Genomic DNA, 195,140 nt, shown 5'->3' with positions numbered 1-195,140 from the left:
TAGAGATATAGTAGAGATTCGCTCATCCTCCCTTAATCTTCCGTTCAGAAACGGAAGATTAAGGGAGGATGAGCGAATCTCTACTATATCTCTACTGACTCTTGTCTATATATTCAGGTTGGATAACACTTCGACTTGTCTTCTATATAAACAGGATTTGGTAAGGTTCTAACAATGGTTCTCCTATGGTCATCTTACGTTCATCTTACGTCCTGGAACGTAAGATGAACGTAAGATGACCATAGGAGAACCATTGTTAGAACGAGATCAGAACGGAGATTGTACCTCGCTAGTTCAGCAGCAGCACATTCACACTGCGCTGCAATATATTGAAGGCTATTTCTGCCATCAGGTTTTCTTTATCCAGCGTCGGGTTCACCTCTGTGATCTCAAAGCAGCAGATCTTACGGTGCTGCATGAATTTGGAGATCAGGTCTTCCACCTCGCGCTCTCTTAACCCATTGGTCACCGGGGTGCCGGTACCTTTGGAAATGGATGCATCCAGGCTATCTACATCAAAAGAAACATAAATGTATTCGCAGTCGCTCAGGTAACGGAATACCGAACGGGCGATCTGCTCCGGTCCTTTACGGCGTACCTCGTTGGTAGAGATCACCTTCATACCGTAGGTCTTGATCAGGTGTTCTTCCTCCTTTTCATAGTCCCGCAGGGATATGAACACGATATCCTCCGGCAATATCTTCGGCGTAATACCCCCGATATTTTTCAGTGCTTCCCATGTTTTGATGGTATTATCATCCAGGTCATGCACCTTACATTCCAGGTTATCTTCCCCGATAGAAATGGCTACCGGCATACCGTGCATATTACCGGAAGGGGTGGTGTAGGGGGTATGCAGATCGGCATGTGCATCGATCCAGATAGCCCCGAGTTTAGCTTTGGGATGGGCCATTTTCAGGCCGGCAATAGTAGCTCCCGCAGTACTGTGGTCGCCGGAAAGCACTACCGGGAACCAATTTGTTTTTACGGTTTCACAGACACTCTTACTGATCCTCTCGTACAGTGTCAGCGTTCCTTTGATTCTTTTGGCATAGGGTGATTCTATGGGTTCAAAAAGCAGCTTATTTTCTGTTTCTATGGCCTCAGTAGGGAAATGCACAAAAAAATTGCTCATGAAGTCCAGGGCAGCTATTTTAATAGCCTCCACTCCAAGACTGGCTCCGCGTGTGCCAGCTCCAATTTCTGACTTAACCTCAATGATCTTGATATTCTTCATAAAAGAAAGTTATCCTGCTACAAGCTACACGATTTTAACAGAACGGTTTTCATCCCCTACTATCGAGGCGTATATCCACTTGCCGTAAACGATAAAACAATTGCAATAAGGACGCTGTATCTTCAAATAATCTTTAATGTTTTGATGAGAATGATGGATAACAATGAATTTTAGGGGAGGTATTTTTTTACATGGTTATTAAAAAATAGATTTGGTTACAGTTATGTACCAAAACAAGTAAAAAAAGATTCCATGGATTTTCAACTCACAGAAGAACACCTCATGATACAGAAAGCGGCACGCGACTTTGCCGTGAACGAATTACTCCCCGGCGTAATAGAACGTGACGAAAAGCAAAAATACCCTGCAGAACAGATCAAAAAACTGGGAGAATTAGGCTTCCTGGGCATGATGGTGGACCCGAAATATGGTGGCGCCGGACTGGATACCGTATCCTATGTCCTGGCCATGGAAGAGATCTCTAAAATAGATGCTTCCACTTCGGTATGTATGAGTGTGAATAACTCCCTGGTTTGCTGGGGACTGGAAACTTACGGCACGGAAGAACAAAAACAGAAATACCTGGTGCCGCTGGCCAAAGGAGAGATCACAGGAGCGTTCCTGTTAAGTGAGCCGGAAGCCGGTTCCGATGCTACTTCCCAGCGTACAATGGCAGAAGATAAAGGTGATCATTACCTGGTGAATGGCACCAAGAACTGGATCACGAACGGTAACAGCGCCAGCGTATACCTGCTGATCGCTCAGACATATCCGGAGAAAGGCAGTAAAGGTATTAACGCCCTGATCGTCGAAAAGAACTCACCCGGTATTACGGTGGGGGCTAAAGAGAATAAGATGGGCATCCGCGGTAGCGATACCCACAGCATTATGTTCCAGGACGTCAAAGTGCCCAAGGAGAACAGGATAGGAGAGGACGGCTTCGGATTCAAATTCGCCATGAAAACATTGGCCGGAGGCCGCATAGGTATCGCTTCCCAGGCGCTGGGCATCGCCAGTGGCGCTTATGAGCTGGCCGTTAAATACGCCAAGGAAAGAAAGGCCTTCGGCAAAGAGATCAGTCAACACCAGGCCATCCAGTTCAAACTGGCAGATATGGCCACCCGTATAGAGGCATCCCGTTTGTTGTGCCTCAAAGCCGCGCGGGAAAAAGACCTGCACCTGGATTATACCCTCAGTGGTTCCATGGCAAAAGTTTTTGCCTCCGAAACAGCGATGTGGGTTACCACCGAAGCCGTACAGGTGCATGGTGGTTACGGATATGTAAAAGAATACCACGTAGAACGCCTCATGCGTGATGCCAAAATAACCCAGATCTATGAGGGCACGAGCGAAGTGCAGCGCATCGTGATAGGCCGGGCAATATTGAGCTGATAACGCTATATCATGGAGGAATCGCAGTGATTGCAGCGGATGCAGTGGCTGCTGTGCGGGTTGCAGTGGTGGGGATTAATCCCTACTTTTGCAGGATGTCAGTCAATTTACCTGCTTATCAGCAAATCAACGAACAGCTGAAACCTCATAATGCCAAACTGGTTGCTGTTTCCAAAATTAAACCACCGGCAGATATACAGGCATTGTACAATGCCGGGCAACGTATTTTTGGTGAGAACTATGTACAGGAATTACAGGAAAAACAACCTGTTCTTCCGGCAGATATACAGTGGCATTTTATCGGGCATTTGCAGTCCAATAAAGTAAAATATATTGCTCCGTTTGTATCCATGATACATGCAGTAGATAGTTTCAAACTGCTTGAAGAGATCAACAAACAGGCAGCTAAAAATAACCGCACTATCCACTGCCTTTTACAGGTGCATATAGCCGTAGAAGAAACCAAATTCGGGCTGAGTGAAGAAGAGCTGGAACAACTGCTGGAAACATATAAACAACAGGAATCCCGCCTTACTAATATTCGCATTGCCGGTTTAATGGGTATGGCCAGCAACACCGAAAATATGGAGCAGGTAAGGAATGAGTTTCGCCACCTGAATACACTCAGGCAGGACCTGAAATTGCGCTTTTTCCCTGACCAGGATGCACTCACTGAATTATCAACAGGTATGAGTGGCGATTATAAAATTGCGCTGGAAGAGGGCAGTACCATGGTACGCATCGGCAGCATGTTGTTTGGCGCGAGATATTGAACACTGTTAGCTTCGTTATGAATCATGTAACAAGACCCTGCCCATGAGGCACTACCGCTTATACGGCTCCTAACAATGCAGCAGGTATTGGCGCCACCAGGGAGAAAATAAAGAACGCCGGTCTCAATACAGCTGTAGTAAGACCGGCGTTCTTTATTTTCCTGTTACATCTTTATCATTTTCCCATATTCTTCAGTTTATCAGGATCAAGTACAGTAGAGATCCGCAGTATTTTGTTATCCTCAGGAGAAATGGAGAAAACCTGGCAACCGTACAGCTTTTCGTTCAGGAAGAACAGCAATGCCGGCTCATGATTGATCATCGTAAACTCAAAAGTGAAGTTCTTCTGATATTTATCGAACACAAAGGTCAGCAACTCGGATACATCGTGTAAGCCGCTGCAGAACTTCTTCACCAACTTAACTTTACCACCGCCATCGGCATAGAAAACAATATCCTGAGAGAGCAGATTCTCTAATCTTTGTACATCGCCTTGGCGGAGGGCATGCAGGTATTGATCCAGTATAGCTGCAGAAACAGTTTTATTGCTGAGTGTTGATCCCTGTTTATGCTCATCCAGTTTTCCCTTTGCACGGCTGAGTAGTTTCCGGGATTGTTCAACAGTACCTGAAAGTACTTCGGCTATCTCTTCATGAGAATAACCGAAGCCTTCTTTCAGTATAAATACAGCCCTTTCTTTAGGGTTGAGTGCTTCCATCAGTATAAGCATTGTATATGAACCAATATCCCGCAGGTGAAGCGCTTTATCTGCCTCTTCTCCCGTTGCTACAGGTTCGGGTAACCAGACATCTTCGTAGTTAACCGTTTTTCGCTTGTTTTTAGCATTGATCGACTGATTGATAACACTGCGCACCAGGTAAGCTTTTTCGTTCTCTATTCCTTCCCTTTCGGCGGAGATATAATTGGACAGTACATCCTGTATCGTATCCTTTGCATCTTCTACAGAACCAAGAATATTATAAGCGTATGGGAACAACGTGTGTTGATAATCTTGCAGCATATGTGTCTATTAAGTGATCGTGCTAAAATAAGAATAGTTTTTTAAGCGAATTGGCCTACTTCGTAATGACCGGGTACGGTCCTGAAAGTTTTGTTAAGCCTGTTCCAGACATTGACAGTGCCGACTGCCAGGGCAAGTGTAGCTATCTGACCTGGAGTGAAATGCTCTTCCAGGGCACTGTAAATATCATCGTTGATATCCTGTTGATTGGCATTGGTCAGTGCTTCTGTGAAGGCCAGTGCTGCGCGTTCCCTTTCATCAAAATAAGGCGTTTCTCTCCAGGCAATCACACCATGCAGGCGCTGATGTGTTTCTCCATGATGAATAGCCTCTTTGTAGTGCATGTCCAGGCACATAGCGCAACCATTGATCTGGGATGCACGGTAATACAACAGGTCGAGCAGTTTCTGGTCGATGTCGCTGTTTTTCAGGAAAGCACCTGTTTTAAATAATCCGGCCAGCATGTCTTTAGGTAAATCCTGGAATGTGATTCTCTGTGTCATATTTGTAGTTTTTAAAGTTTATTAAATCGCTTACAGTAATATGACAGCTCAGAAAATAAAAACGTGACAGGATTTTAAAAAAAATTATGGAACGGCCAGAAATGCCACTATTTTGGCCAGCACCTGCGGGTCCCTGATAATACGGTAATGACCTTCTCCGCGGATCTTAAACGATTCTACCTCAGGATGTTGCTGCAAAAAAAGTTCAGAACGTTCAGGCGGGATGATCTCATCATTTTCGTCATAAATAAATAGCATATGGTCCACTTTGATAGACCTGAAGTGTTTATGCATATCCATTTCCATCAGGTCGTCTTTTAATGTCTCCTGCACAATGCCCGGAACCACTTTCTGCACTTTTTCATTAAGGCCCAGCAGTTTATAAGCATCATCAAATATAACAGGCGCTGAAGTAGAGGGCGTCAGGATGATCAGTTTTGGGATATGTACCTTTTCTCTTGCCAGGGTGAGCGTAGCCGCCAAACCACCGAATGAATGCCCGATAATGGCATAAAGGTCCTTATAAGTATCAAGAAAGGCGGTCACTACATGCATCCACTGAATAAGATTACTGTTCCTGCCTTCCGTAAAGCCATGGGCCGGCTGATCAAAAGAAATGACCTGGTAATGATGCTCAACAAGTGTTTTGATCAGATGACTGAAGTCAAGTGCACTGCCTCCCCAGCCATGCAGCAGCAGGATCTTCTTTTCGCCTGTACCCCAGGTATAGGTTTTCACTTTTATCTGCTGTTTACTAAAGGCATATGCCGTCAGTGGCGTTTCCGTCTCTGTGGCAGCTTCTCTGAGTGTCAGATGATGCTGGCGAAAGGCTCTTTTAGGAGGTTTGCTGAAAAAATGAAGGAACGTTTTTGCCGCTATCCGTGGAGATATACTGCCAATGATCGAAAAGGCTAACTTATATTTTTTCATGACGTTGCTTTAACCGCTTGATAACTATGATGAATCATGTAGAGCGCAATCTCAAAGTTAAGTGCTATAGGGGGATAGTTTGTAATGCTGAATAAGTTTTTTACTTTAGGAACTATCTTATAATCGGAAGCAAGGAAAGATGATACATTTAAACCTGGTAGTGATCAGAACTGACAAACAGGAAGAGCAGGTGAGATTTTACAGTACTTTGGGGATCACATTCACTCATCATCGCCATGGAAATGGCCCCTATCATTACTCTGGCGCATTGGACGGCCTTACCTTTGAAATTTATCCTTTATCTAAGGATGCTACAGCCGCTGATACGACCACTCGTCTCGGTTTTACCGTGGAAAGTCTGAACGAGACCCTGAAAAGCCTTGAAGAACTGGGCGTGGAAACAGTACAGGCGCCTGCCAGTACTGAATGGGGGTATGCGGCAGTGGTGAAAGATGCTGACGGCAGGAGAATTGAACTGGTCGAAAATTTGATAAAGTAATAGAAAGTGGATTCTTTTACTATCTTTGCTATACTCTACTAATATAGTAGGATATATTGTGTAAACAGATCAGACAGCGTAAACAGTACTATGAACAAACTTTGGATGTTATTATGCCTCCCGGCATTCATATTTGGAACACAACTTGAAAAATGGGACCTGGAACCCGGTGTATGGCAAGCCAGCCTGCACAGAAAAGACGGAGCAGACATTGTGTTTAACTTCGAAGTAAAAGACAGCGCCCGCCAGAAACTGGTATACGTATTAAATGCCAACGACCGTATGCTGGTAGATGATGTAAAGATCCAGGGAGATTCTATTTTCATAAGAATGCCTTTCTTCGACTCTGAATTCAGGGCCGCCTTTACTAAAGATGGTCGCCTCCAGGGTAACTGGATCCGTCACCTTGCAGACAGGGACGTGAGCATTCCCTTTACAGCGGCACACAATGTGAAACAACGCTTTGTACAGCATGCGCCGGCAAAAGGTGATGTAAGCGGACGCTGGTCCACCTGGTTCACTACTCCCGGTAAAAACGACTCTTCCTATGCAGTAGGAGAGTTCAAACAGCAGGGAAATATCGTACACGGTACTTTCCTGACACCTACCGGCGACTATCGTTTCCTCGAAGGGATTGTCGATGGTGATACATTGAAGCTTTCAACCTTTGATGGTTCTCACGCATACTATTTCACCGCACTGGTAAAAAATAATACCCTGGAAAACGGGATCTTTTATGCAGGTATTGGTGATGGCAGGGAACACTGGACAGCCGTGAAAGATGAGAAAGCCGCATTACCCGATGAGAAGGCCCTCGCTGGTGTGAAACCCGGTAATAGTCAGCTGGATTTTACATTCCCCGACATCAACGGAAAGAAAGTAAGCATTAAAGATAAACGCTTCGATAACAAAGTGGTGGTGATCACGATCATGGGGTCCTGGTGTCCGAACTGTATGGACGAAACAGGGTTCCTGGCAGAATGGTATAAGGCTAACAAAGCACGTGGAGTAGAAGTGATAGGACTGGCATATGAACGTACTACTGACTTTGCGAAGTCACAGAAAAGCCTGCAGGGTTTCCTGAAACGCTTTGATGTACGTTATCCGGTACTGATCACCGGTGTAACTACCAGCGATCCTGAAAGAACAGAAAAAACTTTACCGCAGATAACTAAAATTAAAGGCTTCCCAACTACTATCTTTGTAGATAAAAAAGGGAATGTGCGCGAAGTACACACCGGTTTTTCCGGCCCCGGTACAGGAGAACATTATGAAGCCTTCAAAAAGGAATTCAATAATCTGATAGACGGTCTGCTGGCAGAGAAATAGTACATACTAACTAACCCAATACATAAAGTGGCGGTAAAGCTTTCAAGCTACCGCCACTTTCTTTTATTGCTGGTCATCCGTTATCTATTTATTTTTATACAGCTTCTTTCTTAAACTGCTGGAAAGTTTCAATGGCCTCATCTATCAATGTGAGGATCCTTTGCTTCACATCATCTTTGATACCCGTAAGCTCGTGTTCTACGATATATTTCAACTCACTTAATCCGTCTGCACCTTTACCTAATATCCGTCTGACACGGCCCTGCAGGTGATGGGCAGACCGCCTGATCTTTCTGCGGGTTTCCTCTCCGCTATCCGGAGCGGTCAGAATACCAATGACCAGACCAGCAGCTACACCAACCAGGGCTCCACATAAAATTTTTGCAGTGCTCATAATAAAAGATTTTTAAAGGTGTAATAAAAAGGCTGTAAAAGGTTTCCAAATATTGGGCCAGTTAAGCCGTGATCTCGCCTGTTTCCACATAGTGTTTAAAACGCATAACGTCTTTTTCTACCATTTTATGGAAGGCACTATTCAGCAGCCAGGCCAGTCCTGTACCTACATAACCTGCAGGCGGACGGTAAGCGATAACGACAGATATCTCGGTACCACCGCCGGGAGCGTCTTCAAACGTCACCTTACCTGCAGTGGCAATATTGGAGCCCGGAGCTGAACGCCAGCCAATAAAAGCACCAGCCTCGTCTTTGATGATCTCGGCATCCCATTCCAGTGTACCGACACCACCGGGACCTCTCACCACCCAATGGGAATGGAAGTCATCATGTTCGGTGATAGACGCCAGATGCCGCATGAAATGAGGCAGATTTTCCAGCCTTCTCCAAAAATGATATACCTCATCCCTTGGCTTATCGACGATGAATTTTGTCCTCACCTTTATAGTACGGCTATGCTTTTCACCCATTCTTCTGCCGGCATAGGCGGTTATAGGACAGTTCCCTGACATTCCACGGTATAACAGGTAACCACCGGCTACCAGCCTTATCAGGCTTCTGATGGGATGTTTTGTAACGTTGCTGATCGCGGAATTAGTGAGAAGAGCGCCACCGATAATAGATGCGATGCGCCCCTGTTTACTTACATTCAGGACATTCGACTGCTCGTAGAGCATTGTAGCCCGGGGCTCGCCGTGTCCATTCAAACTTTGATATGTACTCATAAACAACGGGTTTTTGTTATCAGATAAGCGAAAATCCTGCTCGAATCAAAATGTGCTAATAATCAATTAATTGTGTTATCCTGTCACTGTGGAATTGCGTATAAAATTGCCCATCCGGGTCACATTGTCAATGTGTTGCAACGGGGCATTATCAGTGCTCAGCTTCCAGCTCCTTTTCCAGCTCTTTAAATATCTCATTCCCCCAATGAGGGTCCAGCTCATGCTCTGGCTTAAATCCGGCAAACCTGTGGCCGGCCTCTTCCACGATTGGGGCCGCCTTTTTCTTACCTCCACCGAACAGGGCAGGAGTATGATAGATCACCAATGCCTTCATCAGGTATGCCCTGGGATTGGCACTGTCCGCTGCAATGGCTTTGTCTGAATAACTACGGCTATCAGGCCCTAATGACATCCCCCTGGAATTATTGGCATTGATACGGGCCGACAGCCAGTACGCCATTAATGCCAGTGTTTCTGTATTACCCGGTTGCAGGTCCAGCGCTTTTTTTACGTAAGGCCCCGCCTTTTCGGTAGCACTTTCTGCCTCTCCTTTGGGAGCCCTGAAAGAAGACTGCGTATAAGCCCAGCCGGTATAATATTGTAACAGCCACTCCTCAGGATGTGCTACCGCGAGATTGCCGATCTTTTCTGCTCCCTGTTGCCAGATAGTAAAGTCAGTCGTTTTTTCCAGTTGTGCCAGTTCCTCTTTGAGCGATTGCTTCCAGTCTGTTTGCCCCTGTGCGATAGTTCCTGTTGTCAGCAACGCGAGTAGAAGTGTAATAAATGCTTTCATAAATAGTCTTTACAGTAAGTAGCCTAAAATACATGCCAGGCTCCGGTCGTATAAGAAACAGATAATGCTGCTGCTTTGTTGCCTCTTAGTCCGTTCTGTGAAAATTCGGAAGAAATAATTACCGTTTACTCCCTATCTTAAAGCCATAAATTACTGACGTATGAAAAAACTATTCACGTGTGGACTGCTGATGCTGACACTTACAGGAATGGCCCAGAAAAAAAAGGCTGATGGATGGCTCCAGTTGTTCAACGGAAAGGACCTGAAAGGTTGGGACATTAAGATCAAAGGGCATGACCTGAATGAGAACTATGGCAACACTTTCAGGGTAGAAGACGGTCTGCTGAAAGTACGTTATGATCAGTACACCAACTTTAATGAACAATACGGCCATATCTTTTATAAAAAGAATTTCTCGGCTTATATCATCATGGTGGAATACCGCTTTGTGGGAGAACAGGTAGCTGGTGGCCCGGGATGGGCAACGCGTAACAGCGGGATAATGCTGCACGGACAATCTGCTGCCAGTATGGGCAAAGACCAGGATTTCCCCATCTCCCTGGAAGAACAGCTCTTAGGCGGTAATGGGAAAGATCCGCGTTCTACCGCCAATCTTTGTACGCCGGGTACGAATGTGGTAATGAATGGGAAACTGATCACCGACCACTGTATCTCTTCCACCTCTAAAACTTATCATGGGGAACAGTGGGTACGGGCAGGAGCACTGGTACTGCGCGATTCCGTGATCAAACATTTTGTATTCAGTGATACTGTGATTGTATACAATAAACCACAAAGCGGGGGCGGGAATGTAATGAATGCTGATAGTACCCTGACGCAGGCAGGACGTCTGCTGACAGAAGGCTCTATCTCTCTGCAAAGTGAAAGCCATCCGGTCGATTTCAGGAAAGTAGAACTGTTCGACCTGGAGCCATATGTGAATGATCCGGTAAAGCTGGAAGCAATCCTGCGGAAACTACAAAAGCGAAAAAAATAATCATGAAGGACCGGGAGTCAGCAATGAAAGGCGAGTCCGTCTTCGCTTAAATCCCTGAAGCCCGGTCCTTCTCTGTTAATGCATTACCACCGTTGCTTTCTGGAGGCCGGTGTCTGGAGTATTAAACTGGGCAGCGCCACCCGGATGTGGCGGGGCTGGGGGTCTTCCTGGTGGCTTCGGCGGTGGAGGAGGATGGTGAGGTGGTACACAACTCGCTCCTGCTAACAACAATCCTAACGCCACAGTAAGGAATCTTATCTGTCTCATGTTGTTTGTTTTAATCCACTGTTATAGGAACAAAATACATGCCGTTACAAGGTAGGTATCCTCACTCACTTTCACCGGATCATCCCGCTATAAAACCGCTCATAAATGTCGTCCGAAAGATGTCAGGAACTCCTTACTTTTGTTGCCTGCAAAACAAAATCCGCAGTCCCCCTTTTTCATGTCACAGATACCAGCACCCGGTAAGCACTTTGCGGGATTAGACCACCTGCGCGCCTTCGCTATTTCATTTGTTTTCATTTACCATTATAGCATCTTCCAACATCCGGCATGGATAGATACGATTGGCAGTTTCGGATGGACAGGTGTAGACCTGTTTTTCGTACTGAGTGGTTACCTTATTTCATCGCAATTGTTTGCACAGATCAGCAACAATGAACAGATCTCTTTCCGTGAGTTTTTCCTCAAACGGTTCTTCAGGATCATCCCCGCATATCTTACAGTGTTGTCACTGTATTTCCTGGTGCCAGCCTTCCGGGAGAAAGAGGCCCTGCCTCCACTCTGGAAGTTCCTCACCTTTACGCAGAATATCGGTCTGCACCTGAAGGAGAGAGGTACTTTTTCGCACGCCTGGTCACTGTGCATAGAAGAGCAGTTCTACTTCCTGCTGCCTATCATACTGATCATGCTTGTGCGTTGGAAAGCATTGAAGATAGGTCCCTGGTTGATCGGTATTTTATTCGCAGGAGGATTTGCAATCAGGCTGTTCTGCTGGTTCGTGCTGGTGGAACCAACTATGGGAGCAGACAACTACTGGGTAACCTGGTACATGTGGATGTATTACCCTACGTTTACACGTCTTGACGGATTGCTTACCGGCGTGTCAATCGCTGCCATCTTTCAGTTCCTGCCGGCTGTAAAACAAAAGATCATGGCATTGGGAAATAAATTACTGCTGATTGGATTGGTACTCTTAACAGGCGCCTGGTTCCTCTGTGTGGATCCTGCTAACTTCTACGCGTCTGTCTTTGGCTTCCCGCTGATCGCTATCGGTTATGGCGCTATGGTAGCCGGTGCAGTAAATGAAAACAGTTTCCTGCATAAAAAGAAGCTGCGTTTTACTGCAACACTGGCAATGCTGTCTTATGGTATCTATCTCTCGCATAAAGGTGTAATACACCTGACGCAGTTGTGGGTGGGAAACATAGGGATAGAGCAAAACAGTACTGTGATGTTTATCATCTGCTCGATTACTTCTGTATTGGCTGCATTGTTATTGAACAGGATCATTGAAAAGCCTTTCCTGAAACTCAGGCAACGTGTACTGTCTCCGAAGAAGGCGCCTGTTAAGCGACATTCTCTTCAGGTGTAGAATAGTTATCTTATAACTGTTTACATAACGTTCGATGTTAACAGGCTACTTTTCTGCAAGAGATGAATTATCAGCGGGGCGGATGCTTATGGTTGCGCCGTCCCGCTGATATTATTTATTCAGGTATGGACTTTCAAAATCCAGTTTCTTCAACCCTGATTTCACTTCCGGGCAACTCATAAATAACTTCCACAGCAAACCGCTACGGTAGTTTTCCATCATCACAACCGCCGGCCCCTGGTCTATAGCCAGGTATCGTTGCGGAAACCAGTTGTTTGTTTCGCTGAAAGCATCATAGAAGCCGTATTTACCAAATGTCTTATCACGCATGTCCTTATACCAGTGAACCATTGCCTGTTTGGAATATTCCGGCGTATAAGGCATGGAAGACAGCGCGGCGGTAGGAGAGATGACACCCAGGTCAGTATTCTCGCCTGGTGCATGTGCGGCATATCCGTTCACAGAATAACTGGCGGTCAGTCCCCAGCTATCAGGACCATAGCCTTTATACTTTTTAGGGTTCTCTACACACCATTGACGATTGATCAGCGTCTGGTTGGTATTATGCTCCCAATAGTCAGCATACCGGTCTTTTAAACCATGCGGATCAAGTCCCAGGTAGGAATAGTGTGCCCAGAACAAGGGCCCTCCGTATTGTTTTGCATAGTTGTGCGATAATGTGAGCGTATAGCCATACGCTTTGATGCTATCTCTGATAGCGCCGTTACGTGCCCATCCTTCGTGGTATACTGCTGCGGGAACACTATGTGTGGGAGAGGATGCTGCCAGCACATACATGATCAGGCATTCATTATAACCTGTTACAGGGAAGTTCATCTCCCAGTGATAGTTAGGCGACCAATGCCAGTATAACACGTTTTTACCGTTCCTGTACCAGCTCCAGTCCACATCTTCCCATAGTTTATTAATCCTGGCACCAAGCGCCTTTTCCTGATCGTTACCTGTAGCAAAATACTGACGCACACATAACAGTCCCTGGATCATAAAAGACGTTTCGACAAGATCGCCGCCATTATCTTTTTGTCCGAACGGCTTTACCTTTCCGTTCTCTTCATACATCCAGTGTGGCCAGGCGCCATGAAAACGATCGGCTTTTTCAAGGAAGGATACGATCTTTGTCAGCCGTTCCAGTCCCTGCTGACGGGTAATATAACCCCGTTCAATGCCCGCCAGGATAGCCATCACCCCAAAGCCGCTGCCGCCAGACGTAACAACGTTCATATCATTTTCAGGATAATCACCATCCACATGATACCGTTCTCTTGCCATACCACTGGCAGGTTCGGCGCCATCCCAGAAGTACTGGAACGTACGCTCTTCAACAATATTGAATATAGAATCTGTGGATAAGGCAGTGGTATCAACAGCTGTACTGTCTTTCGCCAGCTGACGGGTGGAAGGGCTGCCACATGACATTACCGCCGGAACTATTGCTCCAAGCAGGCAGAGGAATAGCAAGTTTCTCATAAACGTAATTTAGTGTTTTTTTGACGACTATATGCTGTCGTATAAGAGTCGTAGAATATCTCACGGAAATACTTACCTTTGCGTGCAATTATTAAAAAAAACTGACAAACCTTGCGTCATGTAATATCACAGGCATACTATTGTTAACTACGCCACCTGCGTTCTGCAGGAATGGCCTGTGAATCTTTTTTTTAATCAAAATACCCCGATATGGCTATTTCAGAAAAATATGGCCGTACCTATCATTTTCCGTTCTCGCCGGGCACTACCAGCGATGATCGCATTCAGCATGATTATTGGCAGTATATCTCGGCCATTCCTGCACTGGTGCACACGGAAAAACTGGACGGTGAAAATAATTGCCTGTCCCGCCATGGTGTGTTTGCGCGCTCTCATGTAGCGCCCACTACCTCTCCGTGGACAGAAAGTCTGCGCCGTTACTGGCAGCTGATAAAAAATGACCTGGGCGACCTGGAGATATTCCTGGAGAACCTGTATGCCGTACATTCTATTGCATACGAAGATCTGGACCATCATTTCTATGTGTTTGCAGTGAGAGAACATGACCGCTGGCTCAGCTGGGAAGAGACCAGCTTTTATGCCGCTATGCTCGATCTGCCCACTGTACCGGTCATTCAACAGTTGCAGGCACCATTGGTCAAGGCTGATTTTGAAAGTGACATACTTAACATTGTAAAAGGCCCCGGTAGTTTTAATGCGTATGACGCTGCCACCGGTACGCCTGCTACCATGGAAGGGATCGTTACACGTAATGCAGCCGGTTTTCCGGTACATGCATTCGCAGAAAATGTATTTAAATATGTAAGAAAAGGGCATGTCAAAACTGACGCGCACTGGACGCGTAACTGGCGTCGTGCAGCCCTTCAGCATGAAGGAGGTAAATATGTGGACAATCACTGAAAATAAATCATGGTCATATCTTGAGCAGACGTACGACTGGGTAGGCGATATGCAGCACGTACCACAGGACCCCATACACCATGGGGAAGGTAATGTGGCCATTCACACGCAAATGGTGTTGACCGCATTACAGGAACAATCAGCATATCAGGCATTATCTCCGCAGGACAAAGAGATCCTCTGGGCCGCTGCACTGTTGCACGATGTAGAGAAGCGCAGTACAACTATTACAGAGCTGGATGGCCGTGTCACTTCCGCAGGCCATGCACGGAAAGGAGAGGGAACTGCCCGGCAGATACTGTATAAGGAGATCGCAACGCCTTTCCATATCCGCGAACAGATCACCAAACTGGTGAAATATCACAGTTTGCCTTTATGGTTGCTGGAAAGAAGAGATCCGCTGCGTACTATTATTCATGCGTCATTACAGGTAAACACACAGCACCTCGCCCTGCTGGCACGTGCTGATATGGTCGGGCGCATTGCACCTGACACTGCTGAGCTGTTGTATCGCATTGATTGCTTCGAGGAGTATTGTAAAGAGCATCAGTGCTGGGGAACACCCTGGCCTTTTGAGAATGCACAGGCCCGCATGCATTACCTCCGGAAAGGAGATGCTGCACCGGGTTATGTACCCTATAAAGCACCTGCAGTGCAGGTAGTGATCATGAGCGGACTACCCGGTGCCGGTAAGGATACTTATGTGAAGAAATATTACCGGCAGCCGGACTGGGAGATCATCTCATTAGACGATATCCGCACGCAGATGAAGATTAGCCCCGCTGATAAAAGCGGTACAGGAAAAGTAGTACAGGCTGCTAAAGAACAGGCAAGAGTGTACCTGAGGAATAAGCGTTCGTTTGTCTGGAATGCCACCAATACTACCCACCAGATGCGGGAACAATTGATAGCCCTTTGTATGCAGTATGATGCGGGCGTTACGGTCGTATATGTGGAAGTACCTTATAAGGAGCTATTTCGGCAGAACGGGAACAGGGAAGCAACCGTGCCCTATAATGCCATGCAGAAGCTCATCAATAAACTGGAGATCCCGGATGTGACAGAAGCGCATGACGTAATTTATCATGTGCGCTAAGAGAAAAGAAGGCCGGAGGTGTAACCTTACCGGCCTTTTCTTTGTTACTTATAGGATCATACAGTAACAATGAAAGGTCTCATATTTTTAATAATTGTATCTGTGATATTCACAGGCAGTATTATATGCGCTGCCTTCAATCCCGGACCTGTATCATCTGTATCAGCACCCCCAACCTTTGCCGGATCGACAGCATGTGCCTCCTGCCATAGTGAGATCTTCAAAAATAGTCGCCATACAGCCCATTTCCTGACCTCTGCATTGCCGGACGACGCAAGTATTAAAGGCAGCTTTGCACCCGGTAAAAATCAGTTTGTATATAACAAATGGATGGTGGTGGAACTGGAAAAGAAGAAAGATGTTTTCCTGCAAACGGCCTACATGAATGGTTTTCCGACCGAACAAAGGGAGTTTGGTGTTGTGATCGGCTCAGGAAGGAAAGGGCAGACCTATCTTTATTGGGACAGGAACAGGTTGTTTCAATTGCCGGTATCGTACTATACACCTGCCAACGATTGGTGCAATAGTCCGGGGTATTCGGAGAACTACATCCGCTTTGACAGACCAATTCCTGCTACCTGTCTTGAATGCCATGCCACTTACGTTGAAGCAAAAGAAAAGAAAGATGGAAGTACCGTGTTTGACAAAAAAACGCTCCTGTATGGCGTCGATTGTGAAAGATGTCATGGTCCCGGAGCTGCGCATGTCGCATTCCATACACAACATCCGGAGGTGAAGACTGCCAATAATATTATCAATACGAAAAATCTTTCCCGTCAGCAACGTCTGGATGCCTGTGCTCAGTGCCATTCGGGGTTAAGAAAACATACGCAACCTGCTTTTAGTTTTGTAGTAGGACAAAAACTGGATGACTTTTCTACACCAAATTACGATGTTGACACGGTAGGAAATCTGGACGTGCATGGTAACCAGTACGGCCTGCTGACCGCCTGTAGATGTTTTAAGATGATGGCAGAACTGGATTGTTCGTCTTGTCATAATGTACATGTCAGCGAGCGGCAAAATATGGCGGCATTCTCACAGCGCTGCATCAGTTGTCACAATGTAAATGGTGTTGCCCATGATTCCTGTTCTTATAAAGCACCTACGGGAATAGTACTGGCAAATAATTGTGTTGACTGTCATATGCCGTTGTTGCCATCAAAGAAGATCATGCTGAAACTGGCTAATGCATCAACAGCGGAAGCTGATATGGTGCGTACGCATTTTGTGAATGTTTATCAGGATGCGACGAAGAGGTTTGTGGAGAAGATCAGATGAGGGGATGCTATAAGATATAAAAGAGGCTGTCACAATATGAAGTGCCCCCAAAAAAAGTTAAACAACTTTTGCGGGCACTTCATATTGTGACAGCTTCTTTTATTCAGATTCCTGACGGCCCCAGCTAGTCATATAAAGCGGCAGATTGTTCGTTTATTTTTGATACATCCTGCGACTGGCTCTTTTACGGAATTCTGTTAAAAGCTCTGTTTAAGCTCTCCATAAATGCATCTGCCTGTTCTTTAGTTCTAATGATCTGACTTAGTGATGATCTACGACGTGCAGGCACTCTGATCTTAACTGTTTTACCCGTTGCCTTGGCTTGTGCAATTAAGGCTTGAATCTTTTCCTCTACCTTTGGATCTTTCATGTTAATTAGTTTAATTGATCTTTATTGGAAAAAATGAAATAGTTATACATAAATTCGGGATGCCAGGGACTGTCTCTCGTAATTCTTACGAAATCGGATTTGATGTCTTTGAAATCGAATGGATTTTCATATTGATATTTACCAAATCTCGTTATTCTTACATAATACTTCATAGCTCTCATCTCGAAATAGGTGCTTAAATAGTCAAAATTGCTTAGAATAAATCGATAATATAGCCAAGCTCGCGAATTGCTGGAGCCATCAATTCCCAGGTAATGATCGGGATGGTCAGTCAGATATATCTGGGCATGCAAAAGAATAGTGGAAAAGACTTTTGAATAGTCTTTATGTTTTATCTGCGCTTTATCATCAATTTCGCCGTTTGTATCCGATGGACCGAAGGCCAGATTGTAGACATTGGGCATTAACTCGTGTGCGTTAGGACTTATTTCTACCAGTAACTTTTTTTTACTTCCATCTGTAAGTTCTGTTTCAAAACTTGCTAATGTCATTTCATTTGATACCATGTTAATATCATAAACATCGTCGAAGTTGATTTTTACTGCATTTGCCATTTTATCTCTGTTTAAAAGTTGTGGATTAACTATGTAAATACACATACCAGAGATTGATAGAACAGATGTATAATTTTACATGGCAACGAATAATGCCATATAAGATCGAAATTCAATTTTTTTATTGGTAAATGAGTTAATGACTAGTTAACAGTAACCAAAGAAAATGTAATGGTTGAAAGTTATCAGAAGTGAACAAAATGAAAAGCGTGAAGTTTGGAACTTCGGCGTAAAAGGAAAACCTTACCAGTTGCCTGATAAGGTTCAATTCGTTAGGGGGTATAGTGTCTCATTTTGTTACGTCCCGTGACTGGCTCTTTTACGGAATTCTGTTAAAAGCTCTGTTTAAGCTCTCCATAAATGCATCTGCCTGTTCAATTTAAACGGCGTCCAAGATTACGCAGTAACCGCGGCAAAATGAATGTCATGGCTGTAGATTACAAGAAAGTGAACAAAATGAACAGTTGTGAAGTGTGAACCTTAAAAATAAAAACAGGGGTTAAACTAAAGCAAATTTTGCTTTTAGTTTAACCCCTGAAAATGTCATTCACTGCCAGATCAGAACCTGTAACTCAGCGTCCCCCTGATATTAAACGGTGTGCCCGGTGTGAAATGTATCTCCGTTACCGGCGCTGCTTCATCCTTTAACCTGCTCTCTGTTGCAAACTGCGTCTCATTCCATGCCGTATTAAAGATGTTCTCCGTGATCACGCTGATAGTGAATTGCTTATACTGATAACTGATATTCGCATCAGTTATACAATATCCTTTGGCTACAATGCTATTATCTTCATTAGCCGGACGATGTCCCAGGTACCTTGTATTGATGCCTCCATTTATACCTGAAGGATGATGAATACTGACACCACCTGCAACTGTTACAACCGGTGCTAATGGAATACGGTCCTCACCCTTCGCTGCATCATTGGAACGGCCGTGTGTATAAGTAAAGTCGCCATTAATGAAGATCCATTTCCCTAACTGATACCGGGCACCCAGATCAATTCCTCTACGCGTGGTTTTGCCACCAGGCTCCACTATACCTGCATCGCCTACATACACAAACTCCTGCTCCAGGAACAGATACCACAGCGCTGTATTCACAACCAGTTTCGACACCGGTTTCCATACCAGCCCGAGATCTGCACCATAAGCTGCCGGCAATGTTTTAAGTCCTTTTTCTGCTACTACAACACGGGTATCATTGCTATGAAATCCTTTACCCAGTTTCAGGAAATACTGGATCTTGTGGTTAGGATTATATAAGAAGTTCAGCTTAGGACTTACAATAGATTTGCTCTGTGTTTGCGTGGCATAAGCAGGCATCAGTTTATCGACATAATCAAATTTGAAATGATCAACACGCACTGCCGGATTGATCAACCATTTACCAGCTTTATATTCAGCGCTGGCATAAGCATATAAATTAGTCTCATTGACATCACCCAGCTTTAGCTGTTCCAATGTTGTTTTCCTGTTCACAGTGTGAGATAGCTCAATATCATTCACATCATCATTACGCAAACCCGCCGCTACTTTAAGTTCAAGCGGATTTTCTCCCGGATAGAAACTCCTGTTCAATTCCGATTCAAAACCGAAAATACTCCTGTTTTCTTTCTGCCTGATCTGGTCGCCGTTCTCAGCGTCTTCAAGGAAGAATGTGAAATTGGAATACAGCTCAAAATCATAACGGCTGTAAAAAGCTGTGCTTCTCACAAAGGTATTTGCATCCACATGTTTGAGATATTGAAGGTTAACATTGGTACGTTGGGTGTTGCCGCCTTCTGTATTGTCGATAGCGCCAAAACGTGTGATCAGTCCTGCGTCCACAGCTCTTTGCGGTATTTGTCCGCTGGCATCCCATTTACTCTTGAAGTGGGAAACTGATACAGACAATTTATCATTATTCTCCATGTAGGCAGTATACTTACCCATCAGGTTGATGCGGTTAAAGTTTTGCGGAGAAACAAAATAACCATCTGTCAGCTGGTAATCAGCCGCAACATAGGCAGATTGTTTATCATTATTCACCAGGTTAAACATTCCCATGGTCCTGTAGGTATTGAATTTACCACCTTCCAGGGTAATGTTACTGTTGTCAAGTCTTTCTTTTGTTTTAAAAGCCACATATCCTGCCGTCGCCAGATTGCCTTTATCAGCATGATATGGGCCTTTATCAAAGTCAATATTCTCAATAATCTCAGGAATGAGGAAGTGGAGGTCTGCATACCCTTGTCCATGTGCATGGCTGACCATATTGACCGGCATACCATCTACACTGATGTTAATATCAGTACCATGATCAATGTCAAATCCACGCAGGAAAATCTGTTCAGCCTTACCGCCGCCTGCATGCTGACCAATGAACAGGCCGGGCACTTTGCGCAGCAGTTCCTGGGACGACTTGACAGGATTGGTCTTAAGATCAATATCCGATATAAGGTTCAGATGTTTGATGGAGGAAGTGATAGCCACTTCATTCAGTTCAAGATTGGATGGTTCCAGTATAATCTGCTGGAATAATTTATCGAGTACTACCAGCTGCGTCTTAAAGGAAACATGCGATACCTTCAATGTATCTCCCTGTTGACCGTCCTTTAGCCGGAACGCGCCCATTTCATTGGTATGTGTATGAGCGCCTGTGCGTTGGTTATAGATGGTCGCTTCCTGTAATGGACGCTTCTCGCGATCGGATACCGTGCCGCTGTAGCTTTGTGAATAGGCATTAATGGTGCATAATGAGAGGATCAATGTAAAGATCTTTCGCATATAGAGATGTGTCGTTTAGGTTAATAGTCAGAAGTATATTAGACAAGGCCAAACGGCAAAAGTAAAAAAATGGTTAACAATCTGTTTAATATTTCGGCCATAAAATATTTCCGTTCATCCCAAATTCTCTTTCAATAACTTGTGTCCGCGACAAACTATCTCTATATTAGCGCACGTCAAAAGGTCTCAACTTTCTATTATTCCACTTTTGACTTAATCTTATTTGAACGTTATGTTACTTAGATCGAAGAATCATGCAAGCCGGTCTCTGATGGGTTTTCTGTGCCTCTATGGTATAGGAATGGCAGTTGCCCATCCGGTTGCCGCGCAGTCAGGCAAATTGCCATTGCAGGACCTATCTGCCTTCCGCGAGCCAGGACAGAGCTGGAGTATTACCAGTGATGCCTCCGCAAAACTCGACAACCCGCATGTACTGGACGCTGTAGCGGGTACAGGGGTGTTATTCAACATGCCGGACAAAAAACGTCCCGGTAAAGACCTTTTCTCCACCGAAGAATATGGTGATGTGGATATTGAACTGGACTACATGATGGCGCCCGGTTCCAATTCAGGCATCTACCTGCAGGGCAGGTATGAGATCCAGTTACTGGACAGCTGGAACACCAAAGTGCCTAAAGCAGGCGGCAATGGTGGTATCTACGAACGTTGGGACGACAGCCGTCCTGAAGGACAGAAGGGATACGATGGCCACGCTCCGCGCGTGAATGCCAGCCGTGCCCCGGGCCTGTGGCAGCATATGAAGATCTCCTTCCAGGCGCCCCGTTTTGATGCTTCCGGCAAAAAGACAGCCAACGCGCGTATGCTGCTGGTGGAACTGAACGGTGTGACCATCCATGAGAACGTAGAACTGATGGGCCCTACCCGCGGTTCTATTGGTGGTGGCGATGAAAAAGCAACGGGTCCGCTCCGTTTCCAGGGCGATCATGGCGCTGTTGCCTTCCGCAATATCACTATCAACAAACCCGGCCAGGACCGCACTGGCAATGAAAATAACAGGATGACAGATCCTATCCTTGTGGATGCGCCGGTAAACACTATCCTGCGCAGCTTCATGGATGTAAAGAACAATAAACGCGTAGTACACGCTGTTTCTGTCGGCTCTCCTGAAAAGGTGCATTACACCTACGATCTCGACAAAGGCATGGTAGCACAGGTTTGGCGCGGCGAATTCCTCGATGCAACACCTATGTGGCACGAAAGAGGAAATGGCTGCTCCCGCCCACGTGGTACTGTACAGCTGCTTGGCGAACCATTCTTCACCCTGAGTAAACTGTCTTCTCCACAGGCCGCCTGGACGACCGACACCACTGGTACAGGTTACCGTCCCAAAGGTTATGTGCTGGATGAGAATGATCTGCCTACGTTCCGTTACCAGGTATATGGCGCCGCAGTATCTGACGTAGTGCGCGTGCTGCCTGAAGGACATGGCATCCGCCGTGAACTGACGGTAGCTACTCCTGTTGAAGGACTGTATGCTAAACTTGCAGAAGGTAGTACCATTGAAACACCTTCAAAGGATCTGTATGTTATAGATGGAAAATCTTATTATCTCCAGGTGGATGATGCCGGTGGTGAGAAACCTGTCATTCGTGAAGCAGGTGCAACAAAAGAACTGATCGTTCCTGTACACGGTAAACTGAGCTATTCCATCCTTTTCTAATTCCTTTCGACTATTACAAATGAAAAACATTTATAAGGCATTCATAAAAAAGACCACGTTGTATTCGCTGCTGATAGCCGCGGCAACGGGTGTGACTTCCGGGGTTCGTGCCCAGGAAACGCCTAAAGAAGAAGATTTTTATAAGATACTCAAGGTATCTTCTCCGGAAGGTACCCTGCTGGAAGTTGGCGGTTTGACAGTACTGCCAAATGGTGATCTGGGTGTATCTACCCGTCGTGGTGATGTATATGTTGTAGAAAATCCTACAAGCCGTAAACCTTACTTCCGCAAATTTGCCTCCGGTCTGCATGAAATACTGGGTCTCGTCTGGAAAGACGGCGCCTTCTATTGCGCACAGCGTGGTGAGCTCACCAAACTGGTAGACACCAATATGGATGGTAAGGCAGATGTATACGAAACCGTATTCGCATGGCCCTTGTCCGGTCACTACCATGAATACAGCTTCGGTCCGAAGATCGCTCCTGACGGCTCTTTCTTCGTATCCGGCAACGTTGCTTTCGGTAACCAGGAATGGTGGCGTGGTGAAAGCCGTGTGCCCTGGAGAGGCTGGATGATGCACATCTTCCCCGACGGACATATGGAACCATATGCTACCGGCTTCCGCTCTCCATGCGGTCTTGGTATGATCAACGGTGAATTGTTCTATACAGATAACCAGGGCGATTGGTTCGGTTCCGGTGGTGTATGGCAGGTAAAACAGGGCGATTTCATCGGCCACCCTGCCGGTTTACGCTGGACGAAAGAAGCTAACTCCCCTGTAAAACTGACACAGGAGCGTTTCTTCTCCTTTGTGGACGAAGGCCGTCCTAAAGATGCGAACGGCAGATACACTAAGCCTGAGAACAGTGTGACTGCGCCTTTCGTGACACTGATGGATGTGAAGAAGAAGATCCCTGAACTGCGCCTGCCTGCCGTAGTGCTGCCGCATGGTATCCAGGGGATCTCCAACTCCGAGATCGTTCAGATCCCTGAAGGTTCTTTTGGTCCTTTTGCCGGCCAGCTGCTGGTGGGCGACCAGGGACAGAGTAAGATCATGCGTGTGGTAATGGAAAAGGTGAAAGGTGAATACCAGGGTGTGTCTTTCGACTTCCGTAACGGCTTCCAGTCAGGTGTGCTGCGTATGGCATGGGCGAAAGATGGTTCAACCCTGTTCGTGGGTGAAACCAACCGTGGCTGGGGCTCTGCCGGTGAAGCCAACGAAGGTTTACAGCGTCTGGTATGGAATGAAAAGATGCCTTTTGAAATGAAGACGATCAGATCCAAACCTGATGGTTTTGAGATCGAATTCACCCTGCCGGTAAATAAGAAATCTGCAGAAGATCTGGCTTCTTACTCAGTAGAAAGCTTCACTTACAAATACCATTCAGTATACGGAAGCCCAATGGTGAACATCGCAAAATGTCCGGTGAAGGGTGTGAAAGTATCTGAAGATGGATTGAAGGTAAGACTCATCGTAGACAGCCTGCGTCTGGATTATGTACACAATATTACCCTGGAAGGCGTGCGTGAAAAGGATAACTCTTATTCACTGGTACACCCAACCGGTTACTATACGCTGCACAACCTGCCGGAAGGAGATAAGCTGCCTTTAAGCCAGGCAAGCACATTCAATTCCGCTAAATCAACCGCAGCTGCTTCTGCTGCCGCAGATAAAGGAAAGGCTACTGCAAAAGATGCTGCTGCAAAAGGCGCTACCGCTGCAAAAACAGCTGCTGCAAAAGTGCCTACTTACGATGAAGTAAAACCACTGCTGGCAAAATATACCTGCCTGGCCTGCCACAACGCTACCAAGCGTCAGGTAGGACCTGCATACGTAGATGTTGCCAAACGTAAATATTCTGCCGAGCAGATCCTGAAACTGCTTGCTAATCCGAAGCCACAGAACTGGCCTGATTACGCAACAGAAATGCCGCCAATGCCGCAGGTACCACGTGCCGATGCATTGAAAATTGCAAACTGGATCAACTCATTGAAATAAGATATTACGACGGCCGGATCATCTCCGGCCGTTGCTTTTACCCCTTTAAGTGAGAGCGCCAGCAAGCAGTTAAAATAACATCGCTTTTGCACGGTACAGGAAAGGAGAAGGGGTAGGATAAAGGCATGGTAAAGGCATGTCAAAGGCATGTCAAAGCCATATAAACAGCAAACCGGAAATGTGTTTTTACATCAACTGGTTGAAATTCAATATCGAGATGGTAAAAAAAGGCCCCCGGAATAGTTCCGAGGGCCTTTTTAATCTGTTTTATTGATAGTATTTTCTCTAAACTGATCAGAACTGGCGCCTTACTTTGTCATCTTCGACCAGTTCAATGGGTGTCGCCATTATCCGGCCATTACCTTTTCTCAGAAATAATCAGAACTGGTTCTTCCACATCATACTTTCTACTGGCTTAATGGTGCGGCCATTGTATTTGGCATTGCCTTTCTTATTATAGAAAGTTTCCACTTCACCTTCCACCACGAAATAGATCAGCTGTCCGATTGGCATACCGGCATACACGCGTACGGGTTGGGCGCAGGAGATTTCCAGCGTCCAGGTATTGCAGAAGCCCACATCGCCTTTACCGGCAGTGGCATGAATATCAATACCCAGGCGGCCGGTGCTGGACTTACCTTCCAGGAAAGGCACATGGGCATGTGTTTCGGTATATTCCAGGGTCACACCCAGGTAAAGGGTACCGGGCTGCAGCACATATCCCTCTTCTGGGATCTCGAAGTGTTCAATTTCGTTGTGGGCGCGGGCATCCAGTATCCTGTCCTTATAGGTGGCCAGGTATTTACCAAGATGTACATCGTAAGAGTTGGTGCCGAGATACTTCCGGTCATAAGGCGAAATAACGATAGTGCCTTTTTCAATTTCCTCCAATATCCTTTTGTCTGACAGGATCATAGATCGGGTAAAATTAGTTAGTAGTAAATAGTTGTGTTAGTATGCTTCCGTGTTTAATGCGTTCTGCATTCAGCTTTTTGCATTAATTTGGCAAGATATGCCATTAATACGTACCATACAAATCAATCCCGGCAGCCGCCTGGGGGTGTGGAAAATAGAAGAGGAGGAGGAATTCTTCCGGGGGAAGGTCAATATTTCCCCGGCCATTCACCACCCGCACAAGCGTTTACAGCATTTTGCGGGCAGGTATCTGCTCCAGGTGCTATATCCGGGTTTCCCGGTTGAGAAAATTCAGGTGATGCAGAGCCGTAAGCCTTACCTGGACAGCCACAGCCTGCATTTTTCCATCTCCCATTGTGGTGATAACGTGGCTGCGATCGTGAGCAGTGACAGTGCGGTAGGCATTGACATAGAAGAGATAAAACCTAAGATAGAAGCGGTATCGCACAAGTTTTTGTCAGCGGCGGAAGAGGCTTTTATCGATCCCGTACATACGTTATCCCATAAAACCATCTGCTGGAGCGCTAAAGAGGCTGTTTTTAAGTGGTATGGACTGGGAAGCGTTGATTTTAAAGAAAATATGCAACTTGCACCCTTTATCTTCCTGCAGAAAGGCTTCCTTACCTGCAATTTTAACAAAGCGGATAAAATTGCACGGTTATATTTGCAATATCTGATGGAAGACGGGTTATGCTTAACCTGGACAAACGGATCTGAGGACCTTTCAGCTGTCAGGGCGGAAAGCGCAGATACGGCCCGTTCAGGATACTCAGGACATTAATGTTTAAAAACAGTCAATTTGAAAATCTTTCTACTCGGCTTTATGGGCGCCGGCAAGACTTACTGGGGCAAACAACTGGCAGAACATCTGTCGTTACCATTCTATGACCTCGATGACGTGATCGTCGAATCAGAAGAAATGTCCATCAGCGACATCTTCGCCACGAAAGGAGAAGATTATTTCCGCCAGCAGGAGAACTATTGGCTGAAGGAACTTTCCCGCAACGAAAACTTCCTCATCTCTTGTGGTGGTGGTGCACCCTGCTTCCAGGATAATATGGATATCATGAATAACAATGGTACCACCATCTGGCTCAATCCAAGCCTGTCGCTGATCGTTGAGCGCCTGAAACGTAAGAAGTCCAAACGTCCGCTCATTCAGGACCTGGCCGACGATGAACTGCTCGACTTCGTAGAAAAGAAGCTGGCAGAACGCGTACCGTTCTACGAACAGGCCCAGATCACCATTGCCGAATCTGAGACCATTACTCTCGATTCCTTTACACAGCGCCTGGATATCAAAGCTTAGTTATGTGGTGCGCCGCCCGGTGAAATTCCACCGGATTTATACCGGTCGTCATCGCAGAGAGTTGTCTCTCCGGGCTATTATGGGTTGGACGCTGATTAATATAGGTTAAACACTAAACACCCGGATGTGTAACACGGTTGACATCCCGCAATGGTTGGCCGCTGGTTAATATAGGCTAAACACTAAGCACCCGGATGTGCAACACGGTTGACATCCCGCAATGGTTGGCCGCCTGATAACACCGATTAAACAGCTGGATTGTGTAATACGGTTGGTACCCTGTAATCGTTGGCTGTCCGGCGGATTTATACCCAGGTGATAGTCGCAGAAAGTTGCCCTCCCGGGAATATTGTAATATGGGTTAGCCGCCTGAATTGTGTAATAAGGTTGGCACTCCGCGATGGGTTGCTTCATTGACAGGTTGTACTGACGAGTTATAGACGTAAGGGGCTTAGAGCCGGTTACACCAACTGGAAGATTAATAAACCACGATGTCCAATTGTTGATATCAATCATTTTTTGCATCAATTTGTTGTCATTAATTTGTTGCATTAAATAATCAAACATCAATATACCAATGCATAAAGGATTTCTCATCATCGCAGCAGTACTGGGCGCTCTGGCCGTAACACTCGGCGCATTTGGCGCTCACAAGCTGAAGGAACTGGTTCCACCGGAAACAGTAAGCACATTTCAGACAGGCGTGACCTATCAGTTTTATCACACATTCGCATTACTGGCGGTAGGCATTTTGTTTATCCACTTCCCCGCAGGCGCTAATCTGCTGGAATGGGCGGGACGTTGCTTCTTTATAGGAGTGATACTCTTTTCCGGTTCTTTATATGTCCTAACAATGATAAAGGCTACTGAAACAGTGGGACTGAGCAAAATAGGGATCATTACACCAATTGGAGGTTTATTCTTCATTGCCGGCTGGATCTGCCTTTTATTGGCGCTCCTGAAGAAGTAGCCGATGGCGCCTGATAATAAGGCATTCCAGAAAGTATTAACAATATTAGCATACACTTAACTATCCAGGGGCTGGCTTATGGCTTAGCCCCTGTAATTTTACGGAACGATACGCCTCAGCAGTAATGCGGTAACAGCGACGTTGTGACGCTGGTTGAATACAAGATGTCTGAATTGCAGCACGACAATAAGGACATTGTCAGCCTGATGGAATACGAGATGTCTGAATAGCAGCACGGCAATAAGGACATTGTCAATCTGGTGAAATACCAGATGTCTGAATTGTAACACAGTAATAGCGGCGTTGCAGTCTGGTGGAATACGAGACGTCTGAATAAGAACACAACAATAACGACATTGTCCGCCTGGTAGAATAAACAACATCTGAACAGTAACGCGACAATAACGACGTTGTCAGTCCGGTGGAATGAGGATATCGTAAACATGTGCCTTAGCTGGTTGAGAAATGTTTGATGTCGCTCCATAGCATACCGAAGCAGAAACGTTTGACACTGCTTCATCGACATCCAACCAAGCAGGTACAGCACATGTTGCGATATCCGAAATGCAACGCGGATGTTAACAATACACGCAGTCGGCAGCACAAGTTGCGATACCTGGATGTCAACAATACACGCGGTCGGCAGCACACGTTGCGATATCCGAAATGCAACGCGGATGTTAACAGTACACGCAGTCGGCAGCACATGTTGCGATATCCGAAATGCAATATGGATGTCCGGTACTGCAACAAGCAATCGCACACGAAAAAACAATAAAACAACAAGCATGTTCAAATACCTGATTATCATTTGCCTCAGCCTCGCAGGAACAGTGACAGCACAGGAAATCAACGGCAACTGGTACGGCGTTTTTACAAATCCGCAAGGCCAGAAACAACGCCTGCAATTACAACTCCAGCGCCAGGGAAATCAACTTAAAGGACGATTGAAAAGCCCCGACATCGCAGCCGACGACATCGCGCTGGACACAGCTTATGTAAAAGGTAACACCCTGACATTCGTCATTAAAAATATCAGCTTCAAATACACCGGCTACTGGAACAGTATCCGCAACCGTTACGAAGGACACTTCGAACAGGTCGGGAACCGCACCGCCCTGAACTTCTCCAGGGATGAGGTCAAAGACCTTCCCGTGACCCGTCCGCAGGACCCCTCCGAGCACCCTGCATATGAAGTGCAGGACGTGAAATTCGTGAACCCGGTTGATAAAGTCCTGCTGAGCGGAACCTTCACAAAGCCAGGCCTGAAAGGCCCATATCCTGTCATCGTCCTGATCTCCGGCACTGGTCAGCAGAATCGGGATAACGAACAGTTCGACCATCGCTCATTCGCCGTGCTCACCGACTACCTCGTAAAACATGGCATCGCTACGTTGAGGTTTGATGACCGCGGAGTAGGAGAGAGCACTGGCAACTACGATTCCTCCGGTATTTTCAACTTCGCCGAAGATGTGAAAGCCGCTGTTAACTGGCTGCGTAAGAGAAACGATGCAGATACTGCCGCCATCGGACTATTAGGATACAGTGAAGGAGGGGTAGTAGCCCAGATCGTTGCCGCCGGCGATCCGAAGATCGCTTTTATGATCACCATGGCCTCCCCGGGACTTGATGGCAGGGAGTACTATAACCGTAAACTGGCGCAGGTAGCAAAGATGCTCGGAGAAAAAGATAACCATATTGAGGCATATGTAGCCAGCTACCAGCGTTATCTGAACGTGATGGGCCTCACTGCCGATCCTGCCGAAAGACAACGGAAGGCTTATGCAGAGCTGTCGGCCCTCTATAATCACTTTGGGGATAGCACCAATACAATCGGCCGGCAAAACTTCATAGAAGCGACTTATGCCGTTGACAATAAAGCCGAAGCGTTGTCCCTCCTCCAGTACGATCCTGCCACCTATCTCGCGAAGATAAAATGCCCGGTACTGGCTATAAACGGGAGTGAAGACGTGATCACAGACGCTACCACCAACCTGAAAGGATTGGAAAGCGGACTGGTAAAAGGTGGAAATGAACTGGTTACGATCAGGAGCTTTTCAGGGCTGAATCACCTGTTCCAGCGTTGTGAGTCCTGTACATTGGAAGAATATGGCACTTTGGACGAGACAATAAACCCGGCAGTATTGGAGTTTATCACAAGATGGGTACAGTTGTTGTATTAATGGCTGGACCCAAATTGAGAACCAGGGGGACAGCGGACGGGGAATACATGAATTCCCGGTTCCTTAGTTACTGATTCTTAATTGAAAATAAATTCTTAATATATCGAAGAGCGACCGTAATTTTGGAGCGCTATAATGTATGTCTAAAAATAAACTGAAAACAGAAAAACCGGAGAGTAAGAAACCTCGAGGCAACGACCCCAACGTACTTAAGCAGGACAAGGAAGTAGAGGTAAAAGTAAAAGAACTGGTAAAAGATGAAAGGACCCATAAGGTTTTGGGGGTAATATGCCTGTTGTTGTCGCTCTACTGTTTTATCGCGTTTACATCTTATCTCTTTACCTGGGAAGAAGACCAGGATAAGGTATTCCGTTATTCAGCCAGCTTGCTGCTGATGGACATGGATAGCGTGAAGGTGGAAAACCTCCTCGGGAGGTTAGGGGCCTTCGTCTCCCATTGGTTTTTCTACAAAGGGTTCGGTATAGCTTCCTACCTGTTTTGTTATCTGTTTTTTGTCCTTGGTGTCAACGCTGTGGTGGGCCGTCGTGTGTTCCGCATCTGGCGTAATGTTAAATATATCCTCTTTGGTTTGCTGTTCATCAGTACGACCGCAGCCTTCGTATCCATGTTATCCGACTTCCCCTGGGGAGGAGCTATGGGTGACGCTGTCAATACCTGGCTGATCGGCTTCCTGGGAAGGGCCGGGGCTGCCTTACTCCTGCTTGTGGCTGGTTTATCCTGGCTGATCTGGAAATACAACTACGATTTCAAATGGCTGGAACAGCAGTTTAAAGCTAAACCCAAACCTGCAGTAGCACCTGCTGCGGTTCCTGAACCTGCAGTAATTGCCGTTACGCCGCAACAGCCGGCTGCTAATGCGAAGGAACCCCGGAAGAAAAATGGACTCAGGGAATCTGGTGTTTCAGTAATACCGCCTCCTTCAGAAAATACCGAACTGCCTGAAATGCAGCTTATTGAGCGCAGTGATGCATCTATCACCCTGATACCTCCTGCAAATCTGTCAGCCGGTGAAGAGGAAGAAGTAGAAGAGGAAGAAGAAGTGGAGGAACAGGAAGAAGATGCCGGACCATTATTATATATAGAAGAAACCGTCGAGCAGACATCTTCCCGCAGGAAGAAGCCGAATACGGAAGATGTGGCCTGGGAGATCAAACCTCCGGTAGAAGAAGCGGAAGATGAAATGGAAGAAGAGCCCGTAAGACAGCCCGTTCAGATGGATCCTTACGAGCCTACCCTCGACCTGCGTGATTATAAATACCCGTCCCTGGAACTACTGGATAACCACAGTACCGAAAAGATCGTAACGGATGCCAGTGAACTGGACAGAAACAAGAACCAGATCATCGACACCCTGAAGAACTACGATATTTCAATCCAGAAGATCAGTGCCACCGTAGGACCAACCGTTACTTTATACGAGATCGTACCCGCCGCCGGTGTGCGCATTTCCCGCATCAAGAACCTGGAAGATGATATCGCCCTGAGCCTTTCGGCCCTGGGTATCCGTATCATTGCGCCGATCCCCGGTAAGGGTACCATCGGTATCGAGGTGCCTAATGTGAAGAAGAGTATCGTATCGCTCAGGAATCTGCTGGCCTCTGAGAAGTTTCAGCAAAGCAGCATGGAACTGCCCATTGCTATCGGTAAAAAGATTGATAATGAGAACTTTATCGCTGACCTGGCTAAAATGCCGCACTTGCTCATGGCAGGTGCTACCGGACAAGGTAAATCAGTGGGTATCAATACATTACTTGTATCCTTGCTCTATAAAAAGCATCCTTCTCAGCTGAAGTTCGTATTGGTAGATCCTAAAAAGGTGGAACTGTCGCTCTACAAGCTGATAGAAAAACACTTCCTGGCCAAGCTGCCAGGAGAGGAGGAAGCCATTATTACCGATACCAAAAAGGTGATCCATACCCTCAACGCACTCTGTATTGAGATGGACCTTCGTTACGATCTCCTGAAAGAGGCTGGTACCCGTAATATCAAGGAATACAATCACAAATTCGTCCAGAGAAGGTTGAACCCGCAAAGGGGACACCGTTACCTGCCATTCGTGGTGCTGGTGATCGACGAGTTTGCCGACCTGATCATGACTGCCGGTAAGGAAGTGGAAATGCCGATCGCCCGTCTGGCCCAGCTGGCCCGTGCGGTAGGTATTCACCTCATTATCGCTACCCAGCGTCCGTCTGTTAACATCATTACCGGTACCATCAAAGCCAACTTCCCGGCGCGTATCGCCTTTAAGGTTTCCTCGAAGATCGACTCCCGTACCATCCTGGACATTGGAGGGGCAGAACAGCTGATCGGGCAGGGGGACATGCTGGTATCCTTCAATGGTGAGCTGGTACGTTTGCAGTGTGCCTTTGTAGATACGCCTGAAGTGGAGAAAGTGGCGGAATATATTGGTGAGCAGCGGGCTTATCCTGAAGCCTACCTGCTACCGGAATATGTGGATGAGAAGGAAATGGAGGGCAAAGAGATCAGCCTGCAGGACAGGGACCCGCTCTTTGAAGAGGCAGCCCGTGTTATTGTACAGAACCAGCAGGGCTCTACCTCTCTGTTGCAACGCCGTATGAAACTTGGCTATAACAGGGCCGGAAGGCTGATGGACCAGCTGGAGGCAGCCGGTATCGTCGGACCTAATATGGGTAGCAAGGCCAGGGAGGTGAATGTCAAGACAGAGGCCGATCTCGAAGAGATCCTGAACGATCTCGGCTGATCGTAGTACATTTGGCTTTATATTAACGAAAGATAGACAGGTATCGGCATAACATTTGTCTTTACTAACAGCAGAAAACAAAACTTACGAAAAATGAAGAGAATTTTATTATTGGCCATATTAGCAGGCGGAGTAGTAATGAATGGAATGGCTCAGTCCAAAGGTAGCCTGGGTAAGAATGATCCCAAGGCGAAAGTGATCCTGGACGGTGTAAGCAAGAAATTTTCACAGTTGAAATCAGTGGTGGCCAATTTTGTATTGAAAATAGAAGGTGCAAACAATAGTGTAACAGATTCTAAAAAAGGCACCGTTTACATGAAAGGTGCTAAATATAAAGTGAACCTGGACGGCCAGGAGATCATCAGTGATAACAAAACTTCCTGGACATACGCAAAAGATGCTAACGAGGTAACAATCAATACTGTAGATCCTAACAGTTCTTCCCTGTCACCGGCTAAACTGTTCACTAACTTCTACGATAAAGACTATCTGTACCGCCTGGATGGTGAAACTACTGAAAAAGGTAAGGTGCTGCAGAATATCGAGATGACGCCTACAGACAAGTCAAAGAACGTATTCAAAGTGATCGTGTCTATCGACAAAAAGAACCAGAACATCTCTAAAATGAAGGTTTTCGAAAAGAACGGCAACCACTATACATACGAGATCACCAGCTTTACACCTAATACGAATGTATCAGACGCTACTTTCAGCTTCGATCCTAAGAAGTATCCTGGTGTAGAAGTGGTAGACCTCCGCTAAAAATATTGATGGATCTTCGCAACCGAAGACAAAGAAAAGCCTGGCTATTTTTGGCCGGGCTTTTTCCATTTTATTATTACCTTTGGCAAGTTTAAATTAAAATTAAGCAATATGGCATACGACGTAATCGTAATTGGTAGTGGCCCTGGTGGATATGTGGCTGCTATCCGTGCTTCTCAGCTGGGATTTAAGACGGCAATCGTTGAAAGAGAGAGCCTGGGCGGTATTTGTTTGAACTGGGGCTGTATTCCCACGAAAGCATTGTTGAAGTCTGCACAGGTTCTGGAATATATACAGCACGCCAAGACTTACGGAATTAACGTAGGCGAGGGTAGTGCTGATTTTGACGCTGTGATCAAGCGTAGTCGTGGTGTAGCTGATAAGATGAGCAAGGGCGTACAGTTCCTGATGAAGAAAAATAAGATCGAGGTGCTGATGGGTACTGGTAAGCTGAAATCCAAAGGTCAGGTAGAAGTAACTGACAAGGATGGTAAAACTGCCGTACATGATGCAAAATATATCATTTTGGCAACAGGTGCACGTTCCCGTGAACTGCCTAATCTGAAAATAGATGGTAAAAAGGTAATTGGCTACCGTGAAGCAATGGTACTGCCAAAACAGCCTAAATCCATGATCGTTGTAGGTTCCGGCGCAATCGGCGTTGAGTTTGCCTACTTCTATGCAACCCTGGGCACTAAAGTGACCATCGTCGAGTTCATGCCGCGTATCGTTCCGGTTGAAGACGAGGATATCTCTAAAGAACTGGAAAAGATCTACAAGAAGAAAGGTATTGAGATCATGACCAACGCTTCCGTTGAAGCTGTTGAAGCTGCAGGTGAAGGCGTGAAAGCTAAAGTTAAAACTGCTACCGGCGAGATCTTCCTGGAAGCAGACGTAGTACTGAGCGCTGTTGGTATCGCTGCCAACATCGAAGGTCTGGGTCTGGAAGCTTTAGGTGTTAAAACTGACAAGGGTAAAGTACTGGTTGATAAATACTACCAGACCAATGTTGCGGGCGTATATGCCATCGGTGACATGGTGCCTGGTCAGGCGCTGGCGCACGTTGCTTCTAAAGAAGGTATCGTTTGCGTGGAAGCGATCGCTTACAACGAAAAGAAATACGCACATAAACCTGCGCCTATCGACTATATGAACATTCCTGGCTGTACTTATTGTGCTCCGGAAATTGCATCTGTAGGTTATACTGAGAAAGCTGCAAAAGAAGCTGGTTACGAAGTGAAAGTTGGTAAATTCCCATTCTCTGCTTCCGGTAAGGCTACTGCAGCCAGCGCTCCTGAAGGTTTCATTAAAGTGATCTTCGACGCTAAATACGGCGAGTGGCTGGGTACACACATGATCGGTGCTAACGTTACCGAAATCATCGCACAGACTGTAACTGCCCGCACACTGGAAACCACTTACCAGGAAGTGCTGAACTCTATCCATCCGCACCCGACCATGAGCGAATCTGTAAAAGACGCTATCGAGGTTGCTTATGGCGAGGCAATTCACCTGTAATAATTCATTCTTCTATAATTCGAAGCCCTTCTGCTTTGCAGGAGGGCTTTTTGTTTTGCTTGTAGAAGCTCAGGCTAAATTAGGAGCTTTGGCTGTTTGTTCCTTTTGTTGATGATATTGCTTCGGTTCCAGGTGGGACCACTGGCTGTAGTTCTTTGACGTTTCTTGTCGTTGGATCATATTGTTGATTATGTCTGACCTTTTGTCTATGAATTGCTGATGATATTGCTTCGGTTCCAGGTGGGACCACTGGCTGTAGTTCTTTGACGTTCCTTGCCATTGAGCGGTGGGAGGTCGTATTGTTGATTGTGTTGACCTTTTGTCCATGATTTTGTTAGATAATATTGCTTCGGTTCCAGTTGGGACCACTGGCTGTAGTTCTTTGAAGTTCCTTGTCGTTGAGCGTGGGAGATCGTATTGTTGATTGTGTTGACCTTTTGTCCATGATTTTGTTAGATAATATTGCTTCGGTTCCAGGTGGGACCACTGGCTGTAGTTCTTTGAAGTTCCTTGTCGTTGAACGGTGGGAGGTCGTATTTGGCTGTTGGATATCTATAAAACCCCTGGTAATTCGCATCAGCACTTCAAACAACTAAGGCCAGTGATCTTCACCTGGAACCGCCGCTCCCTCCAGGCGGACTACTTGGCGGATAGCGACCACATTTTTAATCCTTAAACACTATCCTCCATTGTATTGACGACGCTTTGAATTGCATAGGTCCCAATCTGAATGCCCCCTTTACCCAACCCATTGCATAATTGTATTTCAAATAGCAGTAAAGGTGTGTCTCTGTTGATTATCTCGTATATCTCCGCTTATCCTGACGATCATTTTGTCATAACCGTCGACAATCTGCCATCATACATTACAGGAGTCAATTGACAGGAGGGTGGCCAATATATATATCACTATTTCACTGTATCGTTCATCAGAAAGACATATGTCCCGGAGCTCGGAATATAAGCGGAAGCCAATAAGTATAACGGTTTCAGGTGGGAATCACTGGCCTTAGTTGTTTGAAGCGCTGCCACGCTTGACAGGGGTTTAATCCATATCTAATAGCCAAATACGACCTTCCATCGCACAATAGCAAGGAACTTCAAAGAACTACAGCCAGTGATCCCAGCCTGAAACCGAGATATCACCAATCCGGAAGGTATACATTACGGCAATTACGGCACTAATGAATATAAGCGGAAGCCAATAAGTATAACGGTTTCAGGTGGGAATCACTGGCCTTAGTTGTTTGAAGCGCTGCCACGCTTGACAGGGGTTTAATCCATATTCAATAGCTAAATACGACCTTCCATCGCACAATAGCAAGGAACTTCAAAGAACTACAGCCAGTGATCCCAGCCTGAAGCCGAGGTATCACCAATCCGGAAGGTATACATTACGGCACTAATGAATATAAGCGGAAGCCAATAAGTATAATCACTTAATTGTTTGAAGCGCCTGCCACGTTTGACAGGGGTTTAATCCATATTCAATAGCCAAATACGACCTGCCACCGCTCAATAGCAAGGAACTTCAAAGACCTACAGCCAGTGATCCCAGCCTGAAACCGAGGTATCACCAATCCGGAAAGGCATAAGGCAAGATTTTCGGAACAATTACGTAATCCCACACACCTTTCTGCATAAAGATACCCGCCGAAAGTTCGCCAATCCCTGTTCTTTAATTTCCATTTAAGTTTTATTTTCTGAGTATCATGGAAAGTTGTAATATTGATATCGAGCAACTGAAATCTAAACGATAAAAGTCAAGCACTAAAAGTCGAAAATCTACAACCGGGCACACCCGGTGTTACCCGAGTAATCAAAAATTGAAAATCCAGCAATGACGCGGTAAATCGCGAGTTGCCGCATGTCTTGCAGTTACAAAAATGAACGCATGAGTTAAGCAAATTTATCTGTCAGGTTAGCTATATCTACTGATGAACAATGTACCTATTCCATGAACGCAACAGGGAATTAGTCTATAGACATTTGCCTTCAGTTTCCCGGGACGATTGATCCTGGTGGTATGCAGTGCGCTCACTGCAAGACAGCCACTAACAATGATCGTCGGTCTTCCGGTGCTGAACAGGATGTTCATGGCAGACACATTTATCATCAGCTGATCAGCTAATAATATCTTCATTTTATCGAAACCCAAATCTTACAATGTATGCGTAAACACACATTAACGGCCCTCTTTTGCCTGATGGCAGGAGCAAGCGCCTGTATCGTCTCCTGTAAAAAAGATAGCGCACCAGCTAAAAGTACCAACGAAGCTGGTGTTTCCCAGACAACACTCGACCAGATCAGTGCCCTCGGATTTAGCACCGCTGAGGTACGTAAAGTAGATGGCGGCTATCTCGTAGAAGGCGACATTTTACTGAGTGAGAATGACCTCACCACAAAGGTGAACAGCCCATTCTTACGTACTGCCAAAGAAGAGCAATACCGCACCAACAACCTGGTGACCGGCTTACCACGTGTGATCACTATCAAGGTATCCAACCTGGGAACTGCTTTCATCGCTGGTACTGATACTGCCATTGCACGTTATAACAGGCTGGGACTGACCATCACCTTCAGACGTGTTACCAGCGGTAGTGCTAATATCACTATCTCTGGCTTCAACCAGGGACCAAGCGGTGGTTATATCACCCTGGGATCTGCCGGTTTCCCTACCAGCAACGGTAATCCTTACAACTCTATCCGCATGAACACAAATACAGCGGCATATGGTACGAACCCCAATGTATTGTATGTAGGATCTGTAATCCAGCACGAGATTGGTCACTGTATCGGTTTCCGTCACACAGACTATTTTGACCGTTCACTCAGCTGTGGTGGCAGCGCTTCCAATGAAGGTTCTGCAGGCGTAGGCGCTATCCTCATTCCTGGTACACCAAGCGGTTTCAGTTCCAATTCATGGATGCTGGCCTGCTCCAATGGTGGTAACCGCACCTTCAACTCCAACGATATCGTTGCATTGAACTATCTGTATTAATTCCGCTATCAGGAGACGGGCATTGATATAGGGAACATTGGTATTGCTCTTTGGGAAAACTATATCGCTCTCAGAAGAAGGGATTGATATCAGGTAACTGAAAGCAATATCATGAAACAAACATCGCATGCTTAGTACCCCTGATGCATGAGCACAATCTGTAAAAATATTAAAACATTTAAACGTTATGCGTAAGTACGTACTTGGCGCTTCCATCTGTCTGCTGGCAGGCACACTGATGGTTTCCTGTAAAAAAGATGCAGTAAGATCAACGGCTGCATCAGAGATCTCCGATGAAACAAAGGCTAAGATCTATGCCCTGGGATTCGGTACTGACAATGTCAGAAAAGTAGCAGGAGGGTATCTCGTGGAAAACGATATCGTGTTGACCGAAGAGAATCTGAATACAAAGGTCAACAGTCCAATTGTAAGAGTTGCTGAAAGCGAACAGTATCGCACTACCAATCTGGTCTCTGTATCTGGTACCCGTAATATTACGGTGCTGGTAAGCGGTCTGGGATCTGCTTATGTAGCAGGTACTGACACCGCTATCGCCCGTTATAACAGGGCTGGTCTGAGTATCACGTTCACCCGCGTTACCAGTGGTACGGCCGATATTACTATCCAGGGCTTCTCTCAGGGCCCCAGCGGTGGTTTTATCACATTAGGATCTGCCGGATTTCCGACAGCTGCCGGCAACCCGTATAACTCGATCCTGATGAACACACACCGGCTGGCATACGGATCAAATCCGAATGTGCTGTATGTAGGTTCTGTGATCCAGCACGAACTCGGTCACTGTATCGGCTTCCGCCATACAGACTACGACACGCGCGTGAGCTGCAATCAGAATGTGAACGAAGGAGATGCCGGCATAGGCGCTATCCACATTCCTGGTACACCAACAGGATTTGACGCCAACTCCTGGATGCTGGCATGCTCCAATGGCGGCGACCGTACATTCAATGCAAACGATCTTATCGCACTTAACTATTTGTATTAACTCATAAGATCCCTTATTAGCTGATGCATGAGCAGACGATAGCCATAGCAGCATGCCATCGGGTCATCAGGTCATCGTTCTCAGATGCTGTTGCCGTGACCACTATCGTCAAAAAAAAGCCAGAGACGTAGCTTTCCGCTATCCGTCTCTGGCTTTGCTATTGGAAGATCTTGATATTTAATGTTAATCGAAGCGTTAGAGATCACTAATTGATTGCTCCGAAGTGCTGGATAATCGATCAATGTTATAGATCATTATTGATCACTATCAATTACTATCCGATCAATCACTAATTGATTACTACGGATCGCTAGCTAATCAACCACTGTTATAAATCGTTATTGATTGCTATCAATCACTGACAGGCCAACCACTAATTGATTACTACGGATCGCTAGCTAATCAATCGCCGTTATAAATCGTTATTGATTGCTATCAATCACTGACAGGCCAACCACTAATGATTGCTACGAATTGCCAGCTAATCGATCATTGGTTGTAAATTTCTAATTGATTACTGCTAAGCGCTAACAACCGATCACTAACTAATGATCAATTCATACACTGAATCGCTCACCAATCGTCCCTATTCGGCTTTACATTCATACACAACAGAGCTGCATCTATCTACGTTTTTCAGTCCTTTTCTGTAGGAAATAAATCCATTCCAGAAGCCTTTAAACAAGCCATTACCACCGGTTTTGTATTTCTCACTGAGCAGGCTCACATAGAATCCATCAAACACCATAGGATGTTTACGTACGATCCGGATCTTATGTTGTTTCAGCAGGACTTCCATAGAGGAAGGGGAGAAGTGGTAGAGATGTCGTGGCACATCATAGGCGGCCCAGAAGGACGCATAATGTTCCGCATCAGGAGATGTATAATTCGGCACTGCGATAAGAAGAGAGCCTTCTGGTTTCAGCAAAGTACGGATCTGTTTTAAGTAATCATGCAGGGAATGCACATGTTCGAGTACATGCCACATAGTGATTGCATCAAACTGTTGCGCCGGCAGGGAGAACAGTTCAGAGGAGGGCAGTGGTTCGATGTTATAAAGTGTTTTGGCATTATTCCTGGCAATTTCGTCAGGTTCCAGGCCAGTGACCTGCCAGCCAAGTTGTTTCATATAGTGCAGGAAGGCGCCGGTACCGCAACCTATATCCAGCAGCGTACCTTGCTTTAGTCCTGTAGCAGCTTTTACCCAGTTCTGTTTAGAGCGCATGGTGATCTTTCGTACGCTGTGGTACAAGCGGTTGATCAATCCCTTACGGGTCTCAGAATGGGAAATATAATCCTGTGATTGATAGTAACGACCTATTTCCGCCGGGCCTGGAACATGCTGGGTAAACCTTCCGCTGCAATGCCCGCAATGATAGATATCAAATGATTCGCCCGACACAGTATAATCTTTGGCAGTCAATACCTTGTGTATATTGCCGGCCCCACACACCGGGCAGGCGTTATAATAAATTGAAGACATGGCCTAAAAATACAATACTATTATGAATTACAGATAATCAAATGAGAATTGCCCTAAAACGCCTGAGCGTGAGATAATCATGTATCACGAACAACATTGAGCATTGATGAACATTCCAAAAAGTCAATGTAGCTTTCAAAGAGTGTTTAAATTGTTCATAATGTTCGTCCATGCACCCCTCAGGATATGTCGGCAATTAACCAATACAGTGACAGGATTAGCCAGTATCCAGTATTACAATCAGAAGCTGGCCACCAATCGTCCGTCCGGAGGTAGCAGCGGTTTCAGGTGGAGATCACTGGCCTTAGTTGTTTGAAGTGCCAATCCGCACCACCAGGGGTTTAATGGATATCCAACGGCCCAATACGACCTCCCATCGCTCAATTGCAAGGAACTTCAAAGAACTACAGCCAGTGGTCCCACCTGAAACCGAGCTACCGTAGTTACCAAAGCTCCTCAAGAACAAAACAAAAATTCAACGCCAGTGACCGAGCTACCGTAGTTACCAAAGCTTCTCAAACGAACAAAAACAAAAATTCAAAGCCAGTGACCAAGCTACTGTAGTTACAAAATCACCTCAAACGAACAAAACAAAATGTGACAGCCAGTCGTCCTACCGAGCTACCGATGATCAAACGCCTTTATACTCGCCCCACACCTTCCGTAACGTATCCGCAATCTCTCCCAGCGTACAATAACTCTCCACTGCCTCCACTACAATCGGCATAAGATTCTCCGTCGTCTGCGCCGCAGCCTCCAGCCGCTGCAACAACGCCGTCACCGCCACATTATCCCGCCTCGCCCGCAGCGACTGCAGCCGCTCCGTCTGCACCTGCCTGATGCTATCATCAATCCGGAATACTTCTGTAGTAACATCTTCGCGCACAGCGAACTTATTCACCCCCACAATGATCTTCTCCCCATTCTCAATCTCCTGCTGATAACGGTAAGCACTCCTCGCTATCTCATCCTGCATGAACCCTTGTTCAATCGCACTGACAGCACCTCCCATCACATCTATCCTGCCGATCAGCTCCCAGGCGCGGGACTCCACTTCATTCGTCAGCGCCTCCACATAATAAGAACCCGCCAGCGGATCCACCGTATCCGCGATACCGCTCTCATATCCCACGATCTGCTGCGTACGTAGTGCAATCCGTGCCGCCGCCTCTGTAGGAAGTGACAGCGCTTCGTCATAACCATTGGTATGGAGCGACTGCGTTCCCCCAAGTGTCGCCGCCAGGGTTTGTACAGTCACCCGTACGATGTTGTTGTGCGGCTGCTGGGCCGTCAGCGTACTACCGCCCGTCTGCGTATGGAAACGCATCATCTGCGCCTTAGGATCTGTCGCGCCCATCTCTTTGGTAATATGCGCCCACATGCGGCGGGCAGCACGGAATTTAGCCACTTCCTCAAAGAGATGATTATGCGCATTAAAGAAAAATGAGAGACGACGGGCAAAGACATTTATATCCAGTCCTTTGTCCAGCGCTGCCTTTAAGTACGCTTTACCGTTAGCCAGGGTAAACGCGAGCTCCTGTACGGCATTAGCACCCGCTTCGCGGATATGATATCCTGAGATGGAGATAGTGTTCCACTTGGGTACCGAGTGACTGCAATAGTCAAAGATGTCGGTAATAAGCCGCATAGAAGGCTTGGGAGGGTAGATGAAGGTACCACGGGCAGCATATTCCTTGAGAATATCATTCTGAATAGTACCTGATATCTTCTTCAGATCAGCACCTTGCTTTTTTGCCAGGGCAATATACAGTGCGAGTAAGATAAATCCGGTAGCATTGATGGTCATGGAAGTGGAGATCTCCTCCAGCTTGATGCCTTTGAACAGGCGTTCCATGTCCTCCAGCGAGTCGATGGCGACGCCGACCTTACCAACTTCACCCTCCGACATAGCATGATCGGAATCATACCCGATCTGGGTGGGCAGGTCAAAAGCTACGCTGAGCCCCATTACTCCCTGTTGGAGCAGGTAGTGATAGCGTTCGTTGGACGCTTCTGCCGTGCTGAATCCCGCATACTGCCGCATTGTCCATAGCTTATCCCGGTACATGGAAGCATGCACGCCCCTTGTAAAAGGAAACTCGCCCGGTAACTCCTGCATCGGCACCGGATTGGTATATACAGGTGCGATCGTGATACCGGCATCTGTTTTGATACTATCTTTCATATTCTGAATTTCGTGGAATAAATGTCGTCGTAGGAGCAATGTTACATAATTATTACGTTATTGCGGCGGAGCACAAATTTGATAATTTGCAAAAAGTTTTTTCTGATAAGCCATGTTTATTTACGCTTTGTTACTACTCACATTTGCTCTGGCGCTGCTAAGTATTTTCCTGGTCTTTGTTGCTTCCGGCCGGATATTCCGGCATAGCTGGTCCCTGTTTATCTTAGGGCTTTCTCTCGGTTTGTTCATTTATCTCTATGGAACGTGGATCTACCTTACTGTGGATGCTAAATGGGGATTTGGCATCTGTCTGCTGTTAACGTTATTCCTTGGCTTCTTCCGTAAAAAGAAAGATGCGCCGGTACCGCGGGTATGGCGTTTTGTCGGCAACCTGTTCTTTTCGGTAATATTCTTAACGCTCAGTATCCTGTATTTTACAGGCACTACCGGAAAAGCGAGGGCTATAGACCTGGCTTTCCCGCTGAAGACGGGCCGTTATTTTGTGCTGCAGGGAGGAAAGGGACTGCCGACAAACCTGTTTCACTATAGTCTGCGTGGGGCTATATATGCCATAGACATAGTGAAGTTAAGGCCCAATGGCAGCCGGGCAAAAGCTATATTCAGCCGTCGCCTGGAGGATTATGAAATATTCGGCGATACATTGTATAGTCCATGCGATGGCCGCATTGTCAGGGCTGTTGGGGACGATCCGGACAATATTCCGCCGGAAATGATCAGGGGACCGCACAATACCAACCAGGTATTGATAGAAACAGTGAACAGTTATGTGTTCCTGGCCCATCTGAAACATGGCAGTGTGATCGTGAAAGAAGGAGATGTGGTTAAACAGGGAGATCCCCTGGGATGTGTGGGTAATTCAGGATTCAGCTCTGAACCGCATTTACATATACAGGCACATGTAAAAGTGCCGGGCATTCCCTGGTACCTGTCGCCGCCCCGCTATATCCATTTTAACGGAAGAGGGTACCTGTTGTATGAAGTGATCAGACCTCAGCGGGTAGAGATGGTGAAAAAGTAATGGAGCAAAAGCTAAGCGGTTAAAATAACCGTTTAGCTTCTGCATTTAATATCTGTGAAGTCAGTTCGGAAGGAGAAGTTTCCGCCTGCAGGAATATTTCCAGTATCTGTTTGTTCAGGTCCATTGCTGTAGCATCAGGAGGAAGCTGGCTGGCTACCTGGTTGATGATGGTAATGGTTTGTTCTTTCAGTGTTTTTACCGCTTCCCAGGCCATAGGAGACACATAGATCTGCTGAGCGATGTTATGTTCATATTCAGCTTTGATAGTCTGCACCAGTCCCACCTGCATGTCAACCGCTGTTAATCCCGGCTGGAATATACGTCCGATCAGGTTCTGCAGGTTAATACGTTCCACCAGCAATACCAGGCGCTCATAGGCCTGTAACTGTAATGGCAGGATAGCTTTGTCTGTAGCCGGTTTCGATGCGTTTTCCGCTGGCGCCGGAGTGGCTTCCGGTTTGCGGATCATGTCTTTTAAGGTCATATAAAGGATAGCCAGTACGCCGGCACCCAGTACGATAAACAGTAACGTGCTATTTGAAATGTTCATTCAGATTGGATATTACAGCTGCAAATATATGGAAATGAATTAATATGCAAGGGTACTGTAAAATAGAAAGCTCCGGTATGTGGTGGTACCGGAGCTAATATTAATGTTGATTTAACTTATCAGCTTAATTGTGCAAATCCTGCTTTCAGGCGTTTCATACCTTCCTCCAGTTTCGCCATGGAAGTAGCATAGGAGAGACGGATACAGTTTGGCTGTTCGAATGCAGCGCCGGTAACAGTAGAAACGTTCACCTTGTGCAGCAGGTACATGCAGACATCATCTGCATTGTTGATCACCTCACCGTCATAAGATTTACCAAAGAATGCGCTGACGTCCGGGAACATATAGAAGGCGCCATCCGGCTCAATCAGTTTCAGGCCGGCGATGCTGCTGAGCTGTTCGAAAACAAAAGCGCGTCTTTTCCTAAACTCAGCTACCATGGCATCTGCTGTGGTCAGATCGCCGTTGAGGGCTGCGACGGCAGCACGCTGCGTGATAGAGCTGGTGGCGGAAGTAAACTGGCTCTGGATGTTCTCGGCAGCTTTAGCCACTGCTTTTGGAGCGGCCAGGTAGCCCAGACGCCAGCCGGTCATGGCAAAACCTTTACTGAGACCGTTGATGATGATGGTACGTTCCTGTATGCCTTCAAACTGGGCAATGCTTTCATGTTTACCAACATAGTTGATATATTCATAGATCTCGTCGGCCATGATGTAGATCTGGGGATGTTTTGCAAATACATCCGCCAGTGCTTTCAACTCTTCTTTGCTGTATACGGAGCCGGTTGGGTTACACGGAGAAGAGAACATAAACAGTTTTGTCTTCGGTGTAATGGCTGCTTCCAGCTGGGCCGGCGTGATCTTATATTTATTTTCGATACTGCATGGAACGAATACCACTTCTCCCTGACACAGTTTTACCAGTTCTGAGTAAGTAACCCAGTAGGGGGTAGGAATGATCACTTCGTCGCCAGGATTGATGATACTCAGTACTGCATTGGCAATACTCTGTTTGGCGCCTGTTGATACGACAATCTGGTCAGGCGTATATTCCAGTCCGTTATCGCGCTGCAGCTTGTGCACTACAGCCTTACGCAGTTCCGGAATACCGGCAACAGGTGTATAATGTGTAAAGCCTTCATCGATGGCTTTCTTTGCGGCCTCCCTGATATGGGCAGGTGTGTCAAAATCGGGTTCTCCTATACTCAGATCTACAATGTCTATACCCTGGGCTTTCAGCTCACGGCTTAATTTAGCCATCTTAATCGTTTGAGGCTCGGATATCCTCGACAGCCTTTCGGCGAGTTCCATTTCCTTCATATGCAATAACAGTTTTATAGGGTTAACTGGAGACAAACCTACAATAAATTTGGAAGTGTCATAGTAGAAAAAAAAGAAAGCTATAATGGAGAAACGCGATGGATAAGGATACACTGTAACAAAAAAGCAGCCGGGACCAACTTTACTATTGATCCCGGCTGCCTGGGTATGTATAAACGCAATTTTACAGATTAGTAAAGACTGCGTATGTTATTTACGGCTAATTTTCTCTTGTCCGTATAATTCTTGGAACCTATCAGGTAAATAGTATATACACTACCTGAAGAGAAGCTGTTGCTGGGGGAAGAATTTTCTACCAGCACGGTGTTGGTACCGGCTTCTTTTATCTTGATATTGTTGGTGAAAACGCCTTTGGTCAGCGGTGTGAATGCTGTTCTGAACCCGCTGGTGCCCACGTAAGTACGGTTGCTGTCCACTTTTACATCGTCAATGTACAGGTCAACAGCGCCGGTGGTAGGGCTTAAATGGAAGAAACGGATGTTCACGGCTGTCTGGGTAGCGCCCGTAAAATCGTCTTTAATGCTTCTCATCTGCGGTGCAGCGGAATCGCCATAAGCTACTACGGTATTGTATGTCAGGGAATCATACAGGCTGGTTACTGCTGCATAATCAGTTGTCTGACCGGCCTTTTTGAAAGCGAACGTACGGATACCGCCGTAAATAGGATATCCGATGAAGGTAAAACCGATGGAAAGCGCGCCGTTATTCACTTTGGTGCTGTTATCATAAAAATCCAGGTCTCCGCTGGTGAGGATACCATTGATAATAGCTACCGCAGCTCTGTCCCGCTGAGGAGTTACGTTGTCACTTTTTAAGCAGGCGCTGAAGCTGGTTACCACTGTCACAAGGGCCGCCATTGCCCACACTCGAGTTTTTTTAGTTGTCATTTTGCTATCTTTTAGTGCGAATTTGATTTGGTTATAAAAGGTTATTCAAGACGTTTGGTATAGTCGAACCTGAATTTCGACAGATCCGGAAGATGTTTTTTCGCGCGTTGTAGTTCATACTCGTAAATGATTTCGCCCAATGCTTTTAAGAATGGCTTCCCTGTTTCTTCGAACTGATAATGTTTGTCGCTTAAAATGCCGTTTTTATTTACATATACGGTGGCCGACAGCATGAATTCTACATGATGTGTGAAGTCTGCTATATAGGCTACATCTGTCAGAAATCCGTATGCCCAGCCAGGTTTATTGAAACTACGTATGTTCGCATTAATGTTGTCGCTTTGCTTCCCTCCAAATAACAGGAATTTCACATAATTGTGGTGGAATTCGGCTGTATCGTAATGGGGATGTGCTGATTCTTCCGGTTGCGCAGACATACAGTGATATAAAAACTGGTAATCGCTATCCCTTAAACGGAATCGACGTGCTTTTGTTACAGCTTCCGGAAAAATTATCTGCCGTAATATTCCGTGAAGGTCGGCCAGGGGGACCCGGTTCTTCTGAGAGGCGTCCATAGGGCTGTTCACCAGTTCGTCCTTGTCATTATAGTACCCTTTTCCCATCAGGTCATGCCGGGGAGAGAAGGTAAGGCGGCTGTAGGCTGCCGGCTGACTGTATATCACCCGGTCGCCCTGACGGAAGGTGACGGGGTTGGTATGCCGGTTTTCTTCGGGATCTATTCCCGTGACCCCTACCCGGTGCTTTATCTGGACAGCTGTAAAACCATTCTCCCACAATCTCTTATTAAAGGTCTCCTGCCCGATGAACTCATAGAGACGATTATAAGCGTCGTTATCGCTCACCAATAATATTTTTTTAATATATTGCCCTACTGAAGGTAGTCCGCCGGCAGCGGTAGTATCTGACAGTACGGCAGGCGTAATGTCTTTCAGGCTGTCGGTGAACATGGGCGTATTCCTGTCCAGGCCCGGAATATCCAGGTCATTCAGTTTCTCCAGGGCCAGGGCGCTTGCCGCCAGTTTTACGGTGGAAGCGGGGTAGAAATACCGGCCGGTATCAACCCGGTAATAGTAGTCGGTGAAGTGAGGCCGGTTCGCCGCGTCCCTGTCTATGCGGGTGTAAATGATCTGTAAACCAAAGTCCTGCGATTGCCGGAACACAGGGCCCAGTCTGTCCGCATGAGCGTTCAAAAGAGTAACGAGGAAAGAGTCTTTAGCAGGATAGTACCTTGTTGCCATATTTTTATTAGTATTGCAGGCTGCAAAGAATAGCATCAACCAGAGAAAAACAGAACGACGCATAAAACAAAGATTAATTTTTCGCAGGAAAGCAAGGGTTTATGTACTGATAATCAATTATTTCTACCTTTTTCCTTTTCTACCTCCGAACGGCTTTAATATATCAATTTAAATTCTATCTTTGCAACTCTTAAAAAATTTTTATAAACCCGAAACAATATGCAACTTAAAGGACTGGTTAGATTTTTTGCCGGTGCATTGATCCTTATCTCTGTGTATTATTTGTCGTTCACGTTTTTGGTACGTGGCTACGAGAAGAAAGTAGCTGCGCAAGCCCAGAGTGATATTAGCAAATCATTCCCGACTGCTGAACAGAAGTATCCTGGTAACAAAGAGCTGCAGGCGGTTTATCAGGACTCACTGGCAGACCTGGTGAAAGAAAGGAGACAGCGGATTCTGGACAGTACCAGTAACAAAGAAATGGCGGGTTTTCCTTGGTATGTAACTTATGACAAAGCCAAAGAAAAAGAGCTGAACCTGGGGCTTGACCTTCAGGGTGGTATGAACGTAGTACTGGATGTAAGTGTGGAAGATGTGATCCGTTCACTGAGCGGCCATTCACAGGATCCGGCTTTCAATAAAGCCCTGGACCTGGCGATACAGCGCAAGAAAACCAGTCAGTCTGATTTCGTTACATTGTTCGGGCAGGCATATGAAGAAGTACAGCCGCAGGGCCGTCTTTCTACCATTTTTGCCAACGCATACCAGAAAGACATTGATTTCAATACAAGCAACAGCAAGGTACTGGATGTGATCCGTCGTGAGGCAGGCGCAGCCATTAAGAATACTTACCTCGTGCTGCAGAAACGTATCGATAAATTCGGGGTTGCTTCTCCTAACATCAGCCTGGATGAAACCAAAGGTATCATCTCTGTTGAACTGGCAGGTGTTGACAATCCTGAGCGTGTAAGAAAATACCTGCAGGCCAGCGCTAACCTGGAATTCCGTGAGGTATACAAAAACGATGAGCAGTTCATCTCTACTATTCTCCAGCCGATGAACGAGGCCATCAAAGCTGCTGTAGGCGCTGCTCCTGCAAAGGCTGCTGCTGATACAACCGCTCAGCAGGCTAATGACACCACTGCTGCTGTAGCAAAAGCTGCTGCTGACACTACAACTACCGGTAGCCTCTCCGCTATCTTAAATGACTCTGCAAAATCCGGCAAACCTGACTCCCTGAAGACAGAAGCTGAACGCAGGGCCGAACTGGCAAAAGCTGAGCCTTTCTTCAGCATTTTCGCCCCAAGATATCATCCTCAGCAGGGCGTTGCTTATGGCCCGGTTGTAGGTAATATCCTCCCTTCCGATACTGCTACCTTTAGCCGTTACCTCAGGATCCCATCAGTAAGAAATACACTGCCTAAAGACCTGGTGTTCGTATACGGTGCTGAAGACAAAGAAAATAAACGTGCACCACTGCCGGTATATGCTATCAAAGTAAATCCGATCAGCCCTGCTCCACGTGTAGGTGGTGAAAGGGTAGTGGATGCAAGACAGGATTACGACCAGAGCGGCCGTCCGGAAATTTCCATGACGATGGACCAGGTTGGCGCCAAAGAATGGAAAAAACTGACCGGCGAACTGGCTCCTTCAGATCCTAACAACCCTGCTACACTCAACTATGTAGCTGTAGTGCTGGATAACATCGTTTACTCCGCTCCATCCATCCAGGGTGAGATCGCAGGTGGCCGTTCTTCTATCTCCGGTAGCTTTACCCTGGAAGAAGCAAACGACCTGGCAAACATCCTGAAATCCGGTAAAATGCCGGCTCCTGCTAAAATCGTTCAGGAGCAGATCGTCGGACCATCCCTCGGTCAGGAGTCTATCGCAGCGGGTGCTAAGTCTTTCATTATCTCCTTCATCGTGATCTTCGTCCTGATGCTGGTGTACTATAACACTGCCGGTTGGGTTGCGAACATCGCACTGATCCTCAACCTGCTGTTCACCTTCGGTATCCTCGCTTCCCTCGGCGCTACGCTGACAATGGCAGGTATCGCGGGTCTGGTACTCACCGTCGGTATGGCTGTGGACACGAACGTAATCATATTCGAACGTATTAAAGATGAACTGACACGCGGTAAGAACTACCAGCAGGCAGTAGAAGACGGTTACAAACGTTCCTACGCACCTGTACTGGATGGTCACATCACCTCCCTGCTGACAGCGATCATCCTGTTCTACTTCGGTCTTGGTCCGGTACTGGGCTTCGCTACCACACAGATCATCGGCTTGCTGCTGTCTCTGTTCTGCGGTATCATGGTTTCCCGTATCGTTACTGACTGGTGGACTAACAAGAAAAGACACTTCGAATACTTCACTCCGATCTCTAAAAAGATCTTCAAACACGCTTCCTTCGACTTCGTAGGAAAGAGAAAATACGCTTACATCATATCATTCGTGATGATCGCATTAGGCGCATCCTCTTTCTTCCATGGTTTCCGTCACGGCGTTGACTTCGACGGTGGCCGTAACTTCACTGTTCGTTTCGAACAGCCAATGAAAGCAGAAGAAGTACGTGACGTGCTGGAAAAAGAATTCGGTAGCGAACCTTATGTGAAGACAATCGGTACCAGCAACCAGCTGAGCATCACTACCAACTATAAGATCGAAGAACAGAACGAAGCTGTTGATAAAGAAGTAACGCAGAAACTGTACAATGGTCTGAAGAAGTTCTATGATCCTGCAATGACTTACGAGACATTCACGTCTCCAAGGTTCATCGTAGCTTCACAGACAGTATCTCCGACCATCTCTGATGACTTACGTGCAGGTGCCGTGAAAGCGACCATCCTGTCGCTGGTTGTGATCTTCCTGTACATCCTGCTGCGTTTCAGCAAATGGCAATATTCAATCGGTACTATCTTCTCCCTGTTGCACGACGTGATGGTAACACTGGCAGTATTCTCTTATTGCCGCGATATCGTTCCGTTCCCACTGGAAGTTGACCAGCACTTCATCGCTGCGATCCTGACCGTGATCGGTTTCTCCATGAACGATACCGTGATCGTGTTCGACCGTATCCGCGAATACTTCCGTACGGGTGTAATGAAAGGCGCAAGCAGAGACCAGATCATCAACAAAGCCATCAACGATACGCTGAGCCGTACCGTAATGACTTCCCTGACCGTGTTCCTGACCATCCTGATCCTGTTCATCTTCGGTGGTGAGGTAACCCGTGGTTTCGCCTTCGCAATGCTGATCGGTGTAATCACCGGTACTTACTCCTCCATCTTCGTGGCGGCTCCGGTACTGGTAGACTTCGACAAGAAGAACGAGCTGGCTAACGAAAGCGAAGTTGTTCCTGTAAAAGAAGCAGCTGCTCCGGCTACGGCGAAAAAATAAGTGTTCAACTAAAATGTTTGATAATTAAAAGCCCTTCGGTACAACCGAGGGGCTTTTTTCATTGGGTATGATTTACCATATCAATCCGTTAAAAACCACATTGATTACGGGGAAACCAAATCGTGTGTGGGGAATCCGGTTTGCCCGGTTGAAACCCCGGGCTACAAACACAGCCCACCTACGGCGGGCGGCTTGAACAGGCGGCCTGGTGTCTGTAAACGTTCCCGTTGTAATTGGGATAACCATACGTATTACCTCGGGTAATGGTTAAAATCATATCCGTGGTGAATCCCATAGGTCGCCATGGTTATTGTTCCGGACCACAACATGAGCTTACCCGATGGTGTCCGGTTTGAATAACGGACGACTAACCTCTATAAACTCTCCCGATGTAGTATTGGGTTTCAGGTGGAGACCTAAGGGCATTAGCCCCTGGAGAGTGCTGATACGATGACCAGGGGTTTCATAAAGAAACAAAAGCCAGCCACGATTGACTGCGCCCAATAGAAAGATTCGCAAAAGGGTACAGCCCGTGGTCCCACCTGCAGCCGCAGCAACATCCTGCAAACCCTCAAACAACAAAACAGAAGATCGGCCTTTTGGAGCTCTATACCGACGTTTTAATGTTAGCCGACATAAGTGCATCTCTTCACAAGAAAAAGCGAAATACGGGCTTAAAACCAGGGTTTTTAACGCATCCCACCCGGCTCACACCACCAATGAGGTTTTAAACTACCTTCTCCCGCATTCTTCCCCCGCTATTCAAATCGGTTCAAACCCGTTATGAGTTCGGCTTGATCCCTATATCTCCATATCCTTATAAGTTCATCTGGATATCACTTTACCGTCATATCTATATCGAAGGGATATAGATATGACGGTAAAGTGATATGGAAATGCTGGTAAAGCGATATGGAAATGTCGGTGAAGTGATGATGAACAAACGGGAATAAAGCCTGCATGTATGCTATTGCAATGATGATATTATTGGGACTAATTGACCATAAAGGGTTTGAAGTGTATAGAAACCGCCAACTGCTGGACAGAATAGCATCAAAAGAGAGGGGGGTTGAAGAAATGTGCTGCGCTATGGGGTTTGAAATGATATAAAAAGCGAAAAACCCCTGCCGACAGTTGTCTGCAAGGGTGTAATTATTCATAATCCCTTACCAGAAGGGACCTTTATTCAGGAAATGACCGCTAATCCTTTGTCAGCAGTTTAATGAGCTTATCATCCGGCTCGCCATTATCTTCCAGGATGCCGAAACTGCCCTTGTAATCCCAGACAGTCCAGGCTATACGGTTCTTTTCCAGGGCTTTTCTAACATCCCTGTACCAGTGCAGCCTGTCTTTACGGTTGACGGTCGTCAGACAGCCCCATTCGCCGCAATAAAGCGGTAATTTGAGCTTGTGCGCCACTTTCACGGCAGTCATGACCTGCTGCTCAATAACATCGGCATCATACTCCTCTGAACTGCCCGCCAGCAGGTTACGGATAGTGGCCGGTTGCTGGGAGATCTCTTTTGAGGTAATGGTAGCCCCGGGATAGTGTACCGGACCGCTATAATCCTTGTGGGCCGTCCAGCTGGCCTTGTAATGGGTGAAGTAGAACGGATTGTAATAGTGAAAACTGAGGATCAGGCGATTATCTCCCGCAGGTACTTTCAGCTGCGGAAATGTGCTGTAGGACTGGTACCGGTTGCTGCCAATAATGATGACCCGTTTCGGCTCCAGCTCGCGGATAAGCGCAATGCCGCGGGCCAGCAGGTCATTCCATTGAGAGGCGCTGTCAGCCACCGGCTCATTCAATAACTCGTACGCAACCAGACTGGAAGGATATTTCTTTAGTTCCGCGCTTAGCTCCCGCCAGCATTGCAGGAAACGCTCCTGTGCAGCAGATTCCTCCCAGAGCGCCCTGCTCCGGGAATTGAAATGATGGCTGCGGAGAATATGCATGTCTACTATCGCCCGCAGGTGGTATTGTTTACACCAGCCGATGGCTTTATGTAAAAGTGCAAAAGCATCTTTGTATTTCTCTTCACGATAATCCCAGAGTTCAGCCTCCTCTACCGGAATACGGATATGGTCAAAGCCTTTATCCGCCAGCAGGGCTACGTCTTTTTCAGTAAAATAATCGGCCTGGGCTACACCATGACGGCCACCGGACTGCGACAGCCAGTGACTGATGTTTACGCCGCGTTGAATGTTAAATCCCTCAGGCATTCTGGGTGCATCCTGTGCAATTACAATGGCAGAAGGGGCAGCCACCAGGAGGATGAGTAATGTGGCAACAAGTAATTTGTAGATATTTAACATAGCGCAAATATTCGAAAATTAGCGTACAAGTTCAAAAGCCTTCGCCGGAAGGGATGCGTTTTCAGGCGGAAAGGCGTGATTATCAGCTGAACAGGAATGCCACATCTTCTTCTGTCAGCTTTTTCACGAAACCGGTATCCTCACTGATCAGGTCATCTGCGATCATCTTTTTCCGTTCCTGCAAGGCAAGGATCTTTTCTTCCACACTGTCTTTACAGATCATCTTATAAGCGAAAACTTTATTCTGCTGCCCGATACGGTGTGTACGGTCAATAGCCTGCTGCTCTGCCGCGGGGTTCCACCAGGGGTCTACGAGATACACATAATCGGCCGCCGTCAGGGTTAGACCCACGCCGCCGGCTTTCAGGCTGATAAGGAACACCCTGATATTCTCGTCTTCCTGGAACTGGTTCACCAGCTGCTGCCGGTGCTCTGCTTTGGTGCTGCCATCCAGGTAAAAGAAGGGGAGTCCTTCACTTTCCATCGACTTTGCAATGAGCTGCAACATACCCGTAAACTGGGAAAATACCAGTACTTTATGCGTACCGGTGTTCTCGCTGATCTCCCGCATCAGTTCGTCCAGCTTGACGGAGCTGGTTACATGCGACTCTTCCGCCACCAGTTGCGGAGCATTACATACCTGCCGCAGACGGGTCAGGCCTTCCAGTACATAGATCGTGCTGGCTGCCATTCCTTCCTCATTAATGCGCTGCATGAGTTTTTGCTTGTACAGGTCGCGGATACGGTTGTAAGCTTTCCGCTGTTCCTCACCCATCTCACACCACATAATGATCTCCGTCTTATCTGGCAAATCCTGTGCAATTTGTTCTTTGGTACGCCGTAACAGGAAGGGATAGATCAGTTTGCGCAGCCGGCCTGCCTTTTCGGCATCGGCATATTTGTCAATAGGCATGGCAAATTCCGAGCGGAAGAAAGCCTGGTTGCCCAGTAGCCCCGGATTGGCGAAGTTCATCTGCGCATAGAGGTCCATAGTGTTGTTCTGGATCGGCGTACCGCTCAATATCAGGCGGTTGCGCGATTGTAGAACCTGTAGCGCTTTGGTGGTCTGGGAAGATGGATTCTTGATCACCTGACTTTCATCCAGCACCACGTACCCGAATACATGTGTCGTAAAGACGGCCGTATCGCTACGCACCGTGCCATAACTGGTGATGATCAGCTGTTGCTGTTTCCAGTGTGCTGCATCGTACTGTCTGTTGCCGCCATGGTACACGGTGTACCGCAGGCCGGGGGCAAATTTCTGCAGTTCGGCCTGCCAGTTATAGATAAGGGAGGTCGGGCACACGACCAGGTGTGTCTCTCCGGGATATTTCTCACAAAGATGTTGCAGGAAGGTGATGGTCTGGAGGGTCTTACCAAGACCCATATCATCTGCCAGGCACCCGCCCCAGCGCATAGCGTCGAGGAGGCACATCCACTCAAAACCTGCCTGCTGATAACTGCGCAACTGGGCCTGTATAGCCGCTGGTACAGGGAAGTGTTCAGCCGATTTTGCCTGCAGGCGCTGTAATTGCTCCACAGCATTTTCCTTCACTACCGTACCCTGGGCATTCAGCATTTCCTGGGCCACAGTAAAATGCAGCCGTGACAGTTTCAGCTTGTCTTTGTTGACCTGGCCCAGTTTCCATAAGAGGTCATACTTGTGCAGCCACTCGTCGGGAATGACGCCGATGGTACCGTCCTTCAGCAGCAGGTGTGGCTGCCGGTGCAGTAATGCTTTCTGGATGTCTGTCAGCGCTACAGGAATGTCGCCGTAGTGTACATCTATTTCGAGGTCGAAGCTATCCTTGTCATCGCCATGCCAGCGCACGTCCATGACGGGCACATTGGTGTTGTACCTGAAATGCTGCAGCTGGTCCATGCCGTATACGCCGATGTTCCGGTCTGTCAGTTTGCGGTAGCATTTCACCAGCCACTGACTTTTCTCTGCATCTGCGAAAGGAAGGTAGAAATAACCGTTCCGCTGCTGGGCAAAGCGGGGATGCAGGGCACGGATGAAGGCAATCAGTTCCTTTTCTGCCTCAACATGGCGCCTGATCTCGTACTGGATATCGCCTTCTGTTTTGAGGATGACCGGTTCATTGGTATCCTCGATGCTGAAGTTCCCATACTGCCACTGTGGCGTTAGTACCAGGAAGGACTTATTCAGTTCACTCAGCCAGATATTACATTCCGGTGGTGTATCGATGATTTCTTTTTGCAGGAGGATGCTCTTATCAACGCTGTACTGCTGACTGAGAGCGGGCAGGGTATGTTCGATAAAGGCCGCTTCCTCGTGTGTGGGAATGTCCTTAAATCCGCCGGGAAACTCTTCAAGCGCGGTAGCCGCGGCAGGAGGGAGGATGAATAGTTCTCCCCGGCTTCGGAGCACGAATCCGTAATGCTCAAAATCGGAGAGTGGGAAAGCCTGTCCGTTGATGGTAACCAGTGCTGCCACTCGCAGGGTGCCTGCAGGCGTGCGTCGCAGTTCAAAAGAGAGCACCGGTGGAAAATTATTCACCGTGGCAGGGCGTGTATGTTTGAGCAGCATACTGTCGTCCGTGATCATGGTATACCAGGGTAATACCGGCGTCAGCGGCCGCAGTTGCTGGAGGGTGTGATAGAGGTATTGCTGCATACCTTCCTGTACGAATTGTTGCAGGGTAAGGGCTTTCACGGGATTGTCCCGGAATTTTTCCTTGAGTTGCAGCTCTTTGTAGACCATCGCCTCCTGCGTGCAGGGTTGCAACAAATGTTGTACACCAGCCGGCAGGGTATTGAAGATGGACAATGACTTTTTATCGTTCAGGGGCATGCGCTGGCAGGTACGGCCGCCCGCGTCTTCTTTCAGTATGCCTGCACTGATCTTCACCGGGGTAGGGTGATTGGACTGTAGTTCCAGCAACAATACAGGCGTTGCTTTATGTTTGTTGTTATTGCCTTGTGTGATGGTTTTCCCCATGTAATAATATGGTTATAATTGATAGGGTTAATTGTCCGCGGCCAGCTGCAGCAGTGTGTTATGCAATGCCAGCACCTGGGGGATGACCATTTCCTGTTCATCATTACGGATCACATAATCGCACAGTTTCATTTTGATATTATCATCGATCTGTTTGTACATCCGCGCCAGCACATCGTTACGGCTGACGTTATCCCGCTTCATCACCCGCAGTATACGAAGTGGCTGGGGTGCTGATACGCCGATACATTTATCCAGGTACTGAAAGGAACCGGATTCAAAAAGGAGAGCGGCCTCCTTCAGCACATAGGGGGCGGTTTGACGGTCGGCCCACTCGTCGCTGTGACGGATGGTGGCAGGATGTACGAGGGAGTTAAGTAACTCCAGTTTATCCTTATCGTTAAAAACGATCTTTCCCAATGCGGCCCTGTCCAGCACATTGTTGCTATCGTAGATGTGGTTGCCGAAATGTTCCTTGACCTGTTGTATCAGCAGCTCGTCTGTCTGCATGATCGTTTTGGCTGCATCATCTGCATAATAAACGGGAACGCCGAGTATGGCGAAGATCTTCGCCACTGTGCTTTTGCCTGAGCCTATACCGCCTGTAATACCAACTTTTAACATACGTCCAAATTCCAAAAAAAATCCCAAACTCCGTCAGGAATTTGGGATGCGCTATCTGTAGACAGCAATTATTTTGCAGGTGTTGCAGCAGCTTTCTGTTGAGCAGTAGTGTATTCCATGCTTACAGCAGAACGCTCGATGGTCAGGTAAGTACCTGCGCTCACCTCGATTTTCAGCGTGCCATCATCGTTGATCTTCTTCACAGTACCATGGATACCTGCGATGGTAACGATCTTGTCGCCTTCACGCAGATTGCTGATGAAGTCTTTCTGCATTTTTGCTTTCTTAGTCTGAGGGCGGATCATAAATAACCACATCACCAGGATCATACCGCCAATAAATATGAACTGGAAGCCACCGCCGCCTTGTGCGCCCGGTGCACCGCCACCCATCAGTAAAACGTTCAGCATGTTAGTGTACATCGTATTAAGTTGTATTTTGTTGTTTAGTTGTTCTTGTTTCTTATTGTCCCGCAATATTGATACCGTATCCTAATGTCGCGTCAGCTTATTTCTGCTTCAGGATAGTGCACTGGATCTTGGGTCCCTGCACCTGTTCCGGTTTCGTATTGGCTCTGATAATGATCTCTTTTTCGGTATATCCTTCTTTTCCTGCACTGTTGAACACCACTTTCATGTAGCTGCTTTGTCCCGGTTTGATAGGCTCTTTCGGCCAGTCTGGCACAGTACATCCGCAACTGGAGGTAGCGTCTGTGATAAGCAGGTCTTTGTCGCCGGTATTCGTGAATTTGAAAGAATATTCCACTTTTTCGCCTTCGGTGATGTTGCCGAAGTTGTGGACCATTTCATCAAAAGTGATCACCGGCGTACCTTTCGCATTCTCCGTGATAGTGGTGGCGGCTGTTTCCTGGTCACCGGTTTTACCGGCATTTGAATTACAGGCGCCTGCCACAAGGCTTCCGGCTATCAGGTAAAAGAATATTTTTCTCATATAGTATTGGGTTCGGCCCAAAAATAGCTATTTTTTTGTACGGTCTACCTTCTTTATCTGATTCGCCTGATCGAGGTCTTTCAATATATTGTCCAGGATACCATTGACAAACTGTCCGCTCTGCGGGGTGCTGTATGCCTTGGCCAGGTCAATATACTCATTGATTGTCACCTTGGTAGGGATGGTAGGGAAGTACAGGAATTCGCATACACCCATCTCCATCAGCAACATATCCACTGCGGCGATACGCTCAGGGTCCCAGTTCTGTAATTTAGGTTTAATGAGCTCCAGGCAGTATTCCTTCTTATCCAGTACTGTCAGCAGCAGTTCGCGCGCATATTCCAGTTTTTCCTTGCTGATCAGCTGGAGGAAGTTGAAGAGGTGCGGCTTGTGCATGTAATTGGCTACGAGGAGGTCCATCATATCGGCATCGTCGCCCCAGTGCAGGAAATTGTCTTCCATGTGCTGGATGAACAGCTCATTTTTAGAGAGGATCTCTTTATAGACGTATTCCATGATCTCCTTTTCGCTGGCTTTGTTGCGGGCAGGATCTTTTATATAATTCTGGTAAATGTCTGTGGCGGTGAGCGTATTGTAGAGTTTACGCATCAGGTCCTGCTCAGGAAGGTGTTTGAGTTTCCATTGTTCCAGGTTTACCTGAAAGCCTTTGTCGTTGATTATCTGGAAAATAAATTCATTTCCGGCGATCTTGGTATTTACCTGCAGGTCGGCTGCTGAGGGAAGATGTTTGGAGGCCCGTGTCTGCGCGTCGATTTCTGCATACTGTGCTACCTGTGAGAGACAGTATAACAGGTATGTAAAGATCTGACTGGTCTGGTCCAGTTTCTCGTTCAGTAAACTGGTAGCCGTGCCCGGCTTAACGGTACCTGGTTCCATCGTTTCCAGGGCATAAAGGGTCTGCATGACCTTCACCCGGATATTTCTTCTGCTAATCATCTTATAATCAAGAACTGTATGAGGGCGCAAAGCTAGGGGAAAAATGGGGAATTAGGAATTCTTAATTGGTAATTCCTATCTTACGGCAGATTCTGTCAGGTTTTTGCTGAAAAAATGGCATTTTTGTCAGTGTGCCCGATGAGTCTTCCCGTTAGTGACTGAAAATTTGACTATCAAAATGCCTTGGCACAATTATCGAGGTGCCAAGTCACAATAAATCTTCATCTTACCTTTTTAAAAAGTATAATTATATGGCAAAAGATTTAAGTATTAAACCCTTAGCTGACAGGGTGATCGTGAAACCCGCAGCCGCAGAAGAAAAAACAGCTGGTGGTATCATCATCCCTGATACCGCAAAAGAAAAACCACAAAGAGGTACGGTAGTAGCTGCCGGTCCTGGTAAGAAAGATGAGCCGGTGACTGTAAAAGTTGGCGATACTGTATTGTATGGTAAATATTCCGGTACAGAGATCAGCATTGAAGGCGGCGATTACTTAATCATGCGTGAGTCTGACATTTTAGCTATTGTTTAATCAATCACGCTGACATAACAGGCAAACCAAAACACAAAACAAAAAAACACAAGCTATTATGGCAAAGCAGATATTTTTTAGCACTGACGCCCGCAATAAGATGAAGAAGGGCGTAGACACCCTGGCTGATGCAGTGAAAGTTACCCTGGGTCCTAAAGGTCGTAACGTTGTTATCGAAAAGAAATTTGGCGCTCCTAGTTTAACTAAAGACGGTGTGAGTGTTGCTAAAGAAATCGAACTGGAAGATCCTATCGAGAACATGGGTGCACAGATGGTGAAGGAAGTTGCTTCCAAAACCGCTGACATCGCAGGTGATGGTACTACTACCGCTACCGTTCTGGCACAGGCTATCATCGGTGAAGGACTGAAAAACGTTGCTGCCGGTGCTAACCCAATGGACCTGAAACGTGGTATCGACAAAGCTGTTAAAGCTATCGTTGAAAACCTGGCTAAACAGGCTGAGAAAGTTGGTAGCGACAATAAGAAGATCGAGCAGGTTGCTGCTATCTCCGCTAACAACGACGCAGAGATCGGTAAACTGATCGCTGAAGCAATGAACAAAGTAACCAAAGATGGTGTGATCACCGTTGAGGAAGCAAAAGGCACTGACACTACTGTAGAAGTAGTAGAAGGTATGCAGTTTGACCGTGGTTACCTGTCTCCATACTTCATCACCAACAGCGAAAAAATGCACGCTGAGCTGCAGAACCCTTACATCCTGATCTACGATAAAAAGATCAGCACCCTGAAGGACATCCTGCACATCCTGGAAAAGATCGTTCAGAACGGCCAGCAGCTGCTGATCATCTCTGAAGATCTGGAAGGTGAAGCACTGGCTACCCTGGTAGTGAACAAACTGCGTGGTCAGCTGAAAGTTGCTGCAGTAAAAGCTCCAGGCTTCGGCGACAGAAGAAAAGAAATGCTGCAGGACATCGCAACCCTGACCGGTGGTGTTGTTATCAGCGAAGAACAGGGTTACAAACTGGAAAATGCTGACCTCAGCTACCTGGGTCGTGCAGAATCCGTAACTATCGATAAAGACAACTCTACCATCGTTGGTGGTAAAGGTGAAAAAGACGCTATCCAGGCTCGTATCAACCAGATCAAAGCTCAGATAGAAGTAACTACTTCCGACTACGATCGCGAAAAACTGCAGGAACGTCTTGCTAAACTGAGCGGTGGTGTGGCTGTACTGTACGTAGGTGCTGCTACCGAAGTAGAAATGAAAGAGAAGAAAGACCGTGTTGACGATGCCCTGCACGCTACCCGCGCTGCTGTTGAAGAAGGTATCGTACCAGGTGGTGGTGTTGCTTACATCCGCGCTATCGAAAGCCTGGAAAAACTGAAAGGCGAAAACGAAGACGAGCAGACTGGTATCTCCATCGTTAAACGCGCTATCGAAGAGCCACTGCGTCAGATCACTGCTAACGCTGGTATCGAAGGTTCTATCGTAGTACAGAAAGTAAAAGAAGGTAAAGGTGATTTCGGTTTCAATGCCCGTTCTGAGGTATATGAAAACCTGCTGGCAGCTGGTGTTATCGACCCTGCTAAGGTGACCCGTATCGCACTGGAAAACGCTTCTTCTATCGCAGGTATGCTGCTGACCACCGAATGTGTGATCGCTGACAAACCTGAACCTAAATCCGCTGCTCCTGCTCCGCATGGTGGCCACGGTATGGGTATGGACTATTAATAGTAGTATCCAAAAATATAGCGAAAGGGTGTCTGCCAACCGGTGGACACCCTTTCCGTTTTTATTCCCTTTCCTGTAACTTTAGCCCCGTTTCTCCGTTATAACTGTATGAACGCATTTTTACGCGCCACTTTTTGTTTTTTATTGCCGGTGTTCCTGCTGACGGCTTGCACTAAGGATGAATATTCCAATGCCGATGCCTACAATGATGTTGAAAGATCAATAGTGCAACAGGATAGCCTTATCCAGAAATACATCAGCAATCACAATCTCACCATGGAACATGATTTCAGCGGACTCTATTTCAATATAGAGGATCCGGGTGATTCTACCCGCGCAAACCTGAATTCAGTGGTTACTATCAATTATACCCGTGCCAACCTGAATGACTCCCTGCTCGACGCCTCTTTCGGAGATACCGATTTTGATGGCCGCGCACTGAAAGACCATATCGTAGGCTGGCAGCTCGGCCTGCAGAAAATAGGCAGGGGAGGTAAGATCTTTATGATCATCCCTTCACGGCTGGCCTTCGGCAACGTGCCCGTAGGTAACATCATTCCCGCCAATACCATCCTGGTGTGCAATGTTGAATTAATTGACTTTAAATGAGTTCCTTCCGTATCTAATCACTGATAATTATAAAAATCTGAGCATTTCAATGAAAAAATTAAGCATGAGGAGATTTTTCCTGCTGGGAGCAGTATTGATGATGGCTTTGTTAGCAGCCTGCAGTAAAGACGACCAGACTTATGATCCGGTACCACAGTTCAACAGAGATGTAGACAGCATCAAGGCATACCTGCAACGTACTGGCCTGCCGGCTGTACAGGATACCGTTTCCGGTATTTTCTATCACATTTCCAAGGTTGGTAACGGTGTAGACAGTGTTAAAACGGTCGCGACCAAAATAAAAGCATTATATACAGGACAACTGTTGTCCGGTCATGTTTTTGATTCTACCGGTACTACGCCACGCGACCTGGGAGCGGCAGGAGGCCTGATCGTAGGTTTTCAGTTTGCTTTGACAAAGATCACCAAAGGCGGTAAGATCAGAGTGTATCTTCCTTCCTTCTACGGATACGGTGCGGCTGCGAATCCGGGCATTCCAGCTAACTCTGTCCTGATCTTCGATGTCGAGTTGACCGACGTCACCAATCCATAGTATTGTACTCTGCACTTATATCGACAAAGTCCCGCTCTGACCAGCTCAGGCGGGACTTGTTTTTTAGCCATTCTCTGATCGGCTCAGGCAGGTATGTTTTTCAGGTTATGTGTGGATTTTTGGATATGCGGAATGCCTTAAATTTGCTTAAATTATAAGTAGTGGCACACGAATGCATTTCGGTATTTGACATCTTCAAGATAGGCGTAGGTCCTTCCAGTTCACACACGTTAGGCCCATGGCGGGCAGCTCTTCAGTTCCTGCGGGAAGTGCAGGCTACAGGGCGAAAACTCAGTTCCGTTAAACAAGTCAGCGTTTTATTATATGGCTCCCTGGCAAAAACCGGGCATGGCCACGGTACAGACATTGCGGTACAGTTAGGACTTTGCGGAGATGATCCGGTAACTTTCGATGTCAACAAGATCAATAGTAAAATGGATGACATCCGCCGTAACAAGACCATGTTATTGGGAGGTAGCCACGCTATTCCTTTTGATCCCTTCCAGGATATCACTTTCCTGTATGATGAATCTTTACCTTTTCACCCCAACGCACTTACTTTCCTGGTTACCTTTGAAGATGATGAACAGCAGGCAGCCACCTACTATTCCATTGGTGGTGGCTTTGTTGTGAAAGAAGGAGAAAACCAGGGGGCTGCCTCACAGGTAGACCTGCCATTCCCGATAGATACCGCCCGCCAACTGTTGCAGTGGTGTATCAAAACAGGTTATTCCATTTCTGAACTGGTTATGGAGAATGAGCAGGCCTGGCGCCCGGAAGCAGAAACAAGGGCAGGCGTGATGAATATCTGGCGCGTAATGAAAGAATGCATTTACAGGGGGTGTCATACTGCGGGAGAATTGCCCGGCGGCCTCCGTGTAGCAAGACGCGCCGCTGCACTAAACAAAAAATTATTAAAGGGAAATACATATACGGACTACGATTCCTGGATCAACGCTATCAGGCAGGGTGGTAACCATTTTGCCTATACGCTTGACTGGGTGAGCTGTTTTGCACTGGCCGTGAATGAGGAAAATGCTTCTTTCGGCAGAGTGGTGACTGCTCCTACTAACGGCGCTGCGGGCGTGATACCGGCAGTATTGCAGTACTTCATTACCTTCTGCGACGGCTACCATGATGAAAAGATCATGCAGTTCATGCTCACCGCTTCTGAGATAGGTAGTATCTTCAAGAAGCGCTCTACCATCTCGGCCGCTATGGGTGGCTGTCAGGCGGAAATCGGCGTGTCTTCTGCAATGGCAGCTGCAGCCCTTACAGAATGCCTGGGCGGTTCCCAGCGACAGGTGCTGATGGCTGCTGAAATAGCGATGGAACATCACCTGGGCCTGACTTGCGATCCTATCGGCGGACTGGTACAGGTGCCCTGCATCGAAAGAAATACAATGGGCGCCATCAAGGCTATTACCGCTTCTCAGCTGGCATTGCAAAGTAACCCCGAACTGGCAAAGGTGTCACTCGACGCCGTGGTGAAAACCATGTGGGACACCGCGCTGGATATGAACAGCAAATACAAGGAAACTTCAGACGGCGGTCTGGCCGTAAACATACCTATCAGCCTTCCTGAGTGCTGATTTCGTGAAGCGCTGCATGCAAACAAAGGATACTTTATTATTGCATGCAGCGTTCTCCATTATTTCCGTATATTGTTTGATTATACCTGCAATTGATTATGAAAGCTTTTCCGTGCCTACTGTTATTAGTACTTCCCCTTACCGCATTGGCACAAACATTCGGTGGCAATCCTCCTTCCGTAAAATGGCGCCAGATCAATAACGACACCGCGCGTATCATATTCCCGGAAGGACTGGAAAAGCAAGGCCGCCGGGTGGCAGATCTCGTCAATTACATGGATAGAAATACCCGGTCTTCCATCGGGAACAGAAATAAAAAAGTCAATATCGTATTACAGAACCAGACGCTGGAATCTAACGGTTACGTGCAGTTAGGGCCTTTCCGTTCAGAGTTCTATCTCACACCACCGCCTAATTCCTCAGATCTCGGATCGCTGAAATGGGAAGAACAGCTGGCCATACATGAATATCGTCACGTACTTCAGAACCGTAATTTCAACCAGGGTGCATCTAAAGTGGTGTCTATTGTACTGGGAGAAATGGGACTGGCGGCAGCTACCAGCATCGCAGTGCCCAACTGGTTCTGGGAGGGAGATGCCGTTACCATGGAAACTGCTTTAAGTGCACAGGGAAGGGGCAGGCTGCCTGCCTTCTTTGATGGTTTCAGGGCTTTGTCGCTGGAACATAAGGACTATAGCTACATGAAAATAAGGAACGGTTCTTATGTAGACTTCACCCCGAATCATTATCCATTGGGCTACCTGATGTCTATATATGGCCGTGAACACTATGGCCGTACCTTCTGGAAAGATGTAACCACTGATGCAGTGCGTTACCGCGGCATATTCTATCCGTTCTCCCGGAGCCTGAAAAAACGCACCGGGTATAACGTGACAGGTTTTTACAGGGCGATGCTGCAGGAGTATCAGCCGCTGTGGAACAATTACGCCACACAGGAGAGTAAACCTGGTAAAGCCCTGCTGGAAGCCCCTCATACGGTTACCAACTACAAATACGTTTATCCGGTAAAGCCGGGCGAATGGCTGGTATATAAAGATGCCTACAATAAGGTGCCTGGTTTTTATCTGCTGGACAGCGCTGGTCATCAGCAACTGATGACACGCCCGGGCATGAACTTCGACGACTACTTCAGTTATCGCAATGGCAGGCTGGTATGGACCGAAGCCCGTTTTCATCCACGCTGGTCCTGGAAAGATTATTCGATCGTGAAGACCTATGATATGGCTACCGGTCATACCAGTACACTGACACATAAGACACGTTATTTCTCTCCTGATATCAGTGCAGACGGCAAACGGATCATTGTGTCATTTACACTGACTTCGCAGCAGTATGGCCTGCAATTGCTGGACGGGCAGACGGGCGCCGTTATATCAACACTGCCCAATCCGCATAACTGGTATTATACCTATCCGAAATTTTCTGCTGATGAGCAATGGGTGATCAGCAACGTCCGCAATGACCGCGGACAAATGGCGATGATCCGCCAATCGCTCGCTACAGGTGAAACCGAAGAGCTGACACCGTTCAGCTATATCGTGCTGGGCATTCCTGCCATCAGGCAGGACACCGTCTATTACACAGCTGCGTATAAAGATGCCGATAATGTGTATGCTCTTACCCTGTCTGACAAAAAGATCTACCAGGTGACAGCACATCCCAATAGTGTAATGCATGCCGCTATTGATAATCATTCGCAACAGGTCGTATACAGTGCTTTTGGTACCCAGGGATATGCCTTGTACACCTCACCGCTTACGCCGGATAACTGGCAGCGGATAGATACCGGCAGGAACTACCATAGCGCCTGGTTGAAGCCTGATTTTCAGGAAGGTGGTAACATTCTCGATAAGGCGCCTCAGGAGCAGTATGACATCAGAAAGTACCCGAAGGGAAACCGCCTGTTCAACTTTCACAGCTGGCTGCCTACTTTCGATGATCCTGATTACAACCTCACCCTGTATGGCAATAATGTCCTGAATACGGCGTCTACCGCGCTGGGGTATACGTATAACCGCAATGAAGGAAGCTCAGGATTTACGGGCGATTTCATTTACGGAGCCTGGTTCCCTTACCTGCAGGCAGGCGCGAAATACACGTTCAACCGTTCAGACATTTTTTCCAACAAAGGGCGTCTGTACTGGAAAGAAATGGATCTGCACGGAGGATTCACCATACCACTGAACCTCTCGTCCGGTCTGTACAGCCGCAGTCTGTCGCTGTCTTCCATGTATCATTACCTGGAAAGATATCCGCAGGGTAATTTCCGCTTTCTTAATCCGGCAATACAATACATTGGCAACACGCTGGTGTTTAACAACCAGCGCATGAGGGCAAGACAAAATATCTATTCTCATTTCGGACAATATGTTGCTTTGCAGTATAACCGCTCCGTATCTAATGTATTTGCAGAGCAATTGTATGCCAGGGCTGACCTGTACCTGCCAGGGCTGGCAGCCAACCACAGCCTCGTATTACAGGGCGCATGGCAGCAAAGGGATACATCAAGGAATTATTCCTTTACAGACAATTTCGCTTATGCGAGAGGGTACAATGAGCCATTTTACGAGCATATCTATAAGCTGGGCGTGAACTATCATTTCCCGATAGCGTATCCTGACTGGGGCTTTGCGCAGTTGCTGTATTTCATGCGGATACGTGGTAACGTGTTCTACGATTACAGCCGGGCATATAACTTTGTCACAGCGAGAAGTACTCAATATACCTCTGCCGGTGGGGAGCTGTTCTTTGACACCAAAATAGGCAATGTGCTCCCTTTCACCTTCGGTCTGCGTTACAGCCATCTCTTTGATAAAGATCCGCTGGACAATGCATCTCAAAGGTTTGCATTTATACTGCCTTTGCAGCAGCTATTTAATTATTAGCGAACGTTGAATTTCAGTTTAGGCGCTCTGTACAGCTTATCTCCTGTATAGTTGATGATGATATTATCAAAATAAAATACCTCATTTCTTTCCAGCATTTCTTTGATACGCTCTACCCAAAAGGAGGGGAGCCTGTCGCCCTTAAAGGAGTCACCTACAAAATCGGTGTAGAAGCCCGGTTTGCCGGTAGTATCGTTCAGGTAAGGTTCTTTTCTTTCGTAGGTGAAGTCGAAGGATACCACAGGATATTTGTTATTCTTATCATCCCTTACTACGAGTGGTGAGTCCAGCAGTTTCATGACCTCCGGACGGGGAAGGGAATCGCTCAGGAAAATGCCCCATGTGCTTTTGAACCGGAGAGTAGTGGTTTTCGAAGTAGTAGTGGCAGCCGGTTTTTTAGCAGCAGGTTTTTTCGGTTTGCCAGTCTGGGCTAGTGCCGGCAGGCTGGTAAACAGCAGGAACATACCTGATATTAAATAACATTTACGCATAGTAGAATAAGGGATATAAAAAAATCGCCCGGAATAGTTAACGTCCGGGCGATCCTGAAAATTATAATGATTTTAAACTTTCCGTTATGGTCGCTATTTTGGCCTCTGCATCTTCCTTCTTCTTCCGCTCTAATTCAAGCACTTCAGGCTTGGCATTCTGAACAAACTTTTCGTTGCTCAGCTTCTTATCTACTCCTGCCAGGAAGCCTTGCAGGCGGGCCAGATCTTTCTCCAGATCTTCTTTCTGTACCGTAGTATTCAGGGCTGTTTCTGTTTCGAGGTAGAACTTGTCTTTTTGTACTACCAGGGTAATGCAACCGCCAACCGGTTCTTTGGTATAGTTGATGGCTTTTGCGTTCACCTGTTTGCCCAGCATGCTTTCGATTTGTTTGAAAGTAGTTTCCTGCAGTGTATCGATATGCAGGACTATTTCGTCTTTCGGTTTGACCTGATTTTTATTACGTGCATCGCGGATGCTGGAGATCACTTCTTTCAACAGTTCGCCCTGTGCCAGGATACCAGCGTCAGAAGCTCCGGGAGCGGCGTATTGTCTGATGATTAGATCTTCTCCTTCACTGCGTTCACGCAGTTTCTGGTAAACCTCTTCCGTTGCAAAAGGCATGAAAGGATGCAGCAACTGCATCAGTTCTTCAAAGAAATAAACGGTCTTGTTGTAAATACCTGCATCACAGGGCTGCTCAAAATCAGGTTTTACCCATTCGAGGTACCAGCTGCAGAAATCTGTCCAGATCAGTCCATAGAGTGCTTTCAGGGCTTCGCTGAGCTTGAAATCTTTGAAGAGTTCTGCTACCTCTTGTTTTACTTCATTCAGTCTGCTTTCGAACCATTTTACAGCAAAATGGTCAGTGCCGGTATTGCTGTTGGTGGCCAGATTGCCTTCCCACATCTTCACCAGCTTCAGGGCATTCCAGAACTTGTTAGCAAATTTGGCTCCCTGATCGCAGCTGGCATCGTCAAACAGCAGGTCATTACCGGCAGGAGAGGAGATCATGATACCGAAGCGTACGGCATCAGCACCGAAGCGGTCAATGAGCTCCAGCAGGTCTGGGGAGTTCCCCAGCTGCTTACTCATTTTACGGCCCTGTTTATCCCTTACCATTCCGGTGAAGTATACATCACTGAATGGCTTCACCTGCTTATATTCCAGACCTGCCATGATCATACGAGCCACCCAGAAGAAGATGATGTCCTGTCCGGTTACCAGTACGTTGGTAGGGTAGTAGTAGTTAATCTCTTCATTGTCAGGCTGGGAAATACCATTGAACACTTCCATCGGCCACAGCCAGGAAGAGAACCAGGTATCGAGACAGTCTTCATCCTGACGGAGGTCGGCAGCGGTATAGTTAAACCCTTTTGCTTTAAACTGTGCGATAGCGGCGTCCATGTTCTGGGCTACTTCAAAAGTACCATCCGGCGCATAGAAGGAAGGGATCTGTTGTCCCCACCAGAGCTGACGGGAGATACACCAGTCTTTCACATTCTCCATCCAGTATTTATAGGTAGCGAGGAAACGGTCGCCGGGATGGATGTCCACATCGCCATTTACAACTGCATCCAGCGCTGGTTTAGCCAGTTCAGCCATCTTTACGAACCACTGGGTACTGATACGGGGCTCTACTACGGTATCAGGGTTACGTTCGCTGTAACCGAGACGGGTAGTATATTCCTGTTCTTTTACCAGCAGGCCCTGTTCCTGGAGGGCGGCGATTACCAGTTTACGGGCTTTGAAGCGGTCTTCGCCAATGAATACGCCGGCAGCAGGGCTGAGGGTACCGTCATCGTTGAGGGTATCTACAATTTCCAGGTTGTGTTTCAGACCCAGGTTATAGTCATTGATGTCGTGCGCAGGCGTTACTTTCAGTGCACCGGTACCGAATTCCTTGTCTACGTAAGTATCAAAGATGACAGGCACTCTACGGTTCACCAGCGGAACGATGGCATAATGCCCTGCGAGGTGTTTATAACGTTCATCATCAGGATTTACGCAGATAGCGGTATCTCCCATGATGGTTTCAGGACGTTGTGTTGCGATGGTGATGTATTCACCGGTCAGATTATTTTCTGAATCAGAAATAGCATACTGAACATGGTATAGTTTACCCTGCAGGTCTTTATACTGTACTTCTTCATCGCTGAGGGCTGTTTTTGCCTTCGGGTCCCAGTTGATCATACGGGCGCCGCGGTAGATCAGTCCTTTATTGTAGAGGTCAACGAATACTTTTATAACTGCCTGATAATAATGATCATCCATGGTGAAGGTTACCCTATCCCAGTCGCAGGAGCATCCCAGTTTCTTGATCTGGCTATAGATGATGCCACCATACTTGTCTTTCCACTCAAAAGCATATTTGAGGAACTCTTCACGGGTGAGCTGTGATTTCTCAATACCTTTTTCTGTTTTGAGCATATTCACCACTTTAGCCTCGGTAGCGATGGAAGCATGGTCAGAGCCGGGTACCCAGCAGGTATTATAACCGCTCATACGTGCGCGGCGGATGAGGATATCCTGTACGGTTTCGTTCAGGGTATGGCCCATGTGCAGCACACCGGTCACGTTAGGAGGAGGGATCACAATGGTAAAGGGGGGACGGTTGTCCGGTTTACTACGGAAATAACCTTTGTCCATCCAGTGCTGGTACCATTTGCCTTCAACAGCAGCAGGCGTATAATTTTTTGAAAGTTCCATGCTTGCGATATGTCATTTATATAAGTGTGCAAAAATAAGAGAATAACCGATTAGAACGATGCCGGTTATTGTTATTCCATCTGTGAAATGACAGCGCAAGTCTTTTCCACCATCTCAGGGGTGATATCCAGGTGGGTCACCATTCTCACCTGTGTTTCAGAGATCGGTGTTACGAGAATACCTTCTTTTTTCAGGTAGTCGGCAAAGAGTCTTGGTGTCCAGGCGTCCTGTACATCGAAGATGAGGATATTGGTTTCCACTGGCAGCATGTGGCCAACGAAGGTTTTCTGCAGGAGATATTTAGCCAGCTGTTTAGCGTTGTGGTGATCTTCTGCCAATCTGGCAATGTGATGTTCCATGGCATAAAGTCCGGTAGCTGCCATATAGCCAGCCTGACGCAATCCACCTCCTAACTTCTTTCTTATTCTTCTGGCCGACCTGATAAAGGCAGCACTTCCCAGCAGCACGGAGCCCATAGGGCAACCCATTCCTTTATTAAGGCACACGGAAATACTGTCGAACAGTTCACCATAAGTCTTTGGGTTTTCGCCCGTTGCGACGAGTGCGTTGAACAATCGGGCGCCGTCGAGATGGAGCTTCAGGTCATTGTCACGGCAAACGTTCTTGATCCTGTTCATCTCATCCATATCGTAACAGCAGCCGCCCCCGCGGTTGGAGGTATTTTCCAGGCAAACCAGGCTGGTAGTAGCTTTGTGTACATCGTCGGGATTGATGGCAGCAGCTATCTGTGTGGCGGTGATCATACCACGGTCGCCTTCGAGGGCCCGTACCTGGGCGCCGGCATTGAAGGCAATGCCACCGCCTTCATATATATAGACGTGGGCAAGGTCGCTGCAGATGACCTCATCGCCCGGCTGGGTGTGAACTTTAATGGCTATCTGATTGCTCATTGTGCCGGAAGGGCAGTACATGGCAGCTTCTTTACCAAAATAGGCTGCCATCAGGCTTTCCAGCTGGTTTACACTAGGATCTTCACCGTATACATCATCGCCGGTGGAAGCAGTTGACATAGCCCGGAGCATACCGGGGGTGGGCCGGGTGAAAGTATCACTCCTGAAATCAATAATCATCATTGAAGAATTTGCAATGTATTGAACAATAAATTAGTGAAGTTAATAATCTGAAGTTGATTACTTATCAATTGTTAAAATTTAATTAAAGCGTCAAAAATACCTAATAAAGGGCTATTAAATATCGTTTATATGGAGTACTTTGTTATACTAATTACGACGCTTGAAAACGATTTGGCAGTATGGGGTATTAGCACGATCTTTGCAGGCTAATTTGTTAAAACGATAATATTGGAAGAGTGGAATAGGTTGTAAGATAATTATTTAAAATATCTCAACAAAATAAATCTTTTGATGTTATTCAATTTATAAACTAATAAACTTTCAATATGAGGCAACTTAAAATTGCCACCCAGATCACAAACCGTGATTCGCAGGCGGTAGAAAAATACCTGCAGGAGATTTCAAAGATCCCTTTGTTAACACCTGAGGAAGAGACCGTTTTGGCGCAGCGCATTAAGATGGGTGACCAGAAGGCTCTTGAACGTTTAACTACAGGCAACCTTCGTTTCGTAGTATCAGTAGCAAAGCAATATCAGCACCAGGGGCTTAGCCTCAGCGACCTCATTAACGAGGGCAATCTCGGCTTGATCAAGGCTGCGCAAAGATTCGATGAAACGAAAGGGTTCAAATTCATTTCTTATGCTGTTTGGTGGATTCGTCAATCCATACTGCAGGCTTTAGCAGAACAGGGCCGTCTGGTTCGTCTGCCGCAGAATAAAATCGGCACTTACAATAAAGCTAATAAAGCCTACATGGCGTTTGAACAGGAGAATGAAAGAGAGCCATCAACTGAGGAGTTAGCAGAGATCCTGGAAATGTCTGAATCAGAGATCAATAACATTTTCCAAAGCAATACCCGTCACATGTCACTGGACGCTCCGGTACACGAAGCTGAAGACGTGGCTATGGGCGACCTGCTGGAAGGTGGAGATATCACTGATGATGATGTAATGCGTGATTCACTGCGTGAAGAGATCCGTCGTGTACTGAAATCGCTCAGCCCACGTGAAGCGGAAATCGTAAACGCATACTTTGGTCTGGATGGAGAGAACGGAGCTACGATCGAACAGATTGGTCAGAAGTACGATCTTACAAAAGAAAGAATTCGTCAAATCAAGGAACGCGCCATCAAAAGGCTGCAAAAAGCCCGCTACAGCGGAGCACTGAAATCTTACCTGGGTTAATTCCCGAGGGAGAATTCAAACGAAGAGATAGGCAATCAAAGTTGCCATTCAAATCATAGATCTATAATCACTCTATAGACGCACCGGCTGTATATTTTATAGCCGGTGTTTTTTATTTTATGGGGAAATGTATTTTTGCATGCCACATGCCCACGCATATTTCTTTGTTGTCATGTGCGCATTCAGAATACGGGAATTAATAAACGATCATTATAATATTACATAGTAAGCATGGAAACTAACCAACAGGAACATGTACATTTATTGATTATAGGTTCCGGACCGGCAGGTTATACTGCCGCTATATATGCCGCCAGAGCGAATCTTAAACCGGTATTATACCAGGGTATTCAGCCGGGAGGCCAGCTAACCATCACAACAGAAGTAGAAAACTATCCGGGCTACCCCGAAGGAATCCAGGGACCGGAAATGATGGTGGATTTCGAAAAACAGGCAACCCGCATGGGAGCGGATATCCGTTTCGGCCTGGCAACTTCCGTAGATTTCAGCAGCAAACCATATAAAGTAACGATCGACGAATCGAAAGTAATGACCGCAGATGCTGTGATCATTGCTACAGGCGCTTCTGCCAAATGGCTGGGAATGCCTTCCGAACAACGTCTCAACGGTAGCGGTGTTTCTGCCTGCGCTGTTTGCGACGGATTCTTCTTCCGTGGTAAAGAAGTGGCTATCGTAGGTGCAGGTGATACTGCCGCCGAAGAAGCACTCTACCTGTCAAAAATGTGCAGCAATGTACATATGATCGTGCGCCGTCATGAAATGCGCGCTTCCAAAGTGATGCAGGACCGCGTACTGAAAACTTCCAACATCATCGTGTACTGGAACACAGAAACACAGGAAGTACTGGGAGAAAATAAGGTAGAAGGCGTAAGACTGCTGAATACCGCCAAACAGGAGGAAACAACCGTCCCTGTGAGCGCTTTCTTCGTAGCAATCGGCCACCAGCCTAATTCAGATATCTTCAAAGACTACCTCGATCTGGATGAGCAGGGCTATATCAAAACCGTACCGGGTACTTCCCGTACAAACCTCGAAGGCGTATTTGCCTGCGGCGACGTACAGGATAAGATCTACCGTCAGGCGGTAACTGCTGCCGGCAGCGGATGTATGGCTGCACTGGACGCAGAAAGATATTTATCTGCACTGGAACACCAGTAATCCAAATAATTAATAAGGGATCAGGAATGAAAGGCCGTATCTTCCGGCTTCCATTCCTGATTTTTAATTTTAACCTGTATGCTTACCATTGGCGTAGAACAAGCACATTTTCATGCCTTTCATGGGTTATACCCGGAAGAACGTATTATTGGAAATGATTTTATTGTAGATGTGTATGTGACCATTCCGGGCACGCACCACATCGACAATATTTCTGAAACGGTTAACTATCAGGGACTTTATAATATCGTGAAGAAGATCATGGCCGTTCCCCAGCCGCTGCTGGAACAGGTGGTGTATAATATGAGTGACGCCATCAAAAATAAATATCCCGAAATCCAGCGGTCAGTTGTCTCCCTGCGCAAAATGAACCCACCCATGGGCGCGTCTATCCGTAATTCGGTGGTGACACTAGAAAAGAACTATTAAAATGACACTGCACGCTTTTTGCAGATTAACGGATTTCCGGTATAAATTATCTTTCGATAAAGCATTAAATTTAGGTTATTCTAATATGTGTAAATTTCCGCCCTATGTTTATTAAGGTATTTGCATCTGCCGCTTTATTCCTTGTATCTGCTGTATCTTTTGCCCAGACTGCCGATGAGATAGTTGACCAGGCCAGGCAGCTTGAAAGACAAATGAAAGACGCTGCCGCGCTTTCTCTCTATAAAGATGCTCTGAAAGTGCAGCCCGACAATGTTGCGGCGCTGACAGGCGCCAGCGAGTTGTCGTCCCGTGAAGGATTCCGGGTGGCCGACAAGGAAGAAAAGAGCCGTATCTATACCGAGGCGAAAAGTTATGCAGAACAGGCACTGAAACTGGCGCCGGAAAATGCGGACGCGAATTATGTAATGTCTGTAGCTATTGGCCGTATTGCCCTCGCATCAGGAGCGAAAGAAAAAGTGGCCGCTTCCAGGGAAGTAAAAAGATATGCGGAACTGGCTATCAAGTTCAATCCCAAATATGCTAAGGCTTATCATGTACTGGGTAAATGGAATTATGAGGTGGCAAATATGAACGCCCTCGAAAAAGCAGCTGCTAAAATGCTGTTCGGCGGTATGCCTGAAGCAACACTACAGGAGGCCATTGCCAATTATGAGAAATGCCGTAAGATGGACCCTTCGTTTCTGCCCAATTATCTCGAGTTGGCCAAAGCCTACAAAGAGAACGACGAACTGGAAAAGTGTATCGAAGTATTGCGCAAAGCGGTCACATTACGTCCTATCTACCAGGACGATCTCAATATCAAATCAGCTTGTAAAAAAATGCTGGAAGATCTGGAATAGTCTGTCAGATCGACTTCGCTTTCCATTTTCCACTCTTCAGGTACCAGGCGCTCAGGCTTAAAATAATGGTCCAGTAGATGAAATCTGCCAGCCAGGCAATATGCAATGGGCTGCGCCAGCGTTCTACTACAATACTGCAATATAGCAGGTATCCGATCACGGCGGCTAATTCTATTCCCAGGTTGATCCGTGTATTGCCGGTGCCGGTCACGCCACTCAGCGCCACGCCTGAAACAGCCATCAGCAGGGTACTCAGCGTGATGATCCTGACAGAAGGAATAGACTCGCGGATAAGGACCATGTCTGTTGTATAGATCTGCAGAATGGTGGACGGAAACAGGTTAACCAGGATACATACAATGAAAGCGCATAAGAGGCTAATACCGGCTATCTTACGGATAGCCCTGAACACCTGCTCTTCTTTCCCCTGACCGATCACATTACTCACCATCGTATTGCAGGTGGCGCTTAATGCCCAGGTAAATACGCCAAAGAATCCGAAGATGCTTCGCAGCATGTTGGAAATAGCCAGCGGTCTTTCACCCAGGTGCTCGATAAATATAAAGAACACAAACCAGCTGCCGATGCTGAACAGGAACTGCACGATGAGCGGAGCGGATATAGAAAGAATGCTGCGGAAGATCTGCCAGGAGGGCTTCAGGTGGTCAAACAGGTAGAATCGTTTGTGAAATCCTCTCCCGAAAAGAATACTATAAGCTACCAGCATACCTGTACCTTCTGCAATGACGGAGGCAAAAGCTGCCCCGTTCAGCCCCAGGGCAGGAAGGCCTAATTTACCGAAGATCAGCACATAATCAGAAAAGATATTGACCATTTCCTGGCACAGCGAGGTGACAGCCAATACTTTAGAGTTGCCACTACCGATATAAAAGGCGTTGGCCATACTCAGCATCATGAGAAAAGGTAGTCCCCAGATCCGGATGCGGATGAAAGACAGGGCGGCTTCATAGATCTGCTGGTTGTGCAGACTGTTGGCAAAGAACCAGGGGGCCAGGAACAGGGTAAGGGCAATCACAAGAAAAGAAGAGAGCAGCCCGAGTTCCAGTCCGTTGGAAAATAACTGCCCGATGCCCCGGGTATTCAATTGTCCGGCCCGGCGGGCTATAAGCACCTGCAGGCCATTATTAAGGCCATAGGCCACCATGTACATCACCAGGTAATAGATGCCGGCAATACCATTGGCGGCCAGTTCGAACTCTCCCAGGCGTCCCAGGAAAGCGGTATTTGTCATGTGATTTATCTGTGGAATAATGAGTGCCAGGCATATAGGAGCGGCTATTTTTATGATCTGCCGGGTGGTTACTTCAAATTGCATAAGAGCAAAAGTCACGTTTTTTGGTTATTATTGTGCCATATCTAATGTATTACTAATGTCTGTGACGTACAATATTCATCCTGCCTTTGCAGCTGATGATACTTCTCTGCTTGAAACTGATCTCACCTCCTGCCAGCTGCTCGTGCTAATTGGAAAGGGAACGTTCAGTTATGTGGTATATAATCCGGCCATTAAAAAGTTCCTGGCCCTGAAGTCTTACCACTTCCTGCCGCAGAAGACAGCCACGGCAGACCTGCAGATGATCGAACAGATATTCGATGCTGACAAGTTGTTATTTACCAACTTCAACCTGGTGCAACTGGCTTTTGACGGGGTGAACAACACGCTGGTACCGGAACAGCACTACAATCCGGCTTTAAAGAAAGACTACCTGCATGTCATCTATCCTGAACAAACCCAGGAACTGGTACTGGCAGACGTGCTGACAGAACAGCAACTTGTCAATATTTACGCTGTTGACAAGGATGTAATGGGATACCTGAGAAAAGAATTTTCTACCGACAAAGTGATCCACGCCAATACTGGATTACTGAAGTCGTACCGTTTCGATAATGATTACCTGGAGCTGAATGGAGTGGCGTATGTGGATATCCAGCAGCATAAGTTCTCGCTGACCATTTTCCGCTTCGGCAAGCTGCTGATACAGCAGGACGTAACCAGCCAGACGGGACTTGATGTAGTATATCACCTGGTGAACATTCTGCGCCAGACAGGCCTGGACGAGCAACTGGTGAAAGTGAAAGTGGGAGGGGCGGTAACGTCCGATTCCCAGATCCATGAAGAATTACGCCGCTTCATTCCCAAGCTGGAGTGGATGCCGCGCCTGCCTGGTTTCGGATACATTCCGAAGATGGAAGAGATCCCCGGCTATTATTTTAATAACCTTTATGCAATGGCATTATGCGTATAATCGGGGGAGAAAAGGGAGGATTGCGGTTCCAGCCGCCGGCAAATATGCCGCATACCCGGCCTACTACCGATATAGCGAAAGGTGGGCTGTTTAACATACTGGAGAATAACCTGGACTTTCTTTCACTAAAGACCCTGGATATTTTCGGAGGAACAGGCAGCATCAGTTACGAACTGGCATCCAGGGGTGTAACCGATCTGACTATTGTGGAGAAGGATCCGGACATGGCCGATTATATCAAGAAAACCGCTAAAATACTTGAGGTGTCATTGAAGCTGCAGCGTATGGATGTGTTCAAATACCTGGAGCAGTGTACAGAAAAGTTCAACTTTATATTTGCAGGGCCACCATATGCCCTGACTACAATAGATCAGTTGCCACTGATCATTTTTGAAAAGCAGTTGCTGGAACCGGAGGGTTGGTTTGTGCTGGAACATACTCCCCGCAATAACTACAAAAATTACTCTTACTACCGTACGGAGCGTAATTATGGTACCACCATCTTTTCGATCTTTATAAACAGAGAGGAGCTGAAAAAATAAACTGGCATGAAACGTATTTGTTTATTCCCTGGTACATTCGATCCGATCACGCTGGGGCATACCGATGTCATAGACCGTTCGCTGGACCTTTTTGATGAAATAGTGGTAGGGATAGGCGTCAATTCAGCCAAAACACCTATGTTTTCCCTGGAGCAAAGAATGCAATGGATCAGGGATATTTACAGTCATACGCCCAAGGTAAAGGTAATCTCCTACGAGGGACTGACTATCAAGAGCTGTAAGGAGATCGGCGCTCAGTTTATATTACGCGGTATACGCAGCATAGGCGATTTCGAATATGAAAAGGCGATCGCTGATGTAAACCGCATGATGGACAGCAGTATTGAGACTATTTTCCTGAGCTGTTCGCCCCGTTATTCAACATTGGCTTCCTCACTGGTGCGGGATGTGCTGAAATATGGAGGAGATGCCTCCCAGTTATTGCCCGAAAATATCATCAGGGAGTTGAAAAAAGCCTGAAGTAAGCAAAATCCATTCTTAACCTTTAATAGCGTCATCGCACATGAAACCAATCTGGCACTCTCTGGATGTTTCCCTGGACCAATTGAATGAAATCGGAGAAAATACCATGGCAAGCTATCTTGGTATGGAGTTTACGGAGATTGGTCCTGATTATCTCCGGATGATCATGCCTGTAGATGGCAGGACGAAACAACCATATGGTCTCTTACATGGCGGAGCGTCCTGCGCCCTGGCGGAAACGGTGGGTAGTGTGGCGTCTTCATTGATCATCGATCCGAAGAAACAGATCTGTGTAGGACTGGATATCAATGCCAATCATGTGAAAGGTGTTACCGAAGGGTATGTACACGCCGTAGCCAGGCCATTGCATATTGGGTCAACCACCCACGTATGGGATATCCGTATTTGTGATGACGAACATAAGCTGGTGTGCATCAGCCGCCTGACGGTGGCTGTAAGAGATAAAAAGGCTTAATGCCGGATGCCGGCAGGGACAGACAGCATTAAGCCGTGAAGATCAGACAGCGTAACCTTCTTTTTCAAATACATCTACAATATTCTGATAAGAGAATTTGAGATATTTGGACAGATGTTCCGGTTTGATCCACTGAATATCGACAATGTCTTCTTCTATCTGCGGAACGGTCAGTTCTGTACCGGTAAATTTCATCTTGTACCAGTAAGTATGTTTCAGGGTTTTCTTTTCCTTCCAGGTGTAAAAATGGAAGGTTTCCCCGATCTTATGTTCAAGTGTGATAGTATGTAACCCCGTTTCTTCCGCTACTTCCCTTACAGCAGCTGTTTCCAGGCTTTCCCCATCGTCCTGTTTGCCTTTGGGCAGGTCCCATTTACCACGACGGAACATCAGCAGCACTTCCTCTTCGGAGTTGGTGATCAGTCCGCCGGCAGCTACCAGTACCAGGAAATAACCTTTGATGGTTTCAGTGAGCGACTCAGTATCCGGGTGGATAAAGATCGCGGCTTCCATCTTGCCTGTTTCGAGGGACTGCAATACGGATTCTATGGTATTGGCGTCTGGTTCGGTGTATAATGTGGCGTCTTTATATTTTGCAGGAATGCCCTGGTGAGTAGCTGTAATAACCAGCGGACGCTCGTTGAGATAAATGACTGTATCTTTTTGCATGCAGCAAAAATAATCTGTAATTAAGTATTTTTGCTACCTATGAGTAAGATCAGCGAAAAACAGGTAGCAGAGAAACTACTGCAGATACAGGCGGTAAAGTTGCGTCCGTCAGAACCGTTTACATGGGCATCTGGCTGGAAATCGCCAATTTATTGCGACAACCGTAAGATTTTGTCTTACCCCTACGTGCGTGACTACGTAAAATCGGAGTTGTGCAACGTAGTATTTGAAACGTTTGCAGATGCAGCGGTGCTGGCCGGCGTAGCTACGGGAGGTATTCCCCTGGGTGCATTGGTAGCTGACCAGTTGAAGCTGCCTTTTATATATGTAAGGGCGAAGGCGAAAGAGCATGGCATGGGCAACCTGATAGAGGGTGTACTGCAGCCAGGACAGCCTGTTGTAGTTGTGGAAGACCTGATCTCTACCGGAAAGAGCAGTCTGGAGGCGGTGAATGCGATCCGTGCAGCAGGAGGGGAAGTGATCGGCATGGTGTCCATTTTTAATTACGGCTTCGATGTGGCAGTAAAGGCATTTGAGGAAGCGAAAGTGCCTTACTATTCCCTGAGCAATTACACAGCATTGATTGAGCTGGCAGTGGAAAAAGGATTGGTATCGGCGGAAGAGCAGGCAACCCTGGAAGCGTGGAGAAGTGCTCCTGATAAATGGAACGCAGCGCCGGCGGTATAATACCGTTCTTACCAAATCGTATTTCAGTTGACAAGTATTTACTATATTAGGATCGTAAAAAGTAACTTATGCGTATCGTTAAACTTGTAATGGTATTATTATTTGCGGGTATTGGTGTAACCATGGGCCAGGCAAAAAAAGGCACAATGGTAACTGCTAAAATAAGCACCCCGACTGTGCAGTGCGAACAATGTAAAAATCGCATAGAAAGATACCTTTCCAGAGAAGAGGGTGTACAGTCCTCCAAAGTGGATTTCAAAAAAGGTATTACTACCGTGAAATTTTTCACTGATCGTACGAATATAGAGAACGTGAAGACGGCCATCGCCAATGCGGGGTATGACGCGGATAACGTCACTGCAAATGAAGAAGCTTATAAGAAATTACCTACCTGCTGTAAAAAGCCGGAAGATGGTGGTGGAGAGAATAAGAAGCACTAAACTTACTTCAAAAGCGTATGAAAGGAAAAGGCCTCGATTGCTATGCAACGAGGCCTTTTTTAGTTTTTACACGGTTATGATCAGAAAAACTTGAGTGCTTGCTTTGTTTCACATTTTATGGGAAACGGCAGATAAACTCCTCCTTTACCTACTTTACAATTTCCCGTTGCCTTAATGGTCACCTCTTTATTCATGAGGGCGCCTAAAGCATTTTTGAAGACATTTTCCATGTTCACCTCCAGCTTTACCGGAAAGTAAAAAGTATCCCTTGCCGGAATGGCGATCATGGTATCCTGAACAGAATGTCCGACCGGGGTATCGTCGAGAAAAAGATCGAACGAAGCGTCCTTCAGTTTCAGTTTAAAATTGTTTGGATTATAGTAGGCCAGGGTCAGCCGTACGATACTTTTGGAGAAGCCGAGGTTATCGAAATTGATTCCGGCGACCCTGACAAATTCCAAATCTTTTGCCTTTTCGCATGAACTAACTACGCCCCAAATTGTCATAATTAATATACCCAGTCTGAAAAATTTCATGACAAATTTTTATCAAACCTACAGCAAACTGAATAGATCGCCAAGTGATGTAAAGGAATTAGGAAAGTTTTAACGGCCTCAAAACCATGACTTAACATTTTACTTGAAGCCAAAAAAGAGATAAAATTGACCAGAAATACTACTAAATAGTTTAGTAAATTTGCGCGCATCTAAATTTTTACTTTAAATGCCTGAATGCTAATGAAAATAGCATTTTTATAATTTTTCTATGAATTGTTTATCAGCAAATTAAATCTGCTTATCAGTTAATTAAAGGTAAACTTTTCAACTGCTTGAAACATATATTTTTAGCTCTAAAACACCAATTTTTGACGATATGGCAGCTGAGACAAATAAGAAGACATTACTTATTGAATCACAATACTTTCCAAACATTTCCTTTTATAAAACTTTAATTAACCATGATATATTATTGATAGAAAGATATGAACACTATCAGAAGGTTAGTTTTCGTAATCGCTGTTATATAGCCGGACCGAACGGAAGTATACTTTTAAGCGTTCCCCTGGCCCGTGGAAAAAACCAGAGAACTGTCATGAAAGACGTCAGGATCAGCAATGATGAAAGATGGCAGGCCCTGCACTGGAAGACGCTTGTGTCTGCTTATCGCCGTTCTCCCTGGTTTGAATATTATGAGGATGAGCTGGGCAGGCTTTTTATGAAAGAGGTATCTTATCTGTTAGACTGGAACCTGATGTGTCTGGAATGGGCTAATAAGATCATAGGAGTTTCATCTCCCATCACCTTCACGGATGAGTACCATAAAACATATGAGGCCGGCAAGGGCATTACTGATGCAAGGGATATCCTGCAGCCATCGCAAAAGCAGGTAGACGAAGATACGGTGCGTTATACCCAGGTATTCCAGGAAAGGGCTGGTTTCCTTCCTGATATGAGTATTTTGGACCTGATTTTCTGTGAGGGAAAGCGGAGTATAGAGTTGCTTAGATAGTATAAAAATAGCATATGTATTTAGCATCAATTGCTTGATATGTAACGTTTTAGCATAATATCTAACCATTTAAAAAAAATTGAAAGTTTTTGCCCGGCCAATTGGACAAAATATTTAGCTTTGCAACCAATTTTGCTGGGTTTCGAACTGACGTAGGTGTGTAAACCAGGAGTTTTCCAGCGAGGGTTGTGATTGCTTTTTACTAATCCTTAAAATGTTTCATAGGTTTAAATGAACAGCACCTACACAGATCTCGTTAACCAGACCTTCGAGTTTCCTCAGGAAGGATTTGATGTACAGGATAGCTACCTGGAGTTTAATGGGGTCAATATCAAGGCTTTGATCGACAAGTACGGGACACCTTTCAAGCTGACTTATTTGCCAAAGATTGGAATGCAGATAAATAAGGCAAAGAAAATGTTCCAGGATGCAATTAAGAAGAATAGGTACGATGGGAACTACTACTATTGTTATTGCACCAAAAGTTCGCATTTCTCCTTTATAATGGAGGAAACGCTGAAGCACAATATACATATCGAGACTTCCTTCGCATATGATATTGATATTATTACCAAATTATATGAAAGGAAGAAGATCAATAAGGACACCTTCGTGATCTGTAACGGTTACAAAACCAAGCCGTATACAAAAGCGATCGCCCGTTTGATCAACTCCGGATTCCGCAATGTGATCCCTGTGCTGGATAACAAAGAGGAGCTGGAAGACTATCAGAAATTTATCCGCTCAAAGGATAAGGTGAAACTGGGGCTGCGTATTGCAGCGGAAGAGGAGCCGACCTTTGACTTTTATACGTCCAGATTAGGTATCCGTTCCCGCGATGTGCTGGAGTTCTATGTGGATAAGCTGAAGGGAAATGAAAAATTCGAGCTGAAAATGCTGCATTTTTTCATGAACAAGGGTATCAAGGACGATATCTATTATTGGAGCCAGTTTAACCGCGTGTTGAACTTGTACTGCCAGTTGAAGAAGATCTGTCCTGAACTGGATAGTATTAATATAGGAGGCGGATTCCCGATCAAGCATTCCCTGGGCTTCGATTACGATTACAATTATATTGTAAATGAGATCGTTGCCAACATCAAGAGTGTTTGTAAGAAAAACAAGGTACCGGTACCTGATATCTATACTGAGTTCGGTTCCTTCACCGTGGGTGAAAGCGGCGCTGTAATCTATAGCGTAGTAGGGGAAAAGATGCAGAACGACAGGGAAAACTGGTATATGATCGACAGTTCTTTCATTACTACCTTGCCGGATACCTGGGGAATTGGTGAGAAGTTCCTGATGCTCCCGATCAATAAATGGGATCAGGAATACCAGGAGGTCCACCTCGGAGGGCTGACTTGTGACGGTTATGACTTTTACACTTCTGAAGAACACATAAATGCGGTATTCCTGCCTAAGTTATCCGGAGAAGAGCCACTCTATATCGGCTTCTTCCACACCGGTGCTTACCAGGACCAGCTGAGCGGGTATGGCGGTATCAAACATTGTCTGATACCATCTCCCAAGCATGTGATCGTTGGATATGACAAAAACGGGCAGCTGAAAGACTGGCTGTATGCCAAGGAGCAAACCGCCCAGAGTATGTTAAAGATTTTGGGTTATTAAAAAAATGGGTTAGTAATCCACTGACACACCCCGCGACTTCTCGCGGGGTTTTTCATTTTTATAAGGGTTCGGTATCATCAACCGGAGATGCGTCGTGTATGTCTCGTGTATATCCCGGGGGTGTGCTCAGTCGACTTGAATGTGTGATTGGGATATGTCTGGTACTTCGCCTGGATATTCAAAAATGCGTTTACTTCAACTCCATATAAATGTCGGGGTCCCGTTTGTTATTTGTCGTGTACCGCAATTTCTCGTGGTTGTCACCGGAGCTAAAACACATAGCCCGCATGAAGCGGGCTGAAATGCGGTGAATTGTATACGCCGGCATTCGACCTGCCGCAGCGGGTCACGTGTTTTGTCGTCCGGGGATTTATTCCCGGTCGCATTTCACGGCATAGGATTACCATCAAAAAGCATATAGGAAAATAAGACCAGAAAGGGATAAAAGGTATGATGTATAGGGAGAAAGAGAATCAGTGGTGTATAGGGAGAATAGGACCCTGTTTGTTTACATAACAAAGGTAAGGTGGTTCAAAAACGTGGGAAATACCCGAAAGTTGTAATTTTTATAAGGGTTCCTCACCATCATTGTTTTCCCCTCACACGGATGTGTATGCGCCGGACTTAGCTTTAACTTTCCAGATGTGGACCATTATCAAGGTAGTCGATAGCACTTTCACACTGTTTTTCAATTTCTATCAGGCAAGCCTCCAGCAGTTCCCTGTTTCCGTCCAGGTATTTAGATTTTCCTGAACGTGAAAGCCCTTTAAGGATAATGAATTGCTTGGTCAGATGCTGGCTAAGCAGAGACGAATGCTGCTTTTGTTTCTGAAGCGTACGTTCATGTTCAGATATGAAGATATTCCGGTAATGAGCGCCTAAGACTCTGATAAGGAATATGATGTAAAAACCGGTAAGCACAGGAGTGAAAATAAAACTCTGCTCGGGCGTGAAACCAGGCATCACGTAGGTCGTTATATTATTCACTTTCATCCAGGCTACCAGGCTCAGGTAGCTACAAAGCAGTCCGCCGAGGGAGAGAGTAGCTACTATATTGGTTGTAATATAACAAAACAGGATACTCAGTACCCAGATCATTGCGTATCTGAGGGAAAGGTCCTGGTTGTTTAAAAAGGAGCAGATGGCGGGCATGATGAATGTGACAAAGGCTGCAACGACACTTACTGTTTTGACAGGTACTCCATTTCGGACCATTATGAGGCAGCCTCCCAGAGAGATAACAAAGGCAACTATCAATAACAGTTCCGTTGTATTATGTGTGTACATGCCGATGAGGGATACAGGAATCAGAAGTAACAGGTGAAAGAACAGATAATCAAATAATAACCGCGTGTTACATCGTTCCCTCGAGTCGGTGCTAATATGTAAAGCATTGCCAATCACCGCATCTTCAGTGTTGCGGTAGATTTTAACTGCCAGTGTATATATTTTTTTCAACAGTTGCGGCATAGCCCATATAGTTGTATGGCAAATTATCCTATAAAAACAGTTTCGTTCTTAAACGTTTGTGTGAATTATGGGGGAAATTCGTGTTAGGGATAAAACAAAAAATCCCCTCCCGGTAAGGGAGGGGAATCACACTTATTCAACCTTTCTCTTATTCTACTACGATCACTTTAGCTGCGTCCTGCACATTTTCTTTCTTCGCCAACTGTAGCTTCAGGATACCATTTTCATACTTAGCCTGGATCTTTTCAGCGTCCACCTGCTCATTCAGGGTAAAGGAACGTTTGAATGAACGGAAGCTGAACTCCCTGCGTAATTGTTTCTGGTTCTCGTCTTTGCTTTCTGCAACTTTCTCTGCGCTGATAGTCAGGGTTTTGTTCTCCAGATTGATCTTCAGGTCTTCTTTGGATAATCCGGGAACCAGCAGGTCCACCTGGTAGGCGTCTTTAGTTTCTGTGATGTTCACAGGGGGATAAGCGCCGTAAAAGTCATTTGTGTGGAAATCGTCTTTCCAGGCTTTGTTGAAACCGGCGTTGTTAAAAATTTCTTCTACTAAACCGCCGAAGGATTTTACTGCAGGTGCCTGGTTGAATTTTACGAAAGTCATAGTTTATAAATTTTAGTGTTTGTTTTAAAAATTTGTTCGGGATGGTATATGCAAACGGAATACCATGGCATTAAATCTGCTATTTTGCTATAATATGGGATAGTGTTTCCGACTTTTTGTCGTTATGGGCTAGTTGTTAATGACATTACGGCATATTCATTCATGTTTTTCTATTTATCAGCTTATGATTAACTTTGTGAAAACTATCGAACAAAAAAAATTGTAGTTATATGTATCCAGCAGAACTTGTACTGCCAATGAAGGCAGAGTTGACAGATAATGGTTTTGAAGAATTGCTGTCACCGGAAAAAGTAGATGAGACTTTAAAGAAAGAAGGAACTACACTGGTAATGATCAATTCAGTTTGTGGTTGCTCTGCAGGTACTGCTCGTCCGGGTGTTTTATTGGCTGTAGCGCATAGCCAGAAGAAACCCGACAGGTTAACGACCAGCTTCGCAGGATTTGATATGGCGGCTGTACAACAGATCCGTTCTCACCTGTTACCTTATCCTCCGTCTTCACCTGCGATCGCTTTATTTAAAGATGGTCAGCTGGTACACTTTATTGAGCGTCATATGATCGAAGGTCGTCCTGCACAGATGATTGCAGCAAACCTGGTTGATGCTTTCGAGCAATACTGCTAAAATTATCCGGATCGTAATTCTTTTTTCTGTTGTTATTATATTGTTTACACAATAGAAAAAGGGATTATGATTTGGAATTTGTGATTTTTACAGCTTACTTTGGTGGTTTGATTTTCCATTTGACTAATTCGGCTTTGTTCATAGGAAAATTCAGATCACCAATTTTTTTTGGCTATGTATCCTAATTTATATTACGCGTTTCACGACCTTTTCGGTTTAGACATCCCTTTACTTAAACTTCTGCAGACATTCGGTTTTTTTGTTGCCGTTGCTTTTCTGGCGGCTGCTTATGTATTGACAAGTGAGCTGAAAAGAAGAGAACAATTAGGCTGGCTTACAGGCGTACCTGAAAAAGTGATAACCGGTAAGCCGGTAAACATGACCGAAGTATTGATCCATGGTTTGCTGGGTTTTGTGTTAGGATACAAGATATTGGGATTAACCTTTGAATGGGCAGAAGCCTCCCAGGATCTGCAATCATATATATTATCCTCCCGCGGGAACCTGTTGGGGGGAATTGTATTGGGCGGTCTTTTTGCCTACCTCAAATACAGATCTGCCAAGAAACAGGAGCTACCCAAGCCGAAAGAAGAAACTGTGATGATCATGCCCCACCAGCGGGTACCCGATTTTACAGTCATGGCAGCTGTTGCTGGTCTGCTGGGCGCCAAGATCTTTCATAACCTTGAGAATTGGGGCGAGTTTGTACAGGACCCGATAGGCGCTTTGTTGTCTTTCAGTGGTCTGACATTCTACGGTGGACTTATCCTCGCATCTATAGTTATTATACGTTACGCTGCTAAAAAAGGTATCAATATCTGGCACCTGATAGACAGTGCGGCTCCGGGGCTTATGCTGGCCTATGGTGTAGGACGTATGGGCTGCCACTTTTCCGGAGATGGTGACTGGGGTATCTATAACAGTAGTTATATCACAGACGCTGCAGGTAAGGTACAGGCGGTGGATCCGTCAAAATTCCAGGAAGTTGTAAAGGCGAATGAACAGTTTTTCACCAGGCAATATGGAATGCTGGAGCACATACCTCATGCACCGTTTACTAAACCCGGTGGCTTGAGTTTCCTGCCAGACTGGTTCTTTGCCTATGGATATCCGCACAATGTGATCAACGAAGGCGTACAGATGGCCGGTTGCACCGGTAAGTACTGTAATGTACTGCCGATAGCCGTTTATCCCACTGCCCTGTATGAGATCATTGTTTGTCTCTTACTGTTCGCTGCATTATGGAGCCTGCGCAAAAAGATCACCGTTCCGGGTGTTATCTTTGGCATCTACCTGATAATGAATGGGGTAGAGCGTTTCTTCATCGAAAAGATCCGGGTAAACACGAAATATGACATCTTCGGATTTCATCCTACCCAGGCAGAAATAATATCTTCTTTAATGGTAATAGGTGGCGCCGCATTAGTATGGTATTGCCGTAAAATATATAAAGCAGCAAAACCAGTAGTCTGATCATGCAACGTCACCCGGTCCTGATACCGCTGTCACAGGAACACCAGCGTTTACTGTTCGTGTGCCGGTATCTCAAGAATGATGCAGCCGCATACGAAGGATTTCCGCTGGAAACCAATGCGAAGCTTGCCTACATTGTAAAAGTCTTCCAGGAAGTAATGGTCCCTCACATCCAAAAAGAAGAGTATCTTTTTGAAGTATGCACCGGCCGTCATCCTGAAATAGACGAAATAATTAAAGAACTAATACAGGAGCATCAGCAGATCTCCCGCATGTATAGCGCGCTCACCGAGAATACCGACCTGATTTCCGCGATGGACGTGCTGGCAAGAAGCCTGGAAGCGCACATAAGAAAGGAAGAAAGGGTATTCTTCGAGAAATTGCAGACGGAGCTTCCAGAGGTGCTTGAAGCTATTAACTGGACCTGAGTCCGATAATCATATAATTATCAAGGCATTGCTTTTTATGGGCAATGCCTTTTTTTATTACACCAGACTTGTAACGAAACTCATTTTCGTTCGTCTTTAGTAAGCATCTTCCTGTCACCTTTCTTGAACTTTTGCCAATCATCCCTGCCAGGATACCGCTTGTGTAAAACTATGTACTATGCAATGCACAATACCTACCTTTACACTGTAGTTGTTTAAGAAAGGTTCTGTACTAAGAACGGTTCTATAACGACAAAAGAATGAAAAGAAGCTTATAATAAATTTAAATCATCCTTATATGAAATCGACTACTACATTGTTGGCCTCTATTTTATTACTGTGCAGCATCAAAACCACCCAGGCGCAGACCATTGAGACAGCCAGAATTTCTGGCCGCGTTACACAGACAGGGAACAAACCTGTTGAATTTGCCACTATCACTTTATTAAAAGCAAAAGACTCCTCCCTGGTAAAAGGGGCTATTGCCGACATCAACGGTCAGTATGAATTCGAGCAGGTAAAACAGGGTAAGTACCTGATCGCAGCTGCGTATGTTGGTATGACCAAAGCGTTCAGCAAGCCTTTCGAAATCAAGGGAAGTGCACCTGTGACAATAGAGACACTTTCACTCGGAACAGATGCAAAGAATCTAAAGGAAGTGAATGTAACTGCTAAAAAGCCATTCGTGGAGCAAAGGGCCGATAAAATGGTGGTAAACGTTGAAGCCAGCATTATCGGTTCTGGTGGTACAGCCATGGATGTATTGGAAAAATCACCCGGCATTACCATAGATAAAGACGATAATATCAACCTCAAAAATAAGAGTGGTGTCATTATTATGATTGATGGCAAGCCCACTAACATGAGTTCCCAGGACGTTGCCCAGCTGCTGAAAAGTATGCCCAGTAGCAATATTGAGCAAATTGAATTGATCACTAATCCTTCCGCCAAATATGATGCAGCGGGCAACGCCGGGATCATCAACATCAAACTAAAGAAGAATAAAACGGTGGGCACTAACGGTAATGTATCAATATCCGGTGCTTATGGCCTGACGCCAAAATGGGGTGGTTCGCTGAACCTGAATCATCGCAATGAGAAGTTTAACCTCTTCGGATCTTATAACTATAACCACCGCGAGAATCAGCAGCATCTGGGTCTATACCGCACGGGTACTACCGATGGATTGTACACCGTATTCGATCAGCAGAATACCCGTCACAGGAAATCAGATTACCATGCTGTTAAAATTGGTGGCGATTATTTCATCAGTAAGAACCACACAATCGGCGTAATGGTAGATGCAAGCACCTGGAACTCCGACGAGCCGGCAGATGCCACCACCAAAATAGGAGGCAGGGAAACAATTGATTCATTATTGAAAACGCGCACCTTGTATGACGGACAGTCAAAAAGAATTGCATATAATGTTAACTACAGGGCGATACTGGATACAACCGGCAAAGAATTGAATGTGGACCTGGATTATGCACGCAACACGGATAAGCGCAATACAAATATTTATTCCACTATATGGGATCCGTCTGGTAAAACTTACAGGCATGGTGATACCTCCCGTAATGATCAGCCCAGCACGATCGATATAAAAACGATTAAAGCAGACTATGTACATCCATTGCCCCACCAGGCTAAATTCGAAGCAGGTTTTAAATTGAGTTTTGTAAAGACTGACAACAATGCAAAATTTGACTCGCTGCGCGGTGGAAACTGGGTATACGATAAGAACCGCTCTAACCACTTCCTTTATAAAGAGAACGTAAATGCAGCGTACATTAACTTCCAGAAACAGTTCAAAAAAGTAAGTGTACAGTTAGGTTTACGTGCGGAACAGAGTAATGTGGAAGGTAATTCACTTACCATCAACCAGGTGAATGATACCAGCTATTTTAATCTGTTTCCGAGTGTATTTGTTAGCTACGAAGCAGCAAAGAACCATCAGCTGGGGATCTCTTACAGCCGCCGTTTACAGCGACCTGATTACGGAGATCTGAATCCGTTTGAGATTTACCTGGACAGATATACCATTGTAGCAGGAAATCCTTATCTGAAACCATCTTATTCGAACAACATTGAGCTGACACATACATTTAAACATTTCCTGACCACTTCCGTTGGTTATACACATACAAAAGATAAGATCACGCAGATCGTTGAAGCGGACAAAGATGTGATCACGGGAGATACACTGACGCTTCGTTACAAATACCTGAACGTTGCAAAATCTGATATTCTCAACCTGAATATTTCTTTCCCGGTAACCATCACCAAATGGTGGAGCAGCTTTACCTATCTGTCAGCTTATTACAACAAGTTCCAGACTACGGTTGACGCACGCCTGGTAACTGTTTCCGGCGGCGGATTTATGGGACGTACCCAACAGACTTTTACTTTGCCTGCAGGCATTGGTGCTGAAGTAAGTGTCTTTTATCTTTCTCCGCAGGTTGCTGATGAAGGCCTGTTCAGAATGAAATCAATGGCCGCTGTTGACATGGGTGTATCCAAACAGATCCTGCACAAAAAGGGAAGTATTAAATTCAACGTAAGTGACGTTTTTAATATGCAGCGTTTCCGCGGAAGTTTTGAAAATGGTGGCCGTTACACAGCTGTAAGAAGCAAATGGGAAAGCCAGCAGTTCAGACTCTCCTTCAACTACCGCTTCGGAAACACCAGCATTAAAGCCGCACGCACCCGTAAAACCGGTCTGGAAGACGAACAGAACCGTGTGAAAGACGGAAACTGATATGACCTGTTTTTAGGTATATATAAGGATGGAACGGGACGTGACCTACTCTTAGGTTGCGTCCTTTCTTGAATTAGTAAGTGGTTGAAATTTATATAGTTGTGATGTTTTGAGCGTCTTTAGCCCCCTGTTTTTTCAAAAATGTTCCCCTTTACGTGCAACCTTTTTCTGAAATAATGTCTTTATTATGCAAGCATCAGCCAACAACTTGAACAATACTACCATAACAGACCACCTGGTATCCCGGTGTAAAAAGGGAGACATGCACGCATTCCGTGATCTATACAACGCATATTCAGGTGCAATGTATAACATCTGTTTGCGTATGACAGGGAGTCCGGCGGATGCTGAAGATACTTTGCAGGAGGCTTTTATGCAGATATTCAAAAACATTGAGCGCCTGGAGAATGCAGGTAGTGTAACAGCCTGGATCAAGCGGATAGTGGTAAATCACTGTCTGAGCCACCTGAGGAGAAAAAAAGTATACTTTGAAGAAGTGGACAATATAGACATAGAAGAAGATAGTGCGATCGTAGACGAAGATAATTTTGCATGGACGGTAGCAGCGATAAAAGAGGCTATACATGTTTTACCGCCTGGTTACCGTACCGTTTTGAACTTGTACATATTTGAAGAGTACTCACACAAAGAAATAGCGAACATGCTGGATATTTCTGAGTCAACGGTGAAAACACAGTACATGCGTGCGAAAGATAAAGTGAGACAGATAATAAAACAAAAAAAAGTAATACGCTGATGCCAGAAAGTAGTTTTGAAGATTTTGTCAGGCAACACCGTCAGGATTTTGAAGAGGCCGGACCTCATCCGAGAGTCTGGGCGCAGTTAGAACAACAGCTTGCCCCGGGTAAGAAAAGGAAAGTAATACAACTGATGGGCCGTCACTGGCTAAAGGCTGCGGCCGTGCTGGTGCTCATGGTAAATAGTGTCATGATCTATCAGTTTATTCAGATGAAGAAAGCGCAGCATCTGATGAATGTTTCGCCCGAAATGCAGGAAGCTAAAATGTATTACACTGCACAGATCGAACAGCGGTTGCAGACTATTAAAAGCTATCCTGATGCTGTGCTGGGACTGGACAGCATGGCCCGTAAAGAACTGGAACTGCGCAATGAAACGTATCAGGTACTCGAAGCCGAACTGATACAGAATCCGGGTAACGAAAGAATTAAAGCAGCGATGGTCCGCTACTATCAACTTAAACTGGACCTGCTGGATAAAATATTAGAAGAGCTGAGAGAAAAGCAGCCCGTAAGCAAAAAGCAATCTGATTATGAAAGAGAAATTTAGCATTCTGTTATTTTTATTGTTACCTATTCTTACCTATGGTATAAAAGGCGATAGTGAATTCAAAAAAGTCATTGTAAAGGAATTCGGTACAAATCCTGCTACAACCCTTGGTATATCTAATAAGTATGGTAAGATCATCGTGCATACATGGCAGAAGAATGAAGTAAAGGCAACCATTACAATCACCGGCTTTGGTAAGAGTGTGGAAGAAGCTACTTCAATTGTCAATATGGTGGATATTTCCATGAACAACAGTGGCAATAATGCAAGCCTGCAGACTGTATACAATCCTTCAGCTTCCGGGAACAGATGGTTTTCCTGGGGTAATAAAAAAGACTCAAAAGATTATGTGAACATAGACTATGAGTTATATGTTCCTGAAAGATTGGCAAGACTATCACTGGAGAACAATTTCGGAGATATCATCACTGATGTGCTGTCATTTCCAACATCGATCAACATGAACTATTGTAATTACGATATTAAAGAGGCGGAAAGAGCACTTGATATCCGTATGAATTATTGCGATCGCGGCCGCATAGGAAAAGCAGAATCAGTGAATATAAGAGCTAACTATTCCAATCTTAAAAGTGATGTAATTGCGTCGCTCGTGACCAGGTCAAACTATTGCGAGTATACACTGGGCACCGTAAATAGCCTGAATACTTCCGGTAATTACGATGAATATACCATCAACAAGGTAGGCTCCTTTAGCGGCAAGAACACATACACGAATTTTCGTATCACAGAAGTACAGACGGAGATCAGTTCAAAACTGGTGTACGGCGATTTCTCAGCGAAAACTTTAGGTACAGCATTTAAAAACGGAGAGTTCGAGCTTACCTATACAGATGTAAAGGTGGGCGTACCACAGCGCCTGGGACTGCACATAAAAGTACAGCTTAACCGCGGCGATGTGAATACAAGAGAACTTTCACTCAAGAACGTTGTCAACATTAAGAAAAACTCACAGCTAACATATACGGCTTCCACGTCCAACGCTGATGATAGATCTCCTTCCCTGAGTGTGAATGGAGTATACAGCGACATTGATTTTGAAAGCCATTGATACAATAAATTCCTTCGGTAAACAAGTAAACTCTCACCGCTAAATCTCATTTATGAAAACGTTACGTCTTAGCTGGTTACTGCCAGTACTATTGCTCTTTTCTGTATTCTCATTCTCTGCATTTACCATTGTTGGCAATAACGAAAGAGTGCGGGGGAGTGGAAATATTAAAGAAGAAGCCCGTTCAGAAGGACCTTTCAGAAGTATCAGGACTTCCGGCTCTTACAATGTATATATCACCCAGGGCGCTAAACACGATATAAAAATTGAAGCTGATGACAATCTGCTGCCTTTGATCATCACCAAGGTGAGCGGTAATGATCTTGAGATCTATACTAAAAAAGGATATGAGATCAAACCATCAAAGACCATCAATATCTATGTAACACTGGATCAGCTGGAAGAGCTGTCTTCGAGTGGAAGCGGAGGTTTCTATAGTAAAGGCAAACTCAAAGGCGGTAATATGAAATTTTCTTTCAGTGGCTCTACAAATACCGAACTGGACCTGAATGCTAATGATCTGAAGGTAGAAGTATCCGGTTCAAGCCATCTTAATCTGAAAGGAAATATTCCTGATACCAGGTACGATATATCCGGTTCTGCTGATGTGGAAGCGTTGGATCTGCAGTCTGCTAATGCCCGTATTTCAATCTCAGGTTCCGGCAAGCTCGATATCGCCGTTGAAAAGAAACTGGATCTGAGTGTATCCGGAATGGGTAAGGTGCGTTATAAAGGCTCTCCTGTTATCAACCAGTCCTCTTCCGGTATGGCAAAGATATCTAAAGTAGAATAAACGCAGTTGTTGGCTGCTTACAACGCAGCCGGTTATCGGAAGGCATTCCGTTAACACACCCCGGGTCTCGTCCCGGGGTTTTTTTATAACTCCGCAGTATTGGTTTATATTTGTCTCCCTTAAGCCATTAACGATATAAAATTATTTATCATGCCGTCCTTTGATATTGTTAGCAAAGTGGATACCCAGACACTTGATAATGCGGTAAATACCGTAAAAAAGGAGATTACCAACAGGTTCGACTTCAAAGATTCCCATGTGAACATGGAATTGAACAAAAAAGACCTGTCCTTAAACGTGGAAGTGGAAAGCGAAATGAAGCTGACGCAGGTAATAGATGTACTGATAAGCCGTACAATGCGCCAGGGGCTCGATGCCAACATTTATGACCTGAGCAAGGAACCATATCAGAGCGGAAAAGTGGTAAAAAAAGAGATTCCGGTAAGAAACGGGATCAAACAGGAAGATGCCAAAAAAATTGTAAAGCTGATAAAGGACTCCGGCATTAAGGTGCAGGCTGCCATTATGGACGACATAGTTAGGGTGACAGGTAAGAAAATTGATGATTTACAGGAGGTTATACAAAAGACCAAGGAAGCGAACTTAGGCATTCCATTACAGTACACGAATATGAAGAGCTAAAATATTTAGTCTTTTCTTGTTGTTTTTGAAATAATTATTTTACCTTTGCACCCTGTCTAATAATATTGGTTGAAACCAAGCATGGCATTCATCATGCATCAGAGGAATGAATATGCGGGGTTGCATCTGGTAACAAAAAGAAAATTTAAATTCAGATGAAACAGGGAATCCATCCAGAAAATTACAGATTTGTAATATTCAAAGATATGTCTAACGGACACACTTTTTTAAGCCGTTCTACCGCTCCTTCCAAAGAAACAATCAAATGGGAAGATGGTAACGAGTATCCGTTAATTAAACTGGAAATTTCCAATACTTCTCACCCTTTCTATACCGGGAAAAACGTATTGGTGGATACAGCGGGTCGTATCGACAAATTCAACAAGCGTTACGCTAAGAAAGCCTAAAAAGGCCTTTAAAATAATTTTATTAATCCCATCGGCATTTCCGGTGGGATTTTTTATTTTTATCCCCTATGGAGCGGAATTACATTCTTTTTGACACGCCTGCACGAGAGTTGTTATATCCCTTCACTCATACAAGACCGGTTGCAGCCTGCCGCATAGGTATCCTGACCATCCGGGAAAAATGGGAATACTGGCTGAATGCCGGTATCAGCCATCTTACCGTTCCCCACTTACAAAAGAAATATCCACTTAAAAAAGACAATACAGTATCTGCAGTCCTGATCCATGGTCATGTATTGCCGGATGCAGCGCTGGTACAGGCTATCCGGGAGCTGCAACCCGGACAGGAATTGCATAAAGACAATGAGCTGATCGCAAAAGTTACGCCCGGAAACGACCTGGATGCAGAACCTGTAGAACGAAAAGAGTATCTTGGTGCGGTTTCGCGGATCAGGATGCCCTGGGACTTCTTTTTACTGAATGACAAGGCCATCCGCAGTGACTTTGAGCTGTTGACAGGAGGGCGCGTATCTGCTCCGATCAGTGATACCAACAAGGTGACTGCGCCTGAGCGGATCTTCCTGGAAGAAGGCGCCATTGTAGAGCATAGCATCCTCAACGCCAGCACCGGGCCTATATATGTGGGCAGAAATGCAGAAATAATGGAAGGCTGTCTCATCAGAGGAGCGCTGGCACTGGGTGAAAAAGCAGTGCTGAAGATGGGAAGTAAGGTATATGGGGCAACGACCCTGGGACCGGGAAGTGTAGGAGGGGGAGAGATCAAGAATGTGGTGATGTTCGGGCATTCCAATAAGGGACATGACGGGTACCTGGGAGATGCTGTGATCGGAGAATGGTGCAATCTTGGGGCAAATGCCACCTGTTCTAATCTGAAGAACAATGCCAGTACGGTGAAAGTATGGATAGAGGCTTATAACAGGACTGAGCCGGCTGGTCTGAAATGCGGATTGCTGATGGGAGATTACAGCCGTTGTGGCATTGGTTCAATGTTGAATACAGGAACGGTTATTGGCGTATCCTGCAATATCTTCGGCGGAAGCCTGCCTCCTAAGTTCATTCCTTCTTTTTCGTGGGGTGGGGCTGACGGATTAGAGCCTTACCGCCTGGAACAGGCATTGAGGGATGCCGGTATGTGGATGCAGTTTAAAGGGCAGCAAATGGAAGAAACCGACAGGGGAGTATTCGAAGCGCTTTATACAATTTTACGTGATTAATACTTTTTAAAATCAATATAGCGATAGACATGAGAAAAAAAATCGTTGCTGGAAACTGGAAAATGAACCTGACCCTGAGCCAGGCAGAACAGCTGATCAATGACATTTTGCAGGCTGGCCTGCGATTGAAGGATGGACAGGAAGTGGTATTGGCCACCCCTTTTCCGTATCTGTTGAAAGCAAAGTCATTGTTGAAAAACACACCAGGTTTTTACCTGGGAGCGCAGAACAGCGCATCTGAAAAATCAGGCGCGTATACCGGTGAGGTATCTGCCGAGATGTTACAGTCTGTAGGTGTTGATTACGTAATACTGGGACACTCTGAAAGAAGGGAATATTTCCAGGAAAGTAATGCTACCCTCGCTAAAAAGATCGATCTGGCCCTTGCCAATGGCCTGAAACCTATATTCTGCTGCGGTGAGCCATTGGAAGTAAGAAAAGCTGAAACACAGAATGAATATGTAGCAAAACAACTGGAAGAAAGCCTGTTCCATTTAACAGAAGAACAGTTAAAGAATATTGTGATTGCTTATGAGCCAATCTGGGCAATTGGTACCGGCTTGACTGCCAGCGCAGCTCAGGCACAGGACATGCACGCTTTCATCAGAGCACAGATAGCTGGTAAATATGGCAGAGAAGCCGCATTACGGACTACCATCCTGTATGGTGGCAGCGCGAAACCTTCCAACGCAGAAGAACTGTTCGCATGTCCTGACGTAGATGGTGGACTGATTGGCGGCGCTTCTCTTGTAGCTGCTGATTTCACTGCCATTATTCAGAAGCTTGGATAATTGTAAAAGAATATCTCATTATAGAGCAAGCAGCCCGCCACAAGCGGGCTGCTTTTTTATTGGAATGAACTGGAAACGTATATAGGACGACGTATGCCATTCAGTTTCAGGTGAATATATTTCAGAGCAAAAAAATTAGTATTTAATGCTAAAAAAATTAGTATTTCCGGAAATGTTCCCTATATTTGTATTGTCAATATTCAAATAACCAGTACATCTTAAGTTTAAAACTTACTTGGTTATGCATACAAATAACAACATTGCATTTGAACAGGAAACATTGTATGATTACTTGTTGGTAGTAAGTCCCGGCACTAACATTACCAATGATGTAACAGCATTGAAAAAATTAGTTGCCCAGGAATTGGGAATGTATGGCAGTCGCTTTTCCAAGGCGCATATCAGCCTTTTCAGATCTGTATTTCCTGAAAGATTCCAGGACGATTTTGTTCATCTGCTGGATGATATAGCAAAGAAACAATCAGGCTTCACTTTATATACCTCAAAGTTTGACCATTTTGAACACGGTCCTGATAAACGTACTATTTATATTAATGTAGCTAATCCCAAACCCCTTGCTGAGCTGCATAAAAAAATCCTGCAGGAGTTTGATATAAAGCCAGGATCATTCAAGCCGCATATCACTATAGCGAGAGCTATCAGTACACCTGAATTCGATAAAGTATATGATCACTTTTACAACCAGGTTTTCGTACGTAGTTTTCAATGCAAGAGCTTTTCATTACTGCGTAAGCCTGCCACTGGCGGTAGCTATGAGCTTGTGAAGGAATTTGTATTTGGAGATGAGGCGGTTCAGCAGGATGCTACGCTGTTTAATTACGCTGCATAAGTTTGTATCCGCAGATAGAGCAGTGTAAGCTGTATTATTTGCAGAGAGCTGAGCGTCGGTGTGATCATTATCATCTGCAAAAGCTGTACGTAGTTTAAGTTGCGTGAGCCATGCGAACTGCATGAGCTATATGGTTTATTAACTGTAGCGTCCACGTAATTTTAGCTAAAAGCTGCATGGCTTATATGATCCGAATAATCTGCATGATTGCAGAGTCTATATTATGAGCTATAAAGGCTTGTCTTGGCTGAACCCGGCAACCGCATAATAATGCGCAGCTTGCATCCCTGACGGTTGACAGCATAGTCTTTGTGATCATTAACTATATGGTTCGATATACTGCGTAAGCTGTCTTGTAAACCTCATAAATGCATATTGAATGGTCCGTATTGGAAATTTTATGGATTACCAGATAATGTAATTCTGCACTATACTATATAATTAAATACCCGGTGGCCCGTATTTGTCATGGATTCAGATATTGTAATCTCGCACCATCGACTAAATGAATACATACTTCGTGGTCCGTATCTGTAACCTGATGAATCACCAGACAGTGTGATCCTATATAATAGGCTAGTACATAAATGCATACTACGTGGGCCCTGGCTGTAAACTATGTTACAGTTAGCGTATACGTGCACTATAAATGACATAATAACCTAGGCTGTGTTATCTGTAATCTGATAGTACGTAAGAAACTGCCGGTTAACATAGACAGCTGAATCCGCATAAACAATATAATATTATACATAAAGTTCTTTTCTTAGTGGCTTTTATCCCATGTTTGTTAACCCATTTTCATTTAGATTTAATTTTTCCTTTTACACGGCTGTTTGTAGATTTGGGTAATACAATTACTCATCCTTCATCACCGCGTTATATGGAAAAAATACATAAGCAGATCCTGGTAAAAGGGAAAGTCCAGGGAGTGTATTTCAGAGCCAGTACGAAACACACAGCAGATGATCTTGGTATTTCAGGGGAAGTAAGGAATTTACCTGATGGCAATGTACTGATTACTGCAGAAGGAGAGGAGAATAAGATGGAAGCATTTATAGCCTGGTGCAGACAGGGACCACCTTTTGCTAAAGTTACTGAACTGATTATCACTGTTGCCCCTTTACAGGATTACAAAGGGTTTGATGTAGTGCATTGAAATCTGTTAGTTCTATTATTGTTTAACAACTTTTATATATAGGTATTTGTTTACAGATGCTTACTGTAGCTGCAAATAATTGTTATATCAGCAAATATTTGCTGCGGTTGCAAGTGCGCGGAAGTTTATGATATTAGCAGGTGCCTGTCGCATCTGAGAAGGTATATTTCCAACGTAATATCCTTACATTTTTGTTAGCATTTTCCCTCAAACAAATTACCATGCAAAAGGGCAGTCCTGTGGGTTCACAGGGCTGCCCTTTTGTATATTACTTATATCATCACTTCATTGCACCTGGCCGTTGAGCGGATTATTCCAGGCGGCTTTAGTACTGGTCACTCCTATGCTTAATACAATCACTTCAATGCGATCTTGCCGTTGAAAGACTTATCCAAAGCAGCTTTAGGCACGATGATAGTAATGGTGTTAATAGCAAAATAAGGGACAGATACTTTCAAAAACCCATCAAATGGTCCCGACTTACTGCCATAGGAGTTTTTAACAATAAAAAACTCTTTTCCTTTCGCAGTCTTTCCAATACCTGTTATATGCATCAGATGATCATCCTGTGTTATTAAGCCGTCAAATAACTGCTGGCGTTCATCCTGTGAATATTTCTTTTCTTCAAGATCCGGATTGATAACGCTGCCACGTGTCAGTGAATCTGCTACAGGACGCAACGCGTATCCTTTGCCCACCATGAAACCCCGGTTGCTCACATCCGTATCCCACAGCACAGTATAACCCTTTTCCACCGCACCTCTGGTGATATTGATCAGTTCATTGACAGGCACGTTGTAGTACGCCCCATTGGAGAAATTGTCAGGCACATCCAGTATAAAAGAACTATAGAAGGGGTGATGCGTAAAGGACGTAAGGCTGACATAGTCGTCAGGATTGAACTTTATCACCTCTTTGGCAAATGCTTTCGGCGTATAGTTCCTTCCATTATAGTTAAAATTGGCCGGTGGTGTACCCAGATGCTTGTCCATGATGGCGGTGAAGCCTGTTTCCCAGTTCGCAGGAATCGGCTTAGGAAGCTTTAAAACGCTGTCCAGGTAACTTTTCATCTCAGACACCATCTCGGCATGATCATGCGAAGTACGGCCGTCTTTCAACCCATTATACACGTTTTCGGGAACAATACCGTAGACCTCTACCGCATGGAGTACGTCATGTCCCAGGCCTCCTTCATCAAAACGGGCAAATCCCTGTCGGTGGATGTAGTTCTCTGCCTTTTCAAGGTATATATTACGCACGGTGAACATTTCAGAGAGATCGAGCGATGGCTGGCCTTTGTGGAGGCAGTCCGATTCGATCATAGAAGTGGCGGAAAAACACCAGCAGGTACCGGTATTCGCCTGGTCTTTCACAGATGTTACGGGATTATTCCTGATGACCCGGATCTCCTGGAGGGATTTTGTTTCCTGGGCGCGGGCTTGTAAGCAAAGGAATAAGGCTGATAATACTAGATATGATCTCATATAAAAAGAGGTTTGCTCCCTAAAGATAAGGGCTAAAGGCATAAAAAAAGCGCTACTGCTGTATGAACGGCAGTAGCGCGTAGAATGACGGAAAAAGTAGGCTTATTTCTCGTTAATATTAATACTCAGGTTGTCGCCCTTACCTGTAATGGTGGCCTCGTCGGCTTTACCCAGTACATCTGCATATTTCTTTAATACATCGTCTGACTGCTTCACACCGTTAATACTGAGGACGCCGCCCTTTTTTTCTATTGTGAATCCTGCGTCTACGTCGATGAGTTTATCTTCGGCCATTCTCCTGACCATATTTTTGTACTTATCTGATATCTTTTTGTCGACGGTTACATGCTTGTCATCTAGCCTTATTTCCTCGCGGGCATTAGCACCTTGGGAGACGGAGATCTCTTTCCTGATATTTTTCTGCGCCTGTTTCATTTCTTCTTTTGCCCGGGCTATTTCTTTTCTGGCATTCTCCATGGCCTCTTTATATTCCTTGCTGTTCATGGCCGCTCCGGCTTCTGCCATACTCTTTTTAATGATATCGTCGAGATCAATGTTGGCCATCGCTGCTTTAGCGCTTTCCATACCAATGCGTACGCTTTCTTCAATGACCTTTGGATCGATCAGCGTGTCAGGCATGTTTTTCAGGCTGGTTTTAACTTCATCATTGATCTTCTTCCAGTCTACATTCTTCATCGCAGTGGATACTTCTTCGTTGATCTTTTTCCAGTCTACATTCTTCATCGCAGTGGATACTTCTTCATTGATCTTTTTCCAGTCAATGTTCTTCATAGCATTGGAAACCTCAGTATTGATCTGGTTCCAGTCTATGTTTTTCATCGCTTCCTCGGCAGCAGCCATGCCCTGTTGTGCAGCCTTCATGGCAGCTTCTTTTTGAGCCTGGGTTTTATTGTTTCCAGGTATGGTGTCTGTGAAAAGATGCACCATCCTGGCGGCGTGTGCAATGGCCGGCACTGCTATAGCAGGCGCTATGGGAGCGTTGGCAACATCGGCAACGTCTTCTTTTGCAACAGGCTTTTTGTTATCGCCCTGCTCTTCTTTTTTATTGGAAGGATTGAGCCATGCAATAGACACCAGTCCTACTGCGATGATCATTACAGCCAATAACTTTTGTGTATAATTAATATTTTTAGTTTTCATTTCCATGATGCGTTTGATGCGGTGAAATAAATGTTGTTTGTTGTCTGCCGCCGCCATGGCCAGTGCATTGACTGTTAACCGGTATTCTTCCAATGCTACCAGGGCTTTGGCGTAATGTAGCGGTTGCACCTGATTTGTAAGTACAAGATCATCGCAACAATGTTCCCTTTCAAGGCGGATGTTCTTTGATATCCACCATACGAAAGGATTAAAAAACAGGATGGTTTCAACAATGGATTGGAAAATATTCAGTAGATAATCATTGCGTTTGATATGTGCCAGTTCATGCAACAGAATAGCTTCCAGCTGTTCTGCCGTCAGGTTGTTGAACATGGCTACGGGTAATAAGATGACAGGTTTGACGAACCCGATCATCACCGGCACCTGGATGTACTGTGATATCAACAGTTTCACCCGGCGGGGGATCTTCAACTGGGCAGCAAGTTTCTGCAGATGCTTTTCCCATGCTTCGTCAATGGGAAGTACCTGTTTCTTCTTTATCTGCTGCAATTGTAACAGGTCCAGTGTCAGCTTGATGGTCATGACGGCAACCCCGGCCACGTAAATGGCTACTAATATCGGGAACCACATTTCCAGACCAGGGAACAGGCCTGTAAGCTCTGCCTGGCTTTTATAAATAACCGGAACCTCCACAGATGCCGAAGGCCTTATGCCGGTTTCTATCATTAAATAAGCCGCCTGGTGCACTCTTTTTACGGCTTCTATCTGTAGCCACAGTGTTATGGAGAACCATGTAAAAATGCCTGCCAGAGAGATATAAGACAGGTTGTATTTTATACTGGAACTTGCCTGGGGCCAGAGCAGCAAGACGATCCGCAGACAGGCAAAGATGAAAAATGCCTGCCAGAATGAGTGTAGGAGGGCCCAGCCGAAAGCCTGGATCAGGTCTGCGGTGAAAGGAAGTTGTGCAATCATGATTTACAGATTAGACGCGCGTGGACGCAGGTTTACTTTTTCTGTTGCTGCTCTATCTCATTCAGATATTGTTTGATCTTATCCAGTTCTTCCTGTGAAGAACGGTGGTTACCCAATGCCTGTAATACAAGCTGTGAGGCAGAACCATTAAACACCGTATCTATCATCTTATTGAGTAGTTGCTGCTGTGTGCTCTCCCGGGAAATGGCAGCTTCATACACATGGGTCTTGCTGCTGGTGTCCCGTGTTAACAACCCTTTTTCATGCATGATCTGCATAAGTTTAAGGGTGGTAGTATAACCGGCGTCTTTGCTTTTCTCCAGTATTTCATGCACATCCCTTACAGTACCGGAACCTTTCTCCCATAATATCCCAAGGATCTCCAGCTCACTTTCCGTCGGCCTGCTATTTTTGGCGGTACTCATTTTATTTCCAATGATTATTGATCTACGAATATTTTCGTAACAAATGTACGATAGTTTTCGTAATTGCCAAATCCGGGGAAGGATTTTTTTAAGGAAGGGTGGAGAGCGGTGATAATCAGGGGTAAATGGGGGAACAAAAAAAACAGGCATGTTGCCATCTGCATGAAATCGTTCAGCAAAGATGGACAACGATGCCTGTATCAATATGACTACTTAGAACTTACTGGCTTTGAGGCCAACATTAACGGACGGGCCGCTTGCATTTGCCGTCAGTAATGATTGTCACATCAGAACTTACCGGCTTTGAGGCCAACATTGATGGACGGGCCGCCCAGCTTGCCGTCAGTAATGCCTGTTGTATTGGAACCGGCAACATAACGGTAGGAAGCACCTATGTCCAGACGCAGGAATTTGGTGATGTTCAGCTCAACGTTCGCATATGGCTCAGCTACGAAGAAACCATGGTTGTCATACGTGTGGTCATGGTCAAACTCATCACCCTCCCACCAGTCCTTATTTCTCCTGCCTGCGGCACCACCGCCGATCAAAGCACCTGCTGTCCAGTGTATCAGCTTATCGGAATTATGAATGTACTCTGCTACAAAACCTGTATACCAGAGGTTCAGATATTCCTTCTCGCCATTGGTATTCACCGTCGGCATGTCTACATTGTTTACCAGGGAATAGGCGCCTGCTCCGAGCATGATCTTGCCGTTCAATAATACACCACCATATCCGCCGGTCAACAATCCAAATTTACCATCAATGGGTGTAAATTTAGCAGCAGGCGCGCCGTATGCTCCAATAGTTGTTTTTTTACCGCTTTTTGAAGAGAATAATGTTTCGGTTGTGGCATGCTGTGCCCAGGCCTGCTGTGCAGCTAGCACCAGCAGCGCTGATAAAATCTTTTTCATAAAAAGTCCCTTGAAATTGTTTTGAGTGTAGCTGGCTAAAGCGTGTTCTTTAGCCAGCTTGTTATGTTATAGTGAGATATTATTCGATAACCCTTTCCTTGCTGCTTACCGCAGAAGTACCGAACCAGCCTAACAGTTTTTGCTTTCCGCCTGTAGTAACATTGATGGCATTACATCTTACATTTTCCAACACTTTGGCAAAGAGACCGCCTGACTCGAGCTGATCGTCTACCTGTGTCAGGAAGAAATGACTCTGGTAAGTGAGTGAACGTAACTTAACGATCACTTTCTCTCCTTTCTGGAATGGTTTGTCAAAGTCTGTCACCGCTTCCTGGATAGGCAAGATAAATGCAGAACCGTCTTTCACACTCTGATCAAAATAACCATCTACAGAAAACTCGTCGCCTACCTTATGCTGCAGATCATTCCTGTAAGAACGCATCCAGTAATAATCCACTCCACCTTTGATATCTATGGCATGGAACTTTGCTACATATCCATCTTCTTCCACGAAGCTCTCATCTGTGGTTTCATACTTGTAAGAGATAGAATCGATCGGTGTTATTCTCTTGATAGTATCCACTGCTTCAAACACTTCGGTGTTATACTCTATCCTCAATCTGTAAGCATGTCCGATCACACCGATGGTTTCATTGTCTCCCGGGTTATATGAATACACGCCGTTGCTGAATGCGAAGAGATAGGATTTATTGGCTGTCTCATCGATGAGCGTGATGCGGGCGTCGTCTATCACAGGGGCCGGCGCCTGATCGGTATATGGTACTGATTTGGTGAACCTGATCTTTTGTACACCCGGTTCTGTGGTGATCCAGGCATCCAGTACAGGATAGGAAGTACCCTTCTTAACGTCGATGTCTACTACATCTTCACAGGCGGTGAAAGTTGCTACCATCGCTACTAATATGCTAAGTCTGATCTTTTTCATCTGTATTCTTTTTTAAGGGATGGTTAGAATTTGAAATTGTAGGTGATACCAGGAATGATAGAACCGATGATGGAAAGACGAACAGCTTCTTTTTTGGAAGGATCATCTTCATTCTGCCTGAAGTAGATGGTGTAAGCGTTCCTGCGGCCATATACATTATACAGGGAGAACACCCATTCGCCTTTCCAGCGGCGCAGCTGTTTTCCTTTCAGCGTTAAAGACATGTCCAGACGGTGGAAGGATGGCAGTCTGTAGTTGTTGCGTTTGTCGGTGCTGTTGTATGGAATGTCCCAGTCCTGGAACTCCAGCCGGCTGTCGGCAAATGTACCTGGTGTACCGGAAGCGTAAACCCAGTTGGCGGAAAGAGACGTGCGCTTGCTCAGTTCATGTGTAAGAACTAAGTTCAGGTTGTGTGTACGGTCGTAACGATTCAGGAACCACTCATTCTGGCTGATACCATTGGTCTGCCTTTCAGAACGGGACAGGGTATAACTTACCCATCCGGTGGTTTTGCCGATATCTTTTCTGGCCATCAGTTCCAGACCGTAAGAACGGCTGTGTGACTGGAGCAGATCGGCTTCAATCTGCTGATTCAGTTCCAGGTTCGCATTGTCGATATAATCCAGCTGATGCTCCATCTTTTTGTAGAAAGCTTCTGCTGATATTTCAAAGACGTTGGATGGCGCATCATATACATATCCAATGGTATACTGATCAGCTACCTGTGGCTGTATATTGTTGGTACTTGGCGTCCAGATATCCAGCGGGGTAGGTGACGCAGTATTGGACAGCTGGTGCATGTACTGTGTGGTACGTGCGTAAGATGCCTTGATCGCATGATCCGGAGTAAGTGCATAGCGTGCTGTGACCCTTGGTTCCAGATAGCTGTAAGCCTTGATCAGCTCATTGGCGCCATATTCTTTTGTACCCACCAGTGTTCTGCGGATACCGGGCGTCGTATCATTGTAGTAGTAAACGGTACCCTTACCCAGATATTGATAGTTGGAGAACCTGACACCGTACTGGATGCCTAACTTATCGTTGGGTTTCCACTCATGGTCCAGATAAGCAGCTGCCTCAAGACCGTGTTGTTGTGTCAGTTGCTTTACACTTGTTTCATCTCCTTCCACACCGGTACCGGTACCTGGTTTGAAGGTATAATAGATACCCTGCAGACCAAAGTGCAGACTGTTGTGTGTATTGATGTAGAAAGTAAATGCAGGTTTAACACCGTAGTTGATGATGTTGGAGGTCCATCTGTAAGACTGGTTTTGTTCTCCTGCGCCTTTCTCACTTTCGTTGTTGAACTTAAGACTGTAGTCGTAGTTACTATAGAAGGTGGTCAGGTTCATGAATGTACGGTTGGTGAATACGTGATTCCAGCGTACTGTGGCTGTCTTATTACCCCAGTTCATATTGATCTGCGTACCGAAGCCGAAAACATCCCTTCCAAGATAACCGCTGGCAAACAGGGTATTGTTCTTATTCAGTTTGAAGTTCACCTTTCCGGTCAGGTCATAGAAATTCAGTTTGGTGTCTTTCATGTCACCCTTCAGGAATGGCTTCATCAGAATGTCGATATAAGAACGGCGGGCGGCCAGAATAAAGGATGATTCATCCTTCCTGATCGGTCCTTCCAGGGACAGCCTGCTGAATACATTGCTTATACCGCCATTTACGTTGAAATTCTGGTTGTTTCCGTCTTTCATGCGTATGTCCAGTACGGAAGAGGTACGACCGCCATATTCGGCCGGAAAACCGCCTTTAAGGAGATTGATACTTTTAACTGCATCAGGGTTGAATACTGAGAAGAAACCCATCATGTGCGTAGAGTTATAAACGGGGGCTTCGTCCAGCAGGATCAGGTTCTCATCTGCTGCACCACCACGCACGTTAAACCCGTTGGCGCCTTCACCTACCGTATTCACACCGGGAAGTGTCTGGATAGAGCGGAGTACATCCACTTCTCCCATGAATGTGGGCATTTTCTTCATCTGGGCTATATCCAGTCTGTTAAGACTTGTAGTAAGTGTATTCACCGCTTTTTCCTGCTTATTGCCGGTTACGGTTACAGTACTTAACTGGCTGCTGGATTTTTCCATCTTTACATCCAGGTTCTTATTGGATTTCAGAGATACGCTCATTTTAATAGGTGCATAGCCAATATAAGAGAACTGTATCTCATGATCGCCTGCAGGCAGGGTGAGGGAATAAAAGCCATATTCGTTGGTCACTGTGCCCAGGCCGGTTCCTGCTTTTGATACGGATATCCCGATCAGGCTTTCACCATTTTGCTGGTCTTTTACATAACCGCTTACAGTATATTTCTGTTGTGCGCAGGCATGACGGACCTGCATAAGCAGCAGGCATACGCCAAGCAGCATAAGTAATCTTGTCTTCATATAAGGTTCTTGTAATTTAATAGCGGATAGCTGGCCTTGCTATAACATTTTTTGTTTACGCATATATGACGTGGAGGGAAGGGGATACCCCTATAAGGCTATAGGGGAATTTTTTTTGGCTGGATAATTTAGTCGAGTCTTTCGCACTGGTAGCCCATGCGGCGGATAAAAAGTATAATATCATGCTCTTCTACAGTAACCGGACCAGCAACAATACGCATTACCTTATCACAATCCTCAATATCGATACTACATGTAGTAGTGTTAAAGTGTTGTTGTATAGCCTGTATGACGTTATTCTTGTCCTGAGGGGTGCATATATTTGTACGGAATATTCCGATCTCCATGACTATAATATTAAATATTAAGGAATATTTTTGTGCAAATTTGGTGGTCTTCATCCGTATAGCTGTTACATGAAAGGGATTAAAATTTATATTTAAAGGATTTTTATGGATATCCAGATTAAAAACGATGCTAGCGAATTGATATACAGTGAGCAAATGGATTTCCCGATGCCGAAGTTCCTATCTACTTCGCTCATCGAGGAAAAACAGCAGCTGAGCTATGATTTTGCTGATGCCCGCTTCAAAGAGATCTATTTTGACGGATACCATATTGCTATCGGAGATATCCATATTTATGAAAACCTCCACATCTATACCACAGAGAATATCCCAACAATATCACTGATCTTCATGCTGAACGGCGACTTTGTAGCCGGACCGGATATGATTACGGGCAATTTCGGCAAACGGCGCTACCAATCCCTGGAGCATAATCTCTTTTTTAATCCCAGCCCGGCAGAAAACATTGATGTGGATAAACAGCGGGGTCTTGAGCTGATAGCGCTCGCTTTTTCCACCGACCGCTTCCTGGATATTGCAGCAAATGGCGGACGTGTACTGGATACGCTGGCCAATGATGTTGCGGGAGGTAAAGGCGCCTATCTTAATAAGAGAATTAATCCGCCCATTACCAGCCGTATGCTGATGGTGCTCGAGGAAATACGCCGGTGCCAGTTTACGGGAGGCGTAAAAAAATTGTTCCTGCAGTCTAAAGCGCTCGAATTACTGGCGCTTCAATGTGAGCAATATGAGCGGGTAGAGCAGGTGAGGGTTGATGCTGTCCCGATATCTGCGGCTGACAGGGAAAAGATTCACTATGCCAAAGACCTGCTGCTGAAAAGCATGCAGAACCCACCCTCATTGGCGGAGTTGTCAAGATCGGCGGGCTTGAATGAGTTTAAGCTGAAGAATGGCTTCCGGCAGGTGTTTGATAATACTGTATTTGGTTATCTGAATGATCATCGAATGGATTATGCCAGGAAGATGATTGTCACGCAGGAGTATTCGCTGACCGAGATAGCTGAGCAACTGGGGTTCTCTTCAATACAGCATTTCAGTCTTGCGTTCAAGAAAAAATTTGGGGTTAGTCCGAGTAAAATTAAGTAATGAAGGTGTCTTCATAGATATGTTTTTGACGTGACATGTGCCGGTCTCCAAAACAATGGTTTATTCCTTAGCCTGACTTTGATTGACCCTTCCTTTATCATCATGTATATAGACTGACAGTAATTATTGCGCTGACCTTCTTGCTCGCGGCAGGCTGGGATCACTGGCTAAGTTCTTTGAAGTTTCTTACTATGAAGCTTTGGATGGCGGATTGGCTTTTGATAGGCGGACAGTAATTATTGCGCTGACCTTCTTGCTCGCGGCAGGCTGGGATCACTGGCTGAGTTCTTTGAAGTTTCTTACTATGAAGCTTTGGATGGCGGATTGGCATTTGATAGGCGGACAGTAATTATTGCGCTGACCTTCTTGCCCGCGGCAGGCTGGGATCACTGGCTGAGTTCTTTGAAGTTCCTTGCTATGAAGCTTTGGAGGGCGGATTGGCTTTTGATAGGCGGACAGTAATTATTGCGCTGACCTTCTTGCTCGCGGCAGGCTGGGATCACTGGCTGAGTTCTTTGAAGTTCCTTGCTATGAAGCTTTGGAGGGCGGATTGGCTGTGGATCTTTATTAAACTCCTGGTGGGGCGCGTCAACATACTTCAAACAACTTATGCCAGCGATTCCCACCTGACCGCTCGCTGTGTACGGTCCCAAAACAATAGTAAGACAGCCAAATTTTTACATGTTTCTCTTTTGGCTGCTCATTAGATATTAGTTCGGTGTTCCTGTCAAAGTTTCCTTGTACTTCTTTATCGCTAAAAAATACATCCCCGACCATAATTGGGTCTACTTAATTAAGTAGTATGCCGCTGCTAATTATCGACGTGTAGAGCCATCCGTATCATAACCTGATCCAGCTGCTGATTAGCAGGTGCTCTTTGAAGACATATACAACAAGCGGTCAGGTGAAAATCATTAGGTTGAATTGCCAGGCAGTAAGAAATCAGCCGCTCTCACTATCATTTTGAAGATCGTATAAAAAGAGCTGTAAAATGGGAGTCATAGCAGCTTACCAGATGAGATGAAATCAAGCCGTCCTTGCTACCATATTGCAGATTGTATTCAGCAATGAGCGAGAATCATTAAGCAGTTGTTGGACCATGAAATCAACCGTCCTTCTGTATATTGTATACATAAAATTTCAGCCGTTCTACTTCATATCGCATACTGTCTTCCGCAAGTGAAGAGGATCATTAGGTAGTTGTTGGAATCACAAAAATCAGCAATGTTACTACTAAATTGCAGATTGTATTCAGCAATGGGAGGGAATCATCAGGCGGTTACCGGACGATAACAAATCGGCCGTCCTATTATCGATTTGGAGATCGCATATATAGCACATCGAGATGGAGATGATAGCCGGTTGCTAGAACGATAAGAAATCAGCGATTCTTTATTGCCATATTTCAGACTGTATTCAGCAAGAAGAAAGAATTATCACCGGTTATTGGAACGAAAGAAATCAGCGATCCTTTATTGCCATATTTCAGACTGTATTCAGCAATAGGAAAGAATTATCATCCGGTTATTGGAACTATAAAGAAATGGCGGTCTTACTATCACTTTGGAGACCGTACGCAGCGAGCGGTCAGGTGGGAATCGCTGGCCTTAGTTGTTTGAAGTATGCTGACGTGCACTACCAGGGGTTTAATAAAGATCCACAGCCAATCCGCCATCCAAAGCCGAACATGAAGCGACTTCAAAGAACTCAGCCAGTGATCCCATCCTGCCGCGCGCAAGAAGGTCGGCGCAATAATCGCGGTCGCCCACAAAAATGCATACCAGACGCCAATCCGCCATCCAAGGCCGAACATGAAGCGACTTCAAAGAACTCAGCCAGTGATCCCATCCTGCCGCGCGCAAGAAGGTCGGCGCAATAATCGCGGTCGCCCACAAAAATGCATACCAGACGCCAATCCGTTCGTGTAAAGGTCAGTAAGAACTCGGCCAGTGACTCAGCAAGATGGGCAACGCAACGTCCAGGGCAAAAAAAAAAGTGCATTCCGGAAAGAATGCACTTTTTTCAATATAGAACCACTATTAATTCTTCTGCAAAACCGGCTGCACCTTCGCAACCTGCTCAGTAGCCGGCGCCTTTTTACCCGCAACCGCACTAGTATTATGTATCCCCGCCAGGGTAGGCGCTATTACCAACGACACAATAGACATCAGCTTGATCAGGATATTCATAGAAGGACCAGAAGTATCCTTAAACGGATCCCCCACAGTATCGCCCGTAACAGAAGCCTTGTGCGGCTCTGACTTCTTATAATAAACCTGCCCTTTTATTTCAACACCCTTCTCAAAGGATTTCTTCGCATTATCCCACGCACCACCAGCATTATTCTGGAACATCCCCATCAGCACACCACTTACAGTAGCTCCCGCCAGGAATCCGCCCAGAACTTCAGGCCCAAAAATGAAACCTACCGCCAGCGGCGTAAGGATAGCAATACTTCCCGGCAGCATCATTTTTCTGATAGAAGCCTGTGTAGAGATAGCCACGCATTTATCATATTCAGGCTTGCCGGTACCTTCCATAATACCTGGAATTTCCTTGAACTGGCGACGTACCTCTTCCACCATGGCCATGGCGGCTTCACCTACCGCCCTGATAGCGAGAGAGGAGAAGATGAAAGGGATCATAGCACCTATGAAAAGGCCTGCCAGTACATCAGCTTTATAGATATCAATACCGTCGATACCTGCCACACCTACGAATGCTGCAAAGAGGGCCAGGGCTGTCAATGCTGCGGAAGCAATTGCGAAACCCTTTCCGGTAGCTGCCGTGGTGTTACCCACCGCATCCAGGATATCGGTTTTTTCACGTACTTCTTTAGGAAGTTCGCTCATTTCTGCAATACCACCCGCGTTATCGGCTATTGGACCAAAAGCATCGATCGCCAGCTGCATAGCGGTGGTGGCCATCATACCGGCGGCTGCAATGGCTACGCCATACAGACCTGCACAGGCGAATGAACCGTATATACCCGCTGCCAGTACGATGATCGGGAGCAGGGTAGACTCCATACCGATTGCCAGACCAGCAATAACGTTGGTGGCATGACCGGTGGAAGATTGACGGATAATGGACAATACCGGACGTTTGCCCATGGCGGTATAATATTCTGTGATGAGGCTCATTAAGGTACCTACAGCCAGACCTACGAAGATGGCGCCTACTACACCGTTCTGGGTGATGGCTTTGGTGCCTGCTTTGAGCTCGCTGGTGCCGGGTACAAAGTCACGTTTCAGGTAAATCGCCTCTGCTGGCAGGATATAATACACCAGGGCTGCGCTCGCGATGGCAGAGAGCACGATGGAGCCCCAGTTACCCATGTTCAGGGCCTTCTGTACAGAGGAGGTACTTAAACCTACGCTGTCAGATATTCTTACGAACAGGGTAGCGATGATAGAGAATACGATACCCAGGCCTGCGATGAGCATAGGCAATATGATAGGGCCAACGCCACCGAAATTGTCATTGGAAATGATCTCACTGCCCAATACCATGGTAGCCAGTACAGTAGCTACATAAGATCCGAAGAGGTCAGCGCCCATACCGGCTACGTCGCCTACGTTGTCACCAACGTTGTCGGCTATGGTAGCGGGATTGCGGGGATCGTCTTCAGGAATGCCTGCTTCTACCTTACCTACCAGGTCAGCGCCTACGTCGGCAGCTTTGGTGTAGATACCACCACCTACACGGGCAAACAGGGCGATGCTTTCTGCTCCCAGGGAGAAACCTGTCAACACCTCAATGGTGCGGATCATCTCTTCTGTATTGGCATTGGCGCCGAAATATGCTTTGAGTATGATGAATAATGAACCGAGACCTAATACGGCCAGTCCGGCTACCCCCATGCCCATTACGGAACCTCCCGTAAAGGATACCTTCAATGCTCTGGAAAGACTGGTACGTGCTGCGTGCGCCGTACGTACGTTAGCTTTGGTTGCTATCTTCATACCTATGAAGCCTGCTGTGGCGGAGAATAACGCTCCTATAATAAAGGCCAGGGCGATGGTCCAGTCGGAATTGTGGTTTGTTGCGCCCATATAGCCCAGCAGCAGCGCGGCTATTATCACAAAATAAGCGAGGATCTTATATTCAGCTTTGAGAAAGGCCATTGCTCCTTCAGCAATGTGTGCGGCAATTTCTTTCATCTTTTCATTGCCGGCCTCCTGGCGGGATACCCAGGCACTCCGGATAGCGGTAAATAACAAAGCTAGTAATCCAAAACATGGAACGAGGTAAACGATATTCATATACGTGATTTTAACAATTCTATAAATATAACCTTTTATGGTTTATAAAAGGAGGGGTTTTACTGACATGATGTGGGTAAAAAAACAGGTCAACAGGATTTTAATCTGCGTATTTCCAGAAAGGTCTTTCCGAGGAACTCAACAATATCTTCCGCTATCATGGCTTCTTCTGAGTGCACTGCTGCGGCATGGTCGCCGGCAAGGCCATGCAGGTAAACGCCAAGCAGCATGGTCTCCTGCGCACTATAGCCCTGTGCCAGCAGAGAAGTGAGTATACCCGTAAGTACATCCCCGCTACCCCCGGTAGCCATACCCGGATTACCGGTGGCATTGAACCAGATAGCGCCATCAGGGAAGGCCATAGCCGTATACCGGCCTTTCAGCAGGATATTCAGTTGTCTTTCAACGGCATTTTGAGACAATACCCGCAGTCTTTCCACATCGTTGGCTGTTTTGCCGAAAAGGCGCTCAAATTCCTTCGGATGTGGTGTCAGTAAAGAACCTGCCGGTACTTTTTTCAGCAGGGCAGGGGTGGAACCGAGGATATTCAGAGCATCAGCATCTATCACCATTGGCTGACGGTAGTGGTCCAGCAGCTTTTCAAGTGCCCAGCAGGTGCCGGCGGCGGTGCCGAGTCCCGGACCGATACCGATGACCTTATACTTCGCTGCCGCTTCGGGCGTGAGCACATGATTGTGAAAGCCGGAGCTGTGGTCATACTGTTCATCAATAAAGCACATGGCTCCCGGCGCGGAGATCTGCATGATCTGGTACCCGCATTTGGGAATGTGGCAGGACAGCAATCCAACACCCGCCCGCAGGCAGGCTTTGGCACTTAATACTGCCGCCCCGATCTTGCCTTCGCTGCCGGCTATCAGCAGGGCATGTCCGAAAGTACCCTTATGGGAGAATGGTTTGCGCGGCCGGTATATGCTGCGTACCTGGAAGGCGTCCGTAATATTGAAACGCGAAGGTGTTTGCGCAATATATTCCGGTGACAGATCTATGGAAAGAATGCATATTTCCCCCACAAAGGCTGCGTTTTCAGGCAGGAGGAAGGCCAGTTTATAAAACTCAAAACTCAGCGTGTGATCTGCCTTTATAACGGGTGTATTTACTGAAGAAGCATCCGCCTGCAATCCCGATGGCATGTCTATAGCCACGATTTCATGCTGCACTTTCAGATCGTTCAGCTGCTGGATGATACCGGCTATCCAGCCTTCTACCGGGCGACTCAGCCCCGTGCCGAGGATCGCATCCACGATCAGGGCTTTCTGGTCTGGCTGAGGGAGAATGCCATTGTCGGGAATATCGTGAACAGCTGCCGGATATTGTTGCTGTAATGCATGACGGTTGGCGGTATGGTCATCAGAAGCTTTGGTACTGTGGTGAAGAATGAATGCAACAGCATTATATCCCCTGTTACGCAACAGCCGGGTAATGGCGAGGCCGTCGCCTCCATTATTGCCTAAACCACAGAAGACATAGACCGGCGTCTCCTCGTTATAATGACGGCAGATCCATGCCGTACATGCAATGGCTGCCTTCTCCATCAGATCCAGGCTGCTGATAGGAGTATGCCTTATTGTATAGGCATCTGCATCGCGTATTTGCTGAGCTGTGAATATTTTCATAGTTAGTATCCGCCGAGGGGCATAGCTTATAAATATAAGCAAAAAAAAACGACCATACCCTTGTCAGGCATGATCGCTTTTTCAATATTATTTTGTTCCCCGGTTAGAAGGTGTATCTCACAGAAGCACCTCCGATTTCTTCTCCGATGAAGTTGGTCTCGCCGGTGAAGTTGAAGAAAGGCTTGATGTCGCCACTCACTACTAAAGGAATCTTCTTGAATTTGTATTCAAGACCTACGATACCATCCATACCCGGCGTAACGTAGGTGCCCTTGCCATCTCTATCCCAACGTTCACGGTCATAGTCATAGCGGTCATAAATACCCAGGTGAACACCACCACCGAAATACAGGCGGAACTCTGGTTTAGGGAATGGGGCGATGTGATATTCATACAGGCCGGTAAAGGTTACGTTGCTCCTGTTGCTTACGTTAGTGGTGATCAAACCTTCTATCGCATGGGGGCCTGCAATGAAGTGCTTAATAGTACCACCTACCAGCCAGGGATTCACGCGTATACCTACAGCTGTCTGATAATTGGATGATGCGCTTGCACCACGTCTTTGTGCATTTGCCTGTACTGCCATCATTGCACACAGGCTAAATAATAACACAAGTTGTTTCATATTTGTTACTGTTTAAGAATTGGTTTCAGGTTTCTCGTTTTTCTCTGCTGTTATCTCCCAAAAGTATACCGTACGGACACAGCGAAATCCGTCAGGTCGGAGGAAGTGTTGAAGTGAATAGCCGGTTTCCAGTCAAGACTCAGGTTCAGTGGCAGCGTTGGAAAAGTATAATCAATTCCCCCGATGCCATCTACGCCTGCTATAAATTTCACATTCCCATCCGTTTTGCATGTTCCCATATGTGCCCCGCCTCCGATATACCATCCGAAACCTTCAGTTGTAAGAGCCGAAAGATCAAAATGGCGCTCATAGAGGCCGGTTACAGTAAAGGTCCCGGAATAAACGCCGGCAATACCCTCAACGGCATTCGCATCGTCAAAAAAATAACGTGCGGTACCTCCGAAGGGCAAACCAAGACGCAATCCCACTTGCGGATTACCTTTTGTCTGAGCATTCACTGTATGAATACCCATTCCAAGCAGCAGGGTTATGAAAAGGCGCTTTTTCATTGTATTGCAATGCAATGGCAATAACGATGCCAAGATACAGATTATTATTTTTTATATTGTAAATAACCGGTCATTTTGATAACCTTAAATAACAATAACCTATGATGCCGGCGAGCAGAGATGCAGCAATGATCGCTATTTTGGAGATAATCTGCCATTCTGCGGAACTATAAGCCAGGGTTGAAATAAATATTGACATCGTAAAACCAATACCGGCAATCACCCCGATACCTATCAGCTTTGTCCAGGTAGCCTCCTCAGGTAAGGCAACCAGTTTAAGCCGGGTGGCAATATAGGAGAAAAGGAAGATCCCCAGGGGTTTGCCCAACACCAACCCGGCCAGTATACCATAACTGATACTGCTGTTGAAGGTTTGAAGCATATCCGGTGGAAAAACAATAGCCGTATTGGATAGTGCAAAAACAGGCATGATCACGAAGTTGACAGGGTCGTGCAGCCAGTGGATCAGCCGGGAAACTTTGGATAAAGGGATACATGCGGCCAGCAGCACGCCTGCAATGGTGGCATGGATGCCGGAATTGTAAATGCAATACCAGAGTATGATACCGGGAATAAAATAGCACCACAGCTTACGCACCTTACAAACGTTCAGGACGATGAGCAGGATAAGAATAATACCTGCAGCCAGCAGATAGCCCAGTTGTATGCTGGCGGTATAAAATATAGCGATCGTAAGAATAGCCCCCAGATCATCTATAATAGCTAATGCCGTCAGAAAGATCTTCAGTGATAACGGTACTCTGTCGCCTAAGAGGGAAAGAATACCCAGTGAGAATGCGATATCAGTCGCCATGGGAATGCCCCAGCCGTTCGCGAATGGTGTGCCGCCGTTGAACAGGGTAAAGATCAGGGCAGGGCAGACCATACCGCCAAGGGCAGCCAGTATCGGTAGCATAGACTGGCGGATGGAAGATAATTCCCCGATAGTCACCTCACGTTTGATCTCCATTCCTACCAGGAAAAAGAAAGGAACCATCAGGCCGTCATTGATCCAGTGAAGGATGGTATGTGGCAGATGAAGCTGTGGGATGGGGATATGTACAATGGTTTCCCAGCTGGCAATATAGGACGCTTGCCAGGGAGAGTTAGCGAGTATAAGTGAGATAGCCGTGCAGATGATCAATACGATCCCTACTGCCCGGCTATCCTTTAAGAACTCGTGAATGGGTGATAATAATCTCTTTATCAAAAGTCGTCTTCTGTTTTTTGTACCGGTGGTTCTTCTTTTATTTTCACATCGCCCATGGTGCCCATCAGCTCATATTTACTTTTAGGCCTCCGTCTGATGTCCCAGTGGAAATTCTCCAGTTGCATCTGGTCCAACGGGCGTTGCGTGAAAGGATACATCGTTCCTTCAGGATCTTTAATGAAAGAAATAGAATGTAGTTCTCCTTCTCTGAAATAAATATTGATGATACCACTCAGGGTCCTGTTCACACTAACGTATGCAGAATCATCGTCCCGGACGTAATAGATACTTTCTGCATTACCATCCACATGCATCCAGTCGAGTGCCTGACCTGCAAAATAACCCGTGATCTGGTTGCCTTTGATCTGGTTGTACAATTGCGGATCGGATTCTTTTACCAGCAGGGCATTCTGATCAAGCAACAGTTTGTCTGCCTTCTGATTTTTGGTATAAAGGAATATAGTGTCCCCGCTAAGCTGTGTCTCATTAGCCCACAGCACCGGGTTCCTGTAAAAGCGGAAGATGGAATCCTTGCTGGAATAGTAGATGCTGTCTGCTACTCCCTGCAGGGAATCGGAATAGATGCGTACATGATGCCATGCACGTACATACCTGATCTCGCTGGTATCTTTTGCTGCACTTGTATCAGCTTCCAAAGCCAGCGCAGGTGGCTGTTGCAGTGAATCTTTTAGTGCCAGTGCTTTGGATTTCAGTCCGATCACTGCCGAGTCTTTAGACAGTACGATGCTGTCAGCTTTCAATGCCCTGGTAGTATCGCGGAGGATAGCCATTGCCTTGGCGGTATCTTTGAGAATGCCAACAGCATTGGGTTTTAATGTAATAAGCGCTGAATCTTTTGGTACTACCATTGCCGGGACCAACGCCTTGCTGCTATCGCCCGGCGCCAGTGCATGCTTCAGTTTTTTCGCAAAGGCGGAAGTATCTGCCACCAGGGCTTCTGTTGAATCACTCAGCGGCTGTCGCAGTGAGTCAGGCATATTTGATGTGCTGTCTGCCAATACCGCACTGTCTGCCGAAGTACGTACAGGAGCCACCGTAAAGGTGTCCCTTTTCAGCACGCCGGAAAACAGTGTATCTGCGGCCAGGTAGAGTGTATCTTTTTCCCGCTCCAGGATCATGAGCGGATGCTGGGTGGCGAGTATCGTCTTTTCTGTCTGATTAACAGTGCCGTAGTTGGACAGGAGGGTCATATGCTGCGCAGTATCGCGGTACACCATGTTGCCGGTGGCGTAGGCCAGTCCGGTGCGTTTGTCCATCGTGATCCTGTCTGCAGTAATGGTAGCAGTACTATCTTCAATGGTAGGCCTGCTGTCGAAATTACCTTCTCCTGTTTCGGTATTATATTCTCCCGAAGTAGCGTACATGACCGTCTTACCATCATTGATGGTCGTGGGGGCCACAATAGTAGCTATTTTGGTTTGGGTATTATATAATAAGGTATCTGTGCTGAGTGTGTATTCCGGATCTACCAACAGTACATTGTAATTGAAATATACGTCTTTGGTATCGGCGTAATAGTATCCTTCCTGGCTGGTCAGCACACTACTGCCGTTCACGAGTTTTCCCCCTTTGACATAAGTACCGATCCTGGCATTCATGTCGTATTGCAGTTCAGGGCCGGAGAGGGTGACCTTACCATCGGTGAGCCGGGCATTGTCACGCAGGGTAGCCATCCTGGTATTGCCTTCATAATGGAGATATTCTCCGTAGATGTGGATACTGTCTGCCTGATTAATGTGGATATGACCATAGGCATCCAGTATATTGGAGGCCCTGTTGATCAATGCACTATCACAATAAAATAAGGTATTACCCTGGCGGAAAATGGCATTACCGATAAACCGGTTCAGCTGCACACTGTCTTTGGTAAGCACATTCAGTTTGTCCGACTGAATGATGTGGATCACATTGTTCGAGTCCCTTCCCGCGGGCTGTGTCTCCTGCGCGGTAGCCGGAAATAACCTGCCGAGAAAGAGCCCTGTCAGGATAAGCCCGCATTTTACTAATTGCTGCATTTTCAAGATCATAGTGCCTTAGCGGTATCAGATGGTATGGGCTGTACTTTAGACTTTTTGCCAAACAGCGAGAAATGCACGTAACGTTTCGGGTTTACGCGCAGGTCTTCCAGCAATTTATTCAGGCTACCAAGCGAATTTTGCAGGTTATTATATGCTTTCTTGTCGTTCAGCATCAAACCGATAGACCCATCCGTATTGTTCAATTTAGCAATTGTTTCGTTCAGGCGTGCCACCATTTGCTGCATTTCCAGCAATGTTTTATCGAGTTGACCATTAGCCAGGGCGGCAGTTGTTTTCTCCGCGTTGCCCAGTATAGCGTTGATCTTGTCGTTGTTGTTTTTCAGGTTGGCTGTCAATGCCTCCAGGTTATCAAACGTAGCTTTTACATTCCCATGCTGAGGGTCCAGCATATTGTTCAGGGATGCGGAAGTACGTGTGAAATTGCCCATGGTGGTGTTCAGGTGAGCGATTGCTTCACGCAGATTACCCTTGGTACCCGGATCGAAGATAGAGTTTACGGTAAGGAGCACAGAATCAACAGATCCGAGTGTTACCTCCAGTTTTTTTGCCAATGGGCTTAGCTGTTCCTTGAGCGCATCAGTAATAGAACCATCTACGGCGGCATAGATAGTATCGCCGTCTTCGAGATAGGCATTCGCGTTACCAAAATCGATCTGTACAGTTTTAGAGCCTAACAGGTCGCTGGCAATACGGGCTACAGAGTTCTGAGGGATGTCGACTTTTTTGGTGATCCTGAGTTCAACCAATATCCTGCCGGCATTCTTATCCATAATTTCCAGGTTGGATACACTACCAACTACGAGGCCATTCACCTGTACCGTGTTAGAGGGCTGGAGACCATTTACCTGTGTATATACGGCATAAATCTTCTTACTTTTTGAAAAAAGGCTTTTACCCTTTAACAAATTAAAACCCAAAATCAGCATAGCAATCGAGACGGCTGCAAGAACGCCGACTTTGGTTTCGTTCGATACTTTAAACATAGATTACGTTATACGTTGCTGCAAAAATAATCAAAAAAGGTTGCGGGCAATCATGGTCCTGCTCCCTGGTGCGGATACGGAATCCGGGTACCTGTTCTTTTAACGGCAGACAAATATGCAGCTTTTCAGCAGAAAAAGTAAAGTAATATATTAAAAGGAAACGATGGGGGAGGGGTAATACGGGGGTAATGTCGGGTTAATTATACTGGCGGGGCTCTTAGCGGCTGGCGATACGGTTGTTATCTGCGGATACCAGGGAAGCATTCCAGAATCCTGCTTTCTTGGCTTTGTTCAGTGCGGCGTTGGCTTCTTTTTCAGTTTTGAAGTTCACCCATACATATTTATTAAGCGATTTGCGGTTGATCACGACAGTTTCACGGATGATAGTGCCTCGTAAGCCTTTGAAAATGGGAGCGCTACGGGTATATCTCTTGTCGGTGACCAGCAACTGGACGTCATATTTAAAACTGACCTTGGGGATGGTCGTCCGCGCGGGCGACTTAGCTGCTGCCAGCTGTACCTCTTCATTGTCCTGGCCCATCAGCGTAGCTTTCCTGAAGCCAAGCTGCTTTGCCTGACGCAAAGCAGCAGTAGCTTCAGACCTGGACTTAAAACTGCCCCAGATGTATTTGTATTTATTTACTTTCTTACTGTTCATCACCACCTGTTCCTTCCGGATGGTACCTCTCAGCTTGTTGAAGATGGCAGCGCTGCGGGTGTATTTTTTATCACTGACCAGCAGCTGCACATCATATTTGTATGGATTTTTAGCGGCTGACTGACTGGATTTAGCGGAAGACGCCACCTGGCGGGGAGTAGTGCTGGTAGTTGCCTGTGATTTTGCACCTGCAGCCGTTTTCCTGCCATTATTCCTCGATTTCGGTGAATTATAGCTGATAGGAGTGGCCTCCATGGTCGGCTGTTCTGTCGATGGAGCGGTCTGGCGGTCTTCCGGAGCGCTATAACGGCCCAGTTCTTCCTTATACCGTTTGATGGCCTTAAAGATACAGCTGGCAGCTTCCTGCTGGCCGGCAGCAGAGTTCAGGTAATCTTCCTCTTCCGGATTGCTGATAAAGCCCAGTTCCACCAGTACGCTTGGCATAGCGGTAGCCTGGAGTACCCAGATACCTTTTTCATCACGCTGACGGGCGCCACGGCTGATACGTCCCACGCTGGAGAACTCGTCTTCGATAAGTGTGGAAAGACGGAGGCTCTGGTCAAAGTAGGCGTTGCGAAGTGTATTTAATAATATAAAGGTTTCGGGATCAGACATGTCCAATACTGAATTGGCGTCTTCAGAATTGGCATCCAGCATGATCACAGAGCTTTCTTTCAGCGATTCTGTCTTGGCATTGTTCTTTCCGGTAGCCCATACATAGGTTTCGGTACCCTGGGCGGTACTGGGAGAGGTGGCGTAAATAGCCCTTTTCACGGGTACTTTACGCTTACCTTTTTTAACATATACGGTTTTGTAACCAGTAACCCGACGGGTCGGACCTGCTGAGTTACAGTGAATTGAAATAAAAAGATCTCCTTTTTCCCTGTTAGCGATGATCGCTCTTTCATTCAGATCGGCACGAAGGGTAGACGCCAGGGCATTCCTGGTTTTACGCGTATACACTACACGTACATCCTTCATATTTGCCTCAATCAGCTTTCCCAGCTGCATCGCTACATCCAGCACAACTTCCTCTTCGGTGGAATATTTACCCCGGGCTCCCGGAGTCTGGGCACTATGGCCAGGATCAATGACGATAGTTCTGAGGGGAGGATTTTGCTTTTTTCCAATGACAGTTCGGTTCGTTGCATAAAGAAGGATAGTCCCTAAAAAGATGGCACATCCCAAAAAGATCCAAAATCGGTTCCAGCGCATGACTCAGTTTTTATTATATTTTATGGGCGTTAGTAGTATGTTAAATTGTTCAAAGATCGCAGCCTCGGCTTTGACTGTTAAATAGTCGTTCGTATTTTGGTCGCGATAAATGACCCTATGCTTGTTTGGCCTGGCACTCATTTTCGTTTTACAATTGATAATAATTTGTATAAAAACTTGTAGGTTTGTGCCCGCTTAACACATGCACCTGAATCACAAAAATAATTATAAAAAGTTTTTGCGACAGATATACCTGGTTTTTGCCGGTATATTAATTGTCGTTCCTTTCATAATAACGGCTGTCGCAACTCCTGCGCCAGATGCCTATGAGAGTTTTAACAAAAGTTTCACAGATGGCGTGCCAAAAGACACCGTGCCCATTCCAAGAACTGATACTTCCTCCCGGGGAAAAGATACAACATTAAGGCCAGTTACGGAGCCTGAGGAGGTGACCGATAGTATTCCGGTGTCAACGGATTTTACAGGTACTGACAGTATGTTTGTCCCTAAACTCTCCAAAGATAGCCTGGATGCTCCTATCACCTATAAAGCTAAGGATTCGATCGTTCTCGTGGTGCCGGATAAACGCTTTTATTTCTATGGTACTGCCAATACCAAGTATAAGAAAACGACCCTTTCTGCTGAACGCATGAACTATAGCCAGGCTACCGGCATCATGGAAGCGACTACCGCCCAGGACACCGCCGGCAAGCCCTATGGCCGTCCGCAGCTCGATGATAACGGGCAGGCATTCGACTCAGACACACTCAGATATAATATTACCACACAACGGGCAAAGATCTACAATACCCGTTCACAATATGGGGAAGGCTTTGTGGCCAGTGAGCAGACAAAACGCGAACCAGACAACAGCATCTTCGGTTTCAGGAACGGATATACTACCTGTAACCTGGACACACCTCACTTCCAGTTCAGGGCCAGAAAGATCAAGGTGATACCCGACAAGCTGGTGATCTCCGGTCCGGCCAACCTGGAAATCGAAGGCGTGCCGACACCATTATTTATACCATTTGCTATCTTCCCGATCACCCACGGACAACAGTCCGGTATCCTGGTGCCCGGTTATGTCGTGAACGCACAGAAGGGGATGGGTCTGGAAAATGGTGGTTATTATATAGGGCTCGGCGATAATTTCGACCTGACGCTGCGTGGTGAGATCTACTCTTATGGTAGCTGGGCCCTCACGGCCAGTCCTACCTACCGGAAGCGGTACCACTATAATGGTGGCATGACGCTGAGTTTTGCCAATACCCGCTTCGGTGACCCGGCCGTTAAAACTGAGTTTAGCCGCTCACGTGACTTCCGTGTTACCTGGAACCATAGTATGGACAGCAAGGCCCGCCCTGGTGTTACCTTCGGCGCCAGCGTAAACTTTGGTACGTCCACCTATAATACCTTCAACGTGTATGACTACTCATCCCGTGTAAATAATAACTTAGGATCTTCCATCAGTTTCTCGAAGAGCTGGCAGGGAAAACCGTTCAACTTTACCTCCAGCCTTACGCACTCGCAGAACCTGAGTACCCGCGATGTGAATATATCATTCCCGTCTGCCACCTTTACCATGAATACCATCTATCCTTTCCAGCCGAAAGAAATGGTAGGCAGGGCAAAATGGTATCATAAACTGGGGATCGGATATAATGGTACCCTGAATAACAGCGTCACCTTTAAGGATTCTTTGTTCGGTAAGTCAAGGATGTTTGATGCGTTACAGTCAGGTGTAAAACACGCGATTCCTATTTCATTCTCCATACCGGTATTTAAGAATTTCACTTTTTCTCCGTCCATCAGTTATTCAGAATATTGGTTTACCAAGAAGACGATCAGGTCCTGGAATTCGAAAAAGCGTGTTAGTATTGACTCCCTGGGTGGTATTGATACTACCTATGAGTCAGGTTTTTATGCTGCCAGACAGGCCAGCGCCGGTGTATCACTGTCTACTGCCCTCTATGGTATGTACCAGTTTGGCAAGGATTCAAAGATCAAGGCCATCAGGCACGTTATGAGGCCAACCATCAGCGCCTCCTTCGCGCCCGATCTGGCAAGTAATGCTTACTATAACCTCCGATATACTGCAGATACCCAGATAGTAAGGCAGTCATATTTCACCAGTTCTTCCGTCGGAGTACCTTCAGAAGGAAGGGCTGCGTCCATTTCCTTCGGATTGGATAATAACCTGGAAATGAAGGTGTTCTCGAAAAAGGATACCTCTGCCAATAAAGAGAAAAAGATCAAACTGCTGGATGGTTTTGGGATCAATGGTTCCTATAACTTCCTGGCAGACAGCTTCAAATTGTCCACTTTTAATATTTATGCCCGTACTAACCTGTTTGATAAGCTGAATATCACGGCAGGCGGTACTATCGATCCTTATGTAGTAAATAGCAGGGGAAGAAGGTTGGATCGGTTCGTATGGCAGGAAGGTCAATTCAGTTTGGGCCGTCTTACCAGTGCCAATATCGCGTTGAGCACTTCTTTCCAGTCGGGCGACAAGAAAAGCAAGGCTAAAGAACAGGAACTCAACAATATAGAGAATGAGCAGAGCACGGACGCTGCCTTCCAGGCACAACAACGTCAGCTGCAGGCGCTCAGAAAGAATCCGGGAGAATATGTGGATTTTGATATTCCGTGGAAGCTGGATCTTTCCTATAGCTTAACCTATAGCAAAGGCATTATTCCCGATTCGGGAGGTGTGGTGACGAACATTACCCAGTACCTTAGCTTTAACGGTGATTTCAGTCTGACTCCTAAGTGGAAGATAGGGGTGAACAGTGGTTATAACTTCCTGGAGAATAAGCTGGCATATACGAATGTATACATCTCACGCGACCTCCACTGCTGGCAAATGTCTATCAACCTGATCCCGATCGGTACCTACCGTCAGTTCAGCATTACGATCAGTCCGAAATCGGGTATTCTTCGTGACCTCAGACTCAACCGGTCACGAACGTTCTACGATTTATAACGTCATTTCTCAAGGCACCCGGGGCTGCAAGCGCCCGGGCGTACATCCGGCTGCGAACATATCGTCCGCAGCGGATGGCGGCATTAATAATAATGTCCCGGTATCGCACTTGGACACTGTTACCTGACCTCTTACCAGTTTTGTTCGATATGCTCCCACATCGTTTTAAAAACCCTTTCTTTCAATGATTCCATATCTGCCTGAGTGCTTCCGTTGGGGTATATTGGGGGCAGAAAATGGATATCTATGGCGTGAGGAAGGGCGTAAAAGACCTTGCCTGGCGGTAGTATTTTACGGGTATTAAAAATAACTGCCGGGAGAATGGGTTTCCCGGTTTCGATGGCCAGAGTAAAGGCGCCGTCATAAAAGGATTTGAGGGGCTGATCTGTTTTATTCCGGGTGCCTTCGGGATATAATAACATGTGTACTCCCTCCTGCAATACCTTTTTCATTTCCGGTATGCTCCTTTTACGGCTTTCCGGGTCAGTTCTGTCTACAAGCACCGTACCTACTTTATACATGATCCCGAAGATGGGTGTCTTTTCCATTTCCTTTTTCCCCAGACTTTTGTTGGCGGCCGGGATCGCATAAGTAACGGTGGGGATGTCCATCATCGAGTTATGATTGCAAACGATAATGTAGGGTTCCTTAGATTTGAAATGCTCCATTCCCTTTCTGCGCACAGGACAAAATATCAGCGGCATATACACGTGCATCCAGCCCCGCCCCAAAGCCATAAAATAGCGGATGTTGCGCGGTGAAGGTAGCAGCGATACCAGCCACATGGGCAGCAGCATGATCAGCATAGTACAGATAAACACGATCAATGCATAAACGGTATACAACCTGGCCAGGAGATTCTTTAGCCATTTCATAATCTGTAGCAATTATTCTTTAGTCCCTTATTCGTACATAAATATAGTTAGAATCCACTATATATAGCAAGTCTTAAATTTATAACCGGATTATGGCCAATAGTGTGTTCATCAGGTACATCTTGCAGCGGATACAGATTTTAGTAAACAGTCCCTCCGGATAGGGGTATAAGGGCACTAAGAACTGGACACTTCCCGGTCGCCTTTCGTATTTGGGGTGGTTGAAGGGTTTCGAACCCTCGACTCTCCCATTTGCCAGGGAAGAGACAAGTTGGTCAGGTGCGCGAACGTGTATGTTTGGGGAAAATCAGAAAGAAATAATGAAGACTTTCTAAGGATGATCCTGCTTCCATACCTGTTGGTAATAGTTGCCCCAGTCGCGGATGTATTTGTAATATTCGTATTCGGTTTCGAAGTTCTGCAGCATTTCATATGTTGGCCGGTATTGTACCATGAAACTGTCCAGGGCGGGCGATTGTAAACCTGTCAGTTTTTGTATCAGGGTCTTGTTGAACCGGTAGTCTACGTATTTTTCATGTTCCAGTTGTATAAGATGTTCTCTGAAGGCCTCCATTCTTTTGATCTTTCTCATGCTGAACAGGGCATCCAGATTAACGCCCACCCCGCCGGCGGCTGAAGAGATGTATTCCGGTGAATAATCAAATACCTTGCGGTACTCCTCCCGGTTGGCTAAAGAATCTAACTGATAACTTTTCCTTTTCTCCTGTACTTCCACGGTGGGCAGCGTGGTAACGTCCACATGCAGCTTCATATCGAATGGCCGGTTAAGAGGGGCCTCTTTTACAGGGATCTTCATCGTGGCTTTCCCCAGATAGGAAAAGCTGATAGAGTCTGTGAGTTGTAGTTTGATGCTGTAGCGCCCCAGGGAATCTGTAACGGCCCCCGCACCGGAACTGCCTATCACACTTACGCCCGGCAGTCCGTAACGGGCCGAACGCTCATATACCGTTCCGTAGACAGTACGGACCTGCGCTTTGCTTATCCCGGCAAGCAGGACCAATACTACAAACAGGGCTGTTTTCAGGAAGAGGCTTTTATTATTCATTTCAGGACCAATCTAAGACAGGAGTAATATATAAGCAAGAACAAGGGAATATATTAACATTTCATTTTAGATGAACGGGTCCTTACAAAGGACCAACGGGCAACTACTGTTTCCTCCTGATACGGCTGAGTGACTGTTGCGTGATGCCCAGGTAAGAGGCAATGTCGCCCAGTGAAACCCTGTTGGCAATATCCGGCTGGCGTTCCAGGAATAAACGGTATCGCTCACTGGAATCGTAGCCCAGGTAGGCATTACGGGTGTTGATCTTTTCCAGCAGCGTCTTTTGGATGGAATTGTCAATAGCAGTCTTCAAAGCCGGATACTTCTCATATAGATCCATCAGCGCCGCCCGGTCTATGGATAGTACTTCGGCATCGCAGGCCGCTTCGATCGTTTCATGTGCTACCACCCGGTTAATGAAACTGTTAAGTATCGTACAGAAACGGTTTTCACTGATAAAGTAATGTGTTACTTCATTGCCATTCTCACTTTGTGCCAGTATCCGCAGTATGCCCTTACATACAAAGAATAGTTGTCTGCAGATGTGCGCTGACTGAAATAATGTTGCCCCTTCTTTATACGTCCGGTATTCAAAAGCATCCAGTATTGCAAGCTGGTCGTCTGCCGACAGTAATGTACCAAGTTGCAGGTGATTGAGCAGCTGATTGTCCATATAACAAATATCGGGATTGAAATCGTTTTTTACCATTTGTTAAATAACGGCGGTTGCGTGCTTCCGACCTTTGATGTATCAAAATGATGAATTATGGAAAGTCAACAAACAAACAAAACGGCATTAACAGGAAAGAAGGTTATTGTATTGGGTGGTAGCTCCGGACTTGGGCTTGCAACCGCTATCGCTGCGGCTGCAGAAGGCGCTAAGGTTGTCATTGTATCGGGTAATCAGCAGCGTATCAATGAGGCACTGACCAGACTACCGGCAGGTAGTGAAGGTTATGCCATCGACCTGTCAGAGGAAGGGAACATTAAAACCCTCTTCGAACAGGCAGGAAACTTTGATCACCTGGTATATACTGCCGGTGAGAACATTGTTCTAAACAACATCAGCGACACTAATCTGGAACAGGCGCATGCTTTCTTTAATCTGCGCTACTGGGGTGCTTTGGCGGCAGTGAAGTACGGCGCGCCTCATATCAACAAAGGCGGTTCTATCAATCTTGTTGGTGGTATTGCCAGTCCGCGGCCTAATGCAGGGTGGGGGATAGCAGCCAGTATCTGTGGTGCTATGGAAGGCTTTACCAGGGCCATGGCTGTGGAACTGGCGCCCATCCGTGTGAACCAGGTATCGCCCGGTGTGATCAGGACTAACTTGTGGAACAGTATGTCGGCGGAAGATCGTAACAATCTGTATACTTCAGTAGGAGATGCGCTGCCGCTGAAACGTATAGGCGAAGCAGAAGATATTGCACAGGCATTCGTGTATATGATGAAACAACAATTTGCCACCGGACAGATATTAACTGTTGACGGCGGTGCAGTATTGATCTGATCATACTACCCCTTTTTCTTTTTTCTTTCAGCTGACAATTTAAGTATAGCGTTACCGGCCGGTAATAATTTCCACTGATATCCTGCCACAGGGGGATAATTAAATGTTTTTTGATGATAGAGAAAAAATTGTATTATTGTTAAAACCCGTATCTGTCAACCAAAATCTAAATCCTTTTTAAATCCTGTAATACGTAAAACGTACTGAGAGCACTATTGTATACCGTCTTTATTTTTTACCCTAATCTTTCACTTTAAACCCAAATGAAACATGAAAAACATGCTTTTTCCCCTATTGCTATTGATCATTTGTTTTGCAGCCTGTAAGAAGTCGGCCGACGTACCAGCAGGCGAACCCCAAACAACATCTGACAACGCTAAAAAAGTACTGGCGTACATCCATGAGCTGGGATTTCCATCAGACAAAATTGTAGAAAACGCGAATGAATTTATTGTTGAAGAAGACATTATCTTCCCTAAGAATATGGAAGTACCTAAGGAAAAAGTAAGACCTGAACAGTATTATACCGGAAGCCTGGTGTCAGCAACCAATGTAACTAATATCCGCCTGATGGTAGACGCCTCTATGACCTCTATGCTGTCAGAAATTAACTCTGCTGCAGCACAGTGGAATGCCATATCCGGCTGCTCTATCAATTGGACAGTAGTTACATCCGGTGCTTATGATGTAATCATTGTAAACAGTAACCTGGGGTCTGGTGTGTGCGGACAGGGTACTTTCCCTTCCGGTGGAAGAGCAGGCAGCACCATCAGGATCAACAAGACACAAATCGCAGGTAACAGCTTTGCACAACGTGCACGCACCATCTGCCATGAAATGGGACATAACGTTTCTTTCAGACATACTAACTGGTCTGCCATTGGCGAGTCCAGCGCTACACCGGTTCCTGGCGTAGGCGGTACTGACGCTGCTTCTCTCATGAACGGAGGTCAGTGTGGCAGCGGCGCAACTACTTTGTCTACAAAAGACAAACAGGCAGCAGTGGCTTTATACCCCTGATAACATAACTATGTGAAAACGCGAAGGTGTATCAAACGTCTGATACACCTTCTTTTTATCCGGATAAACTGATAAAGGCTTATCATCGTTCAGCAATTCCCGCCGTCTTCATTTATTGTTGATACTTCCTGCAAACCATTCACTAGCTCGAACAACTCCGGAACGGCGTATACCATTTCTGTTATATCCCCATAACATGTACAACAAGTACCCGGATTTGGGGATACTTAGCGCTTAGCTTTCGCTGTAACTTCACGCTCCGAATAAAAGTTTTATCTGATGAGTAATTTTATTGCCCTTAACTCCATTGCAACAGGGCGTAGATGGAGTGTGAATGTGACCGGATATACCACTGCTTTAAGAAAGTTAGTTTGTTGCCTGTTCATATTGTTTTTTTCTGGCGCTTATGCATTCAGCCAGCATAGGCTGTCTGCAGGCGAGCATTTTGCCGATGTAAACGGTGTTAAACTGCATTATTATGTTTCTGGTAAAGGGCCTGTGTGCCTGGCGCCATCTCCGGGATGGGGCGCGCATGTGGACTACATGCGTTCACTGACGCCTTTTGAGAAACATTTTACAATGGTGTATTACGATACCCGCAAAAGCGGTCTGTCTACCGGCCCTGATGATCCGACAAAATATACCGATCAGGACCTCGTGAATGACATGGATTCACTAAGAGTATACCTGGGACAGTCAAAGGTATGGCTGACAGGACATTCCGGTGGAGGATACCAGGTACTGAACTATGGTTCACTGCACAACAATAATGTAAATGGTATCATTGCACTGGATGCTATGGCATTGTATGACAGCCTCCAGCAGGCGGAAATGCTGAAAGTCATCGCAGAAAAAAGGAACGGTCCTGAGTTTGAAAAAGCGAAAGCCGCATTCTTCGGTAAGGATACCGTGAAACGCAACATGGACGAGTTTTTGGAGGTGATATTACCATTGTATTTTACCAATCCAAAAGTAATGCACACCTTACCTAAGCTGAAGGTCAGCGATAAGGCATATGCTTACACAGATGCATCAAAGATCTTCCGGAGTAAGAATCTGCTGGATGACCTGCACAACATCAAGGTGCCTGTACTGGTGGTAGTTGGTGACGGAGATTTTATCTGCGGCGTTGAGTCGGAAGCAAAGCGGATACATGCGCGTATCCCCACATCGCAACTGGTGATTGTAAAGGACGCCGGACACCTGCCATGGATAGAACAACCGAAAGAGTTTTACAAAGCTTTTGAAGAGTGGGCGAAGGAACAAAAAATTTAACATACAGGATTTAAGTATGAAAGCAGCGGGCGCATTCTTGTATGGAGGCGCCCGCTGTCTTTTGTCGTTGTATATGAACACGGTAAGCAGTAACTTTGTGTCTCTAAAATGATTCACCATGGACAAGAGAGAAACAATCCCCACCGGCGGTACTTTTTACCCTATAGTGAAAGAGCTGTTCGAAAAGAAACAAAAGGCAGGTATTCTTTACGACGATAATGGTGTGACCCGTGCCAATGGTCTTATAGAAAGTCTGTTTGAACGCGATGGTCATCAATGGTTAAAGCTGGAAGATCAGACTGAGATCAGGATCGATAAGTTGTATGCGGTGAATGGCACGTTCTCGTCAGATTACTCTGAATGTTGAGATACAATAAGCTGTTGTCTCCGCACAGGATAATTACCGGGTGACAAGCGATGAAATGAACCATTACAAGGTTTGGTGGCAATAGCCATCATCTAAGCATATTCAGCACCAGTGAAGGCGTCTCGTATGGAGGCGCCTTCTTTATTTTGAAAAAAGTCCCCAAAGATTTTCCATGTTAGCGAACTGAGTTATATATTTGTCTACAATTCTAGTAGACTGTAGCAATAATTTACCACCACCGCGAACAGCATACAGACGTGCAGCTTCCTGCATGTTGACCTTTGCATGTCTTTTTTATAACGTTAAATACATTTATCATGAGAAAAGTATTACTTTTTCTTATACCGGTAATGCTATGGGCTGTTGTCTCATCAGCCCAGAAAACGGTGGAGGGGGTGGTAAAGAATAACGAGGGGGAACCTCTTACAGGAGCAACTGTAGTAGTAAAAGGCACCAGGATCCATGCAGTAGCAGACACCAGTGGTCAGTTCAGTATTATTCCACGCAGAGAGCCTCCCTTTACCCTTGTAATCAGTTCTGTAGGTCATGAGCTACGGGAAATCCGGCTCACTGAGTGGCCGGCGGCGCCCCTGGCCATCGCACTCACCAATGATAACAGTCTTTCTGAAGTGGTGATCACTTCGCGGCGGCGTATAGAAACGGCGCAAAATGTACCTATCCCTATTTCTGTAATAGGTGGAGGACTAATTCAAGATGCAGGAGCATTCAATGTAAATCGTCTGAAAGAGCTGGTACCTACCGTACAGTTATATTCTTCCAATCCCAGGAATACAACACTGAATATCCGTGGGCTGGGCTCTACTTTCGGGCTGACCAATGACGGCATTGACCCCGGTGTCGGCTTTTATGTAGACGGCGTATATTACGCGCGTCCGGCAGCCACTACGCTCGATTTTATAGACATTGAACAGATAGAGGTATTAAGAGGTCCGCAGGGAACATTGTTTGGCAAGAACACAACAGCAGGAGCATTTAACATCACCACAAAAGCACCCAGCTTTGAAACGGCGGCCAATTTTGAATTGAGTTATGGCAACTTCGGATATATACAGGCGAAAACTTCTATAACGGGGCCTGTCAGCAAGAAACTGGCCGCAAAGATCTCATTTTCAGGTACACAGCGGGACGGTGTTATTTACAATGTTGTAACGCAGAAGTACATTAACGATCTCAATAATCTGGGTGGCAGGGCGCAGTTGTTGTATGTGCCTTCAGACAGAGTGAAGATCACTCTATCCGGTGATGTAACTGAACAGCATCCTGAAGGATATGCGCAGGTAGTAGCAGGTGTCGTTCCTACTTTACGTGCACCCTACAGGCAGTTCAACCAGATTATTGCAGATCTGAATTACAAGCTGCCAAGCCTGAATGCTTTTGACCGCCTGGTTGATCACAATACGCCATGGCGTTCGGGCAATGAGCTGGGAGGCGTATCGCTCAATGTTGATGCGAAGATAGGAGGTGGCACGCTGACGTCTACTACCGCCTGGCGTTACTGGAACTGGGACCCTTCTAACGACAGGGACTTTACCGGTTTATCAGTGCTGTCGCTTTCGCAGGCAACTTCAAAACATAAGCAGTGGACGCAGGAGCTGCGTTATGCAGGCGACCTCTCATCGCGTCTCAGTGGCGTGATAGGCGTTTTCGGCATCTGGCAGGACCTCAAAACTGATCCTGAGCACATAGAGGAATCGGGCAAAGACCAATGGCGTTTCTCCCAGAGCTCTACCAGTGAGTTATGGAAAACACCGGGCCTCTTTGAAGGATATGGTATTAAGACGAGGTCCAGGTTGAAGACCTTCGGCGGAGCCATATTCGGACAGCTGGATTGGGCTATCACCGACAAGCTGCACGTACTGCCCGGCTTACGGTTCAATTACGACAAGAAAGAAGTAGACTATGACAGACGCACGTATGGCGGTCTGCAAACGGATGACCCGGACCTGATCGCGTTGAAGAATATCGTTTATACCAATCAGACCTTTATAGCAGATGTAGATGAAAGTAACTTCTCCGGTCAGCTAACGCTGTCTTATAAGGCTTCCAGTCATGTCAATGCTTTTGCAACATATTCCACCAGCTATAAGCCGATAGGCGTTAACCTCGGTGGTTTGCCTACCAGCAGTGGCAAAGTGATGACTGAGCTGGCAAGGATCAAACCAGAGTCTGTGCGTCATATTGAAGTAGGTGTAAAAACCACACCCACCAGCAATTCTACCCTGAACCTGGTGTTCCATAAAACAGACATCAAGGATTACCAGACGCAGGTACAGACCGCAGAAGTGGGTGTGAATCGCGGATATCTTGCCAATGCAGAAAAAGTACGGGTGCTGGGCGCAGAACTGGATGCGAATGTAAGGTTCAAACATCTCTCCTTATATGGTGCGCTTGCTTATACGGATGGCAAATATGTCTCGTTTAAGAATGCACCGGTACCCCTGGAAGAAACCGGTGGTTCCTCTGCCTTTAAGGATATATCAGGAGGAAAGCTGCCGGGTATTTCAGAGTGGGCCGGTTCACTGGGTGGTGAGCTGTCGTCCAATCCGGGTGTTATACTCGGACAAAGCGCTACTTTCTTCGTGGCTTTTGATACGTATTACCGTTCTTCTTTTTCTTCCAGTTCTTCACCATCTAAATACCTGAATGTGGATGGTTACAACCTGCTGAATGCGAGAGCTGGTTTCCGCGCGTTCAATGGTTTGTCGGTGTTTGTATGGGGAAGGAATATCCTGGATAAAGATTATTATGAACAATTGCTGCCGGCAGCTGGAAATGCCGGTCACTATGCAGGTGTGCTGGGCGACCAGCGGACTTATGGTATTACGATAAGGTATACCTATCGGCCTTGATATTCGGAGAGGGGCTTCAGGAGTTGAGGCCCCTTTTTTTGTTCCCTATCCAATTCTTCGATAGCCCTATACCTCCTCGCCGTGAACAAAAGAGCCGCTTGTTTCCCTGCCTGCTCTAACCCTCTTCCCTGAAAATTATTTAACACTAAATAGTGGACTTTGTCCACTAAATATGTATATTCGCATTGGATTCACTGATAACTTACAAGCATAAAAAAATGAAGGACACTATAACAGCGGTCCAGGAGATCCGTGCGTTCAACCGTTTCTATACAGATATCATCGGGCTGCTGGACGCGCATTTGCTGAACAGTGCTTACTCCTTGTCGGAGGTACGTACCATGTATGAAATACATACAGGTAAAAGTGTGCAGGCTTCACAGATCATGACGGCCATGCATATTGATAAGAGTTATTTAAGCCGGATACTGAAGAAGCTGGAAAAGGATGGACTGATAATAAAGACGCCATCTGAAGAGGATGCAAGGGCCTCGCTCATCTCTCTTACAGAGAAAGGAATGAAGGTGTTTAAAACACTAAATAAAGCGTCAGACGAACAGATAGATGGACTGATCAGCAACCTGCCTGCAAAGAAGCAACAGGCGCTGGTAAATCATATGAAAGCAATACAGGAAATATTACAATACAAATAACGGAGAATACTATGACAACTACGATGAGTTTAAATGATATCAGCCTGCGTAACGAGCTTTTGCCGGGAGATCTTGGCTATGTTGCGTATTTGCATGGACTGCTTTATGCGAAAGAGCGCGGCTATGGGCTTAATTTTGAAGGTTATGTGCTGGATGGGTTGGGAGAGTTTGCTCACCGGTATGATCCGGCAAAAGACAGGATATGGGTATGTGAACATGAAGGGAAGATCATCGGTTTCCTGATGGGACTTAACAGGGTCGATACTGTGCAGCTGCGTTATTTCATTTTCTTGCCGGAGTACAGGGGAATAGGACTCGGAAAGAAACTGATGAATGAATTCATCAACTACATGAAAGAGATAAGGATTAATAAAGCATATTTGTGGACGACCAATGAGCAGGAGGAAGCGATTGCTTTGTATACACGGTATGGTTTCACATTGACAGAAGAGAAGAGGTCTAATACATTTGACAAGGAGCTGGTGGAGAGGAGGTATGATATGGAGTTGGCTTAACACCGGACAGAAGCATTAGCCCCACCATACTTGGTTTGAAATTTGTTTTGATCCTACCTGTAGACTAAACAAATTCAAGCTTTGTTAAACCGTAGAGGAAACCATACCCGGATAAGTGGACCCATACATGTGCTGTGGCGGCAAATCTTACTGTTAATATCCTTTGTTATCATACATGGGACCGTTTATAGTCAGGTACAACCACCTGCCGACACCCTGAAGCGGGATTCTTTACCGACAGCAGCTCAGCGACAGGCTGAAGAAAACCTGTTTAAGGAGTTTGATCTCGGCGATCTGGCAAGATATATTCTGCATCCCAAAAGGCCGCCGGGCCCGGTGAAAACACGTTCAGGTATCATTGTTGTTCCGAATGTAGCTTCGAACCCCAGTATCGGCTCACAGATTGGTATTAAGGCTGTAGCGGGGAAAAAACTGGGCGGTGATCCTAATACCCTTCTTTCAGTAGCTGCAACATCCGCGTCTATTACTACAAAAGGTATTATATATTTCTATATCTCTCACAATGTGTACACCCCCGGCAACAAATGGAACCTGCAGGGTAGCCTGATCGCTGCCAAAACTGTGACGCCTGACTTCGGACTCGGTATCGCGAATGAAGGCGGAAAGAGTGAAGCCGACATCATTCTCGCTAATGCGGCACGTAAACCCCGTGCGGTGCGGGGACAATTCTACAATTTCAGAGAGAAGGTTTACAAAGAGGTCAGCAAGAACCTTTTTGTGGGAATGGGTGTGTCGTTTGATATCAGACGTGCGCTCAAAAACAGCGACACTACCTCTGATCTGACGCCATTCAATATCTACAGCGACCGGCATGGATTTCCCAGAGAGCACTATATGGCGAACGGGTTGCTGCTGAACGTTCAGTATACAACCCGTGATAACCAGAACCGGGCCTACAAGGGAATGTATATTGACGCCGGTTTCCGTGCCAACCAGACCTGGATGGGAAGTACGCGGAGTGGATTGCAGTTCACGACGGATTTCCGGAAATATGTCAGTCTTTCTGCCCGGAACCCAGCGCATGTAATAGCATTCTGGAACTGGGGCTCCTACCTGCTTAGCGGAGCAGTGCCATACTTCGAACTACCGGGTACAGCTAAAGACCCAGGTTCACGTAGCGGAAGGGGATATGTGGTCGGATATTTCAAAGGTGCGAATTATAACTATTCGGAAGTGGAGTACCGCTTCCCTATATTGAGGAATAATTTTATCAGTGGTGTGGCATTCTTCCATTTACAGACCGCCAGCGATGAAATAGGTACCAGATTGTTCCAGACATTTCAGCCAGGGGGAGGAGCAGGCTTGCGAATCTTGTTTAACAAGCATACGCGTACCAACCTTTGCCTGGATTATGCCTGGGGTAAGTATGGTGCCAGAGGGTTCTTTCTGGGTCTGAATGAGGCATTTTAAGGCCAAAATGGCCTAGCCCCTCTTCCGGCGTCGGGAAGGCTCGAAATACTCCCATAAATACTTCGAAATCTTCCTGATCAGGTTTTCCGCTTCATTCTCGTCTGTCCAGCGCTGATCTTTATTGTTCTTTGTGCCTACATAGAACACATAATCGCCATGTGGTGCATTTACCAGTATCACTTCAGACCTTGAAGCGTCTACAGAACCTGTTTTATGCGCAGCCTGTACATAAGGAGGGATCTGGGAGAGGCCTGTCTCATCATAATAGCCGTGTGTCATGAGGCGGTACATCCGCTCGGAAGCGGTTTTACTGATAATCTCCCCCTGGCGGATCTTCACCACTAACTCCGCCATCTCATGTGGAGTCGTCATACCCCAGCCCCATATATTCCTGATAGCTTCCCGACCTGGCGTACGGGAATTCACCCGGGTGACGGAAAACCCGTATTGCGCCATCAGTTCATTGATGCGTTGTCCGCCACCGGCAAGGGCCTGGTTCCATAATGATGTGGTATTATCGCTGTAAGACATCATCAATGCCAGCAATACACTCAGGTCTGTCTCCGTACTGTCTTTGAAGAATTGCATTAATCCGGAGCCACCGTATTTGATGGAATCCCGGTAAATGAGTGGCTGGTGATATTTCAGTTCCCCCTTCTCAATCTTATCAAACACGCCTACCAGGATAGGGATCTTCACAATACTGGCCGTGGGGAAGATGGTGTCTTCATTAATACCCACATAACGGCCGGTTTTAAGGTTCCTGACATAGATGCCTATATCTCCCTTGAAGTCTTTGATAATTTCCCGCAACCCCTTTTCAAGTTTGCGGTCCTGTTGCGAAAATGCCAGCGCTGGAAGAAGCATGAATAAAATGAGAAACCGGTACATGTTTTATATCGACGTTTGTCCCAAGATATAAAACAGTACCGGTAATTTCTCTAAAAGATCGTCCGCCCTTGGCGCATATTTTGCGGCAGAACGGGTAAATCCATGTTATGCTTACGAATGCCACTTTCTCAGTGATAGCTGTTACGGCTTACCTGTTACTATATTGTATATTGCTACAGATTGAACATACACAATGGATAGCGCTCCGTATGTTCCTGTTCTCACCTGTGCTGGTTGTCTGGATGGTATACACAGTATTGAAATACGGCGTATACACCGGTCGCGAACTGGCAGAAGATGAGGAATACGGCTATCAGGACAGGCACGAATAGCAACACTATTGTTTCAGTTCTGCTTTCCCGTTGTCCACCGGCGATTTCGTCACGCTAATCCGGCTACAAAAAGCTGCCTATATTATGTCGCATGAAGACGCGCCATTGTCAGAAGTAATACCCAGAATTGGTATACAGACACAGTCGTCTGTCACCAGGGCGTTTAAAAAAGAGTTTAGCAAATTGTCGACACAGTGTTTGCAGGAAATTAAAACAATAGGAAACCGTTATAGATTTATAAAACATTTGAGTAAATTAAAGCCCTAACAACCCGAACGCTAATAATCGAAAGAAATGAAGAAATTATTATCCTGTTTTGTTGTATCCCTCGGCATAGCATCTGCTGCAAACGCCCAGGGAACGCAATGGCACGTTATTAAAGACAGAATTGTAACCCAATGGGCTGATAAGGTTGACCCGAAAGCCCCGCTGCCAGAATATCCACGTCCGCTACTGGTCAGAAGCAATAACTGGATAAATTTAAATGGTCTCTGGAGTTACGCAATCACGCCGAAATCGCAGTCGGAACCTGCTGCTTACGAAGGAAACATCCTGGTGCCTTTTGCGGTGGAATCTGCTCTGTCAGGTGTAGGCCGCACTGTCGGAAAAGACAGTCTGTTGTGGTATAAGAATACCATCACTATTCCTTCTTCAATGAAGAATAAAGACATCTTACTGCATTTTGGCGCTGTAGATTGGCAGACGGAAGTTTTTGTGAATGGGAAGAGTGCAGGTAAACATGAGGGAGGATATGATCCGTTTTCATTCAATATCACACCCTATCTTAAGAAAGGTGCAAAACAGGAGGTAGCTGTACGTGTATGGGACCCAACGGATGATGGTCCGCAGCCAGCGGGCAAACAGGTGGTTAAGCCGGAAGGCATCTGGTATACACCAGTAACCGGTATCTGGCAGACAGTGTGGCTGGAAGCTGTACCGAAGGTGTATATCAGGTCAACAAAACATACGCCTGATATCGACAAACACACCATATCAGTAGCTGCTGATGTGGAGAACGCGCAGGACGGCGATAACCTGAAAATTGAAGTATTAGACGGCGCTACAGTGATTGGACAACAGCAGGTAGGTGCTAAGGAAACTGCGGTGATCCCATTGAACAATGAGAAATTGTGGTCGCCTTCCACACCTTTCCTGTATGACCTGAAAGTAACGCTGGTGCGTAATAACAAACCGGTAGATGAAATAAAAAGTTATTTCGCTATGCGTAAAATATCGATGGCGCCTGATGCCAATGGTATACAGCGTATGCTGCTGAATAATAAATTCCTTTTCCAGTACGGTCCGCTGGACCAGGGTTGGTGGCCTGATGGATTGTATACACCTCCTACTTATGAGGCAATGGTGTATGACGTTGACCAGTTGAAGAAGATGGGCTTTAATATGATCCGTAAACACATCAAAGTGGAACCTGCTACCTACTATGCCTACTGCGATAAGGCAGGTATGCTGCTGTGGCAGGATATGCCGAGTGGCGACAGAGGCAATGGATGGGAAAACCGTCCGGGAGTGCTGGATCATGCTACTGACAAGAACCGTACGCCGGAATCAGAAGGATATTACCGCAAAGAATGGAATGCGATCATAGATGCTTTGTATAACTATCCAAGCATTGTGGTATGGGTACCATTCAACGAAGCCTGGGGCCAATTCAAGACAGCTGAGATCACTGAATGGACGATGAAAAAAGATCCGTCAAGACTGGTGAACAGCGCCAGCGGTGGTAACTTTTATCCTACAGGACATATCATCGATCTGCACAACTATCCTCATCCTGCCATGCCGAGACCAGACTTGTTTGGTCAGAAGCAGATCCTGGTACTGGGAGAATTCGGAGGACTGGGATTGCCGCTGGAAGGCCATACCTGGCAGAAGAACAAAAACTGGGGATACCAGTCATTCAAAAATTCTGAGGATATGTTCAAAAGGTATCAGACTTTCACTGAAAGGATCGCCCAGCTGATTCCTTTAGGCTTGTCGGCCGCTGTATACACACAGACAACAGACGTAGAAGGAGAGGTGAATGGTTTTATGACCTACGATCGCCAGGTAGATAAAATGCCTGTTGATAAACTACGGGAAGCGAATGTGAAATTATATGATCCCGCGTTAGTGAAATAAACCGGTTATAACTGATAATGCATTCATATTGAAGCGTTGTTTATGTACAATTCGGCGAATCGGCCGGCATCGGACAGATATTGAATAATATGTTTCGAAAAGCACTGACGAAAGTCGGTGCTTTTTTTTCTCTGTATCCGTGATAATTTGCCTATTTTCATCTTCTCATAAAATCTATACCCATGCATCTTTCCAAAGAGATTCACCGCGACGATCACTCCACTAGTACAAAGCAAATATTCTATAACGACAAGAAACAGATAACCGGGATACTGGAAACCGGGAAGAGCTCCTCGGGAGAACGTGGTGTTTTAAGTGTCTATGAATATACGGGAGAGGATTACCGTGTCGTAAAATATGGGGATGAAACGAAAAGCTATGCCGCTTTTACTGCCAAAGGACACGCTATACTAGCTACAGGTAACTGGCATACTGTGAATGAGGCATTTTCTACCAATGAATATAAGTTTGAAAAAGGATTGCCGGTAGCAGAGCATTACCACAATATCCGCTATGGTACAAAAGAGTCTCTAAGCTATACGTATCAGAATGGGGTGAAGGCATCAGAAACAAGAGTAACGGAAGATGGTACGGTACTGAAAACTATTTATACCTATGTGAACGGCATATTGGAGTCGAAGCTGCTGCTTAATAATGACAAGTTTTCAGAACAGATAATTTATGTATATGGGAATAACCACGTGTTACTGGAAGAGCAGCGGGTTAACAAGTATAAGGATACGCAGTATTTGGCTTCTCAGAAGAAATTCTTCTACAATGCTAAAAAGGAAGTAGAGAAGACGGAATATTATGGCAAATATGATGGGAAAATGATACTGTACAGAATTGAAGAAGCTATCCGTGAGGGAAATGTACTGACTAAAAAAGAGGCATCTGTTTCAAGCATAGAACATGTGATTGGATACTATGACCTGGCCGCGTTACACGATACGCTGAAAGAGAGAAGTATGGAATGGGCTATTCCAACGTATGATAAAAAGTATGCGGATGCTGCTGTGTTTGATGTGCAGAGTTGTACTATAGAGAAATATGATGACAAAGGAAACGTGACAGAGATGAAGTATATGGACCCTCATACGCGAGAGACGATTGGGAGTGTGTTTTTTCGTAATGAGTATAATGAGAAATCGCAGTTGGAGTTTACGATTGCTTATAGACTAGTGGATGGGGGAAAGATGGAGGAGACGAGTATTAAGAAGTTTTATTGGCTGGATTGAGGCCGGCGATTAAGTGCATCATAGTGATTAGTCCTACTATCGAAGTTAATGGAACTTGCGGATGCATTAGGATCAGTCCAGATACTTACTGTATAGACTCACATGCTATATCGAAAATTTCCTCTGTAATTCCGCTTAGTAGTACAGGCGCCATTAGGCGGCTGCCTCAGTAACGAAATACAATGTTTATTCAGACGCGTCAACTACGCGGACTTTTCCAAAAAACACCAGGCAAAACAAATGAGCGTGATAAGCCAGCTTATCAAACTCGTACCATCCCGATCACATCACAAAGCTAAGTAGAATGTCAAAGAAAACATATACGGGATATACGCATTTTGTGTTCGTTGAATGTGTTTTTTAATTGACTGCCTCCCTTTGAGATATAGTAGAGATATAGTTGAGATAGCCTCATCCTCCCTTAATCTTCCGTTCCGGAACGGAAGATTAAGGGAGGATGAGGCTATCTCAACTATATCTCAAGCGAATCTTGTCTTAACCTGGATGGGGTTGAACCTTGGATACAAGATCCTCCAAAGGGGCGGGACCCGGTTGTAAACATGAACGGCCGTTGACACGAATGAACATGGCATCAGTATAGTATGTATTCGGTACCAACGGTGTACCAATGGCCTCATCTTATGTTCATCTTACGTTCAAAACGTAAGATGAACATAAGATGAGGCCATTGGTACACCGTTGGTACACTGTTGGTACTATAGTCTGCCGATTACTTCGTCAACAACCCCGCCGGTATCTTTCCCTCCGCTGTAGGCAATGACAGGCCCAATATCTTCGCCAGCGCCGGTGCAATGTCCCGCAGATTCATCTCCGGAATTACGCCGCCTTCCTTTACGCCAGGACCACATGCAACAAACCCTGTACGTATTTCCGTGAAATCAGGATAATAACCATGGGAACCACCATGACCTGGTTTTATTGCCTCACCTGTCATTGCATTCCCAAATGAAGCCCCATTTTCACCGCTGAGCGCAAATGCTACTTCCGGATTACCACCTACTTTGTCAAGTTGCTTGCGGTCAATGATCCTGAACAGCTTTTTTTCTTCCGCAGGTAAATTGGCAAGGATATCTTTCACCTGGTTCAAGGTCTTGCTGTCGTTCTTATCTTTCAGGTATAAATAGCTGGAACCTCCTACGGAATAGAACTGTGCCTTCCAGTCATCTTTCTTCACATCGGTGATCAGCCCTGCTTTTACGAGCCATATATTTGGATTAACGCTTGTTTTTACATCCAGGAAGCCATGATCTCCTGTAACGATCAGTACAGTTTTTTCCCAGATGCCGGCTGCTTTAAGCGCATCGATGATGATACCTACGCTGCTGTCTGCATCTGCTACAGCCGCTTTTACCAGATCTCCCTGGCGGCCCTGTTCATGCTGGTAATGATCCACGGAAAAGAAGTGGATGGTCATCAGGTTAGGTTGATCTTTCTTAATAACGTACGACGCAATGCCGGCGATGTTATGATCTTTCCCATATTCTATGCGGGTAGCGTTATTGAATACATCTTTTTTCAGATCGGCAATAAAGTTTGCAGGTTTTGAATATTGCTCCCGCACAGCTTCTCCCATACCACCAATATCAGGGATGTTGTACATCACCGGCGCATCGGCAGATACCGGCCAGAGCAGCGCAGCTACTTTCATCCCTTTCTGCTGTGCAACTTTCCAGATAGTAGGTGCTTTGATAGCGGTATCATTCCAGTAGTTTTTATTGGCAGGACCGTTTGGGTTAAACATGTTATTGTAATAAACTCCATGTTTTACCGGCCATACACCGGTTACGATGGTGGTATGGGAAGGATAGGTCATAGATGGGAACACACTGTTCACACCTTTGGCATAAACGCCCTTTTTAGCCATTTCCTGCAGGTGAACGGCATGCCATGAGGTATCCATATAAAAATCCGGACGGAAGCCGTCTATTGTGATTAAAACGACATGTTGCGCCTGTTGGGCAAATGCCCCGGTTCCCAATAACGATAAAATAAAAAGAACAATTCCCTTTTTCATAATGCATGTATCTTATGAGTCTGCTATAGGTTTATATATCCGCATAAAGATATTTTGCAGAATAGTGAGCAGGTGTTAATTCTTTATTACCATTGGCGCCTGCTGTCAGACCCTCGACTTCAACCGGCTCAATGTTTCCTGCGAGATGTTCAGATAGGAAGCCACCATCTTATTCGGCAGCCTTTTTACAATAACAGGGTTTTGCGCCAGCAACTGGCGATAACGCTCCACAGCATCTAATGTAATAAACGACATCAAACGCCTGGTATTAGTGACATAAGCGCCCTCTAAATAACTGCGGTAGAACTTTTCCCACCGAGGTATAATATCCAGTAAATGAAAGAAATCTTTATGACTGATGTAAAGCAGCTCTGCCGGCTCCACTGCCTGAATAAATTCTTCAGAAGCCTCGCCGGTAATAAAGCTCATTAACGCCGTAGCAAACTGGTTTTCAAAAGCAAAATAACGGGTAGCATCCTGACCGTCTTCAGTAGTAAAGTATATCCTCAAACAACCCTTGCCAACGAAATAAGATCGTTGGCTGGTTTGTCCCTGTGTTAACAGGAGCTCATTTTTCTTTGCTTTCAACGGCTTGAAGTAAGAAAGGATGGTTGTTAATTCCTCTTCACTGACCTCGATCTGTGCATTGATGTAACTAGCCAGTTGTTCGTGCATGCAATTGTATTTCCCAAGCAAATTACGATTTTGCCGTGACCCGCTCAGCTAATTTGCGTGCATTGGGAATAATGATAAAGGCCGCTGCATAAGCAACTGGCACCATAATGCTCCAGGCCTTCAGGAATTTGATGAACCAGTCCTCTCCAAAACCATAGTTACGGATCAGTCCCACAAATGCCATGATCAGTGTCATGGGAATTACGACAAAGAGTGTGTTGATGTACTTGAAATGTTTCTCTTTCATTGTTGTTGTTTTAAGAATATAACGCTGCAAAGTTGCATTGGCCGGGAGGGTTAAAATTTGATCTAAGTCAAAAAATTTGAATTTCCCCATAAAAGGGGGTAAGTTTGATAATAAACCTATAACTATGATGAGAGCCACTCTTCTGGCCCTTCTTTTTACGGTGCTGTTCCCTATCCTGACGTTTGCGCAAACTGACTCATTACCAGCAAAATACTTAAGTCTCGGATCGAAAAAGGCAGGTATCTGTTTTGGTAATTCACCTGTATTTACTGGTTTTAGATTTAATGGCCTGAACAAAAATGTGAGACGATTAAATGGGTTCGATCTTGCGCTGGTTAACGAGGACAAAAAAGGTGTGAGTAATGGCCTTTCGGCGGCTGTCGGTGCTAATACACAGGAGCATAATAATGGTCTTGCGATAGGCGGATTGCTGAACGCTGTAGACTATGAAAATGGAATCATGCTGGGACTCCTGTATAACGTAGGTAACAAGCTGAATGGCCTGGGCGCAGCTGTGGTTCTTGCCTGCGACACGGTGAATGGATTAGCTATAGGGGGAGAAGTAGGAAGACGAGGGGTGGATACAGCGGGCAGGATCAATGGTGTGGCCTTAGCCGTTAGCGGAACAATAACCGGAACGATGAATGGAATAGCCGTTTCTTTAGAAAACTTTTCTGAAAAGCACAGGGGACTTGCTGTTGGTGCTTATAATAAAACGAAACGATTAAGAGGAATGCAGATCGGATTATATAACGTTGCGCTGAATAATCCGAAGGGATTAAGACGCTTGCCGTTGATAAACATGCATTTCGGAAAGTAAAATACAATTAACAAAATATCATCCTATAAACTATGACCAGGTCCACTTTCTTAGCCCTTCTTTTTATAGTGTTATTCCCAATACTGGCGTCTGCTGAAATTGATTCCCTGCCAGGAAAATATCTTAGCCTTGGATCAAAAAAGGCAGGTATCTGTTTTGGTAATTCACGTGTTTATAACGGTTTCAGATTTAATCTGATGAATAAACAAGTCAAAATATTAAATGGATTCGACTTTACCTTGCTGGATCTCGACGAGGACGATAATAAAGCGAGCAATGGTATTTCAATTGGTGTACTTTGTAAAATACAGGCTCAGAATAATGGCCTTTCCATCGGGGGGCTTTTCAACGGTGCGCAGCGTGAGAACGGAATAATGCTGGCGCTTGCGATGGGGGGAGGAAATAGACTGAATGGAATAGGAATGATGGGCATTATGATGATCGATACAGTCAACGGACTGGCAATTAGTGCTTTGTCATTGAGTAACATACATGGGAGTGAGGGTGCTCCGAAAAATGTCGTCAATGGGATTGCGCTGTCTTTGTTTTGGGCAGATATTGGTGAGGTAAGAGGGATAGCAGTTGCCGCATCTAATGAATCCGTAGTACATAAGGGACTTGCTATCGGCGGCATCAACAAAACTTCCCGGTTAAAGGGCGTGCAATTAGGCTTATACAATATAGCCCTAAATAACCCCAGGGGATTCAGACGGCTACCCTTCATCAATATGCATTTCGGGAAATAGGATAATATTCTACTTGTCAGCCTGGTAATTAAACGATCATCCCGTTCATTTATAAAACTGAAAAAGGGCGTGTCAGACAAGCAATGACACGCCCTTTTTTATTCCTAATACCCCGGATTCTGTGTAACCCTTGGGTTACGGTCCAGTACATCCTGTGGAATCGGGTTGAGATACATCTTCGGAACGAATACATGCGGATGGTTCAACGGTACTACTTCATATTTCCATACACCGCTATTATTCTCCGGAACAGTGTTCGAAATCTTCATCCCATGCCGGTCGTGGATCAGCAACTGTTCTGCTGTTTTCCAGCGAATGAGGTCATAGAAACGTTTGTTCTCGAAACACAATTCCACCCGCCGCTCCTGGTGAATGGCCGTGCGCATTTCCTCCTGGCTGAGTGATGCCGGCAAAGGAGGAAGACCACCTCTTGCACGCACCTGGTTGATTGCATCGTATACACTTGCATCTGGTCCTACGGCTTCGTTCTGCGCTTCCGCATATCCCAGCAGGATCTCTGTATAGCGGTAATAAATGAAGTTGGCGCCGCTGATAGCGCCTCCGCCAGGTCGTACCAATGGGTTTAGTCTTTTCTTGAAATAATAGCCTGTATTACTCACATCGTCTGTCCCAAAGTCTATCTGGTTTTTTGATGGCCGTACCCTGTCAATACGGGTATAGATAGTATCCTGTTTATCCATCCAGGCCATTTTGTAAGGAGCACCGTCATACACGATCCATTGGTAGAAGCGCGGCTCTCTTCCAACATAAGGATTTTGAGGATTGTAACCTGATGTCGGATCTTCGATACGTTTACCATTGGCCATCCGGAACTGATCTACCAGCTCCTGCGTAGGATTGTAATTGCCCCAGGTATAATAAGCGCCATTGATCCACACCGGGCCGCCATATTGTTCAAAGGAAGATCCCATGGTAACAGCCACTACCTGGCGGTCCCACAGCACTTCACTGTTGTATTCATTGGACTCATACCATAAGGCAGACAGGTCGGGAAACAAGCTAAAAGGATGTCCGTTGCCATATTGATCGATAAATTGTTTGAGCGTAGTAGCAGCTGCAGCCCATTTGTTTGCATCAAACTGACCGTAGCCCGCCACATGATGCGGATCTGCCCCGGCGGCAGGTTGTGCTGCATTGAACGCAGGACTGGCTGCATACAGCTGTATCCAGCCTTTTAAGGCCAATGCGCCGCCTAATGTGGCACGGCCTGCATCAGCATCGCCGGCGTTGTATTTGATGGCAAGATTGCCATTGCGTACTACTGTATCAAGATCACTGACAATGAAATCTACCGTCTCCGCAAATGTGCTGCGGGCATAATAAAGCTGGCTGCTGTCACCGTTGTTACGGTCAGGTACATTCGTGATAATAGGAAGCCCGCCCAGATGCATCCAGAGTTCACTGTAAAAGAAAGCCCGCAGGAACCGCGCTTCGTCCAGACGCCTCTTCCGCCACGTTTCGGAGAAATTGGAAGCATAAGCATTCACCTTTGCAATGAAGGTATTGCATTTCCTTACCGCTGTAAAAGTAGCAGGCCAGTTGGTAAGATCTCCTGATCCGGTAATGCCACCCCATACTGTATAGTCAGTGCCTGCAGGAGATACAATGCCCTGCTTCCAGTTGTAGGAGGTGTAGTAGAAACCGGCATCATTATCATCAGTGAAATTGTCCAGGTTCTCCGGCTGATTCCAGTAATTAGGCAGATCGCCATAGATGTCATTGAGAAAGATGTCGGCATTGCCTTCCGACGACCACTGCATTTCATCCGTTAGTTGTGTTTTGTCCGTATTCTCCAGGAAGTCTTTCGTACAGGAGAAGAACGGCAGCAATAGGATGAGCAGCATGCAATATATGATACGTTTCATAGTAAGTCCTGTTAACGTGTGAGCTAAAAAGTTACATTCAATCCGCCTGTATATACCTTCTGATTGGGATAAGCGACTTCGCCATCAGTATAGCCTACCTCAGGGTCCATAAAATTCATTTTACTGATGGTGAATACATTCTGGCCTGATACATAAACGCGTACAGCCTGCATCCGCCAGCGTTGTGTTAACCGGGAGGGCAGGGTATACCCCAGCACCGCTGTTTTTAGTCGCAGTAGTGAGGTATTCGCCATCCAGAAATCAGACGTCTGTGTATTGTTAGCGTAGGGGGATTGGTTCGCTCTCGGATATTTCGCATCCTGGCGATCGGGCGTCCATCGGTTGTTGTAGTATTCGTATGCGGAGTTACTGTTGTTGTTATTGAATGGAATGGTCTGGAAGCCTGCTATGTTAAAACTCGACATGGCAGACCCCTGGAAGAATAAGCTCAGTTCCAGTCCTTTCCAGGAGGCAGTTGGCGTGAAACCGTAAGTGATCAGCGGGTAGGTGGGATAGCCGATATGCGTTTCATCATGCGCATCGATCCTGCCGTCCGGTTTTCCATCAGGACCACTGAGATCTGCATACTTAATATCACCGGGATGCAGGTTGCCGAACTGTATGACATTATAACCATCCGCAGGGTTAATGATCCCATCATTATTTTTATCGTCTGCAGTACTGAACAGGCCTAATGCATGATAACCGAAAGGAGTTCCCAATGCCCTGCCTGTACGGCTCCTGTTAGGATTATTGCGGGTAGCGGAAGTCTCAAAGATCTGCAGCATTTTATTGCGTGCATAACTGAAATTACCACTGAGGCCTAAGCGGAGGCCATTCGCAAATTGATGCGTTGTACCTGCGGTGATTTCAATACCATGGTTCTGCATAATACCTTCGTTTTCGTCAGAGAGACTGAGGCCATATTCGATGGGTATCGTTACCGCAGGAGGGAGTAGCATACCGGTCCTTCTTTCACGGAAATAGTCCACTTCCAGGTCCAGTAAACCGTTCCACAGCGAGGCTTCAAAGCCAACGTCGGTTTTCGTCGAGATCTCCCAGGTAATGTTCCTGTTGGCTTCACGGGGAACAAACGATCCCTGGACCATATTACCATTGCCCCAGGCATAAGCATTGCCGTACAAAGAATATCCCTGTAAATACTGGAAGGAGGTACCGGCCAGGTTACCCGATTTACCCCACGATCCTCTTAGCTTCAGATAATTGATAAATGGTAACCGGTGCATGAAGCTTTCACCAGACATTACCCAACCCAGGGATACTGCAGGAAAATAGCCCCAGCGTTTTCCTGGTGCAAAATAGTAGTGGCCATCATAACGGCCGGATGCTTCCACCAGGTATTTATTGGCGTAGCTATAGCCCACGCGGTATACAAAACCGATCTGGCTGCCTGTGGAGGAAGAGCCGGTATTATCAAAATCATTCTTATTAGAGCTTCCCATGCTCAACTCATCGATGTTCACACCGAAATTGTTCCTGCGGGCAGAAAAGGCGCTGGAATCGCTGTCGCGGGCCTCTGCTACCACCAGTCCCGTGACGTCATGTTTACCGAAGGTGCGCTTATAATTCAGGTAGCCCTGGAAGGTGTAGGTGCGCTGCTGCGCATATTCCTGTTGCAGCCAGGTAAAAGAGGCCGCATTACCCTCAGATGTGGAGATCTGCCTGGTATAAGTATAGGGTGTTGTAGAGAGGTTCTGGGAATAGAAATAGAACGGTGTATGCCATCCCTTGCGGGTTGTCTGCATCGGGTCAAAACTGAAGCTCCCTTTGACACTTAAGCCGGGTATAAAGGGTAGTTCCTGGTTCACCGCAATGGTTGACAGCATGGTACTTTTATTGTCGCGCTGATACCCGGCATTCAGGATGCCGATAGGGGAGTTGCCGGCAAATTCCCCCCACAAACCATTGCTGTAACGCAGGTTGGCGATAGGGATGAATTTGTAGCCACTGCGGAAAAGTATGTTAACAGTGGTGGCGGCATCCACAGAACGGGTCTGCTGAAAAGCGCCCAGCAGCGATACATTTACCGTCGTAGTTTTGGTGGCCTGTATGTCCATGTTAACGGCATAATCATACCGCTGATATTTAACGGGATCGAACATACCTGCCTGGTTCAGATAGCCCAGTGAAACAAAGTATTTCATTGAGGGGGAACCACCAGTCAGCTGCAATGTGTAGTTCTGCATTGGCGCATGCATACGCACCAGATCTTTGGTATTGCTGATAGGATATCTGTCAGGATCTTTTGCATTCAGCTCCGCATACTGATCAATATGGGTCTGGGCATAAGGTAGCTGCGTACCGGTCGGATTCTCGTTCAGATAGGCCTCATTGTGCAGGCGCATATAATCCTGTGCATTCAGCATGTCAGGATAGTAGGTAGGCGACTGTACGCCGTAATAGGCATTGAGCGATAGCTGTGGCGGACCGCTTAATCCCTTTTTGGTGGTGATAAGCAGTACACCGTTGGCGCCGCCAAGACCGTACGGCGCAACGGCAGCAGCATCTTTGAGGACCGTTACGGAAGCGATAGAGCTGGCGGGTATTTCATTGATATTATTACGGATAATACCATCTACCACAATGAGCGCTCCATTGTTGCCGGTCGTAGCGATACCGCGGATATGGATGTCGGGGTTATCAGCTCCCGGCCGACCGCCATTCGGACGCATACTGACACCGGCCACTCGTCCTGCCAGTGAGTTGGAGATATTGGGAACCGTTGATTTAGCCAATTCTTTACCGCCCACTGAAGATATTGCTGCAGTGGATGATACTTTTTTCTGTGTGCCATACCCGATTACCAGCACTTCATTCAATCCGCTGGCACTTTCTGTCAGTGTGATCTCCAATGTGCTGCGGCCTCCCAGCGCAATTTCCTGCGATTGGTAACCCATATAGCTGATCTCCAGGATGGCTTTACCGGGGTCCGGCACCTGCAGCTGGAACGTACCATCTTCTTTGGATACCGTACCACTTGCACCGCCTTTTATTTTAATGGTTACACCAGCAAGCAATTCTCCCTTTGTGTTTCTGATAATGCCCTTTAATACAGCGGCCTGCCGAAACGAATAGCTGGCAGGCGTATACCAGGCATGGGCCGGTATCCGGTTGCAGATCAACAATATGAGCAACAGGAGCGGGCGCAGTCCCTTGCACAGAGGGGCGCCCCATTTGTTTGGTTTCATGTGTTTTCATTAAACGATGGAAGAATACATACCGGAGCCCTCGCTGTACCCGGAATGCGTTTCAGGTCAGGAAATGTACTGGTAGGGCTTTCCCTGCATAACATGGAATTAGTTGTGTAGCATTACTTCAGGTCATAACGTTGTTTTCTTGGTTGATGAACGATAATAAATGGGATTGAATATCCGGTAGATTGATGATGTACAGAATATTGGGCCTGATCTCGTGGGCTATTTCCTTGCCGGTCATTGATATCTTTAACGGGTCAAACCGGATATAATAGTGTCAAAGTAACAATATAAAATTAAACAAAAAAAATTGATAAAGGCATCCTGTACTGTCTGCATTTTTTACAGTAAAAAATACGCTACAGGATTGTTGTTTATACTATTTAATTGAATAGTAGCTTCCAGGAGTTTGGAAGAGATCAATATGGCGGCGTGTTAAGTTATTGTAATCGTTTAACCTGTTTTTTATTTATACAGCTGCTGATCTTTAATGTAGTCTATACCATGCTTTTTAAGGTAATTAATCCCATACTCGCTCAGGAAATCAAACAACGGTGATAAAGACTTACCCGTCGGTGTAATGTTATACTGCACCCGGTAAGGCTTTAAGGAAAGCACCTTTTTTTCAATCAGCTGATCCCTTTCCAGTTCTTTGAGTTGTTGTACCAGCATCTTCTCTGATATACCCGGTAAGTTATCTCTTATCTCACTGAATCCTTTGTCGGTAAAAATATTGAGATGAGAAAGGATCAGTATCTTCCATTTGCCGCCAATAAAGCTCAGCGTCACATCAACAGGACAGGTATACGTTTTATTATTTAGTTTGATCACAGGCTACGAAATTAGACGATAAAGAAGTTCCTCGCGGGCTTACTTTTTGGTAAGTTATTGCCGGAACCAGTAAAATGTGGCAACTTGAGTCCATGAAAAAAATATCCCGCATTATCACCATTTTTTGTCTGTTTATAACAGCTCAATCCTTTGCACAAACTAAAAAAAATATGGAAGACAACCAGCACTATAGTATTGAAATTATCAGGTACAACATTCCCTCGTCAAACCATGCTGCTTTTGAAAAGGCTTATCTCGATGCGGGAAAACTGTTAGAGGCATCGCCTTATTGTAAAGGGTATAACATTATCAAGGGAAGCGATGAACCGGACCATTACATCGTCACTATTTACTGGACATCAGAAGAAGATCACCTGCAGCGGTTCCGCAAAAGTGAACAGTTTACCGGATTTTTTCAGCTTGTTAAACCATTTTATAGTAATATCGCTGAGATGAAACATTATCATCCGCCCCTGGTAAACTGGAAAAGATAATAAGTAAAGAACCTATATGAGTAGTATACCCACGTTGTATGAATGGGCCGGAGGAATGCCCGTATTTGAAAAACTGACAGACCGCTTTTATGCTAAGGTGCTTCAGGACGATTTACTGGAACCTGTTTTCAGGCATATGTCTAAAGAACACCAGCTGCATGTAGCCCATTTTATTGCAGAAGTATTTGGTGGTCCGGCATTTTACAGCACCAATGAAGGAAGCCACTTCCGTATGATACAGAAACACATCGGAAAGCACCTGACTGAACAGCACCGTAAACAATGGGTAAAACTGCTGGTGGAAACAGCTGATGAACTGGGACTACCGGACGATCCAGAGTTCAGGTCTGCTTTTATGGCGTACCTGGAATGGGGTACCCGCCTGGCGGTGATGAACTCCAATCTGACCGACATCAATATGAACACAGAAGAGCCTATGCCTAAGTGGGGATGGGGCGTGCCCGGAGGTCCTTATCAGCCGTAAAGGAAGTATCTGGTCAGACACTTCTCCGCTTCAGCTTGATAATGGTCCGTAACTGCTCATGCCAGTTGATAATGTTGCCTATCAGGAAATACTCCTTAAGGTCTCTTTTGATGCTTTTACGCATGACTTTTTTCACCACATCTTTATCAACTTCACCCACTTCATTGACGTGGGCCAGCAGTTCCATTGATAGCAATGCCAGTAGCGCGCCTATCAGGAACAGGAAGTTCCAATCGTGTAAAGATACCAGCCGGCCTGCTTTGGTAAAACCGGGAGAGTGCCATGTAGCAGTGATCATCAGGCTCCTGCTGGTGAAATAGTCTGCCAGTATACCACCTGCCAGCGGTCCTAGTGAGGAAAAGAAGGCGGTGATAATATTCTTAACTGACAGATATACAATGGCGTCTTCCCGGGGGGCCAGTTTCAGGCCGATGTTGGTCAGCGAAAGGTTGATACCCGCGGTGGAAATGCCACTGAATATGTGAATGCCGGTCAGCAGGAGCAGGTTAATATAAAAGTTGGAGTACATCCCGACAAAACACCATGCAATGATGCACACAATGTATATGGGGGCGCTTAGTGCGATAATGGTCTTATTGCTATACTTGTCGGCGAAAGTTCCCCATATACGTATGGTCATAATACTCGACAACTGACTGATGATGGAAAGGATAATGATGTAGGAAATAGGCAGTCTCAGCGCTTTCATCATAAAAACGGTAAAGAACGGAATGGCGATATTCAGTGCAAATACCCAGGCGGAGTTAAATGTCAGCAATCTGCGGAAATTTTTATCTCTTAAAGGCTGCTTGAATAAAGAAAGGATATTTGCACTGGAAAGGTATGATTGCGGTTCAGGCGCCCAGGACAGCACATATCCTCCAATGGTGCCTACAATGCCCGCAATGATGAAAAAAATGGCATACACGCGCAGCTCATACTCCGGGTACCTGCTTTTAACAAAGTCCAGCAGTACGGCCAGCACGATACTTAGTACCACATCCAGTATCTGGTTATATCGGCTGCGCCGGGAGAAGTAATTGCCCAGCATATTTTCGGGGATGAGGTCCTTCATCCACGAGTTCCAGGCCGGACCCGCAATAGAACCGAAGAGGTAGTAAAAGAAAAGGAAGAAGATAAGTATGCTGATAGAGCTACCGGCAAACCATAAAGCACTGATACCGATACATACCAGCGGAAACCTTGCTAAAAAAGCACAGAACACAGCAATGCCCCGCCGGTTGTTAAACTTACGGACCAGCCATATTGAAATGAGTTGAAAAATATTGGTGAATGTTGGCAGTGCTGCGAGTATCCCGATCTGTACATTGTTCGCGCCCATCAGAAGAGCCATCGCTACCAGGAAGGCACTACCGGTGAAAGTCGTCATCATTTCTGAAGCAAGCCCGTCCCATATCACTACACGCATTCCCCGCTGGACTTCACTCTCCGTTAATACCTCTTTCGGTTTTAAATTCATAAGTCCGCTGTTAATGTTGTCATCATTGTTTCAGCGTCTATTACAAATTTCATTCCCGGTACCGTAGAAGTAAAGACCGGCATCGTGGAAACGATACCGGCTTTTGGTAGCCTATTTTTTATCCACAACCAAATTGACGACAGACATTGGCGGCAAGGCGATCTTTACGCCATTGCCGGTATTGGCAGCATAGGCCTTCAAAGTGGTATAAGCGGCAGGACCGCCTGCTGCACCTGAAGGACCTTCGCCATTTATAAATACCTTACGGGAGAAGCCGGTACTGCCTTCTCCGCCGTTTAATACATACCAGTAAAAACGGCTGCCGGCGTTGAAATTCTTAAACTTAAGCGCTACATTTTGCGTCATAGTCCCCCTGTTCACCAGTGTTACAGAGACCTCTCCGGAAGTAAAGGTGGATGCATATGCATTAATATTGGCACTGCTGTCAGATACCGTTGCATTGATGCATCTGTCACCCAGGAATTTCTGCAGGAAATACTGGTAATAAAAGGCCGGTCTTGGCGTCCATCTTGTTTCGCCGGAAGCTGATTCTCCCTGGCTGAAAAGCCCCATATCATTGCCATTTTCCCAGGCATTGGCAAGGTCCCAGCGACTGGCCATGCCAAACTTGTTCTTCATCAGCTCACCCCATACCATTACAGCATGCATGCCTGCCACCTGCGATACCATTTGTTGTGAGCCAACTGCAAAGATGTTCCACTCTGTCAGCGCTATAGGTTTCATAGTAGCACCATTGCCGGTGATGGAAGAGGACAGATAATCATATATCGCTTTGGTAACGGTGGTGGCAGAAGCAAGTACCTCCTGCGGATTTGAATTCGTATTGTAAGGTGTATAATAGCTGTGTACGATAAAGTAATCTGTGGCAGCGGCTGCCTGTTGCAATACGCCGGTGTTCCATTGTTTATCTGTATTGTTTGCCCAGAAAGCAGGTTCATGTTCCAGCAATTGCGCGCCGATATAGATCGTGTTACCCTTTTCAGCAGCTGCCTTACGCATTGAGTCTGCAAATACTTTATAATGGCGGCCATATAGCTGTCCGCTTACCAGTTCCGGTTGTCCATCTTTGTTCTGCGATACATCTATCCTGTATCCGGCCTGCCAGGTGCCATTGCTTTCGTTACCTACTTCCCAGTATTTTGTACGCCCGTTGTCATACCTTACCCAATCAGCCGCCAGATGTGCGGCCGCGGCGACGGGGTCGGCGCCGGTACCATATCTCGCATAACCGTAATTGACGGTGATGATCCCTTCATTGCCCGTTTGCTGTAACATTTTGTAATAGTTCTCGACAGACAGTGTCCAGCCGTCTGTGTTACCACCATACCAGTACCCGGGATCTGTCTGGAAACCATCGGCATTCACGAGCTTTGCAGGTGCATCGGCTGGCGGATTGCCGGGCTGCCTGTTCCAGAAATAAACACTACTGATATTGCCGCCGGGGAATCTGATAATGCCCGGATGCAGTTTGGTCAGGTGTTCCATCAGTACGGGCTCTGTTACCATCTGGCTCATGTAGGGATTACTATTATTGCCAAATAGCGCCGGAGAGATTTTCGTCAGTACAACGGAAGCGTCTACATTCACTGTATATGCTGTTGATGAAGGGAGGGAGGTCTCGGTATAAGGCGGCGCGTTGAAATTCTTTGGCGCCCACTGGTCCTGGAAGAACCCTATACTGGCTGCCACTGAAGGGTCATCAGGTTTTACAGTCACTTCGGTTGTATCGCCGTCGTTATTTTCATTGTTATATTTTTCAGTGCCGTTCTTGCTGCATGCTGGTGCTATCAATAGTCCCATATATATTGAACAGATAGCTGATATTCTCTTCATCCGCGAAATTTTATTTAGTGATAGTTTTAAGACAGGCCCACAGAATTGCTTCTGCGGACCTGATCTTTTCCCGGTAACTAACTAACGTCTACTATCTTATCTTAATAATTCTGAAATTGTCGAAGGCAGCATTATACACATCTACAGGAGCATCTTCTGTGATGAAACGATAACCAAATGCTACAACACCGTCGGGCTTCAGCAGATCTCCCATGGTTACAGCACCGGCGCCTGTTCCTTCTTTGCCATCTGCGGCTGCTTTAAAGGCACTTAAATTGATGGTAACGGTCCTCCATTTATCTTCTGTATCAAATTTGTTGTCAGGCGCTCCTGACCAGGGCATGAAGCGGTACGCGTAATTGTCGCCAAAGCGGATCAGATTGATACCGGCAGTCCATGGTTCCTTCGTGTTGATCTCAAACTTCAATGCATAGTTGGATGCCTGCTGTGTCATAATATCTGGGGTGAACATGGTGTTTATATCCGAGAAATTGCCGGAACGGTTGCCATTCCACCAGGCCCCATCGTCGGCGCCTACACCGCCGAAAATGTTCTGCAAATAGCCACCTCTGGTACCCGGGAAGAGTGTAGCGTCGTTTGTTCTGTTCGCACCCCACCATGCCCAGTTGAATACCGGTGTTTCTCCTGTTTCATCCGTATTGGTCAGGTTGCTGATCACATCACCGCTCTGGTGGTCATTCAAAGGGCCGTCAGACATGGTACTGCCATATTTTGCCCGGATGATCAGTCGGCCGGTATCATTACCCAGGTCAGGCATGATCAATCCCACTCTGGTACCAGCGTCGTTAGCGGCAAAGTCTGTGATCTCTCTGCCACCCGGAAAAACGATCTTGTCGATCAGCCAGAGACTGGAGCCGAAGATGATCAGCGAATCGCCCGGAAGTGCATTTTCATTTGAAATAGCCGCAATGGAAGGCGGTGGTATGTCTACTACAAATGAGTAGGATGTCTCGCCATGCGTGGTCACAATACGGATCGTATTCGGCACATCCGGATCGGTTGCCTCTGTCGGCGCATTATCCGGGATGGTGATGATCAGGTGTGTATTAGTATTGTATGTTGGATTAAAATACGCGTCCTGTCCGTTGAAAGATACCTGTGTAATACCGCCCAGGTTCTGACCGGTGACCAGTATAAGCGTACCAGGCAATGCCCTTACAAAGGCGCTATCCTGTTTGGTAGAATCCAGCAGGGTAACGCTGCTGACAATAGGTACGCCTGAGTGGCTCTCATCTTTCGAACAGGCGGCGAACAGGGAAAGCGCCACCGGCAGGATGTAAAAGAATATCCATTTCATCTTTCTGATAGTGGCTGATATATAGTGAGTCATAACGTTTTCTTTTTTTGTTAAAACTTGTACGGCACCGGAGGTTTTCTCAGATTAGGCGCTGCTGTCATTTCCGCGGCAGGGTAGGGCAGGTAGAAGTTGCTTTCTGTTACCGGATAAAATGCAGGCGTGTCTGATGTAACAGTCCAGGAAGTAGCATTCGTGGCAGCATTGGCAACGATCCTGTAAGTACCTCTGTCCTGGTTGTTCAGTAAGGAGATCGCTTTTGCCGGATCATAATAGTGCAGTCTTACGATATCGTACCAGGCTTGTCCCTCCATGGCTAGTTCCAGTCTTCTTTCCACATAGATATCGTTCGGGGTGATGCTGGTTTTTGCCGGCACCCCTGCTCTTGCACGTATGGCGTTGAAATACTGAAGCGCCTTGGCGTCGCTGGTAGATGGTGAACTACCCAGTATAGCTTCCGCATATACCAGGTACACATCGGCCAGGCGAAGCATATAGGTATTCATCTCTGTATGTTGCTGTGTAACCTTGCCGTCATTGTCTTCAGGACGTCCTACCACATATTTTTTCACCCAGGCCCTTGTGTTATATCTTTCGGTACCCACAAAATTCCATGGCACCTGCAGTTCCTGTATGATCTTCTTACCGGGATTGTTAGGATCGTCCACTGACTGATGTATGTAGGAGTAGTGATCGCCGGGATACATAAATGTACCTTTACGGCGTTTGTCGTCTATCCTGTATAACTGCAGCTGGTCGAGAGATGCGCCAAGGTCGCCACCCCATCCGTCTCCGAAGCCTGTTATTTCCGAACCGAAAGCCAGGAATGCCTGTACACTGTTCTGCGTACCCCAGTCGCCATCATATTTCCATTGCAATGCAAACAGGCTTTCAGGGTTGTTGTTATTCTTCATCAGGAACAGGTCTTCGTAGTTGCTCATTAAAGCAGCGCCGCTGTTCACTATCACATCATTGGCATACCATGCGGCACTGTCAAGGTCTGACTGGTTACGGGAACCGGAGATGCCGGCGCGTGTGAGGAACGCTTTGGCCAGCATACCCTCGGCAGCCCATTTGGTTAAACGCCCCTTCAGTAGTGGTGTAGCAGGCAAATTCTGCGCAGCAAAACGCATATCGCGGATGATGAATTCCCAGACTGATTCTACCGTATTCCTGGTGATGGAGGTATCGGTCAGCAGTACGTTGTTATCAACAATGATGGGAACAGGGCCCCAGTTCTGTACCAGGTAGGAATAGGCCAGTCCTCTCATGAAACGTCCTTCCGCAATACCTGCCTGTTTAACATTTTCAGGTACGCTGGGGGCAGTATATTTAGTCAGGTTGTTGATAACCATATTGGATTGTGCTACAACATTGAAGAAGGCCGTCCATGAGCTGTAAACTTCAGGAGTTACGTCGGTTGTCTGCATCCTGATATTATCCACCTGGTAAGATCCTGACATGAGGACACCAGCCCTGCCATCTCCGATACCGTGAGATGCTTTATCATTATAGGCAAACCATACGATGTTGTACAATGGCGCGGTACCGGCCAGCACCTGATCGGTTGATTTGTAAAAGTTCACATCAACGATCGCATCTTCCGGTGGCCTGTTCAGGAAATCCTTACTACAGGCTGACAGCGCAACAAGGCATATAAATGTGATCAGGTATTTATTATAGTTTCTCTTTTTCATGGTGATAGTTTAAAGGCTCATTAAAAATCAACAGCTACACTGGCAGAATATAACCTGGTTAAAGGATAGCGGCCAGCATCCACACCTATCAGCTGACTGTTCAACTGTACTTCTTTTCCGAGGTAGGCGCCCACTTCAGGATCATATCCTTTATACTTTGTGAAAGTGGCAAGGTTCTGAACGCCTGCAGATAAGCGAATGCTTCTTACAACAGACTGGTGCCTGATGAGTGAGGATGGAATGGTGTAACCCAGTTGTACATTTTTGATCCTGATATATGAGCCGTCTTCTACGAAGAGGTTAGTGAAGCGGTTGCCGTTACCATTTACATCGTTACCTACAATTCTCGGCACATTTGTACCGGGATTCTGTAAGACTGTTTTGCCTCCATCTTCAGAGACACGTGCATAACCAAAGGATTCCTGCATCAGGTTGCGACCCAGGTTGATGTTATTGGGATTGCTGCTTTCGAAACGCAGGTAGTTGAAGATATCATTGCCCTGTACGCCGGTCACCAATATGCTGAGATCAAATCCTTTATAAGAGAAGGTGTTGGTAAAACCGAATGTCAGCTTAGGCCATGGATTACCAATATAGGTCTGGTCACGTGAGTCAATGATCTTATCGCCGTTGAGGTCTTTATACTTCACGTCTCCAACCCATACACCGCCATCTCTTTGTACCGGTAAACGGGTGCCGTCTGATTGTGCAGGAATAGCGCTGCTGTTGATCTCATCAACGGATTGGAACAGTCCATCGGAGATGTAACCATAGAACTGCCATGGTGCAATACCTATTGCAGAACGTGAGGTGAAGTTATTCATGTACCACGCAGATCGGGACAGGAAGGCCGCGTCTGAATAGAATTTGGTGATCCTCGTCTTGAAGGAGGAGATATTGAAGTTTGTTCTCCAGGAGAAACCGCTGCGGTTATCGATGTTCACTGTATTCAGGGTAATACCGAAGCCTTTGTTCTGCATAGCGCCAATATTCACTATAGGAGCATTGATGGCTCCTTCGCCCTGTGTACCCATATAAGCGGGAAGTGGGTTAGGCATCAGCAGGTTGTCTGTTTTCCTGATATAGTAGTCGCCTTCCAGCTGTATCCTGTCTTTCAGTATGCTCAGGTTAAAGCCGATGTTCTTCGTTTCAGTCGACTCCCATTTGAGGCCTGCGTTACCATATTGCCCTGTACGGAAGCCTGCACCCCACGGCGTAGTCACAGAAGTCAGGGAAGAATATTGTGCGCCTCCGCTACCGTTATTACCGGTAGTGCCAATTTCAGCGCGGATCTTCAGTTCATTGATAAAAGGCAGTTCCTTCATGAAGTCTTCACCGGTCAGTCTCCAGGCTACAGATACGGAAGGGAAATATCCCCATCTGTTCTCCACACCAAAGTTAGAGGACCCGTCTGCCCTTCCTGCCAGTTGCAGGATATATTTGTTGTCGTAGCTATAGTTGATACGGCCCAGGTAAGACTCGAGCGCGCCTGAACTTTTATAGCTGCCGGTAGTTTGTCCTAATGCATCACCCAGGTTCAGGGACGGAATGTCATTGCTGGCAAATCCGACGCGTTGTGCAGAGAAACCCTGATTGTTCCATGCCTGTGCTTCGTGGCTGACCATCACACTGAAACTATGTTTACCGATATCCCTGTTATATTGTAACAGTTCGTTCAGATTCCAGTAGAAATTCCTGTTGTTGCTGATGGACAGAGAGGCTTTTTCATTGACATTATATCCTAATCGGTAGGTGGGCGTGAATTTGCTGCCATCCGCATATTCAAAGTTGCCGTTGAAGCTGGTGCGGAAGGTCAGTCCTTTGATGATATTTATTTCTGCACTGGCTCCTCCCAATCCGCCGGTACGTTTATAATCATTGCGCACCAGGTTGGCGATAGCTACGGGATTGAGCGGTGCATATTTTGCGTTGCCGCCATATTCGTTTTCCGTAGCGCCACCCCAGCTGCCATCCGGGTTTTTTACCGGTATATTGGGCGCCAGGCCAATGGCGTTCCTTACTACATCTTCACTGGTGGCTGACAGTTTTTCCTTTGTCTGATAGAAGTTCAGTGAAGTGCTCAGCTTCAGCCATTTGAAGGCCTGGTTGTCCAGGTTCAGGCGGAAAGAGTAGCGGTTGAAATTGGAGCCTATGGCCACACCTTCCTGCTTGAAGTACTCGCCTGACATATAATACGTGGTTTTGTCTGAACCTCCGCTCAGGTTCAACTGGTGTTTCTGCAGGGGAGCTGTTTTGAACAGTGCGTTCTGCCAGTTGGTACCTTCTCCTAACACACCGGGATTCTGGAATTCAGGAGTAGGAGTACGGTTCAGCAGCCTGGCAATTTCATTGTTCATTTCTGCAAACTGCGAGAGGTTCATTGTGGCGATGTCGTCAGGCTTGTCCTGAAGGGTATAGAGATAATTGTAGGACAGTTTCACCTGACCGCTCTTTCCCCGTTTAGTAGTGATCAGCACAACACCGTTGGTGGCGCGTGAACCGTAAATGGCGGTGGCGGAAGGCCCCTGCAGGATGTCGTACGATGCGATATCTGCCGGATTGATCCCCGCCAGGGCATTCACAGAGCTGGTATTACCATAAGAGACGGTAGACGGCTGGATCTGCACTCCATCCACTACATACAAAGGTTCATTGGTTCCGCTCAGTGTATTGACTCCCCGGATATTTACGGAGATACCTCCACCCGGTTGTCCGGAGTTCTGGGTCACATACACACCGGCAGCCCGTCCCTGGATGGCCTGGTCGATAGTCGTATTGATCGTACGGTCTGCTTCAGCAGAGCTGATGGATACCTGAGCGCTGCTCTGGTCCCTTTTTTTCATTGTACCGTAACCGACTACAACGACGTCATTCAGCTTACGGTAATCGTCCTGTAAGCCAACGGTGACATGTCCGGAACTGCCGACTTTAAAATCACGCGGCATAAATCCCATGGAAGCAATGCTGATTACCTGGCCGGGAGTAGCCTTGATAGTAAAATTTCCTTTGTCATCAGTTGTGGTTCCTTTTTTTGTCCCCTTAATAATAATAGAGGCGCCCGGCACAGGGTTGCCGGTTTCCCTGGAAGTGATTGTGCCGGTAACAGTCCGTTCACTGCCGGATTGGTTCTGTGCCCGGGCAGGCATACTAAAAGCCCAAAAGAAGATCATGACCCATACCATCAGGTATGATCTTCCAGTCAAACTGGCTCGTTTCATAGCGTGGAGATTAAGTGTTTAAATTAAATGCGCGATCTTTTTGATTTTGGTTTGTCAAATAACGGCATGATGTCCCTCATAACGATAGGTTAAAAGTATCGTTATGAGGGGAAAGAGAGGGTTGTACAATGTTTATTAAATAGGATAAAATGTTGCAGCAGGGGTATTAAATGTTACATGGATGGGTATAGCTCTTTGCAGGGCCTATTTTCTCATGCTGGCAACGTATGCGGAAGGCAGCATGTTGTAGGCCATTTTGAAGTATTTCGCGAAGTATTTAGGATTATTGAACCCTACCTCATAGGCTACTTCTGTCACGTTCATTTCTGTTTTGGACAACAACTGGGCTGCCTTTTTGATGCGCACGGTACGGATAAATTCCACCGGCGTCTGTCCCGTGAGAGAGAAAATACGCCTGTAAACAGATACCCGGTTCATACAAAGCTCCCGGCTGAGTTCTTCTACGGAGAAACCGGCATTGGAGAGGTTCTTTTCCACTATTGCCAGCACCTTTTCCAGGAATTTTTCGTTCGGGGAGGGGACATGCCCTTCACCTGCGGCTTCGGGGGCGCCTATAATATGTTTCACCAGGGTCTGTCTGGTCAGCAGGTTACGGATCCTGGACAGCATGATCTCGAAGTTGAAAGGTTTCACCATGTAATCTGCCGCACCGGTTTCCAGTCCTTTTAACTGTTCTTCTTCTCCTGCCATGGCAGTGAGCAGTATAACGGGAATGTGGCGGGTGCGGTTGTCGTGTTTTATCTTCCCGCACAGTTCCACCCCGTCCATGACCGGCATATTGATGTCGCTCACCACCAGGTCAGGATGCCCGGATAGTGTTTTTTGCCATCCCGCGCCGCCATCGGCCGCTTCGATGATATTATAATAGGCCTTCAGGTTCTCTTTCAGGTAGAAGCGGAAGTCATCATTGTCCTCTATCAGGAGGATGGTCTGTTTTTCTGCAGGCTCATTTAAACCGGCAGGCGAGGGGAGCGTCTCTTCCTCCGCTTTCGCCACAGGCACTGCTGATGCAGGGATGACAGGTTCGGCAAGAGGAGTTGGTTCGCCGGATGGCTCAAAAGGCAGTTTCACAATAAAACAGCTGCCTTTGTTCACCTCACTTTCTACAGTGATCGTTCCATTATTGAGTTTTACGAATTCCTTTGTAATAGCCAGACCTATACCGCTACCCCGGTTTACAAATCCTCCCGGCATGTCGCTCTGGAAGAACTGTTCAAAGACCTTTTCGTGCCTTTCGGGCGGAATACCGATTCCAGTGTCTTTAACCCTTATTTCCAGCCATGTTTTATCGTCTGTGGAACTGGCAGTCATTTCGACAGTTACCGTGCCTCCCTGAGGTGTAAATTTGAAAGCATTGGATAAGAGGTTGAACAGGATCCGTTCGATCTTATCGTGGTCAAAAGGGGTATATAATTGGTTGCAGCTGCTCTCGTAGGAGAAATGGATCTGTTTTCTCTCTGCCAGGTCTGTAAAGGAGCAGGCAACGTCTTTTATAAAAGCTGCAATGTCTCCCCTGACAGGGTCGAGCTTCAGTTCATGCATCTCCATTCTGCGGAAGTCCATCAGCTGGTTTACCAGGTTCAATAAGCGTTTTGCATTGCGGTAGATCAGCTGGAACTTGTTTTTGTCATCCTGGTCCCTGGCATGCCGGATGATCTCTTCCATTGGCGCCAGTATGAGTGATACCGGTGTGCGGAACTCATGGCTGACATTGGTAAACAGCTTGATCTTCATCATGTCCAGTTCATGCATGCGTTGCGCTTCCTTTCTTTCCTGCTGGAGCACGAAGCGCGTATGGGCGCGTTTGATGACCATTCTTCGTAACAACAGCAATACCGAAACTACCAGTACCAGGTAAAGGACATAGGCGAGGGGCGTTTTCCAGAACGGCGGTTTGATGCGGATCTTCAGAGAAATGCCTTCCTCATTCCAGTAGCCGTCTTCATTGGCTGCTTTCAATAGCAGGGTGTAAGTGCCCGGGTTGATATTGGTATAAGTGATGCGTCTTGTTTTACCGTCTGTGGTCAGCCACTCCTCGTTAAAGTCTTTCAGCTTGTAGGCATATCTGTTTTTGTCGGTATTGATGAAGTTGAGGGCAGCAAAATCAATAGAGAAATCATTTTCATTGTATTTCAGTACGATCTCTTTGGTTTCGGACAGGGAGGCGGGCAGTACGACGCGGTTACCTACCTTTTCATTGACCTCTATCGTCTTGTTGGACAGCTGTAATCCCGTCAGCACGATGGCCGGCTTATTGGTGTTCTGTGGCAATGACGCCGGATTGAACAGGTTGAATCCGTCAGCGCCGCCAAAAATGAGCTCACCTGAGCGGAGTTTGCAGGCGGCATTTACGTTGAAGGCTTTACCCTGCAGGCCATCCTTATCGTCATAATTCCGGCAGCTGATGCTGAGCTGCCCTTCGGGGCCTTCCTTTACAGCTATCTTACTTAGTCCGTTGGAAGTACTGACCCAGAGATATCCTTCATTATCTTCCAGTATACTAATGATGTTGTTGTCTGGCAGTCCATCTTTCACTGTAAATGACCTGAACGTCTGTGTGGCTTCATCAAACACATTCAGACCCGAGCGGGTGCCTGCCCACATGTGCCCATTCCTGTCGTACAGGAGGGAGAACACGTTATCATTGCTCAGCTGATGGGTGGCATTCAGATAATGTACAAAGATGCCTTTGGAGTTGTCCAGCACATCGATACCATAGGCGGTGGCTATCCATAGATTCCCTTTTTTATCTTCCGCAAAGGCGGTGATGAAGTTGGAATGAACGGAGGCGGGTTGATTGACATTATTATGGTAAAAGATACTGTTGCCGGGATCAAACCTGTCCAATCCGCCACCGAGCGTACCTGCCCAGAAATTGTTGCGTCTGTCTCTGTATATCTTCCACACAGTCTTGTTGGCAAGGCTGTTGGGATTCTTTTCGTTGTGCTGGTAATGGGTGATCCTGCCTTTGTTATAGAAATCCATTCCTCCGAAATAGTATCCGATCCAGAGGTTATCATACTCGTCTACATAAAGGCTGACGATGACGTCTTTACTGATGCTGTTTTCATCGGCCGGATTGTGTTGATGCCGTGTGAAAGTACCGGCAGTACGGTCGTAGTAAATAAGACCGCCGCCATTTGTGCCGATCCAGATATTTCCTTTTTTGTCTTCGGCAAAGCAGTTGACGTCATTGTAGCTGAGGCTCTGTTTATCGGAAAGACGATGCTTAAAAAGGGGGAATTTCAGCATATTCTCTGTAAAATAGCTGATGCCCCTTTTGTAGGTACCACACCAAACGATGCCAAAATTGTCTTTGTAAAGTGCATATATGGCATTTTCCGCCACACTTTTGGGGTCTTCTTCCTTGTTGAGCAGGAAGCGGGAGGAGAAATCACTTTTATTTATGAGATTGATGCCCCCGTGATCCGTCCCTATCCAGATGACGTTTTTGTCGTCTTGCACAATGCTGTTGACGATGTCATTATTCAGGGAACCATTCCGGCTGGACAGTTGTCTGATAGTACCTTTCTGCGAATTCAGGTAGATGACGCCAAAGTCGTTTTCCGGCATATAAATCCATACATCATCCTGTGCATCTACAAAAAAGCGCAGCGTAGCAGGTTGCTTTTCTATCATGGGGATGATACGATCGTTGCGGTAAACGATCCTGTTGGTGCTGACGTCCAGTTTTTCCACCCTGCCATTATTATAAAGGATGACGAGCCTGTTCTGCCCATCTTTTTTCAGGTCTGAAACGGGAACATTGCCGGAGCCGGGAATAAGTATTTTAGTAGCATGTCCTGTACTGTCTACCTTGTACAGTCCCCCGCCAGTATAGGAGATCCACCAGGTATTGCCTGTTTGTGCCACACTGTTCACATAGTAGCCGGGCAGTCCTTTCCTGCTCAGCCATTTCGTAGCGTCTGAGAATTGTTCCCTGACAGGATCGTAGATATTATCGCCGTTGCGGGTTTTGATGTACAGGCGATTATCCGGAGCGGGATAGATACCCGTGATATAGTCATCGCTCAGAGAGTTGGAATCGGCCATATTATGGCGGAATATTTTAAAGGAATAACCATCGTAACGGTTCAATCCGCTCATTGTTCCGAACCAGATAAATCCCTTAGCATCTTTGTAAATGTAATTGACCTGATTGTGTGACAGGCCATCATTGACATTCAAAGAAGAGAACTGGTAAGATGGCTGTTGTGCATAGACATTGTTCACCAGCAATAACAGTGGAATCAGTAGTAGTTTCATCAACATGGAATAGGCATCAGTCTTAATATGAAAATACGATATTTTAGCCATAGATTTACTAAAACATAGCTATGAAACCCATTCTTGTCGTTTGTACAATATTACTTGTCTTTTCCGCTTGCAAGCAGCAAAAGAATAAAAATCCCACTGTTATCGAACTTACTTACCAGCAAACAGATATACAAAACCAGTTTGATACTTTATACAATCACCAGCAGACAGATTCCGGAGTATACAACGGACTGATAGAACAGGCGCTTGCCACATGTCATGACAGCACAGGTAAAGATGTCGCTATTACGCAGGACGTGTTTTCCAGTATGTACTACAATCTGCGTAGCAAGCGCTATGATTGTACCACAACAACTGTTTTCCAGCTGCCTGACGGATCCATTTCAGCGATCGGGTTATTTAATCTGACGCCGGGAGATACGATTGCGCCGGACCATGATTTTCCTGTAACCGGAGGATCTGGCGCTTATCATCATATTTCCGGGACTTATACGCGTAAATACAGGGATGGGGTGTATCATGTGAAATTAAGTTATTATAAGACAGAGCGGCCGTAGGCTTTACTGATGTGGGGTGAAGCATAGCTATTTGATCGGGAAGCGGGGGACCCGGTCAAGGATATTTGCGACTTTCTCTGCCATCAATTGTTTGTTACCAAAAAAATCCTATCTTAGAAATACCACGTTGACTCCGCTTACTAAAAAAGCAGGTGCAGGATTCCCACACTTTATAACCTGTTATCATCACGCCCTTAATCAATTATTGTAAAAACAAACCCACATGAAACAGCTAATCAAGCCCTTGTTATGCCTGTCCGGCAACCTGAAAACCTGCCTGTTGTTTTTTATCCTGTGCCTGTCAGGACACCTACGCGCAGCCACTATTAATGTTTCTTCCTTATCGGCCCTGCAGACGGCTATTAACAATGCGGCCCCCGGAGATGTGATCATTCTGGCGAATGGCACATATACTGCCAGTACAGATATTACCATCAGTAAGCAGGGGACTGCTGCCCAGCCTATTACGATTGCCGCTCAGTCGATAGGAGGGGCCGTGATCGGTGGTACTGCCGGTTTTAACATTGTCAGTCCTGCCAGGTACATTATTATCCGCGGCTTCAGATTTACTTTTAATGCCTCACAGGCTACGATGGCCAGTGGAACGAGTTTCTGCCGCTGGACGCGTAATGTTTTTGAAACGCCCGGACAAGGAGAGAACCTGTCCATCAATGGGAATGATCATGAAATAGATTACAATACATTCCAGCACAAGAATGCATTGGGCCGGTTTATCACCATGCGCGGCACCGGCAGCCAGATATGCCAGCGTATACGGATACATCACAATTATTTCTTTGATCACAATCCCCAGACGGGCAATGGCGCTGAATCAGTACAGGTAGGCCTTAGCGGTTTAAGTCTGTCTTCCAGCAACAGCATTATAGAACATAACCTGTTTGAGGAATGCGAAGGGGAGAACGAGCTGATTTCCATCAAATCATCCGCAGTGATATTCCGCTATAATACCATCCGCAATTGCCCAGCCCATCTGACCCTGCGGCATGGTAATTTTAACACGGTGTACGGTAATTACTTTATCAACACGCCAGGTATCCGCATTTTCGGAGATGATCATAAGATATTCAGCAATCATTTTGAGAATTGCAATCCCGCTATCAATATTGGTAACGGCGATGGAGAAGTGGCTGATGGCGCTGCGCTGACCGTGCATGACCGTCCTGACAGGGTGTTGATCGCCTTTAATACGCTGGTGAACAATCCTGCCAATATCACCCAGGGCGGACGTACCAATGGTCTGGGAGCCACGGCTATCACCGTTGCCAACAACATCGTACAGGGCGGGGGAGCAGCAGCTACCATTGCCGGACCTTACACTGGTGCTGTATGGAGTGGCAATATGCTGTACAACACAAACGGCGACGGCGACATGCCGTCCAGCGGATACACGACCGCAAATCCTTTACTGGCCAGGGATGCCACCGGTACTTTCCATCTTCAGTCGGGTAGTCCCGCCATCAGCGCAGCTAGCGGTTCTTATCCATCTGTCACTACTGATATGGACGGACAACCACGTACGTCTTCACTGGAAATCGGAGCTGATGAGGTGTCCAGTGCACCGGTCGCTGCGCGCATACTCACAGCGGCGATGGTTGGCCCCAATGCAGCCAGCGATCCCGGTACATGTGAACCTGTATCAGCCAGTGCTGATGATGGAAACGTACCTGCTAATGTACTGGACGATGATCTGAACACACGCTGGTCTGCCAATGGCGACGGACAATGGATCCAATTTTGTCTGGACAATGCCGTATCTGTGTCGGGGGTACAGATTGCATTTTATAACGGCAATGTGCGCACTTCCACCTTTGATATTCTGACAAGTAGCGATGGTGTGAGCTGGACCAATGCAGCTACAGGACGGGTAAGCAGTGGTACCTCCCTGAACCTGGAGACATTCACCTTCACCGCCCGGCAGGCAAAATATGTGCGGATACTGGGTCATGGCAATAGTGTGAATGCATGGAATAGTTACACAGAGGTGAATATACAAACGAGCAGCAGTAGCAGGCAGGCCATTACTGCTGCAAAGAATAGTACCGCGCCTGAAATGACCTTAAACAGCTCTCCTAATCCGTTCTCTGACCAGACGACTATTCATTTTACACTGCCGGAACCTGGCAGGACCCGCCTGGTGGTCTATGATATGAATGGTAAGGTAGTGACGGTGCTGATCAATGCACAGCTGTCTGCCGGTAAATACACAGTACCTTTTAAGTCAGACAAAAGCCCCGCCGGTATGTACCTGCTGGAGTTACAGCATAACGGGAAATCGGGTACCAGGAAGCTGCAAAAATTGTAAACCAAGACAGGATATTCTCCATCAGACAACCGGAATAGCTTTGCAGATGAGAAAAAAGTATAAGTAAATGATAAAATTAGACAAGCGGCACAAGGCGTTTTTTCAAGGCCTTTTGTTTACCTTTAAAACAGTGTTCCACAGTTGATAACTTAGTCTCGCAAGTTATTACGTTATGAAAGTTTGATCGTTCCTGGCCCGTTAGCATTTACTTATCTTCTTCACCAAAATCCAATTTTTAAATTATGAGGTAATTATTCTGTAACAGCTCTCTGCTACCCATACATGCAAACGTTTGCATGATTTATAGAATAAATTGTCAACGTTGGTATTCTCATTGAAATATATGGGAAAGGGAATTCTATTCTCTATTTGTGCAATCGTTTGCATGTATGCTGTATTCAAATCACGTCAGGCATTGTCACTATCGCTTAGCATTTTATCCAGGTTCCATCAGTATTAGTTCCGCCTAACAATTAAAAATTCTGTTATGAAAAATCTGATCGCTGCAATTACATGCTATAGTTGTAGAACCAGGGGGGTATGGACTATTGTCATATTGTATTATTTAATGTTTTTGCCGGGCAGTATATACGCCCAGACGCAGGAGGGAATAGTGATAAAGGGAGTCATCACCAATGAGCAGGGAGAGCCGCTGCCAGGGGCGATCGTAAGAGTAAAAGGTGGTACGCACGGAACCGCTGCGTTGGCCGGGGGCCAGTTCAGCATCACGGTTCCGAAACAATCTGTACTCAGCATCTCCTTTACAGGGTATGTCCGTAAAGAGATCGTTGTAGGAGACGATCATCAGTCGGGAGTAATCGTTTCGCTGCAATTAGACAACAAAGGCCTGAATGAAGTAGTGGTAGTAGGATATGGTACCCAAAAGAAATCAGATGTAACAGGTTCTATTGTCTCCATTAAGGAACAGGCCCTTAGAGACGTGCCTGTAGCCAATCTGAGTCAGGCATTACAGGGACAGGGCGCCGGTATCGATGTGCAGAAAAACGGAGGTAACAGCAAGCCCGGTGCAAAACCAAAAATACTGGTAAGAGGTACCAGGTCTGTGAATGCTTCCAACGACCCGTTGTTCATTGTAGATGGTATTCCTTTTAACGGCGATATCAACGATCTCAATCCGGATGATGTAGTGTCTGTAGAAGTATTGAAAGATGCTTCCGCCACCGCTATATACGGTTCAAGAGGCGCCAATGGTGTCATTCTCGTCAGCACCCGCCGGGGTAAAACAGGCAGGCCTGTTATCTCCTATAGCGCGTATGCCGGATTTGTTAAGAACATGGGCGAATACGATGTGATGGATGGGCAGCAGTTCACCACCTTTAAAAAATGGGCGCTCATCAATGAAACCCCCGGTAAATATACCGGCTTGGACGATCCTTCCTTTTATACAAATGGCTCTTTCAGTCAGGAAGAAGTGCAGGGTATTAAAATGGGCCGTAGTACTAACTGGCAGCAACTGATCTATAAGACCGGAATGATAACAAATCACCAACTGGGTATTACCGGTGGATCAGAGGCCACGCAATATGCCTTATCAGGCGGATATTACAAGGAGACGGGCATTTATTCAGGTCAGTCTTTTGAACGGTTTTCCGTCAAAGCCAGCGTCGATCAGCAGCTGGGGAAATCAGTGAAAATAGGCCTCAATACACTGAATACCTATTCCATCACCAGCGGAGAAAATGCCAATCCGATGGGACAGGTATTACGCGCTAATCCCCTGGTATCGCCATACGATAGCACCGGTGCATTAGTGAATGCATATGTACCCGGTACCGCCAGTCAGGTATGGAATCCATTGGCTAATTTCCTGCCGGGTGCAGCTGTGGAGACGCGTAAAAGATCGGGTACCTTCACCACTTTATATGCGGAGATCAGTCTGGCGAAAGGTCTGAAGTACAGGTTCAATGCAGGTGCGGAGCTCAGGAATGATGTATACGGAAATTTCTATGCCAGCAAAACAACGTACAACCAGGGTACTTTGTCTACCTCCAGTAATCAGACCAACATGACCCTCGACTATACACTTGAGAACCTGCTGATCTATGAGAAGACGATTGCCCGGAAGCATAACATCAACTTCACCGGCTTATACAGCTTGCAGGAGTCAGCATTGCAGTCCAATACATTTAATAACAATACCATCCTCGCAGACTTTCTGCAGTACTTTAATCCGCAGTATTCGGCCAACCTTACCGGACAGGGCAAATATGAAAAATGGGATATCCTTTCCTACATGGCGCGACTTAACTATAACTATGATGAAAGATACTTACTTACCTTAACGCTGCGTTCAGACGGTTCTTCCCGTCTGGCGCCCGGAAATAAATACCATGTATTCCCATCTGTATCTGCTGCCTGGAACCTGTCGAGAGAACGCTTCCTGTCAAAAGCGCGCGCGCTTACCAATCTGAAACTAAGGGTAGGATATGGCTCTGTAGGTAACACTGCTATCTCTCCTTATCAGACCTTAGGCGCCTTATCGCCTGTTACATATAATTTTGGCTCCAGCAATGTTACCGGTGCTTATCCCACGAATGTGGCCAATCCGGCACTTACCTGGGAATATACGTCCACCTTGAATGCAGGGCTTGACATCGGCCTGTGGGATAATCGCATAACAGGATCAATAGATGTTTATCAGCAGCAAACACGATCTTTGTTACTACCACAAACTTTGCCGCCTACTTCAGGTATCCCCAATGCTATCCTGACGAATGTCGGAAAGACTTCTAATAAGGGGATAGAGTTACAGCTCAGCACAGTGAACATTCGCGACGCAGGTAATGGATTCGGCTGGACAACAAATCTTAATGTATTCATTAACCGTGGTAAGATCACGCAGCTGGCAAATGGTGTTACAAGAGATGTCAATAACAACTGGTTTGTCGGTTATCCTATAGGCGTCATTTTCGACTATAAGAAAGAAGGCATCTGGCAGAATACAAAAGAAGATTCGCTGATCGCTAAAGGTTATGGACTGACAGTAACACATCCCGGCTCAGTGATAGGTCAGATCAGGCTTGCGAATACGAATGGCGATTCATTGATCAATGCAGACGACAGAGTGATATTAGGTTCCAATCAGCCGAAATGGGAGGGAGGCATTACCAACCGCTTTACGTTTAAAGGCTTTGATCTTACCATTGTAGCCTTCGTAAGAATGGGTGGAATGATCGTAAGCAGGATGCACCAGAGCGGTAGTTTTATCAATACCTACCAGAGTAATTACAATAACCTGGATGTACATTACTGGACGCCCGGCAGTGGTGAAAACTTTTATCCCAAACCTAACCATGCCAATACCAATACGCCCAACAGTTCCCTGTTAAGTTATTTCGATGGAAGCTATTTGAAGATCAGAACAATAAGCCTTGGTTATAGCGTGACGCCCGCCATGGCGAAACGATGGGGACTAGGCGCATTACGGATATATACTACGGCCCAGAATCCTTTTATTCTCTTTTCTCCTTACCGGAACAAGTACAAGGGTATCGATCCTGAAACAGCTATGGGATCAGGTTCCGGAACCAACAACCAGGGAGGTTTGAATGTGGATACTCCCGGTACCTGGTCTATGATATTTGGCGTCAATGTGTCGCTGTGATAGATATAGTTAAATCCGGACAGCAGTTCCGGAATATTTACAAAAACTATCAGTATATGAAAAAGCTTAGTATATATCTTATCAATCTCCTGTTTGTAACAGGCCTGTTTTATGGTTGCCAGAAGAAGCTGGAGGAAGAACCTCATTCTGTTCTTACACCCGATTTCTTTAGAACGGCCCAGGGCTTTGAAGCCGGTTTGAATGCTGCTTATTCAGGTACCCGCTGGATATGGGGACCGCAGGACTTTTTTAATCTGACGGTAGGCGGCACTGATGAATTTAAAAGAGGTGTGGATGGCAGTACCGATCTGAATACCTATTCCAGCAATTATACACCTTCTAATACCAATGTGGGTAATGTCTGGAAGTATTGTTACACGTATATCAATACCTGCAATGGGCTCGTGGATAATGCGCCGCAGATACCCGGAATGGACTCAACGCTCAAAAAGAGAATGGTGGGGGAAGCCAGGTTCCTGCGAGCCAATTATTACTTTATCCTTGTGCAGTTATGGGGAGATGTAACACTGAACAAGCATTTCCAGGGTACTCCCACTACCTCGGCGGTACGCGATCCGGTAGCGGATGTATATGATTTCCTTGTGGAAGATCTGACTGCGGCTATTGCCAGTCTGCCGGCAGGTCCGCTTAGCGCTGGTGTACAGCCTGGACGAGCTACTGCTGCCGCAGCCACACACTTGTTAGCGAAGGTCTATCTTACAAGAGCTGGTTCCCCGGCTAAAAAAGCAGATGATTATAAAAACGCATATACAACAGCAGCTTCATTGATCAACAATGGCGCAGCGTCAGGAGTTGGACTGCTACCCGATTTCGGAAGGGTATTCCAGGAAGGGAATGAAGCGAATATGGAAGTGTTGTGGACGGTACAGCATACTTCTAATCTTGCATACAATGGTTCTCCCAGACAGGACAACCGCGATGGCGATAATCTCCTGTGCCACCTGTGGGCGCCGCAATACGAAAACCAGCCCGGCATGCAGCGCGATGTTTTTTACGGTCGTCCTTATATACGGCAGATCCCTACCCGCTGGCTGACAGATACCGTGTTTGCTGATAAAGTGAATGATACGCGCTACAATAAAAGCTTTCAGATCGCCTGGATCTGCAATGCACGCAAGCTGATCCCAAACTGGCCTGATCCTCTGCCACCGGGAGCACCGGCCAATGCACAACCAGGGCGGCCAAAATTCGGGATCGGAGATACAGCTATATTTATGCCTGGTTATGAAATGCCTGACGAACAAATAAAGGCTACTGCTTACCAGGTCATCACGCCCAGTAAATATGCGCCTACTTTAGCACCCACGCTGACGAAATATTTTGATACCAAACGTACTGATATGAATGCTCCATCTATCAGGCCTATTATTGTGTACCGGCTGGCAGACACTTACCTGATAGCGGCAGAAGCAGCATTCATGGATGGCAGGCCTGGGGATGCACTTCCCTTTGTTAATGCTATCCGCAGAAGGGCAGCTTATCCTACAGGCGATGCGCAGGCGATGGAAGTACGGGTAGCAGATCTCTCGCTGGATTTCATCCTGGATGAACGTGCCCGGGAACTGTGCGGAGAACTAACAAGATGGCAGGACCTGGTGAGAACCGGACAGTTGCTGACACGGGTAAGATTGCACAATACAGACGGGCAGAAGAATATCCAGGAGAAGCATAGGCTCCGGCCTATTCCGCAAACGCAGATAGATGCTACAACGACTGGTCCTAAGTATCCACAGAACCCACAATGGTAAACATATTGCTATTAACCGTAAAAACAATCATATGAAAAGAAAGCCTGCAGGCATGCTCCTATCCATAACGGTCTTCATCCATTGTAGTGTGGCTTATGCACAAACCAGCACACTAAAGAATTTTCCTAAAGGCAGCTCTCCGCAGGAAGTAGGCAAACGGGTGGCCAGCCGTTTCGTTGCATCTCCACATCCTAATTTCGGCAGGCCGAAGCCACCTTCTGTGATCACGTATCCAGAGGTGTGTGCCTGGTATGGCGCACTGGCATTTGCAAAGGAAAGTAAGGACAAAACACTGACTATAAAACTAGCCGAACGTTTTGAGCCGCTTTTTGGAGCAGATACGGGGCTGGTGCCTAAGCCTGACCATGTAGACCATACTGTGTTCGGGTCCGTACCACTGGAGTTGTATCAGCAAACGAAAGATCCGCGTTACCTGGCATTGGGTAAGAAGATCGCCGACAAACAGTGGGGCTCACCGGAAGGTCCGCATGTGAAGCCGGAAGGGCTTGTGTATTACAAGCAGGGATTGACCTGGCAGACCCGCATGTGGATCGATGATATGTTCATGATCACAGCTGTGCAGGCGCAGGCCTATCGTGCTACCGGCAACAGGGAGTATATAGACCGCGCCGCAAAGGAAATGGTGGTCTACCTCGATTCCCTGCAACAGCCTAACGGACTTTTTTATCATGCGCCGGACGTTCCTTTCTTCTGGGGAAGAGGCGATGGCTGGATGGCTGCAGGTATGAGTGAACTGTTACGCTCATTGCCGGCGGACAATCCCGACAGGCCCCGCATTATGGAGGGATACAAAAAGATGATGTCGGCATTACTAAAATACCAGGCAGCAGATGGTATGTGGCGGCAGCTGATAGATGATCCGGCTTCATGGCCGGAAACATCCAGCACGGGTATGTTCACATTCGCTATGATCACAGGTGTAAAGCAGGGATGGCTTGACGCAAAAGTGTATGGTCCTGCAGCGCGTAAAGCGTGGCTGGCGCTGGTAACGTATATTGACGCGGCTGGCGATGTACGTGAAGTATGTGAAGGCACCAATAAAAAGAATGACCGGCAGTATTACCTGGACCGTAAACGCATCACCGGCGATATGCATGGACAGGCACCACTGCTATGGTGCGCCGCTGCATTACTAAGATAGCCTGATTAATAAAGACATTCCAGGGCGCCACAATTGCAAGCGCCTGCCCGTCTTTTACGGACAGGCGCTTGCTTTAAACTTTCTCAGCAGCTGCCTTTAGATAAGCCAGCCAGTGTTCAATGGATGTGTCGAGGCCCGATTGAAACTTACCCGGTAACAACTGTACCAGCCATCCTTCCATACTTTCTTCTACCTGGATCGTGGTATGTCCGTTTTGTGTCGAAAAACGCCATCTATGTATGGCGAATGCACCGAAGGCAGGGCCGGACCAGCTAACTTCCCTGTTGGCCTGTACGTTGTTTAATGTAGAATGTATGGTAAGTCCATTGGATTTCCAGTCGAACGTGGCGCCTTCTTCAAATTGCCCGTTTAATGCTGGAGAAACGATTTCGTTTTGCCAGGTATCCCAGTTGTTTACATCGGTGAATATCTTCCACACTTTCTCTACCGGCGCATTAATCACAATGCTCTTCCTTGTTATAACCGGCGCGTCGGCGTGGATCGTTTTCGTTACCTGATAATTGCTGAAGTATTCAAGCGCGAATACCGTTATTGCAAGGATGATTAACAACAATATGGATGCTTTTACTACTTTTTTTGTGTTGCGTTTCATTTTGTAAGATTTAATGATACAAAAGTAGCTGCCATCATCCGGGTGGGATTGTAAGAAAACGAAAACGCCAGAGCGAACAATTATCACCGTGTCAGCTTGACAATTTTAGCAGAAAAAAGAGGTAGCTATTTCAGAACAGTTTTGGTGAATTATAAATTTTTTACCTAAATTTAGTCAGTACTGAAATTATGAATACCCGCTGATGCCAATATCCTGTAATCTGTAATGTGTTATACCCGGTTGTGATTTTGTTAACGTCAGTGCTGCCGCCTTGTTTTTCCTTCATTTAAAACAATACAAGATGAAAAGATCCCTCATGCTTTTTGGCCTTGCTGTTACAGCAATTGTTTTGTTCGTATCAGGATCATCTTCCGGAAGTGCCTGCCAGGACGATCATCATGGCCTGCGCGGAAAATGCAGGATCACTGTTGTAGGTGGTGTATATCACTACGACTGTGTGTCTGCCGTTAATCCGGATGAGACCAATTGTACGTATTATGTAGAATAGCGGATGATAAACAGGGCGTACCCCGCCCTGTTTATTTTATTTATTTCAAGTCTAAACGGACCTATGTCAGGAAGATTGTTGTTTTTATTATGCGGCCTTGTTATCTCTCTTTATGCCTGTGATACTGTGAAGGAAGAACCCTGGTCAAATTGTAACACTGCCGGTACTGTTATTCCGCTGGCCATATCCACAAATGATACGCTGCAGCTTTATCTCGATAGTTTAATGGTCATGGGTATTTCGACACCTGTCGATTATCATGTGTCAGAAAATGTATTGTATGTATTTGATAGCTATAATAAGCGCCTGCTGCAATACCCGCTTGGAAGAGAAGGGCTGATACATCCCGATAGCATTCATCAGGTGAACATTAAGCAGAAGGTATCTTACATGAAATATCTCGCTGCGGATAGCCTTGCTCTCTATGCTTATGGCACTGCAAAGCTATCCTACTATTCACTGATCCGTGATACTGTTTATAAAAGCCTTGATTTCATTAATCGTGACGCTCCACGTATTAAAGGGTATGCTGGTTCCTGGCCCTACGCCAACGCAGCATCGCCTATTTTTTTCCTGGGCAATAGAATTGTCGGCGCCGGCTTTCTGTTAGGAGAGAACGAAAAGGAATATGTGAACGGCCGTACTATCTGCACACAAATTAAACTGCCTGAAGGGTATATCACCCGCCGTCTGCCATATTCAGAAGTATACTGGGAACATAACTGGGGAGGATCGCATATGCGTACGCCATATGCCACCTATAATGAACAGACAAAGCAAATGGTGGTCAGTTTGCCCGCCGATCACAACATACAGGTCATTGATAGTAACTGGCAAACGAAAGAATTATATGCAGGTAGCAGGACCGGCATCTGTATCACATCAATGACATTATCCAAAAGCGATAAACGAATCCTGGACCCGAAGCTGGCGCTGGACTATTATACCAGCACGCCTTCCTATCGTAATATCATTTACGATGAGTATCATGACAGGTATTACCGGTTGCTGGAATTGCCTCCCTCCGGTAAGGTGTCAGACCGTGGTATATTAAAAGGGAAGCAGGCCAGTCTGATCGCGTTTGACAAAGACTTTAAATATCTCGGAGAAGCAGCCCTTCCTGATGCACTGGCATTAGACAACTTCTTTGTTACCCGGGAAGGGTTATATTTTCTTAATGCTAATAATAAGGATCAAAACATCGCTCAGTATGTACAATGTAAGATCGGATTATAAGTTGTTATTCCTGTTCATTACCCTTTTAACATCGGCGTGCGCGGATAAACATACAAGCCTGCACCAGGCCATAGATGCACTGGATAAGAGCAAACTTGCAACGGGTAGTTATGTGATCATTCCCAATCAGGGTTGTGAAGGTTGTATCAGTACAGCGGAAGCGTTTGTGAAGAATAACATTGGCAGGACAGATAACATCAGGTATATTTTCACGCGGATCCAATCGGCCAAATTACTGAAGATAAAACTGGGCAGTAATGTTATATCAAGCAATAAAGTGTTGCTGGATACTGCTAATATGATCGAATATCCTGATAAGGGAAAAGAGATCTATCCGATGATCATTAGTGTAAAGGATCATCAGATCGACAAGATCGCTTATCAAAGTCCCGATGATGACGGACTGAATGCTTTGCTGAGTAAATGAGATCGTTATTGCTCCTTCTTCCGGTCAGCGAATGCCAGCAGTACAATAAACAATAGCTGCAATACTGCATCTGCCAGATAGATGTTAGAGATGATACCCGTCATTGAATAATAAACATCAATGATCAGAAAACTGATGGCTGTGGTATAGTTCAATATTGTGAACTGCGTTTTGACCCTGCGCATTACGAGGATCGTAATACCCACAGATGCGGCCAGCAACCCTACCATTTTCACCAGCCATAGGTCCGTTTTAGGCCCTGTTATGAGCATAAAGCTGCTGATATGTACAACAGGCCAGATGCCAGTGAGCAGGTAGTATATACCCTGCGATAAAAAGACGAATTTCCTCATACAGAGAAGGCCTCAATTTTCAGGCCTTGTTATTATTCTCCTTACGCATACTGCCTGCCCAGCATTGCCAGGGTAACATTCCAATAGAAGTTCAGATGGTGATAGATAGCTTCCGTGGGGAAATTGCTGATGCTGAGTGATACAACCGTATGATCTTCCTGTGGTGTTAACACGAACCGCAACGTGGTATAACTTCCCGGCTCATCCGGTAACCGGGATATCGAGCTTACAAAATTGTAACTAACTACGCTGTTGGGTACATACTCCAATACACTACCTCTGTTCTCAAAGTTGACATGATGAAACCCTTTGATCACTATGGGAGTACCAACTTCCCAGCTGGTGGCGATTTCCAGTCGTGTTTCTGCTGATCCCATCCATGTTTTCATTAATGCTGTATCAGTAAGTAATTTCCATACTTCGCCTGACGCAGCATTGATCGATACCTGTTTCTCCAGTATTTCTTCCATTGTTGCCTTGATTTTCGTCGATTGATCCCTTTGTAGCGCAGGTCCAAATATCAGGAAATTTATTCATCTAATTGGCCCTGGCCGGATCATAAACAGCCACCGCTACTCTGGAGTCGGCGCACCCGTAATAAAGCAGGTATTTACCCTTGAAATAGACCAGTCCTTCAATAAACACTGTTCCGGCAGGATATTGCCCGCTTTTTTCAAAGGGCTCCGTAGGGACCATAAATGGCTGATCGAGCCTGGTAATGAATTTTGAGGGATCGTCTGCACTGAATAGCATCTGCCCGGCGCAGTACGAGTTGGCGGTATAGTTGGTGTCCCGATCCTTGCCGCCCAGATTCTTCCCGTTATAAAGCAATACGATGCCTTTACCGGTCAATATAGCCGGAGGGCCACACTCGGTCAGGTTACTGTCGAAGTAGCCTTTACGGGGAGATATGAGCACTTTAAGCGCACCTTTTTCATCCACTACCGGCACCCAGTCAACAAGGTTGTCGGATGTGGCAGCATATACATGGTTTTCCCCCCAGTACATCCAGTACTTGCCTTTATACTTTGTGATCCGGAGCTGGCCATTCTTCAGCGTGGTCAGCACGGAAGCTGATTTGGAAGGGATGTTATGGAACCTGCCATTGAAGGCATCCTGGAAGATGGGACCATGCTTCTTCCAGTGTACCAGGTCTTTTGACGTTGCGGAGCCCAAACGGGGCACTTTTTTGTTCCATTGGGTGTATAACATCAGGTAAGTGCCATCTTCGGTAACAGCCACCCTGGGATCCTCACAGCCACCTGTCCATTCAAACTCCTGCTGGTCGTCCGTACCAGGGAAGAGCACCGGCTTGCTCATACGTTTCATCACAATGCCGTCTTTGCTCCCGGCCAATCCTATCCTTGAAGTACGGTGGCCGATGCCGATGCCGGATTTATCTTCCGCACGGTAAAGCACATAGACCTGGCTGTCCTTTACGGCTGCTGCAGGATTGAAGGTGTCATTGCTTTCCCAGTCCAGCTGTTTTTGCTGCATAGGGTCATAAAAACGGCTGCCTGAGTCCGGTGAGATGATCGGGTTGACACCGGCAGGTCTGATGAATGGCCCAAGGGCCCAATCGGGGAGTCGGCTGATGGGTTGTTGTGCCAGGAGCTGAGAACTAATGGCTAACAGGACAACGAACAGGGAAAATGGCTTTTTCATGTGATTATTAACGGGTTGTCACGAAAATAATAAATGAAGCGGATACTTCACAGCGGTAGTCAGATTCATTTACTAAATATCAGGAGGTGGGTGCTGAGAGGTTGTAAATCAGTACTTCCGGTACACTGGTCCCGGTCTGGGTTCGATATGATTTCTATATCTCCATATCGCTTTACCGTCATTTCACCATCACTTTAGGCTCATATATATATCCCTTCGATATAGAAATGAGCCTAAAGTGATATGGAAATGTAGGTGAAGTGATATGGAAGAAACAGGGAAAGACCGAACCCTGAAGGATATCAGGTCGATCTTTCCCCGTTTTCAGATTTTGTTGGATACTAGTTCCAGCCACCGCCCAGGGCCTGGTAAACATTCACCATGGCGTTGAGCTGCTGTTTTTTGGTCTCGATCAGTTCAAATTTCGATTCCAGTGCATCTCTTTGGGTAAGCAACACCTCCATGTAATCAGCCCGGGCTGACTGGAAGAGGCTATTGGAAATGGCAATTGACTCAGAGAGTGTCTGTACCTGCTTTGATTTCAGATCATAGCTTTTGGCCAAATTGCCGATCTTGATCAGCTGGTTCGCCACCTCAACATAGGCGTTTAAGATAGTACGCTCATAGTTGTAGGCCGCCTGTACCTGTTTCGCGTTGGCAGTGGCATAATTGGCCTTGATCGCATTTTTATTGACCAGCGGCGCAATCAGATCGCCCGCCAGGGAATACATCAGCGATTTAGGCGTCCTGAACAGGTACGTCGGATTGAAGGCGTTATAACCAAAGGAAGCAGAAATGCCCAGGGAAGGGTAGAACTGCGCCCTGGCCACCTTTATATCCAGTTTGGATGCCGCCAGATCCAGTTCTGCCTGTTTGATGTCGGGACGGTTAGCCAGTAACTGAGAGGGGATACCGGAATGAATGATCTCCGGCATCGGACTGTCGAAAGTCTGCAGATTTCTTTGAATGGGCTGTGGATATCTGCCCAGCAGGAAATTGATCCTGTTCTCGGTCTCGGTGATCTTCTGCTGGATATCGTACTGAAGGCTTTTGGTGTTAAGTACCTCTGCCTCAAATTTACGTACGGCCAGCTCAGTAACCCTCGTAGCTTCCTTTTGCAGCTTTACCACTTCCAGCGCATTGTTCAGGATATCGATATTCTGTTTTACAATGCCCAGCTGATTGTCGAGCGCCAGCAATTCATAATACGAATTCGCTATTTCCGCTATCAGGGTGGTAACGATGAAGTTCCTTCCTTCTACCGTCGACAGGTACCTGGTCACTGCGGCTTTCTTAGCGTTGTGCAGTTTATGCCAGATATCCACTTCCCAGGTAGCATAGGCCCCCAGCAGGAAATCGGGCAGCGGATCGGGCATTTCTTTCCCGGGTTCGATGTCAGTAGTGGCATCACCGGCACCCTGGCTGGTATAGCGGCCTACCTTTTCCACCCCGGCCGCACCGCGAACACCTACAAATGGCAGGTATTCGCCCTTTCTGGCCCTTATCTCGTTCCGGGCAATCTCTATCTCCTCTAAGGTGATATTCAGCTCCTGGTTGTTCTTTAAAGCGGTATCAATGAGCGCTGCCAGGTAAGGATCAGTGAAGTATTCCTTCCACTTCATCTTTGCGATGTTGACAGTGTCCTGCGAGTTGTTATAACTCGCAGGCACTGTTCTGTTCTCTGTCTTTTCCGTTAAAGCCGGTACGCCACAGGCAGCAGCAGCTAAGGAAACACAGGTTATTCCTATGTACTTATATACTTTTCTTCTAAACATTGTGATCGATTTCTTCTGTTAAGGGGTTTCCGTCTTCATCTTTAATCAGCTTACGTTTTGCCGCAAGACCGCCGAATATGTAGTACAGTCCAGGGATGACGATCACGCCGAAAACTGTACCCAGCAACATACCACCGGCAGATGCTGCACCAATGGTGTGGTTACCGATAGCGCCGGGGCCTGTGGCAAATAACAGCGGTATCAGACCGGCAATAAATGCCAGGGACGTCATCAGGATCGGACGGAAACGCGTTCTCGCGCCTTCAATGGCAGCATCCACCACCGATGCTCCGGCACGGTGTTTCTGCACCGCAAATTCCACGATCAGTACCGCGTTCTTGCCCAGCAAACCAACAAGCATTACCAGACCCACCTGGGCATAGATATCGTTTGCCAGTCCCATCACCTTAACAAGGAGGAAGGCGCCGAAAATACCTGCAGGGAGGGAGAGGATCACCGCCAGCGGCAGCAGGAAGCTTTCATATTGCGCAGCGAGGATCAGGTATACGAAGGCCAGTACCACGAGGAAGATATAGAGCGCTTCGTTTCCACGTTCTACCTCGTCTTTCGACAAACCTTCCCAGTCGATATCATACCCGCGGGGCAACGTCTCTTTGGCTACTTCCTGGATCGCTTTGGTGGCTTCACCACTGCTGTAGCCGGGTGCCGGTTCACCTCTGATTGCTGAGGAAGTATACATGTTGTACCTGGTGATCTCATTCAGTCCATGTGTCTTTCTGATGGACATGAAAGCGGAATAAGGCACCATCTCATCTTTGTTGTTCTTTACATATAGCTTCATCAGATCGTCAGGCAGCCTTCTGTATTCGGGCGATGCCTGTACGTATACTTTGAGTGAAGTACCGAACCTGATGAAACCAAGTTCGTAGGTACTACCGATCAGGATCGAGAGGTTATCCATCGCTTTACCGATTGAAACACCTTTCTGCATAGCTGCCTTGTTATCAATCTGCAGCTCATACTGAGGATAGTTGGCGCTGAAGAAAGTGAATAAACCTGTCAGCTCTTTACGTTTACCCAATGCTGCCATGAACTGATCGTTCACTTTTTCCAGCTCTTTGTAATCATCGCTGTTGGTCTTGTCGAGCAGACGTAAAGCAAAACCGCCCGCTGCACCATAACCAGGAACCGCCGGAGGGCCGAAGAACTCGATGGTTGCTCCCGGGATGTCTTTTGATTTTTCTTCCAGTTCTTCTATGATCTCTGTCACACTGTGTTTACGCTCTGACCAGTCTTTCAGACTGATCAGACAGGTACCTGCGTTGGAACCTCTACCTTCTGTCAATACCTCGTAACCTGCCAGTGCCGAAACGGATTGGATACCTTCTATATGTTCTGCAATTTCCTGTACTCTTTTAGCCAGATCATTGGTCCTTTCCAGGGTAGCGCCGGGAGGCGTCTGGATGATCGCATAGATCATTCCCTGGTCCTCGTTGGGAATAAAGCCGGAGGCAAGATTACTGTTGATGCCTACTATACCGGCGCCGAAAGCCAGCAGGATACCAAAGGTGACCACTCTGCGGTTCACGATCAGTTTCAGGAAGCTGGCATATTTGCCGGTCATTTTCTCGAACTGGTAGTTGAAACCATCGAGAAACCTGTTCATCAGCGTCTTCTTCCTGGGCTGTCCGTGGTTGTTCTTCAGAATGATGGCACAAAGCACCGGTGTCAGTGTCAGCGCCACCACACCGGAGAGTACGATGGATGTAGCCATGGTAATGGCAAACTGCCTGTAGAAGATACCTACGGGTCCTGACATGAATGCCACCGGAATGAACACTGCCGTCATTACGAAAGTAATAGCCACAATCGCCCCGCTGATCTCATGTATCACTTTTATAGTTGCCTGGTAGGGCGAGAGATGCTCTTCCTCCATTTTCGCATGGACGGCCTCGATCACCACAATAGCGTTATCCACTACGATACCGATAGCCAATACCAGCGCAAAGAGTGTGATGAGGTTGATGGTGAGTCCGAAGAGCTGCATGAAGAAGAAAGCACCCACCAGTGATACAGGCACCGCCAGCGTCGGAATGAGGGTAGACCGCCAGTCGCCGAGGAAGATGAACACCACGATGGCTACCAGTATGAAGGCCTCACCCAGGGTATGCACTACTTTTTCAATAGAGGCATTCAGGAAGCTGGATACGTCATAGTCGATCTCATAGTTCATTCCCGGAGGGAAAGAGCTCTTTTTAATTTCTTCGAGTTTTGCCTTGATGGCTTTGATTACGTCGCTCGCATTACTACCGTACGTCTGTTTTAATACGATCGCGGCTGAAGGGTGACCATTGAGGTTGGAGTAGATATCATAGAACTCACTTCCGAATTCAACATCTGCAATGTCTTTCAGATAAAGGAGCTCACCGTTCGGATTTGCGCGGATGATCACCTCCTGGTACTGCTCCGGTTTGTTATAGCGTCCCTGATAGGTCAGTACATATTCGAGCGACTCAGAGCGTTTACCATCACTTCTTCCCAGACGACCGGGAGAGCCGATGATACTCTGATTGGCCAATGCTTCCATCACTTCATCTGTAGACACGTTATAGGCACGCATACGGTCAGGCTTCAGCCAGATACGCATTGCGTATTGACGGCTACCGAGGATCTGGGCATTACCGATACCTTTTACCCTTTTAAGCTCGTTTAATATGTTGATGTTAGCGTAGTTGTAAAGGAAGTTCTCATCAGCCTTTTTATCTGTACTGTATACGTTCACGTACATCAGCATGTTTGGCTGCAGGATGTTCACAACGATACCTTCACGTTGTACAAGTGGCGGGAGCCTGCTCGTAACTTGCTCAATCCTGTTCTTAACGTTTACCACTGCCTGGTTAGGATCTGTGCCCAGGTCGAACACTACCTGTATGTTAGCTTCACCGGCACTGGTAGCGTCGGAGGTCATATACTTCATACCCGGCACACCATTCACCGCTTTTTCCATCGGAATGAGCACGGACTGTACCAGTACATCCGCACTGGCGCCGGGGTAGGCTACGCTCACAATTACCCTGGGAGGTGCGATCGACGGGAACTGTGAGGTAGGTAGGGTATTGATGGCCAGTACGCCCATGAAGATAATGATAAGTGATATCACTATCGCAAAGACAGGCCTTTTCATGAATATGTTGAACATTCTTTTTCTTTTTTTAGATACTTACATTATTCCGATGCCAGGATTAAATGAGAGAGCACAGTCTTTGGCTCCTCATATTCGTATGCGATCTTATCGTCGTTCTTCACCTTTCTTAAACCCTCAAGAAGTATCTTTTCACCGTCGGCTAATCCATCTTTTATGATATACAGGTCAGGTATTTCAGCGGCAATGGAAATAGGTCTTAATTTCACCACATTGTCCTTACCCACTACATAGACATATTTTTTATCCATGATCTCCAGGGTTGCTTTCTGCGGAATGATCAAGGCATCTTTGATCGGTCTTTTGATCAGTATAGTACCCGTTTCACCGTGTCTGAGCAGTCCTTCGGTATTAGGGAAAGTAGCCCTGAAGGCGATGTTGCCTGTTTCATTGTTGAATTCACTTTCAATGGTTTCAACAACACCGGGATGTTTGAACAATTGTTTATCGGCTGTCAGCAGGTTCACTTCCAGTTTCTTTCCGGTGTTGGCCTGGGCTTTATAAGCGAGGTACTCAGGTTCAGAAACATTGAAATAGACCCACATTTTGTTATTGTCACTTAAAGTGGTCAGCAGTTCTCCTTCTTCTACCAGGCTTCCCAGTTTGAGGTGCAGGAGATCTACCAAGCCATCAAAGGGCGCCCTGATGTCTGTAAAAGCCAGGTGGGCTTTCGCCAGCGCCAGTTCTGCTTTGGCTTTGACCAGCTTGGCCTGTGCCATGGCCAGTTCATTTTTTGATACGACGTTTTTATCGGCAAGTGGTTTGGTATTCTGTACCTCGATCTCTGCGATATTCACTTCCGCCTCTGCCCGCTGTTGCTCAGCTTCATAGAGGGTGGGCATGATCTTGAACAGGAGCTGGCCCTTCTTTACAAACTGGCCTTCATCTACAAAAATGCTCTGCAGATAGCCCTTCTCCTGGGCTCTCAGTTCGATATTGCGTATAGAACGGATCTGACACACGTATTCACTGGTGATTGTCGTGTCCATTTTCAAAGGGCTGGTGACGAGCAGTTTGGTATCGCCTTCCTTTTCTTCTTTCGCTGATTTACAGCCTATATGGCACAACAAGGCATATAAGCCCATGAGCATGACAATTCTCTTCATAGTATTTATGTGTTTTAGATAAGTGCGTTTCCCCTGGTAATGGTGGTTTATAAGGTGTATAGCGCTGTAACCCCATAGCAAATGCTATGACGGCAGGCGGCTTAAATATATTTTCAGATGGTCAGGCAATAATGCTTTGCCTGTAGCTACAGTGAAAGATCACACCCTGATCACACGGTGTATGATGAACTTATCAGAAGATGAATAGGAAAAATGATTGCAGAAAGGTAGTGGGTTCTTAAGGTAGTTGTAATAAACTGCGGGTTCAAGCGGGTCAAAATGGTAGTAGTTGCTGATCTGTAAATGTTTTCTGCCGGAAAGACTTTCTTCTTCGTCTTCAACTTCCGTGGCCTTGAGCTTTTCTTTTCTGGCGCCGGAGGCCGGCTTGTTACTGATCATTGCGTGGCCGCTCCGTACATCGTCAATGCGTATGTGTACAGTATTTTCCGAATGCTGTAGCATAGACCTGTACACATAGTCCTGTTCTGTATCCGCGTACAGATGGCCATGTCCTTTCAACAGGAAAAAGCAGAGCGATAGGAAAAAATTAATTAACAACCTCGTCATCGGGAAACAAAATTAGGAGAAAGTTTATCTTAAATAAATAAAAGGGTGAAATTTTAAGTATGATTTAATAATTCGATGTGTGTTTTTAAGGAGAGCTACTGAAAAAGGGTATATTTCCGGTGATATGATGTGATTATGATAGATACTGGTCAGATTGACAATAAATATCGACAAATGGACAATGTTTGACTATGATTGCCCCTGGCTGGTTTAGGGGCATCCTTTTTTTCTGCTGGAATAAATTCCGATTTTGTTTTTATTTTGTGCCTCCTCTAAGTCAGGATTACAATAATAGATATTGATGCATGAGTCGTGGACAGACAAGCAACGGTATGAACAATTGTTCAGGGACCATTATCAGCCACTATGCCTTTTTGCTTACAGCTATCTGAAAGATATGGATGCTGCAAAAGATGTAGTGCAGGATTTCTTTTTCCGTTGCTGGGGAAAGCGGGAATCACTTCGTACGCCTGACAGTTTTGAAAAATATGCCTTCCGTGCCATTCGGAACAGTGTTATCAATTATCAGCAAAGCAGCGCAACCCGCCACCGGCACAATACACAGTCGGTAGCTGCCGACAGCTACGACCCCCAAAGCGATGAAGCTGTCCTGCAAAAGGAAGACCAGCTGAAGGCCGGTCTGCTGCTCGCTATACAGCGTTTGCCCGAGCAACGTCGCAAAATATTTCTGCTCAGCAATGGAGAAGGGTTCAAGTACAGTGAGATTGCAGATCAGCTGAATATTTCCATCAATACCGTGAAAACACAGCTCCGTAAGGCCTATGATACGCTGAGGCTGGAGCGGGAACGCCTGGAAAAGCTGCTCATTTCACTGGTAATATTTAAGATTTTCTACACCTCATTGTTTTTCTGAAAAAAAATGTTGAGGTCAGTCACCCTTTTTTAAACTTCACCTGTCATTATAGTAGCAGCCCATGGCAAATAGTAAAAAGCATATCGACAACGATAAACTGCTCCGCTATCTGGAAAGTGGTCAGACGCAGGATTATTCCGCTTTGAGTGAGTCAGAGCGGGAATTGCTGCGTGAATACCAGGCGCTGAAAGAGCCGCTGGACCTCAAAGAATGGGCGAAGGCTGACGTGGACGAAGGATGGCAGACGCTCACCCGGCGGTTGGAGCAACAGGATGCTGACTGGATAATGATCGGGCAACCCAAAGTATTGCGTTTCTGGCGGTACGCCGCGGCAGCTGCCGTGTTACTGCTGGCTGGAACCGCCTGGCTCTATTTCCGGGATACAGCCAGGCACCCGCATCCGATAGCTGGAGCAACAGCCGGAAAGAAAGCGCCTTCCGCCATTACATTACTGACTGCAGAGGGCAGGGAAGTGGTGCTCGACACACTCAGAACTTTAAGCGGTACCACTACTGCCAGCAATGAGGAATTGATATACGAGAAAGGCCAGGGGACCATGCAGCATATATCTTATAATACCCTGATAGTACCGCGGGGATACACGTATCATCTTGTATTATCAGACGGTACAAAGGTGTGGCTGAATGCTGACAGTCGCCTGCGTTATCCTTCCTTATTTTCTAAAGATGCGCGCCTCGTAAACATAGAAGGGGAGGCCTATTTCGAAGTGGCCAGTGATGCAGAGAGGCCATTCATGGTACAAAACGCACATGCAACTATAAAGGTATTGGGCACGGCTTTTAATATTAACACCTATGATAGTAACATCGCAACAACACTGGTACATGGAAAAGTAATGGTACTGCATGGGGGAGACAGTACTTACCTGCAGCCTGGCCAGCAACTGATCAGCAAAGCTCCTTACGATAATGTGCAGGTAAACAAAGTGGACACAGAAATATATACAGCCTGGAAAGATGGGGAATTGATCTTCGATGGAACTACACTGGAAGACATCTGCCGCCGCCTGGAACGGGTATATAACTATACAATCATACTGCCCGAGGGAAAGGTCAGAGAACGCAAGATAGAAGCCAGCTTGCCGCAATACAGGGAAATCAGCAGCATCACACAATTACTGGAGAAAATGACAGATGTTCATTTTAACATCAACCAAAATGAGAGAACGATTACAGCGTATGTAGCCAACAAATAGCATTTATCAACTAAAAAAGACGGATCCTGGTTGCAACAAGACCCGTCTTAATAAAACCTGTTCCTTGTCAGAGACAAGGGCTGGGGTTCTATTATCTAAAATCGCTTTAAAAGTAATGAAAAAAAAGTATTGTTATGGGAGCCATTTGTGGCGGGGCGTCGTATGGATACTGCTCGCTACAGCTCCCGCAGGGCTTTTATCTTCCCTGCTTCTGCTGCCTCCGGGGGTATATGCCCAGGCGCCGCCAAGTCGCGGTATCACACTCGACGTCCGCAATATCAGTGTACCGGCATTACTGCATGAAATACGCAAGCAGGCCGGGCTCCGCTTCATCTTCGACCAGGAGGAGCTGAAAAAACTGCCGCCAGTTACACTCCGTGTGAAAGATGCTTCTCTGGAGGAGATACTGAATAAAATATTTGGAAGCTCTCCGCTGTCGTGGAGTATGGAAGGTGGGGTGCTGGTCATCAAACGCCGCACCAATACGCAAGAGGTACTGCAACAACCTGTTCAGCAGCAGTTCATCATTCGCGGAACAGTGACCGACGATAATAAACAGCCACTGGAAAAAGCCACTGTGCAGGACGCGAAAGCCCGTATCGGGGTATTTACCGATGAAAAAGGAAACTTCGAAATAGCTACTTCGCCGGATGCTACGCTGCTAATATCTTATATCGGTATGGAGCAACAGCACATTGCTGTAAAAGGCCGCGCTTCCCTGCGTATTGTACTGGCAGCAAAGAACAACACAAAAGAAGTGGTCGTGACAGGGATGTTCACACGTAAAAGAGAGAGCTTTACGGGAGCGGCTGCAAGCTTCACAGGTGGCGAGTTGAAGACGGTGGGCAACCAGAACATATTACAAAGTCTGAAAACACTGGACCCTTCTTTCAGAATAGTGCAGAACAATGTGAAGGGCGCTAACCCCAACGCACTGCCGAGTATAGAAGTCCGTGGCAAGAGCAGCCTCATTGCTGTACAGACACAGACAGGTCCCGACGCCAACCAACCATTATTTATATTAGACGGTTTTGAAACAACCCTGCAGGTGGTGAATGACCTGGACATGAACCGGGTGGCAGCTATCACTGTTTTAAAGGATGCTGCCTCCACCGCCCTGTATGGGGCCCGCGCTGCCAATGGCGTAGTGGTCATCGAAACCCTGAAGCCCAGGCCCGGCGCCATGCGCGTAAGCTACACGTACGACCTCCGCGTGGAAGCACCCGACCTTACAAGCTATAATATGATGAATGCCGCCGAGAAGCTCGAGTATGAACGGCTGGCAGGCAGATATACCGCCAATAAAAGCTCGGTAGTGCTGTTTGAGGCACAGAATACGCTGGACGAACTCTATGCAAAACGTCTCGCTGCTGTGAAAAGAGGCGTAAATACATACTGGCTGAGCGAACCGCTTCGTGTGGGTATCACCAATGGTCATGCAGTCTATGCAGAAGGCGGCGACAACCAGATACGTTATGGTGTCGGCGTCAATTACAAAGACCTGAACGGTGTAATGAAAGGCTCCGGCCGCAACACCTGGGGGGCAAACGTTGATCTGCAGTACCGGAAGGGAAAATTCAATATCAGCAATAAGTTATATCTCAATGGCTACCGGGCAGATGAATCTCCCTATGGCTCCTTCGCCGACTGGGTGAAAGTATTGCCTTATTTCAAAAAGAGACAGGATGACGGTACCATCGATCCGTACCTGGATATCTATATCACTTCCAACAATCAGCGGGATACTGCGGGCAATCCCTTATACAACGCCACGCTTAATAGTTATAACTATACAAAGGAACAGGCCATCAGTAACAACCTCCAGGCGATATACGATATCAACAATGATATGCGTATCACAGGCGGATTGAATATCACCAGCGGCAATACAACTACTACTGTATTTCTGTCTCCTTCCAATACTGCATTCATCGGGAAGACAGCAGAAGCCCGCGGCGTCTACGATTACTCCAACGAAAGGACATTTGGTTACAATGGTAACCTGATGTTCTCTTACGGAAAGCTGGTTAACCAGGTACATCAGCTGAATATGAATGCCCGGGGTGAAATCAGGGAGGATGCGTACAATTATACTTCTTTCAAAGCCACCGGTTTTCCTGTAGGAGCCGTTGGTAATCCGGCTTTTGCCTACGGTTATGAAGAAAATGGTGTGCCGGGGTATACCAAAACTACCAAACGCAGTGTAGCAGCCCTGGCCACCGCCAGTTATATGTTTGATCGCCGCCTGTTGCTGGATGCCTCCTGGCGTATAGATGGTTCCACCTCATTTGGTACCAACAATAAATATTCTCCTTTCTGGTCTGCCGGTATCGGTTATAATCTGCACAACGATGCTATGTTCAGGCATTACAGATGGATCAATCTGCTGAAAATACGCGCCAACATCGGTTTGACAGGAAACCAGAACTTTCAGAACCTGTCGTCCGAAACAATTTATACCATCAACGCTGCCAATAACCAGTTCGGACAGGGATATAACGTGAGCAATCTTGGTAATCCCAACCTGAAATGGCAGAATTCCCTGATGGTGGACATTGGCGCGGATATGGCTTTCCTGCAGAACCGTATTTCGCTGACGATAGACTATTACAAGAAGAATACCGACCCGCTGATAGCATTGGTCACGACACCTTCTTCAACCGGTATCTCAGCTTATCCTTTCAATATTGGGTACCAGCATACCAAAGGAGTGGACTGGAACTTTAAAGTAACACCAGTATTCAATGTCCGCAAAAATATCTACCTCGTACTCGGCTTTACAGGCCGTTACCAGGTAAGCGAATATGGAGGGTTTGACAACATGCTGGAAAAACAGAATGACCTGGCGAAAGAAAGTAATTCACTGCAACGCTTCCGGGATGGGAACAGTCCGGACGCTATATGGGCGGTACGTTCTGCCGGTATAGATCCCGGTACAGGTGCAGAAGTGTTTATTAAGAAAAATGGTACACAGACTTTCGACTATGATGCAGACGATGAAATAGTAGTAGGTAATTTACAACCTACAATGGAAGGTGTGCTAAGCGCGAACCTGCGTATCAGTGCTTTCTCCTTTGGTGCCAACATAAGATATACTTACGGCGGGGACGTATTCAATAACGCCCTTTATGATCGTATAGAGAATATCTCTACCAGGAAAGTGGCAGAAGAGAATCTTGATAAACGTGCGCTGTACCAACGCTGGAAGCAACCCGGCGATATAGCCCAGTTCAAGGCGATCAACAATTTCTCGGCTGTGAAGATGACTTCCAGGTATGTACAGCGTAACAACTATCTGTCTGGCGAATCGATCAACGTGAGCTATGAACTGCTGAACAAACCCTGGATGCGTCACGCAGGGTTGTCTGTATTGCGGTTTTCCGGTTACACCAACGATGTATTCCGGCTGGCTACAATTAAAAGTGAACGGGGAACAGAATATCCTTTCTCCAATTCTTATTCCTTTAGTGTAAGGGCAACTTTCTAAAAGTATTATTATGAAAAGATCATTACGGATCTGTGCGATTATAACCAGTTTGTCTGCAGGCCTTTTTTCCTGCAATAAATACCTGGACGTAAAGCCGGAAGACCAGTTCGTGGAAAGTGCCGTATACGCCAGTGAAAAAGGGTTTATTAACCATCTCAACGGCATCTACCTGGATATGGGACAGGGGGCGCTATATGGGGGAGATCTTACGTTTACACTGGTAAGTATACTGGGACAGGAATACAACATCTCTTCCAACAGTTCTCACAACTGGTATCAGCATGCAAACTATGCCTATGCCAATTCCCTGGTGGAACCTGCAAAAGAAGAGGTGTGGAGTAAGGCCTACGAGGTGATAATGTCAACCAACAACCTGCTGGAGAACATGGATAAGTTTGCAGGCGTGCTCAAACCGTTCAGAGATTCCATTATCAGGGGAGAAGCGCTGGCTATCAGGGCCTATATGCACTTTGACCTGTTACGGCTGTATGGACCTGTTTACGTGTCGGATTCCCTTTCTAAGAGCATTCCGTATGTTACACATGCGGATATTAATACCCGACCCTTATTATCCGCTAATAACGTGATGGATAGCATACTGGCAGACCTCGACCATGCAGAAAGATGTCTGAAGACAGACCCTGTTATCAGCGGCGGCCCTATGCGTATTCATGGCGCGGAAGAGGTGGATTTCTTTTATCAGCAACGTAACGGACGTTTGAATTACTATGCTGTAAAGGCGCTAAAGGCCAGGATATTGCTGTATCGTGGCGATAAAACAGGCGCTTTGGCACAGGCTGGGGTTGTCATTGAAGGTGCAGGCCCCTGGTTTCCATGGACCACCCTGAAAAAGGCCAGTGGTAATGCAGATTTCCCTGACCGTACATTTTCTACAGAACATCTCTTTGATATATACTGCCCCAAATTGTATCAGTCCTATAGTGCCAACTTCTCGCCAGACGTGTCTGACAGAGCCATACTGGCCGCCCATCCCACGAGGCTCACTGCTGCGTTTGAAGGGTTGGAGAGTGACTATCGTTATAATCCAAGCTGGATCATCCCCAGTGTGGGCGACAAAACCTATCGCTGCTTCTATAAATATGCAGATGTAACGAACAAGGACAGCGCCGATATGTTCCGTTACCGCGTTCCTATGCTACGCCTCAGTGAGATGTACTATATCGCGGCAGAGTGCGAAACGGATCCGGTGAAGGCGTTGGAATACCTCAACACGATAAGGTATAACCGTGGCCTGACAGCTTTGCCGGAAACCGTCACGCTGGAAACTGAGATCAGGAAAGAATATCAGAAAGAGTTTTATGGAGAAGGGCAGCTGTTCTTTTACTATAAAAGGAAGAACCAGGCCACCATACCGAAGGGAGGTGCGGGCAGCGGTAATTTCACCATGACTGCCGCCACCTATGTAATGCCGCTTCCCAGGAGCGAAACGGATTATCGTTAATCTTTATTACTGACATCATGAAAGGATTTTATATAGCGGCCATATTGTATTTCGCATTACTGGGCTGCAAAAAAGAAACTATAGATCTCTACAGTGGTAAGTCGCTATTGTACTTTGACTACTCGCTACATACCAGCAACCAGCGGAATCCGGAGCGTATAGATACTGCGTTGTTTACTTTCTCGCTGGCAAATGAACAGCTCACCGATAGTACATTCAATGTACAGGTTTCCCTGATGGGTAAACAGGCCGATCATGACAGGGCTATTAATATACAGGTGGTAGATAGTGCTACCACCGCAATAGCAGGTGTACATTATGAACCACTGGCAACAACGTTTGTACTGCCTGCCAATCAATCAGTGGTTTATATACCGGTACATATTTACCGCACGGCAGAGATGTCGCAACAGCAATACAGACTGCAATTGCAACTACAGCCCAATCAGGACTTTGACACTACCATCGCGCAGATTGAAAGTAAGAAAGATGTATCCACTTCGACGTTCACGTTGTATATCGACGATCAGATCGGAAGGCCTGCCCGTTGGCTGGACGGGTATCTCGGTACTTTCTCCCGTAAAAAGATACTGCTGATCTGCAGTCAGCTGAATATGACGGTGAACGATTTTACAGCGATAACCGTAGCAGAAGTGACTTACATCGGAAAGGCCATGCAGCGTTATCTTGATCAGCAGAAGGCCAGCGGCAATTCAGTCTATGAGGATGACGGCACTGAAATGAGCATGGGCACTTTGTCACAATGATCCCGGATATGCGGCAAACATTTCATCATCTTTTTTATCTCTTTAACATGAAGAAACTACTTTTATATATCCTCTCAGTATTTGCATTGAGCAGTTGTTATAAAGACAAAGGCAACTATGATTATGTTGATATCAACGAGGTAAGTATCACTGGAATTGACAGCTTGTATACCGTCAACTACGG

Annotated in this window: 159 protein-coding genes (1 of these 159 running past the window's edge); 85 read left to right on the top strand and 74 right to left on the bottom strand. The window is 46.3% G+C overall.

Features of this window, described 5'->3' with window-relative positions; translation table 11 throughout:
- Positions 1–289: 289 nt before the first annotated feature.
- Positions 290–1,237: an arginase gene (locus L3C95_RS18045; protein WP_236389563.1), complete on the bottom strand. Its 948-nt coding sequence runs from the start codon at positions 1,235–1,237 to the stop codon at positions 290–292.
- A 252-nt stretch (positions 1,238–1,489) separates the two neighbouring features.
- On the opposite strand from L3C95_RS18045, the gene L3C95_RS18040 reads away from it, so the two are divergent.
- A complete protein-coding gene (locus tag L3C95_RS18040; protein WP_236389561.1) occupies positions 1,490–2,629 on the top strand; it encodes an acyl-CoA dehydrogenase in 1,140 nt (379 codons plus the stop codon).
- A gap of 95 nt (positions 2,630–2,724) precedes the next feature.
- The gene (locus L3C95_RS18035) at positions 2,725–3,402 is read left to right on the top strand and encodes a YggS family pyridoxal phosphate-dependent enzyme (protein WP_236389560.1); all 678 of its coding nucleotides are present in this window, start codon (positions 2,725–2,727) and stop codon (positions 3,400–3,402) included.
- A 175-nt stretch (positions 3,403–3,577) separates the two neighbouring features.
- Here L3C95_RS18035 and L3C95_RS18030 read toward each other — a convergent pair whose 3' ends face one another.
- From L3C95_RS18030 to L3C95_RS18020, 3 genes are all read right to left on the bottom strand, one after another.
- Positions 3,578–4,423 (bottom strand): sigma-70 family RNA polymerase sigma factor, encoded by an 846-nt coding sequence (locus tag L3C95_RS18030; RefSeq protein ID WP_236389559.1) that lies wholly within the window; start codon positions 4,421–4,423, stop codon positions 3,578–3,580.
- A gap of 41 nt (positions 4,424–4,464) precedes the next feature.
- Positions 4,465–4,926, bottom strand: coding sequence for a carboxymuconolactone decarboxylase family protein (locus L3C95_RS18025; protein ID WP_236389558.1), 462 nt, complete (start codon positions 4,924–4,926; stop codon positions 4,465–4,467).
- Between the two features lie 84 nt (positions 4,927–5,010).
- Complete coding sequence (locus L3C95_RS18020; protein WP_236389557.1) at positions 5,011–5,856, bottom strand: alpha/beta fold hydrolase; 846 nt, start codon at positions 5,854–5,856, stop codon at positions 5,011–5,013.
- A gap of 139 nt (positions 5,857–5,995) precedes the next feature.
- Between L3C95_RS18020 and L3C95_RS18015 the strand changes: the two genes are divergently transcribed.
- Together L3C95_RS18015 and L3C95_RS18010 are read left to right on the top strand one after the other, a co-directional pair.
- Positions 5,996–6,355: a VOC family protein gene (locus L3C95_RS18015; protein WP_236389555.1), complete on the top strand. Its 360-nt coding sequence runs from the start codon at positions 5,996–5,998 to the stop codon at positions 6,353–6,355.
- 90 nt (positions 6,356–6,445) lie between these two features.
- Entirely contained in the window at positions 6,446–7,684 is a 1,239-nt protein-coding gene (locus L3C95_RS18010) for a peroxiredoxin family protein (RefSeq protein ID WP_236389554.1), read from the top strand.
- 94 nt (positions 7,685–7,778) lie between these two features.
- Here the strand turns inward: L3C95_RS18010 and L3C95_RS18005 are convergent, their stop codons facing one another.
- From L3C95_RS18005 to L3C95_RS17995, 3 genes are all read right to left on the bottom strand, one after another.
- Entirely contained in the window at positions 7,779–8,078 is a 300-nt protein-coding gene (locus L3C95_RS18005) for a YtxH domain-containing protein (RefSeq protein WP_236389553.1), read from the bottom strand.
- Positions 8,079–8,139: 61 nt separating this feature from the next.
- Entirely contained in the window at positions 8,140–8,862 is a 723-nt protein-coding gene (locus L3C95_RS18000) for an SRPBCC family protein (protein ID WP_236389552.1), read from the bottom strand.
- Between the two features lie 151 nt (positions 8,863–9,013).
- Positions 9,014–9,655: a hypothetical protein gene (locus tag L3C95_RS17995; protein WP_236389551.1), complete on the bottom strand. Its 642-nt coding sequence runs from the start codon at positions 9,653–9,655 to the stop codon at positions 9,014–9,016.
- A gap of 160 nt (positions 9,656–9,815) precedes the next feature.
- Between L3C95_RS17995 and L3C95_RS17990 the strand changes: the two genes are divergently transcribed.
- Complete coding sequence (locus tag L3C95_RS17990) at positions 9,816–10,652, top strand: DUF1080 domain-containing protein (RefSeq protein ID WP_236389550.1); 837 nt, start codon at positions 9,816–9,818, stop codon at positions 10,650–10,652.
- Positions 10,653–10,727: 75 nt separating this feature from the next.
- On the opposite strand, the gene L3C95_RS17985 is transcribed toward L3C95_RS17990, so the two are convergent.
- Positions 10,728–10,919, bottom strand: a complete 192-nt coding sequence (locus L3C95_RS17985; protein ID WP_236389549.1) for a hypothetical protein — start codon at positions 10,917–10,919, stop codon at positions 10,728–10,730.
- Positions 10,920–11,097: 178 nt separating this feature from the next.
- Between L3C95_RS17985 and L3C95_RS17980 the strand changes: the two genes are divergently transcribed.
- Positions 11,098–12,249: an acyltransferase family protein gene (locus L3C95_RS17980; RefSeq protein WP_236389548.1), complete on the top strand. Its 1,152-nt coding sequence runs from the start codon at positions 11,098–11,100 to the stop codon at positions 12,247–12,249.
- A gap of 111 nt (positions 12,250–12,360) precedes the next feature.
- Here the strand turns inward: L3C95_RS17980 and L3C95_RS17975 are convergent, their stop codons facing one another.
- The gene (locus tag L3C95_RS17975; protein WP_236389546.1) at positions 12,361–13,737 is read right to left on the bottom strand and encodes a glucoamylase family protein; all 1,377 of its coding nucleotides are present in this window, start codon (positions 13,735–13,737) and stop codon (positions 12,361–12,363) included.
- Positions 13,738–13,947: 210 nt separating this feature from the next.
- Between L3C95_RS17975 and L3C95_RS17970 the strand changes: the two genes are divergently transcribed.
- The 3 genes from L3C95_RS17970 to L3C95_RS17960 all read left to right on the top strand — a co-directional run bounded on the left by L3C95_RS17970 (position 13,948) and on the right by L3C95_RS17960 (position 17,035).
- Entirely contained in the window at positions 13,948–14,658 is a 711-nt protein-coding gene (locus L3C95_RS17970) for an RNA ligase family protein (RefSeq protein WP_236389544.1), read from the top strand.
- A complete protein-coding gene (locus L3C95_RS17965) occupies positions 14,573–15,754 on the top strand; it encodes an AAA family ATPase (RefSeq protein WP_236389543.1) in 1,182 nt (393 codons plus the stop codon). Before L3C95_RS17970 ends, L3C95_RS17965 begins: the two co-directional genes overlap by 86 nt.
- Positions 15,755–15,823: 69 nt before the next feature.
- Positions 15,824–17,035 carry a multiheme c-type cytochrome gene (locus tag L3C95_RS17960; protein WP_236389542.1) on the top strand — a complete coding sequence of 404 codons (1,212 nt, stop codon included), beginning with the start codon at positions 15,824–15,826 and terminating at the stop codon, positions 17,033–17,035.
- Positions 17,036–17,219: 184 nt separating this feature from the next.
- Here the strand turns inward: L3C95_RS17960 and L3C95_RS17955 are convergent, their stop codons facing one another.
- The 3 genes from L3C95_RS17955 to L3C95_RS17945 form a co-directional block, all read right to left on the bottom strand.
- Complete coding sequence (locus tag L3C95_RS17955; RefSeq protein WP_236389541.1) at positions 17,220–17,405, bottom strand: hypothetical protein; 186 nt, start codon at positions 17,403–17,405, stop codon at positions 17,220–17,222.
- Between the two features lie 5 nt (positions 17,406–17,410).
- Positions 17,411–17,980 carry a DUF6934 family protein gene (locus L3C95_RS17950; RefSeq protein ID WP_236389540.1) on the bottom strand — a complete coding sequence of 190 codons (570 nt, stop codon included), beginning with the start codon at positions 17,978–17,980 and terminating at the stop codon, positions 17,411–17,413.
- Between the two features lie 558 nt (positions 17,981–18,538).
- Positions 18,539–20,749, bottom strand: a complete 2,211-nt coding sequence (locus L3C95_RS17945; RefSeq protein WP_236389539.1) for a TonB-dependent receptor — start codon at positions 20,747–20,749, stop codon at positions 18,539–18,541.
- A gap of 232 nt (positions 20,750–20,981) precedes the next feature.
- On the opposite strand from L3C95_RS17945, the gene L3C95_RS17940 reads away from it, so the two are divergent.
- Positions 20,982–22,430, top strand: a complete 1,449-nt coding sequence (locus L3C95_RS17940; protein ID WP_236389538.1) for a DUF1080 domain-containing protein — start codon at positions 20,982–20,984, stop codon at positions 22,428–22,430.
- 19 nt (positions 22,431–22,449) lie between these two features.
- Positions 22,450–24,429, top strand: a complete 1,980-nt coding sequence (locus L3C95_RS17935; protein ID WP_236389537.1) for a hypothetical protein — start codon at positions 22,450–22,452, stop codon at positions 24,427–24,429.
- Between the two features lie 378 nt (positions 24,430–24,807).
- On the opposite strand, the gene dcd is transcribed toward L3C95_RS17935, so the two are convergent.
- Positions 24,808–25,344, bottom strand: coding sequence for a dCTP deaminase (dcd, locus tag L3C95_RS17930; protein ID WP_089836719.1), 537 nt, complete (start codon positions 25,342–25,344; stop codon positions 24,808–24,810).
- Positions 25,345–25,441: 97 nt separating this feature from the next.
- Here dcd and L3C95_RS17925 point away from each other — a divergent pair, with 97 nt between their 5' ends.
- The 3 genes from L3C95_RS17925 to L3C95_RS17915 all read left to right on the top strand — a co-directional run bounded on the left by L3C95_RS17925 (position 25,442) and on the right by L3C95_RS17915 (position 27,623).
- Positions 25,442–26,125 (top strand): 4'-phosphopantetheinyl transferase family protein, encoded by a 684-nt coding sequence (locus L3C95_RS17925; protein WP_236389535.1) that lies wholly within the window; start codon positions 25,442–25,444, stop codon positions 26,123–26,125.
- A gap of 18 nt (positions 26,126–26,143) precedes the next feature.
- Positions 26,144–26,653, top strand: coding sequence for a shikimate kinase (locus L3C95_RS17920; protein ID WP_236389533.1), 510 nt, complete (start codon positions 26,144–26,146; stop codon positions 26,651–26,653).
- A gap of 577 nt (positions 26,654–27,230) precedes the next feature.
- Entirely contained in the window at positions 27,231–27,623 is a 393-nt protein-coding gene (locus L3C95_RS17915) for a DUF423 domain-containing protein (RefSeq protein ID WP_236389532.1), read from the top strand.
- Positions 27,624–27,721: 98 nt separating this feature from the next.
- Here the strand turns inward: L3C95_RS17915 and L3C95_RS17910 are convergent, their stop codons facing one another.
- Positions 27,722–27,913 carry a hypothetical protein gene (locus L3C95_RS17910; protein WP_236389531.1) on the bottom strand — a complete coding sequence of 64 codons (192 nt, stop codon included), beginning with the start codon at positions 27,911–27,913 and terminating at the stop codon, positions 27,722–27,724.
- A gap of 498 nt (positions 27,914–28,411) precedes the next feature.
- On the opposite strand from L3C95_RS17910, the gene L3C95_RS17905 reads away from it, so the two are divergent.
- The 4 genes from L3C95_RS17905 (at position 28,412) to lpdA (ending at position 34,829) form a co-directional block, all read left to right on the top strand.
- Positions 28,412–29,806, top strand: coding sequence for an alpha/beta hydrolase family protein (locus tag L3C95_RS17905; protein WP_236389530.1), 1,395 nt, complete (start codon positions 28,412–28,414; stop codon positions 29,804–29,806).
- 139 nt (positions 29,807–29,945) lie between these two features.
- Positions 29,946–32,549 carry an FtsK/SpoIIIE family DNA translocase gene (locus L3C95_RS17900; RefSeq protein ID WP_236389529.1) on the top strand — a complete coding sequence of 868 codons (2,604 nt, stop codon included), beginning with the start codon at positions 29,946–29,948 and terminating at the stop codon, positions 32,547–32,549.
- Between the two features lie 93 nt (positions 32,550–32,642).
- A complete protein-coding gene (locus tag L3C95_RS17895; protein ID WP_236389528.1) occupies positions 32,643–33,311 on the top strand; it encodes a LolA family protein in 669 nt (222 codons plus the stop codon).
- 111 nt (positions 33,312–33,422) lie between these two features.
- A complete protein-coding gene (gene lpdA, locus L3C95_RS17890) occupies positions 33,423–34,829 on the top strand; it encodes a dihydrolipoyl dehydrogenase (protein ID WP_236389527.1) in 1,407 nt (468 codons plus the stop codon).
- Positions 34,830–36,750: 1,921 nt separating this feature from the next.
- On the opposite strand, the gene L3C95_RS17885 is transcribed toward lpdA, so the two are convergent.
- Positions 36,751–36,972 carry a hypothetical protein gene (locus L3C95_RS17885; RefSeq protein WP_236389526.1) on the bottom strand — a complete coding sequence of 74 codons (222 nt, stop codon included), beginning with the start codon at positions 36,970–36,972 and terminating at the stop codon, positions 36,751–36,753.
- 27 nt (positions 36,973–36,999) lie between these two features.
- Here L3C95_RS17885 and L3C95_RS17880 point away from each other — a divergent pair, with 27 nt between their 5' ends.
- Together L3C95_RS17880 and L3C95_RS17875 are read left to right on the top strand one after the other, a co-directional pair.
- The gene (locus L3C95_RS17880) at positions 37,000–37,830 is read left to right on the top strand and encodes a M57 family metalloprotease (RefSeq protein ID WP_236389525.1); all 831 of its coding nucleotides are present in this window, start codon (positions 37,000–37,002) and stop codon (positions 37,828–37,830) included.
- A 187-nt stretch (positions 37,831–38,017) separates the two neighbouring features.
- On the top strand, positions 38,018–38,833 hold the full coding sequence (locus L3C95_RS17875; RefSeq protein ID WP_236389524.1) for a M57 family metalloprotease: 816 nt from the start codon (positions 38,018–38,020) through the stop codon (positions 38,831–38,833).
- 586 nt (positions 38,834–39,419) lie between these two features.
- On the opposite strand, the gene L3C95_RS17870 is transcribed toward L3C95_RS17875, so the two are convergent.
- On the bottom strand, positions 39,420–40,316 hold the full coding sequence (locus L3C95_RS17870; protein ID WP_236389523.1) for a class I SAM-dependent methyltransferase: 897 nt from the start codon (positions 40,314–40,316) through the stop codon (positions 39,420–39,422).
- A 631-nt stretch (positions 40,317–40,947) separates the two neighbouring features.
- Positions 40,948–42,501, bottom strand: a complete 1,554-nt coding sequence (locus L3C95_RS17865; protein WP_236389522.1) for a methylmalonyl-CoA mutase — start codon at positions 42,499–42,501, stop codon at positions 40,948–40,950.
- A gap of 112 nt (positions 42,502–42,613) precedes the next feature.
- On the opposite strand from L3C95_RS17865, the gene L3C95_RS17860 reads away from it, so the two are divergent.
- Positions 42,614–43,540, top strand: coding sequence for a M23 family metallopeptidase (locus tag L3C95_RS17860; protein ID WP_236389521.1), 927 nt, complete (start codon positions 42,614–42,616; stop codon positions 43,538–43,540).
- A gap of 19 nt (positions 43,541–43,559) precedes the next feature.
- On the opposite strand, the gene L3C95_RS17855 is transcribed toward L3C95_RS17860, so the two are convergent.
- From L3C95_RS17855 to L3C95_RS17840, 4 genes are all read right to left on the bottom strand, one after another.
- Positions 43,560–44,090, bottom strand: coding sequence for a hypothetical protein (locus tag L3C95_RS17855; protein ID WP_236389520.1), 531 nt, complete (start codon positions 44,088–44,090; stop codon positions 43,560–43,562).
- Positions 44,091–44,209: 119 nt separating this feature from the next.
- Complete coding sequence (locus L3C95_RS17850) at positions 44,210–45,409, bottom strand: pyridoxal phosphate-dependent aminotransferase (RefSeq protein WP_236389519.1); 1,200 nt, start codon at positions 45,407–45,409, stop codon at positions 44,210–44,212.
- Between the two features lie 191 nt (positions 45,410–45,600).
- Complete coding sequence (locus L3C95_RS17845; protein WP_236389517.1) at positions 45,601–46,317, bottom strand: DUF4397 domain-containing protein; 717 nt, start codon at positions 46,315–46,317, stop codon at positions 45,601–45,603.
- Positions 46,318–46,358: 41 nt separating this feature from the next.
- Positions 46,359–47,576, bottom strand: a complete 1,218-nt coding sequence (locus L3C95_RS17840; RefSeq protein WP_236389515.1) for a serine hydrolase — start codon at positions 47,574–47,576, stop codon at positions 46,359–46,361.
- Positions 47,577–47,795: 219 nt separating this feature from the next.
- On the opposite strand from L3C95_RS17840, the gene secDF reads away from it, so the two are divergent.
- The gene (secDF, locus tag L3C95_RS17835) at positions 47,796–50,978 is read left to right on the top strand and encodes a protein translocase subunit SecDF (RefSeq protein WP_236389513.1); all 3,183 of its coding nucleotides are present in this window, start codon (positions 47,796–47,798) and stop codon (positions 50,976–50,978) included.
- A 1,200-nt stretch (positions 50,979–52,178) separates the two neighbouring features.
- On the opposite strand, the gene L3C95_RS17830 is transcribed toward secDF, so the two are convergent.
- The 6 genes from L3C95_RS17830 to nusB form a co-directional block, all read right to left on the bottom strand.
- Positions 52,179–53,294 (bottom strand): glycoside hydrolase family 5 protein, encoded by a 1,116-nt coding sequence (locus tag L3C95_RS17830; protein ID WP_236389512.1) that lies wholly within the window; start codon positions 53,292–53,294, stop codon positions 52,179–52,181.
- Positions 53,295–53,376: 82 nt separating this feature from the next.
- Positions 53,377–56,256, bottom strand: coding sequence for a DEAD/DEAH box helicase (locus tag L3C95_RS17825; RefSeq protein ID WP_236389511.1), 2,880 nt, complete (start codon positions 56,254–56,256; stop codon positions 53,377–53,379).
- A gap of 27 nt (positions 56,257–56,283) precedes the next feature.
- Positions 56,284–56,880 (bottom strand): dephospho-CoA kinase, encoded by a 597-nt coding sequence (gene coaE / locus L3C95_RS17820; RefSeq protein WP_236389510.1) that lies wholly within the window; start codon positions 56,878–56,880, stop codon positions 56,284–56,286.
- 68 nt (positions 56,881–56,948) lie between these two features.
- Positions 56,949–57,290: a preprotein translocase subunit YajC gene (gene yajC, locus L3C95_RS17815; RefSeq protein ID WP_236389509.1), complete on the bottom strand. Its 342-nt coding sequence runs from the start codon at positions 57,288–57,290 to the stop codon at positions 56,949–56,951.
- Positions 57,291–57,387: 97 nt separating this feature from the next.
- Positions 57,388–57,831: a DUF1573 domain-containing protein gene (locus tag L3C95_RS17810; RefSeq protein WP_236389508.1), complete on the bottom strand. Its 444-nt coding sequence runs from the start codon at positions 57,829–57,831 to the stop codon at positions 57,388–57,390.
- A gap of 27 nt (positions 57,832–57,858) precedes the next feature.
- Positions 57,859–58,788 carry a transcription antitermination factor NusB gene (gene nusB / locus L3C95_RS17805; protein ID WP_236389507.1) on the bottom strand — a complete coding sequence of 310 codons (930 nt, stop codon included), beginning with the start codon at positions 58,786–58,788 and terminating at the stop codon, positions 57,859–57,861.
- 251 nt (positions 58,789–59,039) lie between these two features.
- Between nusB and groES the strand changes: the two genes are divergently transcribed.
- The 6 genes from groES (at position 59,040) to L3C95_RS17775 (ending at position 66,674) form a co-directional block, all read left to right on the top strand.
- Positions 59,040–59,321 (top strand): co-chaperone GroES, encoded by a 282-nt coding sequence (groES, locus tag L3C95_RS17800; RefSeq protein ID WP_072356767.1) that lies wholly within the window; start codon positions 59,040–59,042, stop codon positions 59,319–59,321.
- A 58-nt stretch (positions 59,322–59,379) separates the two neighbouring features.
- Positions 59,380–61,014, top strand: coding sequence for a chaperonin GroEL (gene groL / locus L3C95_RS17795; protein WP_199652543.1), 1,635 nt, complete (start codon positions 59,380–59,382; stop codon positions 61,012–61,014).
- Between the two features lie 108 nt (positions 61,015–61,122).
- Positions 61,123–61,623, top strand: coding sequence for an FKBP-type peptidyl-prolyl cis-trans isomerase (locus tag L3C95_RS17790; RefSeq protein ID WP_236389506.1), 501 nt, complete (start codon positions 61,123–61,125; stop codon positions 61,621–61,623).
- Between the two features lie 64 nt (positions 61,624–61,687).
- Complete coding sequence (locus L3C95_RS17785) at positions 61,688–62,176, top strand: FKBP-type peptidyl-prolyl cis-trans isomerase (RefSeq protein ID WP_236389505.1); 489 nt, start codon at positions 61,688–61,690, stop codon at positions 62,174–62,176.
- 161 nt (positions 62,177–62,337) lie between these two features.
- Complete coding sequence (locus L3C95_RS17780; protein WP_236389504.1) at positions 62,338–63,768, top strand: L-serine ammonia-lyase; 1,431 nt, start codon at positions 62,338–62,340, stop codon at positions 63,766–63,768.
- A gap of 98 nt (positions 63,769–63,866) precedes the next feature.
- A complete protein-coding gene (locus L3C95_RS17775) occupies positions 63,867–66,674 on the top strand; it encodes a hypothetical protein (RefSeq protein ID WP_236389503.1) in 2,808 nt (935 codons plus the stop codon).
- On the opposite strand, the gene L3C95_RS17770 is transcribed toward L3C95_RS17775, so the two are convergent.
- The 3 genes from L3C95_RS17770 to L3C95_RS17760 form a co-directional block, all read right to left on the bottom strand.
- Positions 66,671–67,165, bottom strand: a complete 495-nt coding sequence (locus tag L3C95_RS17770) for a hypothetical protein (protein ID WP_236389502.1) — start codon at positions 67,163–67,165, stop codon at positions 66,671–66,673. The genes L3C95_RS17775 and L3C95_RS17770 overlap by 4 nt on opposite strands.
- A 61-nt stretch (positions 67,166–67,226) precedes the next feature.
- Complete coding sequence (locus L3C95_RS17765) at positions 67,227–69,872, bottom strand: valine--tRNA ligase (protein WP_236389501.1); 2,646 nt, start codon at positions 69,870–69,872, stop codon at positions 67,227–67,229.
- Between the two features lie 71 nt (positions 69,873–69,943).
- Positions 69,944–70,966: a threonine aldolase family protein gene (locus L3C95_RS17760; protein ID WP_236389500.1), complete on the bottom strand. Its 1,023-nt coding sequence runs from the start codon at positions 70,964–70,966 to the stop codon at positions 69,944–69,946.
- Between the two features lie 326 nt (positions 70,967–71,292).
- Here L3C95_RS17760 and L3C95_RS17755 point away from each other — a divergent pair, with 326 nt between their 5' ends.
- From L3C95_RS17755 to L3C95_RS17740, 4 genes are all read left to right on the top strand, one after another.
- A complete protein-coding gene (locus tag L3C95_RS17755) occupies positions 71,293–72,150 on the top strand; it encodes an RNA polymerase sigma factor RpoD/SigA (RefSeq protein ID WP_012793808.1) in 858 nt (285 codons plus the stop codon).
- A 231-nt stretch (positions 72,151–72,381) separates the two neighbouring features.
- Positions 72,382–73,329, top strand: a complete 948-nt coding sequence (trxB, locus tag L3C95_RS17750; RefSeq protein ID WP_236389499.1) for a thioredoxin-disulfide reductase — start codon at positions 72,382–72,384, stop codon at positions 73,327–73,329.
- Between the two features lie 78 nt (positions 73,330–73,407).
- Positions 73,408–73,758: a dihydroneopterin aldolase gene (gene folB, locus L3C95_RS17745; protein WP_236389498.1), complete on the top strand. Its 351-nt coding sequence runs from the start codon at positions 73,408–73,410 to the stop codon at positions 73,756–73,758.
- A 104-nt stretch (positions 73,759–73,862) separates the two neighbouring features.
- On the top strand, positions 73,863–74,618 hold the full coding sequence (locus tag L3C95_RS17740) for a hypothetical protein (protein WP_236389495.1): 756 nt from the start codon (positions 73,863–73,865) through the stop codon (positions 74,616–74,618).
- A 4-nt stretch (positions 74,619–74,622) separates the two neighbouring features.
- Here L3C95_RS17740 and L3C95_RS17735 read toward each other — a convergent pair whose 3' ends face one another.
- Positions 74,623–75,954, bottom strand: a complete 1,332-nt coding sequence (locus L3C95_RS17735; protein ID WP_236389493.1) for an MATE family efflux transporter — start codon at positions 75,952–75,954, stop codon at positions 74,623–74,625.
- A 55-nt stretch (positions 75,955–76,009) separates the two neighbouring features.
- Between L3C95_RS17735 and L3C95_RS17730 the strand changes: the two genes are divergently transcribed.
- Genes L3C95_RS17730 through L3C95_RS17715 form a run of 4 tightly spaced genes read left to right on the top strand, consistent with a single transcriptional unit; the run spans position 76,010 to position 78,385 of the window.
- Positions 76,010–76,885: a DUF3822 family protein gene (locus tag L3C95_RS17730; protein ID WP_236389491.1), complete on the top strand. Its 876-nt coding sequence runs from the start codon at positions 76,010–76,012 to the stop codon at positions 76,883–76,885.
- Positions 76,876–77,427, top strand: a complete 552-nt coding sequence (locus tag L3C95_RS17725) for an RsmD family RNA methyltransferase (protein ID WP_236389489.1) — start codon at positions 76,876–76,878, stop codon at positions 77,425–77,427. The genes L3C95_RS17730 and L3C95_RS17725 overlap by 10 nt, the downstream gene beginning before the upstream one ends.
- 6 nt (positions 77,428–77,433) lie before the next feature.
- Positions 77,434–77,907 (top strand): pantetheine-phosphate adenylyltransferase, encoded by a 474-nt coding sequence (coaD, locus tag L3C95_RS17720; protein WP_149697233.1) that lies wholly within the window; start codon positions 77,434–77,436, stop codon positions 77,905–77,907.
- A 43-nt stretch (positions 77,908–77,950) separates the two neighbouring features.
- A complete protein-coding gene (locus tag L3C95_RS17715; RefSeq protein ID WP_236389488.1) occupies positions 77,951–78,385 on the top strand; it encodes a hotdog fold thioesterase in 435 nt (144 codons plus the stop codon).
- Between the two features lie 42 nt (positions 78,386–78,427).
- Here the strand turns inward: L3C95_RS17715 and L3C95_RS17710 are convergent, their stop codons facing one another.
- Positions 78,428–79,054: an NUDIX hydrolase gene (locus L3C95_RS17710; protein WP_236389487.1), complete on the bottom strand. Its 627-nt coding sequence runs from the start codon at positions 79,052–79,054 to the stop codon at positions 78,428–78,430.
- A gap of 39 nt (positions 79,055–79,093) precedes the next feature.
- Between L3C95_RS17710 and pyrE the strand changes: the two genes are divergently transcribed.
- Positions 79,094–79,741 (top strand): orotate phosphoribosyltransferase, encoded by a 648-nt coding sequence (pyrE, locus tag L3C95_RS17705; RefSeq protein WP_236389486.1) that lies wholly within the window; start codon positions 79,094–79,096, stop codon positions 79,739–79,741.
- 68 nt (positions 79,742–79,809) lie between these two features.
- Positions 79,810–80,181, top strand: a complete 372-nt coding sequence (locus tag L3C95_RS17700; RefSeq protein ID WP_236389485.1) for a heavy-metal-associated domain-containing protein — start codon at positions 79,810–79,812, stop codon at positions 80,179–80,181.
- A gap of 80 nt (positions 80,182–80,261) precedes the next feature.
- Here L3C95_RS17700 and L3C95_RS17695 read toward each other — a convergent pair whose 3' ends face one another.
- Positions 80,262–80,717: an LEA type 2 family protein gene (locus L3C95_RS17695; RefSeq protein ID WP_236389483.1), complete on the bottom strand. Its 456-nt coding sequence runs from the start codon at positions 80,715–80,717 to the stop codon at positions 80,262–80,264.
- A 337-nt stretch (positions 80,718–81,054) separates the two neighbouring features.
- Between L3C95_RS17695 and L3C95_RS17690 the strand changes: the two genes are divergently transcribed.
- Both L3C95_RS17690 and L3C95_RS17685 read left to right on the top strand, forming a co-directional pair.
- Positions 81,055–81,690 carry a WbqC family protein gene (locus tag L3C95_RS17690; RefSeq protein ID WP_236389482.1) on the top strand — a complete coding sequence of 212 codons (636 nt, stop codon included), beginning with the start codon at positions 81,055–81,057 and terminating at the stop codon, positions 81,688–81,690.
- A 231-nt stretch (positions 81,691–81,921) separates the two neighbouring features.
- On the top strand, positions 81,922–83,319 hold the full coding sequence (locus tag L3C95_RS17685) for an arginine decarboxylase (protein ID WP_149697226.1): 1,398 nt from the start codon (positions 81,922–81,924) through the stop codon (positions 83,317–83,319).
- A gap of 630 nt (positions 83,320–83,949) precedes the next feature.
- Here L3C95_RS17685 and L3C95_RS17680 read toward each other — a convergent pair.
- Both L3C95_RS17680 and L3C95_RS17675 read right to left on the bottom strand, forming a co-directional pair.
- A complete protein-coding gene (locus tag L3C95_RS17680; RefSeq protein ID WP_236389481.1) occupies positions 83,950–84,789 on the bottom strand; it encodes a hypothetical protein in 840 nt (279 codons plus the stop codon).
- Positions 84,790–84,937: 148 nt separating this feature from the next.
- Positions 84,938–85,393 (bottom strand): Hsp20/alpha crystallin family protein, encoded by a 456-nt coding sequence (locus L3C95_RS17675; protein WP_236389480.1) that lies wholly within the window; start codon positions 85,391–85,393, stop codon positions 84,938–84,940.
- 230 nt (positions 85,394–85,623) lie between these two features.
- Here L3C95_RS17675 and L3C95_RS17670 point away from each other — a divergent pair, with 230 nt between their 5' ends.
- The 14 genes from L3C95_RS17670 (at position 85,624) to L3C95_RS17605 (ending at position 98,953) form a co-directional block, all read left to right on the top strand.
- Entirely contained in the window at positions 85,624–86,037 is a 414-nt protein-coding gene (locus L3C95_RS17670; RefSeq protein ID WP_149697223.1) for a BrxA/BrxB family bacilliredoxin, read from the top strand.
- A 174-nt stretch (positions 86,038–86,211) separates the two neighbouring features.
- Positions 86,212–87,510 (top strand): prolipoprotein diacylglyceryl transferase, encoded by a 1,299-nt coding sequence (locus tag L3C95_RS17665; protein WP_236389479.1) that lies wholly within the window; start codon positions 86,212–86,214, stop codon positions 87,508–87,510.
- Between the two features lie 2 nt (positions 87,511–87,512).
- Positions 87,513–87,938: a hemerythrin domain-containing protein gene (locus tag L3C95_RS17660; protein ID WP_236389478.1), complete on the top strand. Its 426-nt coding sequence runs from the start codon at positions 87,513–87,515 to the stop codon at positions 87,936–87,938.
- 298 nt (positions 87,939–88,236) lie between these two features.
- Entirely contained in the window at positions 88,237–90,699 is a 2,463-nt protein-coding gene (locus L3C95_RS17655) for an outer membrane beta-barrel family protein (RefSeq protein ID WP_236389477.1), read from the top strand.
- Positions 90,700–90,886: 187 nt separating this feature from the next.
- Entirely contained in the window at positions 90,887–91,456 is a 570-nt protein-coding gene (locus L3C95_RS17650; RefSeq protein WP_262915884.1) for an RNA polymerase sigma factor, read from the top strand.
- Positions 91,456–92,007: a hypothetical protein gene (locus tag L3C95_RS17645; protein ID WP_236389474.1), complete on the top strand. Its 552-nt coding sequence runs from the start codon at positions 91,456–91,458 to the stop codon at positions 92,005–92,007. The genes L3C95_RS17650 and L3C95_RS17645 overlap by 1 nt, the downstream gene beginning before the upstream one ends.
- On the top strand, positions 91,991–93,076 hold the full coding sequence (locus L3C95_RS17640) for a hypothetical protein (protein ID WP_236389472.1): 1,086 nt from the start codon (positions 91,991–91,993) through the stop codon (positions 93,074–93,076). Before L3C95_RS17645 ends, L3C95_RS17640 begins: the two co-directional genes overlap by 17 nt.
- A gap of 52 nt (positions 93,077–93,128) precedes the next feature.
- Entirely contained in the window at positions 93,129–93,869 is a 741-nt protein-coding gene (locus L3C95_RS17635; protein WP_236389471.1) for a head GIN domain-containing protein, read from the top strand.
- A 150-nt stretch (positions 93,870–94,019) separates the two neighbouring features.
- On the top strand, positions 94,020–94,511 hold the full coding sequence (locus tag L3C95_RS17630) for a YajQ family cyclic di-GMP-binding protein (protein ID WP_236389470.1): 492 nt from the start codon (positions 94,020–94,022) through the stop codon (positions 94,509–94,511).
- A gap of 155 nt (positions 94,512–94,666) precedes the next feature.
- Complete coding sequence (locus L3C95_RS17625) at positions 94,667–94,918, top strand: type B 50S ribosomal protein L31 (RefSeq protein WP_199652510.1); 252 nt, start codon at positions 94,667–94,669, stop codon at positions 94,916–94,918.
- A 68-nt stretch (positions 94,919–94,986) separates the two neighbouring features.
- A complete protein-coding gene (locus L3C95_RS17620) occupies positions 94,987–96,153 on the top strand; it encodes a putative sugar nucleotidyl transferase (RefSeq protein ID WP_236389469.1) in 1,167 nt (388 codons plus the stop codon).
- Positions 96,154–96,182: 29 nt separating this feature from the next.
- Positions 96,183–96,944 (top strand): triose-phosphate isomerase, encoded by a 762-nt coding sequence (tpiA, locus tag L3C95_RS17615; RefSeq protein ID WP_236389468.1) that lies wholly within the window; start codon positions 96,183–96,185, stop codon positions 96,942–96,944.
- 241 nt (positions 96,945–97,185) lie between these two features.
- A complete protein-coding gene (locus L3C95_RS17610; RefSeq protein ID WP_236389467.1) occupies positions 97,186–97,794 on the top strand; it encodes a 2'-5' RNA ligase family protein in 609 nt (202 codons plus the stop codon).
- Positions 97,795–98,677: 883 nt separating this feature from the next.
- Positions 98,678–98,953, top strand: coding sequence for an acylphosphatase (locus L3C95_RS17605; RefSeq protein WP_236389465.1), 276 nt, complete (start codon positions 98,678–98,680; stop codon positions 98,951–98,953).
- 356 nt (positions 98,954–99,309) lie between these two features.
- Here L3C95_RS17605 and L3C95_RS17600 read toward each other — a convergent pair whose 3' ends face one another.
- The 7 genes from L3C95_RS17600 to L3C95_RS17570 form a co-directional block, all read right to left on the bottom strand.
- Entirely contained in the window at positions 99,310–100,437 is a 1,128-nt protein-coding gene (locus L3C95_RS17600) for a C1 family peptidase (protein WP_236389463.1), read from the bottom strand.
- A gap of 102 nt (positions 100,438–100,539) precedes the next feature.
- The gene (locus tag L3C95_RS17595) at positions 100,540–102,534 is read right to left on the bottom strand and encodes a M56 family metallopeptidase (protein WP_236389461.1); all 1,995 of its coding nucleotides are present in this window, start codon (positions 102,532–102,534) and stop codon (positions 100,540–100,542) included.
- A gap of 32 nt (positions 102,535–102,566) precedes the next feature.
- A complete protein-coding gene (locus L3C95_RS17590; protein WP_236389459.1) occupies positions 102,567–102,959 on the bottom strand; it encodes a BlaI/MecI/CopY family transcriptional regulator in 393 nt (130 codons plus the stop codon).
- A gap of 287 nt (positions 102,960–103,246) precedes the next feature.
- Complete coding sequence (locus L3C95_RS17585; protein WP_236389457.1) at positions 103,247–103,873, bottom strand: hypothetical protein; 627 nt, start codon at positions 103,871–103,873, stop codon at positions 103,247–103,249.
- A 79-nt stretch (positions 103,874–103,952) separates the two neighbouring features.
- The gene (locus L3C95_RS17580; protein ID WP_236389455.1) at positions 103,953–104,819 is read right to left on the bottom strand and encodes a DUF4249 domain-containing protein; all 867 of its coding nucleotides are present in this window, start codon (positions 104,817–104,819) and stop codon (positions 103,953–103,955) included.
- Positions 104,820–104,842: 23 nt separating this feature from the next.
- The gene (locus tag L3C95_RS17575; RefSeq protein ID WP_236389453.1) at positions 104,843–107,221 is read right to left on the bottom strand and encodes a TonB-dependent receptor; all 2,379 of its coding nucleotides are present in this window, start codon (positions 107,219–107,221) and stop codon (positions 104,843–104,845) included.
- 128 nt (positions 107,222–107,349) lie between these two features.
- On the bottom strand, positions 107,350–107,568 hold the full coding sequence (locus L3C95_RS17570) for a hypothetical protein (RefSeq protein ID WP_236389452.1): 219 nt from the start codon (positions 107,566–107,568) through the stop codon (positions 107,350–107,352).
- Positions 107,569–107,673: 105 nt separating this feature from the next.
- On the opposite strand from L3C95_RS17570, the gene L3C95_RS17565 reads away from it, so the two are divergent.
- Positions 107,674–108,675, top strand: a complete 1,002-nt coding sequence (locus tag L3C95_RS17565) for a helix-turn-helix transcriptional regulator (protein ID WP_236389450.1) — start codon at positions 107,674–107,676, stop codon at positions 108,673–108,675.
- A 2,039-nt stretch (positions 108,676–110,714) separates the two neighbouring features.
- Here the strand turns inward: L3C95_RS17565 and L3C95_RS17560 are convergent.
- The 8 genes from L3C95_RS17560 to L3C95_RS17525 all read right to left on the bottom strand — a co-directional run bounded on the left by L3C95_RS17560 (position 110,715) and on the right by L3C95_RS17525 (position 121,834).
- Positions 110,715–112,940: a sodium-translocating pyrophosphatase gene (locus L3C95_RS17560; RefSeq protein ID WP_236389449.1), complete on the bottom strand. Its 2,226-nt coding sequence runs from the start codon at positions 112,938–112,940 to the stop codon at positions 110,715–110,717.
- A gap of 89 nt (positions 112,941–113,029) precedes the next feature.
- Positions 113,030–114,574, bottom strand: a complete 1,545-nt coding sequence (locus L3C95_RS17555) for an NAD(P)H-hydrate dehydratase (protein ID WP_236389448.1) — start codon at positions 114,572–114,574, stop codon at positions 113,030–113,032.
- 103 nt (positions 114,575–114,677) lie between these two features.
- On the bottom strand, positions 114,678–115,199 hold the full coding sequence (locus L3C95_RS17550) for a hypothetical protein (protein ID WP_236389447.1): 522 nt from the start codon (positions 115,197–115,199) through the stop codon (positions 114,678–114,680).
- A gap of 50 nt (positions 115,200–115,249) precedes the next feature.
- Positions 115,250–115,708 (bottom strand): hypothetical protein, encoded by a 459-nt coding sequence (locus tag L3C95_RS17545; protein WP_236389446.1) that lies wholly within the window; start codon positions 115,706–115,708, stop codon positions 115,250–115,252.
- Between the two features lie 70 nt (positions 115,709–115,778).
- A complete protein-coding gene (nhaA, locus tag L3C95_RS17540; protein ID WP_236389445.1) occupies positions 115,779–116,918 on the bottom strand; it encodes a Na+/H+ antiporter NhaA in 1,140 nt (379 codons plus the stop codon).
- A complete protein-coding gene (locus L3C95_RS17535) occupies positions 116,915–118,954 on the bottom strand; it encodes an OstA-like protein (protein ID WP_236389444.1) in 2,040 nt (679 codons plus the stop codon). Before L3C95_RS17535 ends, nhaA begins: the two co-directional genes overlap by 4 nt.
- 8 nt (positions 118,955–118,962) lie before the next feature.
- Positions 118,963–119,961 (bottom strand): MlaD family protein, encoded by a 999-nt coding sequence (locus L3C95_RS17530; protein ID WP_236389441.1) that lies wholly within the window; start codon positions 119,959–119,961, stop codon positions 118,963–118,965.
- Between the two features lie 217 nt (positions 119,962–120,178).
- Positions 120,179–121,834: an N-acetylmuramoyl-L-alanine amidase gene (locus L3C95_RS17525; RefSeq protein ID WP_236389440.1), complete on the bottom strand. Its 1,656-nt coding sequence runs from the start codon at positions 121,832–121,834 to the stop codon at positions 120,179–120,181.
- Between the two features lie 238 nt (positions 121,835–122,072).
- On the opposite strand from L3C95_RS17525, the gene L3C95_RS17520 reads away from it, so the two are divergent.
- A complete protein-coding gene (locus tag L3C95_RS17520; RefSeq protein WP_236389438.1) occupies positions 122,073–124,823 on the top strand; it encodes a putative LPS assembly protein LptD in 2,751 nt (916 codons plus the stop codon).
- Positions 124,824–124,954: 131 nt separating this feature from the next.
- Here L3C95_RS17520 and L3C95_RS17515 read toward each other — a convergent pair whose 3' ends face one another.
- From L3C95_RS17515 to L3C95_RS17505, 3 genes are all read right to left on the bottom strand, one after another.
- The gene (locus tag L3C95_RS17515) at positions 124,955–125,698 is read right to left on the bottom strand and encodes a lysophospholipid acyltransferase family protein (protein WP_236389436.1); all 744 of its coding nucleotides are present in this window, start codon (positions 125,696–125,698) and stop codon (positions 124,955–124,957) included.
- Positions 125,699–126,029: 331 nt separating this feature from the next.
- Entirely contained in the window at positions 126,030–126,764 is a 735-nt protein-coding gene (locus L3C95_RS17510) for a carboxypeptidase-like regulatory domain-containing protein (RefSeq protein ID WP_236389434.1), read from the bottom strand.
- 103 nt (positions 126,765–126,867) lie between these two features.
- Positions 126,868–127,437, bottom strand: coding sequence for a Crp/Fnr family transcriptional regulator (locus tag L3C95_RS17505; protein ID WP_236389432.1), 570 nt, complete (start codon positions 127,435–127,437; stop codon positions 126,868–126,870).
- Between the two features lie 93 nt (positions 127,438–127,530).
- Here L3C95_RS17505 and L3C95_RS17500 point away from each other — a divergent pair, with 93 nt between their 5' ends.
- From L3C95_RS17500 to L3C95_RS17465, 8 genes are all read left to right on the top strand, one after another.
- Complete coding sequence (locus L3C95_RS17500; RefSeq protein ID WP_236389431.1) at positions 127,531–128,274, top strand: SDR family oxidoreductase; 744 nt, start codon at positions 127,531–127,533, stop codon at positions 128,272–128,274.
- A gap of 270 nt (positions 128,275–128,544) precedes the next feature.
- On the top strand, positions 128,545–129,294 hold the full coding sequence (locus L3C95_RS17495; protein WP_236389429.1) for a M57 family metalloprotease: 750 nt from the start codon (positions 128,545–128,547) through the stop codon (positions 129,292–129,294).
- A 279-nt stretch (positions 129,295–129,573) separates the two neighbouring features.
- A complete protein-coding gene (locus L3C95_RS17490) occupies positions 129,574–130,569 on the top strand; it encodes an alpha/beta fold hydrolase (RefSeq protein WP_236389428.1) in 996 nt (331 codons plus the stop codon).
- A gap of 118 nt (positions 130,570–130,687) precedes the next feature.
- Positions 130,688–130,936 carry a hypothetical protein gene (locus L3C95_RS17485; RefSeq protein ID WP_089836878.1) on the top strand — a complete coding sequence of 83 codons (249 nt, stop codon included), beginning with the start codon at positions 130,688–130,690 and terminating at the stop codon, positions 130,934–130,936.
- 317 nt (positions 130,937–131,253) lie between these two features.
- Positions 131,254–133,806 (top strand): TonB-dependent receptor, encoded by a 2,553-nt coding sequence (locus L3C95_RS17480; RefSeq protein ID WP_236389427.1) that lies wholly within the window; start codon positions 131,254–131,256, stop codon positions 133,804–133,806.
- Between the two features lie 218 nt (positions 133,807–134,024).
- Positions 134,025–134,459, top strand: a complete 435-nt coding sequence (locus L3C95_RS17475; RefSeq protein ID WP_236389426.1) for a MarR family winged helix-turn-helix transcriptional regulator — start codon at positions 134,025–134,027, stop codon at positions 134,457–134,459.
- A gap of 11 nt (positions 134,460–134,470) precedes the next feature.
- A complete protein-coding gene (locus tag L3C95_RS17470) occupies positions 134,471–134,974 on the top strand; it encodes a GNAT family N-acetyltransferase (protein WP_236389425.1) in 504 nt (167 codons plus the stop codon).
- An 81-nt stretch (positions 134,975–135,055) separates the two neighbouring features.
- On the top strand, positions 135,056–136,405 hold the full coding sequence (locus L3C95_RS17465; RefSeq protein WP_236389424.1) for a BamA/TamA family outer membrane protein: 1,350 nt from the start codon (positions 135,056–135,058) through the stop codon (positions 136,403–136,405).
- Positions 136,406–136,417: 12 nt separating this feature from the next.
- Here L3C95_RS17465 and L3C95_RS17460 read toward each other — a convergent pair whose 3' ends face one another.
- Complete coding sequence (locus L3C95_RS17460) at positions 136,418–137,272, bottom strand: serine hydrolase (RefSeq protein ID WP_236389423.1); 855 nt, start codon at positions 137,270–137,272, stop codon at positions 136,418–136,420.
- Positions 137,273–137,403: 131 nt separating this feature from the next.
- Here L3C95_RS17460 and L3C95_RS17455 point away from each other — a divergent pair, with 131 nt between their 5' ends.
- From L3C95_RS17455 to L3C95_RS17445, 3 genes are all read left to right on the top strand, one after another.
- A complete protein-coding gene (locus tag L3C95_RS17455; protein WP_236389422.1) occupies positions 137,404–137,628 on the top strand; it encodes a hypothetical protein in 225 nt (74 codons plus the stop codon).
- A gap of 294 nt (positions 137,629–137,922) precedes the next feature.
- Positions 137,923–139,767: a glycoside hydrolase family 2 protein gene (locus tag L3C95_RS17450; protein ID WP_236389420.1), complete on the top strand. Its 1,845-nt coding sequence runs from the start codon at positions 137,923–137,925 to the stop codon at positions 139,765–139,767.
- A gap of 182 nt (positions 139,768–139,949) precedes the next feature.
- On the top strand, positions 139,950–141,005 hold the full coding sequence (locus L3C95_RS17445) for a hypothetical protein (protein ID WP_236389419.1): 1,056 nt from the start codon (positions 139,950–139,952) through the stop codon (positions 141,003–141,005).
- A gap of 730 nt (positions 141,006–141,735) precedes the next feature.
- On the opposite strand, the gene L3C95_RS17440 is transcribed toward L3C95_RS17445, so the two are convergent.
- The 3 genes from L3C95_RS17440 to L3C95_RS17430 all read right to left on the bottom strand — a co-directional run bounded on the left by L3C95_RS17440 (position 141,736) and on the right by L3C95_RS17430 (position 143,962).
- Positions 141,736–143,040: an alkaline phosphatase family protein gene (locus L3C95_RS17440; protein WP_236389417.1), complete on the bottom strand. Its 1,305-nt coding sequence runs from the start codon at positions 143,038–143,040 to the stop codon at positions 141,736–141,738.
- 105 nt (positions 143,041–143,145) lie between these two features.
- Positions 143,146–143,715 carry a Crp/Fnr family transcriptional regulator gene (locus L3C95_RS17435; RefSeq protein ID WP_236389416.1) on the bottom strand — a complete coding sequence of 190 codons (570 nt, stop codon included), beginning with the start codon at positions 143,713–143,715 and terminating at the stop codon, positions 143,146–143,148.
- A gap of 22 nt (positions 143,716–143,737) precedes the next feature.
- A complete protein-coding gene (locus L3C95_RS17430; protein ID WP_236389415.1) occupies positions 143,738–143,962 on the bottom strand; it encodes a DUF2798 domain-containing protein in 225 nt (74 codons plus the stop codon).
- A gap of 124 nt (positions 143,963–144,086) precedes the next feature.
- Here L3C95_RS17430 and L3C95_RS17425 point away from each other — a divergent pair, with 124 nt between their 5' ends.
- Positions 144,087–144,782: a hypothetical protein gene (locus L3C95_RS17425; protein WP_236389414.1), complete on the top strand. Its 696-nt coding sequence runs from the start codon at positions 144,087–144,089 to the stop codon at positions 144,780–144,782.
- 32 nt (positions 144,783–144,814) lie between these two features.
- On the top strand, positions 144,815–145,528 hold the full coding sequence (locus L3C95_RS17420; RefSeq protein WP_236389413.1) for a hypothetical protein: 714 nt from the start codon (positions 144,815–144,817) through the stop codon (positions 145,526–145,528).
- 104 nt (positions 145,529–145,632) lie between these two features.
- Here L3C95_RS17420 and L3C95_RS17415 read toward each other — a convergent pair whose 3' ends face one another.
- The 3 genes from L3C95_RS17415 to L3C95_RS17405 all read right to left on the bottom strand — a co-directional run bounded on the left by L3C95_RS17415 (position 145,633) and on the right by L3C95_RS17405 (position 151,460).
- Positions 145,633–147,414 carry a RagB/SusD family nutrient uptake outer membrane protein gene (locus L3C95_RS17415; protein ID WP_236389412.1) on the bottom strand — a complete coding sequence of 594 codons (1,782 nt, stop codon included), beginning with the start codon at positions 147,412–147,414 and terminating at the stop codon, positions 145,633–145,635.
- Between the two features lie 23 nt (positions 147,415–147,437).
- Positions 147,438–150,623 (bottom strand): SusC/RagA family TonB-linked outer membrane protein, encoded by a 3,186-nt coding sequence (locus L3C95_RS17410; protein WP_236389411.1) that lies wholly within the window; start codon positions 150,621–150,623, stop codon positions 147,438–147,440.
- A gap of 471 nt (positions 150,624–151,094) precedes the next feature.
- Complete coding sequence (locus L3C95_RS17405; RefSeq protein WP_236389410.1) at positions 151,095–151,460, bottom strand: winged helix-turn-helix transcriptional regulator; 366 nt, start codon at positions 151,458–151,460, stop codon at positions 151,095–151,097.
- 170 nt (positions 151,461–151,630) lie between these two features.
- Between L3C95_RS17405 and L3C95_RS17400 the strand changes: the two genes are divergently transcribed.
- Together L3C95_RS17400 and L3C95_RS17395 are read left to right on the top strand one after the other, a co-directional pair.
- Positions 151,631–151,954 carry an antibiotic biosynthesis monooxygenase family protein gene (locus L3C95_RS17400; protein ID WP_236389407.1) on the top strand — a complete coding sequence of 108 codons (324 nt, stop codon included), beginning with the start codon at positions 151,631–151,633 and terminating at the stop codon, positions 151,952–151,954.
- A 16-nt stretch (positions 151,955–151,970) separates the two neighbouring features.
- The gene (locus L3C95_RS17395) at positions 151,971–152,438 is read left to right on the top strand and encodes a group II truncated hemoglobin (protein ID WP_236389405.1); all 468 of its coding nucleotides are present in this window, start codon (positions 151,971–151,973) and stop codon (positions 152,436–152,438) included.
- 13 nt (positions 152,439–152,451) lie between these two features.
- On the opposite strand, the gene L3C95_RS17390 is transcribed toward L3C95_RS17395, so the two are convergent.
- The 6 genes from L3C95_RS17390 to L3C95_RS17365 all read right to left on the bottom strand — a co-directional run bounded on the left by L3C95_RS17390 (position 152,452) and on the right by L3C95_RS17365 (position 166,289).
- A complete protein-coding gene (locus tag L3C95_RS17390) occupies positions 152,452–153,918 on the bottom strand; it encodes an MFS transporter (RefSeq protein WP_236389404.1) in 1,467 nt (488 codons plus the stop codon).
- A 111-nt stretch (positions 153,919–154,029) separates the two neighbouring features.
- Complete coding sequence (locus L3C95_RS17385) at positions 154,030–155,772, bottom strand: alpha-L-arabinofuranosidase (RefSeq protein WP_236389402.1); 1,743 nt, start codon at positions 155,770–155,772, stop codon at positions 154,030–154,032.
- Between the two features lie 91 nt (positions 155,773–155,863).
- Entirely contained in the window at positions 155,864–157,123 is a 1,260-nt protein-coding gene (locus L3C95_RS17380) for a glycan-binding surface protein (protein WP_236389400.1), read from the bottom strand.
- A gap of 17 nt (positions 157,124–157,140) precedes the next feature.
- Positions 157,141–158,784 (bottom strand): RagB/SusD family nutrient uptake outer membrane protein, encoded by a 1,644-nt coding sequence (locus L3C95_RS17375; protein ID WP_236389398.1) that lies wholly within the window; start codon positions 158,782–158,784, stop codon positions 157,141–157,143.
- A 20-nt stretch (positions 158,785–158,804) separates the two neighbouring features.
- Positions 158,805–162,002: a SusC/RagA family TonB-linked outer membrane protein gene (locus L3C95_RS17370; RefSeq protein ID WP_236389396.1), complete on the bottom strand. Its 3,198-nt coding sequence runs from the start codon at positions 162,000–162,002 to the stop codon at positions 158,805–158,807.
- 204 nt (positions 162,003–162,206) lie between these two features.
- Positions 162,207–166,289, bottom strand: coding sequence for a hybrid sensor histidine kinase/response regulator transcription factor (locus tag L3C95_RS17365; protein ID WP_236389394.1), 4,083 nt, complete (start codon positions 166,287–166,289; stop codon positions 162,207–162,209).
- Positions 166,290–166,360: 71 nt separating this feature from the next.
- Here L3C95_RS17365 and L3C95_RS17360 point away from each other — a divergent pair, with 71 nt between their 5' ends.
- From L3C95_RS17360 to L3C95_RS17340, 5 genes are all read left to right on the top strand, one after another.
- Positions 166,361–166,858, top strand: a complete 498-nt coding sequence (locus tag L3C95_RS17360; protein ID WP_236389393.1) for a hypothetical protein — start codon at positions 166,361–166,363, stop codon at positions 166,856–166,858.
- A 223-nt stretch (positions 166,859–167,081) separates the two neighbouring features.
- On the top strand, positions 167,082–169,181 hold the full coding sequence (locus tag L3C95_RS17355) for a chondroitinase-B domain-containing protein (RefSeq protein WP_236389392.1): 2,100 nt from the start codon (positions 167,082–167,084) through the stop codon (positions 169,179–169,181).
- 487 nt (positions 169,182–169,668) lie between these two features.
- Positions 169,669–172,806 carry a SusC/RagA family TonB-linked outer membrane protein gene (locus L3C95_RS17350; RefSeq protein WP_236389391.1) on the top strand — a complete coding sequence of 1,046 codons (3,138 nt, stop codon included), beginning with the start codon at positions 169,669–169,671 and terminating at the stop codon, positions 172,804–172,806.
- A gap of 56 nt (positions 172,807–172,862) precedes the next feature.
- The gene (locus L3C95_RS17345) at positions 172,863–174,575 is read left to right on the top strand and encodes a RagB/SusD family nutrient uptake outer membrane protein (RefSeq protein ID WP_236389390.1); all 1,713 of its coding nucleotides are present in this window, start codon (positions 172,863–172,865) and stop codon (positions 174,573–174,575) included.
- A 31-nt stretch (positions 174,576–174,606) separates the two neighbouring features.
- Positions 174,607–175,737, top strand: a complete 1,131-nt coding sequence (locus L3C95_RS17340; RefSeq protein WP_236389389.1) for a glycoside hydrolase family 105 protein — start codon at positions 174,607–174,609, stop codon at positions 175,735–175,737.
- A gap of 73 nt (positions 175,738–175,810) precedes the next feature.
- On the opposite strand, the gene L3C95_RS17335 is transcribed toward L3C95_RS17340, so the two are convergent.
- Positions 175,811–176,350: an SRPBCC family protein gene (locus L3C95_RS17335; RefSeq protein ID WP_236389388.1), complete on the bottom strand. Its 540-nt coding sequence runs from the start codon at positions 176,348–176,350 to the stop codon at positions 175,811–175,813.
- Between the two features lie 301 nt (positions 176,351–176,651).
- Between L3C95_RS17335 and L3C95_RS17330 the strand changes: the two genes are divergently transcribed.
- The 3 genes from L3C95_RS17330 (at position 176,652) to L3C95_RS17320 (ending at position 178,521) form a co-directional block, all read left to right on the top strand.
- On the top strand, positions 176,652–176,858 hold the full coding sequence (locus tag L3C95_RS17330) for a hypothetical protein (protein WP_199652451.1): 207 nt from the start codon (positions 176,652–176,654) through the stop codon (positions 176,856–176,858).
- Between the two features lie 63 nt (positions 176,859–176,921).
- A complete protein-coding gene (locus tag L3C95_RS17325; protein ID WP_236389386.1) occupies positions 176,922–178,094 on the top strand; it encodes a DUF4221 family protein in 1,173 nt (390 codons plus the stop codon).
- Entirely contained in the window at positions 178,069–178,521 is a 453-nt protein-coding gene (locus tag L3C95_RS17320; protein ID WP_236389384.1) for a hypothetical protein, read from the top strand. Before L3C95_RS17325 ends, L3C95_RS17320 begins: the two co-directional genes overlap by 26 nt.
- Before the next feature lie 5 nt (positions 178,522–178,526).
- Here the strand turns inward: L3C95_RS17320 and L3C95_RS17315 are convergent, their stop codons facing one another.
- The 7 genes from L3C95_RS17315 to L3C95_RS17285 form a co-directional block, all read right to left on the bottom strand.
- Positions 178,527–178,874: a hypothetical protein gene (locus tag L3C95_RS17315; protein WP_236389383.1), complete on the bottom strand. Its 348-nt coding sequence runs from the start codon at positions 178,872–178,874 to the stop codon at positions 178,527–178,529.
- A 41-nt stretch (positions 178,875–178,915) separates the two neighbouring features.
- Complete coding sequence (locus tag L3C95_RS17310; protein WP_236389382.1) at positions 178,916–179,344, bottom strand: SRPBCC domain-containing protein; 429 nt, start codon at positions 179,342–179,344, stop codon at positions 178,916–178,918.
- A gap of 67 nt (positions 179,345–179,411) precedes the next feature.
- Positions 179,412–180,539 (bottom strand): glycoside hydrolase family 130 protein, encoded by a 1,128-nt coding sequence (locus tag L3C95_RS17305; RefSeq protein WP_236389381.1) that lies wholly within the window; start codon positions 180,537–180,539, stop codon positions 179,412–179,414.
- Between the two features lie 341 nt (positions 180,540–180,880).
- On the bottom strand, positions 180,881–182,314 hold the full coding sequence (locus L3C95_RS17300; RefSeq protein WP_236389380.1) for a TolC family protein: 1,434 nt from the start codon (positions 182,312–182,314) through the stop codon (positions 180,881–180,883).
- The gene (locus tag L3C95_RS17295; RefSeq protein ID WP_236389378.1) at positions 182,307–185,474 is read right to left on the bottom strand and encodes an efflux RND transporter permease subunit; all 3,168 of its coding nucleotides are present in this window, start codon (positions 185,472–185,474) and stop codon (positions 182,307–182,309) included. The genes L3C95_RS17300 and L3C95_RS17295 overlap by 8 nt, the downstream gene beginning before the upstream one ends.
- A gap of 26 nt (positions 185,475–185,500) precedes the next feature.
- Positions 185,501–186,583 carry an efflux RND transporter periplasmic adaptor subunit gene (locus tag L3C95_RS17290; RefSeq protein ID WP_236389375.1) on the bottom strand — a complete coding sequence of 361 codons (1,083 nt, stop codon included), beginning with the start codon at positions 186,581–186,583 and terminating at the stop codon, positions 185,501–185,503.
- A gap of 159 nt (positions 186,584–186,742) precedes the next feature.
- Positions 186,743–187,150, bottom strand: a complete 408-nt coding sequence (locus L3C95_RS17285) for a hypothetical protein (protein ID WP_236389373.1) — start codon at positions 187,148–187,150, stop codon at positions 186,743–186,745.
- 301 nt (positions 187,151–187,451) lie between these two features.
- Between L3C95_RS17285 and L3C95_RS17280 the strand changes: the two genes are divergently transcribed.
- The 6 genes from L3C95_RS17280 to L3C95_RS17255 all read left to right on the top strand — a co-directional run.
- Positions 187,452–188,024 (top strand): RNA polymerase sigma-70 factor, encoded by a 573-nt coding sequence (locus tag L3C95_RS17280; RefSeq protein WP_236389371.1) that lies wholly within the window; start codon positions 187,452–187,454, stop codon positions 188,022–188,024.
- A gap of 61 nt (positions 188,025–188,085) precedes the next feature.
- Positions 188,086–189,240, top strand: coding sequence for a FecR family protein (locus L3C95_RS17275; RefSeq protein WP_236389369.1), 1,155 nt, complete (start codon positions 188,086–188,088; stop codon positions 189,238–189,240).
- A gap of 115 nt (positions 189,241–189,355) precedes the next feature.
- Positions 189,356–192,727 (top strand): SusC/RagA family TonB-linked outer membrane protein, encoded by a 3,372-nt coding sequence (locus tag L3C95_RS17270; protein WP_236389368.1) that lies wholly within the window; start codon positions 189,356–189,358, stop codon positions 192,725–192,727.
- Positions 192,728–192,737: 10 nt separating this feature from the next.
- A complete protein-coding gene (locus L3C95_RS17265) occupies positions 192,738–194,189 on the top strand; it encodes a RagB/SusD family nutrient uptake outer membrane protein (RefSeq protein ID WP_236389366.1) in 1,452 nt (483 codons plus the stop codon).
- Between the two features lie 17 nt (positions 194,190–194,206).
- The gene (locus L3C95_RS17260; RefSeq protein WP_236389364.1) at positions 194,207–194,956 is read left to right on the top strand and encodes a DUF4843 domain-containing protein; all 750 of its coding nucleotides are present in this window, start codon (positions 194,207–194,209) and stop codon (positions 194,954–194,956) included.
- A gap of 47 nt (positions 194,957–195,003) precedes the next feature.
- Positions 195,004–195,140: the start of a PKD-like family lipoprotein gene (locus L3C95_RS17255; RefSeq protein ID WP_236389362.1), read on the top strand. It continues 1,357 nt past the right edge of the window; 137 of the gene's 1,494 nt are visible here — the first part of the coding sequence; it begins with the start codon at positions 195,004–195,006; the stop codon falls past the right edge of the window.

It is taken from the genome of Chitinophaga filiformis (genome assembly GCF_021646545.1).
Lineage (GTDB): Bacteria > Bacteroidota > Bacteroidia > Chitinophagales > Chitinophagaceae > Chitinophaga > Chitinophaga filiformis_A.
Note: the sequence above shows the minus strand (reverse complement) of the source record. Positions and strands in the feature narration are given on the sequence as shown.

Coding starts and splice junctions, on each gene's coding strand:
- L3C95_RS18045 (WP_236389563.1), bottom strand. CDS start 1,237: ATGAAGAATATCAAGATCATTGAGGTTAAGTCAGAAATTGGAGCTGGC.
- L3C95_RS18040 (WP_236389561.1), top strand. CDS start 1,490: ATGGATTTTCAACTCACAGAAGAACACCTCATGATACAGAAAGCGGCA.
- L3C95_RS18035 (WP_236389560.1), top strand. CDS start 2,725: ATGTCAGTCAATTTACCTGCTTATCAGCAAATCAACGAACAGCTGAAA.
- L3C95_RS18030 (WP_236389559.1), bottom strand. CDS start 4,423: ATGCTGCAAGATTATCAACACACGTTGTTCCCATACGCTTATAATATT.
- L3C95_RS18025 (WP_236389558.1), bottom strand. CDS start 4,926: ATGACACAGAGAATCACATTCCAGGATTTACCTAAAGACATGCTGGCC.
- L3C95_RS18020 (WP_236389557.1), bottom strand. CDS start 5,856: ATGAAAAAATATAAGTTAGCCTTTTCGATCATTGGCAGTATATCTCCA.
- L3C95_RS18015 (WP_236389555.1), top strand. CDS start 5,996: ATGATACATTTAAACCTGGTAGTGATCAGAACTGACAAACAGGAAGAG.
- L3C95_RS18010 (WP_236389554.1), top strand. CDS start 6,446: ATGAACAAACTTTGGATGTTATTATGCCTCCCGGCATTCATATTTGGA.
- L3C95_RS18005 (WP_236389553.1), bottom strand. CDS start 8,078: ATGAGCACTGCAAAAATTTTATGTGGAGCCCTGGTTGGTGTAGCTGCT.
- L3C95_RS18000 (WP_236389552.1), bottom strand. CDS start 8,862: ATGAGTACATATCAAAGTTTGAATGGACACGGCGAGCCCCGGGCTACA.
- L3C95_RS17995 (WP_236389551.1), bottom strand. CDS start 9,655: ATGAAAGCATTTATTACACTTCTACTCGCGTTGCTGACAACAGGAACT.
- L3C95_RS17990 (WP_236389550.1), top strand. CDS start 9,816: ATGAAAAAACTATTCACGTGTGGACTGCTGATGCTGACACTTACAGGA.
- L3C95_RS17985 (WP_236389549.1), bottom strand. CDS start 10,919: ATGAGACAGATAAGATTCCTTACTGTGGCGTTAGGATTGTTGTTAGCA.
- L3C95_RS17980 (WP_236389548.1), top strand. CDS start 11,098: ATGTCACAGATACCAGCACCCGGTAAGCACTTTGCGGGATTAGACCAC.
- L3C95_RS17975 (WP_236389546.1), bottom strand. CDS start 13,737: ATGAGAAACTTGCTATTCCTCTGCCTGCTTGGAGCAATAGTTCCGGCG.
- L3C95_RS17970 (WP_236389544.1), top strand. CDS start 13,948: ATGGCTATTTCAGAAAAATATGGCCGTACCTATCATTTTCCGTTCTCG.
- L3C95_RS17965 (WP_236389543.1), top strand. CDS start 14,573: ATGTCAAAACTGACGCGCACTGGACGCGTAACTGGCGTCGTGCAGCCC.
- L3C95_RS17960 (WP_236389542.1), top strand. CDS start 15,824: ATGAAAGGTCTCATATTTTTAATAATTGTATCTGTGATATTCACAGGC.
- L3C95_RS17955 (WP_236389541.1), bottom strand. CDS start 17,405: ATGAAAGATCCAAAGGTAGAGGAAAAGATTCAAGCCTTAATTGCACAA.
- L3C95_RS17950 (WP_236389540.1), bottom strand. CDS start 17,980: ATGGCAAATGCAGTAAAAATCAACTTCGACGATGTTTATGATATTAAC.
- L3C95_RS17945 (WP_236389539.1), bottom strand. CDS start 20,749: ATGCGAAAGATCTTTACATTGATCCTCTCATTATGCACCATTAATGCC.
- L3C95_RS17940 (WP_236389538.1), top strand. CDS start 20,982: ATGTTACTTAGATCGAAGAATCATGCAAGCCGGTCTCTGATGGGTTTT.
- L3C95_RS17935 (WP_236389537.1), top strand. CDS start 22,450: ATGAAAAACATTTATAAGGCATTCATAAAAAAGACCACGTTGTATTCG.
- dcd (WP_089836719.1), bottom strand. CDS start 25,344: ATGATCCTGTCAGACAAAAGGATATTGGAGGAAATTGAAAAAGGCACT.
- L3C95_RS17925 (WP_236389535.1), top strand. CDS start 25,442: ATGCCATTAATACGTACCATACAAATCAATCCCGGCAGCCGCCTGGGG.
- L3C95_RS17915 (WP_236389532.1), top strand. CDS start 27,231: ATGCATAAAGGATTTCTCATCATCGCAGCAGTACTGGGCGCTCTGGCC.
- L3C95_RS17905 (WP_236389530.1), top strand. CDS start 28,412: ATGTTCAAATACCTGATTATCATTTGCCTCAGCCTCGCAGGAACAGTG.
- L3C95_RS17900 (WP_236389529.1), top strand. CDS start 29,946: ATGTCTAAAAATAAACTGAAAACAGAAAAACCGGAGAGTAAGAAACCT.
- L3C95_RS17895 (WP_236389528.1), top strand. CDS start 32,643: ATGAAGAGAATTTTATTATTGGCCATATTAGCAGGCGGAGTAGTAATG.
- lpdA (WP_236389527.1), top strand. CDS start 33,423: ATGGCATACGACGTAATCGTAATTGGTAGTGGCCCTGGTGGATATGTG.
- L3C95_RS17885 (WP_236389526.1), bottom strand. CDS start 36,972: ATGAAGATATTATTAGCTGATCAGCTGATGATAAATGTGTCTGCCATG.
- L3C95_RS17880 (WP_236389525.1), top strand. CDS start 37,000: ATGCGTAAACACACATTAACGGCCCTCTTTTGCCTGATGGCAGGAGCA.
- L3C95_RS17875 (WP_236389524.1), top strand. CDS start 38,018: ATGCGTAAGTACGTACTTGGCGCTTCCATCTGTCTGCTGGCAGGCACA.
- L3C95_RS17870 (WP_236389523.1), bottom strand. CDS start 40,316: ATGTCTTCAATTTATTATAACGCCTGCCCGGTGTGTGGGGCCGGCAAT.
- L3C95_RS17865 (WP_236389522.1), bottom strand. CDS start 42,501: ATGAAAGATAGTATCAAAACAGATGCCGGTATCACGATCGCACCTGTA.
- L3C95_RS17860 (WP_236389521.1), top strand. CDS start 42,614: ATGTTTATTTACGCTTTGTTACTACTCACATTTGCTCTGGCGCTGCTA.
- L3C95_RS17855 (WP_236389520.1), bottom strand. CDS start 44,090: ATGAACATTTCAAATAGCACGTTACTGTTTATCGTACTGGGTGCCGGC.
- L3C95_RS17850 (WP_236389519.1), bottom strand. CDS start 45,409: ATGAAGGAAATGGAACTCGCCGAAAGGCTGTCGAGGATATCCGAGCCT.
- L3C95_RS17845 (WP_236389517.1), bottom strand. CDS start 46,317: ATGACAACTAAAAAAACTCGAGTGTGGGCAATGGCGGCCCTTGTGACA.
- L3C95_RS17840 (WP_236389515.1), bottom strand. CDS start 47,576: ATGGCAACAAGGTACTATCCTGCTAAAGACTCTTTCCTCGTTACTCTT.
- secDF (WP_236389513.1), top strand. CDS start 47,796: ATGCAACTTAAAGGACTGGTTAGATTTTTTGCCGGTGCATTGATCCTT.
- L3C95_RS17830 (WP_236389512.1), bottom strand. CDS start 53,294: ATGTTAAATATCTACAAATTACTTGTTGCCACATTACTCATCCTCCTG.
- L3C95_RS17825 (WP_236389511.1), bottom strand. CDS start 56,256: ATGGGGAAAACCATCACACAAGGCAATAACAACAAACATAAAGCAACG.
- coaE (WP_236389510.1), bottom strand. CDS start 56,880: ATGTTAAAAGTTGGTATTACAGGCGGTATAGGCTCAGGCAAAAGCACA.
- yajC (WP_236389509.1), bottom strand. CDS start 57,290: ATGCTGAACGTTTTACTGATGGGTGGCGGTGCACCGGGCGCACAAGGC.
- L3C95_RS17810 (WP_236389508.1), bottom strand. CDS start 57,831: ATGAGAAAAATATTCTTTTACCTGATAGCCGGAAGCCTTGTGGCAGGC.
- nusB (WP_236389507.1), bottom strand. CDS start 58,788: ATGATTAGCAGAAGAAATATCCGGGTGAAGGTCATGCAGACCCTTTAT.
- groES (WP_072356767.1), top strand. CDS start 59,040: ATGGCAAAAGATTTAAGTATTAAACCCTTAGCTGACAGGGTGATCGTG.
- groL (WP_199652543.1), top strand. CDS start 59,380: ATGGCAAAGCAGATATTTTTTAGCACTGACGCCCGCAATAAGATGAAG.
- L3C95_RS17790 (WP_236389506.1), top strand. CDS start 61,123: ATGAACGCATTTTTACGCGCCACTTTTTGTTTTTTATTGCCGGTGTTC.
- L3C95_RS17785 (WP_236389505.1), top strand. CDS start 61,688: ATGAGGAGATTTTTCCTGCTGGGAGCAGTATTGATGATGGCTTTGTTA.
- L3C95_RS17775 (WP_236389503.1), top strand. CDS start 63,867: ATGAAAGCTTTTCCGTGCCTACTGTTATTAGTACTTCCCCTTACCGCA.
- L3C95_RS17770 (WP_236389502.1), bottom strand. CDS start 67,165: ATGCGTAAATGTTATTTAATATCAGGTATGTTCCTGCTGTTTACCAGC.
- L3C95_RS17765 (WP_236389501.1), bottom strand. CDS start 69,872: ATGGAACTTTCAAAAAATTATACGCCTGCTGCTGTTGAAGGCAAATGG.
- L3C95_RS17760 (WP_236389500.1), bottom strand. CDS start 70,966: ATGATGATTATTGATTTCAGGAGTGATACTTTCACCCGGCCCACCCCC.
- L3C95_RS17755 (WP_012793808.1), top strand. CDS start 71,293: ATGAGGCAACTTAAAATTGCCACCCAGATCACAAACCGTGATTCGCAG.
- trxB (WP_236389499.1), top strand. CDS start 72,382: ATGGAAACTAACCAACAGGAACATGTACATTTATTGATTATAGGTTCC.
- folB (WP_236389498.1), top strand. CDS start 73,408: ATGCTTACCATTGGCGTAGAACAAGCACATTTTCATGCCTTTCATGGG.
- L3C95_RS17740 (WP_236389495.1), top strand. CDS start 73,863: ATGTTTATTAAGGTATTTGCATCTGCCGCTTTATTCCTTGTATCTGCT.
- L3C95_RS17735 (WP_236389493.1), bottom strand. CDS start 75,954: ATGCAATTTGAAGTAACCACCCGGCAGATCATAAAAATAGCCGCTCCT.
- L3C95_RS17730 (WP_236389491.1), top strand. CDS start 76,010: ATGTCTGTGACGTACAATATTCATCCTGCCTTTGCAGCTGATGATACT.
- L3C95_RS17725 (WP_236389489.1), top strand. CDS start 76,876: ATGCGTATAATCGGGGGAGAAAAGGGAGGATTGCGGTTCCAGCCGCCG.
- coaD (WP_149697233.1), top strand. CDS start 77,434: ATGAAACGTATTTGTTTATTCCCTGGTACATTCGATCCGATCACGCTG.
- L3C95_RS17715 (WP_236389488.1), top strand. CDS start 77,951: ATGAAACCAATCTGGCACTCTCTGGATGTTTCCCTGGACCAATTGAAT.
- L3C95_RS17710 (WP_236389487.1), bottom strand. CDS start 79,054: ATGCAAAAAGATACAGTCATTTATCTCAACGAGCGTCCGCTGGTTATT.
- pyrE (WP_236389486.1), top strand. CDS start 79,094: ATGAGTAAGATCAGCGAAAAACAGGTAGCAGAGAAACTACTGCAGATA.
- L3C95_RS17700 (WP_236389485.1), top strand. CDS start 79,810: ATGCGTATCGTTAAACTTGTAATGGTATTATTATTTGCGGGTATTGGT.
- L3C95_RS17695 (WP_236389483.1), bottom strand. CDS start 80,717: ATGAAATTTTTCAGACTGGGTATATTAATTATGACAATTTGGGGCGTA.
- L3C95_RS17690 (WP_236389482.1), top strand. CDS start 81,055: ATGGCAGCTGAGACAAATAAGAAGACATTACTTATTGAATCACAATAC.
- L3C95_RS17685 (WP_149697226.1), top strand. CDS start 81,922: ATGAACAGCACCTACACAGATCTCGTTAACCAGACCTTCGAGTTTCCT.
- L3C95_RS17680 (WP_236389481.1), bottom strand. CDS start 84,789: ATGCCGCAACTGTTGAAAAAAATATATACACTGGCAGTTAAAATCTAC.
- L3C95_RS17675 (WP_236389480.1), bottom strand. CDS start 85,393: ATGACTTTCGTAAAATTCAACCAGGCACCTGCAGTAAAATCCTTCGGC.
- L3C95_RS17670 (WP_149697223.1), top strand. CDS start 85,624: ATGTATCCAGCAGAACTTGTACTGCCAATGAAGGCAGAGTTGACAGAT.
- L3C95_RS17665 (WP_236389479.1), top strand. CDS start 86,212: ATGTATCCTAATTTATATTACGCGTTTCACGACCTTTTCGGTTTAGAC.
- L3C95_RS17660 (WP_236389478.1), top strand. CDS start 87,513: ATGCAACGTCACCCGGTCCTGATACCGCTGTCACAGGAACACCAGCGT.
- L3C95_RS17655 (WP_236389477.1), top strand. CDS start 88,237: ATGAAATCGACTACTACATTGTTGGCCTCTATTTTATTACTGTGCAGC.
- L3C95_RS17650 (WP_262915884.1), top strand. CDS start 90,887: ATGCAAGCATCAGCCAACAACTTGAACAATACTACCATAACAGACCAC.
- L3C95_RS17645 (WP_236389474.1), top strand. CDS start 91,456: ATGCCAGAAAGTAGTTTTGAAGATTTTGTCAGGCAACACCGTCAGGAT.
- L3C95_RS17640 (WP_236389472.1), top strand. CDS start 91,991: ATGAAAGAGAAATTTAGCATTCTGTTATTTTTATTGTTACCTATTCTT.
- L3C95_RS17635 (WP_236389471.1), top strand. CDS start 93,129: ATGAAAACGTTACGTCTTAGCTGGTTACTGCCAGTACTATTGCTCTTT.
- L3C95_RS17630 (WP_236389470.1), top strand. CDS start 94,020: ATGCCGTCCTTTGATATTGTTAGCAAAGTGGATACCCAGACACTTGAT.
- L3C95_RS17625 (WP_199652510.1), top strand. CDS start 94,667: ATGAAACAGGGAATCCATCCAGAAAATTACAGATTTGTAATATTCAAA.
- L3C95_RS17620 (WP_236389469.1), top strand. CDS start 94,987: ATGGAGCGGAATTACATTCTTTTTGACACGCCTGCACGAGAGTTGTTA.
- tpiA (WP_236389468.1), top strand. CDS start 96,183: ATGAGAAAAAAAATCGTTGCTGGAAACTGGAAAATGAACCTGACCCTG.
- L3C95_RS17610 (WP_236389467.1), top strand. CDS start 97,186: ATGCATACAAATAACAACATTGCATTTGAACAGGAAACATTGTATGAT.
- L3C95_RS17605 (WP_236389465.1), top strand. CDS start 98,678: ATGGAAAAAATACATAAGCAGATCCTGGTAAAAGGGAAAGTCCAGGGA.
- L3C95_RS17600 (WP_236389463.1), bottom strand. CDS start 100,437: ATGAGATCATATCTAGTATTATCAGCCTTATTCCTTTGCTTACAAGCC.
- L3C95_RS17595 (WP_236389461.1), bottom strand. CDS start 102,534: ATGATTGCACAACTTCCTTTCACCGCAGACCTGATCCAGGCTTTCGGC.
- L3C95_RS17590 (WP_236389459.1), bottom strand. CDS start 102,959: ATGAGTACCGCCAAAAATAGCAGGCCGACGGAAAGTGAGCTGGAGATC.
- L3C95_RS17585 (WP_236389457.1), bottom strand. CDS start 103,873: ATGAAAAAGATTTTATCAGCGCTGCTGGTGCTAGCTGCACAGCAGGCC.
- L3C95_RS17580 (WP_236389455.1), bottom strand. CDS start 104,819: ATGAAAAAGATCAGACTTAGCATATTAGTAGCGATGGTAGCAACTTTC.
- L3C95_RS17575 (WP_236389453.1), bottom strand. CDS start 107,221: ATGAAGACAAGATTACTTATGCTGCTTGGCGTATGCCTGCTGCTTATG.
- L3C95_RS17570 (WP_236389452.1), bottom strand. CDS start 107,568: ATGGAGATCGGAATATTCCGTACAAATATATGCACCCCTCAGGACAAG.
- L3C95_RS17565 (WP_236389450.1), top strand. CDS start 107,674: ATGGATATCCAGATTAAAAACGATGCTAGCGAATTGATATACAGTGAG.
- L3C95_RS17560 (WP_236389449.1), bottom strand. CDS start 112,940: ATGAATATCGTTTACCTCGTTCCATGTTTTGGATTACTAGCTTTGTTA.
- L3C95_RS17555 (WP_236389448.1), bottom strand. CDS start 114,574: ATGAAAATATTCACAGCTCAGCAAATACGCGATGCAGATGCCTATACA.
- L3C95_RS17550 (WP_236389447.1), bottom strand. CDS start 115,199: ATGAAACAACTTGTGTTATTATTTAGCCTGTGTGCAATGATGGCAGTA.
- L3C95_RS17545 (WP_236389446.1), bottom strand. CDS start 115,708: ATGAAAAAGCGCCTTTTCATAACCCTGCTGCTTGGAATGGGTATTCAT.
- L3C95_RS17535 (WP_236389444.1), bottom strand. CDS start 118,954: ATGCAGCAATTAGTAAAATGCGGGCTTATCCTGACAGGGCTCTTTCTC.
- L3C95_RS17530 (WP_236389441.1), bottom strand. CDS start 119,961: ATGTTTAAAGTATCGAACGAAACCAAAGTCGGCGTTCTTGCAGCCGTC.
- L3C95_RS17525 (WP_236389440.1), bottom strand. CDS start 121,834: ATGCGCTGGAACCGATTTTGGATCTTTTTGGGATGTGCCATCTTTTTA.
- L3C95_RS17515 (WP_236389436.1), bottom strand. CDS start 125,698: ATGAAATGGCTAAAGAATCTCCTGGCCAGGTTGTATACCGTTTATGCA.
- L3C95_RS17510 (WP_236389434.1), bottom strand. CDS start 126,764: ATGAATAATAAAAGCCTCTTCCTGAAAACAGCCCTGTTTGTAGTATTG.
- L3C95_RS17505 (WP_236389432.1), bottom strand. CDS start 127,437: ATGGACAATCAGCTGCTCAATCACCTGCAACTTGGTACATTACTGTCG.
- L3C95_RS17500 (WP_236389431.1), top strand. CDS start 127,531: ATGGAAAGTCAACAAACAAACAAAACGGCATTAACAGGAAAGAAGGTT.
- L3C95_RS17495 (WP_236389429.1), top strand. CDS start 128,545: ATGAAAAACATGCTTTTTCCCCTATTGCTATTGATCATTTGTTTTGCA.
- L3C95_RS17490 (WP_236389428.1), top strand. CDS start 129,574: ATGAGTAATTTTATTGCCCTTAACTCCATTGCAACAGGGCGTAGATGG.
- L3C95_RS17485 (WP_089836878.1), top strand. CDS start 130,688: ATGGACAAGAGAGAAACAATCCCCACCGGCGGTACTTTTTACCCTATA.
- L3C95_RS17480 (WP_236389427.1), top strand. CDS start 131,254: ATGAGAAAAGTATTACTTTTTCTTATACCGGTAATGCTATGGGCTGTT.
- L3C95_RS17475 (WP_236389426.1), top strand. CDS start 134,025: ATGAAGGACACTATAACAGCGGTCCAGGAGATCCGTGCGTTCAACCGT.
- L3C95_RS17470 (WP_236389425.1), top strand. CDS start 134,471: ATGACAACTACGATGAGTTTAAATGATATCAGCCTGCGTAACGAGCTT.
- L3C95_RS17460 (WP_236389423.1), bottom strand. CDS start 137,272: ATGCTTCTTCCAGCGCTGGCATTTTCGCAACAGGACCGCAAACTTGAA.
- L3C95_RS17455 (WP_236389422.1), top strand. CDS start 137,404: ATGCTTACGAATGCCACTTTCTCAGTGATAGCTGTTACGGCTTACCTG.
- L3C95_RS17450 (WP_236389420.1), top strand. CDS start 137,923: ATGAAGAAATTATTATCCTGTTTTGTTGTATCCCTCGGCATAGCATCT.
- L3C95_RS17445 (WP_236389419.1), top strand. CDS start 139,950: ATGCATCTTTCCAAAGAGATTCACCGCGACGATCACTCCACTAGTACA.
- L3C95_RS17440 (WP_236389417.1), bottom strand. CDS start 143,040: ATGAAAAAGGGAATTGTTCTTTTTATTTTATCGTTATTGGGAACCGGG.
- L3C95_RS17435 (WP_236389416.1), bottom strand. CDS start 143,715: ATGCACGAACAACTGGCTAGTTACATCAATGCACAGATCGAGGTCAGT.
- L3C95_RS17430 (WP_236389415.1), bottom strand. CDS start 143,962: ATGAAAGAGAAACATTTCAAGTACATCAACACACTCTTTGTCGTAATT.
- L3C95_RS17425 (WP_236389414.1), top strand. CDS start 144,087: ATGATGAGAGCCACTCTTCTGGCCCTTCTTTTTACGGTGCTGTTCCCT.
- L3C95_RS17420 (WP_236389413.1), top strand. CDS start 144,815: ATGACCAGGTCCACTTTCTTAGCCCTTCTTTTTATAGTGTTATTCCCA.
- L3C95_RS17415 (WP_236389412.1), bottom strand. CDS start 147,414: ATGAAACGTATCATATATTGCATGCTGCTCATCCTATTGCTGCCGTTC.
- L3C95_RS17410 (WP_236389411.1), bottom strand. CDS start 150,623: ATGAAACCAAACAAATGGGGCGCCCCTCTGTGCAAGGGACTGCGCCCG.
- L3C95_RS17400 (WP_236389407.1), top strand. CDS start 151,631: ATGGAAGACAACCAGCACTATAGTATTGAAATTATCAGGTACAACATT.
- L3C95_RS17395 (WP_236389405.1), top strand. CDS start 151,971: ATGAGTAGTATACCCACGTTGTATGAATGGGCCGGAGGAATGCCCGTA.
- L3C95_RS17390 (WP_236389404.1), bottom strand. CDS start 153,918: ATGAATTTAAAACCGAAAGAGGTATTAACGGAGAGTGAAGTCCAGCGG.
- L3C95_RS17385 (WP_236389402.1), bottom strand. CDS start 155,772: ATGAAGAGAATATCAGCTATCTGTTCAATATATATGGGACTATTGATA.
- L3C95_RS17380 (WP_236389400.1), bottom strand. CDS start 157,123: ATGACTCACTATATATCAGCCACTATCAGAAAGATGAAATGGATATTC.
- L3C95_RS17375 (WP_236389398.1), bottom strand. CDS start 158,784: ATGAAAAAGAGAAACTATAATAAATACCTGATCACATTTATATGCCTT.
- L3C95_RS17370 (WP_236389396.1), bottom strand. CDS start 162,002: ATGAAACGAGCCAGTTTGACTGGAAGATCATACCTGATGGTATGGGTC.
- L3C95_RS17365 (WP_236389394.1), bottom strand. CDS start 166,289: ATGAAACTACTACTGATTCCACTGTTATTGCTGGTGAACAATGTCTAT.
- L3C95_RS17360 (WP_236389393.1), top strand. CDS start 166,361: ATGAAACCCATTCTTGTCGTTTGTACAATATTACTTGTCTTTTCCGCT.
- L3C95_RS17355 (WP_236389392.1), top strand. CDS start 167,082: ATGAAACAGCTAATCAAGCCCTTGTTATGCCTGTCCGGCAACCTGAAA.
- L3C95_RS17350 (WP_236389391.1), top strand. CDS start 169,669: ATGAAAAATCTGATCGCTGCAATTACATGCTATAGTTGTAGAACCAGG.
- L3C95_RS17345 (WP_236389390.1), top strand. CDS start 172,863: ATGAAAAAGCTTAGTATATATCTTATCAATCTCCTGTTTGTAACAGGC.
- L3C95_RS17340 (WP_236389389.1), top strand. CDS start 174,607: ATGAAAAGAAAGCCTGCAGGCATGCTCCTATCCATAACGGTCTTCATC.
- L3C95_RS17335 (WP_236389388.1), bottom strand. CDS start 176,350: ATGAAACGCAACACAAAAAAAGTAGTAAAAGCATCCATATTGTTGTTA.
- L3C95_RS17330 (WP_199652451.1), top strand. CDS start 176,652: ATGAAAAGATCCCTCATGCTTTTTGGCCTTGCTGTTACAGCAATTGTT.
- L3C95_RS17325 (WP_236389386.1), top strand. CDS start 176,922: ATGTCAGGAAGATTGTTGTTTTTATTATGCGGCCTTGTTATCTCTCTT.
- L3C95_RS17320 (WP_236389384.1), top strand. CDS start 178,069: ATGTACAATGTAAGATCGGATTATAAGTTGTTATTCCTGTTCATTACC.
- L3C95_RS17315 (WP_236389383.1), bottom strand. CDS start 178,874: ATGAGGAAATTCGTCTTTTTATCGCAGGGTATATACTACCTGCTCACT.
- L3C95_RS17310 (WP_236389382.1), bottom strand. CDS start 179,344: ATGGAAGAAATACTGGAGAAACAGGTATCGATCAATGCTGCGTCAGGC.
- L3C95_RS17305 (WP_236389381.1), bottom strand. CDS start 180,539: ATGAAAAAGCCATTTTCCCTGTTCGTTGTCCTGTTAGCCATTAGTTCT.
- L3C95_RS17300 (WP_236389380.1), bottom strand. CDS start 182,314: ATGTTTAGAAGAAAAGTATATAAGTACATAGGAATAACCTGTGTTTCC.
- L3C95_RS17295 (WP_236389378.1), bottom strand. CDS start 185,474: ATGTTCAACATATTCATGAAAAGGCCTGTCTTTGCGATAGTGATATCA.
- L3C95_RS17290 (WP_236389375.1), bottom strand. CDS start 186,583: ATGAAGAGAATTGTCATGCTCATGGGCTTATATGCCTTGTTGTGCCAT.
- L3C95_RS17285 (WP_236389373.1), bottom strand. CDS start 187,150: ATGACGAGGTTGTTAATTAATTTTTTCCTATCGCTCTGCTTTTTCCTG.
- L3C95_RS17280 (WP_236389371.1), top strand. CDS start 187,452: ATGCATGAGTCGTGGACAGACAAGCAACGGTATGAACAATTGTTCAGG.
- L3C95_RS17275 (WP_236389369.1), top strand. CDS start 188,086: ATGGCAAATAGTAAAAAGCATATCGACAACGATAAACTGCTCCGCTAT.
- L3C95_RS17270 (WP_236389368.1), top strand. CDS start 189,356: ATGAAAAAAAAGTATTGTTATGGGAGCCATTTGTGGCGGGGCGTCGTA.
- L3C95_RS17265 (WP_236389366.1), top strand. CDS start 192,738: ATGAAAAGATCATTACGGATCTGTGCGATTATAACCAGTTTGTCTGCA.
- L3C95_RS17260 (WP_236389364.1), top strand. CDS start 194,207: ATGAAAGGATTTTATATAGCGGCCATATTGTATTTCGCATTACTGGGC.